General features: G+C 60.6%; 214 protein-coding genes, 3 tRNA genes, 1 other RNA gene and 2 pseudogenes (2 of these 220 running past the window's edge). 106 read left to right on the forward strand and 114 right to left on the reverse strand.

Annotated elements, in window-relative coordinates:
* The 4 genes in view from rhaB to rhaM are tightly spaced (at most 9 nt apart) and all read left to right on the forward strand, a layout consistent with a single transcriptional unit that may run on beyond the window.
* A protein-coding gene (rhaB, locus tag JS46_RS01540; protein ID WP_033747138.1) for a rhamnulokinase crosses the window boundary here: on the forward strand, nt 1-632 show its final stretch. It extends 850 nt beyond the left edge of the window; only the last 632 of its 1,482 coding nucleotides appear in the window; its start codon lies beyond the left edge, outside the window; the stop codon is at nt 630-632.
* On the forward strand, nt 616-1,872 hold the full coding sequence (locus tag JS46_RS01545; RefSeq protein ID WP_033747141.1) for an L-rhamnose isomerase: 1,257 nt from the start codon (nt 616-618) through the stop codon (nt 1,870-1,872). Before rhaB ends, JS46_RS01545 begins: the two co-directional genes overlap by 17 nt.
* 9 nt (nt 1,873-1,881) lie before the next feature.
* Nucleotides 1,882-2,724: a rhamnulose-1-phosphate aldolase gene (rhaD, locus tag JS46_RS01550; protein WP_033747144.1), complete on the forward strand. Its 843-nt coding sequence runs from the start codon at nt 1,882-1,884 to the stop codon at nt 2,722-2,724.
* Complete coding sequence (gene rhaM, locus JS46_RS01555) at nt 2,714-3,028, forward strand: L-rhamnose mutarotase (protein ID WP_033747146.1); 315 nt, start codon at nt 2,714-2,716, stop codon at nt 3,026-3,028. Before rhaD ends, rhaM begins: the two co-directional genes overlap by 11 nt.
* 61 nt (nt 3,029-3,089) lie before the next feature.
* Here the strand turns inward: rhaM and JS46_RS01560 are convergent, their stop codons facing one another.
* The gene (locus JS46_RS01560) at nt 3,090-3,740 is read right to left on the reverse strand and encodes a TetR/AcrR family transcriptional regulator (RefSeq protein ID WP_033747151.1); all 651 of its coding nucleotides are present in this window, start codon (nt 3,738-3,740) and stop codon (nt 3,090-3,092) included.
* 294 nt (nt 3,741-4,034) lie between these two features.
* On the opposite strand from JS46_RS01560, the gene JS46_RS01565 reads away from it, so the two are divergent.
* Nucleotides 4,035-4,292: a DUF1471 domain-containing protein gene (locus tag JS46_RS01565; protein WP_033747153.1), complete on the forward strand. Its 258-nt coding sequence runs from the start codon at nt 4,035-4,037 to the stop codon at nt 4,290-4,292.
* Nucleotides 4,293-4,323: 31 nt separating this feature from the next.
* Nucleotides 4,324-4,581, forward strand: a complete 258-nt coding sequence (locus JS46_RS01570; protein ID WP_033747155.1) for a hypothetical protein — start codon at nt 4,324-4,326, stop codon at nt 4,579-4,581.
* Nucleotides 4,582-4,619: 38 nt separating this feature from the next.
* On the opposite strand, the gene JS46_RS01575 is transcribed toward JS46_RS01570, so the two are convergent.
* The 4 genes from JS46_RS01575 to JS46_RS01590 all read right to left on the reverse strand — a co-directional run bounded on the left by JS46_RS01575 (nt 4,620) and on the right by JS46_RS01590 (nt 8,324).
* Nucleotides 4,620-5,804 carry a sugar transporter gene (locus JS46_RS01575; RefSeq protein WP_033747158.1) on the reverse strand — a complete coding sequence of 395 codons (1,185 nt, stop codon included), beginning with the start codon at nt 5,802-5,804 and terminating at the stop codon, nt 4,620-4,622.
* Nucleotides 5,805-5,981: 177 nt separating this feature from the next.
* A complete protein-coding gene (gene cybB / locus JS46_RS01580) occupies nt 5,982-6,521 on the reverse strand; it encodes a cytochrome b561 (protein WP_033747160.1) in 540 nt (179 codons plus the stop codon).
* Nucleotides 6,522-6,643: 122 nt separating this feature from the next.
* Entirely contained in the window at nt 6,644-6,895 is a 252-nt protein-coding gene (locus JS46_RS01585) for a hypothetical protein (protein ID WP_033747162.1), read from the reverse strand.
* A 169-nt stretch (nt 6,896-7,064) separates the two neighbouring features.
* Complete coding sequence (locus tag JS46_RS01590) at nt 7,065-8,324, reverse strand: MFS transporter (RefSeq protein ID WP_033747164.1); 1,260 nt, start codon at nt 8,322-8,324, stop codon at nt 7,065-7,067.
* A gap of 93 nt (nt 8,325-8,417) precedes the next feature.
* On the opposite strand from JS46_RS01590, the gene JS46_RS01595 reads away from it, so the two are divergent.
* From JS46_RS01595 to JS46_RS01610, 4 genes are all read left to right on the forward strand, one after another.
* The gene (locus tag JS46_RS01595; RefSeq protein ID WP_033747166.1) at nt 8,418-9,314 is read left to right on the forward strand and encodes a LysR family transcriptional regulator; all 897 of its coding nucleotides are present in this window, start codon (nt 8,418-8,420) and stop codon (nt 9,312-9,314) included.
* A 138-nt stretch (nt 9,315-9,452) separates the two neighbouring features.
* Nucleotides 9,453-10,670 carry an ROK family protein gene (locus JS46_RS01600; RefSeq protein WP_033747168.1) on the forward strand — a complete coding sequence of 406 codons (1,218 nt, stop codon included), beginning with the start codon at nt 9,453-9,455 and terminating at the stop codon, nt 10,668-10,670.
* Nucleotides 10,671-10,774: 104 nt separating this feature from the next.
* A complete protein-coding gene (bioD, locus tag JS46_RS01605) occupies nt 10,775-11,473 on the forward strand; it encodes a dethiobiotin synthase (RefSeq protein WP_033747170.1) in 699 nt (232 codons plus the stop codon).
* Nucleotides 11,474-11,655: 182 nt separating this feature from the next.
* A complete protein-coding gene (locus JS46_RS01610; RefSeq protein WP_033747172.1) occupies nt 11,656-13,035 on the forward strand; it encodes a nucleobase:cation symporter-2 family protein in 1,380 nt (459 codons plus the stop codon).
* 69 nt (nt 13,036-13,104) lie between these two features.
* Here JS46_RS01610 and osmV read toward each other — a convergent pair whose 3' ends face one another.
* From osmV to JS46_RS01630, 4 genes are read right to left on the reverse strand one after another with little or no spacing between them, the layout of a single operon-like run.
* Complete coding sequence (osmV, locus tag JS46_RS01615) at nt 13,105-14,241, reverse strand: osmoprotectant ABC transporter ATP-binding protein OsmV (RefSeq protein ID WP_033747174.1); 1,137 nt, start codon at nt 14,239-14,241, stop codon at nt 13,105-13,107.
* Nucleotides 14,241-14,888, reverse strand: a complete 648-nt coding sequence (gene osmW / locus JS46_RS01620; protein WP_033747177.1) for an osmoprotectant ABC transporter permease OsmW — start codon at nt 14,886-14,888, stop codon at nt 14,241-14,243. The genes osmV and osmW overlap by 1 nt, the downstream gene beginning before the upstream one ends.
* A gap of 9 nt (nt 14,889-14,897) precedes the next feature.
* Nucleotides 14,898-15,815, reverse strand: coding sequence for a glycine betaine ABC transporter substrate-binding protein (locus tag JS46_RS01625; protein ID WP_033747181.1), 918 nt, complete (start codon nt 15,813-15,815; stop codon nt 14,898-14,900).
* Between the two features lie 14 nt (nt 15,816-15,829).
* Nucleotides 15,830-16,543, reverse strand: a complete 714-nt coding sequence (locus tag JS46_RS01630) for an ABC transporter permease (RefSeq protein ID WP_033747183.1) — start codon at nt 16,541-16,543, stop codon at nt 15,830-15,832.
* A gap of 298 nt (nt 16,544-16,841) precedes the next feature.
* On the opposite strand from JS46_RS01630, the gene JS46_RS01635 reads away from it, so the two are divergent.
* Nucleotides 16,842-18,308, forward strand: coding sequence for an MDR family MFS transporter (locus JS46_RS01635; protein WP_033747185.1), 1,467 nt, complete (start codon nt 16,842-16,844; stop codon nt 18,306-18,308).
* Nucleotides 18,309-18,380: 72 nt separating this feature from the next.
* Here the strand turns inward: JS46_RS01635 and JS46_RS01640 are convergent, their stop codons facing one another.
* Together JS46_RS01640 and JS46_RS01645 are read right to left on the reverse strand one after the other, a co-directional pair.
* Complete coding sequence (locus JS46_RS01640) at nt 18,381-18,677, reverse strand: DUF1161 domain-containing protein (protein ID WP_033747186.1); 297 nt, start codon at nt 18,675-18,677, stop codon at nt 18,381-18,383.
* A 55-nt stretch (nt 18,678-18,732) separates the two neighbouring features.
* On the reverse strand, nt 18,733-19,068 hold the full coding sequence (locus tag JS46_RS01645; RefSeq protein ID WP_033747189.1) for a DUF1283 family protein: 336 nt from the start codon (nt 19,066-19,068) through the stop codon (nt 18,733-18,735).
* 134 nt (nt 19,069-19,202) lie between these two features.
* Here JS46_RS01645 and JS46_RS01650 point away from each other — a divergent pair, with 134 nt between their 5' ends.
* Nucleotides 19,203-19,529, forward strand: a complete 327-nt coding sequence (locus JS46_RS01650) for a YnfA family protein (protein ID WP_033747993.1) — start codon at nt 19,203-19,205, stop codon at nt 19,527-19,529.
* Nucleotides 19,530-19,566: 37 nt separating this feature from the next.
* Here JS46_RS01650 and ydfG read toward each other — a convergent pair whose 3' ends face one another.
* Nucleotides 19,567-20,313, reverse strand: a complete 747-nt coding sequence (ydfG, locus tag JS46_RS01655; RefSeq protein WP_033747192.1) for a bifunctional NADP-dependent 3-hydroxy acid dehydrogenase/3-hydroxypropionate dehydrogenase YdfG — start codon at nt 20,311-20,313, stop codon at nt 19,567-19,569.
* 365 nt (nt 20,314-20,678) lie between these two features.
* On the opposite strand from ydfG, the gene guaD reads away from it, so the two are divergent.
* Both guaD and dcp read left to right on the forward strand, forming a co-directional pair.
* Nucleotides 20,679-21,992, forward strand: coding sequence for a guanine deaminase (gene guaD, locus JS46_RS01660; protein WP_033747194.1), 1,314 nt, complete (start codon nt 20,679-20,681; stop codon nt 21,990-21,992).
* A gap of 66 nt (nt 21,993-22,058) precedes the next feature.
* The gene (gene dcp, locus JS46_RS01665; RefSeq protein ID WP_033747196.1) at nt 22,059-24,107 is read left to right on the forward strand and encodes a peptidyl-dipeptidase Dcp; all 2,049 of its coding nucleotides are present in this window, start codon (nt 22,059-22,061) and stop codon (nt 24,105-24,107) included.
* Between the two features lie 27 nt (nt 24,108-24,134).
* On the opposite strand, the gene hpxO is transcribed toward dcp, so the two are convergent.
* Nucleotides 24,135-25,292: an FAD-dependent urate hydroxylase HpxO gene (gene hpxO, locus JS46_RS01670; protein ID WP_033747199.1), complete on the reverse strand. Its 1,158-nt coding sequence runs from the start codon at nt 25,290-25,292 to the stop codon at nt 24,135-24,137.
* 281 nt (nt 25,293-25,573) lie between these two features.
* On the opposite strand from hpxO, the gene JS46_RS01675 reads away from it, so the two are divergent.
* The 3 genes and pseudogenes from JS46_RS01675 to JS46_RS01685 all read left to right on the forward strand — a co-directional run.
* A complete protein-coding gene (locus JS46_RS01675; protein ID WP_033747202.1) occupies nt 25,574-25,837 on the forward strand; it encodes a hypothetical protein in 264 nt (87 codons plus the stop codon).
* Between the two features lie 159 nt (nt 25,838-25,996).
* Nucleotides 25,997-26,326, forward strand: coding sequence for an SMR family transporter (locus tag JS46_RS01680; RefSeq protein ID WP_033747205.1), 330 nt, complete (start codon nt 25,997-25,999; stop codon nt 26,324-26,326).
* A 27-nt stretch (nt 26,327-26,353) separates the two neighbouring features.
* A pseudogene (locus tag JS46_RS01685) lies at nt 26,354-26,584 on the forward strand (NUDIX hydrolase); the annotation flags it as partial.
* Between the two features lie 18 nt (nt 26,585-26,602).
* Here JS46_RS01685 and JS46_RS01690 read toward each other — a convergent pair.
* The 5 genes from JS46_RS01690 to JS46_RS01710 all read right to left on the reverse strand — a co-directional run bounded on the left by JS46_RS01690 (nt 26,603) and on the right by JS46_RS01710 (nt 31,952).
* Nucleotides 26,603-27,664 carry a nitronate monooxygenase family protein gene (locus JS46_RS01690; RefSeq protein ID WP_033747208.1) on the reverse strand — a complete coding sequence of 354 codons (1,062 nt, stop codon included), beginning with the start codon at nt 27,662-27,664 and terminating at the stop codon, nt 26,603-26,605.
* Nucleotides 27,665-27,979: 315 nt separating this feature from the next.
* Nucleotides 27,980-28,996 carry a transketolase family protein gene (locus tag JS46_RS01695; RefSeq protein ID WP_033747211.1) on the reverse strand — a complete coding sequence of 339 codons (1,017 nt, stop codon included), beginning with the start codon at nt 28,994-28,996 and terminating at the stop codon, nt 27,980-27,982.
* A 1-nt stretch (nt 28,997) separates the two neighbouring features.
* Nucleotides 28,998-29,837, reverse strand: a complete 840-nt coding sequence (locus tag JS46_RS01700; protein WP_033747214.1) for a transketolase — start codon at nt 29,835-29,837, stop codon at nt 28,998-29,000.
* 12 nt (nt 29,838-29,849) lie between these two features.
* Nucleotides 29,850-31,148, reverse strand: a complete 1,299-nt coding sequence (locus JS46_RS01705; RefSeq protein ID WP_033747216.1) for an MFS transporter — start codon at nt 31,146-31,148, stop codon at nt 29,850-29,852.
* A 54-nt stretch (nt 31,149-31,202) separates the two neighbouring features.
* Nucleotides 31,203-31,952 carry an SDR family NAD(P)-dependent oxidoreductase gene (locus JS46_RS01710; protein ID WP_033747219.1) on the reverse strand — a complete coding sequence of 250 codons (750 nt, stop codon included), beginning with the start codon at nt 31,950-31,952 and terminating at the stop codon, nt 31,203-31,205.
* Nucleotides 31,953-32,148: 196 nt separating this feature from the next.
* Between JS46_RS01710 and JS46_RS01715 the strand changes: the two genes are divergently transcribed.
* Nucleotides 32,149-33,045, forward strand: coding sequence for a LysR substrate-binding domain-containing protein (locus tag JS46_RS01715; protein ID WP_033747221.1), 897 nt, complete (start codon nt 32,149-32,151; stop codon nt 33,043-33,045).
* A 9-nt stretch (nt 33,046-33,054) separates the two neighbouring features.
* Here the strand turns inward: JS46_RS01715 and JS46_RS01720 are convergent, their stop codons facing one another.
* The gene (locus JS46_RS01720; RefSeq protein WP_033747224.1) at nt 33,055-33,933 is read right to left on the reverse strand and encodes a LysR family transcriptional regulator; all 879 of its coding nucleotides are present in this window, start codon (nt 33,931-33,933) and stop codon (nt 33,055-33,057) included.
* A 253-nt stretch (nt 33,934-34,186) separates the two neighbouring features.
* Here JS46_RS01720 and JS46_RS01725 point away from each other — a divergent pair, with 253 nt between their 5' ends.
* The 8 genes from JS46_RS01725 (at nt 34,187) to JS46_RS01755 (ending at nt 43,171) form a co-directional block, all read left to right on the forward strand.
* Nucleotides 34,187-34,645: a (2Fe-2S)-binding protein gene (locus JS46_RS01725; RefSeq protein ID WP_033747227.1), complete on the forward strand. Its 459-nt coding sequence runs from the start codon at nt 34,187-34,189 to the stop codon at nt 34,643-34,645.
* Nucleotides 34,642-36,876: a molybdopterin cofactor-binding domain-containing protein gene (locus JS46_RS01730; protein ID WP_051905539.1), complete on the forward strand. Its 2,235-nt coding sequence runs from the start codon at nt 34,642-34,644 to the stop codon at nt 36,874-36,876. Before JS46_RS01725 ends, JS46_RS01730 begins: the two co-directional genes overlap by 4 nt.
* A 25-nt stretch (nt 36,877-36,901) precedes the next feature.
* Nucleotides 36,902-38,236: a cytochrome c gene (locus tag JS46_RS01735; protein WP_051905540.1), complete on the forward strand. Its 1,335-nt coding sequence runs from the start codon at nt 36,902-36,904 to the stop codon at nt 38,234-38,236.
* Between the two features lie 146 nt (nt 38,237-38,382).
* On the forward strand, nt 38,383-39,579 hold the full coding sequence (locus tag JS46_RS01740) for an MFS transporter (RefSeq protein ID WP_033747229.1): 1,197 nt from the start codon (nt 38,383-38,385) through the stop codon (nt 39,577-39,579).
* A gap of 70 nt (nt 39,580-39,649) precedes the next feature.
* On the forward strand, nt 39,650-40,666 hold the full coding sequence (locus JS46_RS01745) for an XdhC family protein (RefSeq protein ID WP_051905541.1): 1,017 nt from the start codon (nt 39,650-39,652) through the stop codon (nt 40,664-40,666).
* Nucleotides 40,663-41,229, forward strand: coding sequence for an NTP transferase domain-containing protein (locus JS46_RS01750; RefSeq protein WP_033747231.1), 567 nt, complete (start codon nt 40,663-40,665; stop codon nt 41,227-41,229). Before JS46_RS01745 ends, JS46_RS01750 begins: the two co-directional genes overlap by 4 nt.
* 47 nt (nt 41,230-41,276) lie before the next feature.
* Nucleotides 41,277-41,960, forward strand: coding sequence for a hypothetical protein (locus JS46_RS23165; RefSeq protein WP_072010380.1), 684 nt, complete (start codon nt 41,277-41,279; stop codon nt 41,958-41,960).
* 323 nt (nt 41,961-42,283) lie between these two features.
* Nucleotides 42,284-43,171: an Rpn family recombination-promoting nuclease/putative transposase gene (locus JS46_RS01755; RefSeq protein ID WP_033747234.1), complete on the forward strand. Its 888-nt coding sequence runs from the start codon at nt 42,284-42,286 to the stop codon at nt 43,169-43,171.
* Between the two features lie 46 nt (nt 43,172-43,217).
* Here the strand turns inward: JS46_RS01755 and JS46_RS01760 are convergent, their stop codons facing one another.
* Nucleotides 43,218-44,345: a beta-propeller fold lactonase family protein gene (locus JS46_RS01760; protein ID WP_033747237.1), complete on the reverse strand. Its 1,128-nt coding sequence runs from the start codon at nt 44,343-44,345 to the stop codon at nt 43,218-43,220.
* Between the two features lie 286 nt (nt 44,346-44,631).
* Here JS46_RS01760 and JS46_RS01765 point away from each other — a divergent pair, with 286 nt between their 5' ends.
* A complete protein-coding gene (locus tag JS46_RS01765) occupies nt 44,632-45,372 on the forward strand; it encodes a nitroreductase family protein (protein WP_033747240.1) in 741 nt (246 codons plus the stop codon).
* 161 nt (nt 45,373-45,533) lie between these two features.
* The gene (locus tag JS46_RS01770) at nt 45,534-47,012 is read left to right on the forward strand and encodes a catalase (RefSeq protein ID WP_033747242.1); all 1,479 of its coding nucleotides are present in this window, start codon (nt 45,534-45,536) and stop codon (nt 47,010-47,012) included.
* Between the two features lie 65 nt (nt 47,013-47,077).
* Here the strand turns inward: JS46_RS01770 and JS46_RS01775 are convergent, their stop codons facing one another.
* Nucleotides 47,078-49,432 (reverse strand): membrane-bound PQQ-dependent dehydrogenase, glucose/quinate/shikimate family, encoded by a 2,355-nt coding sequence (locus JS46_RS01775; protein ID WP_033747243.1) that lies wholly within the window; start codon nt 49,430-49,432, stop codon nt 47,078-47,080.
* 475 nt (nt 49,433-49,907) lie between these two features.
* On the opposite strand from JS46_RS01775, the gene JS46_RS01780 reads away from it, so the two are divergent.
* Nucleotides 49,908-51,227, forward strand: a complete 1,320-nt coding sequence (locus JS46_RS01780) for an MFS transporter (protein ID WP_033747244.1) — start codon at nt 49,908-49,910, stop codon at nt 51,225-51,227.
* 13 nt (nt 51,228-51,240) lie between these two features.
* On the opposite strand, the gene JS46_RS01785 is transcribed toward JS46_RS01780, so the two are convergent.
* From JS46_RS01785 to JS46_RS01810, 6 genes are all read right to left on the reverse strand, one after another.
* Nucleotides 51,241-51,855 carry a glutathione S-transferase family protein gene (locus tag JS46_RS01785; protein WP_033747245.1) on the reverse strand — a complete coding sequence of 205 codons (615 nt, stop codon included), beginning with the start codon at nt 51,853-51,855 and terminating at the stop codon, nt 51,241-51,243.
* Nucleotides 51,856-51,893: 38 nt separating this feature from the next.
* Nucleotides 51,894-52,523 (reverse strand): DapH/DapD/GlmU-related protein, encoded by a 630-nt coding sequence (locus tag JS46_RS01790; protein WP_033747246.1) that lies wholly within the window; start codon nt 52,521-52,523, stop codon nt 51,894-51,896.
* Nucleotides 52,524-53,181: 658 nt separating this feature from the next.
* Entirely contained in the window at nt 53,182-54,474 is a 1,293-nt protein-coding gene (locus tag JS46_RS01795; protein ID WP_033747248.1) for a sorbosone dehydrogenase family protein, read from the reverse strand.
* Between the two features lie 12 nt (nt 54,475-54,486).
* Entirely contained in the window at nt 54,487-54,894 is a 408-nt protein-coding gene (locus JS46_RS01800) for a DUF2231 domain-containing protein (protein WP_033747251.1), read from the reverse strand.
* A 128-nt stretch (nt 54,895-55,022) separates the two neighbouring features.
* The gene (locus JS46_RS01805) at nt 55,023-56,138 is read right to left on the reverse strand and encodes an ABC transporter substrate-binding protein (RefSeq protein ID WP_033747253.1); all 1,116 of its coding nucleotides are present in this window, start codon (nt 56,136-56,138) and stop codon (nt 55,023-55,025) included.
* A gap of 98 nt (nt 56,139-56,236) precedes the next feature.
* A complete protein-coding gene (locus JS46_RS01810) occupies nt 56,237-57,061 on the reverse strand; it encodes an MBL fold metallo-hydrolase (protein ID WP_051905542.1) in 825 nt (274 codons plus the stop codon).
* 325 nt (nt 57,062-57,386) lie between these two features.
* On the opposite strand from JS46_RS01810, the gene JS46_RS01815 reads away from it, so the two are divergent.
* Genes JS46_RS01815 through JS46_RS01840 form a run of 6 tightly spaced genes read left to right on the forward strand, consistent with a single transcriptional unit; the run spans nt 57,387 to nt 63,766 of the window.
* Entirely contained in the window at nt 57,387-58,541 is a 1,155-nt protein-coding gene (locus tag JS46_RS01815; RefSeq protein WP_033747255.1) for a mandelate racemase family protein, read from the forward strand.
* A gap of 57 nt (nt 58,542-58,598) precedes the next feature.
* Nucleotides 58,599-60,230 (forward strand): ABC transporter substrate-binding protein, encoded by a 1,632-nt coding sequence (locus JS46_RS01820; protein ID WP_033747256.1) that lies wholly within the window; start codon nt 58,599-58,601, stop codon nt 60,228-60,230.
* Nucleotides 60,227-61,252, forward strand: coding sequence for an ABC transporter permease (locus JS46_RS01825; protein ID WP_033747258.1), 1,026 nt, complete (start codon nt 60,227-60,229; stop codon nt 61,250-61,252). The genes JS46_RS01820 and JS46_RS01825 overlap by 4 nt, the downstream gene beginning before the upstream one ends.
* Complete coding sequence (locus JS46_RS01830) at nt 61,249-62,154, forward strand: ABC transporter permease (RefSeq protein ID WP_033747261.1); 906 nt, start codon at nt 61,249-61,251, stop codon at nt 62,152-62,154. Before JS46_RS01825 ends, JS46_RS01830 begins: the two co-directional genes overlap by 4 nt.
* Nucleotides 62,126-62,992 (forward strand): ABC transporter ATP-binding protein, encoded by an 867-nt coding sequence (locus JS46_RS01835; RefSeq protein WP_033747264.1) that lies wholly within the window; start codon nt 62,126-62,128, stop codon nt 62,990-62,992. Before JS46_RS01830 ends, JS46_RS01835 begins: the two co-directional genes overlap by 29 nt.
* Before the next feature lie 9 nt (nt 62,993-63,001).
* On the forward strand, nt 63,002-63,766 hold the full coding sequence (locus tag JS46_RS01840; RefSeq protein WP_033747266.1) for an ABC transporter ATP-binding protein: 765 nt from the start codon (nt 63,002-63,004) through the stop codon (nt 63,764-63,766).
* A gap of 43 nt (nt 63,767-63,809) precedes the next feature.
* Here JS46_RS01840 and JS46_RS01845 read toward each other — a convergent pair whose 3' ends face one another.
* Nucleotides 63,810-64,448 carry an RpiB/LacA/LacB family sugar-phosphate isomerase gene (locus tag JS46_RS01845; protein ID WP_033747267.1) on the reverse strand — a complete coding sequence of 213 codons (639 nt, stop codon included), beginning with the start codon at nt 64,446-64,448 and terminating at the stop codon, nt 63,810-63,812.
* Between the two features lie 137 nt (nt 64,449-64,585).
* Here JS46_RS01845 and JS46_RS01850 point away from each other — a divergent pair, with 137 nt between their 5' ends.
* The gene (locus JS46_RS01850) at nt 64,586-64,915 is read left to right on the forward strand and encodes a cupin domain-containing protein (protein ID WP_033747269.1); all 330 of its coding nucleotides are present in this window, start codon (nt 64,586-64,588) and stop codon (nt 64,913-64,915) included.
* Between the two features lie 3 nt (nt 64,916-64,918).
* On the opposite strand, the gene JS46_RS01855 is transcribed toward JS46_RS01850, so the two are convergent.
* From JS46_RS01855 to JS46_RS01905, 12 genes are all read right to left on the reverse strand, one after another.
* Nucleotides 64,919-65,347: a thiol-disulfide oxidoreductase DCC family protein gene (locus JS46_RS01855; RefSeq protein ID WP_033747270.1), complete on the reverse strand. Its 429-nt coding sequence runs from the start codon at nt 65,345-65,347 to the stop codon at nt 64,919-64,921.
* Between the two features lie 167 nt (nt 65,348-65,514).
* The gene (locus JS46_RS01860; protein ID WP_033747273.1) at nt 65,515-66,099 is read right to left on the reverse strand and encodes a YceI family protein; all 585 of its coding nucleotides are present in this window, start codon (nt 66,097-66,099) and stop codon (nt 65,515-65,517) included.
* A 116-nt stretch (nt 66,100-66,215) separates the two neighbouring features.
* Nucleotides 66,216-68,513 carry a pyrroloquinoline quinone biosynthesis protein PqqF gene (gene pqqF / locus JS46_RS01865; RefSeq protein WP_051905543.1) on the reverse strand — a complete coding sequence of 766 codons (2,298 nt, stop codon included), beginning with the start codon at nt 68,511-68,513 and terminating at the stop codon, nt 66,216-66,218.
* A 2-nt stretch (nt 68,514-68,515) separates the two neighbouring features.
* Nucleotides 68,516-69,658, reverse strand: coding sequence for a pyrroloquinoline quinone biosynthesis protein PqqE (gene pqqE / locus JS46_RS01870; RefSeq protein ID WP_033747276.1), 1,143 nt, complete (start codon nt 69,656-69,658; stop codon nt 68,516-68,518).
* Nucleotides 69,645-69,923 carry a pyrroloquinoline quinone biosynthesis peptide chaperone PqqD gene (pqqD, locus tag JS46_RS01875; RefSeq protein WP_033747277.1) on the reverse strand — a complete coding sequence of 93 codons (279 nt, stop codon included), beginning with the start codon at nt 69,921-69,923 and terminating at the stop codon, nt 69,645-69,647. Before pqqD ends, pqqE begins: the two co-directional genes overlap by 14 nt.
* Before the next feature lie 4 nt (nt 69,924-69,927).
* Nucleotides 69,928-70,683 carry a pyrroloquinoline-quinone synthase PqqC gene (gene pqqC / locus JS46_RS01880; RefSeq protein WP_033747279.1) on the reverse strand — a complete coding sequence of 252 codons (756 nt, stop codon included), beginning with the start codon at nt 70,681-70,683 and terminating at the stop codon, nt 69,928-69,930.
* Between the two features lie 3 nt (nt 70,684-70,686).
* Nucleotides 70,687-71,604 carry a pyrroloquinoline quinone biosynthesis protein PqqB gene (pqqB, locus tag JS46_RS01885; protein WP_033747281.1) on the reverse strand — a complete coding sequence of 306 codons (918 nt, stop codon included), beginning with the start codon at nt 71,602-71,604 and terminating at the stop codon, nt 70,687-70,689.
* Between the two features lie 53 nt (nt 71,605-71,657).
* Nucleotides 71,658-71,729, reverse strand: a complete 72-nt coding sequence (gene pqqA, locus JS46_RS23175; protein ID WP_010617686.1) for a pyrroloquinoline quinone precursor peptide PqqA — start codon at nt 71,727-71,729, stop codon at nt 71,658-71,660.
* A gap of 148 nt (nt 71,730-71,877) precedes the next feature.
* On the reverse strand, nt 71,878-72,897 hold the full coding sequence (locus JS46_RS01890) for a dipeptidase (RefSeq protein WP_033747283.1): 1,020 nt from the start codon (nt 72,895-72,897) through the stop codon (nt 71,878-71,880).
* A gap of 84 nt (nt 72,898-72,981) precedes the next feature.
* The gene (locus JS46_RS01895; RefSeq protein WP_033747285.1) at nt 72,982-73,758 is read right to left on the reverse strand and encodes a hypothetical protein; all 777 of its coding nucleotides are present in this window, start codon (nt 73,756-73,758) and stop codon (nt 72,982-72,984) included.
* Nucleotides 73,759-73,767: 9 nt separating this feature from the next.
* Nucleotides 73,768-73,971 (reverse strand): hypothetical protein, encoded by a 204-nt coding sequence (locus tag JS46_RS01900; protein ID WP_051905544.1) that lies wholly within the window; start codon nt 73,969-73,971, stop codon nt 73,768-73,770.
* A 129-nt stretch (nt 73,972-74,100) separates the two neighbouring features.
* Nucleotides 74,101-75,033: an ABC transporter substrate-binding protein gene (locus JS46_RS01905; protein WP_033747290.1), complete on the reverse strand. Its 933-nt coding sequence runs from the start codon at nt 75,031-75,033 to the stop codon at nt 74,101-74,103.
* Nucleotides 75,034-75,219: 186 nt separating this feature from the next.
* Between JS46_RS01905 and leuA the strand changes: the two genes are divergently transcribed.
* Nucleotides 75,220-76,932 carry a 2-isopropylmalate synthase gene (gene leuA, locus JS46_RS01910; protein ID WP_033747293.1) on the forward strand — a complete coding sequence of 571 codons (1,713 nt, stop codon included), beginning with the start codon at nt 75,220-75,222 and terminating at the stop codon, nt 76,930-76,932.
* On the opposite strand, the gene JS46_RS01915 is transcribed toward leuA, so the two are convergent.
* Together JS46_RS01915 and JS46_RS01920 are read right to left on the reverse strand one after the other, a co-directional pair.
* Nucleotides 76,853-77,635 (reverse strand): helix-turn-helix transcriptional regulator, encoded by a 783-nt coding sequence (locus JS46_RS01915; protein WP_033747295.1) that lies wholly within the window; start codon nt 77,633-77,635, stop codon nt 76,853-76,855. The genes leuA and JS46_RS01915 overlap by 80 nt on opposite strands.
* Before the next feature lie 2 nt (nt 77,636-77,637).
* Complete coding sequence (locus JS46_RS01920) at nt 77,638-78,501, reverse strand: NAD(P)-dependent oxidoreductase (protein ID WP_033747297.1); 864 nt, start codon at nt 78,499-78,501, stop codon at nt 77,638-77,640.
* A 208-nt stretch (nt 78,502-78,709) separates the two neighbouring features.
* Between JS46_RS01920 and pqqU the strand changes: the two genes are divergently transcribed.
* Complete coding sequence (gene pqqU / locus JS46_RS01925; protein ID WP_200879015.1) at nt 78,710-80,821, forward strand: TonB-dependent receptor PqqU; 2,112 nt, start codon at nt 78,710-78,712, stop codon at nt 80,819-80,821.
* 35 nt (nt 80,822-80,856) lie between these two features.
* Here the strand turns inward: pqqU and JS46_RS01930 are convergent, their stop codons facing one another.
* The 4 genes from JS46_RS01930 to JS46_RS01945 all read right to left on the reverse strand — a co-directional run bounded on the left by JS46_RS01930 (nt 80,857) and on the right by JS46_RS01945 (nt 83,550).
* Nucleotides 80,857-81,924 carry an AbrB family transcriptional regulator gene (locus JS46_RS01930; protein WP_033747298.1) on the reverse strand — a complete coding sequence of 356 codons (1,068 nt, stop codon included), beginning with the start codon at nt 81,922-81,924 and terminating at the stop codon, nt 80,857-80,859.
* A gap of 1 nt (nt 81,925) precedes the next feature.
* Nucleotides 81,926-82,483 (reverse strand): isochorismatase family protein, encoded by a 558-nt coding sequence (locus JS46_RS01935; RefSeq protein WP_033747299.1) that lies wholly within the window; start codon nt 82,481-82,483, stop codon nt 81,926-81,928.
* Nucleotides 82,484-82,494: 11 nt separating this feature from the next.
* The gene (locus JS46_RS01940; protein ID WP_033747301.1) at nt 82,495-82,926 is read right to left on the reverse strand and encodes a MarR family winged helix-turn-helix transcriptional regulator; all 432 of its coding nucleotides are present in this window, start codon (nt 82,924-82,926) and stop codon (nt 82,495-82,497) included.
* A 66-nt stretch (nt 82,927-82,992) separates the two neighbouring features.
* Entirely contained in the window at nt 82,993-83,550 is a 558-nt protein-coding gene (locus JS46_RS01945) for a helix-turn-helix domain-containing protein (protein WP_033747303.1), read from the reverse strand.
* A gap of 92 nt (nt 83,551-83,642) precedes the next feature.
* Between JS46_RS01945 and JS46_RS01950 the strand changes: the two genes are divergently transcribed.
* The 4 genes from JS46_RS01950 (at nt 83,643) to JS46_RS01965 (ending at nt 91,641) form a co-directional block, all read left to right on the forward strand.
* Entirely contained in the window at nt 83,643-84,818 is a 1,176-nt protein-coding gene (locus JS46_RS01950) for a benzoate/H(+) symporter BenE family transporter (protein WP_033747305.1), read from the forward strand.
* A 162-nt stretch (nt 84,819-84,980) separates the two neighbouring features.
* Nucleotides 84,981-86,303 carry an SrfA family protein gene (locus tag JS46_RS01955; RefSeq protein WP_033747308.1) on the forward strand — a complete coding sequence of 441 codons (1,323 nt, stop codon included), beginning with the start codon at nt 84,981-84,983 and terminating at the stop codon, nt 86,301-86,303.
* A 2-nt stretch (nt 86,304-86,305) separates the two neighbouring features.
* A complete protein-coding gene (locus JS46_RS01960) occupies nt 86,306-89,269 on the forward strand; it encodes a virulence factor SrfB (RefSeq protein ID WP_033747311.1) in 2,964 nt (987 codons plus the stop codon).
* Complete coding sequence (locus JS46_RS01965; protein ID WP_033747314.1) at nt 89,266-91,641, forward strand: virulence factor SrfC family protein; 2,376 nt, start codon at nt 89,266-89,268, stop codon at nt 91,639-91,641. Before JS46_RS01960 ends, JS46_RS01965 begins: the two co-directional genes overlap by 4 nt.
* Here the strand turns inward: JS46_RS01965 and JS46_RS01970 are convergent.
* From JS46_RS01970 to JS46_RS01980, 3 genes are all read right to left on the reverse strand, one after another.
* The gene (locus JS46_RS01970; protein ID WP_033747317.1) at nt 91,638-91,907 is read right to left on the reverse strand and encodes a barstar family protein; all 270 of its coding nucleotides are present in this window, start codon (nt 91,905-91,907) and stop codon (nt 91,638-91,640) included. The two genes, JS46_RS01965 and JS46_RS01970, sit on opposite strands and share 4 nt — an antisense overlap.
* A gap of 2 nt (nt 91,908-91,909) precedes the next feature.
* Nucleotides 91,910-92,344: a ribonuclease domain-containing protein gene (locus JS46_RS01975; RefSeq protein WP_033747320.1), complete on the reverse strand. Its 435-nt coding sequence runs from the start codon at nt 92,342-92,344 to the stop codon at nt 91,910-91,912.
* Between the two features lie 86 nt (nt 92,345-92,430).
* Nucleotides 92,431-92,775 carry a helix-turn-helix domain-containing protein gene (locus tag JS46_RS01980; RefSeq protein ID WP_033747323.1) on the reverse strand — a complete coding sequence of 115 codons (345 nt, stop codon included), beginning with the start codon at nt 92,773-92,775 and terminating at the stop codon, nt 92,431-92,433.
* Nucleotides 92,776-93,073: 298 nt separating this feature from the next.
* Here JS46_RS01980 and JS46_RS01985 point away from each other — a divergent pair, with 298 nt between their 5' ends.
* The 3 genes from JS46_RS01985 to JS46_RS01995 all read left to right on the forward strand — a co-directional run bounded on the left by JS46_RS01985 (nt 93,074) and on the right by JS46_RS01995 (nt 98,193).
* Complete coding sequence (locus tag JS46_RS01985) at nt 93,074-94,234, forward strand: efflux RND transporter periplasmic adaptor subunit (RefSeq protein WP_033747325.1); 1,161 nt, start codon at nt 93,074-93,076, stop codon at nt 94,232-94,234.
* Between the two features lie 17 nt (nt 94,235-94,251).
* Nucleotides 94,252-97,404 (forward strand): multidrug efflux RND transporter permease subunit OqxB, encoded by a 3,153-nt coding sequence (gene oqxB, locus JS46_RS01990; RefSeq protein ID WP_033747327.1) that lies wholly within the window; start codon nt 94,252-94,254, stop codon nt 97,402-97,404.
* Between the two features lie 288 nt (nt 97,405-97,692).
* On the forward strand, nt 97,693-98,193 hold the full coding sequence (locus JS46_RS01995; protein WP_033747330.1) for a DUF4760 domain-containing protein: 501 nt from the start codon (nt 97,693-97,695) through the stop codon (nt 98,191-98,193).
* A 38-nt stretch (nt 98,194-98,231) separates the two neighbouring features.
* Here JS46_RS01995 and JS46_RS02000 read toward each other — a convergent pair whose 3' ends face one another.
* Nucleotides 98,232-98,720, reverse strand: a complete 489-nt coding sequence (locus tag JS46_RS02000) for an Rrf2 family transcriptional regulator (RefSeq protein ID WP_033747332.1) — start codon at nt 98,718-98,720, stop codon at nt 98,232-98,234.
* A gap of 192 nt (nt 98,721-98,912) precedes the next feature.
* Nucleotides 98,913-100,097 carry an MFS transporter gene (locus tag JS46_RS02005; protein WP_033747333.1) on the reverse strand — a complete coding sequence of 395 codons (1,185 nt, stop codon included), beginning with the start codon at nt 100,095-100,097 and terminating at the stop codon, nt 98,913-98,915.
* A 212-nt stretch (nt 100,098-100,309) separates the two neighbouring features.
* On the opposite strand from JS46_RS02005, the gene tus reads away from it, so the two are divergent.
* A complete protein-coding gene (gene tus / locus JS46_RS02010) occupies nt 100,310-101,239 on the forward strand; it encodes a DNA replication terminus site-binding protein (protein WP_033747335.1) in 930 nt (309 codons plus the stop codon).
* A gap of 43 nt (nt 101,240-101,282) precedes the next feature.
* On the opposite strand, the gene fumC is transcribed toward tus, so the two are convergent.
* On the reverse strand, nt 101,283-102,680 hold the full coding sequence (fumC, locus tag JS46_RS02015) for a class II fumarate hydratase (protein WP_033747337.1): 1,398 nt from the start codon (nt 102,678-102,680) through the stop codon (nt 101,283-101,285).
* 193 nt (nt 102,681-102,873) lie between these two features.
* Between fumC and manA the strand changes: the two genes are divergently transcribed.
* On the forward strand, nt 102,874-104,049 hold the full coding sequence (gene manA / locus JS46_RS02020) for a mannose-6-phosphate isomerase (protein ID WP_033747339.1): 1,176 nt from the start codon (nt 102,874-102,876) through the stop codon (nt 104,047-104,049).
* Between the two features lie 132 nt (nt 104,050-104,181).
* The gene (locus JS46_RS02025) at nt 104,182-105,681 is read left to right on the forward strand and encodes a YdgA family protein (RefSeq protein WP_033747340.1); all 1,500 of its coding nucleotides are present in this window, start codon (nt 104,182-104,184) and stop codon (nt 105,679-105,681) included.
* Nucleotides 105,682-105,762: 81 nt separating this feature from the next.
* On the opposite strand, the gene JS46_RS02030 is transcribed toward JS46_RS02025, so the two are convergent.
* Together JS46_RS02030 and JS46_RS02035 are read right to left on the reverse strand one after the other, a co-directional pair.
* On the reverse strand, nt 105,763-107,175 hold the full coding sequence (locus JS46_RS02030; protein WP_152560658.1) for a sugar porter family MFS transporter: 1,413 nt from the start codon (nt 107,173-107,175) through the stop codon (nt 105,763-105,765).
* 126 nt (nt 107,176-107,301) lie between these two features.
* Nucleotides 107,302-108,468, reverse strand: coding sequence for an ROK family transcriptional regulator (locus tag JS46_RS02035; protein ID WP_033747342.1), 1,167 nt, complete (start codon nt 108,466-108,468; stop codon nt 107,302-107,304).
* A 140-nt stretch (nt 108,469-108,608) separates the two neighbouring features.
* On the opposite strand from JS46_RS02035, the gene JS46_RS02040 reads away from it, so the two are divergent.
* Genes JS46_RS02040 through JS46_RS02060 form a run of 5 tightly spaced genes read left to right on the forward strand, consistent with a single transcriptional unit; the run spans nt 108,609 to nt 114,357 of the window.
* Entirely contained in the window at nt 108,609-109,463 is an 855-nt protein-coding gene (locus JS46_RS02040; protein WP_051905545.1) for an MBL fold metallo-hydrolase, read from the forward strand.
* A 30-nt stretch (nt 109,464-109,493) separates the two neighbouring features.
* Nucleotides 109,494-110,819, forward strand: a complete 1,326-nt coding sequence (locus tag JS46_RS02045) for an MFS transporter (protein WP_033747344.1) — start codon at nt 109,494-109,496, stop codon at nt 110,817-110,819.
* A 10-nt stretch (nt 110,820-110,829) separates the two neighbouring features.
* Nucleotides 110,830-112,482, forward strand: a complete 1,653-nt coding sequence (locus tag JS46_RS02050) for a GMC family oxidoreductase (RefSeq protein ID WP_051905547.1) — start codon at nt 110,830-110,832, stop codon at nt 112,480-112,482.
* Nucleotides 112,479-113,567, forward strand: coding sequence for a Xaa-Pro peptidase family protein (locus JS46_RS02055; RefSeq protein WP_033747346.1), 1,089 nt, complete (start codon nt 112,479-112,481; stop codon nt 113,565-113,567). The genes JS46_RS02050 and JS46_RS02055 overlap by 4 nt, the downstream gene beginning before the upstream one ends.
* A gap of 10 nt (nt 113,568-113,577) precedes the next feature.
* A complete protein-coding gene (locus JS46_RS02060) occupies nt 113,578-114,357 on the forward strand; it encodes an SDR family oxidoreductase (RefSeq protein WP_033747348.1) in 780 nt (259 codons plus the stop codon).
* Between the two features lie 14 nt (nt 114,358-114,371).
* Here JS46_RS02060 and malI read toward each other — a convergent pair whose 3' ends face one another.
* Nucleotides 114,372-115,406 carry a Mal regulon transcriptional regulator MalI gene (malI, locus tag JS46_RS02065; RefSeq protein ID WP_033747350.1) on the reverse strand — a complete coding sequence of 345 codons (1,035 nt, stop codon included), beginning with the start codon at nt 115,404-115,406 and terminating at the stop codon, nt 114,372-114,374.
* A 181-nt stretch (nt 115,407-115,587) separates the two neighbouring features.
* Here malI and malX point away from each other — a divergent pair, with 181 nt between their 5' ends.
* From malX to add, 3 genes are all read left to right on the forward strand, one after another.
* On the forward strand, nt 115,588-117,171 hold the full coding sequence (gene malX, locus JS46_RS02070; protein WP_033747352.1) for a maltose/glucose-specific PTS transporter subunit IIBC: 1,584 nt from the start codon (nt 115,588-115,590) through the stop codon (nt 117,169-117,171).
* Between the two features lie 5 nt (nt 117,172-117,176).
* Entirely contained in the window at nt 117,177-118,361 is a 1,185-nt protein-coding gene (locus JS46_RS02075; RefSeq protein ID WP_033747354.1) for a MalY/PatB family protein, read from the forward strand.
* A 134-nt stretch (nt 118,362-118,495) separates the two neighbouring features.
* Nucleotides 118,496-119,494, forward strand: a complete 999-nt coding sequence (gene add, locus JS46_RS02080; protein WP_033747357.1) for an adenosine deaminase — start codon at nt 118,496-118,498, stop codon at nt 119,492-119,494.
* Between the two features lie 61 nt (nt 119,495-119,555).
* On the opposite strand, the gene JS46_RS02085 is transcribed toward add, so the two are convergent.
* From JS46_RS02085 to JS46_RS02105, 5 genes are all read right to left on the reverse strand, one after another.
* The gene (locus tag JS46_RS02085; RefSeq protein ID WP_033747359.1) at nt 119,556-120,596 is read right to left on the reverse strand and encodes an oxidoreductase; all 1,041 of its coding nucleotides are present in this window, start codon (nt 120,594-120,596) and stop codon (nt 119,556-119,558) included.
* Nucleotides 120,597-120,674: 78 nt separating this feature from the next.
* Nucleotides 120,675-121,592, reverse strand: a complete 918-nt coding sequence (araC, locus tag JS46_RS02090) for an arabinose operon transcriptional regulator AraC (RefSeq protein ID WP_033747360.1) — start codon at nt 121,590-121,592, stop codon at nt 120,675-120,677.
* Nucleotides 121,593-121,654: 62 nt separating this feature from the next.
* Nucleotides 121,655-122,641, reverse strand: coding sequence for an L-arabinose ABC transporter permease AraH (araH, locus tag JS46_RS02095; protein ID WP_033747362.1), 987 nt, complete (start codon nt 122,639-122,641; stop codon nt 121,655-121,657).
* Nucleotides 122,642-122,655: 14 nt separating this feature from the next.
* Entirely contained in the window at nt 122,656-124,176 is a 1,521-nt protein-coding gene (gene araG / locus JS46_RS02100) for an L-arabinose ABC transporter ATP-binding protein AraG (RefSeq protein WP_033747363.1), read from the reverse strand.
* Between the two features lie 61 nt (nt 124,177-124,237).
* Nucleotides 124,238-125,221: an arabinose ABC transporter substrate-binding protein gene (locus JS46_RS02105; RefSeq protein WP_033747366.1), complete on the reverse strand. Its 984-nt coding sequence runs from the start codon at nt 125,219-125,221 to the stop codon at nt 124,238-124,240.
* Nucleotides 125,222-125,588: 367 nt separating this feature from the next.
* Here JS46_RS02105 and JS46_RS02110 point away from each other — a divergent pair, with 367 nt between their 5' ends.
* A complete protein-coding gene (locus JS46_RS02110; RefSeq protein WP_033747369.1) occupies nt 125,589-127,274 on the forward strand; it encodes a ribulokinase in 1,686 nt (561 codons plus the stop codon).
* 11 nt (nt 127,275-127,285) lie between these two features.
* On the forward strand, nt 127,286-128,788 hold the full coding sequence (araA, locus tag JS46_RS02115) for an L-arabinose isomerase (RefSeq protein ID WP_033747372.1): 1,503 nt from the start codon (nt 127,286-127,288) through the stop codon (nt 128,786-128,788).
* Nucleotides 128,789-129,297: 509 nt separating this feature from the next.
* On the opposite strand, the gene yjfF is transcribed toward araA, so the two are convergent.
* Genes yjfF through ytfQ form a run of 4 tightly spaced genes read right to left on the reverse strand, consistent with a single transcriptional unit; the run spans nt 129,298 to nt 133,815 of the window.
* On the reverse strand, nt 129,298-130,284 hold the full coding sequence (gene yjfF, locus JS46_RS02120) for a galactofuranose ABC transporter, permease protein YjfF (protein ID WP_033747374.1): 987 nt from the start codon (nt 130,282-130,284) through the stop codon (nt 129,298-129,300).
* Nucleotides 130,281-131,291, reverse strand: coding sequence for a galactofuranose ABC transporter, ATP-binding protein YtfT (gene ytfT / locus JS46_RS02125; RefSeq protein WP_033747377.1), 1,011 nt, complete (start codon nt 131,289-131,291; stop codon nt 130,281-130,283). The genes yjfF and ytfT overlap by 4 nt, the downstream gene beginning before the upstream one ends.
* A complete protein-coding gene (ytfR, locus tag JS46_RS02130) occupies nt 131,284-132,804 on the reverse strand; it encodes a galactofuranose ABC transporter, ATP-binding protein YtfR (RefSeq protein WP_033747379.1) in 1,521 nt (506 codons plus the stop codon). The genes ytfT and ytfR overlap by 8 nt, the downstream gene beginning before the upstream one ends.
* Before the next feature lie 54 nt (nt 132,805-132,858).
* Complete coding sequence (gene ytfQ, locus JS46_RS02135; RefSeq protein ID WP_033747382.1) at nt 132,859-133,815, reverse strand: galactofuranose ABC transporter, galactofuranose-binding protein YtfQ; 957 nt, start codon at nt 133,813-133,815, stop codon at nt 132,859-132,861.
* A gap of 685 nt (nt 133,816-134,500) precedes the next feature.
* On the opposite strand from ytfQ, the gene ydgT reads away from it, so the two are divergent.
* The 9 genes from ydgT to nth all read left to right on the forward strand — a co-directional run bounded on the left by ydgT (nt 134,501) and on the right by nth (nt 141,894).
* Entirely contained in the window at nt 134,501-134,716 is a 216-nt protein-coding gene (gene ydgT / locus JS46_RS02140; RefSeq protein ID WP_033747384.1) for a transcription modulator YdgT, read from the forward strand.
* Nucleotides 134,717-134,820: 104 nt separating this feature from the next.
* Complete coding sequence (locus tag JS46_RS02145; protein WP_033747386.1) at nt 134,821-135,264, forward strand: DUF2569 domain-containing protein; 444 nt, start codon at nt 134,821-134,823, stop codon at nt 135,262-135,264.
* Nucleotides 135,265-135,387: 123 nt separating this feature from the next.
* On the forward strand, nt 135,388-135,969 hold the full coding sequence (rsxA, locus tag JS46_RS02150; protein WP_033747388.1) for an electron transport complex subunit RsxA: 582 nt from the start codon (nt 135,388-135,390) through the stop codon (nt 135,967-135,969).
* Nucleotides 135,969-136,547: an electron transport complex subunit RsxB gene (rsxB, locus tag JS46_RS02155; RefSeq protein WP_033747391.1), complete on the forward strand. Its 579-nt coding sequence runs from the start codon at nt 135,969-135,971 to the stop codon at nt 136,545-136,547. Before rsxA ends, rsxB begins: the two co-directional genes overlap by 1 nt.
* Nucleotides 136,540-138,870 (forward strand): electron transport complex subunit RsxC, encoded by a 2,331-nt coding sequence (gene rsxC, locus JS46_RS02160; RefSeq protein ID WP_033747394.1) that lies wholly within the window; start codon nt 136,540-136,542, stop codon nt 138,868-138,870. The genes rsxB and rsxC overlap by 8 nt, the downstream gene beginning before the upstream one ends.
* The gene (gene rsxD, locus JS46_RS02165) at nt 138,871-139,929 is read left to right on the forward strand and encodes an electron transport complex subunit RsxD (RefSeq protein ID WP_033747398.1); all 1,059 of its coding nucleotides are present in this window, start codon (nt 138,871-138,873) and stop codon (nt 139,927-139,929) included.
* A 3-nt stretch (nt 139,930-139,932) separates the two neighbouring features.
* Nucleotides 139,933-140,565, forward strand: coding sequence for an electron transport complex subunit RsxG (rsxG, locus tag JS46_RS02170; protein WP_033747401.1), 633 nt, complete (start codon nt 139,933-139,935; stop codon nt 140,563-140,565).
* Nucleotides 140,558-141,262: an electron transport complex subunit E gene (locus JS46_RS02175; protein ID WP_033747402.1), complete on the forward strand. Its 705-nt coding sequence runs from the start codon at nt 140,558-140,560 to the stop codon at nt 141,260-141,262. The genes rsxG and JS46_RS02175 overlap by 8 nt, the downstream gene beginning before the upstream one ends.
* Complete coding sequence (gene nth / locus JS46_RS02180) at nt 141,259-141,894, forward strand: endonuclease III (protein ID WP_033747404.1); 636 nt, start codon at nt 141,259-141,261, stop codon at nt 141,892-141,894. The genes JS46_RS02175 and nth overlap by 4 nt, the downstream gene beginning before the upstream one ends.
* Nucleotides 141,895-141,918: 24 nt before the next feature.
* Here nth and JS46_RS22800 read toward each other — a convergent pair.
* A pseudogene (locus tag JS46_RS22800) lies at nt 141,919-142,606 on the reverse strand (CTP synthase).
* Between the two features lie 577 nt (nt 142,607-143,183).
* On the opposite strand from JS46_RS22800, the gene dtpA reads away from it, so the two are divergent.
* Complete coding sequence (dtpA, locus tag JS46_RS02190; RefSeq protein ID WP_033747406.1) at nt 143,184-144,680, forward strand: dipeptide/tripeptide permease DtpA; 1,497 nt, start codon at nt 143,184-143,186, stop codon at nt 144,678-144,680.
* Between the two features lie 145 nt (nt 144,681-144,825).
* Entirely contained in the window at nt 144,826-145,431 is a 606-nt protein-coding gene (gstA, locus tag JS46_RS02195; RefSeq protein WP_033747408.1) for a glutathione transferase GstA, read from the forward strand.
* Nucleotides 145,432-145,465: 34 nt separating this feature from the next.
* On the opposite strand, the gene pdxY is transcribed toward gstA, so the two are convergent.
* The 5 genes from pdxY to anmK all read right to left on the reverse strand — a co-directional run bounded on the left by pdxY (nt 145,466) and on the right by anmK (nt 149,928).
* Entirely contained in the window at nt 145,466-146,326 is an 861-nt protein-coding gene (gene pdxY / locus JS46_RS02200; protein WP_033747411.1) for a pyridoxal kinase PdxY, read from the reverse strand.
* A 63-nt stretch (nt 146,327-146,389) separates the two neighbouring features.
* Nucleotides 146,390-147,664: a tyrosine--tRNA ligase gene (gene tyrS / locus JS46_RS02205; RefSeq protein WP_033747414.1), complete on the reverse strand. Its 1,275-nt coding sequence runs from the start codon at nt 147,662-147,664 to the stop codon at nt 146,390-146,392.
* Nucleotides 147,665-147,800: 136 nt separating this feature from the next.
* Nucleotides 147,801-148,457, reverse strand: a complete 657-nt coding sequence (pdxH, locus tag JS46_RS02210; protein WP_033747417.1) for a pyridoxamine 5'-phosphate oxidase — start codon at nt 148,455-148,457, stop codon at nt 147,801-147,803.
* Nucleotides 148,458-148,462: 5 nt separating this feature from the next.
* Entirely contained in the window at nt 148,463-148,795 is a 333-nt protein-coding gene (locus JS46_RS02215; RefSeq protein WP_033747419.1) for an MliC family protein, read from the reverse strand.
* Nucleotides 148,796-148,812: 17 nt separating this feature from the next.
* Nucleotides 148,813-149,928, reverse strand: coding sequence for an anhydro-N-acetylmuramic acid kinase (gene anmK, locus JS46_RS02220; protein ID WP_033747422.1), 1,116 nt, complete (start codon nt 149,926-149,928; stop codon nt 148,813-148,815).
* Between the two features lie 280 nt (nt 149,929-150,208).
* Here anmK and slyB point away from each other — a divergent pair, with 280 nt between their 5' ends.
* Complete coding sequence (gene slyB, locus JS46_RS02225) at nt 150,209-150,676, forward strand: outer membrane lipoprotein SlyB (protein ID WP_033747425.1); 468 nt, start codon at nt 150,209-150,211, stop codon at nt 150,674-150,676.
* Between the two features lie 42 nt (nt 150,677-150,718).
* Here slyB and slyA read toward each other — a convergent pair whose 3' ends face one another.
* The gene (slyA, locus tag JS46_RS02230) at nt 150,719-151,156 is read right to left on the reverse strand and encodes a transcriptional regulator SlyA (RefSeq protein WP_033747426.1); all 438 of its coding nucleotides are present in this window, start codon (nt 151,154-151,156) and stop codon (nt 150,719-150,721) included.
* A gap of 152 nt (nt 151,157-151,308) precedes the next feature.
* Here slyA and JS46_RS02235 point away from each other — a divergent pair, with 152 nt between their 5' ends.
* Genes JS46_RS02235 through JS46_RS02245 form a run of 3 tightly spaced genes read left to right on the forward strand, consistent with a single transcriptional unit; the run spans nt 151,309 to nt 154,416 of the window.
* On the forward strand, nt 151,309-151,554 hold the full coding sequence (locus tag JS46_RS02235) for a DUF1656 domain-containing protein (RefSeq protein ID WP_033747427.1): 246 nt from the start codon (nt 151,309-151,311) through the stop codon (nt 151,552-151,554).
* Complete coding sequence (locus tag JS46_RS02240) at nt 151,551-152,408, forward strand: HlyD family secretion protein (protein ID WP_033747430.1); 858 nt, start codon at nt 151,551-151,553, stop codon at nt 152,406-152,408. Before JS46_RS02235 ends, JS46_RS02240 begins: the two co-directional genes overlap by 4 nt.
* Before the next feature lie 7 nt (nt 152,409-152,415).
* Nucleotides 152,416-154,416: an FUSC family protein gene (locus tag JS46_RS02245; protein ID WP_033747432.1), complete on the forward strand. Its 2,001-nt coding sequence runs from the start codon at nt 152,416-152,418 to the stop codon at nt 154,414-154,416.
* Here the strand turns inward: JS46_RS02245 and JS46_RS02250 are convergent, their stop codons facing one another.
* The 4 genes from JS46_RS02250 to JS46_RS02265 form a co-directional block, all read right to left on the reverse strand.
* Entirely contained in the window at nt 154,417-154,884 is a 468-nt protein-coding gene (locus JS46_RS02250) for a hypothetical protein (protein ID WP_033747435.1), read from the reverse strand.
* A 139-nt stretch (nt 154,885-155,023) separates the two neighbouring features.
* Nucleotides 155,024-155,545 (reverse strand): superoxide dismutase family protein, encoded by a 522-nt coding sequence (gene sodC / locus JS46_RS02255; protein WP_033747437.1) that lies wholly within the window; start codon nt 155,543-155,545, stop codon nt 155,024-155,026.
* An 86-nt stretch (nt 155,546-155,631) separates the two neighbouring features.
* Complete coding sequence (locus tag JS46_RS02260) at nt 155,632-156,528, reverse strand: aldo/keto reductase family oxidoreductase (RefSeq protein ID WP_033747440.1); 897 nt, start codon at nt 156,526-156,528, stop codon at nt 155,632-155,634.
* A gap of 57 nt (nt 156,529-156,585) precedes the next feature.
* Entirely contained in the window at nt 156,586-156,825 is a 240-nt protein-coding gene (locus JS46_RS02265) for a DUF1289 domain-containing protein (protein WP_033747441.1), read from the reverse strand.
* Between the two features lie 209 nt (nt 156,826-157,034).
* Between JS46_RS02265 and eptA the strand changes: the two genes are divergently transcribed.
* The 5 genes from eptA (at nt 157,035) to rnt (ending at nt 161,759) form a co-directional block, all read left to right on the forward strand.
* Complete coding sequence (gene eptA, locus JS46_RS02270) at nt 157,035-158,669, forward strand: phosphoethanolamine transferase EptA (RefSeq protein ID WP_033747444.1); 1,635 nt, start codon at nt 157,035-157,037, stop codon at nt 158,667-158,669.
* A 39-nt stretch (nt 158,670-158,708) separates the two neighbouring features.
* Nucleotides 158,709-159,305 carry a TetR/AcrR family transcriptional regulator gene (locus JS46_RS02275; RefSeq protein WP_033748012.1) on the forward strand — a complete coding sequence of 199 codons (597 nt, stop codon included), beginning with the start codon at nt 158,709-158,711 and terminating at the stop codon, nt 159,303-159,305.
* 48 nt (nt 159,306-159,353) lie between these two features.
* Nucleotides 159,354-160,451: an alkene reductase gene (locus JS46_RS02280; protein WP_033747446.1), complete on the forward strand. Its 1,098-nt coding sequence runs from the start codon at nt 159,354-159,356 to the stop codon at nt 160,449-160,451.
* A 111-nt stretch (nt 160,452-160,562) separates the two neighbouring features.
* Nucleotides 160,563-160,970 carry a lactoylglutathione lyase gene (gene gloA / locus JS46_RS02285; RefSeq protein WP_033747448.1) on the forward strand — a complete coding sequence of 136 codons (408 nt, stop codon included), beginning with the start codon at nt 160,563-160,565 and terminating at the stop codon, nt 160,968-160,970.
* Nucleotides 160,971-161,081: 111 nt separating this feature from the next.
* Nucleotides 161,082-161,759 (forward strand): ribonuclease T, encoded by a 678-nt coding sequence (rnt, locus tag JS46_RS02290; protein ID WP_033748016.1) that lies wholly within the window; start codon nt 161,082-161,084, stop codon nt 161,757-161,759.
* A 41-nt stretch (nt 161,760-161,800) separates the two neighbouring features.
* Here the strand turns inward: rnt and JS46_RS02295 are convergent, their stop codons facing one another.
* Nucleotides 161,801-162,136 (reverse strand): Grx4 family monothiol glutaredoxin, encoded by a 336-nt coding sequence (locus JS46_RS02295; RefSeq protein WP_179256429.1) that lies wholly within the window; start codon nt 162,134-162,136, stop codon nt 161,801-161,803.
* A 362-nt stretch (nt 162,137-162,498) separates the two neighbouring features.
* Here JS46_RS02295 and JS46_RS02300 point away from each other — a divergent pair, with 362 nt between their 5' ends.
* The gene (locus JS46_RS02300) at nt 162,499-163,299 is read left to right on the forward strand and encodes a C40 family peptidase (protein WP_033747452.1); all 801 of its coding nucleotides are present in this window, start codon (nt 162,499-162,501) and stop codon (nt 163,297-163,299) included.
* A gap of 46 nt (nt 163,300-163,345) precedes the next feature.
* Here the strand turns inward: JS46_RS02300 and JS46_RS24025 are convergent, their stop codons facing one another.
* Complete coding sequence (locus tag JS46_RS24025) at nt 163,346-163,435, reverse strand: YnhF family membrane protein (protein ID WP_094078480.1); 90 nt, start codon at nt 163,433-163,435, stop codon at nt 163,346-163,348.
* Nucleotides 163,436-163,720: 285 nt separating this feature from the next.
* Between JS46_RS24025 and purR the strand changes: the two genes are divergently transcribed.
* Nucleotides 163,721-164,746 carry an HTH-type transcriptional repressor PurR gene (purR, locus tag JS46_RS02305; RefSeq protein ID WP_033747455.1) on the forward strand — a complete coding sequence of 342 codons (1,026 nt, stop codon included), beginning with the start codon at nt 163,721-163,723 and terminating at the stop codon, nt 164,744-164,746.
* Here purR and punR read toward each other — a convergent pair.
* Complete coding sequence (gene punR, locus JS46_RS02310) at nt 164,743-165,648, reverse strand: DNA-binding transcriptional activator PunR (RefSeq protein ID WP_033747458.1); 906 nt, start codon at nt 165,646-165,648, stop codon at nt 164,743-164,745. The genes purR and punR overlap by 4 nt on opposite strands.
* 120 nt (nt 165,649-165,768) lie before the next feature.
* On the opposite strand from punR, the gene punC reads away from it, so the two are divergent.
* Together punC and cfa are read left to right on the forward strand one after the other, a co-directional pair.
* Nucleotides 165,769-166,971, forward strand: a complete 1,203-nt coding sequence (gene punC, locus JS46_RS02315) for a purine nucleoside transporter PunC (RefSeq protein ID WP_033748018.1) — start codon at nt 165,769-165,771, stop codon at nt 166,969-166,971.
* A gap of 308 nt (nt 166,972-167,279) precedes the next feature.
* Entirely contained in the window at nt 167,280-168,428 is a 1,149-nt protein-coding gene (gene cfa / locus JS46_RS02320) for a cyclopropane fatty acyl phospholipid synthase (RefSeq protein ID WP_033747461.1), read from the forward strand.
* A gap of 43 nt (nt 168,429-168,471) precedes the next feature.
* Here the strand turns inward: cfa and JS46_RS02325 are convergent, their stop codons facing one another.
* Nucleotides 168,472-169,110: a riboflavin synthase gene (locus tag JS46_RS02325; protein WP_033747463.1), complete on the reverse strand. Its 639-nt coding sequence runs from the start codon at nt 169,108-169,110 to the stop codon at nt 168,472-168,474.
* A gap of 193 nt (nt 169,111-169,303) precedes the next feature.
* On the opposite strand from JS46_RS02325, the gene JS46_RS02330 reads away from it, so the two are divergent.
* The 6 genes from JS46_RS02330 to JS46_RS02355 all read left to right on the forward strand — a co-directional run bounded on the left by JS46_RS02330 (nt 169,304) and on the right by JS46_RS02355 (nt 173,425).
* Nucleotides 169,304-170,677, forward strand: a complete 1,374-nt coding sequence (locus JS46_RS02330) for an MATE family efflux transporter (RefSeq protein WP_033747465.1) — start codon at nt 169,304-169,306, stop codon at nt 170,675-170,677.
* 208 nt (nt 170,678-170,885) lie between these two features.
* Nucleotides 170,886-170,962: transfer RNA gene (locus JS46_RS02335), tRNA-Val, on the forward strand.
* A gap of 3 nt (nt 170,963-170,965) precedes the next feature.
* Nucleotides 170,966-171,042: transfer RNA gene (locus JS46_RS02340), tRNA-Val, on the forward strand.
* Between the two features lie 11 nt (nt 171,043-171,053).
* Nucleotides 171,054-171,130 (forward strand) — tRNA-Val (locus tag JS46_RS02345).
* Nucleotides 171,131-171,474: 344 nt separating this feature from the next.
* Nucleotides 171,475-172,887, forward strand: a complete 1,413-nt coding sequence (pykF, locus tag JS46_RS02350) for a pyruvate kinase PykF (RefSeq protein ID WP_033747467.1) — start codon at nt 171,475-171,477, stop codon at nt 172,885-172,887.
* Nucleotides 172,888-173,188: 301 nt separating this feature from the next.
* A complete protein-coding gene (locus JS46_RS02355) occupies nt 173,189-173,425 on the forward strand; it encodes a major outer membrane lipoprotein (RefSeq protein WP_007374746.1) in 237 nt (78 codons plus the stop codon).
* A gap of 86 nt (nt 173,426-173,511) precedes the next feature.
* Here the strand turns inward: JS46_RS02355 and JS46_RS02360 are convergent, their stop codons facing one another.
* From JS46_RS02360 to sufA, 7 genes are read right to left on the reverse strand one after another with little or no spacing between them, the layout of a single operon-like run.
* Nucleotides 173,512-174,495 carry a L,D-transpeptidase family protein gene (locus JS46_RS02360; protein ID WP_033747473.1) on the reverse strand — a complete coding sequence of 328 codons (984 nt, stop codon included), beginning with the start codon at nt 174,493-174,495 and terminating at the stop codon, nt 173,512-173,514.
* Nucleotides 174,496-174,551: 56 nt separating this feature from the next.
* Nucleotides 174,552-174,968 (reverse strand): cysteine desulfuration protein SufE, encoded by a 417-nt coding sequence (gene sufE, locus JS46_RS02365; RefSeq protein WP_033747476.1) that lies wholly within the window; start codon nt 174,966-174,968, stop codon nt 174,552-174,554.
* Nucleotides 174,969-174,988: 20 nt separating this feature from the next.
* The gene (gene sufS / locus JS46_RS02370) at nt 174,989-176,212 is read right to left on the reverse strand and encodes a cysteine desulfurase SufS (RefSeq protein ID WP_033748020.1); all 1,224 of its coding nucleotides are present in this window, start codon (nt 176,210-176,212) and stop codon (nt 174,989-174,991) included.
* Nucleotides 176,212-177,489 (reverse strand): Fe-S cluster assembly protein SufD, encoded by a 1,278-nt coding sequence (sufD, locus tag JS46_RS02375; protein ID WP_033747478.1) that lies wholly within the window; start codon nt 177,487-177,489, stop codon nt 176,212-176,214. The genes sufS and sufD overlap by 1 nt, the downstream gene beginning before the upstream one ends.
* The gene (gene sufC, locus JS46_RS02380) at nt 177,464-178,210 is read right to left on the reverse strand and encodes a Fe-S cluster assembly ATPase SufC (protein ID WP_033747480.1); all 747 of its coding nucleotides are present in this window, start codon (nt 178,208-178,210) and stop codon (nt 177,464-177,466) included. Before sufC ends, sufD begins: the two co-directional genes overlap by 26 nt.
* A gap of 42 nt (nt 178,211-178,252) precedes the next feature.
* Entirely contained in the window at nt 178,253-179,746 is a 1,494-nt protein-coding gene (gene sufB / locus JS46_RS02385) for a Fe-S cluster assembly protein SufB (RefSeq protein WP_033747483.1), read from the reverse strand.
* Between the two features lie 7 nt (nt 179,747-179,753).
* Nucleotides 179,754-180,128, reverse strand: coding sequence for a Fe-S cluster assembly scaffold SufA (sufA, locus tag JS46_RS02390; RefSeq protein ID WP_033747484.1), 375 nt, complete (start codon nt 180,126-180,128; stop codon nt 179,754-179,756).
* Nucleotides 180,129-180,518: 390 nt separating this feature from the next.
* Here sufA and JS46_RS02395 point away from each other — a divergent pair, with 390 nt between their 5' ends.
* Nucleotides 180,519-180,923 (forward strand): hypothetical protein, encoded by a 405-nt coding sequence (locus tag JS46_RS02395; protein WP_033747487.1) that lies wholly within the window; start codon nt 180,519-180,521, stop codon nt 180,921-180,923.
* 33 nt (nt 180,924-180,956) lie between these two features.
* Here the strand turns inward: JS46_RS02395 and JS46_RS02400 are convergent, their stop codons facing one another.
* Nucleotides 180,957-184,010, reverse strand: a complete 3,054-nt coding sequence (locus JS46_RS02400; RefSeq protein WP_033747490.1) for an FAD-binding and (Fe-S)-binding domain-containing protein — start codon at nt 184,008-184,010, stop codon at nt 180,957-180,959.
* Nucleotides 184,011-184,214: 204 nt separating this feature from the next.
* Here JS46_RS02400 and ydiK point away from each other — a divergent pair, with 204 nt between their 5' ends.
* Nucleotides 184,215-185,336: an AI-2E family transporter YdiK gene (gene ydiK, locus JS46_RS02405; RefSeq protein WP_033747493.1), complete on the forward strand. Its 1,122-nt coding sequence runs from the start codon at nt 184,215-184,217 to the stop codon at nt 185,334-185,336.
* Nucleotides 185,337-185,580: 244 nt separating this feature from the next.
* Nucleotides 185,581-185,689: antisense sRNA RprA (gene rprA, locus JS46_RS23180), an RNA gene on the forward strand.
* A gap of 59 nt (nt 185,690-185,748) precedes the next feature.
* On the opposite strand, the gene ppsA is transcribed toward rprA, so the two are convergent.
* A complete protein-coding gene (ppsA, locus tag JS46_RS02410) occupies nt 185,749-188,133 on the reverse strand; it encodes a phosphoenolpyruvate synthase (protein ID WP_033747496.1) in 2,385 nt (794 codons plus the stop codon).
* A gap of 454 nt (nt 188,134-188,587) precedes the next feature.
* On the opposite strand from ppsA, the gene JS46_RS02415 reads away from it, so the two are divergent.
* Complete coding sequence (locus JS46_RS02415; protein WP_033747499.1) at nt 188,588-189,415, forward strand: pyruvate, water dikinase regulatory protein; 828 nt, start codon at nt 188,588-188,590, stop codon at nt 189,413-189,415.
* Nucleotides 189,416-189,567: 152 nt separating this feature from the next.
* Nucleotides 189,568-190,614: a 3-deoxy-7-phosphoheptulonate synthase gene (locus JS46_RS02420; protein WP_033748022.1), complete on the forward strand. Its 1,047-nt coding sequence runs from the start codon at nt 189,568-189,570 to the stop codon at nt 190,612-190,614.
* Nucleotides 190,615-190,618: 4 nt separating this feature from the next.
* On the opposite strand, the gene JS46_RS02425 is transcribed toward JS46_RS02420, so the two are convergent.
* The 16 genes from JS46_RS02425 to JS46_RS02495 form a co-directional block, all read right to left on the reverse strand.
* On the reverse strand, nt 190,619-192,055 hold the full coding sequence (locus tag JS46_RS02425) for a protein adenylyltransferase SelO (protein WP_033747502.1): 1,437 nt from the start codon (nt 192,053-192,055) through the stop codon (nt 190,619-190,621).
* Between the two features lie 139 nt (nt 192,056-192,194).
* The gene (locus tag JS46_RS02430) at nt 192,195-192,926 is read right to left on the reverse strand and encodes an EAL domain-containing protein (RefSeq protein ID WP_033748025.1); all 732 of its coding nucleotides are present in this window, start codon (nt 192,924-192,926) and stop codon (nt 192,195-192,197) included.
* 314 nt (nt 192,927-193,240) lie between these two features.
* A complete protein-coding gene (locus tag JS46_RS02435; protein ID WP_033747504.1) occupies nt 193,241-193,702 on the reverse strand; it encodes a C40 family peptidase in 462 nt (153 codons plus the stop codon).
* Nucleotides 193,703-193,773: 71 nt separating this feature from the next.
* On the reverse strand, nt 193,774-194,514 hold the full coding sequence (btuD, locus tag JS46_RS02440; RefSeq protein WP_033747507.1) for a vitamin B12 ABC transporter ATP-binding protein BtuD: 741 nt from the start codon (nt 194,512-194,514) through the stop codon (nt 193,774-193,776).
* On the reverse strand, nt 194,515-195,060 hold the full coding sequence (locus JS46_RS02445) for a glutathione peroxidase (protein WP_033747509.1): 546 nt from the start codon (nt 195,058-195,060) through the stop codon (nt 194,515-194,517). It lies immediately after the preceding gene.
* 38 nt (nt 195,061-195,098) lie between these two features.
* Nucleotides 195,099-196,082 carry a vitamin B12 ABC transporter permease BtuC gene (btuC, locus tag JS46_RS02450; RefSeq protein ID WP_033747513.1) on the reverse strand — a complete coding sequence of 328 codons (984 nt, stop codon included), beginning with the start codon at nt 196,080-196,082 and terminating at the stop codon, nt 195,099-195,101.
* A 99-nt stretch (nt 196,083-196,181) separates the two neighbouring features.
* A complete protein-coding gene (locus JS46_RS02455; protein ID WP_033747515.1) occupies nt 196,182-196,526 on the reverse strand; it encodes a DUF2502 domain-containing protein in 345 nt (114 codons plus the stop codon).
* A gap of 204 nt (nt 196,527-196,730) precedes the next feature.
* Complete coding sequence (ihfA, locus tag JS46_RS02460; RefSeq protein WP_033747517.1) at nt 196,731-197,033, reverse strand: integration host factor subunit alpha; 303 nt, start codon at nt 197,031-197,033, stop codon at nt 196,731-196,733.
* 4 nt (nt 197,034-197,037) lie between these two features.
* Nucleotides 197,038-199,425, reverse strand: a complete 2,388-nt coding sequence (pheT, locus tag JS46_RS02465; protein WP_033747518.1) for a phenylalanine--tRNA ligase subunit beta — start codon at nt 199,423-199,425, stop codon at nt 197,038-197,040.
* A 14-nt stretch (nt 199,426-199,439) separates the two neighbouring features.
* A complete protein-coding gene (pheS, locus tag JS46_RS02470; protein WP_033747521.1) occupies nt 199,440-200,423 on the reverse strand; it encodes a phenylalanine--tRNA ligase subunit alpha in 984 nt (327 codons plus the stop codon).
* Nucleotides 200,424-200,564: 141 nt separating this feature from the next.
* Nucleotides 200,565-200,609, reverse strand: coding sequence for a pheST operon leader peptide PheM (gene pheM / locus JS46_RS24420; protein WP_001386830.1), 45 nt, complete (start codon nt 200,607-200,609; stop codon nt 200,565-200,567).
* A 120-nt stretch (nt 200,610-200,729) separates the two neighbouring features.
* A complete protein-coding gene (gene rplT, locus JS46_RS02475; RefSeq protein WP_010616241.1) occupies nt 200,730-201,086 on the reverse strand; it encodes a 50S ribosomal protein L20 in 357 nt (118 codons plus the stop codon).
* 98 nt (nt 201,087-201,184) lie between these two features.
* On the reverse strand, nt 201,185-201,382 hold the full coding sequence (gene rpmI / locus JS46_RS02480; protein WP_006118955.1) for a 50S ribosomal protein L35: 198 nt from the start codon (nt 201,380-201,382) through the stop codon (nt 201,185-201,187).
* A 99-nt stretch (nt 201,383-201,481) separates the two neighbouring features.
* Nucleotides 201,482-202,024 carry a translation initiation factor IF-3 gene (infC, locus tag JS46_RS02485; protein ID WP_033747527.1) on the reverse strand — a complete coding sequence of 181 codons (543 nt, stop codon included), beginning with the start codon at nt 202,022-202,024 and terminating at the stop codon, nt 201,482-201,484.
* A 4-nt stretch (nt 202,025-202,028) separates the two neighbouring features.
* Entirely contained in the window at nt 202,029-203,957 is a 1,929-nt protein-coding gene (gene thrS / locus JS46_RS02490; protein ID WP_033747529.1) for a threonine--tRNA ligase, read from the reverse strand.
* A gap of 238 nt (nt 203,958-204,195) precedes the next feature.
* Nucleotides 204,196-204,957, reverse strand: coding sequence for a YdiY family protein (locus JS46_RS02495; protein ID WP_033747531.1), 762 nt, complete (start codon nt 204,955-204,957; stop codon nt 204,196-204,198).
* A 353-nt stretch (nt 204,958-205,310) separates the two neighbouring features.
* On the opposite strand from JS46_RS02495, the gene ghoS reads away from it, so the two are divergent.
* Both ghoS and JS46_RS02505 read left to right on the forward strand, forming a co-directional pair.
* A complete protein-coding gene (ghoS, locus tag JS46_RS02500) occupies nt 205,311-205,601 on the forward strand; it encodes a type V toxin-antitoxin system endoribonuclease antitoxin GhoS (protein ID WP_033747533.1) in 291 nt (96 codons plus the stop codon).
* A gap of 135 nt (nt 205,602-205,736) precedes the next feature.
* The gene (locus tag JS46_RS02505) at nt 205,737-206,630 is read left to right on the forward strand and encodes a fructosamine kinase family protein (protein WP_033747536.1); all 894 of its coding nucleotides are present in this window, start codon (nt 205,737-205,739) and stop codon (nt 206,628-206,630) included.
* Between the two features lie 4 nt (nt 206,631-206,634).
* Here the strand turns inward: JS46_RS02505 and JS46_RS02510 are convergent, their stop codons facing one another.
* Complete coding sequence (locus JS46_RS02510; RefSeq protein ID WP_033747537.1) at nt 206,635-207,171, reverse strand: YniB family protein; 537 nt, start codon at nt 207,169-207,171, stop codon at nt 206,635-206,637.
* A gap of 143 nt (nt 207,172-207,314) precedes the next feature.
* On the opposite strand from JS46_RS02510, the gene hxpB reads away from it, so the two are divergent.
* From hxpB to JS46_RS02540, 6 genes are all read left to right on the forward strand, one after another.
* A complete protein-coding gene (gene hxpB, locus JS46_RS02515; protein WP_033747541.1) occupies nt 207,315-207,995 on the forward strand; it encodes a hexitol phosphatase HxpB in 681 nt (226 codons plus the stop codon).
* Nucleotides 207,996-208,189: 194 nt separating this feature from the next.
* Nucleotides 208,190-209,026, forward strand: coding sequence for a 5-dehydro-4-deoxy-D-glucuronate isomerase (kduI, locus tag JS46_RS02520; protein ID WP_033747543.1), 837 nt, complete (start codon nt 208,190-208,192; stop codon nt 209,024-209,026).
* Nucleotides 209,027-209,042: 16 nt separating this feature from the next.
* Nucleotides 209,043-209,804: a 2-dehydro-3-deoxy-D-gluconate 5-dehydrogenase KduD gene (kduD, locus tag JS46_RS02525; RefSeq protein ID WP_033747547.1), complete on the forward strand. Its 762-nt coding sequence runs from the start codon at nt 209,043-209,045 to the stop codon at nt 209,802-209,804.
* A gap of 191 nt (nt 209,805-209,995) precedes the next feature.
* Nucleotides 209,996-210,586 carry a metal-dependent hydrolase gene (locus tag JS46_RS02530; RefSeq protein ID WP_033747549.1) on the forward strand — a complete coding sequence of 197 codons (591 nt, stop codon included), beginning with the start codon at nt 209,996-209,998 and terminating at the stop codon, nt 210,584-210,586.
* Between the two features lie 156 nt (nt 210,587-210,742).
* Complete coding sequence (locus JS46_RS02535; RefSeq protein WP_033747552.1) at nt 210,743-212,134, forward strand: L-cystine transporter; 1,392 nt, start codon at nt 210,743-210,745, stop codon at nt 212,132-212,134.
* 195 nt (nt 212,135-212,329) lie between these two features.
* The gene (locus tag JS46_RS02540; protein ID WP_033747555.1) at nt 212,330-212,713 is read left to right on the forward strand and encodes a DUF6515 family protein; all 384 of its coding nucleotides are present in this window, start codon (nt 212,330-212,332) and stop codon (nt 212,711-212,713) included.
* A 66-nt stretch (nt 212,714-212,779) separates the two neighbouring features.
* Here the strand turns inward: JS46_RS02540 and osmE are convergent, their stop codons facing one another.
* Nucleotides 212,780-213,115, reverse strand: coding sequence for an osmotically-inducible lipoprotein OsmE (osmE, locus tag JS46_RS02545; RefSeq protein ID WP_033747557.1), 336 nt, complete (start codon nt 213,113-213,115; stop codon nt 212,780-212,782).
* A 192-nt stretch (nt 213,116-213,307) separates the two neighbouring features.
* On the opposite strand from osmE, the gene JS46_RS02550 reads away from it, so the two are divergent.
* From JS46_RS02550 to cho, 4 genes are all read left to right on the forward strand, one after another.
* Nucleotides 213,308-213,895 carry a TetR/AcrR family transcriptional regulator gene (locus JS46_RS02550; protein ID WP_033747560.1) on the forward strand — a complete coding sequence of 196 codons (588 nt, stop codon included), beginning with the start codon at nt 213,308-213,310 and terminating at the stop codon, nt 213,893-213,895.
* The gene (locus tag JS46_RS02555) at nt 213,892-215,085 is read left to right on the forward strand and encodes a multidrug effflux MFS transporter (RefSeq protein WP_033747562.1); all 1,194 of its coding nucleotides are present in this window, start codon (nt 213,892-213,894) and stop codon (nt 215,083-215,085) included. The genes JS46_RS02550 and JS46_RS02555 overlap by 4 nt, the downstream gene beginning before the upstream one ends.
* 126 nt (nt 215,086-215,211) lie before the next feature.
* The gene (gene nadE, locus JS46_RS02560) at nt 215,212-216,036 is read left to right on the forward strand and encodes an ammonia-dependent NAD(+) synthetase (RefSeq protein ID WP_033747567.1); all 825 of its coding nucleotides are present in this window, start codon (nt 215,212-215,214) and stop codon (nt 216,034-216,036) included.
* A gap of 127 nt (nt 216,037-216,163) precedes the next feature.
* Entirely contained in the window at nt 216,164-217,024 is an 861-nt protein-coding gene (cho, locus tag JS46_RS02565; RefSeq protein WP_033747571.1) for an excinuclease Cho, read from the forward strand.
* Nucleotides 217,025-217,099: 75 nt separating this feature from the next.
* Here the strand turns inward: cho and spy are convergent, their stop codons facing one another.
* The 6 genes from spy to JS46_RS02595 form a co-directional block, all read right to left on the reverse strand.
* Nucleotides 217,100-217,585, reverse strand: coding sequence for an ATP-independent periplasmic protein-refolding chaperone Spy (gene spy / locus JS46_RS02570; protein WP_033747574.1), 486 nt, complete (start codon nt 217,583-217,585; stop codon nt 217,100-217,102).
* Nucleotides 217,586-217,862: 277 nt separating this feature from the next.
* Nucleotides 217,863-218,861, reverse strand: coding sequence for a succinylglutamate desuccinylase (gene astE, locus JS46_RS02575; RefSeq protein WP_033747576.1), 999 nt, complete (start codon nt 218,859-218,861; stop codon nt 217,863-217,865).
* Between the two features lie 35 nt (nt 218,862-218,896).
* The gene (gene astB / locus JS46_RS02580; protein WP_033747579.1) at nt 218,897-220,222 is read right to left on the reverse strand and encodes an N-succinylarginine dihydrolase; all 1,326 of its coding nucleotides are present in this window, start codon (nt 220,220-220,222) and stop codon (nt 218,897-218,899) included.
* A complete protein-coding gene (gene astD / locus JS46_RS02585) occupies nt 220,219-221,688 on the reverse strand; it encodes a succinylglutamate-semialdehyde dehydrogenase (RefSeq protein ID WP_033747581.1) in 1,470 nt (489 codons plus the stop codon). Before astD ends, astB begins: the two co-directional genes overlap by 4 nt.
* Nucleotides 221,685-222,716, reverse strand: coding sequence for an arginine N-succinyltransferase (gene astA, locus JS46_RS02590; RefSeq protein WP_033747584.1), 1,032 nt, complete (start codon nt 222,714-222,716; stop codon nt 221,685-221,687). Before astA ends, astD begins: the two co-directional genes overlap by 4 nt.
* On the reverse strand, nt 222,713-223,933 hold the full coding sequence (locus JS46_RS02595; protein ID WP_033747586.1) for an aspartate aminotransferase family protein: 1,221 nt from the start codon (nt 223,931-223,933) through the stop codon (nt 222,713-222,715). The genes astA and JS46_RS02595 overlap by 4 nt, the downstream gene beginning before the upstream one ends.
* 920 nt (nt 223,934-224,853) lie before the next feature.
* Between JS46_RS02595 and JS46_RS02605 the strand changes: the two genes are divergently transcribed.
* Entirely contained in the window at nt 224,854-225,927 is a 1,074-nt protein-coding gene (locus JS46_RS02605) for a porin (protein WP_033747592.1), read from the forward strand.
* 100 nt (nt 225,928-226,027) lie between these two features.
* Here JS46_RS02605 and JS46_RS02610 read toward each other — a convergent pair whose 3' ends face one another.
* Entirely contained in the window at nt 226,028-226,936 is a 909-nt protein-coding gene (locus JS46_RS02610) for a bestrophin family protein (protein ID WP_033747594.1), read from the reverse strand.
* 134 nt (nt 226,937-227,070) lie between these two features.
* Nucleotides 227,071-227,864, reverse strand: partial view of a YchO/YchP family invasin gene (locus tag JS46_RS02615; RefSeq protein WP_033747596.1) — the 3' portion only. 649 nt of this gene lie beyond the right edge of the window; the window shows 794 of its 1,443 coding nt (coding positions 650-1,443); its start codon lies beyond the right edge, outside the window; its stop codon occupies nt 227,071-227,073.

Raw genomic sequence — 227,864 nt, forward strand, 5'->3', positions numbered from 1 at the left:
AGGGCGGCGCCGAAGGCTATCGCGTGCTGAAAAACATTATGGGTCTCTGGCTGCTGCAGCGGGTCTGCGCCGAGCTGCAAATCGACGATCTCTGCGCGCTGATCGCCGAGACGGCGAAAGAGCCGGCCTGTCGCGCGCTGATTAATCCCAACGACGCGCGCTTTATTAATCCCGACAGCATGGTCAACGAAATTCAGAACGCCTGCGCCGAACAGCATATGGCGGTGCCGCAGTCCGCCGCCGCGCTGGCGCGCTGTATTTTCGACAGCCTCGCGCTGCTCTACCGCCAGGTGATCGACGAGCTGGCCACGCTGCGCGGCGGCGCGTTTCGCCAGCTGCACGTGGTGGGCGGCGGCAGCCAGAACCAGTTTCTCAACCAGCTCTGCGCCGACGCCTGCGAAATCCCGGTGCTGGCCGGGCCGGTCGAAGCCTCGACGCTGGGCAACGTCGGCTGCCAGCTTATCGCCTTAGGCGAACTGACCGACGTGGCGGATTTACGCCGCTGCGTAGAAAACAACTTCCCTCTGAAGACATTTGAACCGCTGACCAACAGCGCCTTTCGTGCCTGCCAGGCACGCTTTTCGGCGCTGAGTCAGCCTGCTAAGGAACTCGCATATGACAAAGCTGATTGAGCAAGCCTTTGAGCTGGCTAAACAACGTTATGCCGATATCGGCGTGGATGTCGAACAGGCGATGGCGCGCCTGGATAGCGTCCCCGTCTCCATGCACTGCTGGCAGGGCGACGACGTGCGCGGCTTTGAGAATCCGCAGGGCGCGCTGACCGGCGGCATTCAGGCGACGGGCAATTATCCCGGCAAAGCGCGCAACGCCGCTGAGCTGCGCGCCGACCTGGAAAAAGCGATGTCGCTGATCCCAGGCCCCAAACGTCTGAACCTGCACGCCATTTATCTGGAGAGCGAGTCGCCGGTGGACCGCGACGCCATCGAGCCGAAGCACTTCGCTAACTGGGTGGAGTGGGCGAAGCAGCAGAAGCTGGGGCTCGATTTCAACCCGAGCTGCTTTTCGCATCCGCTGAGCGCCGACGGATTTACCCTGTCACACGCCGACAAGGCGATCCGTCAGTTCTGGATCGATCACTGCAAGGCGAGCCGTCGCGTATCAGCTTACTTCGGCGAGCAGCTCGGCACGCCGTCGGTGATGAATATCTGGGTGCCGGACGGCATGAAAGATCTCACCGTGGATCGGCTGGCGCCGCGTCAGCGGCTGCTGAGCGCGCTGGATGAGGTAATCGCCGAGAAGCTCAGCCCGCAGCACCATATCGACGCGGTCGAGAGCAAGCTGTTCGGCATCGGCGCGGAAAGCTACACCGTCGGCTCCAACGAGTTCTTTATGGGCTACGCCACCAGCCGCCAAACCGCGCTGACGCTGGACGCGGGCCACTTCCATCCGACCGAGGTGATCTCCGACAAGATCTCCACCGCCATGCTCTATGTGCCGCGCCTGCTGCTGCACGTCAGCCGTCCGGTGCGCTGGGACAGCGACCATGTGGTGCTGCTCGACGATGAAACCCAGGCGATCGCCAGCGAAATCGTGCGCCACCAGCTGTTCGACAAGGTGCATATCGGCCTCGACTTCTTCGACGCCTCGATTAACCGCATCGCCGCCTGGGTTATCGGCACGCGCAATACCAAGAAAGCGCTGCTGCGCGCGCTGCTGGAGCCGACCGAGCGCCTGCGTCAGAGCGAAGCCGCCGGGGATTACACCGCGCGTCTGGCGCTGCTGGAAGAGCAAAAATCGCTGCCGTGGCAGGCGGTATGGGAAGCCTGGTGCCTGCGCCACGACGTGCCCGCCGACGCCAGCTGGTTAAGCGATGTGCGTCACTATGAAAAACAAATTCTGAATCAACGTTAAGGGTTCACTATGCAAAGCATTCTTTCATCCTGGTTTGTACAGGGAATGGTTAAAGCAACCAGCGATATGTGGCTGAAGGGCTGGGACGAACGTAACGGCGGCAACGTGTCGCTGCGCTTGCTGGAAGAGGAAGTAAAGCCTTTCGCCGGCGACTTTTACGCCGAGCCGCGCTGCGTTGAGCTGACGAAACCGGCGCCTGAACTGGCCAACTGCTGGTTCCTCGTCACCGGATCGGGCAAGTTTTTTCGCAACGTACAGCTTGATCCCGCCGACTGCCTGGCGCTGCTGAAGGTCGACGAGCAAGGGCTCTCCTATAAAATTCACTGGGGGCTGAGCAACGGCGGACTGCCGACCTCCGAGCTGGCGGCGCACTTCCAGTCTCACAGCGTGCGCAAAGCGGTCTCCGGCGGCGCGGATCGCGTGATCATGCACTGTCACGCAACCAACTTTATGTCGCTGAGCTACGTGGTAGATCTCGATTCGGCACGCTTTACCCGTCTGCTGTGGGAAGGCAGCACCGAGTGTCTGGTGGTGTTCCCGGACGGCGTCGGCATTCTGCCTTGGATGGTGCCGGGAACCGATGAAATCGGTCAGGCGACAGCCGATCAGATGGCGTCTCACAGCATCGTGATGTGGCCGTTCCACGGCATTTTCGGCGCCGGCCCGACGCTGGATGAAACCTTCGGCCTGATCGACACCGCAGAGAAATCGTCCGAGGTGATCGTGAAGGTGCTGTCGATGGGCGGCATCCGCCAGAGCATTACCACCGAACAGCTGGTGGCGCTGGGCAAACGCTTCAACGTTAAGCCCTGGCAGGCGGCGCTCGACGCGGGGCCAGCCAATGCTTCGTAAAGCCTTTGTCATGCAGGTGAATGCTGACTGCCATCAGGAGTATGAGCGTCGCCACTCGCCCATCTGGCCGGAGCTGGCGGAAACGCTTAAGGCGCACGGCGCGCATAACTACGCTATCTGGCTGGACGCCGAACGGCATCTGCTGTTTGCCAGCGTGGAGATCGAGTCGGAAGAGCGCTGGAACGCGGTGGCGCAGACGGAAGTGTGCCAGCGCTGGTGGGCGTCGATGAAGGATCTCATGCCGAGCAATCCCGACAACAGTCCAGTTAGCCAGGTGTTAAAGCCGGTTTTCTTCCTCGAGTAAAGGTCGCAAACGAGCAGGGCGGGAATATTCCCGCCCTGATTACTTCATAGCGCAAAAATATTCAGCGCTGCTTCATGCACTGACCGGTGAGCGCCGGCCACATCGCCATCAGCGTATCGATAATGTTATCGAGATCCGCTTTCGGCGCGCCCTCGCGCGCGCGCACCGACATGCCCTGCAGCATACAGGCGAGATAGCGTGCCAGAGAGAGAATATCGACCTGCGCCGGAATATCGCCGCGCTGCTGACGGGCGGTGAGAAAATCCAGTAGCGTCTGCTGCTGCGCGTCGTGTTGCTGGCGCAGCATATGGGCGATCTCGCTCGATGACGAAGAGAGCGCGGTAGAGGTACAGATAAAGAAGCAGCCCGCCGGTGTATCGCAGTTGGTAAAGCAGGCCGCCGTAGCGCGAAACCAGTTTTCAATCGCTTCAGCAACCGATTTACTCTCATCCTGCAGCGCGGCGTTGCGTTCAGCGCTAAAGCGTTCGACATAGCGTTCCATCGCCGCGCGGAACAGGCCTTCTTTATTCTCGAACTCGGCGTAAAGCGTCGGCGCCTTAGCGCCGGTGGCGGCAACCAGATCGGAGAGAGAAGTGCCTTCATAACCATGGGTCCAGAACAGCGTCAGGGCTTTGTCCAGCGCCGCGTCCCGGTCGAAGGTTTTTGGCCGACCACGACATTTTTTCAGGACTTCATCATATTGCTGGCTCATAGATCCTCACGTCTGAAAAACACCCTATTAAATTACCGATCATTAAGAAAATATGCAAGCCAGCCTGCACGCCCGTAAAAGTGGGTTGGCATTTTGTGCGTTGCCGCCCGCTTTTCCCCCATATAGTTAAGTGAAAAAGGGCGCCGCAGCCCATACTCACGCCTCTTCCGCATTAAAATAACGATCGATAAAAAAATGTTGACGCAGAGTCGCTACATGCTCTACCATTTATTTAACGATCGTTAATTAATTTAACGACACCTTTTATCACACCCGAATATGAGAGCCGATATCATGAAAACCACCAAACTGACCCTGGCCGCTCTGGCCCTTACCACCCTGACTTTTGGCGCATTCGCAGCAGACCAGGTTGCCAGCGATCCGCTGCACCAGACCGCGGTAGGCACCATCTCCGCGCAGGGCGGCACTAACCTGGATTCACTGGAAGCGCAGCTGAACGCGAAAGCGGATGCTGCAGGCGCGAAATCTTTCCGAATCACCTCGACTTCCGGTCAGAACAACCTGCACGGCACCGCAGTGATTTATCAGTAAGTCAGCGGCGTCGGAGAGAAGGAGAGAGAGGATGAAAAGCGTGAAGTATGTCGTTATGGCAGCGCTGCTCAGCACGGTTTCCCTGGCCAGCGCGGCGGCGCAGCAGCTTGAGGCTGCGCCTTATTACCAGACAGAGGCCGCCGCGGTTAACGTCAGCGGCAGCGGCAGCCTGATTTCGCTGGAGCAGCAGCTGTCGGGAAAGCAGGACAACGTGCGCGTAAAGCCTTTTCCCATCGCTTCGACCTCTGGCGCGAGCAGGCTGTCTGGCACAGCCGCCAGCCTTAATTAAGGAAAAGGGCGTCGGAACAGAGTTTCGACGCCCTTTTTTTATCCGTTGCTGCGCAACTGCGGATATTTGCGGAAGATAGCGATACACCAGAACAGCGCGACCAGCCCCAGCAGCCCGCCAATATTACCCACGTCTCCCATGCTCAGATGCTCGCTGACCTGATTGCCCAGCAGCGCGCCCGCGCCGATGCCGATATTATAGATGCCTGACATCAGCGACATCGCCACATCGGTGGCATCCGGCGCCAGCGACAGTACGCGCACCTGCATCGCCAGGCCGATCATCATCATCGCCATACCCCATAGAATACAGAGCGTCGCAATCGCGGCCGGACGAACGGCGGCGAAAATCAGCAGCCCCATGCAAAGGGTGATAATCGCTATCGCGGCGATCAGCAGCGCAGAGGGAAACCTATTGCCCAGCGAGCTAAAGAGCACGCTGCCCAGGATCCCGGCGGAGCCGAACAGCAGCAGCAGCAGCGTGGTAAAGTTCTCATCCGCGTTCGCCACGAACTGCATAAACGGCTCGATATAGCTGTAGGCGGTGTAATGCGCGGTCACCACCAGCGTCACCAGCAGATACATGCTCACCAGCGCCGGTCGACGAAACAGCATCGGCACGCTGCTCAGCGAGCCGGTGTGTTCGCTCGGCAGACGCGGCAGAATACGCGCCAGCAGCACCATCAGCACCAGCGCCGAGGCGCCAATCATGCCGAAGGTGGTGCGCCAGCCCAGATATTGTCCCACCACGCGGCCAATCGGCACGCCCAGCACCATCGCCAGCGCGGTGCCGGTCGCCAGCATGCTTAACGCCTGAGTTTTTTTACCGGCAGGCGCGACGCGAATCGCCAGCGAGGCGGTGATCGACCAGAACACCGCATGCGCCAGCGCGATGCCGATGCGCGACAGCACCAGCGAGGCGAAGCTCCAGGCGAAGGTCGACAGCACATGGCTCACGATAAAGATCAGGAACAGCGCCGACAGCAGGATGCGCCGCTCGATATTGCGCGTCAGCAGCATCAGCGGCAGCGAAAGCAGCGCCACGACCCAGGCGTAGATGGTGAGCATAATGCCCACGTCGGCGCTTTTCATGCTGAAGCTGGCGCCGATATCGGAAAGCAGGCCGACAGGCACGAATTCGGTGGTATTGAAAACAAAGGCGGCGATAGCCAGCAGCACCACGCGTAGCCAGGCCGTTTTACGGGATACAGTAGTTGATTGCATGAAAATAAAATCAGTCAGAGCAGCGGCAAAAAGATGCGGTTTTCACATCCACGAAAGTGACTTGCGTCACAATTATTGACCATTGTGAGGGAATTGCACGGTAAGGGGAACGGTGAAACGCAGTTTTATTCCTGAAAGTTTTTTATCGCCCGGCCCGCGGGCGATAAACAAGGGTTATCAGCGCGGCGTTTTGCCCGGCATCATACGTTTCAACGTATTGTCCCTGAGAAAATAGTGATGAAAAAGCGCGCCCGCGGCATGCAGACCTATCAGCCAGTATCCCAGCGGTGCCAGCGTTTCATGCCAGTCAATCAGGCTGTCGGAGAGCTCGAAACTGGGTTCGCTCGCCACCGGCATCGGTATGCCGAACAGCCACCAGTCGCGCCCGCGCAGATAGCGCGAGGTGAGGCCAAGAATCGGCAGGGTGATAAACAGCGCATAGATCAGCGTATGCACCAGATGCGCCAGGCCGGTTTGCCAGCGGGCGATGGGTGGCGTGATGGGCGGCGTGCGATGACGCGTGCGCAAAAAAAGACGCGCCAGTATCAGCAGCAGGACGGTAAAGCCTGCGCTGAAGTGGGTAATAATCATTGCGTAGCCCTGCCACGAGCCGCGCTCGGCAAAGCCGCGCAGCTCGATAGTGGCGTAAGCCAGCGCCACCAGCAGAAAGGTCAGCCAGTGAAGGGCAATTTGTGAAGCGGCATATTTTTCGCGCATAGTTTGCTCAGGCATCAGGAAGAAGAGCTCTACCTTACTGGAAACAGAGGAGAAATCTTAACAAACTGGCGCAACGGCGCAACGCTTTGCTGACCTCCGCGGCGAGGCCAGCATAATCAGAGTCAGGCGATATGCTTTAGTGCCACGCTATTCTGAGTCCTCAGGTTTTTTTTTACCGGCAGCGGACAGCACGCTTCGCAACCCAGCGATCCGGGGTAATACTTGCGCGCCTGCTGAATCGCGGCGTTAGCGGTGTAAAAAGTGCCGAGAAACAGGCGGGATTCTAGCGGGGGAAGATACTGGCAGCCTGCGGCGTGCACCACATGGTTATCGTTATAGCCAGAAATTTTAGAAACGTAGTAGTAATGGCCCATTGGGACATCCTCATTGCTGTAAAAAAAAAGTACATTTATTGTTGGAGTGAGAGGGATTATAGCGAGGATTGGCGACTTTGTTTTTTATGGCCCTAATTAGTCAGCAGGCTCAGGGTCAACAGGCGAAAAAGGACGCAGCTGCGTCCTTTTTATTGAGCGCCGTGCGGCGTCAGAGCTGTTTTTGCTGCAAACGCCAGCCTGTCAGCAGGGCGAGCAGCAGCAGCGCGGAGATGAAGAGGGTAATGCCAGGCCAGCCGTAGCTGTGCCAGAACAGGCCGCCAAGCGTACCGGCAACGCTGGAGCCAACATAGTAGCTGAAAAGGTAGAGCGACGATGCCTGGCCCTTGGCGCGACGCGCGCGCGGGCCTATCCAGCCGCTGGCGACCGCGTGGGCAGCGAAGAAGCCGGCGGTAAACAGCATCATTCCGACGAAAATCCACCACACCGCGGTCAGCGCGGTCAGCAGCAGGCCCGCCAGCATCAGCGCCGTAGCGCCGAGCAGCACCGGACCGCGTCCCAGCTTCATCGTCAGCGCGCCCGCCTTCGGCGAACTCCAGGAGCCGGTCAGATAGACCACAGAGAGCAGGCCGACGACCGCCTGGCTGAGATGGTAAGGCGCGCCGAGCAGACGGTAGCCGATATAGTTGAACAGCGTGACGAAGGCGCCCATCAGCAGAAAGCCTTCGGCGAACAGCAGCGGCAGTCCAGCGTCGCGCCAGTGCAGGCGAAAGTTAATCATCAGGCTGCGCGGCTTCAGCGACGCCGGACGAAAATGGCGTGACGCAGGCAGAATGCGCCAGAACATCAGCGCAGAAGCGAGGGCGCAGCAGCCAATGGCCGCGATGGCGACGCGCCAGGAAAAGAAGTCGGTCAGCACGCCGCTCAGCAAGCGGCCGCTCATGCCGCCGATGGAGTTGCCGCTGATATAGAGTCCCATAGAAAAAGCGATAACGCTGGGATGGATCTCTTCGCTGAGGTAGGTCATGCCCACGGCGGCCACGCCGCTGAGCGAAAGGCCGGTAAGAGCGCGCATCAGCAAAATGCCCTGCCAGCTGTTCATGGTGGCGGAAATCAGGGTGCAAATTGCCGCCAGCATTAGCGCCGTCACCATCACGTTCTTGCGGCCCACGGCGTCGGAAAGCGGGCCGGTCACCAGCAGCCCCAGCGCCATCAGCCCGGTGGCGATCGAGAGTGAAATACTGCTCTCGGCGGGCGATACGCCGAACTGTGCCGACAGCACCGGCAGGATAGGCTGTACGCAGTAGAGCAGCGCGAAGGTTGCCAGACCGGCGGAAAAGAGCGCCAGGGTGACGCGCATAAACTGCGGCGTGCCGCGTTTGATCCATACGGATGATGCCGCGGGAGAGACCGCCGTCGAATCGGCTAACTCGCCGTCGTTGAGCGTAACCGCCTGAGAAGAGCGACGCACGTTGAATCCTCAGCTGGAAAGAGTAGGTCTACTCTAGGAAAGCGCTAATAGGTTGTCTAATATATTAATAATCTCAATTGATATGTTTAAAATATGAATATTGAACTGCGTCACCTGCGCTACTTTCTCGCGGTCGCCGAAGAACTCCATTTTGGCCGTGCCGCACAGCGGCTCAACATCTCTCAGCCGCCGCTCAGCCAGCAGATCATGCAGCTTGAACAGGAGATTGACGCGAAGCTGTTTACCCGCACCAATCGCAGCGTCCAGCTCACGCCGGCCGGGCAACAGTTCCTCAGCGACGCGCGGGCGATTTTGCAGCAGGTCGAGCAGGCGGCCAGTCGCGCGGCGCGGCTGGAGCGCGGCGAAGAGGGCGAGCTGCGCATCGGCTTTACCTCTTCCGCGCCCTTTACCGGTCTGGTTTCAGACGCGCTCTATCAGTTTCGCCAGCGCTGGCCGCAGGTGCATATCCAGATGCAGGAGATCAACACCCGCCAGCAGCTTGCGCCGCTGCATGAGGGACGACTCGATTTGGGGGTGATGCGCAACACCGCGCTGCCGCCCGATTTGCGTCATCAGCTGCTGCTGCGCGAACCGCTGCGCGCGGTGGTGCACTGGGCGCACCCGCTGGCGGACGCGGAAACTATCTCTGTCAGCGCCCTGGCGAACGAGCCTTTCGTTTTCTTCGATCCGCAGGGCGGCACGGCGCTGCACGGCGAAATTCTCAGCCTGCTGCGCCGCTATCAGATCACGCCCTACATCATGCAGGAGGTGGGCGAGGCGATGACCATCCTCGGCCTGGTGGCTACCGGCCTCGGCGTATCGATTTTGCCGGCGTCCTTCGCCCGCGCGCGCCTGGCCGATGTGGTCTGGCTGCCGCTGAAGGAGGAAGATGCGCTGTCGGAGGTATGGCTGGTCTGGTCGGGCGAGCGCGAGCCGTCGATGCAGATGCGCAATATGATGCGGCTTCTGTCGCCAGAAGCGCAAAAATAAGGGCCAGACCTTAAGCAAAGTCTGGTTTTTATGTGCTGTAAATCACATTTCAAATCAAATATTTGACGCTCAGGCGCAATCTGCCTCACCATAGTCGCTGTTTATTTAGAAGCGCGAAAATAACCGGGAGCACAGGGCGTGAAGCTGGATAGTCAGCCTGGCCATATTGACCAGATCAAACAGACTAATGCAGGCGTTGTTTACCGCCTGATCGATCTCTACGGTCCGATTTCGCGTATCGAACTTTCCCGACTGGCGCAGCTGGCGCCCGCCAGCATCACCAAGATCGTGCGTGAAATGCTCGACGCTCATCTGGTGCAGGAGACGGAATTTCAGGAACCGGGCTCGCGCGGCCGACCGGCCATCGGCCTGATCCTCGACACGCTCGCCTGGCACTATCTCGCGGTGCGCCTGCATCACGGCGCGCTGACTCTGACGCTGCGCGATCTCAGCAGCCGCGCGCTGGTGGAGGAGTCTTCGCCGCTGCCTGACGAAGCGCAGCAGCCGCTGCTGACCTCGCTGATCGATCGCGTCGACGCCTTTTTTATGCGCCACCAGCGCAAGCTGGAACGGCTGACGGCGATTGCCATTACGCTGCCCGGGCTGATTAACGCCGCCTCGGGCGTGGTGCACCGGCTGCCGGGCTACGAAGCGCGCGAGATACCGCTGGGCGATACCCTTGCGCAGCGCACCGGCGTGCCGGTTTTCGTGCAGCACGACATCTCCGCATGGACGCTGGCGGAGTCGCTGTTCGGCGCGTCGCGCGGCGCGCAGGACGTGATCCAGATTGTAATTGACGACACCGTCGGCGCGGGCGTGATCAGCGGCGGTCAGCTGCTGCACAAAAGTGGGCGCGCGCTGGTGGAGATTGGACATACCCAGATCGATCCCTACGGTCAGCAGTGCTACTGCGGCAATCACGGCTGTCTGGAGACGGTCGCCAGCACCGGCAGCCTGTTGACGCTGGCGGCGCAGCGTCTGGCCGCGCAGCCCGACAGCGTGTTCCACCAGCAGCCGTTGACGCTGGAGACGCTCTGTGTGGCGGCCCAGCAGGGCGATCGGCTGGCGCGCGACGCCATCGCGGGCGTCGGGCATCATGTCGGGCGAATGCTGGCGATGATGGTCAATATCTTCAACCCGCAGCATATTCTCATCGGCTCGCCGCTTAACGAGGCCGCTGAAGTTCTCTTTCCCGCCGTCAGCAGCACTATTCGCCAGCAGGCGCTGCCCGCCTATAGCGAAGCGATTCAGCTTGCGCCTACGGAGTTCCGCGAGCCGGGCACGCTCGGCGCGGCGGCCCTGATCAAAGACGCACTCTACAGCGGCTATCTGCTGGTGAAGCTGTTACAAGGTTAAGCGCGACTGAACTTTGCGCTAACGCAAGCCGCCTGCTGTCCGCACTCCTTACAATAGGTTTTGCTTTTTTGTAAAACAAAACCGTTACGTTGAGGAGGAGTGGGGTGAAAAATCTGTTCATTACCGGCACTGACACCGCTGTAGGGAAGACCGTTGTTTCGCGCGCGCTTCTGCAGTATCTCGCCCGCGCTGGCCTGAGCGCAGTCGGTTTCAAACCGGTTGCTCGAAACGCCGTGCGCAGCGCGGAGGGCCTGCGCAGTAAAGATGCGCTGGTGTTGCAGAGCAGTTCGACAGTTACCCTGCCATACGACGCAATCAACCCGTTGATTTACGAAGAAGATGAAGTCAGCATTCGGCCACGCAGGCCCATGGACTATCCGCTGTTGAGTCAAAGCCTGCAGCATCTGGAGCAGCAGGCCGACTGCGTCGTGGTGGAAGGCACCGGCGGCTGGCGCAGCCTGATGAACGATGCGAAGCCGCTCTCCGGCTGGGTCGCGCAGCACCAGATTCCCGTGGTGCTGGTGGTGGGCATCAAGCAGGGCTGTCTCAGCCATGCGCTGTTGACCGCCGAGGCGATCGCACGTGACGGGCTGCCGCTGGCCGGCTGGGTCGCAAACCGGATTAACCCCGGCCTGGCGCACTATGCCGAACTGATCGACGTGCTGCGCGACAGCATCGATGCGCCGCTGTTGGGGGAGTTGCCCTATCTGCCGCGCGCCGAACAGCGCGACTTGGCCGGTTATCTCGATCTCTCTTCGATGGGCATCGCCGCACTGCCCGATTCAGGTGCAAAGATCGCCTGAGAGTGAAACATTATGCTGCAAAGCCGCTGCGTCTGAATCGATGGTTTCAGGATCCTGCGCAGCGCTTCCTGTTTTTAACTGCTTCCTGATCAATCAGTTACCTCTCAAGCCTTTCATCGTCCGCGCGCGTGGCGTGATAAATGCATTAACAGCGTTAATCACAAGACTGCCGGAGCACGATTATGTCGCATTCAGAAGAGAAAGCTTTGCTGTACGGGCTGGACGAGCGCATCAGGCCAGCGCCCGCGTTTTTCGCCGCGCTGCAGCATCTGCTGGCCAGCGTGGTCGGCATTATCACGCCGCCGCTGATCATCGGCTCTGTGCTGGGACTGCAGGCCTATATTCCCTATCTGATTAGCATGTCGCTGCTGGTTTCCGGTATGGGCACCTTTCTTCAGGCGCGGCGCGTGGCGGGGATCGGCGCGGGCATGATCTGCCTGCAGGGCACCAGCTTCGCCTTTCTCGGCGTGATTCTTTCCGGTAGGATGATCGTCAAAAGCCGCGGTGGGTCGCCAGAAGATATTATGGCGATGATCTTCGGCTGCACGCTGGTTGCCGCGCTGATCCCGCTGCTGATTAGCCGCTGCGTTGCGCAGCTGCGCCGCGTGCTGACGCCGGTAGTAACCGGCACGGTGATAACGCTGATCGGCATCAGCCTGATCAAGGTAAGCATCACCGACTGGGCAGGCGGGCACAACGCTGTGAATTTCGGCGCCCCCGGCAACCTGGCGCTCGGCGCCCTGACGCTGCTGGTGATTATCGCGCTAAACCGGATGCGCAACCGCTGGGCGCGGCTGATCGCGGTGATCGCCGGTATTGCCGTCGGCTGTCTCGCCGCGGCGCTGAGCGGCATGCTGGTGCTGAAGCCGCTGCCGGAGACGGGCTGGCTGGCGCTGCCGGGCTTTTTCCGTTTCGGCTTCGCCTTCGACTGGACTATTTTTTTGCCGATCGCGCTGGTGTCGGTGATTTCGGTGATTGAGGCGGTGGGCGACCTGACCGCCAACTGTATGCTGTCGCAGCAGCCGATAAGCGGCCCGCAGTTTCAGCGTCGTCTGCAGGGCGGCATCTGCGCCGACGGCGTGAGCTGCGTGCTGGCGGCGGTTTTCTCTGCGTTTCCCAACACCACCTTTGCGCAGAATAACGGCGTGATTCAGATGACCGGTGTAGCGAGCCGCTATGTCGGCATGGTGATGGGAGCGATGCTGGCGCTGCTCGGGCTGTTTCCCGCCGTGGGCGCGCTGATGCAGCAGATCCCGCCGCCGGTGCTGGGCGGAGCGACTCTGGTGATGTTCGGCAGTGTGGTGGCCGCCGGGATCCGAGTAATGACCCAAATCCCGCTGGGGCGTCGCGAGATGCTGATTGTGGCGGTCTCTTTTGGATTGGGTCTGGGCGTCGAAGCGGTGCCGGAAGCGCTGAAGCAGTTCCCGCCGCTGGTGAGCCAGATTTTTGGCCATGCGGTCACCACCGGCGGCGTGCTGGCGATCCTGCTGAATCTGGTGCTGCCCAGCGAGCCGCGCGCTGTCGTCTTGCCGCAGGGCGAGGCGGTAGAAAAAGGGCTGTAGAAAAGCGTACGGCCCCGGCGCCATAACGTATGCGCCGGGGCCGCTTCTCCACAGGCGGTCGCTGGAACGTTACGGATTCAGGCGGCGGCGCGTGCGGCCGGAGCTGAGGTAGTCGGCGATATAATCCTGCGAAATCTCTCCGCTGTAGCGGCCATCTTCATCAACGATCGGCATCCAGACGGTGTTGTGCTCATAGAGCTTAGAGAGCACCACGCGCAGATTCTCCTCCGCCTTGCCGGTTACCCGGAAGGTGTGCAGCAAGGAGTCGCAGTTGCCGCTGGCGTGGCGCGCTTCGCGGCGCTTCACGAAGCCGAGCGGTTTGCCGTCGTTATCCACCACGGTCACCGAACGCATATCGTTTTCATCCATCAGGGCGAACGCCTCCGCCAGCGGCGTGGCGCGCTTTACGGTGATGGTGGGCTGCTGATCGGTGACGTCGCCCGCCTGCACCAGCAGCAGACGCTTCAGCGTGCGGTCCTGGCCAACAAACGAGCCGACGAAATCATTTTTCGGGCTGGCCAGCAGCTCATCCGGGCTGGCGCACTGCACGATTTTCCCCTGGCCAAACACCGCGATGCGGTCGCCGAGCTTGAGCGCTTCGTCGATATCGTGGCTTACCAGCATCACGGTTTTTTTCAGCTGACGCTGCATATCGAGAAACTCGTTCTGGATCGTCTCGCGGTTGATCGGGTCGACGGCGCCGAACGGCTCATCCATCAGCAGCACCGGCGGATCCGCCGCCAGCGCGCGGATCACGCCAATACGCTGCTGCTGGCCGCCCGACATTTCGCGCGGGTAGCGGTGGAGAAATTTGGCGGGATCGAGCGCCACCATGCTCATCAGCTCGGTGGCGCGTTCGCGGCAGCGTTTCTTGTCCCAGCCCAGCATGCGCGGCACCACGGTGATATTCTCTTCAATCGTCATATTGGGGAACAGGCCGATCTGCTGGATCACATAGCCGATATTACGACGCAGGGTAACGGTATCCTGAGTGCTGGTATCCTCGCCGTTAATGTATATCTTGCCGCTGGTGCTGGGGATAAGACGATTAATCATCTTCAGCGTGGTGGTCTTGCCGCAGCCCGACGGGCCGAGCAGCACGCACATTTCGCCCTGCGGCACATGCAGGCTGACGTTATCGACGGCGGTCACGCTGGCGCCGTTTTTCTGGGTAAAGGTTTTCGTCAGGTTTTCCAGTTTTATCATTATCGAATCCCCTTAGGAGTCAGCGCCGACTGCAGACGGTGCAGCAGCCAGTCGAGAATAATGGCCAGCAGGCAGATCATCAGCGCGCCGGCGATTAGCATACGAATATCGCTGCCGCTGATACCGTCGAGCAGCAGCAGGCCAAGGCCGCCTGCGCCAATCACCGCGGCGATCGCCATCACGCCGACGTTCATCACCACGGCGGTGCGAATGCCGCCGAAAATCACCGGCAGCGCCATGGGGATCTCCACCCAGCGCAGCCGTTGCCAGAAGGTCATGCCGATACCGCGTCCCGCCTCGCGCAGACCGTCCGGCAGATTTTCCAGCGCGGTATGGGTGTTGCGCACAATCGGCAGCAGCGAATAGAGGAATACTGCGGTAATGGCGGGCAGCGCGCCGATGCCCTGACCGATCAGCGAAAAGAGCGGGATCATCAGGCCGAACAGGGCGATGGTCGGAATGGTCAGCACCACGGTGGCGATGCCCAGCACCGGCGCGGCCAGCCATCTGACGCGCACGATCAGCACGCCCAGCGGCACGCCGGCGACGATAGCGCAGCCGACCGCCACCAGCACCAGCCAGGTATGCTGCCAGGTCAGCGCCAGCAGGCTGCTCCAGTTGTTGATAATGTAGTGAAAGGTATCCATATGGCCGCCTTACAGCATCTTTTTAGCGTTGAGAAAGTCGCGCGCAACCTGCTCGGGCGACTGGTGATCGATGTCGACGCGCTTGTTCAGTTCGGTGATCGCCTCGCTGGTCAGCAGCGGCGACAGCTGATTCAGCGCTTCCGCAAGGCCAGGATGGCTGTCGAGCACATCCTTGCGCACCACTGGCGTGACGTTGTAACTGGGGAAGAAGTGCTTATCATCCTCCAGCACCTTGAGATCGAAACCCTTGACGCGTCCGTCGGTGGTATAGACCAGACCCGCGTCGACAAAGCCGTCGCGCACCGCGTTGTAAACCAGGCCGGGATCCATCTGCCGAATCTGCGGCCGATCCAGCGTCAAGTTATAGGTGGTCTGCAGCGGCTTCATGCCGTCGGAGCGGCCGGAAAATTCCAGATCCAGCCCCAGCCGCCAGTTATGATCGGGGTCGCGCTGGCGCACCTGTTCGATTTTCGCCACCAGCTGCGACATGCTGCTGATGCCTTCTTTCTCGGCGCGCGCGCGCTGCATGGCGAACGCATAGGTATTGTTCATCGGAGCCGGGTCGAGCCAGACCAGTCCCAGCTTGCCGTCGAGCGTTTTTACCGTCTGGTACGCCTCGTCAGAGGACATCGGCTTGTTAATGTGGTTGAAGATGATCAGCGAGGTGCCGGTATACTCCCAGGTCATATCCACCTGTTTATTGAGCATAGCGTTGCGGCCGATGGTGGTGGCGATATTGCGTTTAGGGATCACCTGAAAGCCTTTCTTCTGCAGCCACATTACCGTCATGGCGGAAAGGATATGCTGTTCGGTAAAGCTTTTGGTGGCCATCACCAGCGGCGCGGCGGCCTGCGCCGCCTGGCTAAATGCCAGCGTCGCGGCGAGAGTCACAGCGGTGCGCCTGAACCAGCGTGTCAGCGTCGTCATTATCATTCTCCCTGTTAAGCCGCGTGCGGGCTGAGAAAGCGGCCCAGCGCCGCCAGCAGCATGTCGAGCAGCAGCGCGAACAGCGCCGTGGCGACCGCGCCGAGGATCAGCGTGGGAAAATCGTTAAGGTAGATGCCGGGGAAAATCAGTTCGCCATAGCTGCTGGCGCCGATCAGAAACGCCAGCGGCGCGGTACCAACGTTAATGGCGGTGGCGATACGAATACCGGCCAGCATGACCGGATAGGCGTTAGGCAGCTCAACCTGACGCAGGCGCTGGAATTTAGTCATGCCGATGCCGTTCGCTGCCTCAATCAGGGAAGGGGGCACAGCGCTCAGTCCGGAATAGGTGTTGCGCACAATCGGCAGCAGCGAGGCGAGGAACAGCGCGAACAGCGCCGGTTTTTCGCCAATCCCCAGTACGACCATCGCCAGCGCCAGCACCGCCAGCGGCGGCAGCGTATTGCCGACGTTGAAGATCTGCATCGCATATTCAGCCCAGCGGCGGGCAAAAGGATGACTCAGCAGGATGCCGCTGGGAATGCCGATCAGCAGCGCGAACAGCATCGACCAGAAAACCAGATAGAGATGCTGCTGACCGAGGTAAATGAGGTCGACGCGGCGCGCGCGCAGCGTATCGATCCCCAGGCCCCAGACCAACAGCGCCAGCACACACGCGATGGCCAGCAGCGCGAGCCCGGCGCGCCTGACCAGTGAAACATTTTGCATTCTCGATCTCCCTGTTGTTTGTTGTGCAGGCGGATTGCACGCCGCTCATTTTTTTCAGGTATGGATAAAAAGCTATTAAGCCTATAGCAGCCTAAAAGGGGCGACGCTACTTTTTATCGGCAAAATCAGACAGATAGAAATCGCTGAAACAGCGGGTAGAGCCGCGTGGCATCTGGTTTCAGCAGGAAATTAACTATTTTTCGCGGGTTAACGTGACGCCGTCACACGACTGGCGCACGCCGGGCACAGCGGCAACGCGAATTTAGGCTAGCCTTGCTGAATAACAAAAGGGAGATGTATGACTGAGAGCGCACACCTGCAGGTCAGCCACCGCGGCTGGATCCTCTTCGCTTGTATGCTGGCGATGTTTATGGCCGCTATTGAAGTGACCATCGTCGCCACGGCGATGCCGACCATCATTGCCGACCTGGGCGGTTTTTCACAGTTTGGCTGGGTTTTCTCTGTTTATCTGCTGACGCAGGCGGTGAGCGTGCCGCTCTATGGCCGGCTGGCGGATATATGGGGACGACGCAAAATGTTTTTCATCGGCACCTCGCTGTTTCTGATCGGCTCGGTGCTCTGCGGCTTCGCTCACAGCATGCTGTGGCTCATCCTGTTCCGCGCTTTTCAGGGGCTGGGCGCCGGCGCGATTATGCCGCTCAGCTCTACTATCGTGGCCGATATCTATTCGCCGCGCGAGCGCGCCAGCGTGCAGGGCTGGCTCTCCAGCGTCTGGGGCGTGGCGGCGATCGTCGGTCCGCTGACCGGCGCCTGGCTGGTGCAGCACTTTAGCTGGTCGCTGATCTTCTGGGTCAATCTGCCGATAGGGCTAATCAGCATGGCGATGCTGGCGCGCTTTCTGCCGGCCCACTGCGTCGACGAAAAGCCGCAGCCGCTAAACGTCACGGGCAGCCTCTGGCTGACCATCTGCGTCAGCGCGCTGCTGATGGCGCTGCTGCAGGCGGAGTGGCTCGGCTACTGGCTCATTGCCTTTCTGATTCTGGCGCTGTTCGCCGGCTGGCAGTTAAAAAGGCATGAGCTGCGCGCCGATGCGCCGCTGTTTCCGCTGGAGATCTGGCGTAGCCGCCTGATCATCGCCGGCAACGCCGGCAATCTGATTATCGGCGCGGCGATGATGGGGATCAGCGCCTTTCTGCCCACCTGGATCCAGGGCATCACCGGCGGCACGCCGCTGCAGGCGGGCAGCGCGCTGGCGATGATGTCGATCGGCTGGCCGCTCGCCAGCACGCTGAGCGGGCGGCTGATGCTGCGCACCTCCTACCGCTTTACCGCCCAGCTCGGCGCGCTGCTGCTGGTGGCGGGCAGCGCCTTGTTGCTGCTGCTGCGCGCGGAGAGCCCAATCTGGCAGGCGGGCGCGACCGCCTTTGTTATCGGCACCGGCATGGGAATGACCAGCACCACCTTTCTGGTGTCGGTGCAAAACCATGCGCACTACGATATTCGCGGCATCTGCACGGCGTCGATTATGTTCAGCCGCATGATGGGATCGGCTATCGGCACCGCGCTGATGGGCGCCGTGCTGAACCTGAACCTGGCGCAGCGGCTGCCGCACGCCGCCGATCCGGTGCAGCAGATTATGTCGGCGCCGTCGCGCGAGGCGCTCTCCAGCGAGACGCTGCACCATATGGTGCAGGCGATTGCCACCTCGCTGCACTGGGTATTTGTGGTGGCGCTGGTCATCGCGCTGTTTGCGCTGGGGATGGCGTGGATGATGCCGCGACAGCGGCCGGAACAGGCGGAATAGAAAAGGGCGACAGCGTCGCCCTTATTGAGTGCCGACGCGGATAAGATGGCCGGCTTCGTCAGCAGAGTAAGCTTACTGCGCAGGCGCATCCTGCGAGCTGCCTGCGCTGTCTGGCACGCTGCCTTCGTCGCCGCGACCCACGCGCTTATAAACAATTTTCTGTGTGTCGTTTTCGCAATGGCCCACTACCTGGCCGCCCGCCTGGTCGACCTGATCGTTAGGCACGATATCCAGCGAAAAACCCGATTCCGGGACGCCGTTCTGAATGATTTTCTGGCTGATGTCCGCCTTAACGGACTCGCAGGAGGCGTGCGCCAGCATCGGCAGCGCCAGTAAAGTTGCGATTAACATTCCGGTCTGTTTCTTCATCATCTTCTCCTTTTGCGTAGTGAACCTTACTGACTATAGCAGTCCGTAGAAAAAATCAGGGCGCGACCGGTCGGCCGGTGCGGCGATCGAGACAGCGCAGGGTATTGGCTTCCCAGTAAGCGTTGACGTTATAGCTCTTTTCGCAGGCGTCGCGGGTATCGAAGGCGCGATCCGCTTTATCGAACTCTTTCTCTACGCGAGTGTTCACCTTATGGCGCAGCTGTTGCGTCTCATTCCATTGCTCTTTGCTCTGGCGCGCCGCTTCATTACTGGCGGCGTTGTTGCCGTCTTCAATAATCAGGCGGCTGGTATTGGCGCTGGCCTGCACGGCGGTCAGCATCGCGCTGCCGGCCAGCAGCGCGGCGAACAGGGTCGGAAACAATTTTTTCATCGTCTTTTCCTTCGGTTAATGCCTGGCGCGCAGGGATGGTTCAGGGTTGCGGCAGACAGGGCTTAGTATATCATCGCGCTTTATTTGCTCACCAGTGGTGGGCGATCTGTTTATCTTTGCGAGAGGATCCCATGCTGATCAAAACCGCGCTGCTCTTTTTTCTCACCGCCATCGCAGAGATTGTCGGCTGCTTTTTACCCTGGCTCTGGCTGAAAAAGAACGGCTCCGTCTGGCTGTTATTACCTGCCGCGCTGAGCCTGACGGCCTTCGTCTGGCTGCTGACTCTGCATCCGGCGGCGAGCGGGCGCGTCTATGCGGCCTATGGCGGCGTTTACGTGCTGACCGCGCTGCTGTGGCTGCGCGTGGTGGACGGCGTGAGGCTCAGCGTATGGGACTGGAGCGGGGCGCTGGTGGCGTTTTGCGGCATGCTGATTATCGTGGCAGGCTGGGGTCGCGCCTGAGAGGAAGGCCAGCCCGACAGGCTGGCCTCCGGCTTTGTCAGGGCTTGTGTACTTTCAGGCCGGCCTGCGTCTGGCTCACCGGCATCATCTCCAGGGTGTTGATATTGACGTGCTTCGGCAGCGTTGCTACCCAGTACACCGCCTCGGTGACATCTTCCGCCGTCAGCGCCGTCGCGCCTTCGTAAACCTTATCCGCTTTTTCATCGTCGCCTTTGAAGCGCACGTTAGAGAACTCTGTGCCGCCGACCAGGCCTGGTTCGATATCGGTTACGCGTAGCGCGGTGCCGTGCAGGTCGGTACGCAGGTTGAGGCTGAACTGGCGCACGAAGGCTTTGGTAGCGCCGTAGACGTTGCCGCCCGCGTAAGGCCAGTTGCCGGCGACGGAGCCGATATTGATAATGTGGCCGACGTCGCGCTCCACCATATCCGGCAGCAGGGCGCGAGTCATAAAGACCAGCCCTTTGGTATTGGTGTCGATCATGTTTTCCCAGTCTTCGACGCTGGCGCGATGCGCCGGCTCGATGCCGAGCGCCAGCCCGGCGTTATTGACCAGCACGTCGATATTGCGCCACTCGGCGGGCAGCGAGGCGACCGCTTCCTCGATTGCGGCGCGGTTGCGCACGTCAAGCTGCAGGGTATAGAGGTTCTCGCCCAGCTCCTCTTTCAGCGCCTGCAGGCGCTCGGCGCGGCGGCCGCTGGCAATCACTTTGTGACCTGTTTCAATGAATCGGCGGGTGATACTTTGACCAAAACCGGCCGTCGCGCCGGTAACAAAAATAATCATCTCACTGTTCCTTAACACGTTTTTCAGTTGACCTGTTTTCACCATACCACTTCAGCGGCACCGCTGCGCGACAAAAGCGCGCGCGGGCTGTAAAGGAATTTTTCAGCCGTTCCGCTGCGCTATTGTGGCGCGCGCTGCACCAAAGACGGGCAGGAGCGCGCGCGTCATCCGCGGCATTTTTTAAGCGCAGTTTGCCTGCCAGAAAGGCAACCGGTTGCGCATACGATACCGTTTTACCGACGAGGAAAAAATGCCTTTTTCACATAACATATTGAATAGCCGGATTGTTCTGGCATGCAGGTTGCACTTTTACGTCAGCTATTCTGACTGTTAACCCTGTCCGTACGCGGAATAAAGGAAAAAGTATGCCATCAACCCTTACGGCCATTCGCGCCAGCTTTTTTGATTTTACCGATGTGGCGCGGCAGCCCGAGGAGATTATGGCGCAGGCGCGCTATATCGACGATGGCGTGCTGCTGCTGGAGGCGGGGCGTATCGTCGGGCTGCACGCCTGGGAGACGCTGCCGCATGCGCCAGATGATGTTATCGATCTGCGCGGCCGCCTGATTGTGCCGGGCTTTGTCGACACCCATATTCACTATCCGCAGACCGAGATGATCGGCGCCTACGGCGAGCAGCTGCTTCAGTGGCTCAGCCACTATACCTTTCCGGTGGAAAGCCAGTATCACTGCGCCGATCACGCCGCCGCCATGTCCGCCTTTTTCCTGCAGCAACTGCTGGCGAACGGCACCACCAGCGCGCTGGTGTTCGGCACAGTGCATCCGCAGTCGGTGGAGGCGCTGTTCAGCGCCGCCGACGCGCTCGCTATGCGGCTGATCGCTGGCAAGGTGATGATGGATCGCCACGCGCCGGACGCGCTGCTAGAGACGCCGGAGCAGAGCTATGCCGACACGCGGGCGCTGATCGAACGCTGGCACGGGCGTGGTCGGCTCAGCTACGCGCTGACGCCGCGCTTTGCGCCCACCTCGACGCCGGCACTGCTCGAAAAGGTGCGTCAGCTGCGTCAGGAGTATCCCGACGTCTGGCTGCATACTCACCTGAGCGAAAATCCGCAGGAGGTCGCCTGGGTGAAGTCGCTGTTTCCGCAGCATGACGGCTATCTTGACGTTTATCATCGCCATCAGCTCACCGGACGACGCAGCCTGTTCGCGCACTGTCTACATCTGGAGGATCATGAGTGGCAGTGTCTGCATGATACCGATTCCGCTATTGCCTTTTGCCCGACCTCGAACCTGTTTCTCGGCAGCGGGCTGTTCAACCTCAAGCGCAGCTGGCAGCAGGAGGTCAGGATCGGCATCGGCACCGACGTCGGCGCGGGCACCACCTTTAATATGCTGCAGACGCTCGGTGAGGCCTACAAGGTCGGGCAGCTGCAGCAGTATCGCCTCAGCGCGGCAGAGGCGTTCTATCACGCCACGCTTGGCGGCGCGCACGCGCTCGATCTGCACCCGCACATCGGCAACTTCGCGCCGGGCAAAGAGGCGGATTTCGTGGTGCTGGATCTGGCCGTCTCGCCCCTGCAGCGGCTGCGCATCAGCAACAGTAAGGATATCTGGGAGCGGCTGTTCGTGTTGATGACGCTCGGCGACGATCGTAACATCGCCGAGACCTGGGTTAACGGACGCGCGGTATGGCGGCGCGACGAGGCGAAAGCGTAGAGCTGAGTTGTTGCGGGCGCGGCAACCTGCCAGGATAAATCTTTGCACGGTAATCAGGAGCGAGGCATGAACGTCAGACAAAATCCGTTTTTTCAGGTAAGCACGCTGCCCTGGCAGGCGCCACCGTTTGATCAGATTCAGGAAGCGGACTTTCTGCCCGCGCTGCTGGCGGGTATCGAGGAGAAGCGCAAAGAGGTGCAGGCGATTGCGCACAATCCCGAGGCGCCCACCTTCGCCAACACTTACGAGGCGCTGGAGCGCAGCGGGCAACTGCTTGAGCGCGTCAATCTGGTCTTCGGCGCCATGACCTCGGCGAATACCAGCGATTATCTGCAGCAGGTCGATGAAGAGATCGCGCCGCAGCTGACCGCGCTCAACGACGAAATCGTTCTGAACAGCGCGCTGTTCGCCCGGCTTGACGCTGTCTATCAGCAGCGCGAGACGCTGGCGCTCGATCCTGAATCGCTGCGGCTGGTGGAGGTGACCTGGCAGCACTACCAGTTGTCGGGCGCCAGTCTGGAGGAGGAGGCCAAACAGCGGCTCATGGCGCTCAATCAGCAGGCGGCGCGCCTTAGCACGCGCTTTACCAATAAGCTGCTGGCCGCGACCAAAGCGGGCGGGCTGGTGGTGCAGCAGGCCGAGGAGCTGGCGGGCCTGAGTCCGGCCGATTTAGCGGTGGCGCAGGCGGCGGCGCAGGCGCGCGGGCTGGAGAACGCCTGGCTACTGGTGCTGCAAAATACCACCCAGCAGCCTGCGCTGCAGGCATTGCGTTCGCGCGCGACGCGCCAGGCGCTGTTCGCCGCCTCGGTCGGCCGCAGCGAGAAGGGCGACGAAAACGACACCCGCGCGCTGGTGCTGGAGCTGGCTCAGGTACGAGTGCAGCAGGCGCAGCTGCTCGGCTTCGCCAGCTTCGCCGAATGGCAGCTGCAGGATCAGATGGCGAAAACCCCCGACGCGGCGTTCGCCTTTATGCGCCATATCGTTCCGGCCGCGCGGGCGCGCGCCGAACGCGAAGCGGCCGCCATCCAGCAGACCATCGACCAGCAGCAGGGCGATTTTACCCTGGCCGCCTGGGACTGGAGCTTCTATGCCGAGCAGGTGCGCAAAGCGCAGTACGATCTCAATGAAAGCGAGATCCGCCCCTATTTCGAACTTAACAACGTGCTGGAGAAAGGGGTGTTCTGGGCGGCGAACCAGCTTTACGGCATCCGCGTCAGCGAGCGTCACGATCTGCCGGTCTACCATCCCGACGTGCGCGTCTATGAGATTTTCGATGTCGACGACGCGCCGCTGGCGCTGTTCTATACCGACTACTTTAAGCGCGACAATAAAGGCGGCGGCGCGTGGATGAGCAACCTCGTCAATCAGTCGAGACTGCTGGCGACGCGTCCGGTGATCTACAACGTCTGCAACTACACCCGACCGCCGGAAGGCGAGCCGGCGCTGCTCAGCTGGGACGAGGTGATTACCCTGTTCCATGAGTTCGGCCATACGCTGCATGGGCTGTTCGCCACCCAGCGTTATCCGAGCCTTTCGGGCACCGCTACGCCGCGCGACTTCGTCGAGTTTCCTTCGCAGTTCAACGAGCACTGGGCGAGCGAGCCGCTGGTGTTCCTTAACTATGCGCGCCACTACCAGAGCGGCGAGGCGATGCCGGAGGCGCTACACCAGAAGATCGTGCGCGCCAGCCGCTTCAACAAAGGCTACGACATGAGCGAGCTGCTGGCCGCCGCGCTGCTGGATCTGCACTGGCACAGCATCAACGCTGGCGAGACGCCGCAGTCGGTAGAGGGCTTTGAGCAGCAGGCGCTGCAGAGCGACAATCTGGCGCTGACGGCCGTGCCGCCGCGCTATCGCTCCAGCTATTTCCAGCATATCTGGGGCGGCGGCTACGCGGCCGGTTATTACGCCTATATCTGGACGCAGATGCTGGCGGACGACGGCTATCAGTGGTTTGTAGAGAATGGCGGGCTGTCGCGCGAGAACGGCGACCGCTTCCGCCAGATGATCCTGTCGCGCGGCAACAGCAGCGATTTGAAACAGCTCTATGAGAACTGGCGCGGCGGCGAACCGCAGCTTGAGCCGATGCTGAAAAATCGCGGCCTGGCCGATTAATTCTCAGCGGGCGCAATGCCCGCTTTTTTATCCCAGCGGACCGCCCTCAATGGTTTCGCACATGCCTGCCAGCACGCGTTCGCCGGTTTCCTGACGCAGTTCCTGATACCAGGCCGCGGTTGCCGCGGGATCTTTGCCGTGGGTGACGTCGCAGCGCTTGCGCGCTTTCAGCACCAGATCGCGGGTGCGGCTCACGCGCCGCGCCTCATAGCGCTGCAGCGCATCCTCTATGCCCAGCGAGTGGGCAGCGAGGGAAGCGGCCAGCACCAGCGCATCCTCCATCGCCGCGCAGCCGCCCTGGCCAATGTCCGGCGTGGTGCTGTGCGCCGCATCGCCCAGCAGCGCGACGCGGCCGCTGACGAAGCGGCTAAAAGGATCGATATCGTGGATTTCGACGCGGTTGGTGGTGGCTGGATCGATGGCGTCGATAAGGCGCTGCACCGGCTGCGCCCAGCCATGGAAGTAGCGGCGCAGGTCCGCTTTTACCGTGCTGCGGTCTTCCGCGAGGCCTTTCGGCAAAGGCACGTCAAAAAAGAAGTAGAAGCGGTTGCCGCTCACCGGCATCAGCGAGACGCGTTTGCCTTCACCAACGAAGGTGGTCCACTGATCGTCAGGGGCCAGCGCTGCATCGATTTCCACCAGGCCGTTCCAGTTGACGTAGCCGGCATAGCGGCGTTCGACTTTTTCGCCCAGCACGCTCTGACGGATAACCGAATGCGCGCCGTCGGCGGCGATCAGCAGATCGCCCTGCGCGGTGGTGCCGTCTTCGAAGAGAGCGGTGACGCCGTGCTCATGCTGTTCGACCTGCGCTACGCGTTTGCCGAAGCTGACGCGTTCGCGTCCGTAACTGTCGATCAGCATCGCCTGCAGTTCGGCGCGCGCGACCGGCGAGGGGTATTCTCCGACCTGGCGCACCAGCGGTTCCATACTGAAACGCGTCAGGGTCGCGCCGCTGGCGTAATCCTGATAGGCCATAAAGGCCATATTGCCGCTCAGGGCGCGCAGCTGCGCTTTCAGCCCCAGCGCGTTCAGGCACTTCACGCCGTTCGGCCAGACAGAGATTGCGGCTCCCACCGGCTTCATCTCTTTTACCGCCTCAAACACTTCCGTTTCGATGCCCGCTTTTTCCAGCGCAAGCGCCGCGCTCATACCGCCAATGCCGCCGCCAATTACAATCGCTTTCATATCTTTCTCCTTGTCGATGGAATATGGGCTGCAACTTTTGTACCAACCCCGCAGCGCCCGTCAGGCGGGCTTTTGACAACTGCAGCGCGGCGAGGGCGCGCCAGCAGCAGGCACTGAGGCAACAGAAATGCTTCATTTTGGTGCTTAAGTGGGCAGGTGAATCTTTCGTTTCAGACCGATAGCTGAAGTGTGACCACCTGGCGCTTTTACGTGCGCGGCGCAGACGTTTGCTCGTTCGCCAGCCATACTTAGCCAGTATCGAATCCGGGGAGAGTCATAAAATGAAAAGTCGTTACATCATACTGCTGCTCACCGCCTTACTGCTGGGACAGAGCGCTAGCGCTCAGCCGACGGTCTCATCAGCAGCGCTGTTTAGCGGACGGGCGCCTATCGCTCAGCTGACGCCGGTAGCGGCGAAGTGCGATCTCGCCAGCTGTCAGCAGAACTGCTACGTTGAGCGCTCGCACTGCAATACGCGCGGCAACGGCTCCTGCAGCAGCCAGACGCAGATCTGCGTGCAGAACTGCGCCAGCCAGTGCAGATAACCTCCTAAACGGCAAATCAACGGGTTTGCCGTTTATTGATTCAGGTCAAACCGGCCAGCTGCCGTTTCCCTTTCCTGTTGGCCATCGCCTAAAATAACGCTTTTGTGCTGCCTGAACCGGCGTTGCTGCCGGACAATCTTCGCGTCTTTTAGGGATGTTATGACTTACGTTTATCTGTTTATCGCCATCGTGGCGGAAGTGATTGCGACCAGCAGCCTTAAGGCTTCAGAGTCCTTTACCCGGCTCTGGCCCGCAGTGATAACGCTGGTTGGCTACGCCATCGCTTTCTATTTCCTGACGCTGGTGCTGCGCACCATGCCAACCGGCATCGCCTACGCTATCTGGTCGGGCGTCGGCATCGTGCTGATTTCCGCCGTCGGCTGGGTGGTCTTCAAGCAGAAGCTCGATCTGCCCGCTATCATCGGCCTCGGGCTAATCATTGCCGGCGTGCTGGTAGTGAATCTTTTTTCCAACACGGTGGGGCACTAAGGTAGTCTGTTTTACCTTTTCGGCAGTATCCGCGAGCTTATCCGCTACAACCCCTCCTGTGGCAGCAGCGATCAGCGGTTTATTACCTTTGTCGCCACCGATCTGGAATTCGTCGGCATGGATGACGATCAGGATGAGGTAATGACCACCGGCTGGTTTACCCGCACCGAAATCCGGCAGCTAATCGCTGACGGCGAGATACCCGACAGGCTGTCGCTGGTGCCGCTGCTGATGCTGCTGGCGGAGCCCGAGCGCTAAAAGGGCGACCGGCGCGGGTTACTGCGCCGCGCGATACTCCGCGATCAGGACGTTAACCAGCTCCGCCGCCGCCATTTCCCGCGCGCGCGGTGCGCCCTGGCCTGCCCACTGCGCGCCAAAGCCGTGCTCGCCCTGCGACGCAGCCGCGGCGGCGAGCGCTTTGCCCAGCGAGTAGGCCAGCGGATAGGCCGGTATCGCCTCGCGAGAGACACCGCGCGTTGCGTGACAAAAGGCGTTGCTCAGGCAGCGCGCCGGCCGGCCGGAAATCGCGGCGGTCATTTCGGTCTCCCTGGCCGCGTCGCTTTTCAGGGCCGCGCGCCAGGCGGCGTTAGCGGCCGACTCGGGGCAGAGTAGAAAGGCTGTTCCCAGCTGTGCGCCTGCTGCGCCGAGCTTCATCATCGCGGCGATGTCGCTGCCGTCCATCATGCCGCCTGCGGCGATAACGGGAAGCTCGCACGCATTGCGGATCGCCTCTACCAGCGTCCGAGTGTTCATCTGCGCATCCGCCTGATCAGGATCGAAAATGCCGCGATGGCCGCCTGCCTCAAAACCCTGCGCCACTACAAAATCGATGCCTGCAGCGGCAACCTGGCGCGCCTCCTCAACGGAAGTGACGCTGGCCAGGGTCAGGATGCTTTGTTTTTTCAGCCGGTCTATCACCCTTTGTTCCGGCAGGCCGAAATGAAAGCTTACCGCGGCGGGCGCAGCCTCAAGGAGCGGTTCGAGCAGCGGGGAGGCGGCGTTGAACGTCGGATAGATCTCGCTCAGCGCGGGCGGCGGCGGGGCGCCATACTGCGCAAACAGCGGCGCAAAACGCTCCAGCCAGGCGCGTTCGCGTTCGGCATCGCGCTGCGGCGGGGCATGACAAAAGAGATTCACGTTTACCGGCGCGGCGGTAAGCTGCCGCAGCCGGCTCAGCATGGCGCTGGCCTGCGCCGGGTTAGCGGCGCCGAGGCTGATCGAGCCCAGCGCGCCCGCGTTGCTCACCGCGGCGGCCAGTTCGGGAGTAGAGACGCCCGCCATCGGGGCCTGAATTAAAGGAAAAGTTATCTGTAACGCGCGGCAGAGTGGACTATCCATCTTCGCTCTCCTGCTGGTGGAATCGACTGCGGGCAGCATCACGTCCCCGCCAGAGAAACGCAACTCCGGCGCTCAACTCTGCGCGTCGGGCAGCAAAAATTCGACTGGCGTAGCAGCCTATGCACCGTCGATAAGATAGATAACCGACGCTATAGCAAACAGGGAGAGGAAAATAACGCTTCATTTAGTTACAGCATACATTAAATTCATCTGTAAAACCCATCATCAGCAATAGTGCAAACAGATCCAGCTTTGCAGATAAAAACGGCTGGCTTATCCGTCCGGAAGCGCAGGGCTTCCGGATAGTTGCGTCTGTCAGACGCCATGCTCCAGCCACGCCGTAATCTGCGTCACCATCGCCTGCGTCGAAATGCCATAGCGATCGTGCAGCGTTGGCAGCGCGCCTGCATCGAGAAAGGCGTCGGGCAGGGCGATCTGCCGGAAACGAGGCGTCACGCCGTGGCGCAGCAGCGTCGCCGCGATGGCTTCGCCCAGGCCGCCGGTAATCGAGTGGTTTTCCGCCGTAATCACCAGCCGTCCCGCGTTAACCGCTTCGCCGGCCTCGCGCAGTATCGTCGCCTCGTCCAGCGGCTTGATCACCGGAGAGTGCACCACGCCGACCTCAATGCCGCGGCTTTCCAGCTGTTCAGCCGCCTCTAACGCGCGCATCGTCATTAAGCCGCTGCTGATAATCACCGCATGTTTGCCTGAGCGCAGCCGCTGCGCTTTGCCGTGCTGATAACGATAGTCATACTTATCCAGCACCAGCGGCACTTTGCCGCGCAGCAGGCGCATATAGACCGGCCCCTGATGGTCGGCGATGGCCGGCACCACCTGACTGATTTCCCGTGAATCGCAGGGATCGATAATCGTCAGGTTGGGCATGCCGCGAAATATCGCCAGATCCTCGGTCGCCTGATGGCTCGGACCGTAGCCAGTGGTGAGCCCGGGCAGGGCGCAGGCGATTTTCACGTTCAGGTTCTCTTCGGCGATCGCCATGCAGATAAAGTCATAGGCGCGACGCGAGGCGAACACCGCATAGGTGGTGACGAAGGGCGTAAAGCCTTCGCGCGCCATGCCGGCGGCAGCGCTCATCAGCAGCTGCTCCGCCATGCCCATCTGAAAGAAACGGTCGGGGAAGGCGTCGGCGAAGAGGTGCAGATCGGTATATTTGCTCAGATCGGCGGTTAAACCGACGATATCCTCACGCTGACGCGCCAGCTCGACCAGCGCATGGCCAAAAGGCGCTGCTTCCGTCGGCTGGCCTTCGGCGGCAATCGAGGCGATCATCGCCGAGGTAGTCAGGCGTTTTTTAACCGTTGAAGTGCTCATTTTATTCTCCCTGTTCCAGCGCAGTAAGGGCTTTATCCCACTCATCGGCGTCGACGCGGATAAAGTGGGTTTTCTCCCGGGTTTCCAGAAAAGGCACGCCTTTGCCCATTCGGGTGTCGCAAATAATCACGCGCGGCTGCGGCTGCGGCCAGTCGCGCGCGGCGTCAAAGGCGGCGACCAGCGCATCGATATCGTTGCCGTCCACCCGCTGCACATACCAGCCGAAAGCCTGCCAGCGCTCGACGATGGGTTCGAACGCCAGAATCTCGCTGCTGTGGCCGTCCGCCTGCTGGTTATTGACGTCGATAATCGCGATCAGATTATCGAGCCGCCAGTGCGACGCCGACATGGCGGCCTCCCAGGTCGAGCCTTCATTCAGTTCCCCGTCGGAAAGCAGGTTATAGACCCGCGAGGTCGAGCCCTTACGCTTCAGCCCCAGGCAGGCGCCAACCGCAATGCCCAGGCCCTGGCCGAGCGAGCCGCCGGTGATCTCCATACCGGGCGTATAGGCCGCCATGCCCGACATCGGCAGACGACTCTCGTCGCTGCCGTAGGTCTCGCGTTCCGCTTCGGGAATTACGCCCGCCTCCAGCAGCGCCGCATAGAGGGCGATAGCGTAGTGGCCGATAGAGAGATAGAAACGATCGCGACCTTCCCATTCGGGATCCTCGGCGCGATAGTTCAGCGCATGGAAATAGCTCACGGCGAGCAGATCGGCGGCGCCCAGCGCCTGACCGATATAGCCCTGGCCCTGAACCTGGCCCATCAGCAGCGCATGGCGACGAATGCGCGTGGCGCGCTGCCGCAGGGTCAGCGGCGCCGACGAAGTAAGGGTATGCATAAAACCTCCTGATTAACGATTAACGTCCGCTGCCCGAATACGCAGCACGCAGAGCGCGCCGAGCAGCAGAACCGCAGCGATGAAGTACATGCCCGATGCGGGCGAGCCGGTCAGCGTGGTAATGGAGCCGATAAGCCAGGGCGAAAAGAAGCCGGCGAGATTGGCGATGCAGTTCACCGCCGCGATGCCCGCGGCGGCAGAGACGCCGCCCAGCAGATTGGTCGGCAGCATCCAGAACAGCGACGAGGCGGAGAGAATGCCCGCCGCCGCCAGGCAGAGAAAGAACAGCGACAGCGTGACGCTGTGGCCGAGCAGAGTCGCCATCGTCAGGCCTGCCATGCCGAGCACCATAGGCACGATAAGGTGCCAGCGCCGCTCGCGATGTCGATCGCCGCTGCGGCCTGCCATCAGCATAAACACGATGGCGCAGAGATAGGGCAGACTGGTGAGCAGGCCGATATGCAGCGGCTCGCGGATGCCGGCGTTTCTCACCAGCGTCGGCAGCCAGAAGGTCAGGGCGTACTGACCCATTACCACGCAAAAATAGATCGCCGCCAGCGTCCAGAGGCGTTTGTCCGCGACAAACTCTTTAATAGTGCCGTGATGCGACTTTTGCTGGTTATCATCATCCAGATCGGCGCGCACCATGCGTTTTTCGCCTTCATCGAGCCAGCTCGCCTGTTCGACGCGATCTTTCAGCACCACCAGCACCACAAACCCCATAAGAATGGTCGGGATCGCCTCCAGCATGAACATCCACTGCCAGCCGGCCCAGCCGTGCGATCCGGCGAAGGTTTCCATAATCCAGCCGGAGAGCGGGCCGCCGATCATGCCGGAGAGCGGAATGGCGACGAACCAGAGCACCGTCATGCGCGCCCGGCGGTGAGCGGGAAACCAGTAGGTGAGATAGAGCAGCAACCCGGGCGCCAGTCCGGCTTCGGCCACGCCCAGCAGGAAGCGCAGCAGATAGAACTGCCAGGCGGTCTCGACAAAGGCGAATGCGCCGGAGATCAGGCCCCAGGTGATCATAATGCGGGCGATCCAGCGGCGTGCGCCGACGCGATGCAGGATCAAGTTGCTGGGCACCTCAAAGAAAAAGTAACCGAGAAAAAAGATCCCGGCGCCAAGGCCGTAGACCGTTTCGCTCAGCGAGAGATCGTCCATCATCTGCAGCTTGGCGAAGCCGACGTTGACGCGATCCAGATAGGCGCAGAGGTAACACAACATTAAGAACGGCATCAGGCGCCAGGCGATTTTGCGGTAGGCACCGTCGCGCGCAGCGACCGCCGCACCGATATTCAGCGTTGTCATGATTATCACTCCGGGAGTGAACCAGCAGCCTGGCTGCTGGAGAAAAGGGGACGATCAGTGAATCAGCATGCCGCCGTTTACGTCTAAGGTGACGCCGGTGAGGTAGCTGGAGAGATCGCTGGCGAGAAACAGCGCGGCGTGCGCCACGTCGTCAGCTGCGCCGAGGCGTCCCAGCGGGATCGAATCGATAATGGCGTGACGGCGTTCGTCGTGCAGCAGTCCGCCGGTGATATCGGTCTGGATCAGGCCGGGCGTCAGGGCATTGACGCGGATCTGATCCGGCCCGAACTCGCGCGCCATCGCTTTGGTCAGCCCGAGCACGCCCGCCTTCGCGGCGCTGTAGTGCGGACCGCCGAAGATCCCGCCGCCGCGCTGCGCCGATACCGACGAGAGACAGACGATGCTGCCGCCGCCCTGACGCTGCATCGTAGGGATCACCGCCTGCGACATCAGCAACGTGCCGCGCAGGTTGACATCCAGAATGCGGTTGTAGTCTTCAAGGCCGATCTCCAGCGTTTTCACCGGTTGCGTAATGCCGGCGTTATTCACCAGCACGTCGATGCGGCCATACTCCTTCAGAATCTCAGCGACGGCGCGCTGAATCGCCTCAGCGTCGGTGACGTTGGCCGCAAGGCCCAGATGGCCGGATCCCAGCTCCAGCGCGGTGCGCTGCGCTGCCGCTTCATCAAGATCGAGCACCACCACGCGCGCGCCATGGTGAGCGAAGCAGGCGGCCGTAGCGCGTCCGATACCGCGCTGAGACGCGGCGCCCGTAATAATCGCAACTTTCTCTTTCAGCAACATAACTGACTCCAGATTCTTTTTTTATAGGGTTCGGTATCACTACCGGCAGGGTTCATCCTCAGCATCAGAAATAGCGCTCAAAGTGGCAATGCAAAAAAATTCATTTGATGCTGAATGAAATTGTTGGTTTGATGCAGTTAATATTTTCCAGTGTTTAAAACGGACATAAATCACAAAATCGTGAGCGGGAATAGTTATGGAAAAGCCAGTCAGCCAGCTCCCTTCATTAAAATCGCTGCGCGTCTTTGAAGAGGTCGCGCAATCAGGAAACGTGGCGCGCGCGGCGGAGAAATTAAATATCACCCCCTCGGCGGCGAGCCACCAGCTGGCGAAACTGGAAAAAGAGCTGGGCTCGATTCTGTTCCACCGATCGGCGAAAGGGGTAGCGTTAACCCTGGCGGGCGAGCGCTATTTAGCGGAGATTCGGCCGCTGATCCTCAGCCTGACGCAGGCGACAGCGCGGCTGCGCAATGAGAAAGATCGCAGCGCGCTGCGCATTCACTGCGCGCCCAGTTTTGGGCTGCTATGGCTGCTGCCGCGTATTCATCAGTTTCGCGAAGCGCACCCGGACATACAGGTTTCGCTTTCCTGCTCTTATGAAAACTTATCTTTCAGCCGCGATAATATCGATATTGCGGTACGCCACGGCTTTCCGGAATGGAAGGCGTTTGAAATAAAGACCATTCGCCATGAAAAAATGTCGGTGCTGGCGTCGCCAGACTATCTGGATAAATATCCGCTACGGATGCCGGGCGAATTAAATAACCACGCGCTGATCCTTTCTGAATCGCCGTTAATTCAGTGGCCACAGTGGTTCGCCACGCAGCAATTGCCGCAGCCAACCCAGGAGTGGCTGTTTCGCTTCGACCGATCCTATATGAGCCTGGAGGCGGCGATGCTCGGCCACGGGCTGATCTTCGAAAGCGAACTGCTGGCCGCCGACTATCTTCGCAGCGGCAAGCTGGTCAGGGTATTTGACGAGGCTATGAGCCTGCCGGTGAGCGCCCATCACCTGGTTTATCCGCGCGGCTATGCGCAGTTCCCGCGCGTTAGCTACTTTTTGCAGTGGATTCAGGCGCAGCTGGACGGCTGATGCACGGCGTCAGCCGCGATATCGGATAGCCTCGACAAAAGCAGCGAAGGCGGAAGAGGTGTTGCGTCGGTTGGGATAGTAAAGGTGATAGCCTTCGAACAGCGGGCTCCAGTCGGCGAGCACTTCAATCAGGCGGCCCGCCTCGATATGGCGCCGCGCCATATGCTCCGGCACACAGGCCAGGCCAATGCCGTCCAGCGCGCCGTTCAGCACATGGATAATGCTGTTGGATAGCAGCGGGCCGTTTACCCGAATCGTTAACTTGCGGCCCGCTTTTTCAAACTCCCACGCGTAGACACTGCCGCCCGGCGAGTGGCGGATATTGATGCAGCGGTGCGCCGTAAGATCCTGCGGAACAACCGGAACCGGATGCGCCTGAAAATAGGCGGGCGTGCCGACCACCGCCAGCCGCCAGTCTGGCCCGAGGCGCACCGCAATCATATCGCGGCTGATCGACTCTCCCAGCCGAATACCAGCATCGAAACGTTCGGTGACGATATTGGTAAAGCCGTAGTCGATGCAGATTTCCACGCTGATATCGGGATAGCTGGCAAAAAAGGCGGGCAGCGCAGGGCGCAACAGGATCTCGGCGGCATCGTCGGAACAGGTGATGCGTATATTGCCGGCCGGGGTATTGCGTAATTCGCCAATGCGCGCAATTTCGCTGTTGATCTGTTCGAATAACGGCGCCACGGACTGCAATAAACGTTCGCCCGCTTCCGTCGGCGCGACGTTGCGCGTGGTGCGCGCCAGCAGGCGCACGCCGATACGCTCTTCCAGATTGCGAATGGTATGGCTGAGCGCAGACGGACTCACACCCAGGCCTGCCGCTGCTTTGGTAAAACTCTGCTCGCGCGCCACAGCAATAAATGCCTGAATATCATTCATCTTATCCCGTCCTTATTTATGATTTTAATTCACAGAGACTGGAAAATTAGCCTGGTCAGGAGAGGGAATCCAACGCCATTTCGCTAATCGCACGGATCATTAAAACCTGCAACGCGCTGTTAAATGGCGCTGTGCGGGCGTTTCGTTAATTAATGAATTTTATTCAGCAGCGTATGCGGCGAGAGCCGGTTAATCATTCCACTCATCTCTGTAAGGATAGGGCGAAAGCAAAAGCCATTAAGACCGGAGCACTATGGATATTCAGATAAATAATAAAAACGTTCAGGTCGATGCCGAAGGGGACACGCCATTACTCTGGGTATTACGCGACGATCTGGGCATGACGGGAACGAAATATGGCTGCGGTCTGGCGCAGTGCGGCGCCTGTTCGGTGATGATCGACGGGCAGGTAGTCCGATCCTGCGTGACCCCGATCGATAAAGTCGCCGGAAAGCAGATCACTACCATTGAAGCGATCGAGAGCGACGATGTGGGCAAGCGCGTGGTGGCGGCCTGGGTGAAGCATCAGGTGCCGCAGTGCGGCTACTGCCAGTCGGGACAGGTGATGGCGGCGACCGCGCTACTCAGGCAGAACGCGCATCCCTCAGACCAGGAGATCGCGGCGGCGATGGTGAATCTTTGCCGCTGCGGCACTTATAACGCCATTAGCGCGACCATCCACGAGGTGGCGGGTCAGGGAGGTGAGCGGTGAGAAAACAGCCCATATCATCCAAATTTGCTCTCGGCGAAGGACCCACCAACCTGTCGCGCCGCCGCTTCTTGCTGGCATCGGGCAGCGTAGCAGGAGCGCTAGTGCTGGGCATTGGTCTGCCATCAGGCCAGGCGCGTGCTCAGGCTGCGCAACAGCCCCTGTCGCCCGGCACGCGCGTGCCCGCCTTTCTTGAGATCCGTCCAGACAGCAGCGTGCGTTTTCTATCACCGTTTATCGAAGGCGGACAGGGGATCTTTACTGCCATGGCGCAGATCGTCGGCGAAGAGCTGGATGCCGATCCCGCCACCTTTGTCGTTGAGAACGCGCCGGCCGGCGACGAGTACAAGGTCATGGACAGCGGCATGCGCATCACCGGCGGCAGTCAGTCGGTGCGTACCAGCTACACCACCATGCGCCGTCTCGGCGCGCTGGCGCGCCATATGCTGCTGCAGGCGGCGGCAAGCGCGCTGGCGGTGCCGCTCGCCTCGCTGCGCACCGAGCCGGGGAAGGTGGTACACGACGCTTCTGGGCAGACGCTGACCTACGGCGAGCTGGCCAGCCGCGCGCGCGATCTGCCGGTTCCGCCTGCGGATGCGGTCAGCCTGAAAGATCCCGCGCAGTTCCGCTGGATCGGCAAGCCCGTCAAGCGTCTCGACGCCTGGGAGAAATCAACCGGGCAGGCGGTTTACACCATCGACTGCCGCGTCGATGATATGCTGCACGCGGCGGTACAGCACGCGCCGCGTTTTGGCATGACGCCGGGCGCATGGCGCAACGAAGCACAGGTAAGGGCGATGAAGGGCGTGCACTCGGTGCACCGGCTGCCAGATGCGGTGGCGGTGGTCGCCGAGCGTTGGTGGCAGGCAAAACGCGCCGTTGAGGCGCTCCAGGTAGAATGGCTGGCGCCTGCCGACGCCGAGTTAATGCCGCCGGATTTTTCCTCCGACGATTTCGCCCGCACGCTGGCGAACGAACCCGGCGACGGCCAGGAGGCGGAGGTCAAAGGCGACCTGGCAGCGGGCATGTCCGCAGCCAAAACCACGCTCAGCGCCACCTACCACAGCCAGTATCTTAATCATGCTCAGCTGGAACCGCCTTCGGCGCTGGCGCGCTTTAACGACGACGGCACGCTGGAGTTGTGGATCCCTAACCAGGCGCCGGAGATGTTTCAGGGCGAGGTGGCGAAGCGCACCGGGCTCGACGCCAGCAAAATCCTGATTCACTCCCCGTTGCTTGGCGGCTTTTTCGGGCGTCACTTTGTTTATGACGGGGCGATGGCCTGGCCGCAGGCGGTTGAGCTGGCGAAGGCGGTCGGCCGTCCGGTTAAGCTAATCTGGAGCCGTGAAGAGGAGTTTCTGCGCGACACCCATCGCCCAATGGCGGCGGTGCGCTTCCGCGCCGGGTTGGATGACAAGGGCTATCCGCTGGCGCTGGAAGCGGTCAGCATCTGCGAAGGCCCGACCGAAGGCATCTCCGGCAAGCAGGGCGATAAGCTTGATCCCACCGCCACCGAGGGGGTGACCGGCAAATCCTATGCTATTCCCCACCTGCGCATCGCGCAGATCTATAAAAAAGGGCCGGTGAAGCTGGGCTACTGGCGCTCGGTCGGCAACTCGATGAACGACTTCCTCTACGAGAGCTTTCTCGACGAGATCGCGGACCACGGCAGGCTCGATCCCTTTGAGCTGCGTCTGCGGCTGCTGAAGGGTAATGCGCGCCTGACGACGCTGCTGCACGCGGTGGCCGATCTCTCTGGCGGCTGGAAACCGGGCCCCTATACCGCCGAAGATGGCAGTCGGCGCGCCCGCGGCGTGGCGATGGCGTCTCCGTTCGGCACCGAAGCGGCGGCGATAGCGGAAGTCTCGATTGAGAACGGACAGGTCAGGGTGCATCGGATCTGGGAAGCGATAGATCCCGGCAGCATCGTTAATCCGGCCATCGTTGAGGCGCAGGTCAACGGCGCGGTTGCGCTGGGGCTGTCGCAGGTACTGCTGGAAGAGGCGCTGTTTGAGAAGGGGCAGCCGGTAGCGCGTAATTTCGATCTCTATCCGATCCTGCCGCCGTCGCGCATGGCGCAGGTCGAGGTACGCATTATCGAGAGCGGCGCCAAAATGGGAGGCATCGGCGAACCGCCGCTGCCCGCCGTACCGCCCGCGGTGGCCAATGCGGTCTCCAGGCTGACCGGTCAGCGTATTCGCTCTATGCCGCTTTCACGCTACAACTTTACCTGAGCCGCAGGTTCTTAAGGAAAACATCATGACCAGGAAAAGGCTCTGCCTGCTGCTGATTGCCGCGCTCACTATCGTGGCGGGCGCGCTGCTGTGGATGCTGCGTACGCCCGCGTCGCCTTTCGACAATGAAGCGGACGCCGGGATCGCCGCGCCGCCGGATCTTATCCAGCGCGGCGAATATGTCGCGCGTCTGAGCGACTGCGTCGCCTGCCACAGTACGCCGGAGAGTGCGCCATTTTCCGGCGGCCTGGCGATGGCGACGCCGGTCGGGAAAATCTATACCACCAATATTACGCCTGACCGCGAGAGCGGTATTGGCCGCTATTCGCTGGCTGACTTCGATCGCGTGGTGCGTCAGGGCGTGGCGCAGGACGGACATCGGCTCTATCCGGCAATGCCGTTTCCCTCTTATCAGAAGCTGAGCGATGATGATATTCGCGCCCTCTATGCGTTTATGATGCACGGCGTGCAGCCCGCTTCGCGGCAAAATCAGCCGCCAGAGATCCCCTGGCCGCTCAACATGCGCTGGCCGCTGGCGCTGTGGCGAGCCGCTTTTGCCAGCGGCGAACCCTGGCAGACGGTGGCGAACCGCGACGCGCTCTGGAACCGCGGGGCCTACCTGGTGGAAGGCCCAGGCCACTGCGGCAGTTGCCATACGCCGCGCGGCCTGGCCTTCAACGAAAAAGCGCTGGATGCGCGCAGTCCGGACTATCTGGCAGGCGCGCTGCTTGACGGCTGGTATGCGCCCAGCCTGCGCGGCGATGCCAGCACCGGGATAAGCCGCTGGAGCGAAGAGGAGGTGGTGACCTTTCTGAAAACCGGACGCAACGCCCACGGCGTGGTGTTCGGTTCGATGACGGATGCGTTCAACAACTCCACCCAGTTTATGCGCGACCACGACCTGCGCGCCATCGCGCACTACCTGAAGTCGCTGCCGCCGGGCAGCAACGACAGCGGCAATGCCTGGCATTACGCGGCGAGAAGCGAACAACCCGCGCGCCCCCCCGGCGAGCAGACCTTTATCGCGCGCTGCAGCAGCTGCCATGGCGCCGACGGACGCGGGCAGGCGCCGTGGATTCCGCCGCTGGCAGGCGCCACCTCGATGCAGGTCGATGCCGCTTCGGCGATCAATATCGTGCTGAACGGCTCCGCCCGCGTGGTCGCCAACGGCGTGCCGGACGCCTATCGGATGCCGCCATACCGTAAACAGCTTTCCGATCGCGAGACGGCGGAGGTGCTCAACTATATTCGCTCATCCTGGGGTAACGGCGGGGCGCAGACAGAGGCGAAAGCGGTAGCGGAGATGCGTCAGCATACCGATCCCGCCAGCAGTAACCCCATTATTTTGCAGATGCGTTAGGTCATACGAGGGGCGCTACCTGGTTCCAGCACAGTGCTCCTCGACTATTACTGAATTTTATTCACAATTACATCCCGTTTATCCAGGTTAATTCATGCCGGCAGTTTGGGTAGCATCTTACGGCATTGAAACTTATGGATTAACGTATGACAACTATGACAACGCGCTCCGCATCGCGTCACCACGCCGCCTGGGGCGCTATCTTCTCTATGGCGCTTGGCGTCGTGGTGCTGATTGCCTCGGAATTTATGCCCGTCAGTCTGTTGACGCCGGTGGCGCAGGATCTGGGCATTAGCCAGGGACAAGCGGGACAGGCGATATCCGTCAGCGGTTTTTTCGCCGTGCTGACCAGCCTGCTTAATACGCCGTTAACCGGTCGTTTCGACCGTAAAAAAGTGCTGATCGCCTTTACGCTTTTACTGACAATTTCCGGCCTGACTGTCACATTCGCGCCAGACGGACTAGTTTTTATTGTCGGACGCGCGCTGCTCGGCGTGGCGATCGGCGGATTCTGGTCGATGTCGACGGCGACCATTATGCGCCTCGCGCCGCCGCATGCCGTGGCGAAAGGGCTGGCGCTGATTAACGGTGGCAACGCGCTGGCGGCCACCGTCGCCGCGCCGCTGGGAAGTTTTCTCGGCCAGTATATCGGCTGGCGCGGGGCCTTTTTTATCGTCGTGCCGCTGGCCGTCGGCGCCTTTATCTGGCAGTGGCGCGCGATTCCATCGCTGCCTGCGCAGGGCGATAACCACACCGCGAACCCGCTGCGCCTGCTTGGCTTGCCGCACGTCGCGGCGGGTATGGCCGCGCTGCTGACGCTGTTTATGGGGCAGTTTGCGATCTTCACCTATCTGCGCCCGTTTATGGAGTCGGTTACGGGAGCCAGCGTCAGCGAGCTTTCGCTTATTTTGCTGCTGTTGGGCGCGGCGGGATTGCTGGGAACCTGGTCGGTCGGCCTGCTACTGCAGCGACACCTGTTTCGCTGGCTGATCCTGATCCCGCTGGCAATGGCGGCGCTGGCTGCGCTGCTAATCTGGCAGGGGCATTCGCTGCTGATTACAGGCGCGCTGTTAGCCGTGTGGGGCCTGGTTTCTACGCCCGCGCCGGTCGCATGGGGGCTATGGCTGAGCCGCGCGCTGCCGGAAAACGCGGAGGCGGGCGGCGGCCTGATGGTTGCCGTGATCCAGCTGGCGATTACCCTGGGCGCGGCGCTGGGCGGCGAACTGTTTGACGCAGTGGGTTGGTGGAGTCCCTTTGCCTTCGGCCTGACGCTGCTAATTATCTCGGCGATCTTTGCCGTGCTGGCGAGCCGCCGCGATCGTTACCGACATGCCGTGCGCTAAGGCGACATTGTCGACTTAATTACCGCCAGGGCAAGCGCCTTGGCTTAACCGTTGCCGGAGGCATCAGGTCATGCACAACCTTGATATGCAGGTATTAAAAGCAGGATTGCAGTGGGTTGACGCGCATGAGGTATGGCTCTGTACGGTGCTATCTACTTACGGATCGTCGCCGCGTCCGCCCGGCGCGATGATGATAATCCGCAAAGAGGGGCATCACTGCGGTTCGCTTTCGGGCGGCTGCGTCGAAGAGAGTTTTATCGAACGCATCGATCGCAACGCCTTCCCGGCCGCCAGCCAGGTGGTGCGCTATGGCGAAGGCGGATTTGAGCCGGACAGGGCGCTGCCGTGCGGCGGCGTACTCGATATTCTGGTGGAAAAACTGTCGCCCGGCGCTGAGAGCCGCGCCTATTTGCAGAAAATGCACGATGCGTTGGTCGCCGCCACGGCGGTGAAAAAGAAAATTATTCTGCCGCATCCCTGTCATGCGCTGGAGCCGGCTGCCTATACCAACAGTACGCTGACTTACCGCGACGGCGCCGCCATTACCCTGACGCTCTCGACCGCGCCCAGGCTGGTTATCGGCGGGCTTTCCAGCGTCGCGGTGTTCTGCGCCAATTTTGCCGTCGCGCTGGGCTTTGAAACCATCGTGTGCGAACACCGGGACGAGGCGCTGGCGAATATGGCCGCCTTGCTGGACGTGAACGTCAGGCTGATTAAGCAGTTTCCCGCTGTGTATCTGGAGCGGGAAGGTTGCCATGCCGGAACGGCGATCCTGTCGCTTACCCACGATCCGCGCATTGACGATCTCACCATGATGGAAGCGGTCAATCTGCCGGCGTTCTATATCGGCGCGATGGGATCGAAAAAGAACAGCCTGAGAAGAAAAGAGCGGCTGGGAATGTATGGCGATCTCACCCCGGATCAGGTCAACCGTATTCACGCGCCGGTCGGGATCGATATCGGCAGTAAAACGCCGTCGGAGATTGCGCTGTCGGTGATGGCGGACATCGTGCGCTACAAAAACGGCTGCGTAGAGGCGATTGAGCCGGCCCTGGCAGAGCCGTGGGAGCAGGGAAGTTTGCTATGAGAATCGCCATTCTGGTGATGGCAGCCGGCTTCAGCCGACGCTTTAAGGCGAGCGGCGGAGAGCATAAGCTGCTCGCCTCGCTGAACGGCAAGCCGGTTTTGCAGCACACGCTGGAGCATGCTGTTGCCACGGGGCTCGACGTTTTCGCGGTGACGCGGCCGGAGGATACGGCAATCCATGCGCTGATTCCCACTGGCCGTGCGATTGTCTGCCGCAGCGCGGGCATCGGCGACTCTATCGCCGCGGGCGTGAAAGCCACAGCGGCGTACGACGGCTGGCTGATTACGCTGGGCGATATGCCGTTTTTAAACGTGGAAAGCCTGCTGGCCGTGGCGGATGCGCTGCATCGCGCGCCGCTGGTTCGCGCGGAAGTCGAAGGCGTGCCTGGGCATCCGGTGGGATTTCAGCGCGCGTTCTTTTCTGCGCTCGCCAGTCTGAGCGGTGACAGCGGCGCGCGCGCGGTGCTTAACAGCGCGCCGTGTCAGGCGGTGACGTTAGTGGATAAGGGATGCCTGCTGGATATTGATACCCGTTCAGATCTTCAGCGTAGTGCTGCGCTGTAATCGCTCAGCCAGCGAGTGGAGCGGGGCAAAGAACGATAAGGTTTGTCATGCAATCAATAAGTCTGCAAAACAGATATCGCTCGACAAATGAGAACACTCTCGCAACCTGGGCGAAAAATGCAGGAATCGGTGAGATCCGAGAACAAAATTACTACGATCCAGTAAAGCTTTCTCTTGCAGCAGGAATAAAGCCGACTGTTTCACGCTGTGTCTCACGCCTTATTGATGAGTTAAACGAAATCACAAAAGACGATCCGCTGGCCGATACGCTGCCAGCGCACGGCTTTCATTTTACTTTCTTGCCTCTGACGCTGCCGCTTTATCATCTAAACGAGCAATTACCGACGAAAGTAGAGCAATTGACAACTATCTGGGGTGAATTCGATGCGAAAAAAATTACTATCGGGCATCTTCGGTTAGTTGCGTTGCCTGGTCAGCTGTTGCTTGCGGGAATTCCTGAAAGTCCTGCAGTTGCTATGCGTCAGTCGTTCTGCGAAAGGGTTCTGGATTCTCAATGGAAAAATGAGTTACTGATGCGTCATGACAACATCTCATTGCCGGCGCCATTCTGGCACAGCACGGTTTTACGCTACGGCGCGTCTTTTTTACCAGAAAGCCTGCGTCAGTTTTTTTTGGAACGTCAGGCGATTAATTTTGGTGATGTTGCTGGCGAGCTGATATTGGCAAGGTGCAACTATAACTGGACAACATGCTATCCATTAAAAAGTTAACCAGGGCAATGTGGTGAGAAATGCCCAAAGCAGACAGGATTATTCAGGTGCACATAATGTATATTATGTTAAATGTGATATCACTGATGGCCAGGACGCTGTGCTCATACGGTTGCTCTCCCTCCCTTTTCTCTTCTTATAACTTAAACACCGCAATCTGTCACAGCGCCGTTCGGCATGTCGTCTTTCGTCTTTGATAAAGCGCCAAACCCTGTCGGCGCGTAGATTTTGCGAGCCGCCTCGGCTGCTGCGCTTTTCCCACTTTCGCACGCTAAAGGCGACTGCTAAGGTCCGGCAAACCAAAAGCTGGCCGAGACTTCAGGATGAAGCGAATTTGCACGCCGCATGATGCGGTCTTTAAAACCTTTCTGGCGCACCCGAGAACCGCTCGCGACTTTTTAACGCTGCATCTGCCGCCTGAGCTGCTGGCGGTGTGCGATCTGTCGACGCTGAAGCTGGAGTCCGGCAGCTTTGTCGAAGATGATTTGCGTCCTTACTACAGCGATGTACTTTACTCGCTGAAAACGCGCGCCGGCGATGGCTATTTGCAGGTGGTAATCGAGCATCAAAGCTCTCCGGATAAGCATATGGCTTTTCGTCTGATGCGCTACGCTATTGCCGCGATGCAGCGCCATCTTGATGCCGGACATAGCAAATTGCCGCTGGTGATCCCTGTTCTTTTCTATCAAGGCAAACGCAGCCCATATCCCTACTCTCTGCGCTGGTTCGATCTTTTCCGGGAAGCTGAACACGCTGCTGCGCTCTATAATGGTCATTTTCCACTGGTTGATGTAACTATTATTCCCGATGAGGAGATTATGCAGCACCGCAGCATGGCGGCGCTTACCCTGCTGCAAAAGCATATTCGCCAGCGCGATTTAACAAGCCTGATCGCGCGTCTGGCAACCCTGATGCAGACAGAATTTATGACCGGACAGCAAGTAATGTCGCTGGTAAACTATATGCTTCAGGTCGGCGAAACGCCGGATATGGAACTCACGCTTAGCGAACTGGCGCGTTATGCGCCGCAGCATAAGGAGATATTCGTGACCATTGCAGAACAGCTTGAACAGCGAGGCATGGAGAAAGGCAAGCGTGAAGCCTGCCTGGAAATGGCCAGAAACATGCTAAAAAACGGACTGGATCGCGCTTTAGTGATGAAAATTACCGGCCTGACCGAAGAGGATTTACAGCAAATCCAGCGCGGCTAACCGTCAATAAGAACCGCCGCGTTAGGCGGTTCTTAATATGTGCCCGCTACTGCTTAAAGCTGACGATACTCACCCAGTTTGCATCCTTACCTACGGGCGCTTCAGCGACCCTTTGCAGCTCCCCGCTCTCTTTAGCAATGGCATAGCTGCCAATCACCGTGCTCTTCTCGCCGCTGGCGATCAGCCAGCGCCCGTCAGGCGTAATCGCTATGCCGCGCGGCTGCTTTTCAACCGGCCAGCTGTTAATCAACTGCAGCTTTCCATCCTGTTGGCTGATGCGATAGCCCGTTACCGTGCTGCTGGTACGCTCTGTGACGTAGAGAAAGCGCCCGTCAGGCGTAATTTTGATATCGGCCGCCCAGATGCGCGGCGTGGTGTCGCTGTAGCTGGCGGTGCGCTCCACGCCGTGCTGCAGCTGATATATCTGCGCGACCGCGCTGGGATAGTCAGCGACCTTTGTCAGCGCGCCATCCGGCTGCCGTGAGAACTGCACGATAGCGCCGCTCATTTCGCCGACGTTATAAAGGAAGCGGTTATCCGGCGAAAGCGCCGAGTGCCGCGGCCCATTTTTCTCCGCCGTGGCGACGAAACCGTCACCCAGCGGCGTCAGCTGGCCATCCTGGTGCAGCGCCAGCTGCAGAACGCGATCGGTGCCCAGCACGCCGACGTAGGCGGAGCGATTCGTCGCATCAACAATCACCGAATGCGCAGCGTGACCGGCCTCTACCTCTGACACGAAAGGCGTCGTCACCTTCCCGCCTGCGCCGAGGCGATAAACATGCACCAGGCCGCTATCGTAGGAGGCCGCCAGCAAAAAGCGCCCTTGCCTGTCCAGGCTGATATAGGGATAGCTTGCGGCGGCCGCGCTCTCTGACGCTGGCGTCAACGCGCCGGTTTTGCCGTTGATGGACCAGCTGACCAGCCGCATCGGCTTGCTGCGCACGGCGGCGTAAAGCGTCTGTTTATCCGGGCTTATCGCCATCGGCATCACCTTGCCCCCCGCTGGCGTTTCGCCCAGCAGCTTTAGCGCACCGGTCCGATCGTTTAAGGCGTAACGCGCGATATCGCCATCCTCCGCCGCCGAAACGTAGACAAAGGTCTGCGCCAGCAGCGGACCGCTAAAGGCCATGCCCAGCAGGAGAATCGACCGGCGCAGCGCCAGAGTATTATTCATTTGTCACCTCAGTTGATTGAGAGTTGCCGCTTCAGGTATACGCAGCCGGACGCGGCGTGGTTATGTGTAGCTGCCTGAGGCCTCTTGTGATGTTGCCCAAAACGCCAGCGCATTCATATTGTTACATAGTTGTTATGTTTTACCATTTATTCAGAAATGTGTGCTGGCTCACTGCCTGTTCGCCCGCTAATCCTCTGAAGAACCTTAGGTTGCCGGGAATGACCAATGCGGTTAAATCTGGCCCTGCCCGAACCTGCTACTCTTAGCCTCCACATCTGGAGGATCCATGAATTCACTAATTGATATTTTTACCAGCCACAAAAGCGAACGCAGTTTTACCGAGCAGCCGATTGACGACGCGATTCTGGATCGCATTATCAGCACCGCCTACCGCGCGCCGACCTCGGTCAACTCGCAGCAGGTTTCTGTGGTGGTGACCCGCGATGCGGCGAAGCGCAAAGAAATCTCCCAGATCGCCGGCGGACAGCCGTGGATCGCGAAAGCGCCGGTGTTTCTGACCTTCGTGCTGGATATGCATAAATCGCGCGTGGCGATGGAGGCGATTGGCCGCGAGCAGATCGCGCAGCAGAGTATCGAGAGCATCGTTTCCGGCGCCACCGATGTGGGCATCGCGCTGGGCTCCGTGATGGCCGCCGCGCGTGCGGAAGGTCTGGGCATCGTGCCGATCGGCGGTATCCGCCGCGATCCTGAGGCGCTGATTAGCCTGCTGGAACTGCCGGAATATACCTTCCCGGTTGCGGGCGTGGTGATTGGCTATGTCGATGAGCCGTCGCACCAGAAACCGCGCCTGCCGCTGGAAACCTTCCGCCATGAAGAGGCCTACCGCACCGCCGGGCTGGAGGAGAAGATCGCCGCCTACAATCAGGAGATGGTGCAGCACTGGCAAAACATCGGCCGTTCCGACGGCGAAAGCTGGAGCGAAAGCGTCAGCGGCTATTACCAGAACATCTACTTCCCGCACGTGCTGGGCGCGCTGAAAAAACAGGGCTTCGGCAACGATAAGTAACCCCCGCCGCGCTCAGGCAGCTTGCCTGAGCGTCGCCCTTCTCTTCTTTCACTCTTTTTTCGCTCTCCGCCTTTCGCAATCATCAGCATTCTGCTACGGCAGACGCGCGATTCTTAACTACGCTTAATGGTTGCTATATCCCTATAAAAACGGAGAGCACTATGAGCAATGATGAGCGTAAACCGACGACTACGGATGCGGGTATTCCCGTCGCCAGCGACGAGCATTCGCTGTCGGTCGGCCCTGACGGCCCGCTGGTATTGCACGATCACTATCTCATTGAACAGATGGCCAACTTCAACCGCGAACGCATCCCGGAACGGCAGCCGCACGCCAAAGGCAGCGGCGCGTTCGGCTACTTTATCGTGACCGATGACGTCAGCAAATATACCAAAGCCGCGGTGTTCCAGCCCGGCACGCGCACCGACGTGCTGCTACGCTTCTCAACCGTGGCAGGCGAACGCGGCAGTCCCGACACCTGGCGCGATCCGCGCGGTTTCGCCCTGAAGTTCTACACCACCGAAGGCAACTACGACATGGTGGGCAACAACACGCCGGTCTTCTTTATTCGCGATCCGATGAAGTTTCAGCATTTTATCCGCTCGCAAAAGCGCCGCGCCGACAACAACCTGCGCGATAACGATATGCAGTGGGACTTCTGGACGCTGTCGCCGGAATCGTCGCATCAGGTTACCTGGCTGATGGGCGATCGCGGCATCCCAAAAACCTGGCGCCATATGAACGGCTACTCGAGCCACACCTATATGTGGGTGAACGCCGAGGGCGAGAAATTCTGGGTGAAATATCATTTTCACACCGACCAGGGCATCGAGTTCCTGACGCAGGAAGAGGCCGATACCCTTGCCGGAAAAGATATCGACCACCATACGCGCGATCTCTACTTCTCTATCAAGGAAGGCAACTTTCCGAGCTGGACGCTCTATATGCAGATCATGCCGTTCGCCGAGGCGGAAACCTACCGCTATAACCCGTTCGACCTGACCAAAGTGTGGCCGCACGGCGACTATCCGCTGATTAAAGTGGGCAAGCTGGTGCTGGACCGCAACCCGACCGACAACCATGCGCAGATCGAACAGGCAGCTTTCGAGCCGAATAATCTGGTGCCGGGCATCGGCCTTAGCCCGGACAAGATGCTGCTGGGGCGCGTCTTCTCTTATGCTGACGCGCACCGTCACCGCCTCGGCGTCAACTATAAGCAGATCCCGGTCAACGCCCCGCAGTCGCCGGTCAACAGCTACAGCAAAGATGGCGCGATGCGTATTCATCCGGTATCCGATCCTGTCTATGCGCCGAACAGCAAAGGCGGCCCGGCGGCAGACGGCGAACGCTACCCAACCGACTCTACCTGGCAGGCCAGCGGCGAGATGGTGCGCGCGCCCTACACGCTGCGCGAGGATGATGACGATTTTGGCCAGGCGAATACGCTGATCAATAAAGTGATGGATGACGCGGCGCGCGAGCGGCTGGTCGGCAACGTGAGCGGCCATTTGCTTAACGGCGTAGAGGAGCCGGTGCTGTCGCGTACGTTTGAGTACTGGCGCAATATCGATCAGGCGATTGGCGACCGCATCGCATTGCGGGTGCTGGAAGAGCGCTCGAAACGGCAGGCGCAGCCGTAATTCAGCATAAAAAAAGCGCCCAACCGGGCGCTTTATCTTTTTCTGCGCGAGGCGCAGGAACGTCGTTACTTCAGACGGAATGCCACCACGCTGTCACCGCTCTTAGTGCCGAGCGAACCGTGGCCGCCCGCGGCAATGACCACATATTGCTTGCCATCTTTACCCATAAAGGTCGACGGCGTGGCCTGCGCGCCCGCGCTCAGCTCAGTCTGCCACAGCAGCGCGCCGGTAGTGCTGTCATAGGCGCGGAAGAAGTTATCCGCCGTCGCGCCGTGGAACACCACGTCGCCCGCCGTCACCAGCGGACCGCCGTGCGCCACCATCCCCATCGGGAAACCAATCGGGAAACGACCCGGCAGGAATGAGGTATTGAGGTTTTTGGTGGTGCCGATGCGGCGCAGCCATTCTGTCTTGCCGGTTTTCAGATCGACGCCCACCATACGGCCCCACGGCGGCGCGATACAGGGTATGCCCAGCTCTGACGCGAACTGCTGAATATGGATAGCGTAATCGCCATGGAAGTTTTCATTCCAGTAAGGCGAGCCATCTTTGGTGAACATGCGCTCGGTCGCGGTCGCTGGCGTACGCTTGATCAGGTTGTACTTATAGGCCAGACGCACCGGCGCGGCGATCAGCAGCTGACGTTCCGGATCAACCGCCACCGACCCCCAGTTAAATACACCGATATTGCCCGGGAAAATCAGCGAGCCCTTCTCGGTCGCCGGCGTCCACGGATTGCCGTCATAGCGCAGCTCGCGGAACCCCATGCGGCAGCTCATCTGGTCGAACGGCGAAATGCCCCACATCGCTTTTTCCGTCAGCGGCTGCGGAATAAAGTTCAGGCTGGAGACCGGCTGCGTAGCGGCGAATTTTTCTCCCTCGACGCCGCCTTCGGTCGAGACCTTCACCTGATTAACCGGATAGATCGGCTGGCCGGTCAGGCGGTTGAGCACGAACAGGTTGCCGGTTTTGGTCGGCAGGATCACCGCCGGCTGTTGGCTGCCCTGATAGTCGATATCCACCAGCGACGGCTGAGACGGGTTGTCGCGGTCCCAGAGATCGTGATTGGCGCTCTGATAACGCCATTTAAAGGCGCCGGTTTTCAGATCCAGCGCCACCAGCGCATCGCGGAATTTCTCCGTGTTGCTGTTGGGATCGCGCTCGATGCCTACTTCATCCGGCGAGGCGTTGCCGAACGGCACATAGACCAGGCCGTTTTTCAGGTCGGCGCTCAGCGTCGCCCAGGCCACCGGGGTGTCCTGCGGATAGGTCGCGTCCGCCGCAATCGGCTGGGTCGCCTCCGGCTGAGCCGGATCGAAGTTCCACACCAGACGGCCGGAAACGGCGTCGTAGGCACGGATGACGCCTGACGGGTTGCCGCGGTTAAAGCCGTTGTCCATCACCGAACCGCCGACAATCACCAGATTGCCCGCCACCAGCGGCGCAGAGGTTTGCATCAGCGCATGCGGACGCACTTCGCCCATATTGGCATGCAGATCGACCACGCCGTTCTGACCGAAATCGGCGCACGGCTTGCCGCTGTCGGCATCCAGCGCCACCAGCTTCGCATCGGTGGTCGCGTTGTAGATACGCTTGCGGCAGAGCGCTGGCTGCGCTGCGCTGCTGTCAGCCGCCGGATTGCCGGCGTCGTAGAAGCTGACGCCGCGACAGGTCTGATGTTGCTGCATATAGGAGCGATCCTGCGGCGGCGCATATTTCCATTTCACCGCGCCGGTTTCCGGATCGAGCGCATGCACCTCGTTATGCGGCGTACAGAAGTAGAGCATGCCGTTCGCCTTGAGCGGCGTCGCCTCAAAGGTGTATTCGGTTGCGTCGTCGCTCTGACGCAGATCGCCGGTGTGGTAGGTCCAGGCGACCTCAAGATCTTTTACGTTATCTTTGGTGATCTGATTTAGCGAAGAGAAGCGCAGCGCATTGGTGGAGCCGCCGTAGGCCGTCCAGTCGTTGCCCGCGCCGGTCGAGGCGGACGGCGTGCGCGCATTGGTAATGGTTCCCTGCTGCGGCAGCGGATCGTAAAAGCAGAGGCCGATCACCAGAGCGATCATCACTACTACCGTGGTGCCGAGGAAAGGATGGAACTTGCGCTGGGTCAGCGGACGCACCACCCAGGGCAGCGCCAGCCAGACGCCAAACAGACCGAACAGGTCGCCGCGCGGGATCCACTGCCACTTGTCAAAGCCCACTTCCCAGATAGTCCAGAACAGGGTGATCCACATCAGCAGCGCGTAAAGCGACAGCGCGCTGCGTTTATTCAGAAACAGCAGTATCGCGGTGAGCAGTAAGCCTGCGGCCATCAGCGCATAGAACGCGCTGCCCCCCAGCAGCAATAGCTTCCCGCCCATATACAGCATCGCCACGGCGACAATCGCCATCACGATACTGGTTAGCTTGTTAACCATGATCCTTCTTTTCCTCATTCAAGGGACGAAATAAAATAAATACACATAACTTCAACGTTATTTTAACTTAGGTAAATTTTTGGTAAAAACACAATATCTTACGAGTCTTTAGCCTGGCTAACTAATTTATGGCAGCCAAAAGCGAAGCAGGCTCGCTGTGCAGAGGCCCTGTCGGGTGCAACAGGCCGCGATGGTACGATACGGCTAATAAGTTACCTGGCTTTACCGCATCTTTTGTTCAAACCGCTGACAAATAACACACATAAATTTAACGTGGCGGCGGTTTATCAGGCCGACTTTCCCTCTGTTGTCGCAGTCGACGTCGCTTTACTGCACCTTAATGATGCGCAGGCGAACCATTAGGCTGGTAATTTGTTGCCTGCCTCGCGCGCAACGCCCGGCCAGCGTACCCGCTGGAAGTTCGGCACCGATCTTGCTTCTCCCTTGCAGACCCTATTCATGCAGGAGAGGCCCCATGCAGCCGAGTCGCTATCGTTACGTTATCTTTTCCATGCTGTTTTTTGTCGCGTTGATCAACTACATCGATCGCGGCGCGCTGTCGTTTGCCGCTAACGCCATCTCTCAGGAGTACCAGTTCAGTAAAGTGCAGCTAGGCGCGGTGCTGGGCTATTTCGGGTTCGGCTATCTGTTCGGATCGCTGTGCGGCGGATTCCTTGCAGATCGGCTCGGCACGCGCAAGGTCTGGCTGATGGCGGGCGTGCTCTGGTCGCTGCTGGAGATCGCCACCGCCTGGGCTGGCGATCTGGGCATGGCGCTGTTCGGCGGCTCGGCGATTATGGGCTTCGCCGCCCTGCGCATCTTGTTCGGCTTCTCCGAAGGCCCTGCCTACGCGCTGATGAACAAAGCCATCGCCCACTGGGCGCCGGATAACGAGCGCGGCTTCGCGCTGAGCATCGGCCTGCTCTCCACGCAGGTGGGATCGCTGCTGACCGCGCCGATTGCGGTCGGCCTGCTGTTGCTGACCCATGACTGGCGTATGATGTTTATTCTGCTGGGCCTCTTCTCGCTGCTGGCGATGCTGCTGTTTGCGCGCACCTTCAGCGACGCCCCGGAACTGCACCCCGCGGCGAACGCGGCGGAGCGTGCGCTGATCCGCGACGGTCAGCGTCAGGAGGCGCACGCCGATACGCCGCTGCCCTGGTGGCGCTTCTTCACCAGCCGCACCCTGGTGTGCAATGCCCTCGGCTATTTCTCCTTTCTCTATATCACTTTTACGCTGGTGACCTGGCTGCCGAAATATCTGCAGGACAGCTTCCATTACGATCTCCATTCGCTCTGGTACGTGGCGATGATCCCCTGGAGCGGCGCTTGTCTGACCGTGCTGCTCGGCGGCCGACTCGCCGATCGGCTGCTGGCGCGCTTTAATAACCTGCGCGTGGCGCGCAATCTGTTTGCCGCCGTGACGCTACTGGGCACCGCCTGCTGTTTTATGGCTATTCCGTACGCCGGATCGGCAACGGCGATTATTGCGCTGATGACGCTGGGCAACGCGCTCAACGCCATGGTGAACAACGTCTACTGGTCTGTGGTGATCGACGTGACGCCGAAAGCCTCCGTCGGCGCCTTTAGCGGCATGACGCTGGCAATCGCCAACCTCGCCGCCATCGTTTCGCCGATGCTGTGCGGCTGGCTGGCGGAGTACTACGGCTACAATGCGATGTTTACCGTCACCGCTGTGATTGCGCTGGGCAGCATGCTGGCGATGACCCTGCTGCAGCCGGAGAAACCGCTACAGCCGCATCGCGCCAGCGGCGTGGCGCAGCAGGCGCTGTAACCCTTGCGGCGCGCTACAGCTGGTTGCGCGCCACCACGCTCTGCAGCGCTTTCTGCGCCTTAACGCGCTGCGCAATTCCCCACAGCTTCGGCGCGCTGGCCTGAAACCAGGCCTCGCGCGGCTGCCAGCGCACCAGCACCGGCAGATAGGCGTCAAGCAGCGTGATGTTGTCCCCCAGCAGAAAGGCGCTGTCGCCGAGTTGCGACTCAAGCCAGCGATAGGCCTCTTCGCGATGGGCGTCGGTACTCTTTTTCAGCTCCTGCGCCCCCGCGGCGGTCCAGCGCTGCGGATAGTCGCCATAGGTAAAGGTGGGATAGACGGCGGCGACCAGCCAAACCAGCCAGTGATAAAAACGCGCGCGCTGCGGGTCGCCGGGAGGCGGGATCAGCGCAGGATGGCGATCCGCCAGCATCAGCGCAATGGCGGCGCTCTCCGTCAGCACCGCGCCATCTTCGCTTTGCAGGGTCGGCACCTGCCCCAGCGGATTAAGCGCCAGCAGCCGATCGCGCGCCTCGCCCGGCTGGTCGAAGCCGGAGACATCCACCCAGCGATAGGGTTCGCCGCAGAGGCTAAACATCAGCTCGCTAATGGCCGAGCCCCAGCCCGGTGCGCCATAGAGCGTGAACATAGCGCTCTCCTTTCATGGTTGCGATGCGGTAAGTGTAGTCAGCCGTGGCGATCGCAGAAGCGCGCGATGTCGCCGGACTGAAAATCAGCCAGGTTCGCCATCAGCTTCTCCAGCGGCCACTCCCACCAGGCGATCTGCCGCAGGCGCGCGGCGATGGCGGGCGTAAAGCGCATGCGGATCGGTTTCGCCGGCACGCCGCCCACGATGCTGTAGGGCGCAACATCTTTCGTCACCACCGCGCCCGCCGCCAGCACCGCGCCGTCGCCGACCGTAACACCCGGCAGCACAATCACGCCGTGGCCAATCCAGACGTCGTGGCCGACGATAACGCGCGCGGCGCGGCGGTCGGCGAAAAAGCCGCTGTCGCGCGCCGCGCTGGCGTCGTAATACTCCGGGCAGTAGGTAAAGCGATGCTGCGAAGCGCGATCCATCGGGTGATTGGGCGCGCCAAGGCGCACATGGTTGGCGATAGCGGTAAAACGGCCTATCTGCGCGTCCGCCACGTGGCAGTGTTCGCCGATATAGGAGAAGTTGCCCAGGGTGCTGTATTCGAGGTAGCTGTGCGCCAGGATTTCGCACTGCTGTCCGACGGTGGTGTCGCGCAGGCGTACGCTGCTGTCGATAAAAGTCTGCTGCAGTCGGGCGGAAGAGAGAGCGTGAAAAGTCATAATGGCCTCGTCTGGTCGGATGTCTGGACAAGCGGCGCGCGCGGCGCGGCGGAAACAGCGCTGACGGTAACGGGCGAAGATGACAGGCGGAAGACAGTGCGATTGCGGCAGAATAACGGGGAAACGGGATAACGCGACGAAAAAGGCGGAGTGGTCAGCTCCGCCTTTATTCAAGTTCCGGCTAGTGATCCTGGCCGGTCAGTTGCAAAAGGGCAACGATGATCTGCAAGATGATCCGGATAAGATCCAGAATCAATCTAATCAGTTCCATCACTTTCCTTCTCCTTCAACAGGAGCGCGCTATTCGGCTACCGAGGCTTTGACTCTACCCGCCGGGCGCCTAAGCACATCTTGTGGAGAGCGCTGAGCGGCACTCATTGCTAAAGCCACAGGCCAGCACCACCTGATGCCTGCCGGGATTTTCAAAACCGTGCCCCTGGGAGCGGCCAGTCAGCAAGTCGGCTCTGCTTCGCGCTCAACACCTGTATAACCATACAGTATTTTGGCGAAACTTGAAATATTTCTCCGCACTATTTAGAATCGCAGGTGTGGAGAGTGCTGAGCACCTCGTTCGCGGCGCGGTCACCAGCCGTTAAGCGAACAAAAAAAGAAAGGATTTGGCCGTGACGCCAAATCCTTTTTTTATGCCTGTCAAAAACTACTTCGCGCTGACGCGCCACACCGTGTTGCCGGCGTCATCCGCAATCAGCAGCCCGCCCTGGCGATCGGCGGCCAGTCCGACCGGCAAACCTCTTACCTGCTTCTGATCGTCGGTCAGGAATCCCGTCACTACCGGCTGCGGCAATCCGACCGGCTTGCCGTTTTCAAATTTCACCCACACCACCTGATAGCCGTTAAGCGGCGTACGGTTCCAGCTGCCGTGCTCGCTGACGAAGGCGCCGCCGCGATACTGCGGCATATTGTCCGCCTGGTAAAAGAGCAGTCCCAGCGGCGCGACGTGCGAGCTGAGCGCATAGTCCGGCTTAATCGCCTTCTCCACCAGATCGGGACGCTGCGGCTGCGCGCGCGTATCCACATGCTGACCGAAATAGCTGTAAGGCCAGCCGTAGAAGCCGTTCTCCTGCACCGACGTCATATAGTCAGGCACCAGATCGGAGCCGATCTCGTCGCGCTCGTTGACGATGGCCCACAGCCGGTTGCTCTGCGGCTCCCACTGCAGGCCGGTCGGGTTGCGCAGCCCGGTGGCGTAAACGCGCGTCGCGCCGCTGGCGGCGTCGACTTCCAGCACTGCGGCGCGATGGTATTCCGCGCCGATGCCGTTCTCGGTGATGTTGCTGTTAGAACCGATGCCGACATAGAGTTTGCTGCCGTCCGGGCTGGCGACCAGCGCTTTGGTCCAGTGGTGATTAATCGGCCCGCCGGGCAGATCGGTTACCAGCTGGGGCGGCGTGCGGATCTCGGTTTGCCCTTCCTGATAGGGAAATTTCACCAGGCTGTCGGCGTTGGCAACATAGAGCGTATTGCCGATCAGCTGCATGCCGAAGGGCGAAAAGAGATTTTCAATAAAGACGTGCTGCTCCCACTTGCCGTTCACGTTGCGCAGCAGCGTAATGCGGTTGCCGCCCTCGCCGCCTTTGCCTGAGGCTTTCTGCACGATGCCCATAATCAGCTGCTTGGGACGCGTGGTGGGTTTGGCCGGACCGTTGGATTCCGCCACCAGTACGTCGCCGTTCGGCAGCGTCAGCACCTGACGCGGATGCTTGAGGTTCTCCGCAATCTTCTCGATTTTCAGCCCCTGCGCCACTTTCGGCATCTCGCCCTGCTTCCACGGCACCCCTTCCGGCACCTGCATCGGCGGCATAAAGAAGTTTTTCGCCTCAGGCAGCTCCGGATTCGGCCCAGTCTGCTTCTGCGGATCGAGCTGCGCGCCGCTGTCGCAGCCTGCCAGCAGCGTGGTCAGCGCCATGGCGATAAGCGTTTGCTTTTTCATCGGTGCTTCTCCTTAAGCCGTGCGCTGACGCAGCGCGAGTTGAACATTGGCGATCAGCATCAGCGCCACCACGAGAGTCGACAGGATAACGCCGGACGGCACCACGGCGTAAGCGTCGCGGCTGTGAACGAAGGCGTTAACGATCGCCAGCAGGATCGCCACCAGCGTAAGCCAGAAATGCACCTTTTCCGCGCGGCTGCTGCCGCGGAACAGATCAATCAGGGCGATAAGACGCGGAAGAATGGCGATGACCAGCCCGATGGCGATAAGCCAGCTGGCAGCATGCGTCCACTCCACGACGTAACTGTTAAGGTAAATAATGTCGAAGATCCATGCCGCCACGAAAAAGCCGAGCGGCACAGGTTCGAACAGCGTGTAAAGCGCCACGGCGAAAGCCGATCGTCCCGAAGTTCTGGTCATTATCCTCTCCCTATCATTGAGCGTTACAGCGCATAAAACGCGCTGCGCCTGTAAAATATTAGTAAATATGAAGAAAGATGACGGAAAGATTCAGGCGATAGCGCGGCGTCCCTGCCGCGCTGCGGCGATTAACGCTTGTCGGCAGGCAGGGTTACCCAGTAACCGGGCTGGTAAGGCAGCGGTAAAAATTTCTCATGAAAGGCGCGGAACGTCGCGTCCGGATCGAGATCGGCGAAGAGATCGGGATGCAGCCACTTCGCCAGCGCCTGAATGGCGACGAACTGATAAGGACTGTCGTAGAACTGATGCCAGATGGCGTGCGCATGGCCGTTGTGCGCCACCGGCAGGGTTTTAAAGGCGTCGCGCATCATCAGCATCTGCAGGCGCTTTTCCGCCTCCTTCACGTCGGCGCCCGGCCCGACCCCGACCCACTTGCCGACGGTGTTGTAGTTTTTCCAGTTCGCGCCGGTCACCACCACCACGTCGGGACGGCTGGCGATAATCTGCTCGGGGTTGAGGGTGCCGAAGGTGCCGGGAATAAGATCTTTCGCGATATTGCTGCCGCCCGCGATCTCCACCATCTGCCCGAAGTTTTCATTGCCGAACGACATGCAGCACTCGTCGGTGTAGCCGCCAGCGCGGTCGATCATCACTTTGGGACGCGTGCCGTGAAAATCTTTCAGCCGCGCGGTAACGCGCTCAATCTGCTGACGGCGAAAATCGATAATCGCCTCCGCGCGTTCCGGCTTATTCAGCAGTTCGCCCATGATGCGAATGCTTTTTTCCGCATTGACCATCGGCGCTTCGCGGAAATCAATAAACACCACCGGGATGCCGACCGCCTGCAGCTTCTCGATCAGCTTGCCTTCGTCGGTGGCGGCTTTCGACTCCAGGTTCATCAGCACCAGATCGGGCTTCAGCGTCAGCGCCTGCTCGACGTTGAAGGTGCCATCTTTGGCGCCGCCGAAGGTCGGCAACGTCTTAATTTGCGGATAGCGCTTTTCATACGCCTGATAGCCGTCCCAGTCCGCTTTGTGAAAGTCGTCGCGCCAGCCCACTACCCGCTGAAAGGGCGCGTCGGTGTCGAAGGCCGCCAGCAGATAGATCTGCCGCCCCTCGCCCAGAATAATACGTTTCGACTCGGCGGCGACCTCAACCTGACGGCCCGCCACGTCGGTGATGGTTTTGGCCGCAGCCGTTCCCGCGATGCACAACAACCCCAGCGCTAACATCCATTTTTTCATTGAATTAACCCATTCAAACGATAATGATAATTATTTATGTAAAGCGCCGTTACTATTACGCAAAATGGGTTGCAGGAAAAGAGGCAGAGAAAAATCTTTTACCGGCCGTCGAGCAGGCCCAGCTCGCGCCGGTCATGACTGCAGAACAGCGTCACCTGCGCGTCGGTTTGCAGCGAGAGCGCGCGCAGCCGCTGCTGGTTGGTGCGCCAGGCGTCGCGATCGCTGCACATCATCCACTGGTAGAAGCGCAGGCCTGGCGTGCAGTGCCGCTCCGCCTGCCGCATCTCCTCGCGGTAGAACCAGGCGTCGCCGCCGTGCAGCAGCCAGCCGTCGCCCTGCCGCACCGCGATGCCCGCGTGACCTAATGTGTGGCCAGGCAGCGGCACCAGCAGCACCTCGTCGTTGAGATCGTCGAGCGCCCTCACCGCATCGAAGCCGAACCAGCGTTCCCCGCCGGCGGCGTAGCCTCGCCAGCCGCTGTGGTTGCCCCACTGCTGCGGCCGGAAGCGCTGCCGTTGCAGCCAGCTCTGGCGCTGCGGCGCGGTATCCAGCTCCCGCTGCAGCAGATGCACGCGCGCCTGCGGAAAGTCGCTGATGCCACCTGCGTGATCGAAGTCGAGGTGCGTCAGAATGATATGCCGCACATCCTCCGGCTTAAAGCCGAGATCGACGATCTGCTGCCAGGCGCTGAGCCTGCGATCGAACTGAATATTGTTGAACAGCCGGAAAAAGCCCGACAGACGACCGCGATGCGCCATATCCTGCAGGCCGATGCCGGTATCCACCAGCACCAGCCCCTGCGTATCGGTTTCCAGCAGCAAACAGTGACAGCTGAGGTGCGCCAGCGGCGAGCGGCTGAATCCGTCGTAGAGCGCGCCGCCGAAAGGACACATACAGCCGCAGTTGAGGTGATGAACGCGCATGGTTTCCTCCTTGCCTTTCGCCGTAGCGACCAAAAAGCCGGTTAATGATGAACGGGTTAATTAAACAATAATGGTCAGCCCTGCGGCATCTGCAAGCGTGAGCGGCACAATCAGCCGCGTATTTTTTCGGTGCGGCCTTGCTCACAAAGTGGCCAGGCTTCGTGAATCTGTTCACATCACCCTGTGCGGCTGCCCTAATTTACGGCTGCATTTACCTTGCTTTGGCTAATGCGTAAACAATCTGTGAACGCTAGATTACGAAATGAAACGTTGTTTTACTTTTATTTCACATCCAGCGAGATCCGTCGCATAAGGAGCCTGTGCCGTGAAGATCAGCGCCATTGAAGTCACCCAGTTTACTTATCCCAGCAGGCGTCATGCCGACAGCGCCGGACACTCTCATCCCGGCGACGAAACCGAGGCGCAGATGGCGCTGCTGACCCTGACCACCGAGGACGGCCACAGCGGCTATGCCTTCGCGCCGCCGGAGGTGATCCGCCCGCACGTGGTTAACGCCTTTTTCCGCAAGGTGCTGATCGGGCAGAACGCCATGGATCGCGAACGGCTGTGGCTGGATCTGGCGCACTGGCAGCGCGGCAGCGCGCATCAGCTCACCGAGCGCGCCCTTTCCGCCGTCGAGCAGGCGCTGTGGGATCTTATCGGCCGCCGGCTGCAGCAGCCGGTGCACAAGCTGCTCGGCGGCTATCGCGAACGGGTGCCCGCCTACGGCAGCACCATGTGCGGCGATGAGCTGCCCGGCGGGCTGGCGACGCCGGACGACTATGCGCGCTTCGCCGAAACGCTGGTGGCGCGCGGCTATAAAGCGATCAAGCTGCACACCTGGATGCCGCCGGTGGCGTTCGCCCCCAGCCCGCAGATGGATATCAAGGCCTGCGCCGCGGTGCGCGAAGCGGTCGGCCCGGATATCGCCCTGATGCTGGACGGCTACCACTGGTACAGCCGCAGCGAGGCGCTCACTATCGGCAAGGCGCTGGAGACGCTCAACTTCAGCTGGTTCGAAGAGCCGATGGAGGAAGAGAGCATGGCCTCCTACGCCTGGCTGGCGGAAAACCTCAGCATCGACGTGCTGGGGCCGGAGAGCCTCGGCGGCAAGCATCACAGCCGCGCCGACTGGGTGCGCGCCGGCGCCTGCGACATTCTGCGCGCCGGCGCCAACGGCGTCGGCGGTATCGCCGCCACCATGAAGGTCGCCAGCCTGGCGGAAGCCTTCGGCATGGACTGCGAAGTGCACGGCAACGGCGCGGCCAGCCTGGCGGTGGTCGGGGCGATCCGCAACTGCCGCTGGTACGAACGCGGCCTGCTGCACCCTTTCCTCGACTATGAACAGCCGCCCGCGTACCTCAACAGCCTGATCGACCCGATGGACCACGACGGCTATGTGCAGCTGCCGACCCGGCCCGGCCTGGGCGAAGATATCAACTTCAGCTGGATTGAGACCCATACGCTGAACCGCTGGTAACGCTGAGAGAGAAGTACAGCAAATAACGCTAAACCTCTGACCTGCTGGACTTACTTTATGACTATCCGCACCCGCTGCGGCGCGTGGCTCGCCACGCTGCTGCTGCTGGCGGGCAGCGCGTCGCTTCAGGCGAATACGCCTGACGACCAGCTGATCGTCGGCATGAATATGAACAATCTGCTTACGCTCGATCCCGCCGCCATGACCGGCAACGAAGTGGTCGGCATCGTGGTTAATCTCTATGACGGGCTGGTGGAGCTCGATCCGCAGCAGCTGACGCGCGTGCGTCCGGCGCTGGCGGAGAGCTGGCGCATCAGTCCGGACAACAGCACGCTGACCTTTCGGCTGCGCGACGACGTGCGCTTCCACTCCGGCAATGCCCTGACCAGCGCTGACGCCGTCTGGTCGATGCGCCGCGTGCTGCACCTCAACCTGGCGCAGGCGTCGGTGTGGAAATCCTACGGCTTCAGCAAGGCCAACGTTGACGAGATGATCGCCGCCCCTGACGCGCGCCCCCTGGTTATCCGTCTGCCGAAGCCCAACGATCCCCATCTGGTGCTCTATTCCCTCGCCGCGCTCGGCAGCATGGTGGTGCTCGACAGCAAAACCGTGCAGGCGCACGCCGTCAACAACGACTGGGGCAATCGCTGGCTTACCACCCATGAGGCGGGCTCTGGCCCGTTCCGGCTGGACGGCTGGCAGGCGAAAGATGTGCTGACCATGAGCCGCGCGCCGGACTACTGGCGCGGCGCGGCGAAGATGCAGCGCGTGGTGTTTCGACACCTGCAGGAGTCGCAGACCCTGCGCCTGATGATGGAAAAAGGCGATCTCGATATCGCCAGCAATATGGCGATCCCCGACGTGCGCGCCCTGCGTAACGATCCCGATCTCAGCATCGACAGCGTGCAGCGCGGCACGATCTACTACCTGGCGATGAGCATGAAAGAGGCCCATTTCGCCAACCCGAAGGTGCGCGAGGCGCTGCGCTATCTGGTGGACTATCAGGGGATCAATAAAACGCTGATGGCAGGCTACGGCGTGCTGCATCAGCGACCTATCCAGGCGGGTATGCCCGCGACGCTGCCCGATCCCGGCTACCGGCTGGACATTGCGCGCGCCCGGACGCTGCTGGCAGAGGCGGGTTACCCCGATGGCTTCGACACCACGCTGCGCGTGCTGGCGGATCAGCCCTTCCTTAACGTCGCTATCGCCATCCAGTCGACGCTGATGCAGGCGGGGATCCGCGCGCGCATTATCACCGGCACCGGCAACCAGATCTATGGCGCGATGCGCGACCGGCAGTTCGGGCTGCTGGTGGGACGCGGCGGCAGCGGCGTCGAGCCGCATCCCCATTCCAGCCTGCGCTCGCTGGTCTACAACCCGGACAACGCCGACAGCGCTCGGCTGACCAACTTTCAGGGCTGGCGCACAAGCTTCTACGACGCCCGGCTCAACAGCATGATCGACCAGGCGCTGACGGAGCGCGACGCCGCGAAACAGCAGCAGGCCTATTTCGCTATCCAGCAGCGCTATGACCAGCTGATCCCGGCGCTGATGCCCCTTTCCCAGATGGTCGATTCGGTGGTGGTGAATAACCGCGTACAGGCTTATCAGCCGCATCCGTCCGCCACCACCTTTTTGCGCGACGTCTGGAAAACGCCAGAGAGCCTGGCAGGAGGCACGCCATGATTGCCGCCCTTCCGCAGCTGCGCCGCGTCAGCAAACGCGCGACGCAGGTTTTTATCACCCTGTTCGGCCTGCTACTGCTGACGTTCTTTATCGGCCGCGTGATGCCGCTCGATCCGGTACTGGCGATCGTCGGCCCGGACGCCGATCACGCCACCTGGCAGCAGGTCTACCACCAGCTCGGCTTCGACAAGCCGCTGTGGGCGCAGTTCGGCATCTATCTGAACGGGCTGCTGCACGGCGATCTCGGTCATGCGCTGCTGACCGGCCAGCCCGTCAGCCAGGATATTCTGCGCGTTTTTCCCGCTACGCTGGAGCTGGCGACCCTGGCGATCGTTATCGGCGCCGGGCTCGGCGTGCCGCTTGGGGTGATCGCCGCGGCGCGGCGCAACAGCGTCATTGATTATGCGGTGCGCGTGGTGAGCCTCGCGGGCTACTCCACGCCGATCTTCTGGGTCGGCATGATCGGCCTGCTGCTCTTCTATGCCCATCTGGGCTGGGTCGGCGGCGCGGGCCGCGTCGATTTCAGCCTCGACGGCGTGGTGCCGCGCCGCACCGGCCTGATGCTGGTAGACGCGCTGCTGGCGGGCAATGCCACGGTGTTCTGGAACGCCCTGAACCACCTGGTGCTGCCCGCCTCGCTGCTCGGCTTTCACTCGCTCGCCTATATCAGCCGCATGACGCGCAGCTTTATGCTGGCGCAGCTGTCGCAGGAGTTTATTCTCACGGCGCGCGTCAAAGGGCTGACGGAGTGGCAGGTGATCTGGCAGCACGCCTTTCGCAATATTCTGGTGCAGCTGCTGACGGTGGTGGCGCTCGCCTACGGTTCGCTGCTGGAGGGCGCGGTGCTGATCGAGACGGTCTTCTCCTGGCCGGGTTTCGGCTCCTATCTGACCGGCAGCCTGATGCTGGGCGATATGAACGCGGTGATGGGCTGCGTGCTGGTGGTCGGTCTGATCTTCGTGCTGCTCAATCTGCTCTCCGACCTGCTCTATCAGGTATTTGATCCGAGGACCAAAGTATGACGCTATCGATCGATACGCCGCCGGTCGGCGCAGCGCGCGAACGGCTGGCGCGCTGCCGTCGCTCCGCCCTGCGCGCCGGCCATTTTCTGCTGCGCATGGCCTGCAACCCGCTGACCGCCATCGGCGGCGGCATCGTGCTATTGCTCTGCCTGACGGCGCTGTTCTCCCCCTGGATCGCTCCTTATCATCCGCTGGTGCAGGATCTCGACAACGCCCTCAGCCCGCCGGGCGCGCAGCACTGGTTCGGCACCGACGAGTTTGGCCGCGATATCTTTAGCCGCCTGGTGTGGGGCGCGCGCATTACGCTCTATATCGTGCTGCTGGTGTCGGTCACCGTCGGGCCGATCGGGCTGCTGCTGGGCGTCGCCGCTGGCTATTTCGGCGGCAAGGTAGACGCGGCGCTGATGCGCATTACCGATATCTTTATCTCTTTTCCCAGCCTGGTGCTGGCGCTGGCGTTCGTCGCCGCGCTCGGCCCCGGCCTGGAGCATGTGGTGATCGCCATTACCCTTACCGCCTGGCCGCCCATCGCGCGGCTGGCGCGCGCCGAAACGCTGTCGCTGCGCCAGGCGGACTTTATCTCCGCCGTGCGGCTGCAGGGCGCGTCGCCGCTGCGCGTGCTGTGGCACCATATCGTGCCGCTCTGTCTGCCGTCGGTGATTATCCGCATCACCATGAATATGGCGGGCATTATCCTCACCGCCGCCGGTCTCGGCTTTCTCGGCCTCGGCTCGCAGCCGCCCGCGCCGGAATGGGGCGCGATGATCGCCAGCGGCCGTACCTACATGCTGGAGTGCTGGTGGGTGGTGACCGTGCCGGGCCTGGCGATCCTGATCAACAGCCTGGCGTTCAACTTCTTAGGAGATGGCCTACGTGACCTGCTCGATCCCCGCAGTGAGTAACGGCGCGCCGTTGCTGGACGTGCACGATCTGCGCGTCGATTTTGTTAACGGACGTCACAGCACCCCGGCGGTGCGCGGCGTCTCCTTTCAGCTCGGCCGGGAAAAACTGGCCATCGTCGGCGAGTCCGGTTCAGGCAAATCCACCGTGGGCCGCGCCCTGCTGCAGCTGCATCCGGCGAAGGCGCGCATCGAGGCGGCGCGCATGCAGTTCGGCGAAATCGATCTGCTGCGTGCCAGTCCGGCGCAGATGCGCGCCATTCGCGGCAGGCGCATCTCGATGATTATGCAGGACCCGAAATATTCGCTTAATCCGGTTGTGCGCGTCGGCGAGCAGATCGCCGAAGCCTGGCGCAGCCACCACCGCGGCCAGCACGCCGCCGCGAAAAAGCGCGCGCTGGAGATGCTGGAGGTGGTGCGCATTCGCGAGCCTGAACGCCTTTATCAGCTCTATCCCCATGAGATTTCCGGCGGCCAGGGGCAGCGCGTGATGATCGCCATGATGCTGATCACCGAGCCGGAGCTGGTGATCGCCGATGAGCCGACCTCCGCGCTCGACGTCTCGGTTCGCCTGCAAATTCTGGCGCTGCTGGATGAGCTGGTGAAGGCGCGCGGGCTGGGACTGATCTTTATCAGCCACGACATCAGCCTGGTGCGCAGCTTCTGCGACCGCGTGCTGGTGATGTACGCCGGGCGCGTGGTGGAATCGCTGGCGGCGAACGAACTCGACCGCGCGCGCCATCCCTATACGCAGGGCCTGCTGGCGGCGCTGCCGGATATCGACCAGCGCCGCAGCCGTCTGCCGGTGCTGCAACGCCAGGCCAGCTGGCTGAATGATTAAGGAGCGCGCATGATCGCTGTCGAGAATCTCAACCTGAGCTTCGGCGAAGAGGCGGCCCGAAACCAGGTGCTGTTCGACGTCTCTCTGAAGGTCAATGAAGGCGAAATCTTCGGTCTCGTGGGCGAGTCAGGATCGGGCAAAACCACGGTGCTGAAGTGCCTGGCGGGGCTGATTACCCACTGGCATGGCGCGCTGGCGATAGGCAGGGAGCCTCTCGGGCGCCGCATCGATCGCGCGCGCTGCAGACAGGTGCAGATGGTGTTTCAGGATCCTTACGGTTCGCTGCATCCGCGCCACACCATCGGCGATATTCTGGAGGAGCCGCTGCTGATCCACGGCATCGGCCAGCGGCAGGCGCGCGTGGTGGCGATGCTGGAGAAAGTCGGGCTGAATCGCGCCTGGCTGACGCGCTATCCGCATCAGCTTTCCGGCGGTCAGCGCCAGCGTGTCGCCATCGCGCGCGCGCTGATTCTGGAGCCGCGCGTGCTCCTGCTGGATGAGCCGACCTCGGCGCTCGACGTCTCGGTGCAGGCGGAAATTCTGAACCTGCTGAGCGATCTGCAGCAGCAGGCGAATCTCACCTACCTGATGGTCACGCATGATTTAGGCGTGGTGGCGCATCTCTGCCATCGCGTGGCGGTGATGCAGCAGGGGCGCGTGCTGGAGACGCTCGACGTGCCGACGCTGGTAGCCGATCGCGCGGCGATGCCCTATACGCGCATGCTGGTAGAAGCAAGCCGTCACTACAATCCGGCGCTGGCGAGAGAGATGTAGAGAAAAGAGAGGCGCGCGGCGAAGGCGGCGCGCCAGGAAGGCGTTACTGCGTAATCTGACGCACGAAGTCGGCGATTTCCGGCACCTGACCATGCTCAAACAGGCAGTGCTGCAGACGCGGGCCGCTGAGGGCGGTGCGCACCAGCTCGGGGTCCAGCGCGCGCAGCGTATCGAGATAATTCTCTTTCAGCATTGCCGCTTTTACCTGGTTCAGAATGCCGGCGTTGCGCACCTGCGGCTCTTTACGCTCAGGCGGATAGCCCAGTCCTTTTTCGCCGGTGAAGGCTTTTTCAAAGATAAAGCGCAAATTCAGCTCCGCGCCCCAGCCGAAGCCTTTGGCGAACGGCAGCGAAAGCGCGTTGCCGTTGTTGATCTGGGCGAACAGATAGGCGTCCGCCGGATCGATGCAGTAGCCGCACACGACGCCCGGATGCAGGTTAAGGGACATTAGGGCGCCCTGTCCGGTGCCGCAGCCGGCGATAACGAAATCGACCGCTTTGCTGTTGAGCAGCACGCTGGCCATGATGCCGAGGTGAATGTAGGTCAGATGGTGATCCTGTTCGTCGCTCATGCCGACGTTAAAGACCTGATGGCCCAACGGCTGCGCGACGTTTTCCAGCTCCTTGCGCACGACGGCGTTTTTAGCGGCCTGGCTGTTTTCCATCATTAATGCGATTTTCATGATCTGCCCTTAAGTATTTATGAAACACCGTTTCATTTTAATCAAAAGCGGCTAAAGTGCATGGACTAATCGCGCGCTATGGCGTGAGGCATATCACAAAAACGGCAGTCTAAGGCTGATCCGAATGAGGAGGCAAAATGTTTGTATATCGATCGCAGACGCAGCTGGAAGCGTTAGGCAATGGCGTAACGCGGCGCGTGCTGGCGCACGGCGGCACCATGATGGCGGTGGAAGTGACCTTTGAAAAGGGGGCGGTCGGCCCCCTGCATCATCATCCTCACGAGCAGCTGACCTGTGTGCTCAGCGGACGTTTCGCCTTTACCATCGACGGCGTCACCCAGGAAGTCGGCGCAGGCGACACGCTCTATAAAGGGCCAAACATAATGCACGGCTGCGTCTGCCTGGAAGCGGGCACGCTGCTGGATACCTTTACCCCGCAGCGTGAAGATTTTTTGTCACCGGGCTAAGCGCTAGGCATGCAGGAAACGTCCCGGGAAATCAGAGGGGACGGGATGCTGCTTTTCGTAGCGGCCAAACAGCCGGTAGCGATTTAGCGCAATGCGGTTGTAGAAAAAGTCGCTGATAAAATGGGGGATCAGCAGGCCTGGCAGCGACAGCATTCCCCATGGAAAAGGCAGCAGCCGCATTACGCGTAAAATGGCCTGAGCGCGGATCCAGTGGCGGTCGCCGTCGATCAGCACAATGGTGCGGATATTTTCATCGGGCAGGCCGGCAAAGCGCAGCAGCGCCTTGCCCTCTTCGCTCTGTACTGCCGCAAACCGGACGCGTCGGGAAAGCTTCAGGCGCAGCAAGAGATTGACCCAGCTATTACAAATTTTGCAGACGCCGTCATAGAGCACGACCTTTTCGCCGGGCTTGAGAAAGGGAGGCTGTGGCATAATTATCTCCTTAAATTAATGACGGATACGATAGTTAAGTACGGTCATTAATTGCGCAGCCGTCAAGCAAAAAGGCGATATAAAAAAACCGGCCAGGCGGCCGGTTTGGTTTTAACTCTGCTGATACAGGGAGTTAATCAATATAAAGATATCAGAAAAACTGCAGATTACTTCGCGTAGGCTTCGGTAGAAATGGTCAGCGTCACATCGTCGCCGACCGCTGGGACATATTTATCCAGCTTAAAGTCAGAACGCTTAATAGTGCCGGTGGCGTCAAAGCCGATCGCCTGTTTCTTCACCATCGGATGCTCGCCCTGCTTGTTCAGCGTGGCATGCAGCGTCACCGGTTTGGTGATGCCTTTCAGCGTCAGGTTGCCTTCCACGTCGAATTTATTATCGCCCTTCGCTACCACTTTGGTGCTGTGGAAAGTCGCGGTTGGATATTTCGCGGTATCGAAATACTCCGCGCCCTTGAACTCTTTGGTCAGCGCAGGAACATGGCTGTCGATGCTGGTTATCGGCAGGGTCACGTTAACGCGCGAAGCGGCTGGATTTTCACTGTCAAACACCAGCGTGCCTTTCGCGTCCGGGATATCCGCGGTGGGATGGGAAAAGCCGAAGTGAGTCCAGGTAACGATAACTGACGTGTGCTCCGGGTTCAGCTCATACTGCTGAGCGGCCGCCTGAGAAAGCGGGACATAGAGTGCAGTGGCGGCCAGCAGCGGCAGCGCGAGACGTTTGATATTTTTCACTTTAGGTTCCTTTTAAAACAGCCGAATCCATTTGAGTGTCCCCTAAACGTCCCCGCAGATATAGTGAAGAGTTTTGGACTTAATTTTCAAATAAATTCAGCAATATCCTGGCGTGATTATTGCGAATCGGCGTGACGCGATGCCACGACGACGCCGCGCTGCCAGCGGCGGAGAAGCTGCGCCTGCGCCTGTCGCAGCTGCGTCGGCGTCAGCGCGGCAAGCGACGCCCTGTCGAGATCGCGTAGTCCGCCCTCCTGACGCAGCCCAAGCAGCAGCGCCGCCGTCGCGTCGGGCGCGGCGTCAAGCTGGGCGCACAGGCGCGCGCGCAACGCGTCCAGCGCGGCGGCATCATCGGGGATTTGCAACTGCTGCAGGAAAAGGCGGCACGCTTCAAGCAGCGCGGCGGACGCAACGTCCGGCGACTGCAGGGCGAACAGCACGCCGTCGCGATCGACGCAGCGGTGATAGCGGCAGCTAACGACGTAGCCGATCTGCTGCTCGACGCGCAGGCGCTGGAAAAAGCGCGGCTCCATCAGCAGCGCCAGCGCGCGCAGCGCCGCCAGCGAGATCGCAGGCGGACAAGGCAAAAAGAGCAGCAGCGCGCCGTCGCGGCTCTGATGCGCCACCGTCAGCCGGTTGCCCTGCTCTGGCTCTGCGAAATCGTTTTGGGCCACGGCTACCAGCGGCGCCAGCCATCGCGCGATAACGGCATGCTGCTGCGGCGAACCGCCGTAGAGCGCCGCGCGCCAGCCGCGCGCCGATGTAGACGCGGCAACCGCCTGCGGCAGCCGACGCAGCAGTTCGCGGATCGCCACATCATCCGGCGGCGGCTCGCCTTGCGGGCTTTCATCGAGGCCTAACGCGTCCGGCAGCGACGCCAGCCAGGCCTCGCCGCCCGGCGGCAGCTGCGCCTCCAGCAGCCAGACGCCCTGACTCTCCCGCCAGCTTGCCGCGCCGCCCTGATGACGCAGCAGCGCGAAAAGCGGGCGCAGGCGACGGTCGATAGCCGCCGCCTGCGTGAGAGTAAGCGTAGTGAAAAAAGGCGGGCGCAGCATCAGGGTGGCTGGCTGCTCGTCGGGCGCCATGTGCAGCAGCGGCGCGGACGCCGCGGGCGGCGTCAGGTCGGCAAGCGGCTGCGCCAGCGGGTAAAAGCGCAGAGTCGGCAGCGGCTCGTCAACGCGCGCGGGCGTCCAGGAGTGAAGATCCAGGCTAAACCCCTGCGTCTCAGTCGCCGTGCCCTGCACGTCGACCGCGCTCCACAGCCGCGCCTGCGGCGCCTCTGCAAGCTGATGCAGCAGCGGCGTAAAACCGGCTGTCTCTGCGGGCGGCGGGAATCCAAACGCCCGCTCGCGCAGCTGATCGAGCGGCGTCAGCGCGTTAAAGCGGCGCTGCGCCAGGCGCAGGTAGTGACGCTGCTGCTCCGGCGAGGCCTGCGCCAGCGCGCGCAGCGCCTGCGGATACCAGGCGCAGATGGCGTCGGGCCATTCCGTTTCAACCTGCAGCGCCAGCCAGCCGCCTGCGCTGTCAAGATTCAGCCAGGCAAACTCCAGCCGCTGCGCCCAGCCGCGCTGGCGCAGGCTGTGCATCGCGCCGCCCTGCGCCTCGTCCTGTAGAAACTCGCGGATTAAAGTGACATTGTCACGAATAACGGATATATCGCTCCGTAGCGCGGCGGCGATCCACAGCTCTCCCGCGCCCTGCGTCTTCAGCGCGATATCCGCATCCGCGGCGAAACGCATTTCTCTGACCTGAGGCTCACGTTCGCCAGAAGGCAAGGATTCGCCAAAGGCGCGTGCGATTTGCTCCAGCGCCTCCAGCGGCTGCGGTCCCTGCAGCCACAGCTGCATCTGGCCCACCTGAAAGAACCGCTGATGGAACTGATGCAGCGCCTGCTTAAGCGCGCCGACGTCGTCGCCGAAGGCGTCGCGGCTGCCGATATGAAAACGCTGAAAAACGGCGGGCGCGCTGACGCGCGTATTGAGCGCTGCTTCCCGTCTGGAAGGCGTATGCTGCTGGATCAGCCGATATTCGGCATCGATCACCGCCGTTTCCTGGGCGATCGCTTCGGGCGTGAACTGCGGCGCGGCGAGCATATCCGCCAGCCGCGCCGCGCCTGCGGCGAGCAGTTCCGGCTCGGTTTCGAAAAACCAGGCGCTGCTGCGCGCCAGCGTGGTGGCGTTGAGTCGCCCGCCTGCGGCCTGTATCCAGGGCATCAGGCGCGCATCGCGCTGAAACCGGGCGCTGTCGCTGAATAGCAGATGCTCCAGCAGATGCGCCAGCCCTGGCCATGCGTCGGGTTCATCGTGGCTGCCCGCCGCCACCTGCGCCAGTGCGGCGGCCTGCCGCGCGTCGGGCTGATGGATCAGCGTGACGCGCAGGCCGTTGCTCAGCCGCAGCTGACGCGTCTCCATCATGATTAAAAGGTCCGGGTTTTGTAGATAAGCTGCGAATTGGCGCGATTGCGGAACTGCAGCTGCCCGATTTTCACGTCGCTGCATGCCGCTTCGCGTCTCGCCTCGAGGATCACGTCGTGGTGCGGCGACTTGCTGCACACCGGATCTGTATTATCGGCGTTACCGGTCAGCATAAAGGCCTGGCAGCGACAGCCGCCGAAGTCCTTCTCTTTCTCGTCGCACGAGCGGCAGGGTTCCGGCATCCAGTCGAAGCCGCGATAGCGGTTGAAGCCGAAAGAGCGATACCAGATATCCTCCAGCGACTGTTCCAGCACCGACGGGAACTGCACCGGCAGCTGGCGCGCGCTGTGGCACGGCAGCGCGGTGCCCTCTGGCGTGACGCTGAGAAAAATCGCGCCCCAGCCGCCCATACAGGGCTTGGGACGCTCCTCGTAGTAGTCTGGCGTCACGAACAGCAGATTGGTCAGGTTACCGCTGCCGCTCATGCGTTCGCGATAGCGGCTGACGACCGCTTCCGCCTGCGCAATCTGCTCGCGCGTCGGCAGCAAACCCTGACGGTTAAGCTGCGCCCAGCCGTAAAACTGGCAGGTAGCCAGCTCGACGTCGTCCGCTTCGAGTTCAATGCAGAGGTCGATAATCTTGTCGAGCTGATCAATATTGTGACGGTGTAACACAAAGTTCAGCACCATCGGATAGCCGTGCTTCTTCACCGCGCGCGCCATCTCCAGCTTCTGCTGGAAGGCTTTTTTTGACCCCGCCAGCGCGGCGTTAAGCGTCTCGTCGCTCGCCTGGAAGCTAATCTGGATATGATCCAGGCCCGCCTCGGCGAAGGCGTCGAGTTTTTTCTCGGTCAGGCCGATGCCGGAGGTGATCAGGTTGGTATAGAAGCCGAGATCGCGCGCGGCGCGGATCAGCTCCGGCAGATCTTTGCGCGTCAGGGGTTCGCCGCCCGAAAAGCCGAGCTGGACGCTGCCCATGGCGCGCGCCTGGCGGAATACCTCAATCCACTGCTCGGTGGTCAGCTCTTTCTCCTGCTGCGCAAAGTCGAGCGGATTGGAGCAGTAAGGACACTGCAGCGGACAGCGGTAGGTCAGCTCCGCCAGCAGCCAGAGCGGCGGATTGACGGCGGGTTTATTCTGGGTCACGAAACATTATCCACTTTTGTTCATACGCCGCGCGCAGAAACTCTCTGACATCTTCGCCGACGCCGCCCGCTTCCGGGAAGCGCGCGTCGAGTCCGGCGATAATTGCGCTCACGCTCTCTTTGCCGTTAACCTGTTCCAGAATGGCGGCGGCGGTTTCATTCAGCTTCGCCATGCCTTCTGGATAGAGCACCACGTGGCTCTCCTGCGCGGCTTCCCACTGCATGCGATAGCCGCGGCGGAACGCGGGAATTGAGTTGTCATTCATGGTGTTATACCAGCCTTGTCGTGTGCCAGGCCGCCTTGTCGGTGACCGTATGGTAAGGCGGACGCTTCAGCTCGTAGGCCATGGTCATGGCGTCCAGCATCGTCCAGAGGATATCGAGCTTGAACTGCAGGATCTCCAGCATGCGGTTCTGTTTCTCGACCGTATCGCAAAACTCCAGCGCCAGCGCCAGGCCGTGCTCGACGTCGCGGTTCGCCTGGCTCAGACGGCTGCGGAAATAAAAATAGCCCTCTTCCTTAATCCAGGGATAGTGCTGCGGCCAGCTGTCGAGACGCGACTGATGGATCTGCGGCGCGAAAAGCTCGGTAAGCGAGCTGCAGGCCGCCTCCTGCCAGCTGGCGCGGCGCGCGAAGTTGAGATAGGCATCGACCGCGAAGCGCACGCCCGGCAGCACATGGCGCTCAGACAGCAGCGCCTCGCGCGTCAGTCCGACCGCTTCGCCCAGCTGCAGCCAGGCTTCGATGCCGCCTTCATGGCCGTTGCTGCCGTCGTGGTCGAGGATGCGCTGCACCCACTTGCGGCGCGTGGCGGGATCGGGGCAGTTCGCCATGATCGCCGCGTCTTTTAGCGGGATGCTGGTCTGATAATAGAAGCGGTTCGCCACCCAGCCCTGGATCTGCTCGCGCGTCGCATCGCCGTTGTGCATCGCGATATGGTAAGGATGATGAATATGGTAGTAAGCGCCCTTATCGCGCAGCGCCTGTTCGAACGCCTGCGGCGTCAGCGTCTCGGTGATCTGCATCACTCACTCCTGAAGATGAATCGCCATGCCGTCCCAGCTCACTTCAATGCCCTGCTGCGTCAGAAACTGGCGCTGCGGCGACTGCTCGTTGAGGATCGGATTGGTGTTGTTAATGTGAATAAGGATCTTGCGTTTCGCCGGCAGCGAGGCGAGCAGCGCCATCAGCCCCTGCTCTTCGGAGAGCGCCAGGTGGCCCATCGCCTTGCCGGTGTTGGTGCCGACGCCGGCGGCCTGCAGCTCGTCATCTTTCCAGACGGTGCCGTCGATCAGCAGGCAATCCGCCTTCTGCAGCCAGGGCATAATCACCGCATCCGGCTCGCCGAGGCCCGGCGCATAGAGCAGCGTCTGTTTGCTGGCGAGGTTTTCAATAAACAGCGCCACGTTGTGTCCCGGCAGCGGACGGTCGCGGTATGGCGAATAAGGCGGCGCGTTGCTGAGGATCGGGATAGCGGTAAAGCGCAGATTCGGACAGACGTCGACGCTGAACGGCTCCAGCGGCGCGATGGGACGATGCTGCAGCCCGCCGTTCCAGTGCTTCAGCATGGTGAACACCGGAAAGCCGCTGGTGAGATCGGCGTGCACTTCCGGCGTGCACCATACCTGATGCGGGCAGCCTTCGCGCAGGCTGAGCAGGCCTGTAGTGTGATCGATCTGGCTGTCGGTAAGAATAATGGCGCCGATGGCGGTGCCGCGCAGCACGCCCTTTTTTATCAGTTCTGGCGTATGGGCGATCTGCTGGCTGATGTCCGGCGAGGCGTTGCATAACACCCAGTTTTCGCCGTCGTCGCTGAGAATAATCGAGGACTGGGTACGCGGGCTGGCCTGAATGGTGCCGTCGCGTACGCCCTGACAGTTGGCGCAGTTGCAGTTCCACTGAGGAAAACCGCCGCCAGCGGCGGATCCAAGGACTTTGATGAACATAGGAGAAACCCGGCGTTGAAACAAAATGCCCGCACAGCTGGCGGGCATGGATATTAACGGTTGGAGATGTACAGCGTCACTTCCAGACCGAGACGTAAATCAACAAATTCAGGTTTTTTCCACATAATAGTCTTCCTCTAAGGTGAATGAACAAAGCGATACCCGTCAGGTATCATTACGTAAACAATCCAGTGATTATGCACGCAATTTTGAGCCGGCTGATGGTGCGCTAACGGCGCATCGAGATCAACCCGCAAATGTTAAGGAAATGAATCAGCCCTGCCAGATCTGGCGCAGCACGCGCAGCCAGTTATCCGAGGCGAGCTTTTCCAGCCGATCCTGATCATAGCCCGCATCGCGCAATGCCGCGAACAGGCGCGGCAGTCCTGCCACGTCTTTTAGCGCGTCCGGCACGGAGATGCCGTCAAAATCGGAGCCGAATCCCACACGATCGCTGCCCATTATCATTATGAGCCGTTCGTAGTGCCTGACGATGTCGCTCAACGGCGTGTCGCCGTCGCGCTTGCCGTCGGCGCGCAGGAACGCATTGCCGAAATTGATGCCAACCATGCCGCCGCTGTCGCGTATGGCGGCAAGCTGGGCATCGGTCAGGTTGCGCGGCTGGGCGCAGAGCGCATGGGCGTTGGAGTGGGTCGCCACCAGCGGCGAGCGGGAGAGCGCGGCGGTATCCCAGAACGCTTTTTCGTTCATATGCGACACGTCGATCAGCATATTCAGCGCGTTGGCCTGTTGGATCAGCGCTTTGCCGGCCTCGGTCAGGCCTGGTCCGCTGTCCGGCGAGCCGGGAAACGCGCCGGTCACGCCGACGCCGAAGCGGTTAGGCAGATTCCAGAAAGGCCCGATGCTGCGCACGCCGGCAGCGTAAAACGCCTGCAGCTGTTCGCCCTCTTCGTCCAGCGCGTCCGCGCCTTCGATATGGGCCACCAGCGCCAGCACGCCCGCATCGCGGCAGGCGGCAATCTCAGCGGCGCTACGGCACAGGCGCGCCCGCCCCTGTGACTGATCGGCGATCTGCGTGAGAATAGCCAGCTGCTGCCACATGATCTCCAGCGGCTGCCAGGGCGTATCGGCAAGGTGCGGCGCCATCTGGGCGACATAGGCCTGCGGCGGCACGAAAATAGCGAACAGGCCGCCGAAAAAGCCGCCCTGACGCATGCGAGGAAAATCGAGCTGGCCGCGCTCGATGCCGTTAAAGAAGGCGTCGACCGGCGCGTCGCGATGATTCAGCCACAGATTGAGCAGCAGATCGTTATGGCCATCAAAAGTTAACATCAGAGAAATAAGCGTTTAAAAAACTCAACATCGCGCTATGTTACGCGGCCGCAGGATAAACGCCAAATCAGAGGGCACGAATGGTTACTCTGCCTGCGGCGTCACCGAGAACTGGTCAAATACCTTGTAGGTGGCGACGTCAAACAGCGAAACCGCCTCGACCTCCGCCATCGGAATAAGATGCCTAAAGTGCTGCAGGTTCAGGGGTTGGGAATCAGCGGTGATATTCTGCGCCAGGTAGAGTTCATAGTAGCGATGCTGCTCGCAAAAGCGCAGCGTCTCTTTGTCGCGGTAGCCGCTGATATAGGGGATAAGCGCCAGATGCTGGGTTTGCGTATGTTCGATGCGCGGCGCGGCGACATAGCCGATATAAACCTTACGCGATTTCAGCGTTACGAATACCAGCTTCTCTTCTTCGATCGCCTGCAACAGCAGCGACTCCATGCCATCTTCCCGGGCGACTTTCCGGTATTCCGCCATGCTGCTTTTCCCGTCTCGCATCGCGCGTCGCGCCGCTTCGCCCGCGCGCCAGGCGCGCAGCGCGGCGAGCGCCAACCCCAGCTCGAAAAAGAGCGGATAGTTCATCAGCGTGGTGCGGGTCAGCCATGAGTAGTAGTCCTGAACGGCGTAATCGGGAAAAAAGAGATGGGGAACAGAGAGCAGCAGACTCAGCAGGAAAAGCGCGACGTAGATAAGCGCTACGCCGAAAAAGCCCTGCAGCGCAAACTTGGCGCCGTGCATCGCCACGTAAAAATAGGCGATCCAGCCGCTTGAGCGCGCCTGACGCGTGCGCGAGGGATAGTGGTTTTCCGTATACCAGTAGCCGCAGACCAGCACGACCATAATGACCAGCGGTCCCATCGCGCGCCCTTAGCGTTTCTGCGCCAGCTCTTCCATACGGGCGCGCATCGCTCTGCCCACGTCAGGGTTATTCATATTCAGACGGGCGTTGCCGTTAACGTCGAGAATCAGCTTGTCTTGATCGGAGTAGCGAAGATCTTCATTGGTTAAGCCGCGCATGAACTTATCCGGCTCGGCGAACCACTTGCCCATTAACCTTTTTAGCCTGTTCATTTTTCCTCCTCGCCTTAACGGTGCGGTAACCTGAGCGGTTGCACCCTGTTGAGTATACGTCAGCCGCCGCGAACATTCCTTGTTCAGTTTTCTACGCTGTTTTGCGCGGGCGCGCAACCGCATCCTGATTTAACCGCCCTGCGCCACCGTCAGACCGCGATAAAAGGTCGGCTTCACCTCGAGCGACCGCTGGATCAGGCCATATTTCTGGTAAAAGTCGGCGGTCTCCTGCTGCTGCCGCACCGTCTGGTCGTCAATGCTCTGCCAGTGCGACTGGCGACGGGAGAACGCTTTTTCCGCTGCCGCCGGCGGAAAGCCGATAATTTTCGCCAGCGTCTGGGCGTAGTCAGCGACGTGGCTGTTGGCCCAGCGATCCGCCGCTGCCAGCCGGTTGACGTAGTCCTGCAGCGCGGCGCGCTTTTCGCGGTCGTTGATGGCGGCGTCGGTGGCGGCCAGGAAGCTATTGCCGGTCGAGAGCCCCACGCCGTTGACCAGTATGCGGCCGCTCTGGGTCACCTCCGCCAGCGCGGTATAGGGATCCCATGTCGCCCAGGCGTCTACCGCGCCGTTAGAAAGCGCGATGCGCGCGTCGGCGGGCTGTAGAAAGCGCCAGCTGACATCTTTGTCGCTCAGGCCCGCCTGCTCCAGCGTTTTCAGCGCCTGAAAATGGCCGATAGAGCCGCGTCCGGTGGCGATGCTTTTTCCTTTGAGATCGGCGGCGGTTTTAATGGGCGAATCGGGACGCACCAGCACCGCCAGTCCGGCAGGCACCGATTTGCTGACCGCCACCGCTTTCACCTGCGAGCCGGCGGCCAGCGAAAAGAGCAGCGGCGCATCGCCGATAATGCCCGCATCCACCGCGCCCGCATTAAGCGCTTCCGCCAGCGGCGCGGCGGCGGGAAACTCTGCCCACTCGATCGCATAGATTAGGTTGTCGAGCTGATGCGCCGCCGTCATCTCGGCACGCATATTGCCTTTCTGATCGGCGATGCGCAGCGTGACGGCCTGCGCAGAGGAGGCGCCGGCCAGCGCAAGCGCGATGTAAAGAGCGTGGTATTTCATCCTGTTTTCTCCTGGCGCAAAAAAAACCAGCATAAACCGGACGTTGAGAAACGCCGATGCCGATTCCGCATGAGGTTAGCCGGCAGCCGCATAAGGCTGTCGCTTTTGCGTTATCGGTTGTCATTTTTGCGCGCGCGGCGGCGCGGTGCGACACGGCAGACTGCGCTGACACCACAAGGAGGCTTTATGTTGACGCAACCCACAGAGAAGTACCGTGCTTTTCCCGTCATCGCCCTGCCCGATCGTCAGTGGCCAGATCGCCAGCTGACAAAGGCGCCGCGCTGGCTTTCCACCGACTTACGCGACGGTAATCAGGCGCTGGCGGAACCGATGGACGCAGAACGCAAGCTGGCGTTTTGGGATCTGCTGCTGGCCTGCGGCTTTAAAGAGATAGAGGTCGCCTTTCCCGCCGCATCGCAAACCGATTTTCAATTTGTGCGCGATCTGATTGAGCAGCGCCGCATCCCCGAAGCGGTCACTATTCAGGTGCTGACGCAGGCGCGCGAAGCGCTTATCGCCCGTACGTTCGAGGCGCTGCAGGGTGCGCCGCGCGCTATTCTGCATCTCTATAACGCCACTGCGCCGCTGTTTCGCGAACGGGTATTTGGCCAGAGCCAGGCGGAGATCGTCGCGCTGGCCTGCGCGGGCGCGCGTCAGATCCGCGACGGCTGCGACGCCCGGCCTGAAACGCAATGGACGTTTGAATACTCCCCGGAAACCTTCTGTTTTACTGAACCGGAATTCGCGCTGGCGATCTGCGAGGCGGTAGCGGATATCTGGCAGCCCTGCGCCGCCCGTCCGATGATCGTCAATCTGCCCGCAACCGTAGAGGTCAATACTCCGAACGTTTATGCCGATCAGATTGAATATTTTTGCCGCCACTTCAGCCGCCGCGATGCCGTTTGTATTAGCGTGCATCCCCATAACGATCGCGGCACCGGCACCGCCTGCGCGGAGCTGGCGCTGCTGGCGGGCGCGGATCGCGTTGAAGGCTGCCTGTTCGGCAACGGCGAGCGCACCGGCAACGTCGATATCGTTACGCTGGCGCTGAATCTCTATAGCCAGGGGATCGCGCCTCATCTTGACTTCAGCGATATCAACAAGGTGACGGAGGTGGTGACGCGCTGCAACCAGCTGCCGGTGCATCCGCGTCATCCTTATGCGGGCGAGCTGGTGTTTACCGCCTTTTCCGGCTCGCATCAGGATGCGATCCGCAAAGGCTTCGCCCTGCGTCAGCAGCGGCAGGAGACGATCTGGCAGATGCCTTACCTGACGATCGATCCGGCCGATATCGGCTGCAGCTATGAGGCGGTGATCCGCGTCAACAGCCAGTCGGGCAAGAGCGGTGCCGCCTGGCTGCTGGAGCAAAATCATGGCCTGACGCTACCGCGCGCGCTGATGCAGGATTTTAGCCAGCGGGTGCAGCAAGAGACGGACCGCCACGGCAAGGAGATGACGCAGCGCGCCATCTGGCGCTGCTTCTGCCTGCACTATGGCGTAGAGCAGGCGACGTTGACGCTGCTGGAGGCGGAAAGCCGAAGCGACGGCGATATGACCCGGCTTGAGGCGAGCCTGGGGATAAACGGCGGCATTCGTCGCCTGCGCGGCAGCGGTAACGGACTGCTGTCGGCGGCGGTGGATGCACTGCGTCGCGCGCTGGGGCTGGAGCTGACGATTGCGGATTACCACGAGCATACGCTGGGCAAACGCAGCGACAGCCGTTCGGTCGCCTACGTCTGCTGTTTGAATAGCCAGGGCGATCGCGCCTGGGGCGTCAGCATCGACAGCGATATTGCCCGCGCCTCCCTGCAGGCGCTGCTTAATGCGGCGACGGCCTCTCTGCCTGTGGAAAATAGGCAGCAGGCGCAACCCCCAGCAGGCGACGAAACATCGCGCTAAAGGCGCTGGGGCTGTCATAGCCGAGATCGAGCGCCACGCCCAGCACCGGCTCGCCCTGCGCCAGCCGGGTCAGGGCGATGACCAGGCGCGCGCGACGCACCCAGTCGCTGAAATGCAGCCCTGTCTCCCGCTGAAAGTGGCGCGCAAGGGTGCGGCTGGAGAGGTTTAACCGCCGCGCCCCCTCCTCCAGCGTCCAGCGATCTCCCGGCGCCTGCTGGATAGCGCGGCAGAGCTTTTGCAGCCGCGCGCTCTGCGGCTCCGGCAGATTGAACGGCAGCACGTCCAGACCGCGCAGCTCATCCAGAATCAATTCATAGATATGCTCGCTGCGGCTGCCGGGCGCGTAAATCTCCGGCAAGGGCAGCGCGCTGACGATCAGCTCGCGCAGCAGCGGCGATATCGGCACCACCTGACAGCTGGCAGGCAGGTCGGCGCGCGCCAGCGGATCGACGAATAAGGTACGCGCAGCGACGGGACCGGTAATCTGCAGCGCATGGCGGGTGTAGGCGGGCAGCCAGACGCCGCGGCCCGGCGGAACGATCCAGCTGCCCTGCGCGGTATCGACGCGCACCACGCCGCTCAGCGTATGAATGAGCTGCGCGCAGCTGTGATGATGCCAGGGTTCGCTGTCGCCGTGCGCGTAGTCATGGGCGTAAGAGACCAGCGGACGAGAGGTGAAATCGAACGACAGCCGCGCCGTCACGATTATTCCTTCAGATAGCGATGGATCGACGCCAGATCTTGCTCGCCGTAGCCGGCGTCGACCGCCTGCTGCCAGAGTGCGGCGATCTGCTCCAGTGCGGGCAGTTTCGCGTCGCCCTTCGCTTCTAACGCCAGCTTCGCGTCTTTCAGCGCCCATACCAGGCTCATCTGCGGCGTGAAATCTTCACTGGCGATCATCGCGAGCTTCGCTTTGGCGTAAGGCGCCGCCAGCGGGCCGCCGTCCAGCACTTTCCAGAAGTCCTCGGTCGTAAAGCCAAACTCCTCTGCCAGGCGCGTGCTCTCCGCCAGGCTCTGCATCAGGCCGATCAGCCAGCTGTTGACCACCAGCTTCATGCGCGACGATTTGCCCGCCTCGCCCAGCCACTGCGTGCCTTTGCCAATCGCGGCGAAGACCGTTTCCGCTGCCTGCGCGCGCGTCCGATCGCCGCTGGCCATCACCAGGATCTGCGCATTCTCGGCCGGCGCTTTGGTGCCGGAAACCGGCGCGTCGATAAACGCCACGTCCGGGCGCTCGCTGGCGAACCAGCCGATCAGGGTGTCGGTTTTCTCGACGCCGATGGTGCCCATCTGCGCGAGGGTCGCGCCCTGCTTCAGCGCCTCTTTCACCTGATGCAGCGTGTTTTCCGTGGTGTCGCCGTCGGAGAGCATGGCGATAACCACGTCAGCGTCGCGTACCGCCTCTTCCGGGCTGTCGCTCAGCGTCAGGCCGGAGGCGATCAGATCTTCGCCGCGCGTCCGCGTGCGGTTCCAGCCATAGACGGTAAACCCCTTTTTCAGCAGGTTGGCGGCGAATGCGTGCCCCATGGCGCCTAAACCTAATACGGCGACGGCGGGTTGTTGACTCATACTGACTCCTCGGGTTGTCCGTAAACTAAGCATTTAACACTGAAGGGAAAGTCACGAAAAATCCAGTCGGGAAAAACATTTTTCGACGCTGAATTTCGCATAAAACGACCTTATTATTTACGCTTTTCAAATAATCGTAAAAAGCCGTAACATACGCGCACAATGTTCCTTTTGGTTCATTTCATCTCTTAATGACGGTCTTTCATTCATGAAAATTGCATCACTGCGACAGGTCAGCGTGCTGCTGCCTGCTATGCTGCCGCTGCCGCTGCTGGCGGCTGTTGATACCGGCAGCGCGACCATGGTGGTCAGCGCCGCGCCGGCGCAAACCGGTCTCTCCGAACTCGATACGCCCGCCGCGGTCAGCGTGGTGAGCGGCGAGGATATGCGCCAGGCGGCGCCGCGCGTCAATCTGTCAGAAAACCTCGGCAGCGTGCCGGGCCTGCAAATCCAGAACCGTCAAAACTACGCGCAGGATCTGCAGCTCTCGGTGCGCGGGTTTGGTTCGCGCTCCACCTACGGCGTGCGCGGACTGCGCCTCTACGTCGACGGCATTCCCGCCACCATGCCCGACGGTCAGGGGCAAACCTCCAATATCGATATCGGCTCCATCGACCATATCGAGGTGCTGCGCGGCCCCTTTTCCGCGCTCTACGGCAACGCCTCGGGCGGCGTGATTAACGTCGATACCCAGACCGGCCAGCAGCCGACGACGCTGGAAGCAGGCAGCTGGTACGGCAGCTACGGCAGCTGGCGCAACAGCGTCAAAGCGAGCGGCGCGACCGGCGACGGCACCCAGGCGGGCGACGTCAACTACACCGTTTCCGCCTCGCGCTTTACCACGCACGGCTACCGCGACCACAGCGAGGCGCAGAAGAACCTCGGCAACGCGAAGCTGGGAGTGCGCATCGACGACGTCAGCACCCTGACGCTGCTGTTCAACAGCGTGCACATTGAGGCGCAGGATCCCGGCGGTCTGACGCCGGATCAGTGGCGCGCCAACCCGCGCCAGGTGGTCAGCAACGTCACGCTCTACAACACGCGTAAAACGGTGGATCAGACCCAGGGCGGCTTGCACTATCAGCGCCAGATGGGCGAAAACGACGATCTCAGCGTAATGATGTACGCCGGGATCCGCGAAACCACCCAGTATCAGTCGATCCCGAAAAATGTGCAGCTCAGCCCGAAGCATCCTGGCGGCGTTATCGACCTGACGCGCCACTATCAGGGCATCGACACGCGCTGGACCCACCGCGACAGCCTGTTCAGCGTGCCGGTGACGCTGACCGGCGGCCTCGACTATGAAACCATGACCGAGCGCCGCAAGGGTTTCGAAAACTTCAGCGGCGACGACCTCGGCGTGAAGGGCAACATTCGCCGTAACGAACGCAACCTGATGTGGAACCTGGATCCCTACCTGCAGACCGCCTGGCAGCTCACCGACAAATGGTCGCTGGACGCCGGGCTGCGCTACAGCACGGTTAATTTCGACTCCAACGACAACTACATTACCGCCGCCAACGGCGACGACAGCGGCGACGCGCGCTACCACAAATGGCTGCCCGCCGCGTCGCTGAAGTACGCGATCGACAGCAGCTGGAACGCCTATCTCTCGGCGGGCCGCGGCTTTGAAACCCCGACCATCAATGAGCTCTCCTATCGCGGCGACGGCGAAACCGGCCTGAATACCGGCCTGAAACCGGCGACCAGCGACACGGTCGAGCTGGGGACGAAAAAACGCATCGGCAACGGCCTGATCACCGCCGCGCTGTTCCAGACCGACACCCAAAACGAAATCGTCACCGATACCAGCCTCGGCGGCCGCACCACCTATAAAAACGCCGGGCAAACCCGCCGGCGCGGCCTGGAGCTGGGCGTGGATCAGCAGTTCGCCGCCGACTGGCGCGCGAAGGCGGCCTGGACGCTGCTCGACGCGCGCTATCGCAGCAACGCCTGCGGCGACGCGAACTGCGACGGCAACCGTATTCCCGGCATTGCGCGCAATATGCTCTACGCCAGTCTGGCCTACGCGCCGGAACAGGGCTTTTATGCGGGCGCGGAGATGCGCTATATGAGCGATATCGCCGCCGATGACGAGAACGATGTAAAGGCACCCGCCTATACTGTCGCGGCGCTTAACAGCGGCTACAAATGGCTAGTGCAGAACTGGACGCTCGATCTCTTCGGCCGCGTCAATAACCTTTTCGACCGCAACTACGTCGGCTCGGTGATCGTTAACGAAGGCAACGGACGCTACTTCGAACCGGCCCCAGGGCGCAATTACAGCGTCGGGCTGACGCTGAGTTACGCCTTTCAGTAAGCCCTGTCGCCCCGGCCAGAAACCGGGGCTTTTTTTTATGGCGCGCGCCGCGCCATCCAGTTGGCGATCCAGCGCGACAGGATCGGGCCGGTGAACATCACCACGATAAAGCGCCCGGTCTGCATCGCCATCACAAACGGCATATCGACGTTGCTCGACGCGGCGATAATCGCTACTGAATCGGCGCCGCCCGGACTGGTCGCCAGATAGGCAGTCAGCGGATCGATACCGGCAAACTTCACCAGCAGAAAAGCGAACAGCCCGCAGATGGCGATCAGCGTCAGCACCGACAGCAGCACGCGCGGCAAGGCGTGCGCCGCGTAGCGCAGAATATCGGCGCTGAAGCGCAGGCCGATGCCCCAGCCGACGAAGGCGTATGCCAGCGCCAGCAGCCACTTCGGCAGCGTGATAGCGACGCCGCCGATATCCTGCGCCAGCGAGGCGATAATCAGCGTCATCAGCATCGGACCGGCGGGAATGCGCAGCAGACGCGCCGCCAGCAGGCCAGCGGCGATGGTCAGCAGCGTCAAGAGAAAGGCGGTCGGGGCGAAAGGCGCGAAGAGATCGAGCGCCGGCGAGGCGGCGGGCGCGCTGCCCTCGTGGGTCCAGAGGCGCGTCACCAGGGTGGCGACCAGCGCCACCATCATCACGCGCAGATACTGCATAAATGCGACGAGACGCACGTCGGCGCCAAAACTCTCCGCCATCAGGGTCATGGCGGTCGCCGCGCCGGGCGACGAGCCCCAGATGGCGGTCGAGCCCGGCAGCACCCGGAAGCGCGCCAGCAGGCCGCCCAGCGCCAGGCTGGCGACGATCACCGCGCCGACGCACAGCACAAACAGCGGCCAGTCGTCCGCAATTTCATGAAATATCGAGGCGGGGATCGCCGCGGCAATCATCGCGCCGACCGTCGCCTGCGCGCCGTTAAACAGCGGCCGCGCGATTTTCAGCGCGCGGCCGGAGGCGGCGAAACCGATGGCGGCGAACATCGGACCAAGCAGCAGCGCGGCCGGAATATGCAGCCACTCCAGCACCGCCACCAGCGCCGCCGAGCTGAGGATCAGCCCGGCCCAGCGCGTCAGGCCCGCCTGCGCCGTCGCCATGTTAGCGCGCGTCGACCAGCGCCAGCACCCCGGCGCTGGTGCCGGTTTCGCCAAGGCGCGGGAAGATTAGCTTAACGCTGTTGTTATGGGTGTCGAGATTGAGATCGGTCATGGCATCGGTGGCTAAGGTGACGTTGTAACCTAACTCATACGCCTGACGCGCGGTGGATTCGACGCCGATGCTGGTGGCGATGCCGCAGATCACCACCTGGGTGATGCCGCGCGCCTGCAGTTCGGCATGCAGACTGGTCTGGTGAAAGGCGCCCCAGGTTTTCTTGGTGACGGTGATATCGCCCGGCTGCGGCGTCATCTCCGGCACCAGCGTCGCCCAGTCGGCCGGCAGTTCGCCGCTGTGGCTGCCCTGCTCGTTACGGCCCGGCGCGCCGCCGGCGACGTTCACCAGCACCACCGGCAGCTGTCGGGCGCGGAAACCCGCGGCGAGCTGCGCGCAGCGGTCGATCACCGGCTGCGGCTCATGCACCACCGGCAGTCGAACGATGCCGTGCTGCAGGTCGATGATAATCAGTGCGGTATGGGTATCAAGGGTAGTCAGAGCCATGGAAAGTCCTCTCAGGATGCGTTGTCGGCGAGTCGTTGCAGTAAGGGGATCGCGGCGATCAGCAGCTGGCGCTCGTCGGGGCTGAGACGGGTGTCGATGGCGCGCACCAGCCAGTCGTCGCGCATCGCGCGGTTGGCGGCGATCAGCGCGCAGGCGGCCGACGTCGGCGTGTAGCGGGTTTTGCGGCCGTCGTGCGGATCCGCTTCGCCCTGCACCATGCCCGCGGCCAGCAGACTGGCGACGGTGGCGCCCATCGACTGGGTGCGCACCCCTTCCGCAGCAGCCAGCCCGGTGATGGTCATCGCGCCGTCGCGTACCAGGTAACCCAGCACCGACACCTGCGACCAGGTAAGATCGCCCGGCGGCGCGGATTCGCGCAGCCGGCGGCTTAGCTTGCCCGTCAGCATGCGCAGCGCTGCGGCGGCTTCAGTGAGTTCGCTCATCGCCTTTCTCCTTACGTTAGCGCCAGTATAGAGATACGAAGGTAAACTGTGTAGTTTACCTTCGTATCAATTTGTAAGGTCAGGACGCTGCAGGTAGTGGATCAGGCTGTGAAAGCGCAGCGGCGTGGCGAGCGGATTGCGATAGCTGTGGGCCACGTCAGCGGCGAACTGCAGCGCTTCGCCCGTTTGCAGCCGACGCCAGACGCCACCCGTGCCGAGCAGCAGTTCGCCCTCAATCACCACCACCTGCTCTACGCAGCCTTGCTCGTGCGGCGAGGAGTCGCTCTGCGCGCCCGCCGCCAGTTCGACTGCCAGGAGATCGAAGCGCAGCCGCGCGTCGTAAGGCAGCAGCGGCCGCACCGTCATCTGCGCGTTGGGCTGGCTGAAGCGCGCGCTATCGCCGCTCTGCAGCCCGTTGCCCTGAATGAAAAACGAGAAAGGAACGTTAAAACCGGTGGCGATTTTCCACAGCGTCGCCACCGTCGGGCTGGATTCGCCGCGCTCGATCTGGCCGAGCATCGCTTTGCTGACGCCGGTGCGTTCCGCCGCCAGCGTCAGGCTCCAGCCGTTGGCCTGACGCAGCTGTTTCAGCGCCTCGCTAAGATGCTGATGCAGATTTTCCATGTGGTTCTCCTGAAATCATGGCGGCAGTGTAGCACTTGAGCGCTATAGCGCACACTGTTACCATGTGCGTTATAACGCACAGTGGAGGTTTTATGCAGCGCATAACGGCGCGATCCGCCTTTTCCTTTCCCATGCTGGTGTCAGGTTTCGTCGCGGTACTGGTCGGCTACAGCAGTTCAGCAGCCATTATTTTTCAGGCGGCGCAGGCCGCTGGCGCTTCGCCGATGCAGATCGGCGGCTGGCTGTCGATGCTGGGCATCGCGATGGGCCTCTGTTCGCTGGGCCTGTCGCTCTGGACGCGCATGCCGATCCTCTGCGCCTGGTCGACGCCCGGCGCGGCGCTGCTGGCCACCAGCCTGCACGGGCTCTCCATCAATGAGGCGATCGGGATATTTATCTTCGCCAACGCGCTGATCGTGCTGAGCGGCGTCACCGGCCTGTTTGCGCGCCTGATGAAGGTCATTCCGCCCGCGCTGGCCTCCGCCATGCTCGCCGGGATCCTGCTGCGCTTCGGGCTGGAAGCCTTTACCGGCTTGCAGAGCGACGTTGCGCTGTGCGGCGCGATGCTGCTTGCCTGGCTGCTGGCGCGCCGCTGGCTGGCGCGCTATGCCATTCTGGCCACCCTGGCGGTGGGCGTCGCGATGGCGTTCGCCCGGCATGCGATCCATTTTCCGGCGCAAATGGCGAGCTTCGCGCTGCCGCAGGGCATCATGCCGCACTTTAGCCTGACCGCGCTGATCGGCGTCGGCCTGCCCTTTTTCCTTGTCACCATGGCGTCGCAAAACGCGCCGGGCGTCGCCACGCTGCAGGCGCACGGCTATCAGCCGCCGGTCTCCGCGCTGATGAGCTGGACCGGACTGGTCGCCCTGCTGCTGTCGCCGTTAGGCGGCTTTTCCGTCTGCATCGCCGCCATTACCGCCGCCATCTGCATGGGCGACGAAGTCGATCCCGACCCGCGCCGCTGCTGGATGGCCGCTGCGCTGGCCGGGGTTTTTTATCTGCTGGCCGGGCTCTCGGGCGCGCTTATCGCCGCGCTGTTCGTGGCGCTGCCGTCGCCGCTGATCGCCACCCTCGCCGGCCTGGCGCTGCTGTCTACCTTCAGCGGCAGCCTGACGCGCGCGCTGGCGGAGCCGGAAACGCGCGACACCGCCGCCATCACCTTTCTGATTACCGCCTCCGGCCTTACGCTGTTCGGCATCGGTGCCGCGTTCTGGGGGCTGGTCGGCGGCCTCGCGGCGCATGCCGTGCTGACGCGTCGCGCGGCTTAACCAACTGGGCGCGCTGCGCATTTTTTATCGCAGCGCGCGAAAAACGCCCTTAATCACCGTTTTTTCCGGCGTTTGATTTGCCGTTGCTCCGCGTAAAATCACTCCAATCGCCGATATCACACGATTTTCTGCCTCACACTTCGACCGATAAGGGCCCAACAGGTGGCAAAAACTTTTCTGCGCAGCGGCAATCTTGACGCGGTGCTGGCGCTGGGTGAAAACGGCCAGCCGGTCTACGCATCCGCCCTGCAAATTCGTGAAACGCTGCGGCTGCGCCGTCAGACCGTGCTGGCAAACTGCCTGGCTATCCCTCAGCCCAACGCGCGCGGCGACCGTCTCGACTGGTACGCGCCCTTCAGCGGCAAGGTAAAATCCTGGCTGGGCGCCAGCGATTACGAGCGCCGTCTGGCGCTGGAACAGCTGACGGCGACGCAGCAGGAGATGCAGGATCTCAGCGCGCGCGCGCGCGAGGCCGATAATCCGGCGATGCGCCTGTTCGGCGCGCTGCTGGGCAAAGCGCTGCAGTTTCCCGATCAGCAGTATGTCTACCTGGTGGACGGCAAGCCGGTGATCACCTTCTGGGGCTTTGTCGACGCGCAGGCGCGCACGCGCGACGACGCGCTCGCCTGCCTGCGCGATACGCTGGAGGCGTCGCTGCCGCCGCTGCTGCCGGAACTGACTGTCGTCGAGCCGCAGCCGGCGATGGTGCCGATGATCGCTGAGCCGGAGCCGCTGCCGGAACCCGTTGTCGAAGCTCCTCAGGTCGTCGAGCCGCCCGCGGTTACATCAGCAGCCCCGCCCGCGGTCGCGCCGGCCACACAGCGCCGCGCCTTCCGCCTCCTGTATCTTGCGCCGGTGGCGCTGGCCGTTGCCGGTGCCGCCGCTTTCTGGCTGCATCAGCCGACGCCGGTCGCCGCGCCGCAGCAGGCCGCGCCTGCCGCCGCTCCATCGGCCACCGCTATCGCGCCGCCTGCCGCGCTGATCGCCGCGCAAAAGCTCGCCGCCACCCTGCCGCAGACGCCCGCCAGCGTCGCCGCGCCCGCCGAGACGCCTGCGCCTTCTGCAACGCTCGCCGGCGTCGTGACGCCCGCTGTTCCCGCCGCGGGCGACGCGCTGAAAATGAGCGTGGAGGATGTCCGCACCGGCGCGATTAACGTCGTCGACGGCCGCTGGCGCGTGGTGATGCAGAACTCCCTGCCGGGCGGCGCGTCGCCGGTGCTGCACTATGAGCTCAGCGGCGGCAAAGGCAGCGCCACCGTCACCCAGGGCAATAACCTGCGCTGCAGCGCCGACGAGGTCACCGCCGCCATGCTCGGCAGCGGCCAGCTCTCGGTGCGTAGCCGCTATACTGCCAAATGCAGCGACGGCTCGCGCTACCGCATGCCGCAGCTGATGTGTAAGCCGGGAGACGGCGCCGCCGTGTGCGAAGCGCTGTTCAGCGACGATAAATCCTTCCCGATGACGATTAAGCGTGAGAGTAAGTAACCATGTTGGCTCCCCTGATCGATGACAAACAAAAAATCACGCTGATTGAAGAGAGCGGCGTACAGTTTCTGGATTTTGGCCTGCGCATCGCCGCAGGTCAGGCGCGCCGCCAGTTCGTGCGCCAGACGGCGAACGGCCCGCTGCTGCGCCTCAACGTCGACGGCAACAGCGGCAAGTTTCTGCTCTATCCGCAGGACGGCGGCGCGCCGGAAGTGGTGCGCCCGGAATCGGACGTGGCGCTGGCCGACTCGCTGGCGCTGCTGGCGGACTGCTGGCTGCCGCTGCCGATGCTGCGCTGCGCCAGCGGCCGCCGCTTTATCGGCGGCCCGGAGAACTGGGCGCGCCTGCGCCTCACCGCGCTGGCGCAGCCGGACGCGGCGGGCAATACCCATCGCGTAACCCTGGCGTTTGATACCCGCTGCGTGGCGCAGGAGGATGGCGGCGAACAGCTTGGCCTGACCGCCGCCGACGCGCAAAACGGCGTGACCTTCTCGCTTGCCTGGCACAACTATGAGCTGGGCGAGTTTCTCGATCATATCTGGGTCGACGGCTGGCTGCGCGAGGCGTTCAGCGACCGCGTCGGCGACCGCCGCGAGCAGGCGATCGCGCAGGCGCTGCGCGAGTTCGAATATCAGGCACACTACCTGAACCTGCTGGAGCTGCTCGGCGAGCAGCTCAACCTGAGCGATATTCACCTGCAGGCCGCTACCCAGCAGACGCCGGCGGTGAACGTCGACATCATTCTCGACGTCGGCAACTCGCACACCTGCGGCATTCTGGTGGAAGATCACCCCGAAGAGAGCAACGGCCTGAAGCAGACCTACGAATTGCAGCTGCGCGACCTCTCGCAGCCGCATCAGGTCTATAACGAACTGTTCGACAGCCGCCTGGAGTTCGCTGAAACCGACTTCGGCAAGGCGAGCTTTTCGCTGCAGAGCGGCCGCGAAAACGCCTTTATGTGGCCGTCGCTGACGCGCGTCGGCCGCGAAGCGAGCCGCCTGGCGCTGCAGCGCGCCGGCCTTGAGGGCAGCACCGGCATCTCCAGCCCGCGCCGCTATCTGTGGGACGAGGCGCGCTATCAGCCAGGCTGGCGCTTTAATCAGCCGCAGGGATCGAACGAGCCGCAGGCCAACGCCGCGCCCTTTACCTTTCTGCTGAACGACGAAGGCGAGCCGCTGCACGCGCTCGCCGACGACGATCGCCTGCCGGTCTTTTCCGCCCACTACAGCCGCAGCTCGCTGATGACCTTTATGCTGTGCGAACTGCTGGCGCAGGCGCTGATGCAGATGAACAGCGCCGCGCAGCGCCAGCGCATGCCGCAGAGCCACGCGCCGCGCCAGCTGCGCCACGTCATCCTTACCCTGCCGTCCGCGATGCCGAAGCCGGAGCGCGAAATTTTCCGCCGCCGCATGCAGCAGGCGATCGCGCTGGTGTGGAAAGCCGAGGGCTGGCACGCCGCCGACGAGCCGTTCGACGCCGCCGCGCCGCCGATCTGCCGCAAACCGGTGCCGGACGTGCAGATGGAGTGGGACGAAGCCACCTGCGGCCAGATGGTATGGCTGTTCAACGAAACGCAGGTCAACTTCGCCGGTCGCGCGCAGGATTTCTTTAGCAGCACCGCGCGCCCGGATCGTCCGCGCGAAGCAGATGAAGTGCCGGGCAAAAGCCTGCGCATCGCCTCGATCGATATCGGCGGCGGCACCACCGATCTGGCGATTACCCACTACCGTCTCGACGACGGCCAGGGCAATAACGTCAAAATCACTCCGCGCCTGCTGTTCCGCGAAGGCTTCAAAGTCGCGGGCGACGATATTCTGCTGGACGTGATCCAGCTCTGGATCCTGCCTGCGCTGCAGCAGAGCCTGCAGAAAGCGGGCCTGACGCTGGCCGAGCCGCTGCTGAACAAACTATTCGGCCACGACGGCCGCCTCGACGGCCAGGCGACGCTGCGCCAGCAGGCAACGCTGCAGCTGTTTATTCCGCTGGCGCAGGCGGTGCTGGAGCGCTACGAGAACTGGGATCCGCTGGAGAGCCACGCGGAGATCAACGCCCTGTTCGGCGAACTGGTGGAGAGCCGTCCGGCCGACGCGGTGCTCGCCTTTATCAACGGCGAAATCCAGCGCGCGCTGGGCGCCGACAGCGGTTTCGATCTGCTGGAAGTGCCGCTGATCGTCAGTCTCGCCCAGCTGCACGCCGAGTTTATGCAGCACCGCATGGCGATCATTCCGGCGCTGCGCTCGATGTGCGAGGTGGTGTCGCTCTATCAGTGCGACGTGCTGCTGCTCACCGGACGCCCGTCGCGCTTCCCCGGCATTCAGGCGCTGGTGCGCCATCTGCAGCCGCTGCCGGGCAGCCGCATTCTGTCGCTGGAGGGCTATCACACCAGCGACTGGTATCCGTTCAACAAACATGGCCGTATCGACAACCCGAAATCCACCGCGGCGGTCGGCGCGATGCTCTGCCTGCTGGCGCTGGATCTGCGCCTGAACAGCTTCTGGTTCCGCGCGGGCGATTTCGAGCCCTATTCGACTATCCGCTATCTGGGCGTGCTCGACGAAAACCAGGCGCTGACCGACGATAATCTCTGCTACAGCGATATCGATCTCGACGACCGGGGCTTCGCGCTGGACCGGAAAAGCAGCTTCCGCATTCGCGGCAACGTCTGCCTCGGTTTCCGCCAGCTCGATAACGATCGCTGGCCCGCGTCGCCGCTCTACAGCCTGACGCTGAACGACGCTCAGCTGGCGCGCAAGGTCGCCGGAGAGAGCGTGCTGCGCGTGAAGCTGGCGGTGGCGCCAGGCCCGACGCTGCCCGGCCCGGAGCGGCTGGTGCTGAGCGACGCGCGCCTTGACGACGGCACCCGCGTGCCGCTCGAGCAGCTGAGCCTGAAACTCAACACTCTCTCGCCGACGGGCAACGCCAATGCCCAGTACTGGATTGACAGCGGAAGCCTTTGCAAACGATGAGAACTGTAAAACCGCGCCAGCCGCAGACGCTGGCAAAACGACTTGGCCTGCTGCAGGAGGCGCTCAACGCCAGCCTGGGCTGGATCGCCGATCACCGCGACGCGTCGCCGCGCCTGGCGCTGGAGGCGGAAACCTTTACGCGCCAGCTGCGCCGCGCCCGCGCCCAGAGCGACGCGCTCGCCCAGCAGGTCGCCCGTCCGGTGACGCTGGCGCTGTTCGGCCAGTCGCAGGCGGGCAAAGCCTGGCTGCTGAGCGAAATGGTCGCCGATGCCCAGGGTCAGCTGCTGACGCGTCTGGGCGAAAAGAGCCTTAACGTCTTTCAGCAGATCAATCCCGGCAATCTCGACTTCGCCGCGGCGACCCGCTACTGCCATCAGCGCGAGCCGCTCTCCGGCGAATGGCCGGTAGAGCTGACGCTGCTGACCGAGGCGGAAATTTTACGTCTGGTGCTGAGCTGCCGCCATGCGGCGCCGCAGCCGGAAAGCGCCCAGCTCGACCAGCAGCTGCAGCGTCTGCAGCGCCAGCGCCTCAACGCGCCGGTCGGCGGGCTCGACAGCGACGCGCTGGTCACGCTCTGGGCCTGGAGCCGTCGTCACCGCTGTCACGAGCCGCGGCTCGACCGCCATTTCTGGCCGCAGGCGGTGGAGCTTGCGCCCGCGCTCAGCGTCGACGACCGGGTGCAGCTTTTCGCGCTGCTGTGGCCGACGCAGCCGGAGCTGAGCGAGGCGCTGCGCGCGCTGCTGCATCTGCGCCATCAGCTGCGCAGCGCCAGCCGCGTGCTCGCGCCGCTCAGCCTGCTGGCAGACGACGCGCTGCTGCCGAGCGAACAGCTGATCGCGCCCGCCAGCGAGCAGGATCAGCAGATGAAGGTGGAAGTTTGTCCGCTGAACGGCAACCGCATCGGCAAGCCGCAGCTGGCGCCGCTCGGCTGGCTGGCGCTGCTGACGCTGGAGCTGGTTATCCCCTTAAGCTCGACGCCGCGCACCGCCCTGTTCGACGACGCCGATATGCTCGATCTGCCCGCCCCCGGCGCGCCCGCCGATGCGGCGGCGCTGGAGGAGCGTCAGCGTCTGGCGCAGCAGGATCCATTGCGCGCCCGACTGCTGGAGCAGAAACGCGCCCTGCTGCCCGGCTTTTACGCCACGCGCCAGGGGGTCGATTTAATGCTGGTCTGCACCGCCGCCAGCCAGCGTCAGGATGTCGATGTCGCCAGCCGCGCGCTGCGCGAATGGCAGCTGCATCAGCCGCCGCGCGAAAACGGCGAAAAGCCGCGTCTGATTTGGGCAATCACCTCTTACGACGCGCGCCATCAGCAGATCAACGTCGATGAGGCGGTGCAGCGCCAGATTGGCCAGCCCGGCCAGCGCTGGGGCTCGATGCTGGCGCTCGATCGCGCCGGCGTCGATCGCATGGCGGAGTGGCTGCAGGAAGAGATGCAGCCCGACGCGCGCCGCGATCGGCTGCTGGCCGAGCTGCGCGCCCTGCAGCACAGCGTGCTGGAGCGTCGTCTGCTGCCCTGGATCGACGCCGAGGCGAGCGCCGAACAGGCCGCGCGCAGGCAGACCATCGCCGATACCCTGCTGAAATGTCTGCAGCACCGCACCGGCCTGCACGGCGAACTGCTGGAGCGGCTGCAGCCGCCGCGCGAAACGCTGCGTCAGCTCTGGCTCAGCCAGCATGACGCGCCGACCACGACCGCCGCGATCCGCGCCGAGGCCCCCGCGCAGCATTTCGGCGTCGGATTTGAATTCGATCTCTTTAGCGATACGCCGCTGGCCGAGCCTGCGACCGCGCAGCATCACGTCAGCGCCGCAGGACAGAGCTTCGCGCGCCAGGTGATGGCGCTGTGGCTCGATCATCTGCGCGAACTGCCGGAGAACCGCAGCCTGCTGACGCTGCTGAATGTAGATCGCGGCACGCTGGAGTGGCTGGTTGAAGAGCTGATCGTCGCCAGCTTCCGCCTCGATATGCTGACGTCGCTGGAGCAGGCGCTGCACGAGCCGGAAAACCCTTCCGTTACCCATGAGTCGCGCGCCGATCGTCAGGTTTCCCGCGCCATGACGGTGCTGGGGGATTTTGTCGCCTGGCTGGGCTTTTTACAGCGTGACGAAGCCGAACGCCCGCCGAGCCGCGTCAATCGCGGTCAGCCGATTTTCTCACGTCCGCCCGCGCCGAGCGTTAATTTCTCTGCCGGACAGCGGCTGACGCGTCTCTCCGCCGCACCAGCCAACCATACTGCCTACTACATCTATGACTGGCTGGTCGGGCTGAATTCGGTGATTCTGGAGAACAACGGCTACGCCGGCGGACGCGACGTCTCGCCTGCCGCGCGCGCCGCGCTGGCCGCGATCCTCGCGCCGCTGCGCAGCTAATCCCGCTTCAGGCGCAGGTCGCCCTCCAGCGCCTGCGCCGCCTCTTCCAGCAGCGCCAGCACGGCGGCAAACTCGTCGCGTTTTTCCGCCTCCGCCGCGTGGCGCAGATGAATGCGCGCCGGCAGCGCCATGCCGCCGGTCAGCCAGTCCCACAGCGCGTCCAGATTATTGCCGAAGGCGAACGGGCAATGGCTCTGCTGCGCCAGCGTCTGGTAGAGCGCGTCGCGATCCGCCAGGCGACGAAAGTCGAGCGTAATGGTCAGCATCTTCAGGGCACCTGCTTAAAGCTGCGATAGTGGTCGGTGGTGATATAGACCAGACCGTCGGAGGAGTAGACCAGCCGATCCGCCTCGCGATGACCGCAGCGATAGTTGACGTCCGCTTCATACCATAAGCGTCCGCTGCGCTGCGGCAGACGCTTTTCGCGGTTGCCGAAGCGGTCGCCGCCTATCGCTTTACCGGGCAGCACTTCGCACAGATTGCCTTTGGCGGGATCCCAGCCGCGGCGGCGCGCGTCGTTTTTGCTGATGTAATAAGTCGGCAGCTGCTGATGCTGCAGCAGGTAACGCGCTACGGTGCGCGCATCGGTCAGCGAGCTGATGTCGCCGGATTCAGGCGTGGGTGAAACATTCAGATGGGGTTTAAAACCGGCCCAGGCGGCCGCAAGCACGATGATCAGTGCAATCCAGAGTTTTTTCGACATGATGGCATCCCAGACAACAGGACGCTGATGATACCAGCTTTAGCGGGCAGATACAGCGCGGGCCAGCGAAGCTGGCCCTGCGGGGATCACTGCATGGCTTGCATCTGCGCCCCGTGGCGACGCCAGGCGCCTGGCGCAACGCCGTACTGGCGTTTAAAGCTGCGGTTGAAAGACTGCTGCGAGTCAAAGCCCAGCGAAATCGCGACGTTAAGGATCGGCTCATTGGTGGTGGTCAGCCGATCCGCGGATTTCTTCAGCTTCTTGATGCGGATGTACTCACCCAGCGGATAGCCGGTGTGCTCTTTAAACATACGCTGCAGGTGCCATTTAGAATAGCCTGCGCGCTCCGATACGGTGTCCAGATCCAGACGTGCTTCGATGTTGTTATCGATCCAGTCGATTAGATCGTGAATAAATGCGTCGCTCATCATCCCATTTTCTCCCGTCGCCGTTGCGAACAGTATCAGTATCAGTTGCAATTACACTTTAAGGGTGACTGACTTTGCCATTTAATGCAAGTTGGATTGATACATTAAATGCCGCACTCGCCGTAAGGACATTCTCCGCCCCGCTCTGTCTCAGTCAAAACCGCACATAAAGTGTATCAGATATTCTTGCAGTTGCTGGATGCCCAAGCCTACACTCCTCGCGATTAATTGCAATCTTAAAAGTTGCAAATATTGGCCCGCCTTTGTGGGCTCTTTTTTAACGCTATGCGGAATAACAATAATGAAGAGACAAACGAAGTGGGTTCGTCAGGGTTCAACCCTTCTGGGCGCGGTGCTGCTCAGCAGCATACTCAGCGGATGTGACAAAGGCGTGGCGCAAAACGCCCCGCCGCCTCCCCCTCAGGTCAGCGTCGCCGACGTGGTGATGAAGCCCGTCAGCCAGTGGGACAGTTTTAACGGTCGCATCGAAGCGGTGCAGAGCGTGCAGCTGCGCCCGCGCGTCTCCGGCTATATCGATGCGGTGAACTACCGCGAGGGCGACGAAGTGAAAAAAGGCCAGGTGCTGTTCACCATCGACGACCGCACCTACCGCGCCGCGCTGGAGCAGGCGAAGGCCGAACTGGCCCGCGCGCGCAGCCAGGCGGCGCTGGCGCGCAGCGAGTCGGCGCGCACCGAGAAGCTGATCGGCACCCTGGCGGTTTCGCGTGAGCAGTGGGAGCAGCGGCGCTCCGCCGCCAGCCAGGCGCAGGCGGACGTGCTCGCTGCCGAGGCGGCCGTGGATATGGCGCAGCTCAATCTTGACTTTACCCGCGTGACCGCGCCGATCGACGGACGCGCCAGCCGCGCCATGATCACTACCGGCAACCTGGTGACCGCCGGCGACAGCGCCAGCGTGCTCACTTCGCTGGTGTCGCAGGATCGCATGTACGTCTACTTCGACGTCGATGAAACCACCTTCCTGCACTATCAGGCGATGGCGCGTCAGGGCCAGCAGCGCGGCTCGCTGCCGGTCGAAATCGGCCTGGCGGGCGAAAGCGGCTATCCGCACCGCGGCATGGTCGACTTCACCGACAACCAGCTCACCGCCAGCACCGGCACCATCCGCATGCGCGCCCAGCTTGATAACCGGCAGCGTCAGTTTACGCCCGGCCTCTTCTCCCGCGTCCGCCTGCCGGGCAGCGCAGAGTTCCAGGCGCTGCTGATTGACGACAAGGCGGTGCTGACCGATCAGGATCGCAAATATGTCTATGTGGTGGATAAAGAGGGCAAAGCGCAGCGCCGCGACATTCAGCCCGGCGCGATGGCCGAGGGTTTACGCATTGTGAAAAGCGGGCTGCAGTCGGGCGACCGCGTGATCGTCGACGGGCTGCAAAAAGTGTTTATGCCCGGAATGCCGGTAACGGCCCAGCAGGTCGCGATGCGCGCGGCTAACGCCAACTAACTGAGGCTACTGCCGCTATGGACTTTTCCCGCTTTTTTATCGACCGGCCGATATTCGCCGCCGTTTTGTCGATTTTGATTTTCGTTACCGGCCTGATCGCTATTCCGCTGCTGCCGATCAGCGAATACCCGGACGTGGTGCCGCCCAGCGTGCAGGTGCGCGCCGAATATCCCGGCGCTAACCCGAAGGTGATTGCCGACTCGGTGGCGACGCCGCTGGAAGAGGCGATCAACGGCGTTGAAAATATGATGTATATGAAATCGGTGGCCGGTTCCGACGGCGTGCTGGTGACCACCGTCACCTTCCGTCCCGGCACCGATCCCGATCAGGCGCAGGTGCAGGTGCAGAACCGCGTTGCCCAGGCGGAAGCGCGCCTGCCGGAGGATGTGCGCCGCCTCGGCATCACCACCCAGAAGATGTCGCCGACGCTGACGCTGGTGGTGCATATGTTCTCGCCGCACGGTAAGTACGACTCGCTCTACCTGCGCAACTACGCCACGCTGAAGGTGAAGGATGAGCTGGCGCGCCTGCCGGGCGTGGGCCAGATTCAGATCTTCGGCGCGGGCGAATATGCGATGCGCGTCTGGCTCGATCCCAACAAGGTGGCCGCGCGCGGCCTGACCGCCGCCGACGTGATCACGGCGATGCAGGAGCAAAACGTGCAGGTGTCGGCCGGCCAGCTCGGCGCTGAACCGCTGAAGAAGCAGTCCGACTTTCTGCTCTCTATCAACACTGCGGGCCGCCTCGAAAACGAGCAGCAGTTCGGCAATATCATCCTGAAAACCTCGGACGACGGCTCGCTGGTGCGGCTGCGCGACGTGGCGCGCATCGAGATGGGCTCCGGCAGCTATGCGCTGCGCTCGCAGCTCAACAATAAGGACGCGGTCGGCATCGGTATTTTCCAGGCGCCGGGCGCCAACGCCATCGATCTCTCCAACGCGGTGCGCGCCAAAATGGCCGAGCTGGCGACGCGCTTCCCGGACGACGTGCAGTGGGCCGCGCCTTACGACCCTACCGTATTCGTGCGCGACTCCATTAGCGCGGTGGTGCATACGCTGCTGGAAGCGGTCGCCCTGGTGGTGCTGGTGGTGATCCTGTTTCTGCAGACCTGGCGCGCCTCGATCATTCCGCTGCTGGCGGTGCCGGTTTCGGTGGTCGGGACCTTTAGCGTGCTCTACCTGCTCGGCTTCTCGCTCAATACCCTGAGCCTGTTCGGACTGGTGCTGGCGATCGGCATCGTGGTGGATGACGCCATCGTGGTGGTGGAGAACGTCGAGCGTAATATCGCGCTGGGCCTCTCGCCGCAGGCGGCGGCGCATCAGGCGATGCGCGAAGTTTCCGGGCCGATTGTCGCCATCGCGCTGGTGCTCTGCGCCGTGTTCGTGCCGATGGCGTTTCTCTCCGGCGTTACCGGCCAGTTCTATAAGCAGTTCGCGGTCACCATCGCCATCTCCACGGTGATCTCCGCCATCAACTCGCTGACGCTGTCGCCGGCGCTGGCGGCGAAGCTGCTGAAGGATCACCATGCGCCGAAAGATATCCCGACGCGCATTATCGATCGCCTGCTCGGCTGGCTGTTCCGACCGTTCAACCGCTTCTTTAACAGCAGCGCGCACGGCTACGAAGGGCTGGTCGGCAAAACGCTGCGTCGTCGCGGCGCGGTGTTCGGCGTCTACGTGCTGCTGCTGGCGGGCGCGGGCTTTATGTTCCACGCCGTGCCGGGCGGCTTTATCCCGACGCAGGATAAGCTCTACCTGATCGGCGGCGTGAAGATGCCGGAAGGCTCGTCGCTGGAGCGTACCGACGAGATGATCCGCAAGATGAGCGAAATCGGCATGAATACCGAAGGCGTGGCCTACTCCGTCGCCTTCCCCGGCCTGAATGCGCTGCAGTTCACCAACACGCCGAATACCGGCACGGTGTTCTTCGGCCTGAAGCCGTTCAGCGAACGCACCCACAGCGCGGCGGAGATTAACGCGGAAATCAACGCGAAGATCGCCCAGCTGCAGCAGGGCTTCGGCTTCTCGATTATGCCGCCGCCGATTCTGGGCCTCGGCCAGGGTTCGGGCTACTCGCTCTACGTGCAGGATCGCGCGGGGCTGGGCTACGGCGCGCTGCAGACGGCGATCAACACCCTTTCCGGCGCGGTAATGCAGACGCCGGGCATGCACTATCCCATCTCCTCTTATCAGGCGAACGTGCCGCAGCTCGACGTGCAGGTTGACCGCGATAAGGCCAAGGCGCAGGGGGTATCGCTGACCGATCTTTTCAGCACATTGCAGACCTATCTCGGCTCGTCGTACGTTAACGACTTCAACCGCTTCGGCCGCACCTGGCGCGTAATGGCGCAGGCGGACGGCGAGTTTCGCGACAGCGTGGAGGATATCGCTAACCTGCGCACCCGCAACGATCGCGGCGAGATGGTGCCTATCGGCAGCATGGTGCATATCACCACCACCTACGGGCCCGATCCGGTGATCCGCTATAACGGCTACCCGGCGGCGGACCTGATTGGCGACGCCGATCCGCGTATCCTCTCTTCCGCGCAGGCGATGACCCAGCTGGAGGCGATGTCCAGTCAGCTGCTGCCGAACGGCATGAATATCGAGTGGACCGATCTCAGCTATCAGCAGGCGACCCAGGGCAATACCGCCTTTATCGTCTTCCCGGTGGCGGTGCTGCTGGCGTTCCTGGTACTGGCCGCGCTCTATGAGAGCTGGACGCTGCCGCTGGCGGTGATCCTGATCGTGCCGGTGACCATGCTGTCGGCGCTGGTCGGCGTCTGGCTGACCGGCGGCGATAACAACGTCTTCGTGCAGGTCGGTCTGGTGGTGCTAATGGGGCTGGCATGTAAGAACGCCATTCTTATCGTGGAGTTCGCCCGCGAGCTGGAGATGCAGGGCAAAGGCATCGTGGAAGCGGCGCTGGAGGCGTGTCGTCTGCGTCTGCGTCCAATCGTGATGACCTCAATCGCCTTTATCGCCGGCACCGTGCCGCTGATTCTGGGCGAAGGCGCGGGTGCAGAAGTGCGCGGCGTCACCGGCATCACCGTGTTCGCCGGGATGCTGGGCGTTACCCTGTTCGGTCTGTTCCTGACGCCGGTGTTCTACGTCACGCTGCGTAAGCTGGTGACGCGCAAGGCGCCGAAAGAGGCGATGCAGACAGCGTAAAGAGTAAGGGCGGTCAGCGACCGCCCTTTCTTTTATTCAGATGACGGAAGCGGAATGTGAAATTTGCGTAACGCTACGCAATCCGGGCAGACAACGAATTGACAGGCAAAATCAGCCAGGTTAATTTTCCAGGAAGCAAAATCGTGAAGAATTAACGATCAACGCAAAAGCAACAAGGCTATGCTGGGAGGCTGTATGAACAGAGTAAGAGACGAATTTGACGGATTCTAAGCAGATGCAAAATAAATAAGGCGGGCAAGCAACCCGCCTTTTTCATGGATGAAAAATATGACTTCAAACCTGACTATCTGGCCATTTATCAGTAACGCCATCGTCCTGCTCGGCGTTATCGTCGCTACATGCGCCATCTTCTATAACGTGCGCACAGCCAAAAAAACAGAGACCGCAAAATTTTTATTCGAAAGCCGCCAGGATAAAGATTACACGGAATCGTTACACGTTCTTAAAAAAGTAAATCGTTCAGGTAAGTCTTTCCGTTCATATGTTTTTCCGCGAGAAGGTAAAACCATAACGGAAAAAGAGATGCTTGAGCGGCGCAAGTTACAATATATTTTAAATTTTTATGAGAGAGTCGCCGTCAGTATTCGTGAAGGGATATATGATGAGCGGATGATTAAGAGAACCTCTTTTACTACTGTTATTCAAGCCTGGGATATTGCGGAGCCCCTGATTAAGGCGATTAGAGAGCATATTCACTCAGACACGACGTATCAGGAATTTGAGTGGCTGGCCATGCGCTGGAAGCAGAATCCTTTACGGAGAAAATAGCGCGACAAGAAATTGCTTAACCATAAAAAAAGCCGCGTTTAGCGGCTTTTTTTGCACAGGTCTTCGATAGCATCCGGTTCCAGAACAGGCGCGCACTCGGTTTCGTTGCCTTTCTTCAGCTCTTCGAGCGCGTCGGCGACGGTGCGTTTTTCCAGCACGTCCAGCGAAGCCTGCTCGGCTTCATCGGCGATCGATTTGAAGTACCAGCAGAGATTGGCGCTGACCAGACAGCGAGGCGCGACGTCCGGACGCGACGCCCAGAGCTTTTTGTCCTCAATCACCGAGGTATAAATATCGCGCAGCGTGATTTCGCTGGCCGGACGCCCCAGATGAATCGAACCGGTTCGACCAAGCGTCGAAACGATAATGCCGTCGCGGGTGAGCGGAACCATCAGCTTACGGATGAAACTGGGATTCGCCTCAAGGCCGTATGCCAGAATGGCGCTGGTCGAGCGTTTACCCATTTGCTCCGCCATCGCTACGCTAAGAACCATTTGCAAAGCTGTCGGGAAGCGGTAATCAAGCATTTCATTATCCTGAGTTGCGGTGCATCTTATTGTTTTATTGCCGCGTAAGTGAACATTCAGTGAGCAATAAATATAACAAACACTGTTGCTTTTTAGAAGCAAGGCGACGGCGCCAGGGCACGTATTCATTAAAACCCGGCAGCCGACAGCACAAGCTGTTCAGCCCGCGCCGCGCCAGCCTCCGCCCTGCCCTTAAAGCGCCGCTGGCGGGGCCGACGGCAGCCGATTTTTCAGCAGCATCACCAGCGCCACGTTAAGCAGCGCCAGCGCGCAAAGCATCCATAGCGTAGCGGACGCGCCGAAGGTTTCAAACAGATATCCGCCCGCCAGAGGCGTTAGCGCCTGACCGATAAGCGCCGGACGCGCCATCCGGCCAACCACTACGGCATACGCCTCCGGTTTGACCATCGCCAGCGGTAAAGTTCCCCGCACGATGGCGCGCAGGCCATTTCCTGCGCCATAAAGCACCATGCTGAGCAGCGCAAGCTGCGGGAATAGCGCCAGCGACAGCAGGCCGAGCGCCACCAGGCAGACCGAGAAAAAGGCGGTCCAGATGGGATGGCCGCGTTTAAACAGAATATCGACGACGCGCGATCCCACCTGACACGGCCCCAGAATGGCGCTGAGCCCCAGCGCGGCAGCCAGCGTGTAGCCGCTCGCCTGCAGCAAAGCGATCAGCTGTACCGAGATTGCCGTCATGATCACCGAGGCGAGCGTAAAAATGGCGCACAGCAGCCAGAACAGCGACGGCGCGATATCGCTCTGCGGCACAGGCGCTATCGCCGCTTTCGGCTTCAGGGCCGCCGCTTTATCCGGCAGCGCATAAAAATAGGCGGGCAGCACCAGCAGCAGCAGCATCGCGGCGATAGCGAAACAGGCGCCGCGCCAGCCAAGCAGATGAATCAACAACGCGGTGCCAGGCCACACCAGCGAGGTGCAAAAGCCGGAGATGAGCGTAATGCTGGTAATGGCGCTGCGCGCCTGGCTGCCGTAGCGCGTGCCCAACGTGGCGAACAGCGCGTCGTAGAGTCCCATCGCCATGCCGACGCCGATAACGACCCAGGCGGCAAGAAACAGCAGCAGCGAATGGCTTAAGCCCATTATCGCAAGCCCGATCGCCATCACCGCCCCGCTCAGCGCCAGCAGCATCCGGCCGCCGGTGCGCGCGATAATGCGTCCGCTCAATGGCGCCAGCAGGCCGGATACCAGAATGCCGAGCGACAGCGCGCCATAGACCCACCGCTGCGACCAGCCGGTTTCCACGACGATCGGGGCCGCCATTACCGCCATCAGATAAAACGAGCCGCCCCAGGAGAGTATCTGCACCAGCCCCAGCACCACTACCGCCAGCACGCCGGGTTTATTCCGTTGATTCACATCCGTCACCCTTTTTTACAGTAGCGGCTTTTATAACATGTTATGAGATAAGGAAAAAACCGAAACGGCGCCGCTCGCCCTGCTTTGCCTGTTTAGCCGTCAGTCCGCACGGTTTTATTGATTAGTATCTTAAGTATGCTGTAACTAATAGTGCAGATTGCATGCAGCGACAATCTCTGTCACATTATGGTATGTTGTAACTATGGAGACCGCTGATGCGTTACGACCTGATTTCCGACCTGCATGACTGCGCTAACCGCCTCGAACAGTCGCTGGGCGAGTTGCGCGAGATGATTATGGCGCAGCCGCTGCTGATCGCGCGGGTGTTCTCGCTGCCGCCGATTGAAAAAGGCCATGAGCATGACGCGGTGACCGAAATCGCCGTTGAGCAGCACCTGGGCGAAGCCGCGCGCGAGATGGCGCTGGCGCACTTCTGTCGGCTCTTTATGCAGCATCAGTCAGAAAAGCTGAGCACCAAAGCGGCCGTGCGCCTGCCCGGCGCGCTCTGCATTGAAGCCGAAGGCGAACGCGAAACCGCCCTTATCGACCAGATCGCGCAGGTGAATCAATACAAGGCGCGGCTGGAGCAGATCATCACGGTGGAATCGGGCCTGCCGAGCGAGGCGCGCTTTGAGTTCGTGCACCAGCATCTGCGCGGCCTGATTACCCTTAACGCCTATCGTACCATTACCCTGCTGCAGGCGCCGGACAGCCTGCGTTTCGGCTGGGCCAACAAGCACGTGATTAAAAACGTAAAGCGCGAGGAAATTATCGCCCAGCTGGAAAAGAGCCTCAGCGCGAACCGCGCGCAGGCGCCCTGGACGCGCGAGCAGTGGGCGGAAAAGGTGCAGGATGAGCTGGAGAGCGTGCGCGCCCTGCCCGCCACCGCGCGGCTGAAGATCAAGCGCCCGGTGAAGGTGCAGCCGATCGCGCGCGTCTGGCGCGCCAATGAGAAAAAACAGACGCAGCTCGCCTGTCCGTCGCCAATCGTCGTGCTGTGTCGCGACCGCAGCCAGGTGCCGGTGCTGGGCGAACTGCTGAACTACAACGCGGATAACGTGCAGCACCGCTATAAGCCGGCGGCGCAGCCGCTTAACCTGCTGATCCCGCGGCTGCACCTGTGGGTCGACTGCCCGATATAACGAAAAAAGGCCAGCAGCGCTGGCCTTTTATTACGACGGCGGATTACGCCTTCATGCTGCCGACCATCTCTTCCGGACGCACCCATGCGTCAAACTCTTCTTCGGTAAGATAGCCCAGCTTCAGCGCCGAGCCTTTCAGCGTCAGCCCCTCTTTATGCGCCTTCTTCGCGATTTCGGCCGCTTTGTCGTAGCCGATATGGGTATTCAGCGCGGTCACCAGCATCAGCGACTCATTGAGCAGCTGCGAAATGCGGTCGCGGTTCGGCTCGATGCCGACGGCGCAATGGTGGTTAAAGCTGTCCATGCCGTCAGCCAGCAGGCGCACCGACTGCAGGAAGTTGTGGATCACCATCGGCCGGAAGACGTTCAGCTCGAAGTTGCCCGACGCCCCGCCGATATTGATCGCCACGTCGTTGCCCATGACCTGGCAGCAGAGCATGGTCATCGCTTCGCACTGGGTCGGGTTGACCTTGCCCGGCATGATAGAGCTGCCCGGCTCGTTTTCCGGAATAGAGAGCTCGCCGATGCCGCAGCGCGGGCCTGACGCCAGCCAGCGCACGTCGTTGGCGATCTTCATCAGCGAGGCCGCCAGCCCTTTCAGCGCGCCGTGCGCGTGCACCAGCGCATCGGTGGTCGCCAGCGCCTCGAATTTATTTGGCGCGGTGACGAACGGCTGTCCGGTCAGCTCGGCCAGCGCTTTCGCTACGCGCACCGCATATTCCGGATGGGTATTCAGCCCGGTGCCGACGGCGGTGCCGCCCAGCGCCAGTTCGGCGACGTGAGGAATGCTCTGCTCGATGTGTCGAAGGTTATGCTCCAGCATCGCCACCCAGCCGGAGATCTCCTGGCCCAGGGTCAGCGGCGTCGCATCCTGCAGATGGGTGCGGCCGATCTTGACGATATCCTGAAAGGCGCTGGACTTCTCGCTCAGGGTTTTCTTCAGCGTTTCAATCTGCGGAATCAGCTTTTCGCGCAGCGCGATCACTGCCGCCACGTGCATTGCGGTCGGGAAGACGTCGTTAGAGCTCTGGCTTTTGTTAACGTCGTCGTTGGGGTGCACCAGCCGCGACATGCCGCGTTCGCCGCCGAGGATCTCGCTGGCGCGGTTGGCCAGCACCTCGTTCATGTTCATATTGGTCTGGGTACCGGAGCCGGTTTGCCAGATCGCCAGCGGGAATTCGCCGCTGTGCTGATCGGCCAGCACCTCGTCGGCGGCTTTAACAATGGCGTCCGCGCGTTCAGCCGGCAGCAGGCCGAGATCGCGGTTGACGGTGGCGGCGGCGCGCTTGGTCTGCGCCAGCGCATAGACCAGCTCGGTAGGCATTTTTTCTGTCGAGATACGGAAGTGTTCCAGCGAGCGCTGCGTTTGCGCGCCCCATAACTTGTCTGCGGGTACATCAATGGGCCCCATTGAATCTTTTTCAATGCGCGTGGCTGCCATGTCTACGTCTCCTTTAGCACAGGTTGTGGTGATTGGTCGCCCAGCGCGGGAAGAACACTGGACGCGTAGAATTCTTACATACAAGAATTTAACATTATGCGAGTCTGACGCGCTGTTTGCACTTCATATGTATTAACGGTGCCATTTTCTGCTTTAATAGGCGCAATAACTTCCCGTGATTAAAGGGTTAATTATGCAAAAAATGGTCAATTCGCTGCAAAATTACGCGTGGGGCAGCAGAACCGCCTTAACGGAACTCTACGGCATCGCCAATCCCAGCGGCGCGCCGATGGCGGAGTTGTGGATGGGCGCGCATCCCAAAAGTTCTTCACAGGTTGAGGTCAAGGGCGAGCGTCGTTCGCTGCGCGACGTGATTGACGCCGCGCCCGAGGAGACGCTGGGCTATGCGGTGGCGAAACGCTTTGGCGAGCTTCCTTTCCTGTTTAAGGTGCTGTGCGCCGCTCAGCCGCTGTCGATTCAGGTTCATCCCAGCAAAAGCGCGGCGGAAGAGGGTTTCGCACGCGAGAACGCGGCGGGCGTCCCGCTCAATGCGCCGGAGCGTAACTATAAAGACGCCAACCATAAGCCGGAGCTGGTCTACGCGCTGACCCCTTTCCAGGCGATGAACGGCTTTCGCGAGCTGCCGGAGATCGCCTCGCTGCTGCAGCCGGTGGCGGGCGCGCATCCGCAGATCGCTCACTTTTTGCAGCATCCCGACAGCGATAATCTGGCGACGCTGTTCACCACTCTGCTGTCGCTGCAGGGGGAAGCGAAGTCGCTGGCGCTGGGCGTGCTGAAAGCCGCGCTCAACGCGCGCGACGGCCAGCCGTGGGAAACCATTAAGGCGATCGCGGCGGATTACCCGGACGACAGCGGGCTGTTTTCGCCGCTGCTGCTGAACGTGATTACGCTGCAGCCGGGCGAAGCGATGTTTCTTTACGCCGAGACGCCGCACGCCTACCTCAACGGCGTGGCGCTGGAGGTGATGGCCAACTCCGATAACGTGCTGCGCGCCGGCCTGACGCCGAAATATATCGATATTCCCGAGCTGCTCGCCAACGTCAAGTTTCAGTCAAAACCGGCGTCGCAGCTGCTGACCCAGCCGCAACAGCAGGATCGCGCCCTGAACTTCCCCATTCCGGTGGAGGATTTCGCTTTCGCCATTCACGCGCTGGACAGCGAACCGCAGATCCTCTCGCAGGAGAGCGCGGCCATCCTGTTTTGCATTGAAGGCGAGGCGACGCTGACCCTGGGCCAGCAGCAGCTGACGCTGCGTCCGGGAGAATCCTGCTTTGTTCCTGCCAGCGACGGCGCGCTGAAAGCCACCGGAAGCGGCCGCCTGGCGCGCGTTTTTAACGCATTGCGCTGATTCGGCTGACGGAACTGGCCCTAACTGCTATTATTTCAATCTATTAGCGAAAAACGCCCGCGGGCGTTTTTCTTCCCTCGCCGGACGTCGGACAGCGGCGTAAGCGGACACAAGGATAAGGACGACTCAGCAATGAAAAAGACCAACGTTGCCGTAGGTGTGATTATCGCCCTGGGCGTAATCTGGACCGGCGCGGCATGGTTTACCGGTAAGCAGCTGGAAAGCCATATGGATGAACTGGTGCAGAACGCCAATACGCAGCTTAACGCTCTGGCGCCCAACAGCCGCCTCAAGCTCAGCTATCAGGATTACCAGCGCGGCGTATTCAGCAGCACCGCGAAACTGGTGCTGCAGGCCAACTCCCAGACAGAAGATAACGCTTTCCTGAAGCCCGGCCAGAGCATCGTCTTTAACGAAACCATCGATCATGGCCCCTTCCCGTTCGCCCAGCTGCGTCGCTTTACGCTGATCCCGAGCATGGCGTCGGTGCACACCGAGCTGGAAAATACCGATGCGCTGAAAAATCTGTTCGCCCTGACCGACAATAAATCGCCGGCGAATGCGGATACCCGCATCGGCTATAGCGGCGCGACCGATACCGCTCTGCACTTTTTGCCGGTTAATTACCAGAATGCGCAGACCGGCCAGCGCGTGGCGACCAACGGCGGCACGCTGAACGTCAGCGCAGACAGCAAAGGCGATAAAGTCTCGGTAGACAGCGATATCGACAGCATCGCCATCACCAGCAAAAACGAGATGGGCATGCCGGTGCTGTTTACCGCTAACGGCGTGAAGGTAAGCGGCAATACGCACCTGACGCCGGAAGGCGTGCGCATCGGCGATCAGAAAGTCGAGCTGGAGAAATTCAACGCCAGCGTCAACGGCAAGGATGCGCTGACGCTGCAAAAGCTCAACGGCACCTCGTCGTTTGATAACAAAGCGGGCAAAATCAGCGGCAATATCGACTATCGCGTCGATAACGTGCACCTGCAGAACAACGATTTCGGCGAAGCGAAGCTGAGCATGAAGCTGGCGCAGTTCGACGCCCAGGCGGTGAAAGCCTTCTCCGACAACTACCATGCGCAGATGCAGGACCTGCTGAATCAGCCGGGCCTCGCTAACGATCCGATTCGCTACCAGGCTGGCGTCAACACTATTCTGATGAATAACCTGCCGACGCTGCTGAAAGGCGCGCCGATGGTCAGCATCGCGCCGCTGAGCTGGAAAAACGAGAAAGGCGAAAGCACCTTTAACCTCACCGCTAACTTCAACGATCCCGCTACCGTGACCGGACAGCCGCAAAATCTCTCCGGCATGGTAGATCGCGTGCTGAAGAGCTTATCGGCCAAGCTGGTGATCAATATGCCGATGGCGACCGAAGTGATGCGCAACGTCGGCCTGGCCGAGGGTTATACCGGCGACGACGCGCAGAAGCTGGCGGATCAGCAGGTGAAAGGCCTGGCGGCGATGGGCCAGATGTTCCGTCTGACCCAGCAGCAGGATAACAATATCGTCACCAGCCTGCAGTACAACGGCGGCCAGGTGAACATGAACGGCGACACCATGACGCTGGAGCAGTTTATGTCGCGCTATATGCTCGGCCTGCCCACCAGCGAAGGCATGCCGCAGTAAGCAACCCGCCTCGCGATGAAGAAGCTGGTCACCTTGCGTGACCAGCCTTTCCGCCTTCTGCATTTCCCTGCACTGATAATCTTACGCCTCGTTACGCGCGGTTTTCGCCGCAGGCAGCGGCGCGCCCGTAAGCTGCTCCTCCAGTTTCTCCAGCGTGACGCCACGGGTTTCGGGCACTTTTTTTACCACGAACAGAAAACCTACGGCACAGATCAGACCATAGAGTAGAAAACTGCCTGCTGCGCCCAGTCCGGCGTTGAGCAGCGGAAAGGTGTAGGTCAGGATAAAGCAGGCGATCCAGAGCGCCAGGGTGCCCACCGACATCGCCAGCCCGCGCACCCGGTTCGGGAAGATTTCCGCCAGCAGCACCCAGGTGACCGGCGCAAGCGTGAGCGCATAGATGGCGATAGCGGCCAGCACCAGAATCAGCACCGGCCATCCCAGCATGCCCAGCATATAGGCGGCGGCGATAAGGCCGTAACAGAGCGTTAAGCCGCCCGCGCCCAGCAGCATCAGCCTGCGTCGGCCCAGGCGATCCACCAGCGGCAGCGCGAGCAGCGTCGCCAGCAGATTGATCAGGCCGGTAGCGACGATCGATTTCAACGTCCCGTTAATATCGAAGCCTGCGGAGGCGAAAATCTCCTGCGCATAGTTGAAAATGACGTTGATGCCGCACCACTGCTGGAACACCGCCAGTACGATGCCGATCGCCATCACCGGCGCGATACGGGGTTCGAAAAGCGTGCCGAGGGAAGCGCGCTTCGCGTTTTTATCTTTTTCAACCGCCAGCGAAATTTCCGTCAGGGTTTGCTGCGCATAGGGCTCGGGGCCGATTTTTCGCAGCATGGCATGGGCGCGTTCTTTTTTGCCCGCCATCACCAGCCAGCGCGGCGATTCGGGCACAAAAAACATCAGCACCAGGAAGAGCGTCGAGGGGATCGCGGCGGAGGCGAACATCCAGCGCCAGCCATATTCGCCGTTCCAGCTTTGACGCAGCGTCTCCTGGGTAGCCTCACTGGCGACCGGCTCGGCGATCAGCAGGTTCACCAGCTGTGCCGCCAACACCCCGATGACAATCGTCAGCTGATTAACCGCAACGAACTTGCCGCGTTTGTCCGCTGGGCTGATCTCCGCGATATACATAGGGCTGAGCGCCGAGGCGATGCCGATGCCGACGCCGCCGAGAATGCGGCACCAGACAAAGAGTTCGAAACTGGTGGCCAGCGCGGTGCCGATCGAGGTGGTAACGAAGAGCAGCGCAGCGATCATCAGCGGGATTTTGCGGCCGAACCGGTCTGCTGACCAGCCAGAAACCACGGCGCCAACCACGCAGCCGACCAGCGCCGAGCTCATCGCCCAGCCGGAGGTGGCCGGATCGGTAATGCCGAACCAGGCTTCATAGAAGGGTTTGGCGCCGCCGATTACCACCCAGTCATAGCCGAAGAGCAAGCCGCCGCACGCCGCCACGAGGCAGATTCCCCACACATAACGCATAAAGAGCTGTTGTTGTTGTTTCACGTCGCTACTCCGCAGGAGGGTCAAGGTGCGGCTATATGACCACCCTTCACGCAGAGTGAAAGTTCAGAGGCTCACAGATTTTAGTTAAAGGAGTTTACTAAGTCAGCCGGTCGCGGTGTTTTCAACGTAGAGGTATCCGATGCCCAGCAGCTGGCTTGCCCGATCCAACTGGCCGAAATGGATATTGGTCGCCCTGTTTTTCACGCTGTCGCGCGGATCGAAAGGGTTGAAGTCGATCTGCCGCACAATGGTTTGCCGCCAGCTTTCGCCGAAGGCGCAACTGCGGCCGTAGAGCCATATCTGATTAATATTCAGCGTATTAAGGAAATTATACAGGCTCATGCCGATCGCTTCGGCCGCCTGATTCACCCAGTGGATAATCCAGGCGTCACCGCGCTGCCAGAGCGCGAAGAGTTCGCGATTCGTCAGCGGCGCCGCGCTGTCGATAGCGCGGGCCGCCTGTTTCATGGCGCTCAGCGACGCCACCGTTTCCAGACAGCCCCGACGACCGCAGCTACAGCGCCTGCCCTGCGGATCGACGATGGTGTGGCCGATTTGCCCGCTGCCATAGAGGTTGCCGCGAAAGATCTCGCCGTTGATGACGAAAGAGGAGCCGATGCCGTAGTCGACGTTGATGACGCAGAACTCGCTCTGCTGATTGCGGTTCAGCCACTTTTCCGCCAGCGCCAGCATGATGCAGTCATTGTCTACTCTGACCTCGATGCTCAGACGCTCTTCCAGCAAATATTTCAGCTCGACCGGCGCCTTCCAGGCAGCCTGCGGCATATGCTGCGAGACGCCGGTGACGGGATCGACCTGGCCATGCACCGCCAGCGCCAGATTGATTTTTTTCTTTGGCCATTGCTGGCAAACCTGCCGCCACAACGCTTCTGTCTCCTTCAACAGCGCGTCGGGGGTCGCGGCGTCGATCGCACGCTGCTGACACTCCCCCTGCGCGACCAGCTGCGCGTCCGCCAGCTGATATTCGATACGCGTCGGCGTAATGCACATGCAGAGCGTCCAGGGGCCGGTGGAGGGCAGTTGATAGCTGCCGCCGTTGACGCCGCGATGGCTCAGCGCCACGTCGGAATGAACGATTTTCCCCTCGTCGATAAGCTCGTTCAGGATTTTGGTGGTGGCCGGGATGGTTAGCCCGCTTAGCTGCGCCAGCTGCGATTTGCTGACCTGTTTATGCCGCCACATCAGGGTCATAAACAGCGTTTTATTGTGTTTGCGCACCTGAAAGTTGTTTAAGCCGATCTGCTTCATTGCGTTTGAGCCCCATAAGGTGAGAAATGCAGTATCGCTTATGTTAGTAAACAGCGTTAACTAACTTCTGTGACGCCTCCTCCAGCCTCCGTTATCCGCTTGTTTTAGAGTGCGGCTTCATTAAGCCCGGAGGAGAAACCATGGCATTTGCTCTTCGCGACCCGCATCAGCTGGCGGCAGAACTCACCACCACGCAGGTGCCCTGTCATGCGCTGGCCGTCTGGAGTCTGGGACAGGCCGGCATGATTATTAAAAATCACGCCGGCGATCTGGTGGCGATCGATCCCTACTTAAGCGACGCCATCGAACGGCGACATCCCGACACGGAGTTCGTGCGCCGCTTCCCGCCGGTATTGCCCCCTGAGGCGCTGGCGGTGTGCGACGCGGTGTTGATTACCCATTTTCACGATGACCATCTCGATCTGGCGACGCTTGAGCCGCTGGCGGAGAAGGCGCCGCAGCTGCCGATCTGGATCCCGGCGCCGGACGGCCGACTTTTGCAGGCGGAAAATCGTCGCCTCGGCGGTCAGGTGCGGCTGGCGAAAACCGGCAGCCTGATTGAGGCGGGCGAGTTTCAAATTTTGCCGGTGGCCGCGGCGCACAGCGACTACGAACGCGATGACGAGGGCAACGACCGTTATTTAGGCTATTACCTCCGCTGCGGCGCGCTCAGCCTGTGGCACAGCGGCGATACCCTGGTGACCGAGGCGCTGCAGAGCCAGATGGCGCAGCTCAGGCCGCACATTTGCGTGCTGCCCATCAACGGCGGCGATGTTGCCCGCGGCCGACGCGGCATTATGCCGAATATGAGTTTTCGCGATGCGGCGGATCTGCACCACGCCATCGGCGGCGATCTGCTGCTGCCCTGTCATTACGATCTCTTTAGCTGCAACAGCGACAACCCCGCCTGGTTTGTCGATGACCTGCTGACCCGCTATCCCGGCAAGAAATTTCATTTGCTGATGCCAGGCGAGCGCTTCCTCTATCTCGCCTGAAACCACACCCTACTCATGGAATCACCTGCTATGACAAAAATAACATCTGCGGTGCCCTCGCCTTTGCTGCGCCGCCTCGGCATCCCGCCGGCGCTCGCCTGGGGCTATATTGCGGTGCTGCTTTTTATGATCGGCGACGGCGTGGAATCTAACTATCTGGCGCCCTACCTGAGCCACCACGGCTTTACCCTCGATATCGCCGCCGCGGTGATCGCCTTTTATGGCGTAACGGTCACGCTGGGCTCCTGGCTGGCCGGTTCGCTTTCGACCCTGATTGGGCCGCGTCGGGTCATGCTGCTTGGCGGCGTGATTTGGGTGGTGTTTGAGCTGCTGTTTCTCGCCTTTGCGCTGCCTGCGCAAAGCGTGGTGGGCATCGCGCTGACCTACGGCCTGCGCGGCATCGCCTACCCGATGTTCGCCTATGCGTTTCTGGTCTGGATCCAGTCCGCCGCGCCGCTGGAGATGCGCGGTTCCGCTACCGGCTGGTTCTGGCTTGCCTTTACCGGCGGTCTGCCGACGCTCGGTTCGCTGGTGGCGATTTTTTCCATCAGGGTGATCGGTGAATACGCGACCTTCTGGCTCTCGCTGGTGCTGGTGGCGTCAGGCATCGTGGTGATGCTGGTCGCCGTTAAAGAGCGCACCGGCTATGGCCCGCTGCTGGATGAGGATCAGCGTCGTCAGGGCGTCTGGCGAACGCTGATGGGCGGCATCGATATTCTCTGGCGTGAACCGCGCATCGCCGCCGCCGCGGTAGTGCGCATTATCAATACCACGCCCTACTTTGGCTTTTTTATCTTTCTGCCGGGCTTCTTTACCGAGCGCATCGGCTTCTCGCAAACGGAATATCTCAGCCTGATCACCATCATGGGTCTGGTTGGCATGAGCTTTAATCCTGTCGTCGGCAAACTGAGCGACCGCATCGGCTGGCGTAAGGTGCTGACCTTCTTCGGCGGCCTGGGCTCCTGCATCTCGATGCTGCTGATGTACTTCGTGCCGCAGTGGAGCGGCGGCAGCTTCGCGCTCAGCGTGCTCTTCGCCTGCCTGTACGGCATCACGCTGTGCGGCTACGTGCCCGCCGCCGCGCTCTTCTCCTCGCTGTGTGAAAAGAAAGACAAAGGCAACGCCATGGCGATTTACTGTTTCGCCGCCGGGCTCTCCACCTTCTTTGGCCCCGCACTCTATAGCGGCCTGAACGCCCTGTTCGGCACCGAAGGCGTCATCTGGTGCTACGCGCTGCTTTATCTCATCAGCGCGGTCACCTCCTGGTGTTTTTTACTCACTCCGCTCGACCCAGGCGAGCAGAACAACCCCGCCGCCAGGCGGCTACGCAAGCTGAACTCGGCGCTTACGGAATAAAGGTAACAAGATGAAAGGTTTTGACTACATCGTGGTAGGCGGCGGCAGCGCAGGCTGTATCGTGGCGGCGCGCCTGGTAAAAGAGAGCAACGCCCGGGTGCTGCTGTTAGAGGCCGGCAGCGGCGACTATCATCCGGTGCTGAAGATGCCGGCAGGCTATATGAAATATCTCGCCAGCGATAAATACCTAACTATGCATCAGACCCAGCCGCAGCCGCAGCTCGACGGGCGCGGCGTCATCGTGCCGCAGGCAAAAGTGTTAGGCGGCGGTTCGACGGTGAATGCCATGGTCTATATGCGCGGACACCGGCAGGACTACGCGGAGTGGAACCGCGCGCTGCGCCATACCGGCGTCGACTGGTCCTGGGAAGCGCTGCTGCCCCACTTCACCGCCATTGAAGACAACGACCATCTCGGCGCGCCCGATCACGGCGTCGGCGGCCCGCTGAAAGTATCGCATCTCGGCCATTTCAGTCCGCTCAGCCGGGCCTGGGTGAAAACGATGCAGGCGCTGGGCATCCCCTATACGCCCGACTTCAACACCGGCGACCCGTTCGGCGTCGGCTTTATGCAGCACACCATCGACTGGCGCACCCGCAAGCGCTGCAGCGTGGTCGACGCGTTTATCGCGCCGCTGCGCGACGACAGCCGTCTGGTGATTGAAACCGAGGCGCAGGTTGAGGAGATTCTGTTCGAGGGAACGGAGGCCAGAGGCGTACGCTACCGGCGTCACGGCGTCACCCACCATGCCGAGGCGAGCAAAGAGACGATTCTGGCGGCGGGCGCCTATCAGACGCCGAAGCTGCTGATGCTGTCGGGCGTCGGGCCGCAGGATCACCTGGCGGAACGGGGTATTGCCCTGCGTCACCACCTGCCCGGCGTCGGCCGCAACCTGCAGGATCATTATGAGGTGCCGGTAGTGGCCACCACGCGCGGCGCCTTCGGCTATTACGGTCAGGATCGCGGCTGGCCGATGATCAAAGCGGGCATCGAGTATCTGCTGTTTAAAACCGGCCCGGTAACGACCACCGGCGTGGAAACCTGCGCCTTTTTCGATCCGCTCGATTTTCGCGCGACGCCGACCATCCAGATGTTCTGCGTGCCGACCGTTTATCTCGATCGCGACGTCATGGGCCGGGATCCTGGCCATGGCGTGACGATCAACTCGCTGCTGCTGCGGCCGAAAGCGACCGGCCGCGTCACGCTGCGCGACGCGCATCCCGCCTCCCTGCCGGTTATCGATACGCAAATCTTCGGTCATCCCGACGATCTGGCGCGCACGCTGGCCGGCTTTCATTTTGCGCGCGGCATGATAGCGGCATCGCCGATCGCCGACATGATCGAGCAGGAAATATTTCCCGGTGCCGAGGTCACAGGCGATGAGGCGATCGCCGCGCACTGCAAACGCATGGTGAAAACGGGCTACCATCCGGTCGGCACCTGCCGCATGGGCCACGAACAGGATCCCATGGCCGTGGTGACTGCTGACTTGCGGGTGCGGGGCTTAGGGAAACTTCGGGTGGTGGATGCCTCGGTGATGCCGAATATCATTAGCGGCAACACCAATGCGGCCGTTATGGCGGTGGCTCACCGCGCCGCCGACCTGATTGCGGGGCGCGAACGCGTCGTTGAAGAGACGCGCTGCGTGGAGGTATTGTCATGAGCGAAAGGCTACATACCCTGCAGCGCGCCCTTGCCGAATGGCGGCTGGATGCGCTGCTGCTCACCCGGCGGGACAACATCGCCTGGCTCACCCAGGGCGCCAGCTATTACGTGGTGGAGCGGGCAGAGACCGGCGTCGCCAGCCTGCTGATCTTCCCCGACCGGGTACGGCTGCTGGCGCCGGATAACGAAATGCCCCGCATTCTGGCGGAAGAGCCGCTGCCGTTCGCCTGCGAAATCAGCCGCTATCCCTGGTATGGGTCGCTGGAAATGGCGCTGGCCTCTTGCCGGCCGGCGCGGCTGGGCAGCGACGCGCCGCTCGCCTCGACGGTGAATATGGAATCTCAGCTTCCCCGGCTGCGCCAGGGATTGAATGAGGATGAAAAACAGCGCTTCCGCCAGCTGGGTCGGGAAGCCGCCTGCATCGTCGAAGAGGTGGCGCGCACGCTTCGTCCAGGCATCAGCGAGCGCGAGGTCGAAGCGGCGATCGTCGGACGCTGCCTGGCGTGCGGCATTCGCCCGGTCTGTACCCTGGTAGCGGCTGACGAGCGCATCGCTCTGTATAAACACCCGGTGCCGGGCACGAAACGGCTGGCCAGAAAGATGCTGATCACCCTGGGCGCGGAGCGGCTGGGCCTTAACGTCAGCCTGACCCGGATGGTGCATCTCGGCGAACCTGATGAGGCGCTGAAGCAGCGTATCGGCACGCTGGCCGGGATCCATGCCGATATTCTGCAGGCTATCGCGGTTAACCGGCGCTGGCAGGATTTCTTTGCGCAGATTCAACAGGCCTACCGGCGCCACGGCTGGACGGAGAGCTGGCGCGAGCACCATCAGGGCGGTCCGGCAGGCTACGGCTGTCGCGACTGGATTGTTACGCCGGACACCGCGGGCGCCATTGCGGCCGATACCGCGCATGCCTGGAATCCTACGCTGAGCGGCGTTAAGAGCGAGGATACGCTGCTGGTCACTGAAGAGGGCGTCGAATGGCTGACCCGCAGCGGCGACTGGCCCTTGATCGAGGAAGCCCGCGACGGCCGGCGCTGGCAGCTTGCCGACTGGCTGATTTTACCGTTGTCATTATAAGGAAGCGAAAATGTCAGAACGTTTAAAACAGAAGACCGTCGTCGTAACGGGCGCGGGCAGCGGCATCGGCAGCGCTATCGCCTCGCTCTTCGCCCGGCAAGGCGCGCGCGTCGCGCTGCTTGATTTGACGACGGAGACGACGGAGCCGCTGGCCGCGCAGCTGCAGCAGCAGACAGGCCAGCCGTGCATCGCCTGCGTGGCGGACGTGACCCAGCCGGAACAGGTTGCGGCGGGCGTCCGCCAGGTTGAGGACGCCTTCGGCCATATCGATATCCTGATCAACTGCGCGGGCGTGAATGTCTTTCGCGACGCGCTCGCCCTGACGGACGACGATTGGCAGCGCTGTATCAACGTCAATTTACAGGGGCCCTACAACCTGATACGCAGCGTGCTGCCAGGCATGCTAAAACGCCACTACGGCAATATCGTCAACGTCGCGTCGGTGCACGGACATAAAATCATTCCCGGCGCCTTTCCCTATCCCGTGGCGAAACATGGCCTGATCGGCCTGACCCGCTCGCTGGGTGTGGAGTACGCCAGCCAGGGCATTCGCATCAACAGCATTTCGCCCGGCCTGATCATGACGCCCGCGGCGGAAGCCTGGCTGGCCAGCTGCCCGGACCCGGCGGCGGAACGGCAAAGGCAGCAAAATCTGCTGCCCTGCAAAAGGATCGGCGAACCGGACGAGGTCGCCTATACTGCGCTGTTTTTAGCCTCTGACGAAGCGCGTTTTATCAATGCGACCGACATTGTGATCGACGGCGGCCGCAGCCAGGTCTATCACGATTAAAGGCGCTGGCGCGCTTATCGCACTCTGTCGCCGCCGATAAGGCTCGGCGTCAAAATCATGTGCTGGCTGGCGGTCTCCGGCGCGCTAAGCCGCAGCAGGATGCGCGCCGCTGCCGCGCGGCCCATCTCCCGCGCCGGGCTGCAGACAAAGGTGAGCGGCGGATCGCTCAGATTCGCCTGCGGCTCGTCGCTGAAACCCACCAGCGCCATCTGCTGCGCGTAATAGCTGTCAACCGCGCCCTGACCCAGCGTGCGCCCGCTGCGCAGCAGCGCGAAGTAGCCGCCCAGCGCGGTGGCGGTGTTGGCGGCGATGATGGCCGTCAGCCGCGGATGGCGCTGCAGCAGCTGTGTGGTCGCCTCGGCCGCCGCCTTCTGGCTCTCTTCGCACTCGATAATCCACTCCGGCTTAAAAGGCAGGCCGTACTGTAGCAGCGTGGCGCAGTAGCCGCCGATGCGCTCGGCGCGCGTCAGCGACGCGCCGCTGCCGCCTAGCCAGGCGATATGCTGATGTCCCTGACGAATGAGATATTCCGTCGCCATGCGCGCGCCCAGCGCGTTGTCGGGCCGCAGGCTGTCCGTCCCCTCCAGATAGCTGGCGCGCGAGGCGCAGATCAGCGGCAGCCCGAGCTCGGCGGCGCGCGTCGCCAGCGCCGCGCCGTTGCCCGCATCGCCGCCCAGCACCACGCCGTCGACGCCCTGCGCCACCAGCGACTCGAAGCAGCGCGCCAGATGCTGACCCTGCGCGCCGCTCTGGGTCAGCACCAGCATCTTGTCCTGCGCCTCCAGCGCCTCGCTGAGCCCGGCCGTCATCTCAGCGTAAAAGCGCTGGCTCAAATCCCTGACGATCAGGCCGATTACGCCGCTGGCGCCGCCGCGCAGCGCCGCCGCCGTGCGGTTACGCACATAGCCTGACTGCTCGATCGCCTCGTTGACCCGCGCCGCCGTGGCGGGCGAGATACGGCCTTTGCCGGAAAGCACCAGCGAAACGGTGGTGACGGAGACGCCCGCCGCCTCGGCGACGTCGTTAATGGTGATTTTTTGCTGCGACATGTTGCACGCCCGGGGAAAGCTCTTACATGGCGGTATCATATAGGTAAAACGTTAAACCTGCCGAATAAACTTAACTTTATCGCACCCGTTCACAATGTGACAGGCCGCTCAAAACGCCATGGTAAAACGTTTTATCATCTTTTCACCTCGACTTGCCGTTACTTTCTTTCCAGGAGAAAATATGTCCGCTCCACTTCCGCGCCTGTCGCTCTGGGAGTTCTTTCAGAGCCTGGGCAAGACCTTTATGCTGCCCGTCGCCCTGCTGTCGTTTTGCGGCATTATGCTCGGCATCGGCAGCTCGCTCAGCAGCCGCGACGTGCTGACGCTGATCCCGCTGCTGGACCAGCCGCTGCTGCAGCATCTGTTTGTCTGGATGGCGGCCACCGGCGCCTTCGCCTTCCGCTTTCTGCCGGTGATGTTCGCCATTGCCATCCCACTCGGCATGGCGCGCGAGAATAAAGGCGTTGCCGCCTTCGCCGGGTTTGTCGGCTATACGGTGATGAACCTCAGCACCAACTTCTGGCTCACGATGAAAGGCATTTTACCCACCAGCGATGCTGCGCTGCTGAAGGCCAACAATGTGCAGTCGGTACTGGGCATCCAGGCGATCGACACCGGTATCCTTGGCGCGGTGATTGTCGGCGTGGTGGTTTTCTGGCTGCATGAGCGCTTCCACACTATCCGGCTGCCGGACGCGCTGGCCTTTTTCGGCGGCACGCGCTTCGTTCCCATTATTACTCTGCTGGTCACCGGCCTGCTCGGCCTGGCGGTGCCGCTGATCTGGCCTTTCTTCGCGCGCGGCATCGCCGGGCTCGGCTGGATGATTAACGGCGCAGGCAACTTTGGCCCGATGCTGTTCGGCACCGGCGAACGCCTGCTGCTGCCGTTTGGGTTGCAGCATATTCTGGTGGCGATTATTCGCTTTACCGACGCGGGCGGCACCATGGAGGTATGCGGCAAAAGCGTCAGCGGCGCGCTGACCATTTTCCAGGCGCAGCTCGCCTGCCCGCAAGTGCAAGGCTTTTCGGAAAGCGCCACCCGCTTTCTCTCGCAGGGAAAAATGCCCGCGTTTCTCGGCGGCCTGCCGGGCGCGGCGCTCGCCATCTACCACTGCGCCCGGCCGGAGAATCGCCACAAGATTAAAGGCCTGCTGATTTCCGGCGTGGTGGCCTGCGTGGTCGGCGGCACCACCGAGCCAATCGAGTTCCTGTTTCTGTTTGTCGCGCCGGCGCTCTACCTGCTGCACGCGCTGCTCACCGGGCTCGGCTTTACGCTGATGGCGGTGCTCGGCGTCACCATCGGCAATACTGACGGCAATATCATCGATTTTGTGGTGTTCGGCATCCTGCACGGCCTCGCCACTAAATGGTACTGGGTGCCGGTCGCCGCCGCGCTGTGGTTCGCCGGCTACTATGCACTGTTCCGTTTCGCCATCATTCGCTTCAATATCGCCACGCCAGGGCGTGAAAAAGAGAGCGGCGTCGAGCGGCAGGTGAGCCGCGCCGGCGCGGGCAAATCGGGCTATAACGCGCCCGCTATCCTCGAGGCGCTGGGCGGCGTGGAGAATATCAGTTCGCTGGATAACTGCCTGACCCGCCTGCGCCTGCGCATCGTCGATATGAGCAAAGTCGATGACGCCGCGCTAAAGGCCAACGGCGCCATCGGCGTGGTGCATCTCAGCCCGGTTACGCTGCAGGTGGTGATCGGACCCCAGGTGCAGTCCGTTAAGGAAGAGCTGGCGTCGCTGATGAATGTGACGGTGTAACGCATATGAGAGAACAGTTCGATTTCGACCAGGTTATCGACCGGCGCGGCAGCTACTGCACGCAGTGGGATTTTGTCGCCGATCGCTTTGGCGCGCCGGATCTGCTGCCCTTCACTATTTCGGATATGGATTTCGCCGTCGCGCCCGCTATTCGCGCGGCGCTGCAGCAGCGGCTCGACCACGGCGTGTTCGGCTACAGCCGCTGGCAGCATAGCGACTTTCTCTCGGCGGTCTGCCACTGGATGCAGACGCGATTTCATACAACGCCGGATGAGAGCACGCTGGTCTACGCCCCTTCGGTGATCTATATGGTGGCGCAGATGGTGCGCCGCTGGACCGCGCCAGGCGACGAAGTGCTGATCCACACGCCCGCCTACGACGCCTTTTATGCCTTGTTGACTGCCAGTCAACGCCAGATTCTGACGCAGCCGCTGCAGCGCGACGTCCACGGCTGGCGCTGCGATATGCAGGCGCTGGAGCAGCAGCTCGCCCGGCCGCGCTGCAAAGTGATGCTGCTCTGTAGCCCGCACAACCCCACCGGCAAGGTCTGGACGCGCGACGAGCTGACCCAGATGGCGGCGCTGTGCGAGCGTTATCAGGTCCGCGTGATCAGCGATGAAATCCATATGGATATGGTCATGGCTGATGTTGTGCATTTGCCCTGGAGCGAAGTGGCGTGCAGCGACTGGGCGCTGTTCACCTCGGCATCGAAGAGTTTTAACGTGCCGGCGCTAACCGGCGCATGGGGAATGATTCCCGACCCTGTCGATCGCCAGGCATTGCTGCGCCAGATGAAAGCGGCGGACGGCCTCTCTTCCCCTGCGGTTCTCGCCGTCGCGGCGCACATCGCCGCCTATCGCCACGGTGCGCCCTGGCTCGACGCGCTGCGCGACTATCTGCGGGCGAATATGCAGTGGATAGCGCAGCGGCTCAACGGCGCCTTTCCGCAGCTTGGCTGGCAACCTCCGCAGGCGACCTATCTGGCATGGATCGATCTCAACCCGCTCGGCGTCGACGAGGCGGTGCTGCAGCAGCAGCTTATCCAGCGGCAAAAAGTGGCGATGATGCCCGGCTCGACCTACGGCGACGCAAGCCGGGGCTTTCTGCGTCTTAACGCCGGCTGTCCGCGCAGCAAGCTGGAGGATGGCGTGGGCCGCCTGATCGCCGCGCTGCACGCGCTCGGGGCGTGACAACGGGCGGCTGAACAGCCGCCCTTTCGCTTACTATCCCAGCAGTTGCGGCGCGGGTTGCGCAAAGGGCTCGCTATGTTGCGCAAGTTGTTTCTATAATGGTCTGCACTTTTATTCCTGTCAGAGAGTGCAGCATGTTCGATTCCAGCCTTCCCGTTACCGATATCCATCGCCATCTTGACGGCAACATCCGCGCGCAAACCATTCTGGATTTAGGCCGCCAGTTTAACCTCGCCCTGCCCGCCGCCACGCTGGAAGCGCTGCGTCCCCACGTTCAGGTCGTGGAAAACCAGCCCGATCTGGTGAGCTTTCTGAATAAGCTCGACTGGGGCGTTAAGGTGCTGGGCGATCTCGACGCCTGCCGCCGCATCGCGCTGGAAAATGTCGAAGATGCGGCGCGCGCCGGCATCCACTACGCCGAGCTGCGCTTCTCCCCAGGCTATATGGCGATGAACCATAATCTGCCGGTGGCGGGCGTGGTGGAAGCCGTTATCGACGGGATTAAAGCGGGCTGTCAGAAATATAACGTCGACGTGCGCCTGATCGGCATTATGAGCCGCACCTTCGGCGACGAAGCCTGCCTGCGCGAACTGGAAGGCTTGCTGGCGCACCGCGATCATATCACCGCCGTCGATCTGGCGGGCGACGAGCTGGGCTTTCCCGGCAGCGAGTTCCTGAGCCACTTTACTCAGGCGCGCGACGCCGGTTTCCGCGTCACGGTGCATGCGGGCGAAGCGGCCGGTCCGGAGAGCATCTGGCAGGCGATCCGCGAGCTGGGCGCCGAGCGTATCGGCCACGGCGTGAAGGCGATTGAAGACCGCGCGCTGATGGATTTTCTCGCCGAGCACCGCATCGGCATCGAGTCCTGCCTGACCTCCAATATCCAGACCAGCACCGTCTCCTCGCTGGCGCACCATCCGCTGAAACAGTTCCTGGAGCACGGCATTCTGGCGACTATCAACACCGACGATCCGGCGGTTCAGGGCATTGAGCTGGCGCACGAGTATCAGCACGCCGCGCCCGCCGCCGGGCTGAGCGCCGCGCAGATCCGCCAGGCACAGGAGAACGGTTTGACCATCGCCTTCCTGAGCGACGCCGAGAAAACCGCTATCCGCAATAAAGTGCAGGCGTAAAAAAAGGCCGCGCAGGCGGCCTTATTCGGCAAAAGCCGGCTGCACGCAGCCGGTTGTTTCGTTACTTCAGCGAGAGCGTCTGGCGCTTCTCCGCCGACTGCAGGCCCAGCTCGATCAGCTCCATCACCTGGATCGCCTCTTCCGCCGTCACCGGATTGTTGCCGCGCCCGCTAATCGCGTCGCGCACCGCCGCATAGTAGGCAGGATAGTTGCCCGGCTGCGTCATTAGCGTCTCTTCCTTGACGCCTTCGCCCTCGGCCAGCGTCAGCACGCCGTCGCGCATATCGTAGCCCCAGTCCTCGGCCGGCGGAAAATCGCCCGCCTTCAGCCGATCTTCCTGCGGATCCAGACCATATTTCACGTAGCTGCCGCGCGTGCCGTGCACCACGTAACGTGGCGACTCGGCCGCCACCAGCATGCTGGCATGCAGCACCACGCGACGCTGCGGATAGGTCAGCGTGGCGTGGAAGTAGTCGGTGGTCTGCGCGCCAGGACGCATCTCCGCCATATCGACGTTGATGGCAACCGGCGCGCCGAACAGCTGTAGCGCCTGATCGAGCAGATGCGGCCCCAAATCGTACCAGATGCCGCTGCCGGCGCCTTTCATCTCGCGCCAGCGCTGACGCACTTCCGGGCGGAAACGGTCGAAATGCGATTCAAAATAGCGCACTTCGCCCAGCGTGCCCTCTTTCAGCAGCTGTTTCAGCGTCAGGAAATCGCTGTCCCAGCGGCGGTTATGGAACACGGAAAGCAGCAGGCCTTTGGCCTTCGCCAGCGCTTCCAGCTCGCGCGCCTGTGACAACGTCACGGTAAAGGGCTTATCTACGACCACATGCTTGCCGGCGTTCAGCGCGGCTTTGGCCAGCGGAAAGTGGGTATCGTTGGGCGTCGGGATCACAATCAGCTGCAGCGACGGATCCTCTAACAGCGCCTGAGGATCGGCCACCACTTTTACCTGCGGCCAGTCAGCGTGCACTTTCCCTTCGTCGCTACTGGAGATGGCGGCCAGCTCGACGTCCGGCGTGCCCGCAATCAGCGGCGCGTGAAACGTCTTGCTCGCGAAGCCGTACCCTATCAGTCCAACACGAAGTTTGTCGCTCATTATCACTCCTCTTATTCGCATACCCGACTGATTTAAGACCATAGCGTCGGTTAGAACAAGCAGGAATCCCCCGAAAAATCAGGAGATAGCACTCTGCGCCATCGGCCAAGGCGTTTCCGCGAGCAAGGTATCCTGCGCATCCTGATTGCGACGACGAAAATCGCTGGGGCTGACGCCGACCCGTTTGCGGAACACGCGTGAAAAGTAAAGCTGGTCGTCATAACCTACTTCGCGCCCGACGCTGGCGATCGGCTCCTGCGTGGTTTGCAGCAGCAGCTTGGCGCGGATGACGCGCTGGTCTTCGCGCCAGCGCAACAGATTGACGCCCATCTGTTCGCGGAACAGGTGCGCCAGGCGCGACGGGGACAGGCAGACGTGGCGCGCCACCTCTTCTATCTTCACCTCGCTGGCAAGATGGTTGGTGACGTACTGGCAGGCTTCGATGATGCGCGGGTCGCGCACTTGCTGATGGCTGCGCGGATCTTCCTCTACCGCGCGCAGCAGCAGGCGCTCCAGCAGGTTCATCGCCAGCTCTTCGGCGAAGCGGCGGCCGGAGTTGTGGGTTTGCTCGATGCTGGCGAACAGGCGGTCGAACTCGGTGCGCAGCGTTTCATTAAGATGCAGTCGCCCGACGCCTTCACGCGCGTCCTGCCACTGCAGCCAGTCGTTCCAGTAGGCGCGCGGGCGGAAGTAGACCCAGCGGTGATGCCACTCCGGGCTGTCCGAGGCGCGCCCGTAGTAATGCGGCGTTTTCGGCTGAAACAGCAGCATATCGCCCGGCAGGCAGTCAAAGCCGTTTTCGCCGTCGAACACCCGGCCCTTGCCTTTAATCGTGAGGTTAAGAATGAAGCCTTTCATGCCGTGCGGACGGTCAATAAAAAAATCGAGCGGACCGTCGGCCGCAATCGGCGTCAGCCCGGCGACCAGCCAGGCATTGAAGGGATAACCGGGCAACAGAGGATTTTGCTGCGCCGCTGTGGATTCACGGTGGTACATAACGTCCTCACTCAGTCAGGGTTAAACAGAGCGCGGCGCCGGGGCGCCGCCTCTTTATGCCGTCAGGCTTTATGCTTTTGTTTGTAGCGGTCGAAAATCACCGCCGCTAACAGTATCAGACCACGCACCACGTACTGTGAGAATGGCGAGATATTCAGTAAATTCATCGCATTTTCAACGGTGCCGAGGATCAGCACGCCCGCCACCACATAGGAAATTTTGCCGATGCCGCCCTTCAGCGAGACGCCGCCCAGCACGCAGGCGGAGATCACCACCAGCTCATAGCCCAGCGAGGTCATCGGCTGGCCGCTGGTCATGCGCGAGGCGAGAATAATGCCCGCCGCCGCCGACACCAGCCCGGAGAGAATAAAGATGATGATGCGGGTGCGCACCACCGGCACGCCTGCCAGCCGCGCCGCCTCTTCATTGCCGCCGATCGCCAGCGTGTTGCGGCCAAAGGTGGTTTTGTTGAGCAGGAAGCCGAAAATCAGCATGGTGGCGATGGTGAGCCAGATCGGCGCAGGCACGCCGAGCCAGTTGGCGAAGCCGAGGGTAAAGAAACGTTCATCTTCGATGCCGACCGCCTTGCCGTCGGAGAAGATATAGGCCAGGCCGCGCACGATCTGCATGGTCGCCAGCGTGGTGATCAGGGCGTTGATTTTCAGACGCGCAATCACAAAGCCGTTAACAAAGCCGGTGGCGACGCCGATCAGCAGACCGGCGAAGACGCCGATCCACAGGCTTTCGGTCATGTTGATCACCACCGCGGCGACCACGCCCGCGCAGGCGATCACCGAGGCGACCGACAGGTCGAAATCGCCGGAGGCGAGGCAGAACAGCATGCCGCACGCCACCATGCCCGACATCGACATCGCCAGGCCCAGCCCCTTCATATTGATAAAGGAGCCGAAGTTAGGCACGAACACGGCGCAGGCGACGAACAGCAGCGCGAACACCACCAGCATGCCGAAGTTATCCCAGATACGCCCGAAGCGCATGCCGCTGCGCTGCTGCACCGGCGGCGTACCTGAAGTTGTGGATGAAGACATAATATTTTCCTCTGTCAGGCCACAGCGGCCGCTTGGGTGGTTTTGGGCATCGCCAGGCTCAGCGTCTGCTGCTCCGTGGCGGCGTCATGCAGCAGTTCGCCGGCGATGGCGCCTTCGCGCATCACCACGATGCGGTCGGCCAGGCCCATCACTTCCGGCAGATCGCTGGAGGCGAACAGCACCGCGATGCCTTTGCTCGCCAGCTGATAGATCAGGTTATAGATCTCATGCTTGGCGCCAACGTCGATGCCGCGCGTCGGCTCGTCCAGCAGGATCACCTTCATCTCTTCCGACAGCCAGCGGCCGAGAATCGCCTTCTGCTGGTTGCCGCCGGAGAGATTCATGATCAGCTGCTCGGCGTGAGGCGTTTTGATATTGAGCGAGCGAATATGGCTGTCGGCGTTGCGGGTCTCCCACTGATTTTTAATCAGGCAGCCGGCGGTCAGGTTGTGACGTCGCGCGCTGATATTGATGTTGTCGCGCACCGAGTGCACCGGGATGATCCCTTCGGCTTTGCGATCTTCGGGACAAAGCATTACGCCGGCGCGGATCGCGTCGATCGGCTCGCGCAGTTTCAGCACCTCGCCGTCCAGCAGAATGCGGCCGCCGCGCAGCCGGGTCGCGCCGAAGATGCCCTTCATCAGTTCGCTGCGTCCGGCGCCCACCAGCCCGAACAGGCCGACGATTTCACCGGCGCGCACTTCAAGCGAGACAGGCTCGCGCACGCCCTTCGCCTCGACCTTCTCCAGCACCAGGCGCACCGGCCCGTGCGGACGCGGCGTATAGCCGTAGATATCGCCAAGGTTGCGTCCCACCATCGCCTGCACCAGATCGTCATGATGGGTGTTGGCCATATCGGTAAAGGTGCGCACGTAGCGGCCATCTTTAAATACGGTAATGGCGTCGCTGAGGGCAAAGATCTCCTCCATGCGGTGCGAGACGTAGAGCACCACGCGCCCTTCCGCGCGCAGCTGGCGGATCACGCGGAACAGGTTTTCGATTTCGCGCGCCGACAGCGAGCTGGTTGGCTCGTCAAAGGCGATAATGCGCGCGTTGCGCGCCAGCGCCTTGGCAATCTCCACCATCTGCCACTGGCCGAGGGAGAGATATTTCAGCGGCATATCGGGATCGATATCCATGCCGAGGTTTTTCAGCTGCAGGCCCGCTTCGTAGCGCAGCACCTTGCGGTTCACCAGGCCGCGCTTGTGCGGGATCTGACCGAGGTAGATGTTCTCCGCCACGCTCATCTCCGGCACCAGATGCAGCTCCTGGTAGATAATGGCGACGCCGGCATCCAGCGCCTCGCTGGTATGTTGAAAACTAACCGGCTCGCCTTTAATGCGGATTTCGCCGCCGCTGGGCTGATAGCTGCCGCTGAGAATTTTCAGCAGCGTCGATTTGCCCGCGCCGTTCTCGCCCATCAGGGCGTGCACTTCGCCGCCGCGACAGTCGAACGAGATATCCTGCAGCGCCTTAACGCCGGGAAACGTCTTGCTGATGCCATGAAACGACAGAAAGGTTGGCTCGCTATTCATGGTAACTCCTCTGGTTTACCGTAAAGGTGCCGCCGCGCAGGCGGCGGCACGGTACGCGGGTTTACATCAACCCTTTCTTCGCCAGTTCGGTTTTGAAGTTGTCGCGGGTAATCAGCACCACGTCGGTGACTTCGGTGAATTTCGGCGGCTCAGCCCCTTTGCTCACCCACTCATAAAGCATCTGGCTGCTCTTGTAGCCGTGTACGTCCGGGCTGGGCAGCAGCGAGCCGTAGAAGCCGGTCGCTTTGTCTTTCGACAGTTCGCTGATGGCGTCGACGCCGTTGATGCCGATGCCAATCACGTCCGCCGCCTTAAAGCCCTGGCCTTCGGTGGCGCGCACGCCGCCCAGCACGGTGTTGTCGTTCATGCCGACGATCAGCCAGTGTTTCACTTCCGGATGCTGCACCAGCAGCGAGTTGCCGGCGTCAAACGCGCCAGGAATATCGTTGGATTTGGTCGGCACCTGATAGATCTGCGCCGCCGGGAAGCCGGCCGCTTTCAGCGCATCCATCGATCCGCCGGTGCGGCGGCGCGCGGTATCGAGCTCGTTGGCGGTAATCGCCATCACGCCGGTCTCTTTGGCGTTCCAGCCGCGCTTCTGCATCTCTTTATAGAGTTCCTGCCCCTGACGCTCGCCGATTTTGGTGGCGGCCATCATTACCAGCGGCACGCTGTCCATCGGCTTGCCTTTCGCGTTGACGAACTGGTCGTCGACGGCGATCACCTTCAGATCGTAGCCGCGCGCCTTAGCGACGATAGCGGAGCCGAGTTTGGGATCGGGGGTACAGATAACAAAGCCCTTCGCGCCGCTGGCGGCCAGGCTGTCGATGGCGTTAAGGGTCTTCTCGCCGTCGGGAATGGCGATTTTGATCACTTCAAAGCCTAAATCCTTACCGGCTTTGTCCGCGAATTTCCATTCGGTCTGGAACCAGGGTTCTTCAGGCTGCTTAACGAGAAAACCCAGCTTCATGGTTTCGGCGATAGCGGAATGTGACATAACCGCTGCCAGGCCGATGGCCGCGAACGCTTTAGTGAATTTATGCATGATGCTCTCCGGAGCCAGGGTGTTTTTCCCTGCTGTTAACGAATCGGTGTAAACGCTACCAGTCAATTTTCTTTTTTGGGTACAGATGAAAATCAGCGCGTTAGACGAGCGAATGAGTAAAGCCTGTGCAAACGCTGGGCTAGTTGTAGCGGGAAAGGCGATGAAAAATGTAGAGCGGTATCACACCCTGAAATCACGACAAAATGTTCCATATATTCAGCAATTTTAACCGACCGGTAACTTTTGTCGGCGATCACAAAACTGCTGCCCATGACAGAAAAGTGCATATTCTCAGCGATTGGGGAATAACGTTTCCTGCGCCGCCGCCACAGGATAAGAGTCGATTATTCATAACAGGAGATTTCCGATGCGTGCTGGAGCCATCACTCTGGGCCTCGACTTTGGCAGTGATTCGGTGCGTGCGCTGGCGGTAGACTGCGACAGCGGCAGCGAGCTGAAAACCGCCGTCGTAAACTACTCGCGCTGGCAGCAGGGACTGTACAGCGATCCCCATACCAACCGCTTCCGCCACCATCCGCTGGACTACATCGAGGCGATGGAAAAGGCGCTGCTGGGCGTGCTTGACGCGCTAACGCCTGCGCAACGTGACAGCGTCACGGGAATCGGCGTCGATACCACCGGTTCGACGCCTGCGCCCATTGACCGCGACGGCAACGTGCTGGCGCTGCGTCCCGACTTTGCCGATAACCCCAACGCCATGTTTGTGCTGTGGAAAGATCACACGGCGATTGAAGAGGCGGAAGCGATTAACCAGCTCTGCCGCAGCGGGCGCTTTACCGACTACAGCCGCTATATTGGCGGCATCTACTCGTCTGAGTGGTTCTGGGCGAAAATTCTGCACGTCTCGCGCGCCGACGCCGCGGTGCGCGATGCCGCCGTGTCATGGGTTGAGCTGTGCGACTGGGTGCCGGCGCTGCTGAGCGGCACCACCGCCCCGGCCAGCCTGCGCCGCAGCCGCTGCGCCGCCGGACATAAGGCGCTGTGGCATCCCGACTGGCAGGGACTGCCCGACCCCGACTTTCTTAACGCGCTCGACCCGCTGCTGACCCAGCAGCTTGACTCGCCGCTGTTCCACGACACCTGGACCGCCGATATTCCGGTCGGCACGCTGAGCGCCGACTGGGCGCAGCGGCTCGGCCTGAAGCAGACCGTCACCATCGCCGGCGGCGCGTTCGACTGCCATATGGGCGCCGTCGGCGCAGGCGCGCAGCCCTATACGCTGGTGAAAGTGATCGGCACCTCTACCTGCGACATCCTGATCGCCGATGCAGAACAGGTCGGCGATCGCGCCATTAAAGGCATCTGCGGCCAGGTCGACGGCAGCGTCATGCCGGGCGCCATCGGCTGCGAAGCGGGCCAGTCGGCGTTCGGCGATATTTACGCCTGGTTCAGCCGCCTGCTCGGCTGGCCGCTGCAGCAGGCGGCGGCGCAGCACCCTGAACTTCAGCCGCAGCTGGCTGAGCTGCAGCGCAACCTGATCCGCCAGCTGACCGAAGCCTGGGCTGCCGATCCGCAGCTGGATCATCTGCCGGTGGTGCTCGACTGGTTTAACGGTCGCCGCACCCCCAACGCCAACCAGCGCCTGAAAGGGGTGATCACCGATCTGAATCTCGGCACCGACGCACCCGCGCTGTTCGGCGGCCTGATCGCCGCCACCGCCTTCGGCGCGCGCGCCATTATGGAGTGCTTCGAACAGCAGCAGATCCCGGTCGAGAACATCCTGACGCTGGGCGGCATCGCGCGCAAATCCCCCGCCATCATGCAGGCGTGCTGCGACGTAATGAACCGTCCGCTGGATATCGTCGCCTCCGACGAGTGCTGTGCGCTGGGCGCGGCGATCTTCGCCGCCGTCGCCGCGGGCGTTTACGCCTCGGTGCCCGAGGCGCAGAAAGCGATGGCCAGCCCGATTGCCGTCACGCTACAGCCCGACGCCGCGCGAGTCGCGCGCTATCAGCAGCTTTACGAACGTTATCAACTCTGGTGCGCGGCGGCTGAGCCGCAGTATGCGTCGCGCCCCGCCAACGCTAATTAAGGAGTGGTTTTATGGATCAGTACAACGCGCACAGCGTATGGTTTGTGATTGGCACCCAGCATCTTTACGGCGCGGAAACCCTCCGTCAGGTAGAAGAGCACGCGCGCCAGGTGGTCGACGGCCTCAACGCCTCTTCCGCCTTGCCGTTGAAGTTGGTGATTAAGCCACTGGTAAAATCGCCGGATGAAGCGCTGGCGCTCTGCCGCGACGCCAGCCACGACGACAGCTGCGTCGGCATCATCACCTGGCTGCACACCTTCTCGCCCGCCAAAATGTGGATCGGCGGGCTCAGCGTGCTGAACAAGCCGCTGCTGCAGTTCCATACCCAGTTCAACGCGGAGATCCCGTGGGACAGCATGGATATGGACTTTATGAACCTGAACCAGACCGCGCACGGCGGCCGCGAGTTCGGCTTTATCGGCGCGCGCATGGGGCTGCAGCACAGCGTGATCACCGGCCACTGGCAGGATGCGGCGAGCCAGCAGCGCATCGGCAACTGGATGCGCGCCGCCTTCGCGAAGCAGAGCAGCCAGCAGCTGAAAGTGGCGCGCTTTGGCGACAATATGCGCGAAGTGGCGGTTACCGAAGGGGATAAAGTCGCGGCGCAGATCCAGTTCGGCTACGCGGTCAACGGCTGGGGCGTCGGCGATCTCGTCGAGGTGATTAATCAGGTAAGCGACGGCGAGGTCAACGCGCTGATCGACGAGTATGAAAGCCTCTATCGCTTCAGCGACGTGGCGGCCAGCGGCGGCGAGAAGCGCCAGAACGTGCTTGACGCGGCGCGTATCGAGATCGGCATCAAGCGCTTCCTCGACGACGAGGGCTGCAAAGCCTTCACCACCAATTTCCAGACGCTGCACGGCATGACGCAGCTTCCCGGTCTGGCGGTGCAGCGCCTGATGGGCCAGGGCTACGGTTTCGCTGGCGAAGGCGACTGGAAAACCGCCGCGCTGCTGCGCATTTTCAAAGTGCTGGCGGGCGACCGTCCCGGCGGCACCTCCTTTATGGAGGATTACACCTATCACTTCTCGCCCGGCAACGATCTGGTATTAGGCTCGCATATGCTGGAAGTATGCCCCTCTATCGCCAAAGAGGAGAAGCCGCTGATCGACGTGCAGTTCCTCGGCATCGGCGGCAAAGCGGATCCGGCGCGCCTGATCTTCTCTACTCCGGCCGGCCGCGCGGTCAACGCCAGCGTGATCGATATGGGCGACCGTTTCCGCCTGCTGGTGAATGTGGTAGACGCGATTGAGCAGCCAAAGCCGCTGCCGAAGCTGCCGGTGGCGCGCGCGCTGTGGCGCGCCCAGCCGTCGCTGGCCACCGCGTCGGAGGCCTGGATTCTGGGCGGCGGCGCGCACCATACGGTGTTCAGCCAGGCGCTGACGCTGGAGGATATGTATCTCTACGGCGAGATGAACGACATCGAAGTGCTGGTGATCGACGAGCACACGCGACTGCCGGCGTTTAAAGACGCGCTGCGCTGGAATGAGGTGTATTACCGCTCGAAACGCTAGGTTGAAGTTTGAGAGCAAACAGCGCCGACTTTTAAAGTCGGCGCTGTTGTTTAAGAAAGACCGAGCTGCCCAGTCGGGAAGATGGGCAGTTCCGTGAAGACGGCGTAAATGCATCCCTGGAGCCTCGGCCTCGCCTTACTCGCCCCATCCCTGGGGCTCGCCCGCAAGCGGGCCAACGCTATGCGTTGTTCAAAAACGCTCCCGGCGTTTTTGTCCATGGCTCGGACGCTTCACTCCACTGCCCATCCTCCCTCATTTATGAACCTCTGTGCGGCTTGTTTAAACCGCCATAAAAATGCTCAACCGTGGAAGGGGGTTCTGCCCGAAGAGCAAAGCGTCCGAGCCAGGATGGCGAGGCCGATCCGCATGGATGCGGGCATTCTTTGCGATCGGGCAGAACCCCCTTTCACGTCGCACATTCTCACCGCTACGCCACCACGCCGCACATTCTCGTCGCCACTCCCAAAACAAAAAGCCGCCCGCAGGCGGCTTAACTCACATCCGACCGGTCAGGTCGCTATCCGCTTCACCGGCGCATTCTTCTGCCGATCCCACATCACCGTCAGCAGACGCTGCAGCGCGATAAACGCGAACAGCAAAATACCGATGGCGATCTTGGTCCACCAGGAGCTCAATGTGCCGTCGAAATTAATCCAGGTCTGAATCAGCCCCTGAATCAGCACGCCAAACAGCGTGCCCAGCACCGTCCCGACGCCGCCGGAGAGCAGTGTGCCGCCGATCACCACCGAGGCGATAGCATCCAGCTCGACGCCCAGCCCCGCCAGCGCATAGCCCGCTGAGGTATAAATCGAGAAAACGATACCCGCCAGCGTCGCCAGCGTGGTCGACAGCATATAAATGCGAATCGTAGTAGCACGCGTGGAGATGCCCATCAGCTGCGCCGAGGTCACGTTGCCGCCGACCGCATAAACCTGATTGCCGAAGCGCGTACGGTGCGCCAGCAAAATGCCGCCCGCCACCACCAGCAGCATCACCAGCGCCAGCAAACTCAGACGACCGCCGCCCGGCACCTTCCACGCCAGGCTGGAGAGCGTGGCGTACAGCGGATGATCGATGGGAATCGAATTCTCCGACACCAGATAGCTACAGCCGCGCAGAAAAAACATCCCCGCCAGCGTAATAATAAACGCCGGGATCTTCAGCGCGTCGATCAGCCAGCCCATCATGGCGCCGAACAGCGCGCCAGCAGCCAGAATAATGGCGAACGCCAGCAGCGGATGAATATGCAAATCGCCGATGGCGCGCGCCAAAAACACGCCGGTAAAGGCGATCACCGCGCCCACCGACAGATCGATGCCGCCGGAGAGGATCACAAACGTCATGCCGACGGCGATAATGCCCAAAAAAGCGTTATCGGTCAGAATATTGCAGATGACGCGCGTCGAGGCGAAGCCGGGAAACTGGCTCAGACAGAACAGATAGCCGGCGACGAACACCAGCAGCGTAATCATCAGGGGAAGATGACGTTTAATCATTGAGGCCGTCTCCGTTTTAACATCGCCAGAAAGCGCGGCGACTGCAGCAGCAGCACGCCCATCACCACCACCGCCTTCACCACCTGATTCAACTCCGGCGGAAAACCGGAAAGCAAAATACCGGTATTCATCGCCTGAATAATCAGCGCGCCGATCAGCGACAGCACCAGACTAAAACGGCCGCCCATCAGCGAGGCGCCGCCGATCACCACCGCGAGAATCGCATCCAGCTCCAGCCACAGGCCGGCGTTATTGGCGTCCGCGCCGCGAATATCGGCGGTCACGATCAGGCCCGCTACCGCCGCGCACAGCCCGCTGATCACATAGGTAGACATCACCACCAGCCAGCCGGTCACGCCCGCGTTGCGCGCGGCGCGCAGATTAATCCCCACCGCCTCGATAAACAGCCCGAGCGCGGTCTTACGCGTCAGCAGCCAGACCAGCACTGCCGCCCCCAGGGTAATCCACACCGGCACCGGCAGCAGCCACAGCGACCCGCTGCCCAGCCACCCGAGCGTCGCGCTGTCGAAGGTCACGATCTGCCCCTGGGTAATCAGCTGCGCGATGCCGCGCCCCGCCACCATCAAAATCAGCGTGGCGACAAAAGGCTGAATGCGCAGCAGCGCCACCAGCACGCCGTTCCAGAGCCCGCACAGCAGCCCGGCGCCCAGCGCGGCAAAAATCACCGTCGTGAGGCCATGGCCCGAAACCGTCAGGGTAGCGGCGGTCGCGCCCGCAATCGCCATCACCGCGCCGACCGACAGATCGATACCGCCGGTAGCGATCACCAGCGTCATGCCGATCGCCAGCAGCGCCACCGGCGCGGCGCGGTTAAGAATATCGATCGGGCTGCCAAACAGACGGCCGTCCTGCAGATGCACGGCAAAAAAATTATTCGCCACCAGGCTATCCACCAGCAGCACCAGAATCAGCGCGGCGATCTGTGGCAGGCCCGGCGGCAGGCGAAACTTACGGCGATCTGGCTTCGTCATATGGGATTCAAGCATGTTGTGCCCCTCCGTCCGCGATGGCGTTAACAATCGACGCCACCGAAAGCTGCTCAAGCGGGATCTCCGCCACCTGTTTCAGGTCGCGCATAATCACCACGCGATCGGCGTAGCCCACCAGCTCCTCCAGCTCGGAAGAGATCACCAGCAGCGCCAGGCCATCGGCGCACAGAGATTCGATCAGGCGAATAATCTCGGCGTGGGCGCCGACGTCGATGCCGCGCGTGGGTTCGTCCAGGATCAGAAACTGCGGTTTGGTCACCAGCCAGCGCGACAGCAGCACCTTCTGCTGATTGCCGCCGGAAAGCAGTTCTACCGGCTGATCGGCGTGCGGCGTGCGGATGCCGAGGCTCTTGATAAAGCGCTCGGCAATCTCTTGCTGCTCGCGCCGCTTGATCGGCCGCAGCCAGCCGCGCTGCGCCTGCAGCGCCAGGATAATATTTTCGCGCACCGAGGCGGCGCCGATAATGCCGTCGGTCTTGCGATCCTCCGGACAAAACCCGATGCCGAGCCGCGACGCCTGCGCCGGCGAGCGGATCGTCTGAGGTTTGCCTTTAATGGTCGCGGTGCCGCGATCGGGCCGGCGAATGCCGAACAGCACCTCGGCGGTCTCGGTGCGGCCGGAGCCGAGCAGCCCAGCCAGGCCCACCACTTCCCCTGGACGCACCTCAAGGTCGAAAGGCTCAATAGTTCCCTTCTTGCCGTAGTCGCGGAACGACGCCACCGGCTGATTGCTGCGCAGCGTGCTGCCCTGGCGCTGCAGCGCGGTCTCCAGCAGATCGCGCCCCAGCATCAGCTTGATCAGCTCAATCTGCGGCAGCGTCGCGGTATCGCGCGTGGCGATAAACTGGCCGTTGCGCAACACCGTAATGCGGTCGGTGATGCGGTAGACCTGATCGAGAAAGTGAGTGACGAAGATCAGGCTCATCCCTTTGGCGCGCAGCTGCGCCATCAGGGTAAAAAGCATCTCCACTTCGCTGGCGTCGAGGCTGGCGGTCGGCTCGTCGAGGATCAGCACCTGCGCCGAGAGATCGACCGCGCGGCAGATGGCGATAATCTGCTGCATCGCCACCGAGTAGTGCCCCAGCGGACGCGTTACGTCGAGGATAAAACCGTAATTGCGCATCAGCGCGTCGGCATCGCGCACCATCTTACGGCGGTCCACCATGCCGAAGCGGCGCGGCTCGCGCCCGATAAACAGGTTGTCGGCCACCGACATATTCGGCAGCAGATTGACCTCCTGGTAAACGGTGCCGATGCCCATCTTTTGCGCATCGGCGGTGCTGCGCGGCGCAATGGTCTGCCCGTTCAGCGTCAGCGTGCCCGCGTCGCGGCTGTAGACCCCGGTCAGCACCTTAATCAGCGTCGACTTGCCCGCGCCGTTTTCGCCCAGCAGCGCCATGATCTCGCCTTTGCGCACGCTAAACGACACGTTATCCAGCGCCTTCACGCCGGGAAACCCTTTGCTGACGCCGCTGATGGTGAGCAGCGCATCGTCATTGTGCCTAATCATCTTGTCAGCCCCGCCTCAACAGATTAAAAGCCGCTCCGGAGAGCGGCTCGCGGCTCAGTAACCCATGCCTTTTTTCAAATCCAGCTGCGCCTGCGCATCGGCTGGCAAAAAGAGCCGGGTTTCGGTTTTGGTGATCTTCGGCGGCAGCGTGCCGTCTTTTTTGAACTTCTCCAGCGCGTCGAACGCCGGGCCTGCCATATTTGGCGTCAGCTCGACGTTGGCGTTGGCCTCGCCCGCCAGCATCGCCTTATAGATATCGGGTACGCCGTCGATTGAGCCGGTGAGGATGTCTTTGCCAGGCTTGAGCCCGGCCTCTTTGATCGCCTGAATCGCGCCGATCGCCATATCGTCGTTATGGGCGTAAACCATGCAGATGTTCTTGCCGTTGTTTTCCGCCTTGATAAAGCTCTCCATGACCTCTTTACCCTTGCTGCGGGTAAAGTCGCCCGACTGCGAGCGCACCACCTTGATATTGGGATGCCCGGCGATCGCCTCGGCAAAGCCTTTCTTGCGGTCGATGGCGACGCTGGCGCCCACGGTGCCCTGCAGTTCGACCACGTTGCACGGCTTGTCGCCGACGGTTTTCGCCAGCCAGTCGCCAATCAGCTTGCCTTCCAGCACGTTGTCGGCGGTAACCACCGTCATATAGAGCGATTTATCTTTCACCACGATGGCACGGTCGAGCAGGAAGACCGGGATTTTGGCGTCTTTAGCTTCTTCCAGCACCGGCTCCCAGCCGGTCTGCACCACCGGCGCGATAAAAATCGCGTCGACGCCCTGAGCGATGAACGAACGTACCGCCTTGATCTGGTTCTCTTGTTTCTGCTGACCGTCGGCAATTTTCAGCGTGATGCCGCGTTTCGCCGCTTCGCTTTTCGCCACGCTGGTTTCTGCTGCGCGCCAGCCCGATTCGGAGCCGACCTGAGAGAAGCCGACCGTCAGGTCTGCCGCCATTACCGGCGCAGCGAGTGCGGCGCTGACCAGACTGGTCAAAAGTAAACGTTTCCACATAGTTTGCATTCCTCTGAAGGGCTTTTGCGAGTAAGGGTAAAGAGCCCATTTAGCCTGGCGTAAATCGGCGTGAATAAGGGCGACGCGCCTCACAAATCAGTTCAAATTAAAGGGGTTACGTGCAGGTATGGCAGTCTGGCGCGCTAGCGTTCATGGACAAAACGACTGAGTTATTTAAACGTGCTGGTTAAATAAATGTAATAAACAGAATCGCTTATGAAATCTTCCTCTGAAAGCGATTACAATAATACGTAAACTTTGGTCACCGCCTGTCGTGCAGGCGAGATAACAATTTTGTGATTTCCCGCACAGTGGCGCGCGTTAAGCGGCTTAGCGCAGCGGATAAAGAGAACCCTGTCTCAATTACCTGCCTTAATCCAGCCAGCGCGTCAGGGCGCGTAATTCATGATGCTTTCACGCCCTAAGCGAAGCGGTTTTACCTGAGAAAGCGGCAGTAATGCGCGCCCTGCTCAGACGCCGTTTAGCGCAGCAACGCGGCGCCAAAAGCGGCCTCCCGGGCTTTTACCGTTTCGCTTTACTGATGCGCGGATGATAAAAAGTGGCTTTTTTAGCGCATTGATAAACAAAAATTAAGAATTTGTCTTTTTTCCAGAATAAGTCGCTGGACAGCCCGCGCCTGCCCCCTATACTGACCGCTTCTCTGTTCTCTCTCATTATGGCAATCATGACTGCGCAAGATTACCTGCTCAAATTCCGCAAAGTGAATAATCTGGAAAGTCTGGAAAAACTCTACGATCACCTTAACTACTCGCTTACCGATGACAACGAGATTATCAGCATGTACCGCGCGGCGGATCACCGGCGCGCTGAGCTGGCGTCCGGCGGGCGACTCTACGACCTGGGTCGCGTGCCGAAAACGGTGTGGCGCTACGTGGTCTGATTAAGGGTTATCAGGCCTGCCGGCGAGACGCCGCCTCTGCGCAGGCAGGCCCTGTCTGAACGTGTTATTCTCCTCGCTTTCCTTGTCGCAACAGGATCTCCTCCATGAATGAATCGGTAACCGCGCCGCGTCTGGGCGGCTGGCTGCTTGTGCCGCTCGCCTGGCTGATTATGATGATGCTCACCAGCGCGATGGTGCTGGCGATGTACCTTAGCCCGCTGTTTAATCCGGTATGGCGCGCCACGCTGTTTTCGCACGGCGGCATGCTGGTGACCAACTGGGCGATCTCCCTGCTGACCGCGCTTGCCGTCTGGCTCTACAGCCTGTGGGTCTGCTGGATTTTCTGCAAACGCTCGCGCCGTCTGCCGCGCCACTACATCATCTGGCTGCTGGTCACGCTGCTGCTGGCGCTGAAAACCTTCGCTTTTACGCCGGTTTCCGACGGCAAGGCCGCCCAGACGCTGCTGCTGGCGCTGCTGGCCGCGGCGGTGTTCGTGCCCTATTTCAAACGCTCTCAGCGGGTGAAATCGACCTTTATCCAGCCGTAACGCCGTGAGTTTCGTCAACAATTTAATTCTGAGTGCGAAACAGCGCGCTGCGTTTCGCACAGTGGTTGAGATAGCGTCACAGATCACAGATAATGGGCCGCTTTCCGAATCAATGGCGAAAAAATGACCGATTATCTGCTGCTGTTTGTAGGCACTGTGCTGGTGAACAACTTCGTTCTGGTGAAATTTCTTGGCCTCTGCCCCTTTATGGGCGTTTCCAAAAAACTGGAAACGGCGATCGGCATGGGCCTGGCGACCACGTTCGTCATTACCCTGGCGTCGATTTGCGCCTGGCTGGTGAACCACCTGATACTGGTGCCGCTCGACCTCGTCTACTTGCGCACTATGGCCTATATCCTGGTGATCGCCGTCGTGGTGCAGTTCACCGAAATGGTGGTGCGTAAAACCAGCCCGTCGCTCTACCGGCTGCTCGGCATCTTTCTGCCGCTGATTACCACCAACTGCGCGGTGCTCGGCGTGCCGCTGCTCAGCGTCAACCTTAATCATACCTTTCTACAGGCGGCGCTTTACGGCTTCAGCGCCTCGCTCGGCTTTTCACTGGTGATGGTGCTGTTCGCCGGCATGCGCGAACGCCTGGTGCTGGCGAACGTGCCTGCGCCCTTTAAAGGCTCCTCTATCGCGCTGGTGACCGCCGGCCTGATGGCGCTGGCGTTTATGGGCTTTACCGGTCTGGTGAAATTCTGATGAGCGCGATCTGGATTGCCATTATCGTTCTGAGCGCGCTGAGCCTGGTGTTCGGCGCCCTGCTGGGCTACGCCTCGCGCCGCTTCGAAGTCGAGGAAGATCCTATCGTCGAGCAGATCGACGAACTGCTGCCGCAAAGCCAGTGCGGCCAGTGCGGCTATCCCGGCTGTCGTCCCTATGCGGACGCAGTGGGCAATAACGGCGAGGCGATCAATAAATGCGCGCCGGGCGGCGAGCAGACCATGCTCAAGCTGGCGGCGCTGCTGAACGTCGACCCGCAGCCGATTGACGGCGACGAAACGGCGAAAGAGCCGGTGCGTACCGTCGCCTGGATCGATGAAGCGAACTGCATCGGCTGCACCAAATGCATCCAGGCCTGCCCGGTCGACGCCATTGTTGGCGCAACGCGCGCCATGCATACCGTGCTGAGCGACGTCTGCACCGGCTGCGACCTCTGCGTTGCCCCCTGTCCCACCGACTGCATCGAGATGCGTCCTGTGGCGACCACCACCGCTAACTGGAAGTGGGATCTTGAAACCATTCCTGTACGGGTGATCCCGGTAGAAAGTCATGCTTAATCTGTTGAATATCTTTCGTAAAGAGAAGCTGTGGGATTTCGAGGGCGGCATTCATCCGCCGGAAATGAAAACCCAGTCGAACGGCACGCCGCTGAGCCAGCTGCCGCTGCCGGACCGCTTTATTATCCCGCTGAAGCAGCATATCGGCCATGAGGGCGAGATTTGCGTCGCGCCGGGCGATCGCGTGCTGCGCGGCCAGCCGCTGACTTTCGGCAGCGGCCGGATGCTGCCGGTGCACGCGCCGACCTCCGGCACCATCGACGCCATTGGCCAGCATATGACCGCGCACCCCTCCGGGCTGTCGGAGCTGTGCATTTTTATGTCGCCGGACGGCGAAGATCGCTGGACGCTGCTTGAGCCAATGGCGGACTACCGCCAGCGCGAGCGCGCCGCCATCGTGCAGCGCATTCACGACGCGGGCGTCGCCGGTCTCGGTGGCGCAGGCTTCCCCACCGGCACCAAGCTGCGCGGCGGCCTGCGCGGCGTGAAAACCCTGATTATTAACGCCGCCGAGTGCGAGCCCTATATCACCGCCGACGATCGCCTGATGCAGGATTATGCCGCCGAAGTGCTGGAAGGCAGCCGCATCCTCGCCTGGGTGCTGCAGGCCGAGCGCGTGCTGATCGGCATCGAAGACAACAAGCCGGAAGCGATTGCCGCGCTGAAGCAGGCGCTGGGCGGCGAACGCGATCTGCAGATCCGCGTGATTCCCACCAAATATCCTTCCGGCGGCGCGAAGCAGCTCACCAAAATTCTGACCGGGCTGGAAGTGCCGCACGGCGGACGCTCTACCGATATCGGCGTGCTGATGCAGAACGTCGGCACCGCCTGGGCGGTGAAGCGCGCGGTGATCGACGGCGAGCCGCTCACCGAGCGCGTGGTGACGCTGACCGGCGAGGCGATTGCGCAGCCGCGCAACGTCTGGAGCCGCATCGGCACCCCCATCAGCCATCTGCTGCATCAGGTCGGCTTTACGCCCGCGCCGCGTCAGATGGTGATTATGGGCGGCCCGCTGATGGGCTTTACCCTGCCGTCGCTCGACGTACCGGTGGTGAAGATCACCAACTGCATTCTCGCGCCCTCCGCCAGCGAAATGGGCAACAACGACGAAGAGCAATCCTGTATTCGCTGCTCCGCCTGCGCCGACGCCTGCCCGGCGAAACTGCTGCCGCAGCAGCTTTACTGGTACAGCCAGGGTGGCGATCACGATAAAGCGCGCGCCCACCATATCGACGACTGCATCGAGTGCGGCGCCTGCGCCTATGTCTGCCCGAGCAATATTCCGCTGGTGCAGTACTACCGCCAGGAGAAGGCGGAACTGCGCGCTATCGATCTTGAGGCGAAGCGCACCGCCGAGGCGAAAGCGCGCTTCGAGGCGCGTCAGGCGCGTCTGGAGCGTGAGAAGCTGGCGCGCGAAGCGAAGCATGAACAGGCGAAGCAGCGCGTGGCGCGCAGCGACGAAGGCGAACTGGCCGCCGCCCGCGAACGCGTGATGGCGAAACGCCAGGCGGCGGGCGTCGTCGATCCGGCGGTAGAGGAAGCGCAGCGTCAGGCGCGTCATGCGCAGGCGCATCTGCGTCAGGCGGAAGCGCAGGCGGAAACCCAGCCGGTGACCCGCCAGACGGAAGATCCGCGCAAGGCGGCGGTGGAAGCCGCCATCGCCCGCGCCAAAGCGAAGAAAGTCGCGCAGCCGGAAGCGGCGGAAGAACCCCAGACTGAGGCGGTTGATCCGCGCAAGGCGGCGGTCGAAGCCGCTATCGCCCGCGCCAAAGCGAAGAAAGCTGAAGCGGCCCAGGCCGCCGCCGGCAGGCCGACCGACGAGGCGCAGCAGCCGGTCGACGATGCTCCAGCGGTCGATCCGCGCAAGGCGGCGGTCGAAGCCGCTATCGCCCGCGCCAAAGCGAAAAAAGCTGAAGCGGCCCAGGCCGCCGCCGGCACGCCGACCGACGAGGCACAGCAGCCGGTCGACGATGCGCCAGCGGTCGATCCGCGCAAGGCGGCGGTCGAAGCCGCTATCGCCCGCGCCAAAGCGAAGAAAGCTGAAGCGGCCCAGGCCGCGGCCGGTACGCTGACCGAAGAGGTGCAGCCGGTCGAGGATGTGCCGCCGGTCGATCCGCGCAAGGCGGCGGTCGAAGCCGCTATCGCCCGCGCCAAAGCGAAAAAAGCCGCTGCCGCGCAGGCATCAGAAAAGGACGTCGTGACCCTCGACGTTGCAAACAGTGATGCGCGTCCGTCGGAAGACGCGCGCAAGGCAGCCGTCGCTGCCGCTATCGCCCGGGCAAAAGCGCGTAAAGCGCAGCCGCCGTCGACGTTTGAGGAATAAATGGCTTTTCGTATCGCAAGCTCCCCTTATACCCATAACCGTCGCAGCACCGGCAACATTATGTTGCTGGTGGTGCTGGCGGCCGTTCCCGGCTTCGCCGCGCAGTGGTATTTCTTTGGCTACGGCAGCGTGCTGCAGGTGCTGCTGGCGGTCCTGACCGCGTGGCTGGCGGAAGCGGCCATTCTGCGGCTGCGCAAGGCGCCGATCGCTCCCAGCCTGGCGGATAACTCCGCGCTGCTGACCGCCGTGCTTATCGGCATCAGCCTGCCGCCGCTTGCGCCCTGGTGGCTGGTGGTGATCGGCACCCTGTTCGCTATCGTGATCGCCAAGCAGCTCTATGGCGGTCTCGGACAAAACCCTTTCAATCCGGCGATGGTCGGCTACGTGGTGCTGCTGATCTCCTTCCCGGTGCAGATGACCAGCTGGCTACCGCCCGATGCGCTGCAGGCGGTGAAACCGGGCCTGCTCGATTCGCTGAGCATGATCTTTACCGGCCATACGCTGGCGGGCGATACCATGCAGCAGCTGCAGCTCGGCGTCGACGGCGTCAGCCAGGCGACGCCGCTGGATACGTTTAAAACCGGCCTGCGCGCCGGTCACAGCGCGGAGCAGCTGCTGGCGCAGTCGATCTATACCGGCGTGCTGGCCGGACTCGGCTGGCAGTGGATCAACCTCGGCTATCTGGCGGGCGGCCTGTTCCTGCTGTGGAAAAACGCTATTCGCTGGCATATTCCGGCGGCGATGCTGCTGTCGCTGGCGTTCTGCGCCACGCTGGGCTGGCTGATCTCGCCGGAGAGCCTTAACACCCCGCTGATCCACCTCTTTTCTGGCGCCACCATGCTCGGCGCGTTTTTCATCGCCACCGATCCGGTGACCGCCTCTACCACCAACCGCGGGCGTCTGCTTTACGGCGCGCTAATTGGTCTGCTGGTATGGCTGATCCGCAGCTTCGGCGGCTATCCCGACGGCGTCGCCTTTGCCGTGCTGCTGGCGAATATCTGCGTGCCGCTCATCGATTACTACACGCAGCCGCGCGTCTACGGCCATCGCAAGGAGTGATCGATGCTTGAGACTATCCGTAAAAACGCCGTTACCCTGGCGCTGTTCGCGGTGTTCACTACCGGTTTGACCGCCGTGGTGAACTACGTAACCAAACCGACCATTGCCCATCAGACGGCGCTGAACCAGAAAAACCTGCTGGATCAGGTGGTGCCGGTCGATCTGTACGATAATCAGATTCAGCGCGAATGTTACCTTGTCACCGATGCCGCGCTGGGCAATGCCGCGCCGCACCACCTCTATCTGGCGCGCAAAGGGGATGCGCCGGTGGCGGCCGCGCTTGAGACCACCGCGCCGGATGGCTATTCTGGTGCGATACAGATGCTGGTCGGCGCCGATTTTCACGGCAAGGTGCTGGGCGTACGCGTTATCGAACATCACGAAACCCCGGGCCTTGGCGACAAGATCGAGCTGCGGATTTCAGACTGGATTAACAGCTTTAACGGCAAAGTGGTGCACGGTGCCGATGACAAAGCCTTTGCGGTAAAGAAAGATGGCGGCGAGTTCGACCAGTTTACCGGCGCCACCATTACGCCGCGCGCCGTGGTTAACGCCACTAAGCGCGCCGCGCTACTGATTGAAACGCTGAGCGGCAACGTCTCGTCGCTGCCCGAATGTGGAGACGCAAATGAGTGAAGCCAAAAACCTGCTGGTAGGCGGCCTGTGGAAAAACAACTCGGCGCTGGTGCAGCTGCTGGGGCTCTGCCCGCTGCTGGCCGTTACCTCGACGGCGACCAACGCGCTGGGACTCGGTCTGGCGACCACGCTGGTGCTGACCATAACCAACAGCGCCATTTCCGCCTCGCGCCGCTGGGTGCCGTCGGAAATCCGCATCCCCATCTACGTGATGATCATCGCCTCGGTGGTGAGCTGCGTGCAGATGCTGATCAACGCCTACGCCTATGGCCTTTATGAGTCGCTCGGCATCTTTATTCCGCTGATCGTCACCAACTGCATCGTGGTCGGCCGCGCCGAAGCGGTCGCCTCGAAGAGCAGCATCCCCCTCGCCGCGCTGGATGGCTTCGCCATCGGCATGGGCGCCACCTGCGCCATGGTCACCCTCGGCTCGATTCGCGAGCTGATCGGCAGCGGCACGCTGTTTAACGGCGCGGATCAGCTGCTCGGCCCCTGGGCCAGGGCGCTGCGCATCGAGGTGGTGCACTTCGACTCGCCGATGCTGCTGGCGATGCTGCCGCCAGGCGCTTTTATCGGCCTCGGCATGCTGCTGGCCGCGAAATATCTGATCGATCAAAAACTGAAACAGCGCGCCGCTCGCCGCGACGCTGAAGCCGCGGCGGCCGAACCGCACGCGCCTGCAGGGAAAGCGGTGTGAATCAGGCGAAACGCAGAGAAATCCTTACCCGGCTGCGGGATAACAACCCGCATCCCACCACCGAACTCAATTTTACCTCGCCGTTCGAGCTGCTGATCGCCGTGCTGCTGTCGGCGCAGGCGACCGACGTCAGCGTCAATAAGGCGACCGCGAAACTCTATCCGGTGGCCAATACTCCCGCCGCGATGCTGGCGCTGGGCGTAGAGGGCGTGAAGGAGCATATCAAGACGATCGGCCTGTATAACAGCAAAGCTGAGAATGTGATCAAGACCTGCCGTATTCTGCTGGAGCAGCACGGCGGCGAGGTGCCGGAAGATCGCGCCGCGCTGGAGGCGCTGCCAGGCGTCGGGCGCAAAACCGCTAATGTGGTGCTGAACACCGCTTTCGGCTGGCCGACTATCGCCGTGGATACCCATATTTTCCGCGTCAGCAATCGTACTCGCTTCGCGCCCGGCAAGAACGTGGAAGAGGTCGAGGCGAAGCTGCTGAAAGTGGTGCCGGCCGAGTTTAAGGTGGATTGCCACCACTGGCTGATCCTGCATGGCCGCTACACCTGCGTCGCGCGCAAGCCGCGCTGCGGCGCCTGCCTGATTGAAGATCTGTGCGAGTTTCCCGACAAGACGGAAATCTGACGGGCGCGCCGCGCCCGACGTGCCTCAGCGCCCTGCCAGCGCCGCCTGTAGCCAGGCAATCGCCAGCGGCGAATCTTTCCCCTGCAGCGCCGCCCGTTCCGACTGGAACAGGGTCGCGACGAAGAAAGGGTGATCGGTCAGTTCAATGCCGCGCACATCTCCTGCGGCGTCCCAGGAGGTGATACGTAAATTCTCCCCTTCCAGCGCCTCGCTAAAGGCGGGATTGACGCCGAAATTACAGTGGTAGCCCTCATCGCTTGACTGCGCGCCATAGGCCTCGGCGATGCGCGAACCTGACTTCGCCCCGCTGCTCCACCAGCGAACAGCTGAGCGGCGCTATAACCATGCGGCCGCCCTCGTCGGTCTCGGCGTGATTCGCATCCTGCCAGCCCAGCACGTTGCGGGCATACTCAATCACCGCATACTGAAAACCGCCGCAGGAGCCGAGAAACGGGTGCTGCTGTTCTCGCGCCCAGCGAATGGTTTCAAACACCGCCTCATCATTTTTATAGGGGCTGCCCGGCACGACCCAGATGGCGTCGCTCTCTTTCACGGCGCCCAGATCGCCGAGCTGGTCAGTAGAGAGCCAGCGAAAGCTGACGGCGACGCCCAGATGCGCGGCGGCACGATCGATAGCCAGAGGAATAGCCTGATGCGCAACGGCGCTGGCGCGGTAATCGCCCACCAGCGCCAGGTTTAATAGAGGTGCCATGAATACGTCCTGTAGATGGAAATGCCGAGGTTAGCCGATCGCTATTTTGATGTCGAGACGGTAAAAATCGCATTTTTCTGCCTCTGACTCCCTACGCAAACGCTTTCTTCTTTTACCTGATGAATTAATTGGCGATTCTGTGCGAAGGATCAACTTTTACCCATTCGTTCTCATTACTGGAAGCCATTTTGCTGATTTGTTGTTCAAATTAGCTGATAAATCCGCTGCCTCTGGCATAATAAACCGGTTAATTATCGAACGGCGATACCTTTGCCTGTTAAATTATCCGCAAGCAGCTTATATGGTTATTGTTATCCTCTTACCGTGAAAAACAAACGTTTATTCTGGTATAATTACCTCTGCTGAAATTAAAATCCATTTAACAAAGTCAGTTCGGTTTTTATCCCTTACATAGCCTGGGCTTTTCAGCATTCAAAAAATTCTTGCCCTGATGCGCGTTATCAGCCACATTAGGCGCCGCTTTTCCCTACTAATAACAATGTCGCGCATGGAATCCTGACATGACGCGGACTTATTTCCTGTCGTAAAACAGGGTACGCGAAAAACTGAGGTACACGTGTCAACTGCAAACAAACACACCGATGAGGCCGTTAGCCTCAATGCGTTCAAACAGCCGAAGGCCTTCTACCTGATCTTCTCGATTGAGTTGTGGGAGCGCTTCGGTTTCTACGGCCTGCAGGCCATCATGGCTGTTTACCTGGTTAAACAGCTGGGCATGTCGGAAGCGGCTTCTATTACTCTGTTCGCCTCTTTTAGCGCGCTGGTTTATGGCCTGGTGGCTATCGGCGGCTGGCTGGGTGATAAAGTGCTGGGCACCAAACGCGTTATCGTGCTGGGCGTCATCGTGCTGGCGCTGGGTTACGCGCTGGTGGCCTTCTCCGGCCACGACGTCGGCATGGTCTATGTCGGCATGGCGACCATCGCGGTAGGCAGCGGGCTGTTTAAAGCGAACCCCTCTTCGCTGCTCTCTACCTGCTACGAGAAAGATGACCCGCGTCTCGACGGCGCCTTCACCATGTTCTACATGTCAATCAACGTCGGCTCGCTCTTCTCAATGATGCTGACCCCCTGGCTGGCGGCGAAATATGGCTGGAGCGTAGCGTTTTCTCTGTCGGTCGTCGGCCTGGTGATCACCCTGCTCAACTTCCTGTTCTGCAAAGGCCTGGTGAAAAACTACGGTTCGAAGCCGGACTTCGCGCCGCTTAACGTCAGCAAGCTGCTGATGACGCTGGTGGGCGTGGTGGTGCTGGTCGCTATCGCAACCTGGCTGCTGCATAACCAGACTATCGCGCGCATTACCCTGGGCGTGGTCGCGCTGGGCATTATCTTGATCTTCGCCAAAGAAGCCTTCTCGCTGCACGGCGCGGCGCGTCGCAAAATGATCGTGGCGTTTCTGCTGATGGTCGAAGCGATTGTCTTCTTCGTGCTCTATATGCAGATGCCGACCTCGCTTAACTTCTTTGCGATTCGCAACGTCGAGCACACCATTCTGGGTATTACCTTCGAACCCGAGCAGTTCCAGGCGCTCAACCCGTTCTGGATTATGCTGGCGAGCCCGCTGCTGGCGGCGGTCTATAACAAGCTGGGCGACCGTCTGCCGATGCCGTTTAAATTCGCTATCGGCATGGTGCTCTGCTCGGCCGCCTTCCTGGTGCTGCCGCTGGGCGCGAAGTTCGCCTCGGATGCCGGTATCGTCTCTGTTAACTGGCTGATCCTCAGCTATGCGCTGCAGAGCATCGGCGAGCTGATGATCTCCGGTCTCGGTCTGGCGATGGTGGCGCAGCTGGTGCCACAACGCCTGATGGGCTTTATTATGGGCTCCTGGTTCCTCACCACCGCCGGCGCGGCGATGATTGCCGGTAAAGTGGCGGGCCTGATGGCCGTGCCGGAGAACGTGACCGATCCGCTCGCCTCGCTGAACGTCTACAGCAGCGTCTTCCAGCAGATCGGCATCGTCACCGGCGTGATCGCCGTGCTGATGCTGCTGACCGCGCCGCTGCTGAACCGCATGGCGCAGACGCCGCAAGAAGAGCTGAAAAAAGCGCAGGCCTGATAAGTCAGGTGACATGCAGCCGGGCCATGCGCCCGGCTTTTTTTTATCCTTTTCCGGGCCAGAAGCAACGCTTGATCGCGGTCACTGGCAATTCGGCGACGAGGCATTAAGCTGCAATGATCCTGTCGCAATCCGGAGGTCCGTGATGAAACTGTTCTGTAAGGCTGGCGCCTGCTCCCTTTCGCCGCATATCGTGCTGCGTGAGTGCGGGCTCGACTTCACGCAGGTTAATGTCGATCTGATGAAAAAAGTCACCGAATGCAGCGAAGATTACTGGCAAATCAATCCAAAAGGCCAGGTGCCGGCGCTGGAGCTGGATGACGGTACTCTCCTGACCGAAGGGGTGGCGATTGTGCAGTATCTGGCGGATCTGAAGCCCGATCGCCAGCTGCTGGCGCCGGTCGGCAGCCTGACGCGCTACCATACGCTGGAGTGGCTCAGCTTTATCAGCAGCGAACTGCATAAAACCTTCACGCCGCTGTTTAAGTCCGATACGCCCGACAGCTACAAGCCTCTGCTGCGCGCCCGGCTGGAGCAGCAGTTTCGCTTCGTCGACAAAGCGCTGCAGGACAAGCAGTGGTTGATGGGGCTGCGCTTCAGCGTGGCGGACGCCTATCTTTACGTGATGGTGCGCTGGGCGCATGCGCTGAAGCTGGAGCTGGAAGGGCTGTCGGCGCTGGACGCCTGGTTTCAGCGCGCGTCGCAGCGGCCTGCGGTGCAGGCGGCGCTGAAGGCGGAAGGCGCCGCCTGACTAGCGGGGCCGGTGCGATACCGGCCCCACAGGTTTACAGCGCTTCGGCGGCGAAGTGCTGGGTCGGCTGGGCGATAGCGTCCTGCGCCGCTACCAGCTGCAGCTCATATTCGCCCATAGCGTGCGTCGTCAGCATCACTTCGTACACGGCGGCGGTAACGTGCTCCAGCGCCTGCTTCAGATCCTTGCCGTGCAGCAGATTGACCAGCAGCAGGCCGCTGGTGAGGTCGCCGACGCCAACCGGCTGGCGCACGCCGAAATCCACCAGCGGACGGCTGATATGCCAGGCCTCTTCTGCCGTGACCAGCAGCATCTCGAAGCGATCGCTGCGGCGCCCGGCGCGCGCCAGATGTTTCACCAGCACCACGCGCGGACCCTGCGCGATCAGCGCGCGCGCCGCCGCGGTCGCCTCTTCTACGCTGGTGACGCTGCGCTCGCTGAGCATCTCCAGCTCCAGCAGATTCGGCGCGATAATGTCGCTGGCGGGCATGGCGTATTTGCAGTGATACTCCGCCACGCCAGGCGCCACGATGCACCCTTTTTCCGGATGCCCCATTACCGGATCGCAGAAGAACCAGGCGTCCGGGTTGGCGGCTTTCACCATGCGCACGATCTCCAGGATCTGTTCGCCCTGTTCAGCCGAGCCCAGATAGCCGCTCAGCACCGCATCGCAGGTTTTCAGTCGGTCGATATTGCTGATGCCTTTGACGATCTCCGTCAGGTGCGTCGCGGGCATGACCGTGCCCGTCCAGTGGCCGTACTGCGTGTGGTTAGAGAACTGTACGGTGTTGAGCGGCCAGACGTTGGCCCCCATGCGCCGCATCGGAAATTCGGCGGCGGCGTTGCCGGCGTGGCCGAATACCACATGCGACTGAATTGCGAGAATATTTTTCATTATGTTGTGAACTGCCTTGCCCTTGCCTGCCATAAAAAAGGGCCGGAAACCGGCCCTGAACGCTTACTGCCAGACGATCAGGCAGTAATGTTTTTTCCCGCGACGCAGCAGCGTGTAGCGGCCAAACAGCTTATCGCTCTCGCTGAAGCGGTACTCCGCGTCTGACTGCTTCTCGCCGTTGATAGCGACGGCGTTGGAGCCGATCATGGTGCGCGCCTGACCGCGTGACGGCACCAGCTCGGCATTTACCAGCGCCTGCTGCAGATCGTCTTCCGCGCCGAGCTGCACGGTCGGCATACCGTCCTGCGCCAGCTGTTCGAAGTCCGCTTCGGTCATGTCGCTCAGCGCGCCGGAGAAAAGGCTCTCGGTAATGCGCTTCGCCGCCGCCAGGCCCGCTTCGCCGTGCACCAGGCGCGTGACGCTCTCGGCGAGCACGTACTGCGCGCGCGGCGCCTTGCCGCTGTTTTTGTCTTCCTCTTCCAGCGCGTTGATCTCGTCAAGGCTGAGGAAGGTGAAGAACTTCAGGAAGCGGTAGACGTCAGCGTCCGCGGTATTGATCCAGAACTGGTAGAACTTATAGGGGCTGGTTTTCTTCGCATCGAGCCACACCGCGCCGCCTTCGGTTTTACCGAACTTGGTGCCGTCCGATTTAGTGATCAGCGGCACCGTCAGGCCAAAGACCTGGTTCTGATAGAGACGACGCGTCAGGTCGATGCCGGAGGTAATGTTGCCCCACTGATCGGAGCCGCCAATCTGCAGCGACACGCCGTGACGGTTGTTCAGCTCGGCGAAGTCGTAGCCCTGCAGCAGATTGTAGGAGAACTCGGTAAAGGAGATCCCCTGATCGTCGCGGTTCAGGCGCTGTTTGACCGCTTCTTTGTTAATCATCTGATTCACAGAGAAGTGCTTGCCGATATCGCGCAGGAAGGTCAGCACGTTCATGCCGCCGAACCAGTCGTAGTTGTTGGCGGCTATAGCGCTATTGTCGCCGCAGTCGAAATCGAGGAACGGCGCGACCTGACGGCGGATCTTCTCCACCCACTCGCCTACGGTTTCGCTGGTGTTGAGTTTACGTTCTGCTGCTTTAAAGCTGGGATCGCCGATCAGACCGGTGGCACCGCCCACCAGCGCGACCGGCTTGTGTCCGGCATCCTGAAAACGTTTCAGGCAGAGCAGCGGCACCAGATGGCCCAAATGCAAGCTGTCAGCGGTCGGATCGAAGCCGCAATAGAGGGCAATCGGCCCTTGCGCCAGTCGCTCTGCTAACGCTTCCTCGTCCGTTACCTGGGCGATTAAGCCTCGTTCCTGCAATTGTTGTATCAGGTTACTGCTGGTCATCACTGACTCCAAATTGATCAGACTGCACCTATGCTGGTACACAGCTTTCCGCTGAGTGCGGAAGAAAAAAAGAGGGCTATAGCATAAAGCGCTGGCGACTTCTGTGCCAGCGCTGAGAGAGGAGAAAAACGCTGTTTTACGGGGCTAAGCGGTCGATTTTCCAGCCGTTGTCGTCGCGCTGGTAGAGGAAACGGTCATGCAGGCGATGTTCGCCGCCCTGCCAGAACTCCATGGTGTGAAATTTGACGCGGTATCCGCCCCAGAAGCTCGGCAGCGGCACCTCGCCCTGTTGAAACTTCTGCTTCAGCTCGAGGAATTTTCCCTCCAGCACGCCGCGCGCCGATATCCGGCTCGACTGACGCGATACCCAGGCGCCGATTTGGCTGTCGCGCGGGCGGCTATGGAAATATTTCAGCACCTCGAGCGGCGACAGCTTCTCGACGTCGCCGAGCACCATCACCTGGCGCTCCAGAAAGTGCCAGGGAAAGTGCAGCGAAATACGCGGGTTGTTGGCCAGCTGCTGCGCCTTGCGGCTGCCGAGATTGGTATAGAACACCAGGCCGCTGTCGTCATAGTGCTTGAGCAGCACGATGCGCTGGTAAGGCTGTCCCTGATCGTCCACCGTCGCCACGGTCATGGCGGTAGGATCGGGCAGCTGCGCCTCGCACGCCTGCCGCAGCCAGGTTTCAAACAGCGCCAGCGGCTGGTCCGGCAGATCCTTACGACGCAGCCCGCCGCGCGTATATTCGCGGCGCAGGCTGGCGATATCTTGCAGAGTGAAATTCGTGCTCATACGGGTTACTCGAAATGAACAGGCTGGCTGGCAGGCTGCAATTCACAGTCGTTAACGACGATTTTATCGTCGCGTTCGATAAAGGCGGTGTCACCTTTGCTCCAGAATACATATTTTCCGTCGCTGTAGCGCGCGCCTGAGGCGGAGATCGCCCGCTTCAGCGTTAACGGCTGACCGTCCATGATAAAGCTGACCTGCTCGCTGGCGTTGTCGAGCGTGACGGTCAGCGGCAGGGTGCCGCAGCGGTAGTGCAGCGTTTGCGGCGCTTCAGCCTGTTTGTGCAGCAGACCGCAGCCGCTCAGCAGCAGCGCGGCGGCAAGCGTTAACCCCTGTTTCATCGTGATTCTCCTTACTGTCAGTAGAGCGGATTAGCTGGATAGATAGCGCCGAGCACGCTTTTTGCCGCCGCGCCGGTCACCGCGGGCAGATTGCCGGGCAAACCGGAGAGCGTGCGGCTGGCAAGCCAGGCGAACGCCAGCGCCTCCATGTCGTCGCCGCGAATGCCAGCGGCGTCGGTGGTGGTCACTTCGGTTCCCGCCAGCAGCGCGGCGAGGCGCGCCATCAGCAGCGGATTGCGGCCGCCGCCGCCGCACACCAGCAGCCGGTCGCAGCCGTCGTTGAGCTGCACCTGATGGGCGATGGTGACGGCGCTCAGTTCGGTTAGCGTCGCCTGCACGTCCTGCGGCGTCAGGCCGGGGAAAGTTTGCAGCTGACGCTCCACCCAGCCCAGATTGAAATATTCGCGCCCGGTGCTTTTCGGCGGCGGCAGCGCGAACCAGGGATCGCGCAACATCTGCTCCAGCAGCGCGGGCACCACGCTGCCGCTGCGCGCCCAGCTGGCGTCCTGGTCAAAGGGCTTGCCCTGGTGGCGCCAGATCCACGCGTCGATCAGCATATTGCCGGGACCGGTATCGAAGCCGCGCACCGGCTGGCCGGGGATCAGCAGCGAAAGATTGGCGATGCCGCCGATATTGAGCACCATACGGCGCTCGACCGCATCCATCAGCAGCGCCTGATGAAACGCGGGCACCAGCGGCGCGCCCTGCCCGCCCAGCGCCATATCGCGGCGGCGGAAGTCGCCGACCACGGTGATGCCGGTGGCGGCGACAATCTGATTATTATCGCCGATTTGCAGCGTGTTCGGCGCGTCGCTTTGCGGTTCGTGCCAGACGGTCTGCCCGTGACAGCCGATGGCGACGATATCGCTCGGCTCCAGCGCCTCGCGCCGCATCAGGGTATTGACCGCGTCGGCGAACAGCCGGCCAAGGCGCGTATCGAGCTGGCCGAGCTGCGAAAGCGTCAGCTGCTGGCCCTGGCTGACCGCCAGGATCTGCTGACGCAGCTCGCCCGGCATCGGATGGCAGTAGCTCGCCTGCTGCGCCACCATATGCTCATCGATGGCAGCCAGCACCACGTCAACGCCGTCCAGGCTGGTGCCTGACATAACGCCGATATAACGTCCTGATTTCATTCCTGGTCCTTACTGGGTGGCGGAAGTGCAATTCAACGCCCTTCAGTCTGGCAAATTCTCGCGCCTGATTCGACGATTACCTGATGTTTTCCCCGACTTTATGCAACAAATAACATTGCGCAACTTTTTTTCTCGCCTGGTTGAATTTTTGTTGATCGCCAATAGTCTATGCTTGGCTTCACCATGTTTTACTCAGACTAAGATTAATTTGCTTTGTGTCTTATACTGTTTGCAGGATTTCGCGATACACATGGCGCATTGCTTAAGAAAGGAGTTACAAATGATCAAGCGTTTCGTTGCTGTCGCACTGGCTGGCATTACGCTGGCTGGCTGCACAAATACCAGTACTCTGTCAGGCGATACCTACAGTGCCAGTGAGGCCAAACAGGTTCAGAGCGTGTCTTACGGCACGCTGGTCTCGGTCCGTCCGGTTAAGATTCAGGGCGGCGATGACAACAACGTGATCGGCGCTATCGGCGGCGCGGTGCTGGGCGGCTTCCTCGGCAATACCATCGGCGGCGGCACCGGACGCAGCCTGGCCACCGCAGGCGGCGCGATCGCTGGCGGCCTGGCAGGCCAGGGCGTTCAGGGCGCAGTGAATAAAACCGACGGCGTCGAGCTGGAAATCCGTAAGGATGACGGCAATACCATCATGGTGGTGCAGAAGCAGGCGGCCAGCCGTTACTCTGTCGGCCAGCGCGTCGCGCTGGCCTCCAACGGCAGCCAGATCACCGTTTCGCCGCGCTGATCGCCTTAGCCAAAAAAAACCGACGCCGCGGCGTCGGTTTTTTTATTTTTCCCGATGCTGCAGCTCGAGAATGTTTTTCTCCAGACGGGCGATAAGGGTCACCATCTGGTTGATCTCTTCGCGGCTGATGCCGGCGAGAATATCGTCGCGCGTCGCGTCGATAACGCTTTCAACCTGTTCAATAATCGGCTCCGCCTGACGCGTCAGCTTGATGCGCTTCGCGCGGCGATCGTTCGCGCAGGTCGAGCGGGTAATCAATCCTTTCTCTTCCAGCTGATCCAGCGTGCGCACCAGCGACGGTTGCTCAATGCCGATGGCCTTCGCCAGCTGAATCTGCGACTGTTCCGGCGGCAGCTGATGAATGTTGTGCAGCGTGACCCAGTGCGTCTGCGTCAGCTCAAGCGGCTTCAGTCGCTGATCGATCAACGCGCGCCAGATGCGCACCAGGCGAGACAAATCCGTTCCAAGGGGCGTATCCATTTCATCTCCTTATAATTAGCTTGCTAGCTATCAAGCCAGATTTTACACTATTCTGCGAGTTTAAAGGACAAATTACAAACCCCGGGCGAAGCCCCAGCGGTTCATCTACGCTTTTTGAGACCGGTGCCAGGGTGATATCAGAAGGACGATGCGTGGCTATTTTTCCCTTTCATGCGGCGGGACCCCTGACCGACCTGGTGTTCGGCGCCTCGCTGTTTTTTCCGCCGCTGTTTAAAGCGGTCCTGCTCGGCTTCTTCTTCTGGCTTATTCTCCATCCGCTGCTGCGCGGCTGGATCTATTCGGGGGATATCTGGCATCCGACGCTGCTCGATCTCTCTCTTTTCGTACTTTGCGTCGCCGCCGCGCTTTTTCTGCTGGGACAGGGATACTCAACATGAAATTCAATGCAGTGAAATATTTTTCTACGCTGATCGTCTTCGCGGCCGCCCTGCTGGCGGGTTGGTGGATGTGGAACTACTACATGCAGTCGCCCTGGACGCGCGACGGCAAAGTCCGCGCCGAGCTGGCACAGGTTACGCCCCAGATCTCGGCGCGCATCGTCTCGCTGGCGGTAAAAGATAATCAGTTTGTGCATCAGGGCCAGACGCTGCTGACGCTGGATACCGTGCCCTGGCAGATCGCGCTGGACAACGCCGAGGCACAGCTGGCGAAGGCGCAGGCCGACCTGGCGAAGGCGCAGCATGAAGCGAGACGCCGCGCCAGCCTGCCGCGCAACGTGATTTCGGCCGAAGATCTCGACGCCGCGCAGCTGAACGCCGCGTCGATGGCGGCCAGCGCCAAAGCGGCGCAGGCCGCGCTGGATCAGGCGCGCTGGAACCTGCAGCAGACCACCGTGACGGCGCCGACCGACGGCTGGGTCAGCAACCTGACGCTACGCGTCGGCGACTACGCCACGGCGGGCACGCCGCTCTTCGCGCTGGTCGACAGTCACTCTTATTACGTGATGGGCTATTTCGAAGAGACCAAGCTGCGCCATATTCGGCCTGGCGCGCCGGCGCAGATTGTGCTCTACAGCAACGGCGCGCGCCTGCAGGGCGAGGTGGAAAGTATCGGCCGCGCCATCTACGACCAGAGTATCGACAGCGACAGCGGCCTGGTGCCCGATATCAAGCCGAACGTGCCCTGGGTGCGGCTGGCGCAGCGCGTGCCGGTGCGCATTCGCCTGGCGCAGATACCGGATAATGTGCCGCTGGTGGCAGGCACCACCTGCTCTATCGCCATTCAGCCGTGAGCGCGCGATGAATCTTCACTGGCTGGCATGGGACCAGCTCCCCTGGGTGAAGGCAGACGCGAGTCAGTGGCGTTACGCGCTACGTAACGCCATCGCCATGTGCCTGGCGCTCAGCATCGCCTATGCGCTCGACCTGGATGAGCCCTACTGGGCGATGACCTCGGCAGCGGTGATCAGCTTTCCCACCGTCGGCGGCGCGATAAGCAAAAGCCTCGGACGCATCGTCGGCAGTCTGATGGGCGCAGGCGCCGCGCTGCTGATCGCCGGCCATACCCTCAACGAACCCTGGCTATTCACCTTTTTTATCGCCGGCTGGCTGGCGTTCTGCACCGGCATCGCCAACCACTATCAGAACAATGTGGCCTACGCCTTTTCGCTGGCGGGCTACACCGCGGCGATTATCGTTTTCAGCAGCGTCGACCTGACCGATGCGACGGATCTCTGGAATCTGACGCAGGCGCGCGTCTGCGAGGTGATTTCAGGTATTCTGTGCGCCGGGTTTATGATGATGGTGCTGCCGAGCACCTCGGACGGCGAGGCGCTGATCGCCTCGTTGCAGAAGATGCATGCACGCCTGCTGGAGCACGCCGGTCTGCTGCTGCAGCCTACCGAGGTCGATAAGGTGCGCGCCGCTCATGAAGCGGTGATCAGCCAGATTCTCACCATGAACCTGCTGCGGATTCAGGCGTTCTGGAGCCACTATCGCTTTCGCCGCCAGAACAACGTGCTCAACTACGTGCTGCACCAGCAGCTGCGCCTGACCAGCGTGCTCTCCAGCCTGCGCCGCATGCTGCTTAACTGGCCCGACGCGCCGCAGCCGCTCTACCACGCTATCGATGCTCTAATGCAGGAGCTGGCGAGCGCGCAGTGCGACAAGTACCGGCTGGCGCAGATCCTGCGCAGCGTCACCCCCGCCGCCGACGGCGATTACCGCCAGCGCGCCTTTTGCCAGCGCCTGCGCTATTTCTGCTGGATGTACCTCAACGTCAGCCGCTGGATCCGCCTGTTGGCCCGCGCCGACGCCGATACCCGCTTTCAGCCGCCGCCCGTGCCCGCGCTGGCGCGGGAAACCGACAGCGCCGAAGCGGGCTGGAGCGCGCTGCGCACCTTTTGCGCCGTCGTGGGAGGCTGCGCCTTCTGGATCACGACGCAATGGTCTGCCGGCGCGGCGGCGCTGACCCTGACCGCCATCGCCTGCGTGCTCTACTCGTCTGCGCCCTCGCCCAGCGGCAGCGTCACGCTGCTGCTGAAAACCCTGCTCTGGCTGTCGCTGTTCAGCTTTGTGATGAAATTCGGCCTGATGGTGCAGATCTCCCAGCTGTGGCAGTTTCTGCTGTTTTTGTTTCCGCTGCTGCTGACGCTGCAGCTGTTTAAGCTGCAGCAAAAGCAGCGCGCCGCGCTCTGGGGCCAGTTTATTGTCTTTATGGGCTCGTTTATCGCGGTGACCAACCCGCCGAGCTGGGATTACGCCGATTTCCTCAACGACAATATCGCCAAAGTGTGCGGCGTGATGCTCGCCTGGCTGGCATTTCAGGTCCTGCGTCCCAGCTCCGACGCGCGCCGCAGCCGCCGCCATATCCGCGCGCTGCGCATGGCGTTTCTCGACCAGCTGCGCCGCCGTCCGCGCCTGAGCGAAAGCCGCTTTGAATCGCAGATCTACCATCGCATCAGCCAGCTGAGCAGCAGCCGCGACGAGCAGGCGCGCGTCTGGCTGCTGCGCTGGGGCGTGGTGCTGCTTAACTGTTCGCATATCGTCTGGCAGCTGCGCGACTGGCAGCCTGCGTCAGCCGCGCTGGCGCAGATGCGCGAGGCGAGCCTGCAGGATTTGCAGCGCATCATCAGCGCGCGCGGCGTGCGGCACAGCTCGCTCGATCAGACCCTGACGATGCTGGAGGAGACCATCCGCCAGCTGGTGGCGGAGGGCGATACGGAGGCGAATACGCTGGCGGGTATTTTATGGCGGCTGCGCTGTTCGCTGGCGCAGCTGAAACAGGCGGTGCCGGAATAGCTATTTGCAGTACTGCAGCTGCTGGCGGTCGAAATCGGCCTGCAGCTGCGCCAGGGTCTTACGCTGCTCGAAACGGGTTTTATCGTTGGCGGACATCGGCTCAATCACCAGCTCGCGCTCTTCCGGCGAGTAGATGAAACGCCGCCGAATTTCGCTGCCGGTAAAGCTCTTGCCGATAATGCTGCCGCACACCATGGTCATGCTGGTGCGGTAGATCGCCGTTTGCTCGAAGTTGGTTTCGGTGGCGCTGCGCAAGATATACTGGCAGCCCTTCTCTTCAAGCCGTTTGCGCGCGCTGTGGCTCAGCCACTCGCGCCCTTTCGCGATGGACTCGCACTCGGCGCGCGCTGGGCTGGCGTCAATGGTGCGCTGTAGCTGACGTCCTGTTTCGGTCCTGAGCTGGGTTTCATTGGGTTGATCGCAGCCCGCCAGCAGCAGACAGAGCAGCAGTGCGCCCGTTTTCCTCATTCCTTTTCTCCTTTGATCGCACCAGATGAAAGTGTCCAGAATCAGTATCATAGGCGGTAAATCATCAGGAGAACATAGCTGGAAACTAAACTAAACGATAATAAAACGGCTCCATAAGGAGCCGTCGGTGAACGAACCATCAAATCACGCCGCAGGCGTAGCGCCCGCCGCCGCCGCCGAGCGGCTGCGGATGATCGGCGTGATTGTCGCCGCCGATATGCACCATTAACGCCTTGCCCTTGATCTCATCCAGAGATTTTAGCCGCGGCGCCAGCACCGGATAGTCGGCGCTGCCTTTCTCATTGACGTAGATCGCTGGCAGATCGCCGAGGTGGCCCTCGCCGTAGGGACCGAGGTGCTTGCCGGTTTTTTGCGGATCGAGATGGCCGCCCGCCGCGCCCGCCGCCACCGTTTTGCCTTCAGAGACGCCGGGTTCGCAGCTGCCGTTGGCGTGAACATGAAAGCCGTGCACGCCGGGCGTCAGGCCGTTCAGCTTCGGTGTAAACAGCAGACCGTAATTCGTCTGTTCGATATCGACCGTGCCGATCGCCTCGCCGATGCCCTCGGCGCTCACTTTATGCAGTGTGACCTCTTGCGCCAGCGCGTTGCCGGCCAGGCCGCCGCTTATCGCGAACAGACATGCTAAGACCGATTTTTTCATTATCGCTTGCCTCTTATCTCCCACAGGGTGTGATAAGCCTGGCCGCAATTTCCGATCTGCGCCGCTGCTTGACACAGCTTTACGCTTCAGGGCACATCGTAACCCAGCGCCGCTTTGCGAATGCGGAACCACTGCTGGCGATCCAGCGTCACCTCAAGCGCCGCCACCGCTTCGCTGACGCGTTCAGGATTGCCGGAGCCGATGATCGGCAGCGGCTGGCTCGGCAGCGCCAGCACCCAGGCGTAGACTACCTGCGCCAGGCTGGCGGCGCCGGTTTCGAGGCGCACCTGCTCCAGTTCGTCGCGCAGCGGCTGATAATGCGGATCCTGAAACAGCTCGCCGCCGCCCAGGCAGGACCACGCCATTGGCCGCAGGCGCAGCTGCTGACACTGGTCGAGGGTGCCGTCCAGCAATACATTTTGCTGAATCGGCGAGATCTCTACCTGATTGGTGGTCAGCGTAAAGGGCAGACGCGACTGCAGCAGCGCGAACTGCGACGGCGTGAAGTTCGACACGCCGAAATGCAGCACTTTACCGCTCTGATGCAGCGCCAGAAATGCCTCGGCCACCGCATCGGCGTTCATCAGCGGATCGGGACGATGGATCAGCAGCAGGTCGAGCCGGTCGGTGGCGAAATGGCGCAGCGAGTTTTCCGCGCTCTGCACGATATGCGCTTTGTCGGTGATGTAATGTCCAATGCGATGTTCAGGCTTCGCGCGCGTGGCGATGCCGCATTTGGTGACGATCTGCAGGCGATCGCGCAAGCCGGGCGACAGCTTCAGCGCCTCGCCAAAGGCGGCTTCGCAGCGGTAGTCACCATAGATATCGGCGTGATCGACCGTGGTGATGCCTAGCGAGAGATGATGTTCGATAAAGCTGATGCGCTGCTGCGGGGTCATTCCCCACTCCATCAGGCGCCAGTAACCCATGATCAGCGGAGAGAAAGCGGGCCCCTGCGGCGAGATCTGTTGCGCTTGTAGCATAGTGATATCCCTGTGTTTGCTCTTTCAGTCAGTGTCAGGGAGTATAACGAAAAGCGCTCAGAACAGGGATGGCTGTTGCGGTTCGGCATCGTCTTCCGGTTTCTGCTGGCGCAGCAGACGCAGGCGGCGCTGATGGCACAGGCGCAGCACGTCGCGCTTCTGCGCGTCGCTAAATTTCATCCAGTTGAAGCGCTCTTCCCGGCTGCGCAGGCAGCCGAGGCAGTAGCCGCGCGCATCCACCTGGCAGATGCCGCGACAGGGACTGGGTACCGGGAAAAACTCAAGTTGCTCCGCCACAGGCTCTCCACCTCGCTGATTATCTCTTTTAAAGATAGCTTAAGGTGCGTGCCTTTCTCGCTGCGGCCCGCGCGTCTCGTCACTAAATGTAACTAATTAGTTTGGCTAAACAGATAATTCCGCGCATAGTGTTGAGCCTTTGTTAAGGTTTTCCCAAGTTATTACCTTTATTCTCTTTTGGCTATCATTTGTTTTTTTACTGGATACTCATGCAGTTGAAAAAGTTACGCTGTCACGAAAACACCTTTAATCTGGCGGTTTCCCTGTTCTTCGCGCTGGTCCTGAACGGTTTGTTTCTGTTCCGCGCCTGGGAACGCATTCCTTATACATCTCTGCACGACTACTTCTTTGCCGCCAGCCTGCCCCTTGTGCTGACGGCGGCGTTCGGCCTGATCTTTAATCTGATCGCCTGGCCTTACCTGCGCAAGCCGCTGCTGGCGGTGCTGATCCTGACGAGCGCGGCGGCAAATTACGTTATGTTTAGCTTCGGCACCGTTATCGATACCAATATGGTGCAGAACGTCTTTGAAACCGATCTGCAGGAGTCCACCGCGCTGCTCAGCCGTAACGCCGTTATCTGGCTGCTGCTGATGGGCGTGGCGCCGACCATCGTCATACTTCTGACGCGCTTCAAACGCCGCGAATGCTGGTGGATGAATCTCGCGTGGCGCGCGCTGTTTATGGCGGCGTCGCTGGGCGTTATTCTGCTGATGGCGCTGCTTTTTTATAAAGATTACGCCTCGCTGATCCGCAATAACAAAGGGCTGGTCAAAATGGTCACGCCAGCCAACATCGTCAGCGGCGCCGGCCACTACGTTAATAATCGCTGGATGAAAGGCAGCCAGGCCTGGGTGCATATCGGACAGGATGCGCATAAAGGCCCCACCATCGCCGCGGAGCAGAAAAAAACGCTGGTGGTGCTGGTCGTCGGCGAAACCGCGCGCGCAGAAAACTTTTCGTTGGGCGGTTACCCGCGAGAAACCAACCCGCAGCTGAAAAAGCAGAATGTCATTTACTATCCGCAGGCGACCTCCTGCGGCACGGAAACCGCCATTTCCGTGCCCTGCATGTTCTCTAATATGCCGCGCGCTCACTACGACGCTAATCTGGCGCATCATCAGGATGGCGTGCTGGATATCCTCGGCCATGCGGGCATCAGCGTGCTGTGGCGTGAAAACGACGGCGGCTGCAAAGGCGCCTGCGATCGCGTGCCGCATACCGATATGACGCTGTGGAAGCTGGACGCCTGGTGTCAGGCGGGATCTTGCCTCGACGACGTGCTGCTGCATCGGCTGGACAACTATACCCACAGCCTGAATAACGACGGCATTATCGTGCTGCATCAGATGGGCAGCCACGGCCCCGCCTACTATCGTCGCTATCCGTCGCAGTTCCGCCAATTTACGCCGACCTGCGACAGCAATCAGATTCAGGACTGCGACCATCAGGCGCTGATGAATACCTACGACAATACGCTGCTTTACAGCGACGATATGATCGCCCGCACCATCGATATGCTGAAGGGATTGAGCGACCGCTTTAACGTGGCGCTGGTCTATCTCTCCGACCATGGCGAATCGCTCGGGGAACACGGCATGTATCTGCACGGTGCGCCCTATCTGTTTGCGCCGTCTCAGCAGACGCATATCCCCCTGCTGCTGTGGATGTCGGATGATTACGCCAGGACCTACGGCATCAATCAGGCCTGCCTGCGCCAGCAGGCGCCGACGGCGGAGGTGTCGCAGGACAATCTGTTCCATACGCTGCTGGGGATGTTCAACGTGCAGACCCGCGAATACCAGCCGCAGCTCGACATGATCAGAACGTGCCGTAAGGCGGGCTAGCGGTTGCATCCGACCGATCGGTCTACTACCTTAAGCGCCATGAACAAGACGCTGCAACGTACCGAAACCCGTGAACATCTGCTCGCTACAGGCGAGCAGCTCTGCCTGCAGCGCGGTTTCACCGGAATGGGACTCAGCGAGTTGCTGACGCTGGCGGAGGTGCCGAAAGGCTCCTTCTACTACTATTTTCGCTCGAAAGAGGCGTTTGGCGTGGCGCTGCTGGAGCGCTACTTTCTCCATCTGCACCAGCAGGTCGAGGCGCGGCTGCAGCACGGCGAAGGCACGCCGCGCGAGCGGCTGCTGGCGCACTTTCGCCAGGCCGAGCAGCTGTTCAGCGAACAGGGACATATCGTCGGCTGCCTGGCGGTGAAGCTCTCCGCGGAAGTCTGCGATCTCTCCGAGCCGATGCGCGACGCCCTGCAGCGCGGCGCCAGCCGCATTATCGCGGCTTATACGCAAACGCTGGAAGCAGCGCTGCGGCAGGAGACGATGAAGCTGCCCTACGCGCCGCGCGAGATGGCGGAAGTGATCTATATTCTGTGGCTGGGCGCCAGCCTGCAGAGCAAGCTGTCCCGCGAGCCGCAGCCGCTGCGCCTCGCATTGAGCACTCTCGAACAGTGGCTGCAAACCCACTGATTTTAAAAACGTTGTTTTATAGCAGACCGGTCTACTACAGGAGTTGTTATGGCAAGTACCCAGCTGTTTAGCCCGCTTAAAGTAGGTGCGATTACCGTACCGAACCGCGTATTTATGGCGCCGCTGACGCGTCTGCGCAGCATCGAGCCAGGCGACATTCCGACGCCGCTGATGGGCGAATATTATCGTCAGCGCGCCAGCGCCGGCCTGATTATCACCGAGGCGACGCAGGTCTCCTTCCAGGCGAAAGGCTACTCCGGCGCGCCGGGTCTGCATACCCAGCCGCAGATTGCCGCCTGGAAAGCGATTAACGCAGGCATTCACGAGGCGGGCGGCCACAGCGCCGTTCAGCTGTGGCACACCGGCCGTATTTCGCATAACAGCGTGCAGCCGGAAGGCAAGGCGCCTGTCGCGCCCTCCGCCATCGCCGCCGGCACGCGTACCTCGCTGCGCGCGGAAGACGGCAGCGTCTATCGCGAGGAGACCTCGACGCCGCGCGAGCTCACCATCGCCGAGATCAAACAGATTGTGGCCGACTTCGGCCAGGCGGCCGCCAACGCGCGCGAGGCGGACTTCGATCTGCTGGAGCTGCACTCGGCGCACGGCTATCTGATGCATCAGTTTTTGGCGCCAGACTCCAACCGTCGTACCGATGAATATGGCGGCAGCATTGAAAAACGCGGCCGCTTCGCGCTCGAAGTGGTCGACGCCGCCATCGCCAACTGGTCTGCCGATCGCGTCGGCATTCGCGTTTCGCCGATCGGCAGCTTCCAGAACCTGGATAATGGCCCTGAAGAAGAGAAAGCCGCGCTGTGGTATATCGGCGAGCTGGCGAAACGCAATATCGCCTATTTGCACCTTTCCGAGCCGGACTGGGCGGGCGGCAAGCCTTACAGCGACGCCTTCCGCGAAAAAGTGCGCGCGATCTTCCCCGGCGTGATTATCGGCGCGGGCGCCTATACCGTGGAGAAAGCGGACGATCTGATTGCGCGCGGCCTGATCGACGCCGTGGCCTTTGGCCGCGACTTTATCGCCAACCCCGATCTGGTGGCGCGTCTGCAGCAGGACGCCCCGCTCAACCCGCAGCGCCCCGAGAGCTTCTACGGCGGCGGCGCGGAAGGCTATACCGACTACCCGACGCTTTAAGCGTGACGCTGGCGTGACAACGGTTACGCCAGCGGCCGTTTTTTGCTATTTTCACCGCTATACTTAGCGTTTGAGTCATCAGAAGATGACGATTTAATAAAAGAGGATGTTATGCGTTTACTTCACACCATGCTGCGCGTTGGCGATCTGCAACGTTCCATCGACTTCTACACCCGCGTTCTCGGCATGCGCGTGCTGCGTCAGAGCGAAAACACGGAGTATAAATATACGCTGGCATTCGTTGGCTATACCGAAGAGAGCGAAGGCGCAGTCATCGAGCTGACCTACAACTGGGGCGTGGACAGCTACGATCTCGGCAACGCCTACGGCCATATCGCGCTGGGCGTGGATGACGTGGCAGCCACCTGCGACCGCATCCGCAACGCGGGCGGCAAGGTCACGCGCGAAGCGGGTCCGGTAAAAGGCGGTTCCACCATTATCGCCTTCGTCGAAGATCCAGACGGCTACAAGATCGAGCTGATCGAAAATAAACATGCCGGTCACGGCCTGGGCAACTAAGTTTGCCGCTTCAGTCTGCACGCTGCGGCAGGCTGAAGCTTTCCCTTCTGCTGCACCCTCCTCTTTTTTTTGCCATAATGCGCGCTGCCTATTTTCTGCTATGAGATGCTGATGTCTGAAACGAACTCCCTGAACGCGCTGAATCAACGTTTCCGAGGTTTCTATCCTGTGGTGATCGATGTCGAGACCGCAGGCTTTAACGCGCAGACCGATGCGCTGCTGGAGATCGCCGCCACCACGCTGAAAATGGACGAAGACGGCTGGCTGCACCGCGACCAGACGCTGCATTTCCACGTCGAGCCTTTCGAAGGCGCGCTGCTTCATCCGGAGGCGCTGGCGTTTACCGGCATCGATCCCAGCAACCCGCTGCGCGGCGCGATCAGCGAATATGAGGCGCTGCACGCCATTTTCAAGATGGTGCGCAAAGGCATCAAGGATCACCACTGTAATCGCGCCATCATGGTGGCGCACAACGCAACCTTCGACCTTAATTTTATGATGGCCGCCGCCGGGCGCGCCGGGCTGAAGCGCAACCCTTTCCATCCGTTCGCCACCTTCGACACCGCTGCGCTGAGCGGGCTGGTGCTGGGGCAAACGGTACTGGCGAAAGCCTGTAAAGCGGCAGGCATGGATTTTGACAGCACCCAGGCGCACTCTGCGCTCTACGATACCGAGCAGACGGCAACGCTGTTCTGCGAACTGGTAAACCGCTGGAAACGGCTGGGCGGCTGGCCGCTGCCGATGGCGGCGAGCGACGACGACGCGGAAGCAACGCCGGAACAGGCGTAAAAAAAGGCCGACTTGCGTCGGCCTTTTTTATTGCGCTGCTTTTATTCCGCTTCTTTGTGCTTTTCCGCCGTCTCTTTGATCAGCGACTGCAGTTCGCCGCGCTGAAACATTTCGACGATAATATCGCAGCCGCCGACCAGCTCGCCGTCTACCCACAGCTGCGGGAAGGTCGGCCAGTTGGCGTATTTCGGCAGCTCGGCGCGAATATCAGGGTTCTGCAGAATATCCACGTAAGCAAAGCGCTCACCGCAGGCAGAGAGCGCCTGCACCGCCTGCGCAGAGAAACCGCAGCTTGGCAGTTTCGGCGAGCCTTTCATATACAGCAGGACCGGGTTTTCTGCGATCTGGCGCTGAATTTTTTCTACAGTACTCATAATTGCCTTCCTTAATTCCCTACTTCGTGTTTGTTTATTGTAGCGACTTCGCCCCGTCCCTGAAAACGACAATTTCTCGCTTGCCATGCGAAACCGCCATGTTTGTTAAGTTCTTTAGTAAAGATCTGGCTTTTTCTGACGATAATCAAAACTTAAGCTGTTCATAACTGGTAATAACTTTGCTGCTATAAACTGCTGAAATTGCTCATTTATGAGTCAGATGCAACCCTGTAACAGTTTAATAGAAAAATGGCTTAACTTTTGAAAAAAACCTGGCTTAGAATGGCCCCGGCGCTGATCTCCGATCAGATTTTTCTAACCTCGTTACGGCCTGTTGTCGTAACCGCTAACCCTGTAACCGGACTATGCGATTACTGATTACGCTCTTTATATTAGCTTTCGCGCAGCTGTTCATGAACATCGCTTCGGCCTCGCCGCAAGCGCCGGTTAACGCCAGCCTGCACAAGGCGGATAAAAAAAGCGCGCGCGAAGATGAGCGCCGCAAACGGCGACCGGTTAAAACCAGCGCGAAAAAAGCGCGCCCTTCTACTGCGCAAAAACTCAAACTGAAAAAGCAGAAGAAAATTGAAACGGCTAAGCTTTCCCCTTCCGCCGCCGACACCAAAAAAACCCTGAAATCTTCTCGCAAACGCTATGGCCGCCAGCGCTCGCTGAGCACCGCAAAAGCCGCTACTCTCCCGCTGCTGGATAGCGACGGCACGCCCACCATCAAAATGAGCAAGTCCCATCGCCTGCGTTACCAGAAAGCGCGCGAAACGGCGATGACCAAGCTGATGGGTCAGTTGGGCAAGCCTTATCAGTGGGGCGGTACCTCGCCGCATACCGGTTTCGACTGCAGCGGCCTCGTCTGGTACGCCTATAAAGATTTGGTGAAATTCAGAATCCCGCGCACCGCCAACGAAATGTACCACCTGCGCGACGCTGCGCCGGTGAAGCGCGAGTCGCTGGAGAAAGGCGATCTGGTCTTCTTTCGTATCAACGGCCGCGGCACCGCCGACCACGTCGGGGTTTACCTCGGCAACGGCAAATTCATTCAGTCGCCGCGCACCGGAAAAGATATCCAGATTAGCGGACTCTCGGATGATTACTGGCAGCGTCACTATATCGGCGCGCGCCGGGTAATGACGCCGAAAACCATTCGCTAAACGCGAAAAAAAACCGGGATAATCCCGGTTTTTTTATCGCTGTCTGTTAGTGCATGACGGCGGTAAAGCTAAAGGCCACAATCATCAGCAGCGCCGCGCCGGTGGTCATTAATGCCAGTTTCAAATCGGTGCTCATTTCCTCTCCTTATCCACACAATCATCAGGGTCTTGTGCGATTTTCCCATAGTTGTCGGTAAAAATCTCGTTTTATCCCGCAAGCCTTGTTAGAATCCCCGGCTTTGTTGCGCAACTGACGCAACGCCCGTACCGTTCGTACGCAACAGCCCCTGTTTTGTCCTGCCCAGTGAGTATTTCACCGACAAAAACTGTAGCGAATTAACAGAAAACTCTCTTAGCGGACGCAAACGTTTAACATTATTCTTATCAGTGGGTTATTGATAAGTTCTGGAGTCTCTTTTTAATGGCAACAATTAAAGATGTCGCGAAGCGCGCGGGTGTTTCCACTACCACCGTTTCCCACGTGATCAATAAAACGCGCTTCGTTGCGGAAGAGACGCGCAACGCCGTCTGGCAGGCGATTCAGGAATTACACTATTCGCCCAGCGCCGTGGCGCGCAGCCTGAAGGTCAACCACACCAAAACGCTGGGGCTGCTTGCCACCTCCAGCGAAGCGCCCTATTTTGCGGAAATCATCGAAGCGGTCGAGCACCACTGCTTCGAGCGGGGCTACACCTTAATTCTCGGCAACGCCCACAACGATCTGCAGAAGCAGCGCGCCTATCTGTCGATGATGGCGCAGAAGCGCGTCGACGGTCTGCTGGTGATGTGCTCCGAGTATCCGGACGATCTGCTGAAGATGCTGGAAGAGAACCGCAATATTCCGATGGTGGTCATGGACTGGGGCGAATCGCGCGGCGATTTTACCGACACCGTGCTCGATAACGCTTTCCAGGGCGGCTATCTGGCGGGACGCTATCTGATTGAACGCGGCCATCGCGATATCGGCGCCATTCCCGGCCAGCTGGAGCGCAACACCGGCGGCGGGCGCCATGCGGGCTTTTTGCAAGCGCTGGAGGAAGCAGGCATCGCGGTGCGTCCCGAATGGATCGTACAGGGCGATTTCGAACCGGAATCGGGCTATCAGGCGATGCAGCAGATCCTGCAGCAGAAGCAGCGCCCGACGGCGATCTTTTGCGGCGGTGATATTATGGCGATGGGCGCGATCTGCGCCGCCGACGAGATGGGACTGCGCGTGCCGCAGGATATTTCGGTGATCGGCTATGACAACGTGCGCAACGCGCGCTACTTCACTCCGGCGCTGACCACCGTGCATCAGCCTAAAGCCCAGCTGGGCGAGAAGGCACTGGAGATGCTGCTCGATCGCATCACCAGCAAACGCGAAGTGTCGCAGACCATCGAAGTGCATCCCACGCTGATTGAGCGCCGCTCGGTCGGCGACGGCCCGTTCCGCGACTACCGCCGTTAATCCTCGCTTAACCACTCCTGATTGAGCGTTTGCGCATCGCCGAGATAGCTGAGCAACCAGCTAAGCGCCGGCGATGCGCGCGCCTCCGACCAGCTCACGCAGCAGTGACTTTCCGGAAAGGGTGCAGGCAGCGTCAGCTCCGCCAGCTCGCCCTTATCCAGCAGCGGACGCGCCAGATGGCCCGGCATCATCGCCACGCATAAGCCATCCAGCACGCACGCCAGTCCCGCCTGCCAGTCCGGCACCACCAGTCGGCGCTGGTTATCCAGCGTCCAGGTCATGCGGCGCGGCAGCGCGCGCGAGGTATCCTCCAGCACCAGCGACGGCCAGACGCGCAGCGCGTCGTCGTCGAGCTGCGGCTGCTGCGTCAGCGGATGGTGGCGCGCCACGACGCAGCGCCAGTTCAGCGCGCCCATATCGCGAAAGGAAAAGCGCCCGCCGACCGGGATCGCCTGGGTGGCGCCGATCGCCACGTCGACGCGTCCGTCGGCCAGCGCGTCCCATACGCCGTTAAACACCTCATAGCTGATGTGCAGCTCCATATCGGGAAAGTGTCGATAGAAGTCGGTCACCAGCTGACGGCTGCGTGGCAGCTTCACGATGCGATCGACCGCGATGCTGAGCTGCCCGCGCCAGCCGTTGGCCAGCTGCTGGCACTGCCTGCGGGTGGCGAGCATTTTTTTGATAACCTCGCGGCCTTCGCGCACGAAATGCTCGCCAGCGGCGGTCAGCGCCACGTCGCGATGCTGCCGTTCAAACAGCGGCACCGCCAGCCATGTTTCCAGCTGGCGCACCGTATAGCTGACGGCAGAGGGCACGCGATGCAGCTCCTGCGCGGCGGCGCTAAAACTGCCGGTGCGCGCCACGGCGTCTACCACTTCAAGCGCATATTCGGACCACATGCTTTTTCCTTTCAAAAATTTTCACAGCACTCTGCAAATATTAACGTTTCACAGCGGCAGGCGCACCCTTTTACACTTTGCCGCGTTTAACCTGCCTGACGAAATATGAGATTAAAAACCATGCTGTCATCAAAAGGATTTATGCCCTACCTCGCTCTGCTCAGCATGCTGGGCTTTCTGGCGACCGATATGTATCTGCCCGCCTTCGGCGCGATGCAGATCAGCTTTAATACCTCGCCCGGCATTATCAGCGCCAGTATGAGCCTGTTCCTGGCGGGTTTCGCCATCGGTCAACTTTTCTGGGGCCCGCTTTCCGACCGCATCGGCCGCAAACCGGTTCTGCTGATGGGGCTGGGACTGTTCGCGCTCGGCTGCGCCGGCATGCTGTGGGTGGAAAATGCGGTGCTGATGCTGGCGCTGCGCTTTATTCAGGCAATCGGCGTCTGCGCTGCGGCGGTGAGCTGGCAGGCGCTGGTGGTGGATCGCTATCCGCGCGCGCGCGCCAATAAGGTGTTCGCCACCATTATGCCGCTGGTGGCGCTTTCGCCCGCGCTGGCGCCGCTGCTCGGCGCCTGGCTGATTAGCCACTTTCACTGGCGTTCGATCTTTCTGGTGCTGACGCTGACCGGCGTGGCGCTGATGCTGGTGACGCTGCGCCTGCCCGCCAGCCGCCCGACGGCAAAAGAGGCGGGCGATCAGCCCGGCTTCTTCTCGCTGCTGCGCTCCGGCGTCTATGGCGGCAACGTATTGATCTATGCCGCCTGCTCCGCCAGCTTTTTCGCCTGGCTGACCGGCTCGCCCTTTATTCTCGCCGATGCGGGCCTGACGCCGGCGGATATTGGCCTGAGCTATATTCCGCAAACTATCGCCTTCCTGCTGGGCGGATTTGGCTGCCGCGCCCTGCTCAACCGCTTTGCCGGCGCGCAGCTGCTCCCCTTGCTGCTGGCACTTTACAGCCTGAGCGTGGCGACGCTCTTCGGCGTGGCGCTTACCGGAAGCCACAATCTGATCGCCCTGCTTGCGCCCTTTTGCGGCATGGCGCTGGCGAACGGCGCGATTTACCCGATCGTGGTGTCGAATGCGCTGCTGCCGTTCCCGCACGCCACCGGTAAAGCCGCGGCGCTGCAGAATACCCTGCAGCTCGGTCTTTGCTTCCTTGCCAGTCTGGCGGTCTCCGCAGGTTTACAACAGCCGCTGCTAATGACTACGCTGATTATGGTGACCACTATCGCACTGGCGATGGCGGGCTACGTCTGGCAGCGACGCGCCAGCGCACAAATGGATATTGTCCGCGTTACCACTCCCTGCCAGGATAATCACTAAGGCAACTTTTATAGTTAGCTGCCTAACAATAAGTCGTTGAATACTGACCTGGTTGAGCATATACTCGATCAGGTCAATAAATCTGCAACAAATCAATAACATAATTGTTTTATTATTAGGCGAAGCTTATCGCCCGGATGGTGTCTGCGCGCGCGTTCCCTGCTGCGTCAGACAACGAATTTCAGATCCAATCCTCTGTAAAACGTCGGATATCAGGCGCACGGAGCAATCCGTGACATTTCTCACAGGCCTTGAGAAATTGACTATTCTTTTTCTCAGGTTCAACGCGGACAGGTGATGGAGTAGCTATGAGTTCATCGTTAATAGAAGAAGTGAGCCTTGAAGAAAACCACTGGTATCGCATTGTCCACGAAATGCTGGAAAAAGCGGACATCGAAATCAACGGCAGCCGCCCCTGGGATATTCAGGTTAAACAGCCTGACTTTTTTAAGCGCGTGATTCAGGAAGGCTCACTTGGTCTTGGCGAAGCTTATATGGATGGCTGGTGGGAGTGCGAACGGCTGGATATGTTTTTTCACCGCGTGCTGAAGCATAAGCTGGACCAGCAGTTGCCGCACCACTTCAAAGATACGCTGCGCGTGGCCGCCGCGCGTCTCACCAACTTACAGTCGAAAAAACGCGCATGGATCGTGGGCAAAGAGCATTACGATCTCGGGAACGACCTCTTCTCACTGATGCTCGACCCCTATATGCAATACTCCTGCGCCTACTGGAAAGAGGCCGAGACGCTGGAGCAGGCGCAGGAAGCGAAGCTGGATATGATCTGCCGCAAACTGCAGCTGGAGCCGGGCATGACGCTGCTGGACATCGGCTGCGGCTGGGGCGGGCTGGCTGAGTATGCCGCTCGCCACTACGGCGCGGTGGTGCACGGCGTGACCATCTCGGCAGAGCAGCAGAAGCTGGCGCAGCAGCGCTGCGAAGGACTGGACGTCACTATCCTGCTGCAGGATTATCGCGATCTTAACCAGCAGTTTGATCGTATCGTTTCGGTGGGCATGTTCGAGCACGTCGGCCCGAAAAACTACGCCACCTACTTCGACGTGGTGGACCGCAACCTCAAGCCGGACGGACTGTTTCTGCTGCACACCATCGGCGCGATCCGCACCGATATGAATGTCGATCCCTGGATTGATAAATATATTTTCCCCAACGGCTGTCTGCCGTCGGTGCGTCATATTGCGGACGCCAGCGAGCCTCATTTCATTCTGGAAGACTGGCATAATTTCGGCGCCGATTACGACACCACGCTGATGGCCTGGTACGAGCGCTTTCTGCAGGCGTGGCCGCAGCTGGCCGAAAAATACGGCGAACGTTTTAAGCGCATGTTCAGTTACTATCTTAATGCCTGCGCCGGCGCCTTTCGCGCCCGCGATATTCAGCTGTGGCAGGTGGTTTTTAGCCGCGGCGTAGAAGGCGGCCTGCGCGTCGCGCGCTAAGCCGATCTGTTGAATAAGGCGCCTGGAGCGCCTTTTTTTATGCTTATTCGACGTCCGGGCGCAGAGCCGCGGCTTCACGCTGCGCCAGCACGCGCTCGACGGTATCGACGATCGCCTGAGTGTGCGGATCGATCTCGATATTGACGCGGTGTCCCAGCTTTTTCGCGCCAAGCGTAGTGCGCTCCAGGGTTTCCGGGATTAAATAGACGCAGAATTTGCTTTTGGTCACTTCGCCCACGGTCAGGCTAATGCCGTCAATACCGACGAAGCCTTTATGCAGAATATATTTCATCTGCGCCGGGTCCTGAATTTTAAACCAGACTTCACGGTTATTTTCCGACTGGATAATTTTGCAGATTTCCGCAGTGGTCATAATATGGCCAGACATCAGGTGGCCGCCGATCTCATCGCTGAATTTCGCCGCGCGTTCAATATTGACGATGTCACCTTCCTGCAGGTCGCCTAAATTGGTGACGCGCAGCGTTTCTTTAATCAGATCGAAACTGACGCGGTTGCCTTCAATGGCCGTGACGGTCAGACAGCAGCCGTTATGCGCCACCGACGCGCCCAGCGCCAGCCCCGGCAGCAGCTCTTCCGGCAGCTCTGCGACATGGGTGCGAAACAGATCTTTTTCTTCAATGGACACAATCTTTGCGGTGCCCTGCACAATTCCGGTAAACATAGTTTTGGCCTCTGCGAAGTTTGCTCTAGCTTACCACAGCTTAGCGCGCGGATATTATTTCCGCGTCGCGTCCGCTTTACAGCCGCAATATAACGCACAGCGTGACAAAACTTGGTGAATCCTGTTAATGCCGCTACACTAACCGCGCATTTCTCCGGGATCACTCCCCTTTTCTTTTTTAACAGGTGTTAACGTGCAGAAGTATTTAACAGAAGCGCGTCAATTGCTTGCCCTTGCGATTCCGGTCATCCTTGCTCAGGTGGCGCAGACCGCAATGGGATTTGTAGATACCATCATGGCCGGCGCGGTTAGCGCCACGGATATGGCCGCCGTCGCAGTCGGCACCTCTATCTGGCTTCCGGCCATTTTATTCGGCCATGGTCTTCTGCTTGCATTGACGCCAACCGTTGCGCAACTCAACGGCTCCGGCCGCCGCGAACGTATCGCTGAACAGGTTCGCCAGGCTTACTGGCTGGCCTTCTTCGTCGCCATTCTGATTATGGCGGTGCTGTGGAATGCCGGTTACGTGATTCGCGCCATGCAGGATATCGACGAACAGCTGGCGCTGAAGGCTGAAGGCTATCTTCATGCCCTGCTATGGGGCGCGCCCGGCTATCTCTTTTTCCAGGTGATGCGCAACCAGTGCGAAGGCCTGTCGAAAACCAAACCCGGCATGGTGATGGGCTTTATCGGCCTGCTGGTCAATATCCCGCTCAACTGGATCTTTATCTACGGCCACTTCGGCATGCCGGCGCTGGGCGGCGTGGGCTGCGGCGTGGCGACCGGATCGGTGTACTGGGTGATGTTCCTGGTGATGCGGCTGTGGGTGCGCCGCATGGGCGGCATGCGCGATATCCGCATGGCCTCTCGCTGGTCGCCGCCGTCACGCGCCGTGCTGCAGCGCCTGTTTTCGCTCGGCCTGCCGGTGGCGCTGGCGCTGTTTTTCGAGGTGACGCTGTTCGCCGTGGTGGCGCTGATGGTGTCGCCGCTGGGCATCGTGGACGTTGCGGGCCACCAGATTGCGCTGAACTTCAGCTCGCTGATGTTCGTGCTGCCGCTGTCGCTCGGCGTCGCCACCACTATTCGCGTCGGCTACCGGCTGGGACAGGGCTCAGCTGAGCAGGCGCGCGTCGCGGCCTGGACCGCGCAGGGCGTCGGCATCTGCATGGTGGCGATAACCGCGCTGCTGACCGTGACCTTCCGCCATCAGATCGCCCTGCTCTATAACGACAACCCGGAAGTGGTCGCGCTGGCGGCGCAGCTGATGATGCTGGCGGCGATCTACCAGTTCTCCGATTCGATTCAGGTAATCGGCAGCGGCATTCTGCGCGGCTATAAAGATACGCGTTCCATCTTCTTTATTACCTTTATCGCCTACTGGCTACTGGGGCTGCCCAGCGGCTATACGCTGGCGATGACTGACTGGGTAGTGCCGCGTATGGGTCCAGCGGGCTTCTGGTGCGGGTTTATTATCGGCCTGACTTCGGCGGCGATCATGATGCTGTGGCGCATTCGCCGCCTGCAACAGCTGCCTGCGCAGGTGATCCTCACGCGCGCCGCGCGCTGAGCCGTGCGGTCGGGGGAGATGGCGGGCTTCGGCTCGTCTCTCCCCTGGCGCGGTCAGCCCTGGATGCGCCTTTAACGTCCTGCTACGTCTAAAAAAACGACGCATAGCGCAGTTGCTGGTCAGTCAGCACTAAAAAAGCGTTTTTCTCCTTGCCAGCGTTGCGGCGTGTCGTTAATATTCGTCCCCGCTGTCGCCCTGACAGCGTGTTGCGCTCTTAGCTCAGTTGGTTAGAGCACCACCTTGACATGGTGGGGGTCGATGGTTCGAGTCCATTAGAGCGCACCAAGTGCGTCCGTAGCTCAGTTGGTTAGAGCACCACCTTGACATGGTGGGGGTCGGTGGTTCGAGTCCACTCGGACGCACCAAATTTCTGAATGCGCTCTTAGCTCAGTTGGTTAGAGCACCACCTTGACATGGTGGGGGTCGATGGTTCGAGTCCATTAGAGCGCACCACTCTTGCTGTTTTCCTCCCTTGCGCAACTTCGCTTTTTATTGATCTCCGTCGTTTCCTTCTCCGCTTTTTAATTGGTTTTCGGATACTTAGCGTCTATACTATCCGGCGTTGTTCCACTTGAAAGGTTTCAGCGCGGCGTGCCTATGGCGATAACTCACACTCTTTGCGCAACACGCTATTGTCGGTTTCCAGACGTAACCGCACAACTTCCCTGCACGCTCAGCCTGCGTCACCTATTCTTACGTTGTACTGTCCGTTTCGTTATCAACCAGAATTCTCATTTCGATGCGTCCTCATCGAATCCCAACCTTTATCATCCATCACAACTTACAGATAACCTGTCATGAAAAAGACCAAGATCGTTTGTACTATCGGCCCGAAAACCGAATCCGAAGAGATGCTGACCCAGCTGCTTGAAGCCGGCATGAACGTTATGCGCCTTAACTTCTCGCACGGCGATTACGCCGAGCACGGTCAGCGTATCGCCAACATGCGCGCGGTGATGCAGAAAACCGGTCGTCAGGCCGCTATTCTGCTCGACACCAAAGGTCCGGAAATCCGCACCATGAAACTGGAAGGCGGTAACGACGTGTCCCTGAAAGCGGGACAGACCTTTACCTTTACCACCGACCAGAGCGTGATCGGCAACAGCGAGCGCGTCGCCGTCACCTACGCTGGCTTCACTGAAGATCTGAAAATCGGCAACACCGTGCTGGTAGACGATGGTTTGATCGGCATGGAAGTTAAAGAAGTGACGGAAAACGCCGTCGTGTGCACCGTGCTGAACAACGGCGACCTCGGCGAGAACAAAGGCGTTAACCTGCCGGGCGTCTCTATCCAGCTGCCTGCGCTGGCGGAAAAAGATAAGCGCGACCTGATTTTCGGCTGCGAGCAAGGCGTCGACTTCGTGGCGGCTTCCTTTATTCGCAAGCGCTCTGACGTGCTGGAGATCCGCGAGCATCTGAAAGCCCACGGCGGCGAACATATTCAGATCATCTCCAAGATCGAAAACCAGGAAGGCCTGAACAACTTCGACGAAATCCTCGACGCCTCTGACGGCATCATGGTGGCGCGTGGCGATCTGGGCGTAGAGATCCCGGTAGAAGAAGTGATCTTCGCCCAGAAGATGATGATCAAGAAGTGCAACAAGGCGCGCAAGGTAGTGATCACCGCTACCCAGATGCTCGACTCGATGATCAAAAACCCGCGCCCTACTCGCGCGGAAGCGGGCGACGTGGCCAACGCCATCCTCGACGGCACCGATGCGGTTATGCTTTCCGGCGAGAGCGCCAAGGGCAAATACCCGCTGGAGTCAGTGACCATCATGGCCACCATCTGCGAGCGTACCGACCGCGTGATGAAGTCGCGCATCGACGCGCTGGAAGACTCCCGTAAGCTGCGTATCACTGAAGCCGTCTGCCGCGGCGCGGTGGAAACCGCCGAGAAACTGGAAGCGCCGCTGATCGTGGTCGCCACCGAAGGCGGCAAATCCGCCAAATCGGTGCGCAAATACTTCCCGGATGCCACTATCCTCGCGCTGACCACTAATGAGACCACCGCCCGCCAGCTAATCCTGAGCAAAGGCATCGAAACGCGTCTGGTCACCGAGATCGCCTCTACCGACGATTTCTATCGCATCGGCAAAGAAGCGGCGCTGGAAAGCGGCTATGCGCAGAAAGGCGACGTGGTTGTAATGGTATCGGGCGCATTAGTACCAAGCGGTACCACAAATACGGCCTCAGTACACGTCATTTAATTCGTTTGAGCATTTATTTAAAAGCGCCTTTAGGGGCGCTTTTTTTATTCCGTCACTAATACAAAACCGGGAAATTTCCAATCGATAATAACTATTCAATATCCTCCGAAATTAAGGTTAATCCGATTAAATCTCTCTGTTTTCGCTAAATATTTTTATCATATGCGGTTAAGCGCTGCTTCTTTGAGCGAACGATCAAGTTTAAGCATCTTCTCATCAAAAATTTATTCTCAACTTAAAAAGCTTTGTGTAATACTTGTAACGCTACATGGAGATTAACTCAATCTAGAGGGTATAAATAATGAATCGTACTAAACTGGTACTGGGCGCGGTAATCCTGGGTTCAACTCTGCTGGCTGGTTGCTCAAGCAACGCTAAAATTGACCAGCTGTCTTCAGACGTTCAGACTCTGAACGCTAAAGTTGACCAGCTGAGCAACGACGTGAACGCAATCCGTTCTGACGTGCAGGCTGCTAAAGATGACGCAGCTCGTGCTAACCAGCGTCTGGACAACCAGGCTCACTCTTACCGTAAGTAAGAGTTCTGGTATTAAAAATGGCGCCCATGTGGCGCCATTTTTTTTGCTCTGATTTTGCCGCCAGGGCATGGCGGCAACTGTCGGGTTCAGGGTGTCGTCTGCGCGTTCTGCGCCTGCTCTGACGCCGCCTCAGCAGGCGCTGCCACCGCCTCCCCGCTCGAAACCAGCACCGGCATGCCGGAACGACGCTCCAGCGCCGCTTTGATCAGCGCGCTGTCACTCTGCGGACTCTTGATAAACTTTTTCATTGCCGGGCTGAGCGCTATCGGCATGGTCTGCGGATCGTCTTTATCGCTGTGCGACAGCGGCTGATGCACTTCGACATAGCGCTTTCCGTCCGGCTCGACGGCATATTTTACCGGCTGATTGATCACCTGCACGCGCGTCCCTTTCGGCACGCTGTTGAACAGCGCTTCGATATCCTGCGGACGCAGGCGTATGCAGCCGGAGCTGACGCGCATGCCGATGCCGAAATCGGCGTTGGTGCCGTGGATCAGATAGTTGCCGCTGCCGCGCGCCAGGCGCAACGCAAACAGCCCCATCGGGTTTTCCGGGCCAGCAGGCACCACCGCCGGCAGCGTGATGCCATCTTTGGCGTAGCGCTTGCGGATATTGACGGTCGGCGTCCAGGTCGGATTGGGTATCTTCTGGCTGATGCTGGTCACCATCACCGGCGTCGCGGCGCCGAGCTGGCCGATACCGATGGGATAGACGATGACCTTGTCTTCGCCTTTGGGGTAGTAATAGAGGCGCAGCTCGGCCAGGTTCACGACAATCCCCTCGCGCGGCGTATCCGGCAGCAGCATCTGCTGCGGCACCACTAACTGCGTGCCCGCCTTCGGCAGCCAGGGATCGGTGCCGGGATTCGCCTCCAGCATGCTCAGCAGCCCAATCTGGTATTTCGCCGCAATCGCTTCAAGCGGACGTTTGTCATCGGGAACGGTGGTTAACTGATTTTCGCCGATAAGGCGGCTGTCGGCGGCAGGAAGCGGGTATTCCGTGGAGAAAGCCGGCGCGGCAAGTCCAACGCTTAGCAGCAGCGCACCGGCGAAACGTAAGGCTGATTTCATGCAATCTTCTCTTTCAGATAAAAAAACAGACGCCTGTTGGCGTCTGCTAGTTTAACTCAGAGGAGATTTTGAGCGTTATGGCGAATTGCCCGAATCATCGCTTCGAGGCCCTGCGACCGCGACGGCGTCAGATGCTGGGTTAACGCCAGCTCAGCGAACCAGTGCCGCACGTCCAGCGCGACGATATCGGCTGCCGTCAGGTTTTGATACAGACTAAATACCACTGCAATCAATCCCTTAACGATAGCAGCGTCGCTGTCCCCTTCAAACGCCAGGGTGCCGTCGCTCTGCGGCGTCATCTTAATCCAGACCTGGCTCTGGCAGCCGGAGATAACGTTTTCCGGCTGATGCAGGCTTTCAGATGATTCTGGAAGTTTTGCGCCCAGCTCAATGATGTAGAGGTACTTCTCTTCCCAGTTGGCGCAACGGTTAAAGTTGCACACCAGTTTCTCTTTATCTGGCAACGTGGCCATGACTGACTCCTGAACTCTGCTCAACCGCCCAGCAAACGATGAATACGGGTCAAACCCGCCGCCAGACGATCGGCCTCTTCTTCGCTGTTGTAGAAGGCGAACGAAGCGCGGCACATGGCTGGCACAGCGAAATGGCGCATCAGCGGCATTGCGCAGTGGTGACCGGTGCGGATAGCGATACCGTATTGATCAAGGAAGCTGCCGACGTCGTAGGCGTGATGCTTGCCCAGATTGAAAGCGATGACGCCTGCGCGATCCTGCGGGCCGTAAATCACCAGATCGGGCACCGAGGCGAGCTTGTCGAGCGCGTAGCGCATCAGCGCCTGTTCACGCTGCTGAATCGCCTCAAGGCCGATCTCTTCTACATAGCGCAGCGCCGCGCCGAAGCCGATAATGCCGCCGGTATTAGGCGTGCCCGCTTCGAAACGCCAGGGCGCTTTGTTCCAGGTGGTGCCGACAGGCAGCACCACCTGATCGATCATCGAACCGCCGCCTTCCCAGGGCGGCATCTCGTCAAGCAGCGCTTTGCGCCCGTAGAGAATGCCGACGCCGTTAGGGCCGTAAATTTTGTGGCTGGAGAAGACGTAGAAATCGCAGCCGATATCCTGCACGTCGACCTTGCCATGCATGACCGCCTGCGCGCCGTCCACCAGCGTCACCAGGCCGGCGGCTTTCGCCTGCGCCACCAGCGCTTTGACCGGGTTAACGGTGCCGAGCACGTTGGAGACGTGCGTCACCGCCAGCAGGCGCGTACGGCTGTCAATCAGCCCCGCCAGCGCATCGATCGCCAGCTCGCCGTTGTCATTCAGCGGCAGCACGCGGATCTCTGCGCCGGTGCGCTGCGCCACCATCTGCCACGGCACGATATTGGCGTGGTGCTCCATCTCGGTGATGATCAGGTTATCGCCGGCCTGCAGCTGGCTTGCGCCCCAGCAGTTCGCCACCAGGTTGATTCCCTCGGTGGTGCCTTTGACAAACACGATCTCTTCCGGCGAAGAGGCGTTAAGAAAACGCGCCGCCTGCAGGCGGACGTTTTCCATATCGGTGGTGGCCTGCGCGCTCAGGCTGTGAATGCCGCGGTGCACCGCCGCATAGCCATACTGATAAAAATGGCTTTCGGCGTTAATCACCGCCAGCGGACGCTGGGCGCTGGCCGCGCTGTCAAGGTAGGCCAGCGGATGACCGTTGACCTCACGCTTCAGGATCGGGAAGTCGGCCCTGATACGTTCGAGATCGAAGTTCATCATGAGGCATCTCCAGGGAAACGCGCCGCGATGCGTTGCAGAACCGCCTGACGCAGCGTCTCATCATCCAGCGCTTCGGTCAGTTCGGCCGCAAAAGCGTGAATAATCATCTGCTGCGCCGCTTCTTCTGCGATGCCACGCGAGCGCAGGTAGAACATCTGCTCATCATCAATGCGGCCGATGGTCGCGCCGTGGCTGCACTTCACGTCGTCAGCGTAGATTTCCAGCTGCGGCTTGGTGTCCACTTCCGCCAGACGACCCAGCAACAGGTTGTTGTTGGTCATCTGCCCGTCGGTTTTCAGCGCGTGCTGCGCCACTTTGATGTGGCCGTTAAACACCGCGCGGCCTTTGTCGCGCGAGATGGTTTTATGCAGCTGACGGCTCAGGCAGTAGCCTTTGTTATGCTCCAGATAGCTGCGGGTATCCGCCACTTCCGAATTCATCGGCAGCACCAGGCTGTTCAGCGACAGCTGGGTATTCTCGCCGTTGAGCTGCACGCTGGTGTTGTGACGAGAGAGGCCCGCGCCCAGCAGGAAGCTGGTGCTGCTTACCTGCGCATCGCGACCGATAACGATATCGTTATGGGCGAAGTGGTAGCTGCTGCTCTCTTCAAACGCCAGCTTGATATGTTTCAGCTGAGCATTGTCGCCGACCGCGAAGGTAAAGCGCGCGCCGGTAAAGTGCTGTGCGCCGTCCAGGGTGACGTAATGCTCGATAACCTGCGCCTGCGCGCTCTCTTCCAGCTCGAAATGGTGGCGATGATGCACGGTGTTGAGTGCATCCGCCTGGCCGCTGGTGATATGCAGCAGGTAGAGCGGACGCGCCGCCGTCTTGCCGCGCGCCAGACGAATTGAGGTGACCTCTTCCGCCAGGCTTTCGGTCAGATGCAGAAAGACTTCCGGCTGCACCGGCGCCGGCAGCGGGCGGCGCTCGGCGGCGCGGCTATGCTGAACGGCGAAGAATTCGGTATCGGCCGCGCTCAGCGACGGCTGAAACTGACCGTCGACGAACACCAGACGGATCGCGTCCAGCGGCAGCGCCAGCGCGTCGACCTGCGCCTGACTCAGGCTTTTCGCCTGCGGTAGCGCGAACTGGTGGGCCAGAAGCCCATCCAGCGCGGTGTATTTCCAGTTTTCATGCTTACGCGTCGGCAGACCGACGCGCATCAGCTGTTGCCAGTGCTGCTGAGCCTGCAGCGAGCGAGACTCGCCGCGCGATTCAAACAGATGATGCCACTGCTGCAGGGCATTATCACTCTTCGTCGGTAAGCCAGCCATAGCCTTGCTCCTCCAGCTGTTTCACCAGCGTAAAGTCGCCCGATTTGACGATTTTACCTTTGTACAGCACGTGCACGAAGTCTGGCTTGATGTAGTCCAGAATACGCTGATAGTGGGTCACGATGATAAAGGCGCGCTTTTCATCGCGCAGGCTGTTGACGCCTTCCGCGACGATCTTCAGCGCATCGATATCGAGACCGGAATCGGTTTCATCAAGGATGCACAGCTCCGGCTCCAGCGCCGCCATCTGCAGGATGTCGTTGCGTTTCTTTTCGCCGCCGGAGAAGCCGACGTTGACCGAACGGGTCAGCAGATCTTCCGGCATCTTCAGCAGGTGGATTTTGTCTTCGATAAAGTCCTGGAAGTCGAAACGATCCAGCTCTTCGTTGCCGCGATATTTGCGCACCGCGTTGACCGCGGTCTGCAGGAAGAACTGGTTGCTGACGCCCGGGATCTCGACCGGATACTGAAACGCCATAAAGATGCCTTCGCCCGCGCGGTCTTCCGGGTCGAGCTCTAGCAGATCTTTGCCTTTGAAGCTCACGGAACCGCCGGTGATTTCGTAATCTTCACGGCCAGCAAGCGTTGCAGAAAGCGTACTTTTGCCTGAGCCGTTCGGCCCCATAATGGCGTGCACTTCGCCCGGTTTCACTTCGAGGTTAAGACCGCGCAGAATCTCTTTGTCTTCAACGCTAACCTGTAAATCTTTAATGCTTAACATACTTATTCCTTCACATTGCTTCCGGCAACGCGTGTGACGGCATCAGCCCACACTGTGCTCAAGGCTGATGGCTAACAGTTTTTGCGCTTCCACGGCGAATTCCAGTGGCAGCTCAGAGAAAACGTCTTTACAGAAGCCGTTGACGATCATTGAGATCGCATCTTCTTCGCTGATACCGCGCTGGAGGCAGTAAAACAGCTGATCTTCGCCGATGCGCGAGGTGGTCGCCTCATGCTCCAGCTGAGCGGTGTTGTTGCGGGTCTCGACATACGGGAAGGTATGCGCGCCGCAATCGGGGCCGATCAGCATCGAGTCGCACTGAGTAAAGTTACGCGCGTTGGTCGCGGTCGGCATGATTTTCACCAGGCCGCGATAGGTGTTCTGGCTCTTACCGGCAGAGATACCTTTGGAGATGATGGTCGATTTGGTGTTTTTACCAATGTGGATCATCTTGGTGCCGGTATCCGCCTGCTGACGGCCGCTGGTCAGCGCCACCGAGTAAAACTCGCCGATGGAGTTATCGCCGCGCAGAATACAGCTCGGGTATTTCCAGGTAATGGCGGAGCCGGTCTCGGACTGCGTCCAGGACATTTTGCTGTTCTCGCCTTCGCACAGCGCGCGCTTGGTGACGAAGTTCAGAATGCCGCCTTCGCCTTCGCCGCCCGGGAACCAGTTCTGCACGGTGGAGTACTTCACTTCCGCGTTTTTATGAATAATGACTTCCACCACCGCCGCATGCAGCTGATAGGTGTCGCGCACCGGCGCGGAACAGCCTTCGATGTAGCTGACGTAGCTGTCTTCGTCGGCAATCAGAATGGTGCGTTCGAACTGACCGGTTTTCGCCGCGTTGATGCGGAAATAAGTCGACAGCTCCATCGGGCAGCGCACCCCTTTCGGGATATAGACGAAGGTGCCATCTGAGGCGACCGCGGAGTTCAGCGCCGCAAAGAAGTTATCGTTGGCCGGCACCACGGTGCCGAGATACTTCTGCACCAGCTCAGGGTGTTCCTGAATCGCTTCGCCGAACGAGCAGAAAATGATGCCCTGCTCTGCCAGCTTGCCGCGATAGGTCGTGGCAACGGAAACAGAGTCGAAAATCGCATCGACCGCCACTTCGCGACCTTCGCGCACCGGCACGCCCAGCTGATCGAACGCCTTCTCAACTTCCTGCGTCAGATAGGTGTTGGTCTCTTCGATGCCCGAGGACTGCAGCGCGCCTGGCTCAGAGGCGCAGCTATCGTCGCAGTTGCCGCATGAAGGCGCCGAGTAATAGCTGTAATCCTGATAATCCAGTTTGTCGTAATGCGCTTTCAGCCAGTGCGGCTCTTCCATTTCGAGCCAGGCGCGAAAGGCTTTAAGACGAAACTCCAGCATCCACTCTGGCTCGTTACGTTTAGCCGAGATCGCACGCACCACATCTTCGTTGATGCCGTGCGCCATTTCGTCGGTTTGCAACTGGGTAAAGAAGCCCTCTTTGTAGTTGAGCTTGCCTTCCCACATTTGTACATCGTCAGATGTTTCGCTGTGTCGTGACATATTTCACTTACTCGACGCCAAAGCTTTCACCGCACCCGCAGGCGTGTTGAGCTTTAGGGTTATTGAATTTAAAAATCTGGTTCAGGCCTTCGCGGACATAATCCACTTCCGTACCGTCGATAAACGGCATCGCCTGAAGCGGCACGTAGAGCGTTGCGCCGTTATGGGTAAACTGCAGATCGTCGTCGGCAGGCTCTTTCACCAGATCCATGACGTAGCCGAAACCGGCGCAGCCGGATTGCTTCACGCCGAGATGCAGACCTTTAACGTCAGGATCTTGCGCCACTAGGCTAAGAATTTGCTTTGCCGCGGAATCAGTCAGCGTGACCCCTTTCCAGACGAAATCATCAGGAGAGAACGTTGCTGCATTTACAGATGCCATGTTGTTACCTCGTAAGTCCGGACCTTTTCAGGCTATCCCCCTATGGTAAGGATCTGGGCGATCACTTCAACCTCTTGTTTTGCAGGGATAATCATCTTGTGCTCTTTTTAATCGCTGCTTTATTAAGCATAGCTGCTTAGCAGACCTTTGCGGCGAGAGCGCGCACGCCAATATCAGCAGCCTAACCTGTTAAAAATACGTAAAATTTTTTTCAGCTAGTTATTAATAATTTCTTATTGATAGGTTACGCCTTTATCAGATGCGCAGAAATTGTTCTTGCCGATTTTATTAACAGGCTAAGTAAATCGTTAAAATTTTCGCGCTGCGCAATTGCAATCCGCACTCAGTTGAATATGATAATTATTATCATTCAACATCCGAGGTGGCGCCATGACGCTCTCCGTCTCTGCCTGGCTGCAGCGCAAAATCGACGACTATAGGTTTTCCGTACGCGATATCACCGTTGATTTCTATCTGGCGCAGGCAAAGCTTAACCGGGCCGACTCTACCATTCATCAGCTGCGCCAGTTCAACGACACCTGTCTGGATATGGCCGAAATCTGCCAGATCAACGGAGACGATCAAAGTTATCTGCACGCCATGGGTAAACTTCACCACCGGCTGGTGCAAGAGATGGGCAACAGCGAGCGCGACAGGCTGTTCCGCATCCAGGCCTGGCAGCTGGCGCGCCTCTCCCTCACCCGCCTGTGCCATCAGCTGGCGCTGGTCGGAGAGTGGGACAAAGCCACCGCGCTGCAGAGCGACTTCGTGCGTCACGCGGGCTGGACATTCTAATCCAGCCGCGTCGTGACGTCGCGCACAATTTCGTTACATCAATGCCAGCAGCGCCTGCAGCGGATGCCGCATGCCGTTGCCTTCCAGCCTTTTAACCTGGCTGCGGCAGGAAAAGCCGGTCGCCAGGCAGCGCTGGCGCGGCAGTTTCTGCAGCTGCGGGTGCCACGACAGGCCATAAATCCCCAGCGAGTTGTCGAGATTCTTGCTTTCATGGCCATAGGTGCCCGCCATGCCGCAGCAGCCGACGTTTATATTCTCCAGCCGCGCGCCGAAGCGCGTGAAAATCTCCTGCCACTGGTTCGGCGTGTTGGGCAACGCCGTCACTTCGGTGCAGTGCGCGAACAGATACCAGCTTTCGCCGCTGCCCGGCACGGCTTCGCGGGTGCTGACCACCTCGCGTAGCCACTCATGCACCAGCTGAACGTGAAAGTCGCCGCGCTTGTCGCCGAGCGTCTGCTTATATTCATCGCGATAGCAGAGCACCGTCGCCGGATCGACGCCGACCATCGGCATGCCGAGCTTCGCCACCCGATTCAGGAAATCAGCGGTTTTTTCGGCGGTGCGCGCAAAGCGCTGTAGAAAGCCTTTAACGTGCTGCGCCTTGCCGTTCGGCATAAAGGGCAGCAGCACCGGCCGCAGGCCCAGCTTTTCAATCAGGCGAATAAAGTCGGCGATCAGCTGCGCCTCATAGAAGCTGGTAAACGGGTCCTGCACCACCAGCACCGTTTCGGCGCGCTGCGCTGGGCTCAGCGCCTCGAGTTTCTCCAGCGTCATGCTCATTGCCGGATGGCCGCTCAGCTCCTGCTTCAGCGAAGGCGACGACAGCAGCGGCAGATCGACCATGCCGATATGGGTTTTGCTTAGCTCACGCAACCAGGGCTGACGTAGAAAGAAGTTGAACGCCTTCGGCGCTTTCGCCATCAGCGGCGCATAGCTCTCGACTGCCGCCACCAGATGGTCGCTTACCGGGCGCAGGTAGCGCGTATGGTAGAGCTGCAAAAAGCGGGCGCGAAAATCGGGCACGTCGATTTTGATCGGGCACTGGGTCGAGCAGGCTTTACAGGCGAGACAGCCGGACATCGCCTCATGCACCTCATGGGAGAAGTCATATTCGCCCTTGCTGGCGTGCCAGCTGTTGCGCACGCGGCCAATCAGGGCGCGCAGCGACAGACTGTTTTCCGGCAGCTGCTTTTCCAGCTGCTGCGGATCGACGCCCTGCTCCGCCAGCAGACGCAGCCATTCGCGCGTCAGAGTGGCGCGTCCCTTCGGCGAATGGATGCGGTTGCGGGTAATCTTCATGGAGGGACACATCGGGCTGCGCGCATCGAAGTTGAAGCAGAGGCCGTTGCCGTTGCACTCCATCGCGCCACGCCACTCGCTGCGCACCGTCAGCGGGATTTGGCGATCGTAGCTGCCGCGCTTCGTCGCGTCGACCTGCATCATCGGCTCGTTGCTGTCGAAGGGAGTACAGATCTTGCCGGGATTCATACGGTTATCGGGATCGAACGCCGCCTTGATGCGGCGCAGCTCGTTGAACAGGGTTTCGCCGAAGAACGCCGGGCTATACTGCGCGCGAAATCCTTTGCCGTGTTCGCCCCAGAGCAGTCCGCCGTAGCGCGCGGTCAGCGCCACCACCTCATCCGACAGGGTTTTCATCAGCATCTCCTGCTGCGGATCGCACATGTCCAGCGCCGGACGCACGTGCAGTACGCCCGCGTCGACGTGGCCGAACATGCCGTAGCTCAGGCCGTGGCTGTCGAGCAGCGCGCGAAACTCGACGATATAGTCGGCAAGGTGCTCCGGCGGCACGGCGGTATCCTCGACAAAGGGGATCGGCTTGGCGCGCCCTTTGGCGTTGCCCAGCAGGCCTACCGCTTTTTTCCGCATGTTATAGATGCGCTCGATACCGTCGAGATCCTCGCAGAGCTGGTAGCCGATCACGCCGCCCTGTCGCTGCGCCATCAGGCTCTCCAGCCGCGCGCAGAGCGAAGCGACCTGCTGCTCGATCAGCGCGCCGTCGTCCCCGGCGAACTCAACGATATTGAGGCCGAGCATCTCTTTGTCCGGCACGTCGGTAATCAGCTCGCGCACCGAGTGCCAGACGATATCTTCCCGCGCCAGGTTAAGGACTTTGGAATCCACCGTTTCGACCGACAGCGCCTGCGCCTCAACCATAAAGGGCGCGTTACGCAGCGCAGAGTCGAACGAGTCATATTTGATGTTCACCAGCCGACGCACTTTTGGGATCGGCGTAATGTCGAGCCGCGCTTCGGTGATAAAGGCCAGCGTCCCCTCGGCGCCGCACAGCAGGCGCGTCAGATCGAAGGTCTGCATATCGTCGCTGAAGACGTGACGCAGATCGTAGCCGGTGAGGAAGCGGTTCAGCTTCGGAAATTTTTCCAGAATCAGCGCGCGCTGCTCGCGGCATCGCGTCAGCACCTGCTGATAGATACGCCCTTCCGGCGTCGCGGTCTGCGCCAGCGTCTCCGCCAGCGCGGCGGCCATCGGCCGGGTATCGAGTATGTCGCCGCCGAGCAGCACCGCGCGCAGCCCCAGCACGTGATCGGAGGTTTTACCGTAGACCAGCGAGCCCTGGCCCGAGGCGTCGGTATTGATCATCCCACCCAGCGTCGCGCGGTTGCTGGTAGAGAGCTCCGGCGAGAAGAAAAAGCCGTAGGGCTTAAGCCAGGCGTTAAGCTGATCCTTGACCACGCCCGCTTCGACGCGCACCCAGCCCTGCTCGAGATTAATCTCCAGGATGCGGTTCATATGGCGCGACATGTCCACCACGATGCCCTGATTCAGCGACTGGCCGTTGGTGCCGGTTCCGCCGCCGCGCGGGGTGAAGATCAGCTCGTTAAAGCGCGCCTCGCCCGCCAGGCGCGCAATCAGCGCGACGTCGGCGGTGGAGCGCGGAAAGAGCACCGCGTCCGGCAGCAGCTGATAGATGCTGTTGTCGGTGGACATTAACAGGCGGTCGGCGTAGCTGGTGGCGGTATCGCCAGTGAAGCCCTGCGCCTTCAGCGCGTCGAGGAATGTCAGCACCCGTTGAACGAGGCCGGGCGCCTGAGAAATCTGTGGGATCATTATTGGGAGACCAGATGTTGTAAACGTTTGCGTTGCTTGTTTTGTCTGAACGTTCCGTTTTAACACATTTTTTTCGCGCTCGCTGTTTTTTCAGGAAAGGGAAAAACCGCTTCTTCCGCCTCTGTTTAAAGGGGCCAAAATAGCTCATCATTAAGTCGGGCCTGATTGCCCCTAATGAAGGATTATTTGAGGTCGTTGTTCCTTATGAAAAACCTGCACCGCACCACGGATATGCCGCAGAGGCTCTTTACGCTGCTCTTTATCCTGCTGATGATCGTCGCCTGCATCTGGATAGTTCAGCCTTTTATACTGGGTTTCGCCTGGGCGAGCATGGTGGTGATCGCCACCTGGCCGCTGATGCTACGCGTGCAGCGCCTGCTGTGGAACCGGCGTTCGCTGGCGGTCATCGTGATGACGCTGCTGCTGTTGCTGCTGTTTATTATTCCCATCGCGCTGCTGGTCAACAGCCTTATCGACAACAGCGCGCCCGTTATCGCCTGGGCGACGCAGGGCCATATGGAGATGCCGTCGCTGCTGTGGCTGAATGATATTCCGGCCATCGGCGACAAACTCTTCTCCAGCTACCACAAACTGGTGGCGGGCGGCGGCTCCGCCATTATGGCGAAACTGCAGCCCTATGTCGGTCGCACCACCGGCTTCTTCGTCGCGCAGGCGGGCCACTTCGGCCGGCTGATGATCCATCTCGGCGTGATGCTGCTGTTCAGCGCCCTGCTGTTCTGGCGCGGCGAACAGGCGGCGCAGGGCATCCGCCACTTCGCCTTTCGCATGGCGGGCCGTCGCGGCGACGCCACGGTGCTGCTGGCCGGTCAGGCGATCCGCGCCGTGGCGCTCGGCGTGGTGGTGACCGCGCTGGTGCAGGGCGTGCTGGGCGGCATCGGCCTGGCGCTGTCCGGCATCCCCTACGCCACGCTGCTGACCGTCCTGATGATCCTCTGCTGTCTGGTGCAAATCGGGCCGCTTATCGTGCTGGTGCCCGCCATTATCTGGCTCTACTGGAGCGGCGACACCACATGGGGAACGGTGTTGCTGATCTGGAGCTGCGTGGTCGGCACGCTGGACAACGTGCTGCGCCCGATGCTGATCCGCATGGGCGCCGATTTGCCGATGATCCTGATCCTCTCCGGCGTTATCGGCGGGCTGGTCGCCTTCGGCCTGATTGGTCTCTTTATCGGTCCTGTCGTGCTGGCGGTCTCTTATCGACTGGTCTCCGTCTGGATGCATGAGGCTCCGCCGCCGCCAGAAGGCGATCTCGCCAGCGTAGTCGAGATTCTGTCCGATCACGACGAAGAACATCTGCCTTCCTGAAATCGGCCTCAGGGCGGTTAACCCCCCTGACTCATTTGCGTGACGTTAATATTTTTTTTCATTAGCGGTTTTTAAGAAAAAACGCAGTTTTCGGCCCTGAGGCCGCATATCAGCCGCGAATAGTTTATTTTTCGCACTGGTTTACCCCGATATTGCGGCTAAACAGGTGACAAAAGTTTACTGGCTTTAAACTAATAAGAGGATTCTTAAAGACTCAGAACCGCGCGATGAATAACATGATTCCTAAGTTTGAAATCAACCTACTGATTTTTAAACAACCTTTTTCCCCTGAGTAAAGTGAAGAATTGCTGTGTGTAGTCTTTGCCCATCCCCTGTGATGGGCTTTTTTTTGGCCTGAAGAAAGTAAAAAGGCCAGCAAAGCTGGCCTTTTAGCGACAATTTACCTAAATAATTATGCGCTTTTGCTTAACTCAGACAGCGACAGCCAGGTTTCCACCACGGTGTCCGGATTAAGCGACAGGCTGTCGATACCCTCTTCCATCAGCCAGGCCGCGAAGTCCTGATGATCGGACGGCCCCTGGCCGCAGATGCCGACATATTTGCCCTGCTTTTTCGCCGCCTGAATGGCCATCGACAGCAGCGCTTTTACCGCCTCGTTGCGCTCGTCGAACAGCGCCGACACCACGCCTGAATCGCGATCCAGCCCCAGCGCCAGCTGCGTCATATCGTTCGAGCCGATTGAGAAGCCGTCGAAGTGCTCCAGAAACTGCTCCGCCAGCAGCGCGTTCGAGGGGATTTCGCACATCATGATGATTTTCAGGCCGTTCTCACCGCGCTTCAGCCCCTGACGGCCCAGCTCCTCAACCACCGCCTGCGCCTGCGCCACGGTACGCACAAAGGGCACCATGATTTCGACGTTGGTCAGGCCCATCTCGTTGCGCACGCGCTTCACCGCTTCGCACTCCAGCGCGAAACAGTCGCGGAAGCTGTCCGCCACATAGCGTCCGGCGCCGCGGAAGCCCAGCATCGGGTTCTCCTCTTCCGGCTCGTAGCGCTCACCGCCGACCAGATTGGCGTACTCGTTCGATTTAAAGTCCGACAGGCGCACAATCACCCGCTTCGGCGCGAAGGCGGCGCCGAGCGTAGCGATCCCTTCAGTCAGGCGGGCGATATAAAATTCAACCGGGCTGTCGAAGCCTTTCATCATGCCGCGGATCTGCTGCTGCAGTTCCGGGGTCTGCTGGTCAAACTCCAGCAGCGCTTTTGGATGCACGCCAATCATGCGGTTGATGATGAACTCCAGACGCGCCAGGCCCACGCCTTCGTTCGGCAGGCAGGCAAAATCGAATGCGCGGTCGGGGTTGCCGACGTTCATCATGATCTTCAGCGGCAGCGCCGGCATCTCGTCTACCTGCGAGCTGGTGACTTCGAAATCGATCAGATCGCTATAGACATAGCCGGTATCGCCTTCGGCGCAGGAGACGGTGACTTTGTTGCCGTCCTGCAAGCGATCGGTGGCGTCGCCGCAGCCCACCACTGCCGGGATGCCCAGCTCGCGCGCGATAATCGCCGCGTGACAGGTGCGTCCGCCCCGGTTGGTGACGATCGCCGAGGCTTTCTTCATGATCGGCTCCCAGTCGGGATCGGTCATATCCGTGACCAGCACATCGCCTTTTTCAATGCGGTTCATCTCGCTGATGTCGTGGATCACTTTGACTTCGCCCGCGCCGATGCGATGGCCGATGGCGCGGCCTTCCACCACCACGCTGCCTGTGCCCTGCAGGTTATAGCGCTCCATCACCTGTCCGTTGGAGCGCACGGTTTCTGGTCGCGCCTGCACGATAAAGAGCTTGCCGGTGTGGCCATCTTTGGCCCATTCGATATCCATCGGACGCTTGTAGTGCTGCTCGATCAGCACCGCCTGACGCGCCAGCGCCTGCACTTCCTCATCGGTCAGCGAGAAACGGTCGCGTTCGCTTTCCGGCACGTCTTCGATGCGCACCTGCTCGCCGTGCGACTGCGAATCGGCGTAAACCATACGCACCTTTTTCGAGCCCATATTGCGGCGCACGATCGCCGGGCGAGCGGCGGCCAGGGTCGGCTTGTGCACGTAAAACTCATCGGGATTGACCGCGCCCTGCACCACCATTTCGCCAAGACCGAAAGCGGAGGTGATAAATACCACCTGATCGAAGCCCGATTCGGTATCGATGGTGAACATCACGCCCGAAGAGGCGAGATCGGAGCGCACCATACGCTGAACGCCCGCCGACAGCGCGACGCCACGATGGTCGTAGCCCTGATGCACGCGGTAGGAGATGGCGCGATCGTTAAACAGCGAGGCGTAAACGTGCTTCACGGCGATGATCACCGCGTCATAGCCCTGCACGTTAAGAAAGGTTTCCTGCTGGCCGGCGAAGGAGGCGTCCGGCATATCTTCCGCGGTGGCGGAAGAGCGTACGGCGAACGATGCCTCGGCATCGTCTGCGGAGAGTTGCTCGTAAGCCTCGCGAATAGCCGTTTCCAGTTCAGGCTGGAACGGAGTATCCACGACCCACTGACGGATCTGCTTGCCGGCTTTCGCCAGCTCGTCGATATCGTCGATATCGGTCTTGTCCAGTAAATCGTAAATGCGCTGGTTGAGGCCGCTCTGATCGAGGAACTGATTAAATGCGTAAGATGTGGTCGCATATCCGTTGGGCACGGAAACGCCCAGCGACGACAAATTCGTAATCATTTCACCCAGAGAGGCGTTTTTGCCTCCCACGCGATCGACATCATGCATGCCAAGCTGGTTATACCAGAGCACTAACGGCTGTTCGCCTGTAATGGACATCGAGATTATCCTTTTAAGAATGAATGGGCACATGGAAAATTTAGCTATTCGCAAAATTAGCCTGGCACAATGCGCAATTAATGACTAAGTGTTGAATCGTTAAAGCGCGCAAGATTTAGCACTTTAGGAATTATTCCGATAATTGCGCCACGTTGCGCAAATCCGCTATTTTGCGCTAAGGCTATGATGTTGCTTGTTTTCGCTATTTTTCATCATCTTATCAGCTATTTTTGTTGCGCAACTCCCTGCCGTGTTATTTCCCGGCGCCAGGCAGCAATGGCGATTCAGGCGAAGTTAAAACGTCATTTCATTATTTAGCGGCGTCGGTTTTCGCCGTCGCAGACGAGAAAAAACGAAAAGTTCACAAAATTTAAACATGGATTTTTTATTTTGTTCTGACCGCTAATTAAAGCTGCTAACCTGACGCTATCTCTCTACGCATAAGGTAAAGGCCATGAGCAGCGAAAGAAGCGTTTTCTATATTTCCGACGGCACTGCGATTACCGCAGAGGTGCTGGGCCATGCGGTGCTGTCGCAGTTTCCGGTGGGCTTTAATAGCCTGACGCTGCCCTTTGTCGAGAACGTGCAGCGCGCCCAGGCGGTGAAGGCGCAGATCAACGCGCTCTATCAGAAAAGCGGCGTGCGCCCGCTGGTGTTTTTCTCTATCGTCACGCCGGAAGTGCGCGACATCATTACGCAGAGCGAGGGCTTCTGTCAGGATATCGTACAGGCGCTGGTAGCGCCGCTGCAGGAAGAGCTGGGGATGGCGCCCGCCCCGGTGGCGCACCGCACCCACGGTCTCGACGCCAGCAACCTCGGCAAGTACGACGCGCGCATCGCCGCGATTGACTACACCCTGGCGCACGACGACGGCATCTCGCTGCGCGGGCTGGAAGATGCGCAGGTGATCCTGCTGGGCGTGTCGCGCTGCGGCAAAACGCCCACCAGCCTCTATCTGGCGATGCAGTTCGGCATCCGCGCCGCCAACTATCCTTTTATCGCCGACGATATGGATAACCTTAAGCTGCCCGCCGCCCTGCGCCCGTTTCAGAACAAGCTGTTTGGCCTGACTATCGATCCCGAGCGACTGGCCGCCATTCGCCAGGAGCGGGCGGAAAATACCCGCTACGCCTCTATGCGCCAGTGCCGGCTCGAAGTCGGCGAGGTTGAAGCGCTGTTTCGCACCCATCAGATCCGCTACCTCAACAGCACCAACTATTCGGTTGAAGAGATCGCCACCAAAATTCTCGACATCATGGGACTGACGCGCCGCATGTACTGAGACGCTAGCGGCGGCGGCTTGTAAAGCGCCGCTGCCGTCGCACAAAATATCATTTCAGTTTATAGGCTTGCATTCGCAGACTAATAATTTATTGTGATCACCATCACTTCCCGGTATGTCACCGCTGCGAAGAAAAAGCTTTCGAGATGCTCATGAACAAAACTGATGAACTGCGTACGGCACGCATCGGCAGCCTGATCACGCCTGCCGCGTTAGCCGCCGAACACCCCCTTTCCGCCGATGTGGCGGATAACGTCACGCGCGCACGTCAGCGCATCGCCCGCATTCTCACCGGCGAAGACCCACGCCTGCTGGTGATTATCGGCCCCTGCTCCCTGCATGACCCGCGTGCGGCGCTCGACTACGCCCAGCGGCTGAATGCGCTGCGCGAGCGCTACGCCGACCGCCTGGAAATCGTGATGCGCACCTATTTCGAAAAACCGCGCACCGTGGTGGGCTGGAAAGGCCTGATCTCCGATCCCGATCTGGACGGCAGCTTTAACGTCAACCGCGGCATCGGCCTGGCGCGTCAGATCCTGCTCGATATCAATCGCCTGGGGTTGCCTACCGCGACGGAATTTCTCGATATGGTCACCGGCCAGTTTATTGCCGATTTAATTAGCTGGGGCGCGATTGGCGCGCGTACCACCGAGAGCCAAATCCACCGCGAGATGGCCTCCGCGCTCTCCTGCCCGGTAGGCTTCAAGAACGGCACCGACGGCAACGTGCGCATCGCGGTGGACGCGATTCGCGCCTCACGCGCCAGCCATATGTTTTTGTCGCCCGATAAAGATGGCCAGATGACGATTTACCAGACCAGCGGCAATCCGCACGGCCATGTGATCCTGCGCGGCGGCAAAGCGCCTAACTATCACGCCGACGACGTGGCCGCCGCGGCCGCCAGCCTGCGCGAGTTTAGCCTGCCGGAACAGTTGGTGATCGATTTCAGCCACGGCAATTGCCTGAAGCAGCATCGTCGTCAGAAAGAGGTGGCGGCCGAGGTGGCGCAGCAGATCCGCGCCGGCTCGCGCGCGGTCGCGGGGGTAATGATCGAAAGCTTTATTGAAGAGGGCAATCAGAAGGTGGTCGCGGGCGAGCCGCTGGTTTACGGCCAGTCGATTACCGATCCCTGCCTCGGCTGGCAGGACAGCGAAGCGGTGCTGTCGCTGCTGGCCGAGGCGGTGAACAGCCGCTTCTGAGCCGTTAGCTGGAGCAGCTGACCTCCAGCGATTTTCCCCAGTCCGGCGGCCGCTGACGATACTCAGCGGCCGTTTCGTCGCTAAAGGGCTGCTGCAGCGCCTGATGCAGCCGCGCCAGCGCCCCGCTCTCGCCTTGTTCCGCCTCGTCGATCGCCTGCTGCGCCAGATAGTTGCGCAGCACCAGCGCCGGATTAGCAGCCTTCATCCGCTGCTGTCGCGTCTCATCGTCCACTTCTTCCTGCTGCAAACGCGCGCGATAGCGCTGATACCAGCGATCAAAGGCGTCGCGATCCATAAATTCGTCGCGCAGCGGCGAGCGCGCCTCCTGCTGCTGCGTGTCGCTCAGCAGACGGAACGTCAGGGTGTAGTCGCTACGCTCCTGAGTCATCAGCGACAGCAGTTCCACCAGCAGGTCATTGTCGCCGCCGTCGGCCTGGCTAAAGCCCAGCTTCGCCCGCATACGTTCGCCCCAGACGCGCATCAGCTCCGGCTCATAGCGGCTCAGCGCCTGCTTAAGCTGATCGACGCTCAGTAGGCCGGAAAGCGCATGCGCCAGCCGGTTAAGGTTCCACAGGCCGATCATCGGCTGATTTTCGAAGCTGTAGCGCCCCTGATAATCGCTGTGGTTGCAGATAAAGCCGGGCTGGTAGTCGTCCAGGAAACCGTACGGGCCGTAGTCGATGGTGAGCCCCAGCAGCGACATGTTATCGGTGTTCATCACGCCGTGCGCAAAGCCTACGCTCTGCCACTGGGCGATCAGGCGCGCGGTGCGCTCGACGACGTCGGTAAACCATAAAAGGTATTTATCCGCTTCGTCGACCAGATGCGGCCAGTAGTGGCGCAGCGCATAGTCCGCCAGCTGTTCGACTTTTTCCTGCTGCTGGCTGTAGAAGAAGTGTTCGAAATGGCCAAAGCGCAGATGGCTTTCCGCAATGCGCATCAGGGTCGCGCCGCGCTCGGGCGATTCGCGATAGACCGGCTCGTCGCTGATGGCGATAGCGAGCGCGCGCGTGGTGGGAATGCCCAGATGGTGCAGCGCTTCCGAGGCGAGAAATTCGCGTACCGTGGAGCGAATCACCGCGCGCCCGTCGCCCATGCGCGAATAAGGAGTCAATCCTGCGCCTTTCAGGTGCCAGTCGACCTTGCCGCCCGCGTCGAGGCGCTGCTCGCCCAGCAGAATGCCGCGCCCGTCGCCAAGCTGACCGGCCCAGACGCCGAACTGATGGCCGCTGTAAACCTGCGCCAGCGGCTGCATGCCCGGCAGCAGCGCGGCGCCGTGCCAGACGCCATGGCCTTCGCCGGCGAAAAGCGCCGCATCGACGCCCAGCGTCTGCGCCAGCGGCGCATTGTGGTAAAACAGGCGTCCGCCCTTGAGCGGCGTCGGTGCCTGAGGGGTATAAAAACCCGGCAGCTCGCGCTGCCAGCTGTTATCAAACAACATAGACTCTCCCGAGCGGCAGCCCGGCGAAACCAGAGCCGCCGTCGCTGTGAATAACCGGATATCGGGCCGTCCCGCTGCAGACGCGGCCGCGCGAGACACCGCAAGTATAGTGGTGGGGAATCAAATACAACAGGCGGGCTTAGTCAGGGGCGCGGCATTCTCTGGCAATCAGCCGCGACAGCGACTCCGCCTTCACCGGCGGGAAAAGCGCGCCCTGCAGCACGGCGTGCGGCAGCGTAGCGGTTTTATCAAGCAGCGCGCTGTCGTCGATGCCGCAAATAATCATCAGCTGCGTATGGCTGCGAAAGTTATCGGCGATGCTCTGAATAAAGGGCTGGAATGAGGCGCGTTTCGCCAGCGACTGAATAAATTGTTTATCCAGTTTGATGCAGTCGAACAGATTATCGTAGACCGCGCGGGTCGACGATTTACCCGCCCCGAAATGAGATAATGATAAACGGAACTGCTGTTTTAGCGCAGAAATAAGAGGGTCATTAATTCCGTTTAAAAGCTGCGGAAACGTTTCGCTGAGGTCGAGTAATAAAAAAGGAAGCTGTTTAATTTTACGTATCAGCAATTCACTCGCCAGCAGCGTGCGCGCCAGATTTTCATCAATACGCATTAATGCCAGCACATGATTTTTATCAAAGAAGTCGCGGTATTGTTCCAGCAAACCGATCTGTCGCTGCAGCAGGCGCAGCCTCTGCGTCTCATCAAGCTGCGGCAACAGCAAGTCCTGCGGCAAGGTGACAGGCGCAGTATCATGGACGAACTGGCTAACCAACTCGACAGCCGCCAGCTGCCCGTTAATTGTGCAGGCAGGATAAAACCAAATTTCCGACTGATAGTCGGCAGATAAATGAACTTTCATTTTTACAGCCAGATAAAGTGGCGACTGGCGCATCGTATATCATCGAAATCGGGCAGGCAATAGTACCAAACGCGGGAAGAGATGGACATCTTTGCCGTTAAATTTCGCTTTGCCCGCTGCGCCAGATCCCTAAGCCAAATAACGGTAGCGTATAATACCCTTTACCAGAAAATTAACTCTCCGCCCTATTGATATAATTATTTCCCGGCAGCGTAAAGTGCCATTTTAAATAAGAGTTATAAAACCTCCCATTTGTAGCTGCTATTTTCTCTGCTATTCCGACGCGCGCCGCTCGGGGCGATTATTAATTTGCCTTAAATACGCCGCGCCTGCCAGAAGGCTTTGCGCCAGTAGACGTTGTCGAGCGAGGAGCGGATCACGCCCTGGCTGGTAGAGGCGTGAATAAAGGCGTTGTCGCTGTCGTAGATGCCGACGTGCAGGCCGTTTTCGCCCCGGCCAGTTTTAAAAAAGACCAGATCGCCCGGCTGCAGCTCATCCTTGCTGATGCGCGTGCCGATATCGCTCTGCGCCCGCGTGCTGCGCGGCAGCTGCAGATCGAACCTGTCGCGCATGGTGAGATAGACAAACCCCGAACAATCGACGCCGCCGCGGCTCATGCCGCCGTAGCGATACGGGGTGCCGCGCCACTGCCCCAGCTGCTCGTTGAGCTGCGCCACCACCATAATGGAATCCGACAGCCGGCCGTTGACCGGCGGCGCGCGGTGGCCGCTGCATCCCGCCAGTATCAGCACCAGTAAAATCACGCCCATCCGCATTCGCGCGCATCTCCTTTAATCGCAACGGCCTCACTCTAGCGTCAGGCGTGCAGCCTGGCAAGACGCGACGTTCAGGGTTGGATGGTCAGCAGCGGCTGGCCGTCCAGCTCCAGCTGGCGGAACGGAATCGCGTAGAGGTCGCTGAGGCGCTCGGGCGTGAGGATCGATGCGGCCGCGCCCTGTGCCACCACGCGACCCTGCGCCATCAGCCAGACGCTGTCGGCATGGCGCAGCGTATGGTTAAGATCGTGGCTGCTGGCGATGACGCAGACGCCAGCGCGCCGCAGCCCGACGATCAGGTTATGCACGGCATTTTGCTGGGCGACATCGAGTCCGGTCATCGGTTCGTCCAGCAGCAGCACTCGGCCCTGCGGATTGAGGGCGGGATCGATCTGGGCGAATGCCGCCGCCAGCCTGACGCGCTGCCACTCACCGCCCGACAGCTGCGTCAGCGGCCGCGCCAGCTTGTCCTGCAGCCGCAGCGTCTCCAGCAGCCCGCTCAGCGCCCCGTCCGCCCGCGCGTCGCTCAGGTGCAGACGCAGATAGTGGTAGACCGGCATAAAGCCGGGCGCTATCTGCTGCGGCAGCCAGGCGCGCACCCGCGCCAGCGCCGCTCCGCGCCATTCGCGCAGCGGGCGCTGCAGCAGTTGAATTTCCCCTTCGCCCGGGAGCATTCCCGCCATCAGCGCCAGCAGGCTGCTTTTGCCCGCGCCGTTAGGCCCCACCAGGTGCAGCAGCGTGCCGGCGCCCACTTCGGCGGAAAAAGGCGCCAGCCGTCCAGGAACGGCGGCGTCCTTAAGGCTCAGAACCATTTATTGCGCCAGCGCCTGCTGAATGCTCTGCTGGATAACGGCATCGTCCGGCGTCATATCCGGCGAGAAACGCTGAACTACATTGCCCTCGCGGTCAATCAGGAACTTTTCAAAATTCCATAGGATATCGCCAGGCGCTTTGGGCGCGCGGCCTTTGCTTGCCATGCGCTCGTAGAAGCCGCTGCCTTCCGGACGCACCGCCTCCGGCTGCGCCGCCACTAGCTGCGTGTAGAGCGGGTGGCGCGCCGGGCCGTTGACGTCGCCTTTGGCCAGCATGGGAAAGGTGACGCCGTAGGTGGTGCTGCAGAAGGTTTTGATCTCGTCGTTGCTGCCCGGCTCCTGCTCGAGGAACTGATTGCAGGGAAAACCGAGCACGCTAAAGCCCTGTGCCTGATACTGCTGCTGCAGCGCCTCCAGCTGCTCGTACTGCGGCGTAAGGCCGCATTTCGACGCCACGTTAACCACCAGCAGCACCTTGCCCTGCCACTGCTCCAGCATGGTTTTTTCGCCGTCGATGGTGGTTACTTCTGTTTGATAAAGGCTCATGAAAGTCTCCTGTAGAGGATGCAGAAAGCCAGCCGAAGCTAGCGCGAAGATTTGACTAACAGCGCGATAAACAGCGGCGCGCCGAGCGTGGCGGTCACCACGCCGATCGGCAGCTCCGCCGAGGTCAGCGCCAGGCGCGCGATAATGTCGGCGGCAAGCAGCACGCCCGCGCCCGCCAGCGCCGAGGTCGGCAGCAGATAGCGATGGTCGCTGATGCCGCTGAGCCGCAGCAGATGCGGGATCACCAGACCGACAAAACCGATCGCGCCCGCCATGGCGACGCTGACGCCCACCAGCCAGCCCATCGCCAGCACCAGCGCATTACGCCAGAAAAAAAGCGACAGGCCCAGCTGCTGCGCCGAGGTTTCGCCGAGCGCCAGCAGATTGAGCACCCGCGCGGTGGCGATCAGCCCAGCGGTAACCGGCAGCAGCGCCAGCATCATCCAGCCGTAGCGCCAGTCGATGCCGCTGAAGCCGCCCATCATCCAGTACATCAGCTGGCGCAGGTCGAGGCTGGTGCTGAAGTAGACCGCCCAGGTCATGATGGCGCTGCAGATGATGCCGAGCGCCACGCCGGTCAGCAGCAGCCGCGCGACGGAGAGCTGCCGGTGCGCGAAATGCAGCAGGATCAGCGTGATCAGCAACGCGCCCGCCATCGCCGCCAGGCTCAGGCTCCAGAGCGACCCGCTGCCGAACAGCACCCCCAGCACCAGGCCGATGCCGGCGCCGTTAGAGACGCCGAGCAGGCCTGGCTCCGCCAGCGGGTTGGTAAACAGCGCCTGCATCACCACGCCGCACACCGCCAGCGCCGCGCCGACCAGCACGACCGCCAGGGTGCGCGGCAGGCGCAGCTGCCAGACGAACAGCTGGCCGCTGTCGCTCAGCCACTGCGCTGGCGCGATCCAGCTATCGCCCGCGCACAGGCTGAGCACCATTAACGCCAGCAGAAGAAGGCACAGCGCCGTGAGCGCGCGACGGCTGCGGCGATCCGCCTGATAAGCAAGCTGATCCAGCAGGGACATAGTTGGGGATTCGTTGAGAAAACAGAGATTTGATTGTAGAGAGATTGGTGGAAAAAGAAAGGCTGGCATTGGCGGCGCCGTTGGGCGCCGCCTTGAGGGTTAGCCGTGCTCCGGGCGCGGCGGCAGCGGCTCGCCGTGCGGCTGACGCTCGCTGTGCGACGGATTATCGCGTTTCGCTACCGACCTGCCGCCTTCGGGGCGCTGCGCCTGCCAGCCGTTGCCGTTCCAGTAGCCGTGCGGCCCTTTCAGCCCGACGTTGCGGCCGTGGTGCGTCTGCCACCATTTCGCCGAGCGCCAGTCGTAGCCGTCCCAGTAGTAGCCGCGATGGTCGCGATCGCCGATATGGACGCTAACGCGCGGCGGATTGTCATGGTGCGGCGCATTGGCGCTCGCCAGCAGCGGCATCCCCAGCAGGAGGCTTAAAAACAGTGCATTTTTTTTCATCAGGGCGATCTCTTGTTGTCTCTCGCCGCAGTTATAGCAAAAGCGCCTCGCACGTCACTATCGGCGCAGGCGGATTTTCAGCTTATTTCCCGTATGCTTACAGAATGCTGACAGTATGAAGAGATGCGGCAGAAAGAGGAGAACGCGCACGGCGCGGAAATGAAAAAGGCCGCGTAAGCGGCCTTTTTAGAACACTGAAATCGGTCAGTCGTTATCTTTCGGGGAAGCGTTTTCGACGCGGCTTTTCAGCTTCTGACCCGGGCGGAACGTTACCACGCGGCGCGCAGTAATTGGAATATCTTCCCCCGTTTTTGGATTCCTGCCTGGACGCTGATTTTTATCGCGCAGGTCGAAATTACCAAACCCAGACAGTTTTACCTGTTCACCATTCTCCAGAGCGCGGCGAACCTCTTCAAAAAACAGCTCCACCAGCTCTTTTGCGTCGCGTTTGCTCAGCCCAAGCTTCTCAAACAGGTACTCTGACATTTCAGCTTTTGTAAGCGCCATAGGTTCAATCCCTCAAGGTTGCCTGGAATCGCTCTTTTAATGCCGCAACGCATTTGCCAACGGTCGCGGCAATCTCCTCTTCTTCGAGTGTCCGGCTGGTATCCTGCAAAATCAGGCTGATGGCGAGGCTCTTGAAACCCTCTTCAACACCCTTACCGCGGTACACGTCAAACAAGTTTACGCCAACTACCTGATTTACGCCAACTTTCTTACACTCGGCGATGATATCTGCTGCGGGGACGTTTTCAGCCACAACCACAGCGATATCGCGACGGTTCGCCGGGAAGCGTGAAATCTCGCGCGCTTCAGGCAGGACGCGGTCTGCGACCTTATTCCAAAGCAGTTCAAAGACTAAGGTGCGGCCGTTGAGATCCAGCTTACGTTCCAGCTCAGGATGAACCACCCCGATAAATCCGATTCGTTCTTCATGCAAATAAATCGCCGCGCTCTGCCCCGGATGCAGCGCCGGATTCGCTTCCGCGCGGAAGCGAATGTCGTCCAGCTTGCCGGTTAAATCGAGCAGCGATTCTAAATCGCCTTTCAAATCATAGAAGTCAACCGCCTGACGCGCCAGATCCCAGTGCTCTTCATTACGATTGCCGCTCAGCACGCCCGCCAGCATAAGATCCTGACGAATGCCTAAATTCGCCTGGGTATCAGGCACAAAGCGCAAACCGCTCTCAAACAGGCGCACGCGGCCCTGCTGGCGGTTCTGGTTGTAGACCACGGCGCTCAGCAGGCCGGTCCACAGCGACAGGCGCATCGCCGACATATCGCTGGAGATAGGGCTTGGCAGGATCAGCGCCTCTTCGCCCGGATGCAGCAGCTGCTGGATTTTCGGGTCGACGAAGCTGTAGGTGATCGCTTCCTGATAGCCTTTATCCACCAGCAGATTTTTCACGCGCTTCAGCGAGAGATCCGCCTCGCGATGCTGGGTCATCACCAGCCCCGCCTGCACCGGTACGTCCGGAATGTTGTTATAGCCGTAGATGCGGGCGACTTCTTCAATCAGATCTTCTTCAATCGCCATGTCGAAGCGCCAGCTTGGCGCGACCGCTTTCCACTCGCCCTGGCCTGGCGTCACCTCGCAGCCGAGACGCGTCAGGATGTCGGTCACCTGCTCGTCGGCGACGGCGTGGCCAATCAGGCGGTCCAGCTTCTCGCGGCGCAGCGTGATGGTGGCGCGCGGCGGCAGCGCCGCGTCGTGCGTCTGGTTGATAACCGGGCCGGCCTGGCCGCCGCAGATATCCAGCAGCAGCTGGGTCGCGCGCTCGATAGCCTTGTGCTGCAGCGCCGGATCGACGCCGCGCTCGTAGCGGTGCGAGGCGTCGGTGTGCAGGCCGTGACGGCGCGCGCGACCGGTAATCGCCAGCGGATCGAAATAGGCGCACTCGAACAAAATGTTCTGCGTCTCTTCGTTGACGCCGGAATGCTCGCCGCCGAAGATGCCGCCCATCGCCAGCGCTTTATGGTGATCGGCGATCACCAGCGTGTCGCTGTTGAGCTTCGCTTCGCTGCCGTCGAGCAGCGTCAGGGTTTCGCCCTCTTCCGCCATGCGCACCACGATGCCGCCGTCAATGCGGTCAAGGTCGAAAGCGTGCATCGGCTGGCCCAGCTCAAGCAGCACGTAGTTGGTGATATCTACCACCGGATCGATAGAGCGAATGCCGCAGCGGCGCAGCTTTTCACGCATCCAGAGCGGGGTAGCGGCTTTAACGTTGATGCCTTTCACCACGCGGCCGAGGTAGCGCGGGCAGGCGTCGGTGGCGTCGACGCGGATCGGGAAGGTATCGGAGATAGCGGCGGCCACCGGCTCGATTGACGGCGCGGTGAGCGGCAGACCGTTCAGCACCGCCACGTCGCGCGCAATGCCGATCATGCCGAGGCAGTCGGCGCGGTTCGGCGTAACGCTGATCTCAATGGTGTTGTCGTCGAGCTTCAGATAGTCGCGAATATCCGTACCGATGGGCGCATCGCCCGGCAGTTCGATAATGCCGCTGTGATCGTCGGAAATGCCCAGCTCGGAGAAAGAGCAAAGCATGCCTTCAGACGGCTCGCCGCGCAGCTTCGCCGCTTTAATTTTAAAATCGCCCGGCAGTACGGCGCCCACGGTAGCGACTGCTACCTTCAGGCCCTGACGGCAGTTCGGCGCGCCGCAGACGATATCCAGCAGGCGATCGCCGCCGACGTTGACCTTAGTGACGCGCAGCTTGTCGGCGTTCGGGTGCTGGCCGCACTCGACGACTTCGCCGACCACTACGCCGTGAAACGCGCCGGCAACCGGCTCCACGCCGTCCACTTCCAGACCGGCCATGGTGATCTGTTCAGAAAGGGCAGCGCTGTCCAGAGCCGGGTTTACCCATTCACGTAACCAGAGTTCACTGAATTTCATTGGATAACCTGCCCTTATTTAAATTGTTTGAGGAAACGTAAGTCATTTTCGAAGAAGGCGCGCAAGTCGGTGACGCCGTAGCGCAGCATGGTAAGACGCTCCATGCCCATGCCGAAGGCGAAGCCGGAGTAGATTTCCGGATCGATGCCAACGTTGCGTAATACGTTCGGATGCACCATGCCGCAGCCCAGCACTTCCAGCCATTTGCCGTTTTTGCCCATGACGTCCACTTCTGCCGAAGGTTCGGTGAACGGGAAATAGGAAGGACGGAAACGGATCTGCAAATCTTCCTCAAAGAAGTTGCGCAGGAAGTCGTGCAGCGTGCCTTTCAGGTTGGTGAAGCTGATGTTCTTGTCGACGATCAGCCCTTCCATCTGATGGAACATCGGGGTATGCGTCTGGTCGTAGTCGTTGCGATAGACGCGACCCGGCGCGATGATGCGAATCGGCGGCTGCTGGTTTTTCATGGTGCGGATCTGCACGCCGGAGGTCTGGGTGCGCAGCAGGCGCGTGGCGTCGAACCAGAAGGTGTCGTGATCGGCGCGCGCCGGGTGGTGGCCCGGGATATTCAGCGCGTCGAAGTTGTGGTAGTCATCCTCGATTTCCGGGCCGGTCACCACCGCGAAACCCAGCTCGCCGAAGAAGGTTTCGATGCGATCGATGGTGCGCGTGACTGGATGCAGACCGCCGTTTTCCGTGCGGCGTCCCGGCAGCGAGACGTCGATGGTCTCGGCGGCCAGACGGGCATTGAGCGCGGCGGATTCCAGCGTCTCTTTGCGCGCGTTCAGGCGCTCCTGCACCTGCTGCTTGGCGTCGTTGATCACCGCGCCCGCAGCCGGACGCTCTTCCGGCGGCAGCTCGCGCAGCGTGGTCATCAGCTGCGTCAGGTGGCCTTTTTTACCGGTATATTCGACGCGCACCGCGTCAAGGGTGGCGATATCCGTCGCCTCGTCGATAGCGGCTGTGGCGCGGGCCACCAGTTCTGCGAGTTGGGACATGGTTTCCTCTTCTTCCAGGCGGGCTGGTCATTTCTCGTTGGGACGTTGCCGTCATGCTTCGCCAGAAACACGAAAGCCTCCACGAGGGAGGCTTTCGGCGCGATTTTTCGTTTCTTTTCTATGCGCAAAAGCCCCTGAGTGTCAGGTGCTAAAGTAAAAAAAGAAACGGAAAATAGCAGCATTCATGCTTGCGTTACCTTGCTGTGACTCTGAGGGCACTATTGAAAAGCCCTGCGGTGAAAATGTCAATCTTTTGCTTGAGTTACAGGCAATAAAAAAGGGAGCAAGCTCCCTTTTTCATCTGACTTACGCCAGAGCTGATTTTGCTTTTTCGACCAGTGCGGTGAACGCCACTTTGTCGAATACAGCGATGTCAGCCAGGATCTTACGGTCAATTTCAATGGACGCTTTTTTCAGGCCATTGATGAAACGGCTGTAAGAAATGCCGTTCTGACGCGCTGCAGCGTTGATACGCGCAATCCACAGTTGACGGAACTGACGCTTACGTTGACGACGGTCACGGTAAGCATACTGACCAGCTTTGATAACAGCCTGGAAGGCAACGCGGTATACACGTGAACGTGCACCATAGTAGCCTTTAGCTTGTTTTAAGATTTTCTTGTGACGTGCGCGAGCAATTACACCACGTTTAACGCGAGCCATGTGAGCTCTCCTGTATCAATATTCTGTGATGCCTTTATCCCCTGCCGGCCAGCGGCCGTTATGCAGAGTCGTCGAGGCAGATTTATAAAAAAGTTAACTTATGCGTACGGCAGGCAGGCAACAACCAGACCCAGATCGCCTTTAGACACCATGCCTTTCGGGCGCAGGTGACGTTTACGCTTAGTTGATTTTTTAGTCAGAATATGACGCAGGTTTGCGTGCTTACGCTTGAAGCCGCCAGAAGCGGTCTTCTTGAAGCGCTTAGCGGCGCCACGTACAGTTTTAATCTTTGGCATTTTAAAAATATCCACTTCGCATTGTTAATAAAACGAATCAGACAGGCGAACAAAGAGCCGCACAGCGCGAACGCTGCGCGGTCGTTGCTACTTGAAAGCCTACTGTTTCTTCTTGGGAGCGAGCACCATGATCATCTGGCGGCCTTCGATCTTCGATGGGAAGGATTCGACCACTGCCAGTTCTGTCAGATCTTCTTTGACGCGGTTAAGCACTTCAATGCCGATCTGTTGGTGCGCCATCTCACGACCACGGAAACGCAGCGTGATTTTGGCTTTATCGCCTTCTTCCAGAAAACGAATCAGGCTGCGGAGTTTTACCTGATAGTCGCCTTCATCTGTGCCAGGACGGAATTTGATTTCCTTAACCTGGATAACTTTTTGCTTCTTCTTCTGTTCCTTAGAAGATTTGCTTTTTTCATAAAGGAACTTGCCGTAATCCATAATACGGCACACCGGCGGTTCGGCGTTGGGGCTGATTTCTACTAAATCAACACCCGCTTCTTCAGCTTTTTCAATAGCTTCGCGAAGGCTGACAATACCAATCTGTTCGCCATCCACGCCAGTTAAGCGTACTTCAGTGGCACGGATTTCACCGTTGATTCGATTCGGACGCGTCGGTTGTACTCGTTTTCCGCCTTTAATAACCTTATTCCTCTAATTGGTGAAGATTGCGGCTGCGAATCTCTTGTTGCAGCTTCTCAACAAACACATCGATGTCCATCGTCCCGAGGTCTTTACCGCGGCGGGTGCGAACGGCTACTTTGCCTGCTTCCACCTCTTTGTCACCGCAAACCAGCATGTAAGGGACGCGACGTAATGTGTGCTCGCGGATTTTAAAGCCTATCTTCTCGTTTCTCAAGTCTGCTTTCACACGAATGCCAGCATTCTGCAATTTGCGTGTCAACATGTCGACATATTCCGCCTGCACATCGGTGATATTCATCACCACCGCCTGCATCGGCGCCAGCCACGTCGGGAAGAACCCAGCGAACTCTTCGGTCAGGATGCCGATAAAGCGCTCCATCGAGCCAAGAATCGCGCGATGAATCATTACCGGGGTCTGACGGTCGTTGTTTTCGCCCACATAGGTGGCGTCCAGACGTTTTGGCAGGGAAAAGTCTAGCTGAACTGTGCCGCACTGCCAGGCGCGGTCGAGACAGTCATATAACGTAAATTCAATTTTCGGGCCGTAGAATGCACCTTCTCCGGGCTGGAATTCAAACGGAATTTCGTTTTCATTCAGCGCGGCGGCTAAATCTTCTTCAGCACGGTCCCACATTTCATCGGTGCCGATGCGCTTCTCAGGACGCGTGGAGAGCTTCACCACGATCTTTTCAAAGCCGAAGGTGCTGTACATGTCATAGACCATGCGAATACAGCTGTTCACTTCGTCGCGCACCTGATCTTCGGTACAGAAGACGTGGGCATCATCCTGCGTAAAGCCGCGTACGCGCATCAGGCCATGCAGCGCGCCTGACGGCTCGTTGCGGTGACAGCTACCGAACTCCGCCATGCGCAGCGGCAGATCGCGGTAGGACTTCAGGCCCTGATTGAAGATCTGTACGTGACCCGGACAGTTCATCGGCTTGATGCAGTATTCGCGGTTTTCAGAAGAGGTGGTGAACATCGCCTCTTTGTAGTTTTCCCAGTGCCCGGTTTTTTCCCACAGCACGCGGTCCATCATAAAGGGACCTTTCACTTCCTGGTACTGGTACTCTTTCAGCTTGCTGCGCACGAACACTTCCAGCTCGCGGAAGATGGTCCAGCCGTCATTATGCCAGAAAACCATGCCCGGCGCCTCTTCCTGCATATGGTAGAGGTCAAGCTGCTTGCCGATCTTGCGGTGGTCGCGCTTCGCCGCTTCTTCCAGACGCTGCAGGTAGGCGTTGAGCTGCTTCTTGTCCGCCCACGCGGTGCCGTAGATACGCTGCAGCATTTTATTGTTGCTGTCGCCGCGCCAGTAGGCGCCCGCGATTTTCTGCAGCTTGAAGTGGTGGCAGAAACGCATATTCGGCACGTGCGGACCGCGGCACATGTCGACATATTCTTCGTGATGATAGAGGCCAGGACGATCGTCATGGCTGATGTTCTCATCCAGAATCGCGATTTTATAGCTCTCGCCGCGCTCGGCGAACACCTCGCGCGCCTGCTGCCAGCTAACGACTTTTTTCACCACGTCGTAGTTGGTTTCGGCCAGCTGGTGCATGCGTTTTTCCAGCGCGTCGATATCTTCCTGCGTCAGGGTATGATCGAGATCGACGTCATAATAGAAGCCGTTGTCGATAACCGGACCGATCGCCATTTTCGTATTGGGCCACAGCTGCTTAATCGCGTGTCCCAGCAGATGCGCGCAGGAGTGGCGAATAATTTCCAGACCCGCTTCATCTTTAGCGGTAATGATGGCGACGGAGGCATCTTCGGTGATGGGATCGACCGCATCCACCAGCTGCCCATTAACGCGTCCGGCAATACAGGCTTTCGCCAGGCCAGGACCGATGTCCAGCGCAATATCCATCACGCTTACCGCGCGGTCATAACTGCGCTGGCTGCCATCAGGAAGAGTAATTACAGGCATTTAATATCCTTAATTGCAGTGGTAAGCCACACGAAAGCTTACATACAACATTGAGTAGAATTGATTGCCCGGCGCGATGTCAGACCCACATTGTCGGAATGACGCCGGGAATGGTAGTGCGCCGCTGATGATAACAGCTTTGAGCGATGAGCAAAACCCGCCCTCTCGCCGCTAAGTCGAGGAACAGACGAAAAAAAACCGCAGACGGGCTGCGGTCAGGAAGCGATGACGCCGTGAATTACATCGCGTAGGTCAGCATGATGCTGGTTTTGGTGTCGGTGCGATCGGGCGCGGACTCGGGCGGGTTGTTGTTCCAGGTCACGTTGTACGCCAGCTTCAGCGCAAAGTGATCATTGATGCCGACCTGCAGACCCGTTTCCGAGTTGACGGTAGTGTCTTCGCCAAAGCTGCTCAGCACAGATACGCCCTGAATGAACTTGGTGTTGTCGGTCAGCTGCCACTGATAGCTCAGCGCGCCGTAGCCCAGCGCTTTGGTTTCGCTGCCGCCGTCGTGGAAGTCGTCATAGCGCACGCCCGGACCAAATTCCGCACGCAGCGAATGAATCGGCCCGCTCAGGATCTGACGACCGTAACCGGCGGTCAGCACATCGCGCGAGTCATAGCCGTTAAAACGGTCGCTCAGCCAGCTCGCCTGACCAAACAGGTAGTCGAAGCTGTTGAGGTTGTAGCGCGAACGGCCGCCGATGCTGTAGGTTTCAGAAGAGCGCTCGTCGTTGGACGAGGTGTTCGCCGCGTTGCCCCACAGGCTGTAAGCCATAGAGCTCTGATACCACGTCATATTGGTTTGCGCAGTCAGCGAGGAGCTGGTGGTGTTGCCGGTCTGCGCCAGATAGCCTGCGGAGGCGCTGCCGTCGAACGGTTTTTTCGCCGTTGAAGGATCGTCCATCGCGGTGAAAACGGTGTTGTCCGCCAATGCCTGGTGGCAAAATGCGCCGGCGGAAAGCAAAAGAACGGCTGAGAGCTTGTGAAGCACTTTCATTTATTGTGACCCGTACGACAGTTTAAAAAACAGTGAGTGTGAAGAGTTTTCCCGGCCAATCAATGCAATTTACGGTAAATATTGTAAATAAATATTAACCTGCCTGAAACAGGCTTCATACACGCTATCCCGCTTGATTATTGGGAGTTTTCTCATTAACGGCGCGTATTATAGAGGGCGGCCAGCTGAAAAACAGCTGAGTTGCTACAAGATTTTTCTGACCGCCTCGTCAGGGGCTTTACTCTGGTTTACTTTTATTCCTGCCGTAATTAACCGCTTTATCCTGTTCATTATTCGCGCATTTTTTCGTCATGGTCTACGCTGAGCACAGTCATGCCGCACAGAGGTGAAACATGAGCGACGATCTTAAGCGTTACATTGTCACATTTCACTATCAGGAATCGGGCCTCGGCGATATTCAGGCGCTCAACAGCGCGATGATCGCCGCCGGCTTCAGCACCACGCTCAACGATGACCAGGGCCACCCGCATGAGCTGGGCACGAATAGCTTCGGCCTGGTCAGCGCCCTGCCGCAGGAGGAGCTGCAGCGCCAGGCCACTGCCGCAGGCGAAAGCGTGCTGCATCAGAAACCCGACGTCGCCGTAACGACGCTGGAGGCGTTTTTACGCGATGCGACGCCGTAGCCGCGCTCGCCATCCGTTCCGGTAAGCTGTGCGCAAGCGCGGGTTTTCAGCGATATTCACGCGATATAATCGTTTTTATGTCGCAGACCACTCTGACTGACACCGCAGCCTGACAGGTTAAAAGAGGATCGCCCAATGTGGAACGCTATTAGTCGTCTGTTAAGCGAACAGTTTGGCCATGCCGAAATTACCGAACGCCACGAGCTTCCCGGCGGCGACGTTCATCCCGCCTGGCGCTTGCGCTATGGCGAGCATGAGGTCTTTATGAAGTGCAACAGCCGCGAGATGCTCACCCTTTTCACCTGGGAAGCCGATCAGCTGGCGCTGCTGGCGCGCACCCAAAGCGTGCGCGTGCCGGCGGTCTACGGCGTCGGGCACCATCGCGATCAGAGCTTTTTGCTGCTGGAGTATATCGCGCCGCAGCCGCTGGACGCGGAAAACGCTTTTCAGCTGGGCCAGCAGCTGGCGCGCCTGCATCAGTGGAGCGAACAGGCGCAGTTCGGCCTCGACTTCGACAACAACATTACCACCACGCCCCAGCCCAACAGCTGGCTGCGCCGCTGGTCGGTTTTCTTTGCGGAGCAGCGCATCGGCTGGCAGCTGCAGCTGGCGGAAGAGAAAGGCATCGCCTACGGCAATACGGAAGAGATCGTTAACTGCGTGCAGCGCGCGCTGGCCACGCACCAGCCGCAGCCTTCCCTGCTGCATGGCGATCTCTGGCCGGCCAACTGCGCCGGCAGCGCCAGCGGTCCCTGGCTGTTCGATCCCGCCTGCTACTGGGGCGACCGCGAATGCGACCTGGCGATGCTCGGCTGGTTTCCCGATCTGCCGCGACAGATCTATGAGGGCTATCAGTCGGTCTGGCCGCTGCCGGACGGCTTCTCGCAGCGGCAGCCGGTCTACCAGCTCTACTACCTGCTTAACCGCGCCAACGTCTTCGGCGGCAGCTGGTTGAGCGAGGCGCGCTTCGCCGTCGCGCGCCTGCTGGAAGAGGACGCGCTGGCGCAGCGTCAGGCCAGACCGGCCTGACGCGTTAAAGAAAGCCGAGCAGCGACAGCACGAAGTAACCGGCGACGGCGATCACCACCGGCAGGATATAGAGCGGAAAGATTTGCAGGAAAATCGTGTGGTGCGGCACGCGGATTTTCTCTTCCAGCTGCTGGCGCGTGCGGGCGTCGCTGCCGCGCGCCTGCTCAAGAATCAGCTGATCCTCAATGCCCTCTTTAATATGGCGCGCCTGACGCGCCATGCGCGAACCGGACGCTTCCAGCGCCAGACCGACGAAAATCAGAATATAGATAATCCAGAAGCCGATATTCATCTGACCGTGAAACTCCGGCACCGGCGAGTTACGCCAGAAGAAGCCGAGGAACGGCGTATTGAAGCGGATCATATCGACGATGACATGGACAAAATCGAGCATCACGGCGTCGATGCCCGGTTGTTTTTCGCTGTGCCTGAACATAAAGCCCAGCACTGAAATCACGGTCGACAGCAGCGCGAGCAAAAAGATCGCCCAGCCAGCCACTCGCTTAAGGATGGCAATGCGGCCAGCCTGTTGATAAGTCATGGTATCTCCTGTACCTGAATCCCGTTTGCAGCCAGTCTACCTGCCTGTGGTTTTTATTTCCCGTAAAAAGCGCCGCCCGCGCCACTTTCGCGGCGCGCGCCAGCCCATGATAAGGTAGCGCAAATTCTACAAGGAGCCAGCCGATGAGTTATACCCGCCCCGTTTATGCCGCCCTGTTTGATATGGATGGCCTGATTATCGACTCCGAACCGCTGTGGGATCAGGCAGAACTGGATATCTTCGCCACGCTCAACGTCGATCTGTCGCGCCGCAGCGAGCTGCCGGACACGCTCGGTCTGCGCATCGATCAGGTGGTGCGCATGTGGTATGAAACCCTGCCCTGGTCAGGCCCGGATCAGCAGACGGTCACGGCGCGCATTATCGCGCGCGCGCTGGCGTTGATTGAGGAGCAGCGGCCGCTGCTGCCTGGAGTGAAACAGGCGCTCCAGCTCTGTCGCCAGCGCGGGCTGAAAACCGGTCTGGTCTCCGCCTCGCCGCTGATGATGCTGGAGCGCGTGCTGGCGCTGTTTGACCTGCGCGATGATTTCGACGTGCTGGTCTCCGCCGAGGCGCTGCCCTACAGCAAACCGCATCCGCAGGTCTATCTCGACGCCGCCGCGCGGCTGGACGTCGATCCGCTCAACTGCGTGACGCTGGAGGATTCGGTTAACGGCATGATCGCCACTAAAGCGGCGCGCATGCGTTCCGTGGTGGTGCCGCCCGCCGCGCTGCGCGAGGATCCGCGCTGGTCGCTGGCCAACGTAAAGCTGGACGATCTGACCCAGCTAACCGCAGCGCATCTGCTGGGCGATTCCGCACGCTAAACCCTGTGCGACGACGCGAACGCGCCGCCTGTTCGAACCCGCCCGCCGCCGGCGGGTTTTTCTTTGCGGCATGATCCTCCTCTCAAATAAATAAAACAGCGTTTCATTTTTATTGAATTGATCTCTCACTCCTCCTAAGATGCCCTCAGACGCCCTGCGGGGCCTATGCACCTGTTTCGCCAGAGGGGACCAGAATGGACGTTCGTCAAAGCATTCACAGCGAGCATGCCCGTCAGCTCGACACCGCCGCGCTGCGCCGCGAATTTCTGATTGAAAAGATCTTTGAAGCCGACCGCTATACGCTCACCTACAGCCATATCGACCGCATTATTATCGGCGGCGTGATGCCGGTCGCCGACGGCGTGACCTTCGGCAACGAGATGGGCAAACAGCTGGGCGTCAGCTACTTCCTGGAGCGCCGCGAGCTGGGCGTTATCAATATCGGCGGGCCAGGCACCATCGAGGTAGACGGCAAGGTCTGGGAGATCGGAACGGAAGAGGCGCTTTACGTCGGCAAAGGCGCCCAGACGCTGAGCTTCCGCAGCAGCGACGCCTCACGTCCGGCGAAGTTCTATTTCAACAGCGCGCCCGCGCACAGCCGCTTTCCCGATAAAAAAGTCGGCAAAGAGGACGCGGTTCGCACCACGCTGGGCGATGCGGCGACCTCAAACCGCCGCACCATCAATAAATATCTGGTGCCGGACGTGCTGCCGACCTGTCAGCTCACCATGGGCCTGACCCGCCTGGACGAAGGCAACCTGTGGAACACCATGCCGTGCCACACCCGCGAACGTCGCATGGAGGTCTACTTCTACTTTGATATGAACCCGGACAGCGCGGTGTTTCATATGATGGGCCAGCCGCAGGAGACGCGTCATCTGCTGGTGCATAACGAACAGGCGGTTATCTCGCCCAGCTGGTCGATTCATGCCGGCGTCGGCACCGAACGCTACACCTTTATCTGGGGCATGGTCGGCGAGAATCAGGTATTCGACGACATGGATCATGTCAACATCCGCGATCTGCGCTAACAAAGGAGGCGCTCTCATGATACTCAACGCATTTAATCTGGAAGGGAAAATCGCGCTGGTCACCGGCTGCAACACCGGGCTCGGCCAGGGGATGGCGCTGGGGCTGGCGCAGGCCGGCTGCGATATCGTCGGCGTCAACCGCGAGGATCCCACGGAAACGCAGCAGCGCGTCGAAGCGCTAGGCCGTCGCTTCTGGTCGCTGCAGGCGGATCTTATCCGCACCGAACAGGTGCCGGGCGTGGTGGAGAAAGCCGTGGCCGCCGCAGGCAAAATCGACATTCTGGTCAACAACGCCGGGATTATCCGCCGTGAAGACGCGCTGAACTTCAGCGAACAGGACTGGGATGACGTCATGAACATCAACAGTAAGAGCGTCTTCTTTCTGTCGCAGCAGGTGGCGCGCCAGTTTATCGCACAGGGCCAGGGCGGCAAAATTATCAACATCGCCTCGATGCTCTCTTTCCAGGGCGGCATTCGCGTTCCCTCCTACACGGCGTCAAAAAGCGCGGTGATGGGCCTGACGCGACTGATGGCGAACGAGTGGGCGAAACACGGCATCAACGTTAACGCCATTGCGCCGGGCTATATGGCGACCAACAATACCGAACAGCTGCGCAGCGACGAAAGCCGCAGCGCCGAGATCCTCGGACGCATCCCCGCCGCGCGCTGGGGCGTGCCGGAAGATATGATGGGGCCGGTGGTTTTCCTCGCCTCTTCAGCCTCTGACTATGTCAACGGCTACACGCTGGCGGTCGACGGCGGCTGGCTGGCGCGCTAGCGTCTCGCAGGTCATAAGTCGTGGCCTGATAGCCTGCGTTCTCTGTCTGCGGCTGACAAACACGACGAAACGGCGGCGCAATGCCGCCGTTTCGCTAAAAAAATTCACGCTTCGTTACAGCGTCACAACTTCTCATTTACTGGATAAATCCCTATACTGGATGCATCGACAGTTTGCAGCCAGGTTTTATCATGACGGGCGAAGGCCACGTAATTTTCGCTATTGCCACCGCTATTTTCGCTAAGCGCGCGGAGCTGACGCCCGTGCTGGCGCAGGCCGACTGGTGGCATCTTATCCCTGCCACGCTGCTTACCTGCCTGCTACCCGATATTGACCACCCCAAATCTTTGCTCGGCCAGAGGCTAAAGTGGCTCTCCTATCCAATAGCACGCGCGTTTGGTCACCGGGGCTTTACCCACAGCCTGCTGGCCGTTGCGGCCAGCCTGTGGCTGTTTCAGATAAACGTACCCGATGACTGGCTGCTGCCCGCTGACGTACTACAGGGAATGACGCTGGGTTATCTCAGCCATATCGTTGCCGATATGCTGACGCCCGCCGGCGTGCCGCTGCTGTGGCCGTGCCGCTGGCGCTTTCGTCTGCCGATCCTGAGAAGCCAGAAAGGCAACCAGCTTGAGCGCACGCTCTGCCTGATACTGGTCGGCTGTTCGCTGTGGTTTCCGGCAGGCGCGCCCTCATTTGGTGCGCAGGGTTGGACCTCTCAGCTGTTCGATACGCTACAAAATGGCGTCTCTCGCCTGATTTCCACCCAAAAAGCGCATTAAAGCAGCAGAAAACGCCGTCTGGTTATAAGGCATTCCATTTGGATATAAGTCGACGCCCGAGTGAGCTGGTAACATACCGCCACTTAATTCGTGCGTCACAATATCTGGCGTTTCGGCGCTAATAGCTGTCGCCGGGCGTGTCTTTCGGGAGCCAACATGGATCTACCTCTGATTCTCAATCTCGCAGCCTTCGTCGCGCTGCTGCTGCTGCTGTCGCGCCTCGGCCGTGATAGCTGGAGCCTGTCGAAAAAAGTGCTGGTCGGTCTGGTGATCGGCGTGCTGTTCGGCCTGGCGCTGCAAACCATTTACGGCGCGCAGAGCGACGTGCTGAAGACCTCTATTAGCTGGTTCAATATCGTGGGCAACGGCTACGTGCAGCTGCTGCAGATGATCGTGATGCCGCTGGTGTTCGCCTCGATCCTCAGCGCCGTCGCGCGCCTTCATAACGCCTCGTCGCTGGGCAAAATCAGCCTGCTCACTATCGGCGTGCTGTTGTTTACCACCGCGATCTCCGCGCTGGTCGGCGTTCTGGTCACCGGCCTGTTCCACCTCAGCGCCGAGGGGCTGGTGCAGGGAGCGCAGGAGAGCGCGCGTCTTGCCGCAATCCAGAGCAACTACGCGGGCAAAGTGGCGGACCTCACCGTACCGCAGCTGCTGCTCTCTTTCGTGCCGAAAAATCCGTTTGCCGATCTGACCGGCGCCAGCCCAACCTCGATCATCAGCGTAGTGATCTTCGCCGCCTTCCTCGGCGTGGCCGCGCTGCAGCTGCTGAAGGATGACGAAGCCAAAGGCCAGCGCGTGCTGGTGGCGATCGATACCCTGCAGTCCTGGGTGATGAAGCTGGTGCGTTTGATCATGAAGCTGACCCCCTACGGCGTGCTGGCGCTGATGACCAAAGTGGTCGCCGGTTCCAACCTGCAGGACATTATCAAGCTGGGGGGTTTCGTCGTCGCCTCCTACCTGGGTCTGGCGATTATGTTCGGCGTGCACGCGCTGCTGCTGTCGGTTAACGGCATCAACCCGCTGCGCTTCTTCCGCAAGGTCTGGCCGGTGATCACTTTCGCCTTCACCAGCCGCTCCAGCGCCGCAAGCATTCCGCTTAACGTGGAAACTCAGACGCGTCGCCTGGGCGTACCGGAATCGATCGCCAGCTTCTCCGCCTCTTTCGGCGCGACAATTGGTCAGAACGGCTGCGCAGGCCTCTACCCAACCATGCTGGCAGTGATGGTTGCGCCGACCGTCGGCATTAACCCGTTCGATCCAGTCTGGATCGCCACGCTGGTGGGTATGGTTACGCTGAGCTCGGCAGGCGTGGCGGGCGTAGGCGGCGGCGCGACCTTCGCCGCGCTGATCGTGCTGCCGGCGATGGGTCTGCCGGTGACGCTGGTCGCTCTGCTGATCTCAATCGAACCGCTGATCGATATGGGCCGTACCGCGCTCAATGTCAACGGCTCGATGACCGCTGGCTCCCTCACCAGCCGCTGGCTCGGCATGACCGACAAATCGGTGCTGGAGAGTGACGAGCACGCGGAGCTGGCGCACCGCTAAGCGCGCGTTGTATGACGATAAACCGGGCCATCGCGCCCGGTTTTTTTATGTCCGCGCTTCACAATCCGCCCCCTTTATGGCGACGCCGTTAAGAAAGCGTTAAGCGTGGTAAAGAGAGGAAAAAGTCGCGCCTCTGCGCTTGTTTTCACAGCGTAAAAAGAGAATGCTTCAGGCAGTTATCGCAGGAGAAAACCCATGAAAAAAGTTATCGCCTCGCTGCTGGCGTTAACGCTGTTGTCGCCAGCGCTTGTCTCTGCTCACCCCGGCGGCTGGGGTCCCGGCCCGGGTCCACACTGGGGCGGCCACGGCCGCGGCTGGGGCGGTCCAGGCCCGCTGCACTTTTTGCCGGAGGCGGCGACCGCGGTGCTGATCGGTGGCTTGACCTACTACATGCTCAACGGCGCTTACTATCAGCGTCAGGGCGAAAATTATGTGGTGGTGCAGCCGCCAGCCGAGCCGGACGGCGCGCTGCGCGTGCTCGACTTTAACGGCCGTCGTTTTTACGTGCAGGAGGGCCACTACTATCAGCGCGATATCAGCGGCAACTATATCGAGGTGCCGCGTCCCGCAGGACTCTGAGCAGCCATAACGAAAAACGGCCCGTCAATGACGGGCCGTTTGCTTTCTGTTCTGTCGCTTTGCGGCTTACTGAGCAGCCTGCGGATCGGTATCGTACTCTTTACAGCTCTGGAAACCGTAGTTCATAACGCGACCGGTGTCGCTGTAGCTCACGAAGTAGGTCTGCGGTTTGCCGTCACGCTCGCCCAGCACATAGGTCTGACAGGTGCCGCGTGCGTGAACCATAGTGATTTCAGTAGAAGCCGGGCCCGCAATCTGGCGAACCTGATCGCGCGTCATGCCTTTTTTCACATCCTTAACCACGGGCTTGCTCACGTAGCTCTCAGCACGATCGTAAGCCGTACAACCAGACAGTGCGACCAGCGTCAGCGCCGCAGCGATACATCCCATTGCTTTATTCATCGAGTTGTTCCTCATTGTATTGTCCATGTAAGCTTAAGCCTGGAACAGAAATGCAGATTAATCAACTTTATGGCGCATTTTTAAGTTCAGTCTGAACTGTCAGGCTAGCGTAAAAAAGCTGTCCTTAATGGGATCGCCCCGTATAATCCGGCGCGAGAATAAGCACTCTCAAAACTACTTTTTGGAGGCAGGATGAACCCACAGCGTGAGGCGCGCGACGCGCGGCATCGCACGCGCCAGGATGAGATCATCGCGGCGGCGCGGCGCTGTTTTCGTCAGTCAGGCTTCCACGGCGCCAGCATGGCGCAGCTTGCCAGCGCCGCCCGCCTCAGCGTCGGGCAGATCTATCGCTACTTTCCCAGTAAAGACGCGCTGATCGAAGAGATGGTGAAACGCATCGTCGACGGCCGCGTGGCGGCGATGAGCGCGCAGAGCGACGCCAGCCATATCGCCGATATGATCGCCCGCCGCGAAACCCTACACGACGAGGATGAGATGCTGATGCTGGAGGTTGCTGCCGAGGCGAGCCGCAATCCGCGCGTCAGCGATATCCTGCAGGCCGCCGAGACGCGTCTTTTTCACAACGCCTGTGAAAAAATGCGCGCGGACTATCCGCACCTTACCGAGCCGCAGCGCGCCGCCTGCGTTGAAGTGCTGGCGGTGCTGATAGAAGGCACCGCTTTTCGCCGCCTGACGACGCAGAAAGCGTCAGCGGATCTGCTTCATACCCTCTACAAACAGATGATCCACAACTTAGTTAACCCCTCAGAGGACAAATGACACCTGCACGCAATAACCGACTGGTCTATGCCGTCACGCTGGGCCTGCTGGCGGCGCTCGGCCCGCTCTGCATCGATCTCTACCTGCCTGCGCTGCCTGAACTGGCGCGCGATCTGCAAACCTCGACCGCCACGGCGCAGCTCAGCCTTACCGCCGGCCTGCTCGGCCTCGGCGCCGGGCAGCTGCTGTTCGGGCCGATGAGCGATAAGTTCGGTCGGCTGCGTCCGCTGACGCTTTCGCTGGCGCTGCTGTTTATCGCCTCGATCGGCTGCGCGCTGGCGCAGGATATCCACCAGCTGCTGCTGGCGCGCCTGTTCGAAGGGCTGGCGGGCGCGGGCGGCGCGGTGCTGTCGCGGGCGGTGGCGCGCGATATGTACAGCGGCCATGAGCTGACGCGCTTCTTCGCGCTGCTGATGCTGGTGAACGGGCTGGCGCCGATCGGCGCGCCGGTGCTGGGCGGCGTGCTGATGACGCTGCTTAACTGGCGCGGCATCTTCGTGGTGCTGGGCGTGACGGCGCTGCTGCTGATCCTGCTGGCGCGCTGGAAGCTGCACGAAACCCTGCCGCCCGAGCGCCGCAGCCAGGGCTCGGTCTTCTCCGCCTGGGCAGCGCTGGGCCAGGTGGTGGTTCATCGTCCCTTTATGGGCTTCTGCCTGACGCAGGCCTTTATGATGTCGGGCATGTTCGCCTATATCGGCGCCTCGCCCTTCGTGCTGCAGCAGATTTACGGCCTGTCGCCGCAGGCGTTCAGCTTCTGCTTCGCCGCGAACGGCATCGGGCTGGTGATCGCCTCGCAGACCAGCGCGCGCCTCTGCCCGCTCTGGGGCGAATATCGCGTGCTGAAGGGCGGCCTGACGATGGCCTTTGCTGCCTCCAGCCTGCTGCTGCTGGCGGGCCTCCTCGCCGCACCGCTGCCGCTGGTGCTGGTGGCGCTCTTTTTCACCATCGCGAGCAACGGGGTGATCGCCACCACCGCCTCGTCGCTGGCGATGCAGAGCCAGGGCCATCGCGCCGGCAGCGCATCGGCGGTCATCGGCGTCTGCATGTTCTCATTCGGCGCGATCTCGGTGCCCATCACCGGGCTGGGCGGCACTTCGCTCGTCAGCATGACCGGCACCATCTTCGGCTGCTTTATGCTGGCGATCCTGATGTTTATTTTCCTGGCGCAGAAACCGGCGCCGCGCGAATAAACTGCCTGATCTGGCAACAGTTAACCGGAAACAACTGGCGCTTTGGCTTGTTGTTTTCGCCGATGCGCGTTAGCTTTAATAAATGGTTCGCACGGGCCAACAGGCCACTGTCTTGAGGAGAGATTCATGTCACTGCAGCAGGAAATCATTACAGCACTCGGCGTTAACCCGGTTATCGACCCGCAACAGGAAATTCGCCGCAGCGTCGATTTCCTCAAAAGCTACCTGAAGCGCAATCCGTTTCTGAAGACCCTGGTGCTCGGCATCAGCGGCGGCCAGGACTCGACGCTGGCGGGCAAATTGTCACAGCTGGCGATTAGCGAACTGCGCGAAGAGAGCGGCGACAGCGCCTACGCCTTTATCGCGGTGCGCCTGCCCTACGGCGTCCAGGCGGATGAGCAGGACTGTCAGGACGCGCTGGCGTTTATCCAGCCCGATCGCTCGCTGGTGGTCAATATCAAAGAGTCGGTGCTGGCCAGCGAACGCGCGCTGAGAGAAGCGGGCGTTGAACTTTCCGATTTCGTGCGCGGCAATGAAAAAGCGCGCGAACGCATGAAGGCGCAGTACAGCATCGCCGGCATGACCAAAGGTCTGGTGGTGGGCACCGACCACGCGGCGGAAGCGATTACCGGCTTCTTCACCAAATATGGCGACGGCGGCACCGACATCAATCCGCTGTTTCGCCTCAACAAACGTCAGGGCAAGCTGCTGCTGAAAACCCTGGGCTGTCCGGAACACCTCTACCTGAAACGCCCTACGGCGGATCTGGAAGACGATCGTCCTGGCCTGGAGGATGAAGTGGCGCTCGGCGTGACCTACGAGATGATTGACGACTACCTGGAAGGCAAAAGCGTCGCGCCGGAAACGGCGAAGATCATCGAAAACTGGTATGTGAAGACCGAGCACAAGCGTCGTCCGCCGATTACGGTGTTCGACGACTTCTGGAAATAATGCCCCCTTTTCCCCTGCTGCCCGGCAGGGGAAATTTTATCCCGCCTCAATGTTCACCGATTAACCCGCTGGCGAAAGCCTGAGCAGCCTGATATGCTGTATGAATACACAGTTACAGGAGTCTGTCTTGGTTCGACGTGCCGCCACGCACCGCCTCGAGTTCGACGCGGCTGCCATCTACGAATATCCCGAACACCTGCGCGAATGGCTGGAAGGTTTGCCCAATCAGCCCGGCGTCTATACCTTTCACGGCGACAGCGAGACGCTGCCGCTCTATATCGGGAAAAGCATCAATCTGCGCTCGCGCGTGATGTCGCACTTCCGCACGCCGGAAGAGGCGCGCATGCTGCGCCAGGCGCGCCGCGTCAGCTGGATCCCTACCGCGGGCGATCTCGGCGCGCTGCTGCTGGAAGCGCAGATGATCAAGACGCAGCAGCCGCTGTTCAACAAGCGCCTGCGCAAAAATCGCCAGCTCTGCTCGATTCAGATCGCCGAGGGCAAGCCTGAGGTGGTCTACGCGCGCGACGTCGATTTTTCCCACTCCCCCAACCTCTTCGGCCTTTATCGTAGCCGCCACAAGGCGCTGGAGACGCTGAAGTATCTCGCCGACGAACATCAGCTCTGCCACGGGCTGCTGGGGCTGGAAAAGCTGAGCGCCAACCGAGCCTGTTTTCGCGCCGCGCTGCGCCGCTGCGCCGGCGCCTGCTGCGGCCGTGAAACGCTGGACGATCATCAGGCGCGGCTGCTGGAAGCGCTGGAGAGCGTGCGGGTGATCTGCTGGCCGTGGCAGGGCCCGGTCGCGCTGATCGAGGAGGGAAAACTGATGACGCAGATCCACGTGATCGACCACTGGTTCTATCTGGGATCGGTCAGCGATATGGAAGAGGCGCGTCGGCTGAAGCGCGCGCCGAGCGGCTTCGACCATGACGGCTATAAAATTTTGTGTCGACCGCTGCTTTCCGGTCATTACCCCATCGAACCGCTATAAAAAAACCGCCGACGCTGCCCAGACATTCTGCTTGTCTGGACAACATCGGCGGTCTTACTGCCTTACCTCAGCCGGTTATTCAGCGGCTGGCGGCGCCATTTTCTCGTCGTGCGGGCCTTTCTCGGTCAGACGCTTTTCAAAGTTAGCGTTGTACTGCTTCTTCTGCTCCGGCGTCAGCACGTTATAGAGCTTGTTCTGCGTTTCCATCATCGCCACCGCGCGCTCTTTCGCATCGGCGGTCATTTTCTCTGCCTGCGCTTCCGCTTTCGTGCGGTCAAAGGTGTCAGAGGCGATAATCGCGTGACCGGCGCGGCGCTCTTCCAGCGACGGACGTTTAAAATCTTTATGGCTCTCTTTCATGATGTCGCGAATCTGGGTCTTCTGCGCATCGGTCAGGTTCAAACCTTTGAACATCATCATGCCGTGGTGCATCGGCGGCTTATGCATCGCTTTTTCGCTACCGGCCGGCGGCGGCGTCAGGTTGTCGGCCGCTGCATGGACCGCGCTTGCCGCACCGAATGCCAGGGTAGAAGCGAGAATCAGAGAAGTCAGTTTACGCATAATAGTTGTCCTTATCATTCAGTTAATGACGACAGCAGCCTGTCGCGTCTTCGAGAACAAGATTACGCTGCTGAATGTCAATCTCTCAGAGAGTGAGTAAAGCCGTGAAAGCATAAAAGACAAAAATCGGGCAATCATGAAGAGAATAAGAAGAATCAGGTGAGGAATTGCAAAAGAATATGAATTCAAAGCGGATTTGGCAGGAATTATGGAGGAGTGTAAGGGTTCCGGCAGCAAAGCGGAAGGAAAATTCTCCGCCTCGCTGCCGGACAGGATGTCAGCCCGGCTGCGCCTCGACGGGCGCGTCCTCCTCTACCAGCATCAGACCGGCGCGCAGCCCCAGCGCGACGGCGGGATTGGGAAACAGCACATATTCGCGCGCCTGCTGCACGACGTAGCGCGTGGCGCCATCCTCAGCCAGCAGCGCGCCCTGCGGGAAGGCGGTAAAATTGCGCGTCTCCGCATCCATATGCAGACGGAACTGCTCGCTGAGGCGGGTAATCTGCTGCGCCACCCGATAGCGGCGCGGTTTCTCTCGCGCCTCCGGCAGCGGTTCGCCGCTCAGCAATGCCGCCAGCGCCTGCTGCGCGGCAGCAAACTGCGTCAGGTCGTTGGCACCGAACGGCAGAGCCTTGCCCAGCTCCAGCGTGCAGCTGGCGGCGCGGAAGTTTGCGCAGCTGAAATGGGTAAAGGTGCCGCCCGACGCCGTGTGAAAGACCAGCGCCTCCAGCCCTGCCGCCGTCAGCCAGTGGATAAACGGTGCCGGCCAGGGATGCGGATTGAGCGGCAGCACGCCGAAGCGGGTATGCCAGGAGCCGCGAATGGCGGTGTGCAGATCGAGATGCCAGCGCGGCTGCTCCGCTTTGCCGCCCTCCAGCCAGAAGGCCTCCGTCGCCTGCTCCAGACGCAGCGCGCGCCGCGCCTCGTCGCAGTCGTCGATCTGCTGCCAGCGGCCGCCGAACAGGCGATTCACGTCATGGCGCAGGTAGCGCTTGCCGGCGCGCAGCGCCGCAGGATTGCCGAGGATCGCCAGCACGCGATGACGTAACGGCATCTCGCCGCGCAGCAGCGCGCTGATAAGCGCATTCATCATCTCTACCGGCGCGGTCTCATTGCCATGAATGCCGGCCGACAGCACCAGCGCCTGCTGCGGCTCGTCGAGCGGGTCGAGCTGAAGAATGCCGTGGTCGATCCATCGCCAGCGCAGCCAGGGCGTTTCGCCGCACAGCTGATGTGGCGCCTCGCCTGACAGCGTCTGCTGAAGAAAATCGTGCATTAAACCTCCTTTCTGCGATATCAGCGCCGTTCCCGCTACTGCTGAAACGCGTAAACGTTGCCCAGGTCCAGCAGCCGGGTCAGCTCGTCCAGCGCCTCGCGGCCCTCGGTTAACAGCTGAGGGTCTGCCAGATCCGCCTGCGTCAGGCGATCGCGGTAGTGGCGATCTACCCAGTCGTTAAGCGTGACGAACAGGCGATCGTTCATCATCACCGCCGGATTCAGCGCCTGCCGCTCCTGCGGCGTCAGCACCACGCGCAGCCGCAGACAGGCGGGACCGCCGCCGTTTTGCATGCTTTCGCGCAGGTCAAAGCTCGCCAGTTCGCGCACCGGGCCGCCCTGCTCCACCAGCTCGCTCAGATAGCCCCAGACGCCGGGATGCTGGCGCGACTCTTCAGGCAGCACCAGCAGCATCGCGCCATCGTCGCGGCTCAGCAGCTGACTATTGAAGAGATAAGTGCTGACCGCGTCCGCCACCGAGATGCGGCTTTCGGGCACCTCGATGGCGGTAAAGCCGGGTACGCGACGCTGCAGCGTCGCCAGCAGCGCAGGCTGATCGACGAACGCCCGCTGATGGAGGAAGAGCGCTTCGCGGTTGCTGACCGCAATAACGTCGTTATGAAACACCCCCTGGTCGATGACCTGCGGGTTCTGCTGGGCAAAGATCGTGTGGCGCTCGTCAAGCTGATGCAGCCTGGCCACCGCCTGGCTCGCCTGCAGCGTCTGGCGCGCGGGATAGCGTCCCGGCGCGATGCCGCCGTTGTCGTCGCGTCCGTAAACAAAGAGCTGCAGGCTGCGTTCGCCATACTCGGCACCGAGGCGGTTATGGTTCGCGGCCCCTTCGTCGCCGAACAGCGCCACCTGCGGCAGCGCGTCGTGCACGTCGAAATGCTGCGGATCGCGGAAGATGGCGCGCAGCAGCCGGGCGGTCTGCGGCGCCTCCATAGCGCGATGGAATTTGTTGTTCAGGTTGGCGACGGTGAAATGCACGCGCCCGTCGGCGCTGTCGGCCGAAGGCGACACCGTCGCCGCGTTGGCCACCCACATCGCCGAGGCGGAGCTGACCGCCGACAGCAGCCCGGGCGACGCTTTCGCCGCCTGCGCCAGCACCTGTTCGTCGCTGCCGCGGAAGCCGAGCTGACGCAGCAGCGGCAGGTTCGGCCGCTCGTGCGGCGGAATCACTCCCTGCACAAAGCCTTTGTCCGCCAGCGCCTTCATCTTCAGCAGCCCCTGCTTCGCCGCGAGGCGCGGGTTCGACGGTTGATGCTGGTGGCGCGTCGAGGCCTCGTTGCCGAACGACAGCCCGGCATAGTGGTGCGTCAGGCCGACCAGCCCGTCGAAGTTCGCTTCTGTGGTTTTCATGCCTGCTCCTCGTGCGCGGAGAAATCGAGCCCTGGCGAAAGCGCGGCGGGCAGCGTCAGGTCGGGCGTCTCCAGCGACGCCATCGGCCAGGCGCAGTAGTCCGCCGCATACCAGGCGCTGGCGCGATGGTTGCCGGACGCGCCGATGCCGCCAAACGGCGCGCTGCTCGCCGCGCCGGTGAGCGGCTTGTTCCAGTTCACGATCCCGGCGCGCGCCTCCAGCAGCAGCTGGTCGAACTGCGCGCGCGACGGCGAGATTAAACCGCACGACAGGCCGTAGCGCGTCTCGTTGGCGAGGCGAATCGCCTCATCGAAGCTGTCGTAGCGAATGACGTTAAGCAGCGGGCCGAACACCTCTTCGTCCGGCAGGCCGCTGACCTGGGTGACGTCGATGATGCCGGGAGTCAGCAGCGCGTTGCTGCGCTGCGGCCAGCGCATCTCCAGCAGCGGCGTGCCGCCGAGCGCGACGCGCTGCTGCCAGGCCTGATAGATCTTTTCCGCCGCCTCGACGGAGATGGCGCTGCCCATAAAGGGCTGCGGCTCGGCGTTCCAGGCGCCGGGCTGCAGCCGCGCGCTGACCTCCAGCAGCCGCTGCAGGAAGGCGTCGCCCGCCGCGCCGCGCTTCACCAGCAGACGGCGCGCGCAGGTGCAGCGCTGCCCGGCGGTAATGAACGCGGACTGAATAGCGATATGCACCGCCGCGTCGATATCCGCCGGATCCTCGACGATCAGCGCATTGTTGCCGCCCATCTCCAGCGCCAGCATTTTCTCCGGCTGGCCGGCGAACTGGCGGTGCAGCTGATAGCCGGTTCCCGCGCTGCCGGTAAAAAGCACGCCGTCGATCTGCGTCTCCGCCGCCAGCGCCTGTCCGGTGGCGCGCGCGCCCTGCAGCAGCGCCAGCACGCCGCGCGGCAGCCCCGCTTCCAGCCAGAGGCGCACGGTTTTCTCCGCCGTGAGGGGCGTCAGCTCGCTCGGCTTGAACAGTACGCAGTTGCCCGCCAGCAGCGCCGGCACGATATGGCCGTTAGGCAGATGGCCGGGAAAGTTGTAGGGGCCGAATACCGCCAGCACGCCGTGCGGGCGATGGCGCAGCGAGCTTTCGCCCTCGTGCTGTTCGCCGGTGCGCGTATGGAAAGCCTTCACAGAGATAGCGATCTTATTGATCATCGCCTGCACTTCGGTCAGCGCCTCCCAGCGCGGCTTGCCGGTTTCGGCGGCGATGGTTTCCGCCAGCTCGGTTTTGTGGCTCTCCAGCAGCGCGGCGAAACGCTCGGCCAGCGCCTGACGCTCGGCGAAAGGTCGGCGCGCCCAGCCTGGAAACGCCTCGCGGGCGGCCGCCGCAGCCTGCGCGATCTGCTCCGCCGTGGCGGCCTCGCCCTGCCACAGCGTCTCGCCGAACACCGGATCGATTTTACGCAGGGTATCGCCGCGGCCCGGCTGCCATTCGCCGTTAATCATGTGCGTCATGCTTTTTTCTCCTCGCCGCCCAGCGTCACCACGCGCAGGCTATCGCCTGGCTCAACGTGCAACGCCCTGAGCTGATTCTCATTAAGTACCACGTCGTGCTGCTCGATGCGCGCTGGCAGCAGCGCGACGCGGAAACGGTGATAGTCCAGATTCGCCACCAGACAGAGCGGCGCATGTTCGTCCGGCTCGCCGAGCGCGGCGCTGCGCACATGGCTTTTGCGGATGGCGCGAATGTCGTCGATTTCGCACTCCAGCGTCGGCCCACCGTCGAAGATGTCGATATAGTTGCGATAGCGGAATCCTTCCGCCTCCAGCACCGCGCGCGCGGGCGCGGTCTTCTCATGCACCTGACCGATCACCGCCCGCGCCTCTGGCGACAGGTAGTCGATATAGAGCGGATGCTTTGGCATCAGCTCGGCGATAAAGGCCTTCTGGCCGGTGCCGCTGAGGAAGTCGGCCTTGCGAAACTCCATCGAGAAAAAACGGCTGCCGACGCTCTCCCAGAAAGGCGAATGCCCCGCGTCGTCGCTGACGCCGCGCATCTCCGCCACCACGCGATCCATAAACTGATGGCGAAAGTTGGCCATAAAGAGAAAGCGCGACTTCGAGAGCAGATAGCCGTTTTTGCCGTCGCGGTAGTCGGGGTCGAGAAACAGCGTGCAGAGTTCGCTGCTGCCGGTATGGTCGTTACTCAGCGACAGCGTCGGCAGCGCCGCATAGACGTTCAGCTCTTTTGAGGCGTGTACCTGGGTGCCGACGCGAAAGTTGTACCAGGGCTCCTGCAGTCCGACCGCCACCTCAATGGCGCAGATGCCCACGGCGCGATTATCTTCGCTGTCGGCCAGCACGAAGACATAGCCCTGTTCGGCGCGCGGCAGCGCGCCCTGCCAAGTTTGCAGCGAACGCTCGATGCGCGCCTGCAAAGTGGGGCTGTCGACCGGCAGCGAGGTCAGTCCGCCACCGGTTTTGCCGGCCAGCGTCAGGAGCTGCGGCAGATCGTCATGTTCAACAGGACGAATCACCATCATGATGTCGATCCTCGCGCCAGGTGTTCACAGGCCACGGCAAAGCGCGCCATGCCGGTTTTGACTTCCTCTTCGCTGATATTCAGCGCCGGCGCGAAGCGCACCACGTTAGCGCCGGCGATTAGCACCATCACGCCCTGCTCAGCGGCCGCCAGGTTAAACTGCTTCGCTTTACCGGCATAGTCCTCGTTCAGCACCGCGCCGATCAGCAGGCCCAGGCCGCGTACCTCTTTGAACAGATGCAGCCGCTGGTTAATCTCCTCCAGCGCCTCGACGATCCACTGATGGCGTTCAGTGACGCCCGCCATGGTCGCAGGCTGGTTGATCAACTCCAGCACCTTGCCCGCCACCGCGCCCGCCAGCGGATTGCCGCCGTAGGTGGTGCCGTGGGTGCCGACATTCATCACCTGCGCCAGATCTTCGCGGGTCAACATCGCGCCGATAGGGAAACCGCCGCCCAGCGCCTTGGCGGTGGTGAGCACGTCCGGCGTCACGCCGTAGTGCATATAGGCGTAGAGCGAACCGGTGCGACCCACGCCGCTCTGCACTTCGTCAAAAATCAGCAGCGCCTGGTGCCGATCGCACAGCGCGCGCAGGCCGCGCAAAAAGGCGGGATCGGCAGGCAGTACGCCGCCTTCGCCCTGAATCGGTTCGACGATCACCGCGCAGGTGTTGTCGTCGATCAGCTGCGCCGCCGCTTCCAGATCGTTAAATGGCGTATGGCGGATATCGGGCGGCAGCGGCGCGAAATCTTTTGAGTAGGCGGGCTGACCGCCAGCGGAAACGGTAAACAGGGTGCGGCCGTGAAAGGCGTTATTAAAGGCGACGATGCCGCTTTTATGCGCGCCAAAGCGATCGTGCGCCGTTTTACGCGCTAGCTTCAGCGCCGCCTCGTTGGCTTCGGCGCCGGAGTTGCAGAAGAAGACGCGGTCGGCGAAGGTGGCGTCGATCAGCTGCTTCGCCAGCCGCAGGATCGGCTCGTTGGTGTAACCGTTGCCGGTATGCCACAGGCGCGACGCCTGTTCGGTCAGCGCCTGCTGCAGCGCCGGGTGCGCATGACCCAGTGCGTTAACCGCAATGCCGCCGGCAAAGTCGATATACTCTTTGCCGTTCTGATCCCAGAGGGTCGAGCCCGATGCGCGTACCGGTACAAAGTTCGCTGGCGCATAGACCGGCACCATCCATTGATCGAAATCGTGACGCGAAACCTGCAGTGACATAACTGTTTCTCCTGCCTTCCCGCCCGGCGCACCGGTGAGTAAAGCGAATGTTTTAAATTTGTGAAATTCGGGTGAACACAGCCCTACTGTAAAGTGCAGCTTGCGTGCCAGCAAAGCGAATAAATGCATAAAAGAGGGAGTACAACGAAATATCAATAACTTAGAATCACGTGATATTCACTTTTAATGCATATATAGTGAATAATTTCGTGAGCACCGCGCCTGCGCCGCATATTCCGCAGCAGATTTATGCAGTTGCCGGAGTAAATATTGCTTTTGTGATCGCTCCTGACTTTTATGTTCAAATTCAGGCAAAAAACGCACTTTATAAGTGCAGCGCGCTCTGTTTCAGGGCAGATCGATCGCATAAAAGCGGGAATCAGGTTTAATGCCAAAGGAAATAAGTCTGGTCAGGCTGAGGCCATACTCCCGTGTGGAAAAACGCCAGACGGTTTATTAACCAGGTTTCAGTAAATAAATAGCAGGGGTTAAAACAATTATTACTGACGTTATTATCAATGCAGCAATAAGAATTAATGATGGTCACTTAATTTGTAAGCAAGCTAATTATTAGAGCATTACTCTTAGTCTGGCATTTGAACTTTTCCGGTAAAGCTTGATTTTCATTTGGGATTAGCTAGCCGTTCACAAAGGTGCATACGCATAAAGAAACCTCACTAAACACCGAATAAATTCATTATAAAATCAATATCTTGTGATTAAATTCTTTCATTAACCCTTTTACAGACGATAATTGCCGCTGCGCCGAAGAGAACAAAAAACAAACAGCACAAACAGTAAAATCGCTTTTGAAATATTTAGTTACACTTATTGCACTAGGTCAACTTATCCTTTTGTGTCATTTTTCTTTCACCCCAGATAGCGGGGAATAATAACTAACAAAGACAGGGTAAATATAAATGATGAAGCGCGCGTTAGCGGCGGCAGTGGTGTCGTCTCTTGTTGGAATATCTGCCGGCCAGGCAGCGGAGATTTATAATAAAGATGGCAACAAACTCGACTTAGTGGGAAAAATTAACGTCTCGCACCTGTTTTCCAACGACAGCAGCAACGATGGCGATACCTCTTCCTATACGCGCCTCGGCTTTAAGGGCGAAACCAAGATTACCGACCAGCTGACCGGCTATGGCTTCTGGCAGTATCAGTACAGCCTGCGCAACTCGGAAGGCAGCGACGCGCAGAACGGCAACCGCACCCGTCTCGGCTATGCCGGACTGAAGTTCGGCGACGCCGGTTCGCTCGACTATGGCCGCAACTACGGGCTGGTCTACGACGCGTTCGCCTATACCGATATGCTGCCCTTCTTCGGCGGCGATTCCGGCTACACCGACGCCTTCCTGGCGGGACGCTCCACCGGCCTGCTCACCTGGCGCAACAAAGATTTCTTCGGCCTGATTAAAGGGCTGAGCCTGGCCGCGCAGTATGAAGGCAAAAACGATCGCGCCGGCAACACCGACGGCGTGCGCCGCTCCAACGGCGACGGCTACGCCCTTTCCGCCAGCTACGCCTTCGATTTCGGCCTGAGCTTTACCGGCGCCTACGCCAGCCTCGATCGCACCGAAGCGCAGAACGCGGCGGCGCGCGGCGACGGCGACAGAGCGCAGAACTGGGCGACGGCGGTGAAATATGATGCGAATCAGATCTATCTGGCGGCGATGTATGGCGAAACCCTGAACGCCACGCCGATCAGCGGCGGCTTCGCCAACAAAGCGCAGAACTTCGAGGCGGTGGCGCAGTATCAGTTCCTGAACGGCCTGCGCCCGTCGATAGGCTACGTCTCATCTAAGGGCAAAGAGATTGAGAATATCGGCGACGCCGACATCTTCAAATATGTTGCAGTGGGCACCACCTACTACTTCAACAAAAACATGTCGACCTACGTGGAGTACAAGATCAACCTGCTGGACGACAACAACCCGCTGGGCCTGAAGACCGACGATATCACTGCCGTCGGCCTGATCTACCAGTTCTGATAAGGTTTTACCCTCACTCTGCGCCCGGTCCGTGTCAACCGGGCGCGCAGGGCCGCGCAAGCGGCCTTTTTTTGCTCCCCGCAGAGGCGCGCCGCCAGGGTCAGGTCAGACGGTAGTAGGCGTCGGGGCGCAGCGGCGTCGGCAGCGTCTCCTCTTCCCCCGCCATTTCCCGCAGGCTGATCTCGATATTGGCGCAGATCGCATCCATCGGCAGATGGTTGTTTTGATAGCCGAATGGCATCTCCAGCTCTTCCGCCAGCGTATCGAGCGACAAAAAGGTGTAGGAGATAAACATCGACACCAGCGGCGTCATGTAGTGCAGATCGGGCGCCAGCGCGAACGGCAGCAGCGTGCAGAAGAGATAGACGGTGCGGTGCAGCAGCAGGCCGTAGGCGAACGGCACCGGCATGCTTGCCAGCCGTTCGCAGCCGCCGAGCACCGCCGCCAGCTGATTCAGGCTCTCGTCGATATTGCTCCACACCAGATCGCTGATTTTGCCCTGGCGACGCTGATCCGCCAGCCAGTGCGAGAGCTGAAGGTGCAGCATATTGGTCGGCGAGCGGCGCGACAGCACCCAGTCGGCATCTTCTCCGAGCAGCCTCTGCAGATCGGCGCGCGCGTCGCTGCGCCGCAGCTGGTGCTTCAGGCTGTAGCAGAACGCCAGCAGCAGCGCCTGAATGCGCGGCGCCTCTTCAGGAAAGAGCGCCAGCACCTGACGCTGTAGCGTGCGACAGGCGATGAGCAGCGCGCCAAAAAAATGGCGCGCCTCGCTGAAGCGCGCGAAACAGACGCTGTTGCGAAAGCCGAGAAACACCGCAATGGAGACGCCGAGCAGGCTAAAAGGCGCCAGCGTCAGCTTTATGCCGAGCGTCTCGTACCAGTTGAGCAGCCAGAGCGCGAGCAGCGACATCAGCAGGTTGAGAAACAGGCGAAATGAGATAACAGGCAGCACAGAGCCGTGCCAGGCGAACAAACGAACGAACCAGTGGCGATGGGGACGAACGATCATGATCTGCAGGTGACAAGGGATTTTGCGGCGATTCTGCGACTTTCCCGTCCGCCTGACCAGCTATTAATTGTGACAATTGTCACAATTTACTCTCCTTAAGCAGCTCGCTGCATCACGCTTTCCTCAACAGCGCCTCAGGGCGCCATAATATCGAAGCGATCGGACGCCGCACCGGCATCGACCTGCATCGGCGGCTGCACCTTCAGGGTGATCCAGTTCGAGGTGACGCGCTGCTGCTTATCATCCTCCAGCGTTACCGACAGCCGGTACTCGTTGCTGGCGCCTGGCGAGTCGTCCCAGGCGGGCACGATCAGGCTCCAGCCCTGCGGCTGGCTGTTATTCGCGGGCGGCGTCAGGCTCAGCGCCTGGGTATCGCCCTGCCAGCTCACCGCCTTGATCGGGTTGCTGTGGCGGATCTGCAGCTTCAGCGGCAGGCTTTCGCCCGGTGTCAGCTGCCACGGCGGCGTGGCGAGAAACACCGACAGAGTTTTGCGCTGGCGAAAATCGAGCACCGGCGTATCGGAACGGGTGACGCGGTCATAGCGGCTGCCGCGCAGCGAACGCGCCTCGGCGACGTTGCTCGCCTCCAGCTGCTTGCTCAGCGCTACGCCGAAGCGATAGTTAAGCTTTAACCCCAGCTGATCCTGCGTCTCGCCCGCGCTGCTGGTCTTGTGGCTGGCCGACAGCGTCACCAGCGGCACTGGCGTATAGGAGAGGCCGAGCGACAGCGCGGAGGGGTTGTGATAGCGGTTGCCGCTGTGAAAGAGATCGACGTTATCGCCGAGATACTGCTCCCAGCTCAGCGACACGCCGAGCTGACGATAGAACGGCAGATAGCTCTGGGTGGTGATATCGTAGCCGCGCGCCATGCGCTGCTGCTCGGTGTCGCCGCTGTTCTTCCAGCTGCCCACCGGGTGATAATAGTTGG

Source organism: Pantoea sp. NGS-ED-1003 (assembly GCF_000738765.1).
GTDB classification, from domain to species: Bacteria; Pseudomonadota; Gammaproteobacteria; order Enterobacterales; family Enterobacteriaceae; genus Pantoea; species Pantoea septica.

Bases quoted from the DNA above. Each gene is read 5' to 3' on its own strand.
- JS46_RS01545 (WP_033747141.1), top strand. From the start codon at position 616: ATGACAAAGCTGATTGAGCAAGCCTTTGAGCTGGCTAAACAACGTTAT.
- rhaD (WP_033747144.1), top strand. From the start codon at position 1,882: ATGCAAAGCATTCTTTCATCCTGGTTTGTACAGGGAATGGTTAAAGCA.
- rhaM (WP_033747146.1), top strand. From the start codon at position 2,714: ATGCTTCGTAAAGCCTTTGTCATGCAGGTGAATGCTGACTGCCATCAG.
- JS46_RS01560 (WP_033747151.1), bottom strand. From the start codon at position 3,740: ATGAGCCAGCAATATGATGAAGTCCTGAAAAAATGTCGTGGTCGGCCA.
- JS46_RS01565 (WP_033747153.1), top strand. From the start codon at position 4,035: ATGAAAACCACCAAACTGACCCTGGCCGCTCTGGCCCTTACCACCCTG.
- JS46_RS01570 (WP_033747155.1), top strand. From the start codon at position 4,324: ATGAAAAGCGTGAAGTATGTCGTTATGGCAGCGCTGCTCAGCACGGTT.
- JS46_RS01575 (WP_033747158.1), bottom strand. From the start codon at position 5,804: ATGCAATCAACTACTGTATCCCGTAAAACGGCCTGGCTACGCGTGGTG.
- cybB (WP_033747160.1), bottom strand. From the start codon at position 6,521: ATGCGCGAAAAATATGCCGCTTCACAAATTGCCCTTCACTGGCTGACC.
- JS46_RS01585 (WP_033747162.1), bottom strand. From the start codon at position 6,895: ATGGGCCATTACTACTACGTTTCTAAAATTTCTGGCTATAACGATAAC.
- JS46_RS01595 (WP_033747166.1), top strand. From the start codon at position 8,418: ATGAATATTGAACTGCGTCACCTGCGCTACTTTCTCGCGGTCGCCGAA.
- JS46_RS01610 (WP_033747172.1), top strand. From the start codon at position 11,656: ATGTCGCATTCAGAAGAGAAAGCTTTGCTGTACGGGCTGGACGAGCGC.
- osmV (WP_033747174.1), bottom strand. From the start codon at position 14,241: ATGATAAAACTGGAAAACCTGACGAAAACCTTTACCCAGAAAAACGGC.
- osmW (WP_033747177.1), bottom strand. From the start codon at position 14,888: ATGGATACCTTTCACTACATTATCAACAACTGGAGCAGCCTGCTGGCG.
- JS46_RS01625 (WP_033747181.1), bottom strand. From the start codon at position 15,815: ATGACGACGCTGACACGCTGGTTCAGGCGCACCGCTGTGACTCTCGCC.
- JS46_RS01630 (WP_033747183.1), bottom strand. From the start codon at position 16,543: ATGCAAAATGTTTCACTGGTCAGGCGCGCCGGGCTCGCGCTGCTGGCC.
- JS46_RS01635 (WP_033747185.1), top strand. From the start codon at position 16,842: ATGACTGAGAGCGCACACCTGCAGGTCAGCCACCGCGGCTGGATCCTC.
- JS46_RS01640 (WP_033747186.1), bottom strand. From the start codon at position 18,677: ATGAAGAAACAGACCGGAATGTTAATCGCAACTTTACTGGCGCTGCCG.
- JS46_RS01645 (WP_033747189.1), bottom strand. From the start codon at position 19,068: ATGAAAAAATTGTTTCCGACCCTGTTCGCCGCGCTGCTGGCCGGCAGC.
- ydfG (WP_033747192.1), bottom strand. From the start codon at position 20,313: ATGATTATTTTTGTTACCGGCGCGACGGCCGGTTTTGGTCAAAGTATC.
- guaD (WP_033747194.1), top strand. From the start codon at position 20,679: ATGCCATCAACCCTTACGGCCATTCGCGCCAGCTTTTTTGATTTTACC.
- dcp (WP_033747196.1), top strand. From the start codon at position 22,059: ATGAACGTCAGACAAAATCCGTTTTTTCAGGTAAGCACGCTGCCCTGG.
- hpxO (WP_033747199.1), bottom strand. From the start codon at position 25,292: ATGAAAGCGATTGTAATTGGCGGCGGCATTGGCGGTATGAGCGCGGCG.
- JS46_RS01675 (WP_033747202.1), top strand. From the start codon at position 25,574: ATGAAAAGTCGTTACATCATACTGCTGCTCACCGCCTTACTGCTGGGA.
- JS46_RS01680 (WP_033747205.1), top strand. From the start codon at position 25,997: ATGACTTACGTTTATCTGTTTATCGCCATCGTGGCGGAAGTGATTGCG.
- JS46_RS01690 (WP_033747208.1), bottom strand. From the start codon at position 27,664: ATGGATAGTCCACTCTGCCGCGCGTTACAGATAACTTTTCCTTTAATT.
- JS46_RS01695 (WP_033747211.1), bottom strand. From the start codon at position 28,996: ATGAGCACTTCAACGGTTAAAAAACGCCTGACTACCTCGGCGATGATC.
- JS46_RS01700 (WP_033747214.1), bottom strand. From the start codon at position 29,837: ATGCATACCCTTACTTCGTCGGCGCCGCTGACCCTGCGGCAGCGCGCC.
- JS46_RS01705 (WP_033747216.1), bottom strand. From the start codon at position 31,148: ATGACAACGCTGAATATCGGTGCGGCGGTCGCTGCGCGCGACGGTGCC.
- JS46_RS01710 (WP_033747219.1), bottom strand. From the start codon at position 31,952: ATGTTGCTGAAAGAGAAAGTTGCGATTATTACGGGCGCCGCGTCTCAG.
- JS46_RS01715 (WP_033747221.1), top strand. From the start codon at position 32,149: ATGGAAAAGCCAGTCAGCCAGCTCCCTTCATTAAAATCGCTGCGCGTC.
- JS46_RS01720 (WP_033747224.1), bottom strand. From the start codon at position 33,933: ATGAATGATATTCAGGCATTTATTGCTGTGGCGCGCGAGCAGAGTTTT.
- JS46_RS01725 (WP_033747227.1), top strand. From the start codon at position 34,187: ATGGATATTCAGATAAATAATAAAAACGTTCAGGTCGATGCCGAAGGG.
- JS46_RS01735 (WP_051905540.1), top strand. From the start codon at position 36,902: ATGACCAGGAAAAGGCTCTGCCTGCTGCTGATTGCCGCGCTCACTATC.
- JS46_RS01740 (WP_033747229.1), top strand. From the start codon at position 38,383: ATGACAACTATGACAACGCGCTCCGCATCGCGTCACCACGCCGCCTGG.
- JS46_RS01745 (WP_051905541.1), top strand. From the start codon at position 39,650: ATGCACAACCTTGATATGCAGGTATTAAAAGCAGGATTGCAGTGGGTT.
- JS46_RS01750 (WP_033747231.1), top strand. From the start codon at position 40,663: ATGAGAATCGCCATTCTGGTGATGGCAGCCGGCTTCAGCCGACGCTTT.
- JS46_RS23165 (WP_072010380.1), top strand. From the start codon at position 41,277: ATGCAATCAATAAGTCTGCAAAACAGATATCGCTCGACAAATGAGAAC.
- JS46_RS01755 (WP_033747234.1), top strand. From the start codon at position 42,284: ATGAAGCGAATTTGCACGCCGCATGATGCGGTCTTTAAAACCTTTCTG.
- JS46_RS01760 (WP_033747237.1), bottom strand. From the start codon at position 44,345: ATGAATAATACTCTGGCGCTGCGCCGGTCGATTCTCCTGCTGGGCATG.
- JS46_RS01765 (WP_033747240.1), top strand. From the start codon at position 44,632: ATGAATTCACTAATTGATATTTTTACCAGCCACAAAAGCGAACGCAGT.
- JS46_RS01770 (WP_033747242.1), top strand. From the start codon at position 45,534: ATGAGCAATGATGAGCGTAAACCGACGACTACGGATGCGGGTATTCCC.
- JS46_RS01775 (WP_033747243.1), bottom strand. From the start codon at position 49,432: ATGGTTAACAAGCTAACCAGTATCGTGATGGCGATTGTCGCCGTGGCG.
- JS46_RS01780 (WP_033747244.1), top strand. From the start codon at position 49,908: ATGCAGCCGAGTCGCTATCGTTACGTTATCTTTTCCATGCTGTTTTTT.
- JS46_RS01785 (WP_033747245.1), bottom strand. From the start codon at position 51,855: ATGTTCACGCTCTATGGCGCACCGGGCTGGGGCTCGGCCATTAGCGAG.
- JS46_RS01790 (WP_033747246.1), bottom strand. From the start codon at position 52,523: ATGACTTTTCACGCTCTCTCTTCCGCCCGACTGCAGCAGACTTTTATC.
- JS46_RS01795 (WP_033747248.1), bottom strand. From the start codon at position 54,474: ATGAAAAAGCAAACGCTTATCGCCATGGCGCTGACCACGCTGCTGGCA.
- JS46_RS01800 (WP_033747251.1), bottom strand. From the start codon at position 54,894: ATGACCAGAACTTCGGGACGATCGGCTTTCGCCGTGGCGCTTTACACG.
- JS46_RS01805 (WP_033747253.1), bottom strand. From the start codon at position 56,138: ATGAAAAAATGGATGTTAGCGCTGGGGTTGTTGTGCATCGCGGGAACG.
- JS46_RS01810 (WP_051905542.1), bottom strand. From the start codon at position 57,061: ATGCGCGTTCATCACCTCAACTGCGGCTGTATGTGTCCTTTCGGCGGC.
- JS46_RS01820 (WP_033747256.1), top strand. From the start codon at position 58,599: ATGACTATCCGCACCCGCTGCGGCGCGTGGCTCGCCACGCTGCTGCTG.
- JS46_RS01825 (WP_033747258.1), top strand. From the start codon at position 60,227: ATGATTGCCGCCCTTCCGCAGCTGCGCCGCGTCAGCAAACGCGCGACG.
- JS46_RS01830 (WP_033747261.1), top strand. From the start codon at position 61,249: ATGACGCTATCGATCGATACGCCGCCGGTCGGCGCAGCGCGCGAACGG.
- JS46_RS01840 (WP_033747266.1), top strand. From the start codon at position 63,002: ATGATCGCTGTCGAGAATCTCAACCTGAGCTTCGGCGAAGAGGCGGCC.
- JS46_RS01845 (WP_033747267.1), bottom strand. From the start codon at position 64,448: ATGAAAATCGCATTAATGATGGAAAACAGCCAGGCCGCTAAAAACGCC.
- JS46_RS01850 (WP_033747269.1), top strand. From the start codon at position 64,586: ATGTTTGTATATCGATCGCAGACGCAGCTGGAAGCGTTAGGCAATGGC.
- JS46_RS01855 (WP_033747270.1), bottom strand. From the start codon at position 65,347: ATGCCACAGCCTCCCTTTCTCAAGCCCGGCGAAAAGGTCGTGCTCTAT.
- pqqF (WP_051905543.1), bottom strand. From the start codon at position 68,513: ATGATGGAGACGCGTCAGCTGCGGCTGAGCAACGGCCTGCGCGTCACG.
- pqqD (WP_033747277.1), bottom strand. From the start codon at position 69,923: ATGAATGACAACTCAATTCCCGCGTTCCGCCGCGGCTATCGCATGCAG.
- pqqC (WP_033747279.1), bottom strand. From the start codon at position 70,683: ATGCAGATCACCGAGACGCTGACGCCGCAGGCGTTCGAACAGGCGCTG.
- pqqB (WP_033747281.1), bottom strand. From the start codon at position 71,604: ATGTTCATCAAAGTCCTTGGATCCGCCGCTGGCGGCGGTTTTCCTCAG.
- JS46_RS01890 (WP_033747283.1), bottom strand. From the start codon at position 72,897: ATGTTAACTTTTGATGGCCATAACGATCTGCTGCTCAATCTGTGGCTG.
- JS46_RS01895 (WP_033747285.1), bottom strand. From the start codon at position 73,758: ATGGGACCGCTGGTCATTATGGTCGTGCTGGTCTGCGGCTACTGGTAT.
- JS46_RS01900 (WP_051905544.1), bottom strand. From the start codon at position 73,971: ATGAACAGGCTAAAAAGGTTAATGGGCAAGTGGTTCGCCGAGCCGGAT.
- JS46_RS01905 (WP_033747290.1), bottom strand. From the start codon at position 75,033: ATGAAATACCACGCTCTTTACATCGCGCTTGCGCTGGCCGGCGCCTCC.
- leuA (WP_033747293.1), top strand. From the start codon at position 75,220: ATGTTGACGCAACCCACAGAGAAGTACCGTGCTTTTCCCGTCATCGCC.
- JS46_RS01920 (WP_033747297.1), bottom strand. From the start codon at position 78,501: ATGAGTCAACAACCCGCCGTCGCCGTATTAGGTTTAGGCGCCATGGGG.
- pqqU (WP_200879015.1), top strand. From the start codon at position 78,710: ATGAAAATTGCATCACTGCGACAGGTCAGCGTGCTGCTGCCTGCTATG.
- JS46_RS01930 (WP_033747298.1), bottom strand. From the start codon at position 81,924: ATGGCGACGGCGCAGGCGGGCCTGACGCGCTGGGCCGGGCTGATCCTC.
- JS46_RS01935 (WP_033747299.1), bottom strand. From the start codon at position 82,483: ATGGCTCTGACTACCCTTGATACCCATACCGCACTGATTATCATCGAC.
- JS46_RS01940 (WP_033747301.1), bottom strand. From the start codon at position 82,926: ATGAGCGAACTCACTGAAGCCGCCGCAGCGCTGCGCATGCTGACGGGC.
- JS46_RS01945 (WP_033747303.1), bottom strand. From the start codon at position 83,550: ATGGAAAATCTGCATCAGCATCTTAGCGAGGCGCTGAAACAGCTGCGT.
- JS46_RS01950 (WP_033747305.1), top strand. From the start codon at position 83,643: ATGCAGCGCATAACGGCGCGATCCGCCTTTTCCTTTCCCATGCTGGTG.
- JS46_RS01960 (WP_033747311.1), top strand. From the start codon at position 86,306: ATGTTGGCTCCCCTGATCGATGACAAACAAAAAATCACGCTGATTGAA.
- JS46_RS01965 (WP_033747314.1), top strand. From the start codon at position 89,266: ATGAGAACTGTAAAACCGCGCCAGCCGCAGACGCTGGCAAAACGACTT.
- JS46_RS01970 (WP_033747317.1), bottom strand. From the start codon at position 91,907: ATGCTGACCATTACGCTCGACTTTCGTCGCCTGGCGGATCGCGACGCG.
- JS46_RS01975 (WP_033747320.1), bottom strand. From the start codon at position 92,344: ATGTCGAAAAAACTCTGGATTGCACTGATCATCGTGCTTGCGGCCGCC.
- JS46_RS01980 (WP_033747323.1), bottom strand. From the start codon at position 92,775: ATGATGAGCGACGCATTTATTCACGATCTAATCGACTGGATCGATAAC.
- JS46_RS01985 (WP_033747325.1), top strand. From the start codon at position 93,074: ATGAAGAGACAAACGAAGTGGGTTCGTCAGGGTTCAACCCTTCTGGGC.
- oqxB (WP_033747327.1), top strand. From the start codon at position 94,252: ATGGACTTTTCCCGCTTTTTTATCGACCGGCCGATATTCGCCGCCGTT.
- JS46_RS01995 (WP_033747330.1), top strand. From the start codon at position 97,693: ATGACTTCAAACCTGACTATCTGGCCATTTATCAGTAACGCCATCGTC.
- JS46_RS02000 (WP_033747332.1), bottom strand. From the start codon at position 98,720: ATGCTTGATTACCGCTTCCCGACAGCTTTGCAAATGGTTCTTAGCGTA.
- fumC (WP_033747337.1), bottom strand. From the start codon at position 102,680: ATGGCAGCCACGCGCATTGAAAAAGATTCAATGGGGCCCATTGATGTA.
- manA (WP_033747339.1), top strand. From the start codon at position 102,874: ATGCAAAAAATGGTCAATTCGCTGCAAAATTACGCGTGGGGCAGCAGA.
- JS46_RS02025 (WP_033747340.1), top strand. From the start codon at position 104,182: ATGAAAAAGACCAACGTTGCCGTAGGTGTGATTATCGCCCTGGGCGTA.
- JS46_RS02030 (WP_152560658.1), bottom strand. From the start codon at position 107,175: ATGCGTTATGTGTGGGGAATCTGCCTCGTGGCGGCGTGCGGCGGCTTG.
- JS46_RS02035 (WP_033747342.1), bottom strand. From the start codon at position 108,468: ATGAAGCAGATCGGCTTAAACAACTTTCAGGTGCGCAAACACAATAAA.
- JS46_RS02040 (WP_051905545.1), top strand. From the start codon at position 108,609: ATGGCATTTGCTCTTCGCGACCCGCATCAGCTGGCGGCAGAACTCACC.
- JS46_RS02045 (WP_033747344.1), top strand. From the start codon at position 109,494: ATGACAAAAATAACATCTGCGGTGCCCTCGCCTTTGCTGCGCCGCCTC.
- JS46_RS02050 (WP_051905547.1), top strand. From the start codon at position 110,830: ATGAAAGGTTTTGACTACATCGTGGTAGGCGGCGGCAGCGCAGGCTGT.
- JS46_RS02055 (WP_033747346.1), top strand. From the start codon at position 112,479: ATGAGCGAAAGGCTACATACCCTGCAGCGCGCCCTTGCCGAATGGCGG.
- JS46_RS02060 (WP_033747348.1), top strand. From the start codon at position 113,578: ATGTCAGAACGTTTAAAACAGAAGACCGTCGTCGTAACGGGCGCGGGC.
- malI (WP_033747350.1), bottom strand. From the start codon at position 115,406: ATGTCGCAGCAAAAAATCACCATTAACGACGTCGCCGAGGCGGCGGGC.
- malX (WP_033747352.1), top strand. From the start codon at position 115,588: ATGTCCGCTCCACTTCCGCGCCTGTCGCTCTGGGAGTTCTTTCAGAGC.
- JS46_RS02075 (WP_033747354.1), top strand. From the start codon at position 117,177: ATGAGAGAACAGTTCGATTTCGACCAGGTTATCGACCGGCGCGGCAGC.
- add (WP_033747357.1), top strand. From the start codon at position 118,496: ATGTTCGATTCCAGCCTTCCCGTTACCGATATCCATCGCCATCTTGAC.
- JS46_RS02085 (WP_033747359.1), bottom strand. From the start codon at position 120,596: ATGAGCGACAAACTTCGTGTTGGACTGATAGGGTACGGCTTCGCGAGC.
- araC (WP_033747360.1), bottom strand. From the start codon at position 121,592: ATGTACCACCGTGAATCCACAGCGGCGCAGCAAAATCCTCTGTTGCCC.
- araH (WP_033747362.1), bottom strand. From the start codon at position 122,641: ATGTCTTCATCCACAACTTCAGGTACGCCGCCGGTGCAGCAGCGCAGC.
- araG (WP_033747363.1), bottom strand. From the start codon at position 124,176: ATGAATAGCGAGCCAACCTTTCTGTCGTTTCATGGCATCAGCAAGACG.
- JS46_RS02105 (WP_033747366.1), bottom strand. From the start codon at position 125,221: ATGCATAAATTCACTAAAGCGTTCGCGGCCATCGGCCTGGCAGCGGTT.
- JS46_RS02110 (WP_033747369.1), top strand. From the start codon at position 125,589: ATGCGTGCTGGAGCCATCACTCTGGGCCTCGACTTTGGCAGTGATTCG.
- araA (WP_033747372.1), top strand. From the start codon at position 127,286: ATGGATCAGTACAACGCGCACAGCGTATGGTTTGTGATTGGCACCCAG.
- yjfF (WP_033747374.1), bottom strand. From the start codon at position 130,284: ATGATTAAACGTCATCTTCCCCTGATGATTACGCTGCTGGTGTTCGTC.
- ytfT (WP_033747377.1), bottom strand. From the start codon at position 131,291: ATGCTTGAATCCCATATGACGAAGCCAGATCGCCGTAAGTTTCGCCTG.
- ytfR (WP_033747379.1), bottom strand. From the start codon at position 132,804: ATGATTAGGCACAATGACGATGCGCTGCTCACCATCAGCGGCGTCAGC.
- ytfQ (WP_033747382.1), bottom strand. From the start codon at position 133,815: ATGTGGAAACGTTTACTTTTGACCAGTCTGGTCAGCGCCGCACTCGCT.
- ydgT (WP_033747384.1), top strand. From the start codon at position 134,501: ATGACTGCGCAAGATTACCTGCTCAAATTCCGCAAAGTGAATAATCTG.
- JS46_RS02145 (WP_033747386.1), top strand. From the start codon at position 134,821: ATGAATGAATCGGTAACCGCGCCGCGTCTGGGCGGCTGGCTGCTTGTG.
- rsxA (WP_033747388.1), top strand. From the start codon at position 135,388: ATGACCGATTATCTGCTGCTGTTTGTAGGCACTGTGCTGGTGAACAAC.
- rsxB (WP_033747391.1), top strand. From the start codon at position 135,969: ATGAGCGCGATCTGGATTGCCATTATCGTTCTGAGCGCGCTGAGCCTG.
- rsxC (WP_033747394.1), top strand. From the start codon at position 136,540: ATGCTTAATCTGTTGAATATCTTTCGTAAAGAGAAGCTGTGGGATTTC.
- rsxD (WP_033747398.1), top strand. From the start codon at position 138,871: ATGGCTTTTCGTATCGCAAGCTCCCCTTATACCCATAACCGTCGCAGC.
- rsxG (WP_033747401.1), top strand. From the start codon at position 139,933: ATGCTTGAGACTATCCGTAAAAACGCCGTTACCCTGGCGCTGTTCGCG.
- JS46_RS02175 (WP_033747402.1), top strand. From the start codon at position 140,558: ATGAGTGAAGCCAAAAACCTGCTGGTAGGCGGCCTGTGGAAAAACAAC.
- gstA (WP_033747408.1), top strand. From the start codon at position 144,826: ATGAAACTGTTCTGTAAGGCTGGCGCCTGCTCCCTTTCGCCGCATATC.
- pdxY (WP_033747411.1), bottom strand. From the start codon at position 146,326: ATGAAAAATATTCTCGCAATTCAGTCGCATGTGGTATTCGGCCACGCC.
- tyrS (WP_033747414.1), bottom strand. From the start codon at position 147,664: ATGACCAGCAGTAACCTGATACAACAATTGCAGGAACGAGGCTTAATC.
- pdxH (WP_033747417.1), bottom strand. From the start codon at position 148,457: ATGAGCACGAATTTCACTCTGCAAGATATCGCCAGCCTGCGCCGCGAA.
- JS46_RS02215 (WP_033747419.1), bottom strand. From the start codon at position 148,795: ATGAAACAGGGGTTAACGCTTGCCGCCGCGCTGCTGCTGAGCGGCTGC.
- anmK (WP_033747422.1), bottom strand. From the start codon at position 149,928: ATGAAATCAGGACGTTATATCGGCGTTATGTCAGGCACCAGCCTGGAC.
- slyB (WP_033747425.1), top strand. From the start codon at position 150,209: ATGATCAAGCGTTTCGTTGCTGTCGCACTGGCTGGCATTACGCTGGCT.
- slyA (WP_033747426.1), bottom strand. From the start codon at position 151,156: ATGGATACGCCCCTTGGAACGGATTTGTCTCGCCTGGTGCGCATCTGG.
- JS46_RS02240 (WP_033747430.1), top strand. From the start codon at position 151,551: ATGAAATTCAATGCAGTGAAATATTTTTCTACGCTGATCGTCTTCGCG.
- JS46_RS02245 (WP_033747432.1), top strand. From the start codon at position 152,416: ATGAATCTTCACTGGCTGGCATGGGACCAGCTCCCCTGGGTGAAGGCA.
- JS46_RS02250 (WP_033747435.1), bottom strand. From the start codon at position 154,884: ATGAGGAAAACGGGCGCACTGCTGCTCTGTCTGCTGCTGGCGGGCTGC.
- sodC (WP_033747437.1), bottom strand. From the start codon at position 155,545: ATGAAAAAATCGGTCTTAGCATGTCTGTTCGCGATAAGCGGCGGCCTG.
- JS46_RS02260 (WP_033747440.1), bottom strand. From the start codon at position 156,528: ATGCTACAAGCGCAACAGATCTCGCCGCAGGGGCCCGCTTTCTCTCCG.
- eptA (WP_033747444.1), top strand. From the start codon at position 157,035: ATGCAGTTGAAAAAGTTACGCTGTCACGAAAACACCTTTAATCTGGCG.
- JS46_RS02275 (WP_033748012.1), top strand. From the start codon at position 158,709: ATGAACAAGACGCTGCAACGTACCGAAACCCGTGAACATCTGCTCGCT.
- JS46_RS02280 (WP_033747446.1), top strand. From the start codon at position 159,354: ATGGCAAGTACCCAGCTGTTTAGCCCGCTTAAAGTAGGTGCGATTACC.
- gloA (WP_033747448.1), top strand. From the start codon at position 160,563: ATGCGTTTACTTCACACCATGCTGCGCGTTGGCGATCTGCAACGTTCC.
- rnt (WP_033748016.1), top strand. From the start codon at position 161,082: ATGTCTGAAACGAACTCCCTGAACGCGCTGAATCAACGTTTCCGAGGT.
- JS46_RS02300 (WP_033747452.1), top strand. From the start codon at position 162,499: ATGCGATTACTGATTACGCTCTTTATATTAGCTTTCGCGCAGCTGTTC.
- JS46_RS24025 (WP_094078480.1), bottom strand. From the start codon at position 163,435: ATGAGCACCGATTTGAAACTGGCATTAATGACCACCGGCGCGGCGCTG.
- purR (WP_033747455.1), top strand. From the start codon at position 163,721: ATGGCAACAATTAAAGATGTCGCGAAGCGCGCGGGTGTTTCCACTACC.
- punR (WP_033747458.1), bottom strand. From the start codon at position 165,648: ATGTGGTCCGAATATGCGCTTGAAGTGGTAGACGCCGTGGCGCGCACC.
- punC (WP_033748018.1), top strand. From the start codon at position 165,769: ATGCTGTCATCAAAAGGATTTATGCCCTACCTCGCTCTGCTCAGCATG.
- cfa (WP_033747461.1), top strand. From the start codon at position 167,280: ATGAGTTCATCGTTAATAGAAGAAGTGAGCCTTGAAGAAAACCACTGG.
- JS46_RS02325 (WP_033747463.1), bottom strand. From the start codon at position 169,110: ATGTTTACCGGAATTGTGCAGGGCACCGCAAAGATTGTGTCCATTGAA.
- pykF (WP_033747467.1), top strand. From the start codon at position 171,475: ATGAAAAAGACCAAGATCGTTTGTACTATCGGCCCGAAAACCGAATCC.
- JS46_RS02355 (WP_007374746.1), top strand. From the start codon at position 173,189: ATGAATCGTACTAAACTGGTACTGGGCGCGGTAATCCTGGGTTCAACT.
- JS46_RS02360 (WP_033747473.1), bottom strand. From the start codon at position 174,495: ATGAAATCAGCCTTACGTTTCGCCGGTGCGCTGCTGCTAAGCGTTGGA.
- sufE (WP_033747476.1), bottom strand. From the start codon at position 174,968: ATGGCCACGTTGCCAGATAAAGAGAAACTGGTGTGCAACTTTAACCGT.
- sufS (WP_033748020.1), bottom strand. From the start codon at position 176,212: ATGAACTTCGATCTCGAACGTATCAGGGCCGACTTCCCGATCCTGAAG.
- sufD (WP_033747478.1), bottom strand. From the start codon at position 177,489: ATGGCTGGCTTACCGACGAAGAGTGATAATGCCCTGCAGCAGTGGCAT.
- sufC (WP_033747480.1), bottom strand. From the start codon at position 178,210: ATGTTAAGCATTAAAGATTTACAGGTTAGCGTTGAAGACAAAGAGATT.
- sufB (WP_033747483.1), bottom strand. From the start codon at position 179,746: ATGTCACGACACAGCGAAACATCTGACGATGTACAAATGTGGGAAGGC.
- sufA (WP_033747484.1), bottom strand. From the start codon at position 180,128: ATGGCATCTGTAAATGCAGCAACGTTCTCTCCTGATGATTTCGTCTGG.
- JS46_RS02395 (WP_033747487.1), top strand. From the start codon at position 180,519: ATGACGCTCTCCGTCTCTGCCTGGCTGCAGCGCAAAATCGACGACTAT.
- JS46_RS02400 (WP_033747490.1), bottom strand. From the start codon at position 184,010: ATGATCCCACAGATTTCTCAGGCGCCCGGCCTCGTTCAACGGGTGCTG.
- ydiK (WP_033747493.1), top strand. From the start codon at position 184,215: ATGAAAAACCTGCACCGCACCACGGATATGCCGCAGAGGCTCTTTACG.
- ppsA (WP_033747496.1), bottom strand. From the start codon at position 188,133: ATGTCCATTACAGGCGAACAGCCGTTAGTGCTCTGGTATAACCAGCTT.
- JS46_RS02415 (WP_033747499.1), top strand. From the start codon at position 188,588: ATGAGCAGCGAAAGAAGCGTTTTCTATATTTCCGACGGCACTGCGATT.
- JS46_RS02420 (WP_033748022.1), top strand. From the start codon at position 189,568: ATGAACAAAACTGATGAACTGCGTACGGCACGCATCGGCAGCCTGATC.
- JS46_RS02425 (WP_033747502.1), bottom strand. From the start codon at position 192,055: ATGTTGTTTGATAACAGCTGGCAGCGCGAGCTGCCGGGTTTTTATACC.
- JS46_RS02430 (WP_033748025.1), bottom strand. From the start codon at position 192,926: ATGAAAGTTCATTTATCTGCCGACTATCAGTCGGAAATTTGGTTTTAT.
- JS46_RS02435 (WP_033747504.1), bottom strand. From the start codon at position 193,702: ATGCGGATGGGCGTGATTTTACTGGTGCTGATACTGGCGGGATGCAGC.
- btuD (WP_033747507.1), bottom strand. From the start codon at position 194,514: ATGGTTCTGAGCCTTAAGGACGCCGCCGTTCCTGGACGGCTGGCGCCT.
- JS46_RS02445 (WP_033747509.1), bottom strand. From the start codon at position 195,060: ATGAGCCTTTATCAAACAGAAGTAACCACCATCGACGGCGAAAAAACC.
- btuC (WP_033747513.1), bottom strand. From the start codon at position 196,082: ATGTCCCTGCTGGATCAGCTTGCTTATCAGGCGGATCGCCGCAGCCGT.
- JS46_RS02455 (WP_033747515.1), bottom strand. From the start codon at position 196,526: ATGAAAAAAAATGCACTGTTTTTAAGCCTCCTGCTGGGGATGCCGCTG.
- ihfA (WP_033747517.1), bottom strand. From the start codon at position 197,033: ATGGCGCTTACAAAAGCTGAAATGTCAGAGTACCTGTTTGAGAAGCTT.
- pheT (WP_033747518.1), bottom strand. From the start codon at position 199,425: ATGAAATTCAGTGAACTCTGGTTACGTGAATGGGTAAACCCGGCTCTG.
- pheS (WP_033747521.1), bottom strand. From the start codon at position 200,423: ATGTCCCAACTCGCAGAACTGGTGGCCCGCGCCACAGCCGCTATCGAC.
- rplT (WP_010616241.1), bottom strand. From the start codon at position 201,086: ATGGCTCGCGTTAAACGTGGTGTAATTGCTCGCGCACGTCACAAGAAA.
- rpmI (WP_006118955.1), bottom strand. From the start codon at position 201,382: ATGCCAAAGATTAAAACTGTACGTGGCGCCGCTAAGCGCTTCAAGAAG.
- thrS (WP_033747529.1), bottom strand. From the start codon at position 203,957: ATGCCTGTAATTACTCTTCCTGATGGCAGCCAGCGCAGTTATGACCGC.
- JS46_RS02495 (WP_033747531.1), bottom strand. From the start codon at position 204,957: ATGAAAGTGCTTCACAAGCTCTCAGCCGTTCTTTTGCTTTCCGCCGGC.
- ghoS (WP_033747533.1), top strand. From the start codon at position 205,311: ATGAGCGACGATCTTAAGCGTTACATTGTCACATTTCACTATCAGGAA.
- JS46_RS02505 (WP_033747536.1), top strand. From the start codon at position 205,737: ATGTGGAACGCTATTAGTCGTCTGTTAAGCGAACAGTTTGGCCATGCC.
- JS46_RS02510 (WP_033747537.1), bottom strand. From the start codon at position 207,171: ATGACTTATCAACAGGCTGGCCGCATTGCCATCCTTAAGCGAGTGGCT.
- hxpB (WP_033747541.1), top strand. From the start codon at position 207,315: ATGAGTTATACCCGCCCCGTTTATGCCGCCCTGTTTGATATGGATGGC.
- kduI (WP_033747543.1), top strand. From the start codon at position 208,190: ATGGACGTTCGTCAAAGCATTCACAGCGAGCATGCCCGTCAGCTCGAC.
- kduD (WP_033747547.1), top strand. From the start codon at position 209,043: ATGATACTCAACGCATTTAATCTGGAAGGGAAAATCGCGCTGGTCACC.
- JS46_RS02530 (WP_033747549.1), top strand. From the start codon at position 209,996: ATGACGGGCGAAGGCCACGTAATTTTCGCTATTGCCACCGCTATTTTC.
- JS46_RS02535 (WP_033747552.1), top strand. From the start codon at position 210,743: ATGGATCTACCTCTGATTCTCAATCTCGCAGCCTTCGTCGCGCTGCTG.
- JS46_RS02540 (WP_033747555.1), top strand. From the start codon at position 212,330: ATGAAAAAAGTTATCGCCTCGCTGCTGGCGTTAACGCTGTTGTCGCCA.
- osmE (WP_033747557.1), bottom strand. From the start codon at position 213,115: ATGAATAAAGCAATGGGATGTATCGCTGCGGCGCTGACGCTGGTCGCA.
- JS46_RS02550 (WP_033747560.1), top strand. From the start codon at position 213,308: ATGAACCCACAGCGTGAGGCGCGCGACGCGCGGCATCGCACGCGCCAG.
- JS46_RS02555 (WP_033747562.1), top strand. From the start codon at position 213,892: ATGACACCTGCACGCAATAACCGACTGGTCTATGCCGTCACGCTGGGC.
- nadE (WP_033747567.1), top strand. From the start codon at position 215,212: ATGTCACTGCAGCAGGAAATCATTACAGCACTCGGCGTTAACCCGGTT.
- spy (WP_033747574.1), bottom strand. From the start codon at position 217,585: ATGCGTAAACTGACTTCTCTGATTCTCGCTTCTACCCTGGCATTCGGT.
- astE (WP_033747576.1), bottom strand. From the start codon at position 218,861: ATGCACGATTTTCTTCAGCAGACGCTGTCAGGCGAGGCGCCACATCAG.
- astB (WP_033747579.1), bottom strand. From the start codon at position 220,222: ATGAAAACCACAGAAGCGAACTTCGACGGGCTGGTCGGCCTGACGCAC.
- astD (WP_033747581.1), bottom strand. From the start codon at position 221,688: ATGACGCACATGATTAACGGCGAATGGCAGCCGGGCCGCGGCGATACC.
- astA (WP_033747584.1), bottom strand. From the start codon at position 222,716: ATGATGGTGATTCGTCCTGTTGAACATGACGATCTGCCGCAGCTCCTG.
- JS46_RS02595 (WP_033747586.1), bottom strand. From the start codon at position 223,933: ATGTCACTGCAGGTTTCGCGTCACGATTTCGATCAATGGATGGTGCCG.
- JS46_RS02605 (WP_033747592.1), top strand. From the start codon at position 224,854: ATGATGAAGCGCGCGTTAGCGGCGGCAGTGGTGTCGTCTCTTGTTGGA.
- JS46_RS02610 (WP_033747594.1), bottom strand. From the start codon at position 226,936: ATGATCGTTCGTCCCCATCGCCACTGGTTCGTTCGTTTGTTCGCCTGG.